Below are 230686 nucleotides of genomic sequence, written 5' to 3'. Positions count from 1 at the left end.
TCAAGGCAAAGGGTGAATTCCAGTTCACCTTCGGCTACACGGCCAACCCCGACCTGTACGACAACGGTTGGGACCAGCAGTCTGAGGACGGCTTCTACGCCTCTCAGCGTACCCGTGTCCAGGTTGACTTCGTGGCCAGCGAAATGCTCCGCGGCGTCCTGTACTTCGAAATCGGCACCATCCAGTGGGGCCGTTCCACCGGCCCTGGCGGCGGTGACGGCGGCGCCCTGGGCGCTGACGGCGTCAACGTTGCCACCAAGCGCGCCTACATCGACTTCATGGTTCCCGACACCGACCTCATGTTCCGTGTTGGTATCCAGGGTCTGGCGCTGCCCCAGTACATCGCGACCAACCCCATCCTCGACGACGACGTCGCCGGTGTTGCCGCTGTGCTGCCCATCAACGACATGTTCGGCGTGACCGCTTTCTGGGCCCGCCTGTACGACCAGGATGCCAACGGCGTTCTGCGCAAGAACTCCCCCGAGGCCGACGAGATGGACGCCTGGGGTCTGATCCTCGGCATCACCGGCGACGGCTGGGAACTGTCTCCCTACGCCATGTTCGCTTCCGTTGGTCGTAACGTTATCGCTGGCGACCCCGCTTTCAGCGGCCGCGTTGCTGGTAGCGCTCCTGCCAGCATCCTGTCCCCGGCTGCCCTGCTTGGCCAACAGGCTTATGTTGCCAACCTGACCGCCAACTACCTGGGCACCGGTGCCGACTACTACTATGACGGCATCATCCGCGACGATTCCTACTACCCCGCGTGGTGGGTTGGCCTTGGCGGCCAGGTCGACATGTTCGATCCGCTGGTGATCATGTTCGACGCCGCGTACGGTTCCGTCGAAGCCAGCAACTCCATTGCTGACCGCGCTGGTTGGTACGCTTCTGCCGAGATCGATTACAAGCTCGACTTCGCCACCCTGGGCTTCATGGCCTTCTACGGCTCCGGTGAAGACGGCAACTGGAGCAACGGCTCCGAGCAGCTGCCTGTCGTTTCCTCCGGCGGTTGGGGCATCACCACCTTCGGTTTTGATGGTTCCACCCTGGACAACGCTGGTAACGCCTTCTCCGACGATCCCGCTGGTAAGTGGGGCCTGGAGTTCTTGGTTAAGGACCTCACCTTCATCGAGGACCTGACCTCTCAGATCCGCGTGCTGTTCATGAAGGGCACCAACGATCCGGCTTCCCGCTACGTCGTCGGTTTCCCGCAGCTGACCAACGCCATCTTTGGCTACAAGGGCAACGCTGCTGCTGCTGCTAACCTGACTGCTATGTACGCTGCCGTTGGTTACCCCTGGGCCTTCCAGGGCAACATGAACTTCCCCGGCGCTGGCGTTCCGAACATCCAGCTGACCACGGAAGACACCTACTGGGAAGTCAACTTCGACCACCAGTACATGATCTACGAGAACCTCGCAGCTATCCTCGAGCTGGGTATGTTCGACGTGGATTACGGCAACGACACCTGGGTTCACAACGACACCAGCACCGCCTGGAAGGCCGTTTTCGGACTCAAGTACAAGTTCTAGTAGTCTGATCGTACTTACCTGACAGTCATCCGGGTCGGGGCCTTCGGGCCCCGGCCTTTTTTTTTGCGCCAGGCTGGCGTGCTCGACACACTGGCCCACACTCGTGTACCAATCTCCTACTTTCATCCGCATGAGAATTTCTTCACTGAGGAGCCCGAATCATGGCCATCAACCGCTGGCGATATCCGCAAGAGATATCCTGGAATGATATTCAAGACCGCCTCGCCGGCCGAATGAATCCCGAAAACGTCGTGGAGGAGCGCGTCCGCGCCATCCTTCAGGACGTTGCCGACCGCGGCGACGACGCCGTGGCTGACTATACCCGCCGCTTCGATTGCGATACCTTCGAGCCCGCCATGCTGCGCGTGCCCGAAGACGAGATCGTCCACGCTCTGGACAGCACCGATCCGCAGTTCATCAGGGATATGGAGATCGTACGCGAGTCCGCCGGGCGCATCCGCACCTTCCACCAGGCCCAGAAGGAACGCTCTTGGTGGACCACCAGCCCGGACGGCACCATCCTCGGCCAGATCGTCAACCCCGTGGACCGCGTGGGCCTGTACGTGCCGGGCGGCCAGGGCGGCGAGACCCCGCTCATTTCCAGCCTGCTCATGAACGCCGTGCCCGCACAGGTGGCTGGCGTGGGCCGCATCGCCGTGTGCAGCCCGCCGCGCAAGGACGGATCGCTCAACCCATACATTCTCGGCGCCGCTAATATCCTGGGCATTACCGAGGTCTACCGCATGGGCAGCGCCTGGGCCGCCGCGGCCTTTGCCTACGGCACGGCCACCATCCCCTCCGTGGACGTCATCGCCGGCCCCGGCAACATCTTTCTGACCACGGCCAAACGCTTGCTTATAGGGCAGGTGGGCATCGACATGATCGCCGGCCCCAGCGAGATCTCCGTGGTCGCCGACGGCAAAGCCGGCAAGCCCGCCTGGGTCGCCGCAGACTTGCTCTCCCAGGCAGAGCACGACGCCCTGGCCTCGGCCGTGTGCATTACCTGGAACGAATCTTTTGCCAACGAGCTGGTCAGCGAGCTGGACGCTCAGACCGAAGCCCTGCCGCGCTCGGACATCGCCCGCCAGGCCCTGGAAGACTGGGGCGCGGTGGTCCTGGTGCCGGACGAGGCCACGGCTGTGGAGCTCGTCAACAAGATTGCGCCCGAGCACCTGGAGCTGATGGTCGAGGACCCCTGGTCCATGCTCGGCAAGATCCGCCACGCCGGCGCCATCTTCATGGGCACGCACACCCCGGAGCCCGTGGGCGACTACTTTGCCGGCCCCAACCACGTGCTGCCCACCAACGGTACGGCGCGGTTCTCCTCGGCCCTGTCCGTGGCCAGTTTCTGCAAGAAATCCAGCGTCATCGCCGCATCGCCCGGCTACCTGGATGAGCACGGCGCAAAGGTCGCGCGCTTCGCCCGCCTCGAAGGTCTGGAAGCCCACGCCCGTAGCGTGGAAAGTCGTTTTAAAAAGTAATTATTCAAGGAGCATATACGTGAGTACGCGTATGGATGTCGTAACCCGGACGGAAATCGCCGAGTACCCCCTCATATCCCGCGGCAAAGTCCGCGATATCTACGCCATCGACGATGACCGCCTCCTCGTGGTTACCACGGACCGCATGTCCGCCTTCGACGTGGTGATGAACGAGCCCATCCCCCACAAGGGTGTGGTGCTCAACAAGATCACCATCTTCTGGATGCGCCGCTTCGAGGATATCGTGCCCAACCACCTGCTGGAAACCGAGGTGGCGAGCTTCCCGGAACCGCTGCACAAGTACGCGAGCCAGCTCGAAGGCCGCGCCGTCATCGTCAAGCGCGCCCAGCCCCTGCCCATCGAATGCATCGTGCGTGGCCATATCACCGGCTCCGGCTGGAAGGATTACCAGAAGACCGGCGCTGTCTGCGGCATCCCGCTGCCCGCTGGGCTGCTTGAGTCCGCCAAGCTGGAAACCCCGCTGTTCACGCCGTCCACCAAGGCCGACCTCGGCCAGCACGACGAGAACATCTCCCTGGACAAGGCCATCGAGCTGGCCGGCGCCGACCGCGCCGAGCAGGCCCAGTCCATCGCCCTGGCTCTGTTCAGCCGCGGCCGCGAGCACGCCGAGTCCAAAGGCCTCATCATCGCCGACACCAAGTTCGAGTTCGGCATGGTCGGCGATACCCTCACCCTCATCGACGAGGTCCTCACTCCGGACTCCTCCCGCTTCTGGCCCATGGACGGCTATACGCCCGGCCAGTCCCAGCCCAGCTTCGACAAACAGTACCTGCGCGACTACCTCTCCACCCTGGACTGGAACAAGGAAGCCCCGGCGCCGCCGCTCCCGGATGCCATTGTGGAACAGACCCGCGCCAAGTATATCGAGGCCTATGAACGCCTGACCGGCGAGACGCTGGGATTATAGCTGGGATTGTAAGGATACTATGGTGGTTGTGGCATGGTGGACGCTGTCCCCCGTGGGCACGAGAACCGAGGGCTTTGCCCTCGGGCTCCCACCAGGGAGCATCGCTCCCTGGACCCAGATCTGGGATCCAGGGGAACGGTGTTCCCCTGGCCGCCGGAGGCGTCTTTAATTTAGACAGCCTACAACCGCCGCTGCCACTCCGGTTTCAGCTCTGTCTCTCCGGCCAGCGCCGCATCAATAGACTGAAGGACTGCGTCTTTTTCTTTGGGGAAGCGGGCGCGGAAGGGCAGGTGGTTGGAGCCGTGGTTGCACAGGAAGAGCCCGCGCGAGAGGTTTGTGTGTGCGACGAGGGTGCGCAGCTCGGCCAGGAGTTCGTGGGCGGTGCACTGGGTGAAGCGGTCGGCCTGCCAGTCGTCGTGCAGGGGCGTGCCCGGCACGAGCATCAGGGAAAGGGCCGCGGCCTGCTCCGGGTCCAGTGTGGAGAGCGCTGCGCCCGTGGCCTCGGCGTGGCGTGTGGAGCCTTCCGGTCCGGCCAGCCCCAAGAGGACGGTGACGTTGAGCTTGAGCCCGGCAGCCTTGGCCCGACTGGCCTGGGTGAGCTGCTCGGCCACGCTCACGCCTTTGTTCATCCGTTGCAGCAGAGCATTATCTCCTGATTCCAACCCCATATAGATGATGTCGAGACCGAGCGCCTTGAGTTGTGTCAGTTCGGTGTCGGTTTTGGTGGCAAGAGAGCGCGCACTCGCGTATGATGCGATGCGGCGCACCTGTGGCAGTCTGTCGCGGATGGCTGTGAGGATCGGCTCCAGCCGGCGCATGGGCAGCACCGTGGCGTCGCCGTCCATGAGGAAGAGCCGGCGGTGTCGCGGCAGGTGTGCGGCGGCCCAGTCGATGTCCGCCATGATCTGGTTCTGGTCCTTCACCCGAAAGGGCTTGCCCTGATAGGCGCCGCAAAAGGCGCATTTGTTGTGGGAGCAGCCCAGGGTGACTTGCAGAAGTATGGAGTCCGCCTCGCTGGGCGGCCGGATAATAAAGCCTTTGTGGTCCATGGATGTATGCTATGGCCGCTTTGGACTGCTGGCAAGGCTGGAAACACGGCGCAGAGGAGGCCGATCTACCCAAAAGCTGTCATTGACGCGGGAAATTGATTCCATTATGTGCCTGGGGTACCCATCTCCAGGCGCGCGCGAGAATTAGCGCGCATTCTCCAATTCAAGAACTATCCCAAGGGATGAGAACGTATGGAAAGACTCCGCACCCTACCCGGTGACGACGTCCGTCAGATAATGTGGCGCTTCGCCGACCGTTATGATCTGCAAATGGTTGTCCAGTCCTCCCGCTCCGTTGCGCGCACCACGGCAGCACGCCTGGTGGCGGACGGCGCCCGCAACACCCACGAATGGACTCCGGAGAAAGCCGAGCTGCTCAAAGCTTTTGACGCCTCCGGTCTGACCGGTATGTTCATGGAGCCGGAGCAGGGCGGTTTCCTCGCCGGACCTAAGAACCTGGCCATGTGCCTGGTGGCTTTCGAGCTCTCCTGGGTCGATGGCGGCGCGGCCACCTGCAACCTGGCTACGGATCTCGCCCTGGCGCCCATCCACGAGCGCGGCACCCAGGAGCAGAAAGACTACTACATGTCCAAGTGCGTGCCCCCGCAGCCCGGTGAGGACCGCGAGGTCTGGCGCGGCGCGTTCGCGCTGACCGAGCCGCTGCCGTACGTGGGCGTGGACACCGGCGTGGTCTCCGGCAAGGTCCGCATCGACGAGTGGAAAGAGGGCGAGGAGCCCATGCTCCAGGTGGAGAAGCGCGGCCGCTTCATCACCAACATGGCTTTTGCCAACTTCGTGACCGCGGCGGTGAACACCGACGATGAGCGCATCAAGAGCTCCTGCATGGTGATCCTGGAGGAAGGCGACGAAGGCACCTACGATCCCGGCGCGCCCACCCTTAAGATGGTGCACCAGCTTTCCGCCACCAACGACCCCGTCCTCTCCCTCAAGGTGCCGGCCTCGCGCATCATCGGCGGCTACACCGTGCAGGACGGCATGATCGTGCCCAACTACAGCCACGGCGAGATCATCGCCGCGGTGTTCCAGCGCACCCGCATTCCCGTGGGCGTGATGACCTCGGCCAAGCTGCTTTCCGCGGTGGAGCCCGTCATCCGCTACCAGCGCGGCCGGTTCCGCGGCGGCGAGTCCAAGCCCGGCACCCCGCGCTACGAGCTGGGTCTGCAGCAGAACGAGGACGCCAACCACCGCCTGCTGGACGTCTGGTCCACGGGCGAGTCCATGGCCTCCCTCGGTTTTGCCGCCGGCCGCATGGCCGATGATTTCGATCCGATCGAGAAGGAAAAGGAACGTATCTTCGCCGAGCAGGAGATCAAGGGCCCGCGCGCGCAGATGAAGGCGCTGAAGCCCAAGGAGCAGGACGCCATCGAGATGATCCAGCTCCGCGCCAAGCCCGAGGGCGATCGCGACCAGGCCCGCCTGGACGCCCTGGAGGCCGACCCGCTGGTGCAGTATTCCTACCTCTCCGCCATGTCCAACGTGTACATCCCGGCCTGCAAGCTCTGGAACACGGGCTACGGCTGCCAGATGATGCGCGAGGCCGTGGCCATGATGGGCGGCTACGGCATCACCGAGGACTGCCCCGGCTTCCTGGGCCAGAAGTGGATGGATGCCCAGCTCGAAGCCACCTACGAGGGCCCCGAGGTCGTGCAGCGCCGCCAGCTGGCGCTCTCCATGACCGGCCCTGTCTTCGCCGCACAGCTCACGGCCTGGATCGACGAGCTGAGGCTCCACGCCCAGGAGACCCCCGGCCGCGGCCACTGCACCCTGGCCACTGCCTTCGAGCTGTGGGCCTGGACCGTGGAGCATCTTCAGAGCGCCAAGGACCCCGAGGGCAAGCCGCTTATGCACGGCCGCCGTCAGGGCGTGACCTTTGCGCTGGCCGACGCGCTGGCCTGGCTGGTGGCGGTGAAGTGCTTTATGGATGATGTCGATGAGCTGGCCGAGAAGGGTCCGATGAACGCCGTGGTTGCGGAAGGCCTGGACGCGCTTGTGGACTTCTTCGGCGACATGGCCACCTGGCAGGCTGCCCGCGCCGCCGGCGAGGCAGGCCGCGTGGCCGCCGACCTGGTGTTCGGCTACATCCTGCATCCGGACTGCGCCGGCGAGTGCTGCAGTGCGGACGCCGCCGGCAACCTCTTCGAGGGGGCCGAGGCGTTCTACGCCCTGCGCCGCAAGGTGGACGCCGCCGTGGCAGGCGCGCGTCTGGCCAAGGACCGCGCCGCCGCCGATCTGACCAAGGTCATGATCCCCGAAGCATTGGACTATCCGCTCTAAGAGACGCGGGAACCACATAGACTCTACAACAGCCGGCGCCGCCCACCTCGCGGCGCCGGCTCCATCATCGGATACGTTTCGTATGGAGAATCAAGCACCCGAGACGCCTCGCGCATCCATGGACGTGGATATCGTCTGCGTGGGATTCGGCCCGGCAACGGCCGCTTTCCTCACCCATCTTTCCCGCGCCCTGGTGGACGAGAACGGCCAGCCCCTGGCGGACTCCAAGGCCATGCCCGGCATGCCGCCGCAGGTGATCTGCTACGAACGCGCCGACGACATCTCCTTTGGTGTCTCCGGCATCGTGACCAAGGGCCGCGCCATCAAGGCCTCCTTCCCGGACCTGGACCTTTCCCAGATCCCCATGGCCGCGCCGGTCACGGAGGAGAAGGTCGTCTACCTTCAGGACCCCATCGGCGCCAGCCGCAAGGGCTCCGGCATGAAGGCCTTTGAGAAGATTCTGGGCCTCACCGCCAAGAAGGACGCCCAGGGCATGGAGCTGCCGTTCATCCCGGACTTCCTGGCCAAGCACGAGGGCTTTGTCATGTCCATGGGCCAGTTCCAGCAGTGGGTCGGCTCGCAGGTCATGGGCTCCGGCCTGGTGCAGGTCTGGCCGGGATCGCCGGTTGCCGAGCCCCTCGTGGAGGGCAAGGCGGTCAAGGGCGTGCGCCTGGCCGACCAGGGTGTGGACAAGCAGGGCGAACCGGACGCCGCCTACATGCCAGGCATGGACATCCATGCCCAGCTCACTGTGCTCGGCGACGGCCCGTACGGCCCGGTGGGCCGCCAGCTCGATCGCAAGATCGGCACGCCGGACGGCCACCATGCGCGCGACTGGGCCGTAGGCATGAAGATGGTGGTGGAGCTGCCTCAGGGCTGCGAGCTCAAGCCCGGCACCGTGCTGCACACCATCGGCTACCCCGAGCCTGAAATTTTCGGATTCCTCTACGTCTACCCGGACAACATCGCCTCCCTCGGCATCTTTGTGCCGTCCTGGTTCGACTCCCCGGTGCGCACCGCCTACCGCTACCTCCAGCACTGGATGATGCATCCGTACCTCTGGCGCTATCTGGAAGGCGGCACCATGCGCTCCTGGGGCGCCAAGTCCCTGCAGGAGTCGGGCAAGCGCGGCGAACCCTTCCTGGTTGGCGACGGCTACGCGCGCATCGGCGAGGGCTCCGGCTCCACCAACGTGCTCACCAACTCCGGCGTGGACGAAGCCTGGGCCACAGGCTCCATGCTCGCCGAGGCGGTCATCGAGCTCATGCGCGAGGGCAAGGAGTTCACCAAGGAGAACCTGGAGCAGACCTATGTGAAGCGACGGCGCGAGAGCTGGGTGGAAAAGGAATCCACCATGGCCGGTAAGGCGCGCGACGGCTTCCAGAAGGGCGTGCTCCAGGGGTTCATCGGCACGGGCATGACCGGCTTCACCAAGGGCAAGCTGAGCTGGCCCTCGCAGATAAAGAAGCCGTACGAGCGCATCCCCACTCTGGAGAAGTACTACGAGGGGCGCATCCCGGCCGACGAGATCGAGTCCATCCGGCAGGAGACCCAGACCAAGGGCCTGCCCCTGCACAACGCACTGATGACCCGCGCCGGCTGGCCCGAGATTCCCTACGACGGCCAGCTCCTGGTCTCACACCAGGACGCGCTGCTCATGGGTGGCAAGGTGCAGGCCGCGCCTGGCTATGCGGATCACGTCCGATTCGTGCGTCCCGAGACGTGCGAGAAGTGCCGCGAACGCGTGTGCATCGAGGCGTGCTCCGGTCAGGCCATCATGTCCAACCCGGACGGCGGCGTACCTGTCTTTGACCGCGAGAAGTGCATCCATTGCGGCGCCTGTCTCTGGAACTGCTCCAAGGCCCATCCCACGGACCCGGAGCGCACGAATGTCGATTTCAAGGCCGGCTCCGGCGGCCTCCATTCCGTTGAAAACTGACCAACTCCGATACCAAGGGAGAACCAGCGATATGAGTTACCACATCGTCGTCTGCGGAAGCATCGTTCCCGATCCGCTGCAGACTCTCGAACCCGTCACCGGCCCGCAGGGGCCGGCGCTCAAGAACGAGATGATGCTGCCCGCGGTGCTGGACCCGTGGGCCGGCCATGCCCTGTACGAGGCTGCGAACCTCGCCAAGAACGTGCCGGACTCCAAGGTCTGGCTGGTGAGCCTGGGCCCCAAGGCCAAGCTCCAGCAGGTCATGATGAACGTGGCCCAGAAAGTGCCCTTCGAACTCGTGGTGCTGGACGGTCCGTCCGGCGGCTTTACCGAGGCTGAAGAGGTTGCGGCGCATCTGGCCAAGGCCATCGAGTCCATCGACGGCCTGGACAAGTCCAAGCTGCTGCTCTTCGGCGGCTGGCAGTCCGCCTCCCGCGGCACCGGCGCCGTGATGCAGATTGTGGGCGAGACCCTGGGCATCGTCGATCAGTTCCAGGGCGTGGACAAGCTGGAGCCTCAGGCCGATGGCTCCATGCAGGTGAAGGAACGCATGGAAGGCGGCAGCTATCTCGTCTCCACGCTGTCCGCTCCGCCGGCAGTTTTCGGCTGGGCCACCGGCACGCTGCCCGAGCCCCCGAACAACCCCCAGGTGGGCATGCAGAACATGCGCTTCATCATGCCTGCGATCCAGAAGGCGCAGCCCGCCCAGGTGGGCGCCGCCGGCGTGGAGTTCAAGTCCGTGGAGCTGCCGGCGCAGCGCCGCGAAACCCGCGTGGTCAAAGACGTCCCTGCGGCCGATATCGCCCGCGAGATCGTCGACTGGATCAAGGGTTAACAGCAGAAATTACTGAAGCTTTCAGAAAGGATATAGCTATGAACGCGATTCTTTTCCTCGCCCATACCGACGGCCAGGGAGCGCTCCCCAAATCCGCTCTGGAGACCCTGACCGCGGCCGCCGAGATGGCCCAGGCCACCGGCGCTGCGCTGCACGTGGGCCTGTTCGGAGCCGATGTGGCCTCCGCGGCCAACGCCGTGGCCGGCTGCGGCGCCGCCAAGTTTTTCGGCGTTGCCGATCCGGCGCTGGCGCTGCCGCGCTACACCTCGGACGCCGCCGCTGCCGAGGCCTTGTGCAAGGCCAGTGGTGCGGAGTTCGTGCTTGCCCCGGCCACCAGCCGCGTGAGCCGCTTTTTGCCCGGCGTGGCCCATCGCCTGGGCGGCGCCGCCGACACCTACTGCACCGCCATCACCGTGGATGACGGCAAGCCTGTGGTCACCCGCTGGTACTACCGCCAGCGCATGAAGGCGAACATCACCCGCGAGCAGAAGCCCTGGCTCGTCACCGTTGGCGGCGGTTGCTACGCTGCCTACGAAGGCGCTGCCGGCGAGGCTGCCCTGGAAACGGTGAGCCTGGACATGCCGGCGAGCAAGACCGAGGCCAAGAGCATCGAGGCGCCTTCCAGCGACACGCAGACCATCCGCCCCGAGGCCGAGATGCTGCTGGTGGCCGGCGCAGGCTGGACCAAGAAGCAGGCCGGCCAGAGCCGTGTGGACGAGGCCGAGTCCCTGATTCTCGGCTTCCTGGACAAGACCCAGGCCTCCCTGGGCTCCTCCAAGTCGCTGGTGGACCTCTCCGGCGAAGGCCAGGCCGTGCTCAACTTCCTCACCCACCTGCACCAGGTCGGCCAGACCGGCGCGACCCCGCGTCACCCCAAGGGCCTTGCCACCTGCTGCCACGGCGAGGAACCCCACGTGGTGGGCTGGCGCTTTGTCAACGAGCGCCGCGCCATCAACCTGGACCCGGGCTGCGGCTGGGCGCACGGCAAGGCCGACGTGCTCTACGTGGCCGACGCCTTCGAGGTTATGCAGGAAGTGAACAATCTCCTCGCGGAGTAAGTTCACACCATAGGTACTATCTAATGAGAAAGGCCGCGCTTCCCTCGGGAGGCGCGGCCTTTTTTGTGTTTCGAGGGCTGGTCCTACTCCTTGACCAGATACTGGATGTAGTACCCGCAGGTGGGGTAGGCCCAGTAGGTGGAGTGGAGCGTGTCCAGGGAAATCCTGTTGCGGATGGCCATGGCAAAGAGGTTGATCATCTCCTCGGCGTTGTGGCCCAGGATGTGCGCGCCCAGAATATACTCCCTGTTCGCGTCGAGAATGACTTTGGACCGGCCGTATTGCTCGCCTAGCCGCTTCCAGGGAAACTTGCTCGGCAGGTCCTGCGTGATCACAGTGTGCGGGATGCCCTGCTTGGCGGCCTGGGCTACGGTCAGGCCACAGGCGGCCAGCGGCGGCAGGGTGAAGCAGGACGTGGGGATGCCGGTGTAGTCCGCCTTTCTGTTAGCGGCCGGGTCCAGCACGTTGGCCACGGCGACCTCGGCCTCCAGCACGGCTGTGGGCGTGAGCTCGTACGGCGTGTCCGCCACGTCGCCCACGGCCCAGACCTTGGGGTTGGAGACGGACTGCATGGTGGGCTTCACCTGCACGCCCTTGGGCCCGGTCTCCACGCCGGCGGCCTCCAGGTTCAGGGTCTCGATGTTGGGCACGCGGCCCGCGCAGTTGACCACGGCATCGGCAATGACGGACTCGTTGCCCTCCTCGCCATAGCAGACGCGGAGCCTTCCGCCATTTTTATCCACGAATTGGACAGGCGCGTTGAGGAGAAGGGTGATGCCGGCGTCGCGCATGGCCTGCATGAGCAGCCCGGAGAGCTCGTTGTCAAAGCCGCGCAGGATGGCGTCGCTACGCTGCAGCACGGTGACGCGGGCCCCGCAGTAGTGGGCGATGGCGGCGAACTCCATGGCGATGTAGCCGCCGCCGACGAGCACTATGTGCTCGGGCAGCTCGTCCATGTCCAGGAATCCCGCGTTGTCGATGAGGTGCTCCGCCCCGGGGAAGGAGAGAGGGCGCGCCCGCACGCCGGTGCAGATGAAGATGTTGTCCGCGGTCAGCTCGCGGCCGTCGATCTCTACGGAGTCCGGACCGGTGAAGCGGCCGCCCCCGGTGAGGGTGGTGACGCCTTCCTGGGAGTAGGCCTTGAAGGCGCGCTCCGGTATGGGCTCGGTAAAGGTGCGCTTGAAGGCCATGAGCTCCTGCCAGTTCACGCTCGGCTTGCAGATGATTCCCTTGCCCTTCATGTGCGCGGCCATCTGCGAGAGGTCGGCCGGGCCCAACAGCACCTTCTTTGGGTTGCAGCCGGTGAGCGGGCAGGTGCCGCCGTACGGCCCGGAGTCGGTCATGGCGACATTCAGTCCGGCTTTTGCCAGGCGCGAGGCAACGCCGCCGCCGGCAGGTCCGGCTCCAAGTATAAGTGCATCGTAATGGTCTGGCATCGCAGGAATCTCCAGTACGGGAATGTGATGGCGAGTGGGCGCCAGGGGTGGATTGATGCGGCCATGGTACCGCATTGCCGAGTATCCCGAAAGGGGGGTGGACAAATCTTCGCAGGGCTTTACCTGACCAGTATGACACGGTAGGTTCTGCTCCAAGGAGTATCCGCATGAGTGAACTGTATTCGCTGCTTATCCTCGTCGGCGTGGGCGTCGTGCTCTTCGGCATTGTGCTGCCCAAGCTGGGCGTCAAGGGCGGCTGAGGCCCGGCCAAGGGCTGCAGTTGGCAGCCCCCGAAAGACAAAAGCGATGCGCCCGAATCTTCAGACAAGAACGGCCCGTCCGAGTAAGGACGGGCCGTTTTCATTTGATCGTCTGTCTACCGTTGTCCGCCCGAGTCCGCGGCGGCAGTAATCGTCAGCCGTTCCCCCCACTTCCGCGGAACGCGTCGTCCCTGCGCATGGCGACCGTCTCGCCGTTCTGCTCCAAGTGCCAGCGCGTTACGGCCACTCGGGAGAGAAAGCCCATGTCGTGGCTGACCAGCAACAACCCGCACGGGCACTGGGCCAGCGCATTTTCCAGGCATTCGATGGCTGGCAGGTCCAGGTGATTCGTAGGTTCGTCCATGATGATGAGGTGCGGCCGGCGGATGACGCCGAGGGCGAGGAGCACCTTGCGCAGCTCGCCGGGGCTGGCGTCCAGGTTTCTCAGAAGCCGCTCCGGCCGCGAACCCAGGGCGCTGACCACGGTCATGACGTTGCCAAGTTGCTCGGACGAGAGCCGGTGCATGGCGGCCATGATCTCGCGTGTTTCATTCAGATCGATCTCCTGCGGCAGGTAGAGGAGGCGGTCCTGCTCCAGGTTCAGGCTGCGCAGGACGTGCCGCAGGAAGGTACTCTTGCCCAGGCCGTTGGCCCCGGTGATGGCGACGCGCTCGTCCCGGAGCATGCTGAATCCGGGAACTTCCAGGCGGCGCGTTCCGTCCAGGCCGACCTCACACGCTGGTAGGGAAATGAGCCGCCGCCGCGGGGAGGTCGATCCCTCCAGCCAGAAGCTCGCCGGGTAGCGCTTCTTGACCGTGATGTCGGCCAGGCTGTCCTGCACCTGGGCGATTCGGCCGTCCAGCTGCCTGGCGAGGCGTCCGTCCTGACCATCCTTGCCCGAGACCCGGACCAGATTAATCTTTGCGCGGCCGTCGCTGTCCCCGCGCGCCAGGTTGCGTTTGGATCGTCTGCGGTCGGCGCGTCCCGCTTTGGCGCGCCGTCGCTTCGATTCGCCGGTCAGCCGCTTGACCTCCTGCTCCAGAATCTGCTGTCTGTCCCGCGCGCTCTCTTCCTCCTGCCGCTCCTGCGCTGCGGCTTCCGTGTAACCGCCGGGCCGCATCACAGCTCCTGGCGGATCGAGAAACAGGCATTGGCGGCAGAGACCGTCGAGCAGGGCGCGGTCATGGCTCACCAGCAGGCCGACACCGCGGAAGGTTGCGAGAGCGTTCACGAGCAGGGCGTGGGCTTCGATGTCAATGTGGTTGGTCGGTTCGTCCACAAGCAGGATGCCCGGGCGTTGCCAGAGCGCCACGGCGATCTGCGCGCGCTTGCGTTCGCCGTGGCTCAGCGATGACCAGCGTGCAGCCCAGTCGTCGCCGATCTGCAGCCTGCCGCGCAGCGCATAGGCATCGCCGTCAGCAGCAGCCAGGAGCTCCGGCAACAGCTCCGGCGCGTCGTCCGTTCGCTGGGGGCAAAAGACCACGTCCCCGGATCGTTTAATCGAACCCTGCACAGGCTCCAGCAGGCCCAGGGCCAGGTGCAGCAGTGTGGACTTGCCGGCGCCGTTGGGGCCGACAATGCCTGTCCAGCCCGTGGCAAAGTGCGCGGTGATATCCTCGAACAGCGGCGTGGCGCCGTTGTATGAAAAGAAAACATGGTGGAAGATAAGTGACATGGCGAACCTCCTGGCATGCATAGGACATGGACCGGCGGGTCCGTTCCCTTGGAGGTCGGCCAATCAACAAAAATGCCGCGGTTTCCCGCGGCATCGATTGGATACAAGACTATCCGAAGCAACCACTGAGAAAACGAAGAACGGAACGCGCCTGTCCGGGATTGGCAAACCAATCCGGCGGATGAGCGTCAGGGCGGAGGAGCGTAAAGCTCACGCCTCGTGTAGTTCCGTTACTTCTTCAATGGGCTACTCCGGTTGAGGTTTGACGTAGAATAGGTTCGGGCATGGGCGGTGTCAACTCGTGGCCCATGGCGATTCCGCCGACTTAGTCCTTCGGCTCGATGACCGTCAGGCCGTCCATGTACGGCTGGAGCGCCTCGGGCACGCGGATGGAGCCGTCGGCCTGCTGGTACTGCTCCATGACGGCCACCAGGGTGCGGCCCACGGCCAGGCCGGAGCCGTTGAGCGTATGAACATACGTTGATTTCTTCTGCCCGGCCGGCTTGTAGCGGATGTCTGCGCGGCGCGCCTGGAAGTCCTCGAAGTTGGAGCAGGAGGATATCTCCCGGTAGGCGTTCTGACCAGGCAGCCATACCTCCAGGTCGTACGTCTTGGCTGCGGAGAAGCCGATATCCCCGGTGCACAGGGTAATGACGCGGTAGTGCAGGTTCAGCTCGCGCAGCACGGACTCGGCGTGGCCGCGCAGCTTTTCCAGCTCCTCGTAGGAGTCCTCCGGCTTGACGAAGCGCACCAGCTCCACCTTGGAGAACTGGTGCTGGCGGATCAGGCCGCGGGTGTCCTTGCCGTAGCTGCCGGCCTCGGAGCGGAAGCACTGCGTGGGCGAGGCGTAGGCGCGGGGCAGGTCCGCCTCCTCCAGCACCTCGCCGGCGTGCAGGTTGGTCACCGGCACCTCGGCCGTGGGGATAAGGTAGTAGTCCTTGTGGTTGAGCTGGAACAGGTCGTCCGCGAACTTGGGCAGCTGGCCCGTGCCGCGCAGGGCAGTGGCGTTGACGATGACCGGCGGCGTGACCTCGGTGTAGCCGTTGCGGCTGGTGTGCAGGTCCACCATGAAGTTCAGGAGGGCGCGCTCCATGCGCGAGGCCCAGCCCCAGGTGACGGCGAAGCGCGCGCCGGCAATCCTGGCCGCGCGTTCGAAGTCCAGTCCGCCCAGGGCCACGCCCAGGTCGTGGTGGTCCTTGGCCTCGAAGTCGAGCTCCGGTTTCTCGCCCCAGTACTCCAGCACCGGGTTGTCTTCCTCGGAAGCGCCCACCGGCGTGGACTCGTGCGGGATGTTCGGCAGGCCCATCAGGATCTCGCGCGACTCCTCTTCGAGCCGCTTGAGCTCCTCGTCCATGCCCTTGATTCTGGTCGAAATTTGTGAAAGCTCGGCAATGAGCTCGCCGGCGTCCTCGCCTGCGCGTTTGGCCTGGGCCACCTTCTGGGACGAGGCGTTGCGCTCGCTCTTGAGTTCGTCGTTCTTCTGCTGGATGGCGCGGCGTTCCTCGTCGACGGCGAGGAAGCGTTCGAGCTCCTTGGTGGGCGCCTGACGTGCGGCCAGGGCGGCGCGTACGCGATCCGGGTCTTTCTGGACGAGTTTCAGATCAAGCATGATATCGTATTCCTTCTGGAGGATTGAGTAATCGTGAGCCGGCAGGCACTGCGCCTGAAAAAAGGGTGGTACCTGAAACAGAGTGTACGCTCAAGACGGCGGGTATGTCTTTATCCAACAGGCCGCGGCGGCTTCCTACCGCCAGGGACCGAGCCGGCGGCCGGATGTCCAGGAGCAGGGTGGCCTGACGCCCAGCTCGGCCAGACGGTCCAGCTGCTCTTCCACAGGCCCGTGCAGGGCCAGGCGTCCGTGGCGCAGCACGGCCAGGCTGTCGGCCAGGTCGGCCAGGGGCTCCAGGTCGTGAGTGGAGGCTATCTGGGTCAGCCCGGCCTCGCGGTTGGCGGCCAGGATGGCGCGCATCTCCAGAATGCCGTGGTAGTCCAGTCCACTGAAAGGCTCGTCAAGGAGAAGCACCTTGGGACCGCAGGCCAGCTGCGCCGCGATGCACAGCTTGCGCTTCTCACCGTGGGACAGGGCAGACACGGGCCGCTCCATGAGGTGGGATATGCCCAGTCTGGCGGCCGTTTCCCGCGCTCTTGTGGCGCCTTCCTCATCGCCGGGCGGCGATCCCAGCAGCAGATCTTCTTCCACCGTTGCGCCCAGCACCTGGAGGTCGGCCTCCTGCAGCACCAAGGCCACGACGGTGCGGATGTCGTCCTCCGCCCCGGGGCTGGCGTGCCCGTCCACCACCACCCGACCCGAGGCCGGCGTGAGCAGCCCGGCCAGGATGCCCAGCAGGGTGGACTTGCCGCCGCCGTTGGCTCCGGCCAAACAGAGCAGGGAGCCGCGCTCTACAGTGAAGGAAACGTCGTCGAGGGCACTCTTTTCTTCGCGTTGCTGGTGCCTGTGACGGTAGGTGCAGTGTTCGACGGAAATCATGGGGGGCGTGTGTCCGGAAGGTGTATGCGCTTCGGCGCGGGATATGGTACGTCTGGTGCTGGTGTTACGGGGGGACCGTTTCTCCGTCAAGCATCCTGAGGAACTATAGCCAAGCGAGCCACCATGGATGGAGTGACGTACCACGAGACCACGAGCCACCACCGGGAGCGGATGTCCGGCGGGCGGATGGACCGGGCCACGCAGCCGTTCCCGTTCAAGCGATACCCGGACAGTCTGGAGCGGCTGGCCCTGCCGCGGGAGAGCGGCTTTCCCGCCATGACCATGGCCGAGGCGCTGGCTTCGCCGGAAGCGCTCTCCCAACCCCTGTCGGTGGATCGGCTGGCGCGGCTCTTGTCGCTCACCTGTGGGCTCACCGCCTCCGTGGGGACGATCTACCTGCGCAGCAATCCCTCGGCCGGGGCGCTGTACCCTGTGGAAACATACGTGGCCCTGCCGAGCGGCTGGGATGCGGCCGGGGACGATCCCGGCGGCGTGTTCCACTACGATCCCGGCGACCACGCCCTGACCCGACTGCGGCGCGGCGACGGCGCGGCCTATGCCGCCACCATGTGCCGCCTGCCGGAAGGAGCCGGTCCGCCGGCTGCGGTTTTTCTGTTCACTACCATATTCCACCGCACGGCCTGGAAGTACGGGAACCGCGGCTACCGCTACGTGTTGCTGGACGCCGGCCATGTGGCGGAGAATCTGCTGCTGGCGTGCAGGGCGGAGCATCTGGGTGCAGCCTGGGTGACGGAGTTTGCCGACACGGCAGCCAACAGCCTGCTTGGTGTGGATACGACGCGCGAGGTCTGCATGGGCCTGGCCGCCGTGTACCAGGGTCAGCGTCCAGACACTGCGCCGCCGGCACAGCCGCGGGGGCTGGAGCCCATAGAGGACAGGCAGGCCATGGCCGAGGCGAGCCGGACCGCCGAGGGTGAGCCGGACTATCCGATGATCCAGGAGATCCACGAGGCAGGCAACCAGGACAAGGCCATGGCAATGCGGCCCGGTCCCATTCTGGACGCCGAGGCGCTGGGACTGGACGCCCTGGAGACAACGATGCTTCCCGGTGCCGCCGGGCTCTTTGCCGGCCGGCCCATGCCCAGCCTGGCCGAGACGATTCTGAGCCGGCGGTCCATGCGCGGTTTCCTGCCCCAACAGCCGGACAGCCACACCGCCAACGCCTTGCTGCGGCTGGTGTGCGAGCGGCTGGAAGGCGGCGGCAGCGAGCCGGACCGCACCGTGGCCACGCTGGTGGCCATGGATGGGGGGGAAGACGGGACAGGGCTGTATGTGCTGAACCGCAAGGCCGGCAGCCTGACCCGCGTGCGCACGTTGGCGGAAAGATACCCGGATGGGTACCTGCGCAATGGCGTGGCCGACGCGTGTCTGGGGCAGGGCTGGCTGAAGCGGGCAGGGCTGATCTTCTTCTTTGTTACGGATGTGGCGCGGCTGGAAGCAGAGCTGGGGCCCAGGGGCTACCGCCGGGCCGGTCTGCTGGCCGGACGGCTTGGCGAGCGGGTCTACGTGGGAGCCAAGGCGTTGGGCATGGGCGCGTGTGGCGTTGGCGCATTTTTCGATGGAGAGCTTGCCGCGGTGCTGGGTATGGAGTCCCCGAAAGCGGCCGGAAGCGGAGGGCGAATTTTATACGCCGTGGCGACAGGGCCTTGCAAAACTCGTTGAAATCACTATGGTTAATCATGTGACAAAAAGCGGATATCATGCTTGAAATGACGTCCTACACTGTGTATTAGAGAACTCGCGCTACTGGATGAGGTCGCATAGTTCGTACACCAACCCAATAGGAGATTTATCCATGGCTATCGAAATCACTGACGATTGCATGGCTTGTGAAGCCTGCGTGGAAACCTGCCCCGACGTCTTCGAGATGAACGATGATGGTGACAAGGCTGTCGTGAAAGATCCCGAATCCGAGCTGGATTGCGTGGACGAGGCCATCGACACCTGCCCTGCCGAGGCCATTGTTCGTTCGTAAGCGTCGAACGACATCACTGTTCAAAAGCCCTCTGGTTCCGACCAGGGGGCTTTTTATTTGGTTTGACTGGAGGTTGCGGAGCCCTGCATGAAGATAATGGCGGACCATGGGCCGAACCACTCCTGCAGCACGGCCAACCGGGCGCCGCGGCTCATGGCAGTGGATACGGACGGCGCCGTGGACGTGTGGGAAACCGTTTTGGCGCGGGGCATGATCCGCTGAGCTCTTCATGAAGCTCTATCTGGTCGGAAGGTCGTCAATCCGGTGCGCACCGTTTCACCTCACGGTCGCCGCCGTCGCGCGCAAGGCGCATGCGTTGGCGGCAGGGGGCCATTAACTTTTACACCTTCCTGGAAAATATCGCTGGGTGCGGCGATCCGTCGCATGTTATGCTATACCGTAGTTTGAGTACGATGCCTTCAGACGTATGTCATTCACGGTATTGCAACGACAACGAGGAAATCAATGGAACGGAAATTTTTGCGAATAGGTGTAATGGTCGTCTTGAGCCTCTGTACTTTTCTTTCGATGTACGGAATTGCCGCGGCCAAGACCGCAGCCGAGATCGACAGGGAGACCCAGCGGGCGTTGAACATACTCTTTGCCCAGTCGCCGGCGGCCAAGGCGATGAAGGACAAGGCCAAAGGCATCCTCGTGTTTCCGGAGGTCGTCAAGGGCGCGTTCATAGTCGGCGGGCAGGGAGGCGAAGGCGAGCTGCTGGCGAATGGCAAGGTCCAGGGATACTACAATACGATCCAGCTCTCGGTGGGCCTGCAGGCCGGCGCCCAGAAGTACGGCTACGCGCTGTTCTTCATGACGGACGAGGCGTTGCAGTGGCTCTACGACACCGACGGCTGGGAGGTTGGATCAGGCCCGAATGTCGTGGTCATCGACCAGGGCGCCGCCGCGTCAGCAACGACCACGTCTCTGCACTCGGATATCTACGCCTTCTTCTTCGACATGAAGGGGTTGATGGCCGGAATCGATCTGCAGGGGACCAAGATCACGCGGGTTGAGAAGTAGCGGAGGGCGGTGACTGGCTTTTCACGAATCGTGGCCGCGAAGGCTCTTCTGTCCTTGCGCCACTTCAACCAGTGTTTCAATCCGGACCAGGCGCCGGTCGTGCTCGCGGAGCTCCTTGGAAATCTCCGAGAGCATTGTGCCGGCCTGGTCCACTTTTTCGGTGAGAAGAAGCACTTCCTTCATCGCGGAGATAGCATCCCTGAAGGCGCTCACTTCTGCCCCCGCAATTCCGCCAGAGTAGCCGTTGCCTCGGCAAGGCCTTGCTCAAGAGAGGCCTGCGCCTTCTTCGTAGACTCCTGCACCTCAGCAATGAGGGCGGTAAGGATTTCTTCGTCTTCATTCGACGATTTCATTTCACACCGCTGACGGACAAGCTGAGAAACGCTTATGCCCGCGTCTTTGGCTTCTTTTTGAAGAAACTCCTTGAACTGCGGGGTGCTCAGGATCGTTATCCGTTCAGTCTTGGCGGCTTCTGCTTGCTTCATGATTCAACCTCTCATGATTTATTATCATGATAATGGCATTATAATTTGAGTCAAGTCAGATTTGGACGGACAACGTTCGTCCTTCGCCAATCGACTCCTTTCTAGCCGCCTTCCTGGGTTTCCGGCAGCCGGACGCCGGGCATGAGCTTGGTGTCCACGAAACGGGAGAGATACTCCTCATAGGTGTGGGCCGTCATCTCGCGGCCGTCCAGGGAGCGCAGGCCGCCGATAATCTCCCGCACCAGCATCTGTGCGCCCTTTTCGGTCAGGGAGCAGCAGCCCTCCATGAAATCATCGGACGCCGGCGAAAAGAGCGAGGACTCGTCCAGGAAGACAACACCCATGCGCTGGAGCAGATCGCCGTTCTCCTCCATTGTCTTGTAGCCGCGACCGGCCCAGACGGCGTAGGGGCTGCCGCTGGCCGAGACCTGCTGCGTCTTGGCCGCATAGGGCGAAGGCTGGAGCACGTGGATGTAGAGCACGCCCTGGGAGAGGGCGAGGTCGGCCATGAGCTTGCTGGAGCGCGCCCATTGATCGGCCAGCAGGCGGGTCATGTCCTTGCCTTCCACATCGGGGCGGTAGCCGCCGGTGTCGGAGTCTCCAGCCGCGCTCCGGGCTATGGAGAGCTGGTGCAGCACGCCCTGGGCGTAGTGCTCGGATTTGTCATGGACAACCAGCCAGAAGGCGTTGAGCGCATAGGAGGGGGCCTCGCCCAGGACTGAGAAGAAGCGCGCGAACCGTTCCTGGAACTCTTCTGCCACGCGAAGCTTGCCCAGCAGGGAGAGCTGAAGGTTGCCGCCTGCGGCCGCCGTCTGGCTCCAGCCCACGGGGTAGAAGGGGCTGGAGTAGGGATCGGCCACCGGGGTGAGCGCCACCTCGTTGAAGCCGTCCAGGTTGATGACCATGTCGATCTTTGCGCCAAGGCTGAGCAGATAGGTGAGCGCCTGGAGCTGCTGCGGCTGCTTGGCGTCGGGCATGGCGCCGTCAAAAATCTTGATGTTGCGGTCGCGAATCCAGGGCAGTCCGCTCAGGGCTTCGCGGAGATCGTCGGCCGTACTGTCGTACAGGGAGGTGGCCATGGAGCCGCCGAGCAGCAGGACATTGTAGTCTCCGGGGCCGTGGTGGGCCAGCAGGTCCTCCATCCAGGCGTCGGAGCCCATGCCGGCGTTTTCGGCAAGCTGCCTGCGGACAAGGCCTATGTATGGGTGCGGGGCATACTCGCCGCCGAGGGTCGCCTCGGCGCGGCGTTTTGCGGCAAGCCGGTCCAGCACGGCTGTTCGCCTGGCGCGGACCTGTTCGAGATTGACATCGTATCCGGCGAGAACGACGAACCCGATGATCTCGGAAACGATGAGCAGGGCGGCGAAGATGGCGCACAAGTAGAGAAGACGTTTGAGCATAATGTATATGTATGCCGTCCGTGGCACGCCTCAAGTGGTGCGGTGCGGTTGGGTGCGTGGCGGCGAGTCGTGGAGTTCATAAAGCAAAATCGCGTTACAGGTCGGCGCTCAAGGCAGGGTCTGCCGGCGTCTCGGACCTGTGAATCAGACGAAGATCGTCGGTGCGGTTTTGGAAGTATCAACAAGCACGATGTAAAAATCAAGGGGGTTTCCCAGGGGGAAATTAATTGACCCTTGCAATTCACCCGCACATCCCGTTAATACAAACCCTCCAGAAGCAGGCCGTAAAACATCTGTGAAACTTATGTCCGCACCGGTTCCCTGATCCATGTCCGCCAATGAGCCTTCACGGAACAAGGCGGATCACCAGCACCAGAAGATCGTGCCGGTGGTCGCCGCCATTGTCTGGCGCGACGGGCGCTTCCTTGCCATAGAACGCAAGCCGGGAACGGACTTTGCCGGCATGTGGGAGTTTCCCGGCGGCAAGGTGGAACCGGGAGAGAGCCTGAACCAGGCGCTCATCCGGGAACTGACCGAAGAGCTCGGCATCGTGCCGGAGCGATCGGCGTTCCGCAGGATCGTCACGCATCACTACGAGGCGCTCAGTGTGCGTCTCTACTTTTTTGACGTTCATGCATATCGTGGCACGCTACAAGCGCGTGAAGGCCACGCGCTCGAGTGGCTCGTGCCGGACCAGGCCCACGCCCCCAGGTTCCTTGAGGCGGACAGGGACATCCTCACAGAGCTCGCAGCAGAAACCGCGGGTACATAATATGCCAAGGAGAATGCATGCGTATTGCTGATCTGATGACCACGGTGGAGCCTTTTGTTTCTTTTGAGTTCTTTCCTCCGAAGGAAAAAGAGAAGTGGCCCGATTTCTTCCACGAGGCGACACGGCTCAAGGAAGTGAATCCGCTCTTCGTCTCCGTGACCTACGGAGCCGGTGGCACCACCCAGGGCAACACCCTTGAGATAGTGACCAAGCTGAAGCAGGAAATCGGCCTGGAGCCCATGGCGCACTTGACGTGCGTGGGCGCGGACGAGACGGCCATAGGCGCCTTCCTGGACCAGCTCAGGGCGAACGACGTGGAGAACGTGCTGGCCCTGCGCGGCGATCCGCCCAAGGGCGAAAAGTCGTTCATTCCTTCGGATGCGCGCTTCTGCCACGCCAACGACCTGGTGGAGTTCATCCGCAAGAGCCACCCGGACATGAGCGTGGGCGTGGCCGGCTACCCGGAGGTCCATCCGGAGGCCGAAAGCGCCATGGCAGACCTGGATGCGCTGAAAACCAAGATCCAGGCCGGTGGTGATTTCATCATTACGCAGCTCTTTTTCGACAACGCCCTGTACTTTGACTACGCGACCAAGGTGAAGGCCATGGGCCTGATGCAGCCCATCGTGCCCGGCATCCTGCCCGTGCTTTCCCTGGTTTCCGTGGAGCGCATCGTAGAGCTCTGCGGCGCCAGCGTGCCCAAGGCGTTCCTGGAGGAGCTCAAGGACGCGCACGAGGAAGACACCAAGGCCAAAGAGAAGGGCGAGCCCGGCGGCCGTGTCCGCGCCGTGGGCATTGCCCACGCCAAACGCCAGGTGGCGGGCCTGCTGGAAGGCGGCGCCCCCGGCGTGCATCTCTATACGCTGAACAAGGCGGACGCATGCCTGGAGATCGTGCGGAGCCCCGAGGTCTGCAAGTATCTGCGATGCTGCCCGACGGCGGCCTAGCGGACCGGGAAAGCTCACGACGGAGCGGCGCTCAGCGTCGCGCCTGAAATCCCAGAAATCACAGAGACGCCACAAAGGCGGGATGCGGATGCGGTCCGTGTCCCGCCTTTTTTTATTGGTGTATGCGGGGCGGACCGGCGGCCTCGGCAGTGGCGTTGCCCGGCGCAGTCGCATTGCCGGTGGTGACGGCTTTCTCCACGCCGGATGCGGCAGGAATCCTGGCCACGTCCGGCTTCGGCGTCGCGTTGGCCGAGCCAGACGGCGTGGTACGCGCGGCGTTGTCCGAGCTCGCAGGCGCTATGCGTGCGGCATTGTCTGAGGAAGTCGCGTTGGCCGGGGCGGTTGCGTTGGAATGGGATTCTGCTTTGCCAGGAGCCGTCGCGTTCTTCTCGTCTGTCGCGTTCTTCCCGGTCGTGGCGTTGGTTTGGGCCGGTTCCGGCCCGGGTACGGGGACGGTTCGCTTCTCCAGGAGCTTGTCCGAGATGACCACCACAAAGCAGTCCCCGCCGTTCTTGCTTTTGAAGGAGTCGGCGGCCTCCGCGGCCGCGTCGAACGTCTTGAACACGCCGATGTGGACAACGTTCCAATCCTCGCCGCCGTCGTGGTCCAGGCGCACCACGCCGGCATCCCTGCCGTCTGCGATGAGCTTCTGGGCGTAGCGCACGGCGTTGCCCCTGGATTCAAAGGCGCCCACCTGGACGAAGAATCGCGCGTCCTGCAAAGACAGGCCGTACAGGGAGCCCAGCTCCGTCACCACCGGGGCGACGGACTCCTGTTTGTAGAAGTTGCGGGCGGCGCGGAGCGCCTCAACCAGGCTGTCGTAGACGCCGAGGCGCACGGCGTGCCACAATGCGCCGGAATCATCGGCCTTGGTCAGGATGTAGGGATCGTGCCCGCGGCTGGCCAGGTCGGCGGCCATGTCCCGGGCCGTGCCCGCGTCGCGCACCAGCGCCACCTGCACGGCGAAGCGCCGGGCCGTGGCGGCCGGAGCGCCTTCCGGAGTCAGGGGCACGGTGCCCGTGGACCAGTCGAGCAGTGGCGTGTCGTCCTGCGCCGTCTGCTGCGCCGTGGCCTTGCAGGGAGTGGCAAACAACGAAAACGCCGCGACGAGTATGGCCAGGAAAAGGATGCCTGGCAGGGCTGGCGGAAGTGTGCGGGTTTGGGTATTCATTGGTTCCCGACCATTGATAATCATAGATAAAAGAAACGCAGGAAAATGCAAGGCCGGCCAAGGGGATCGGCCTGGGAGTCCGTCATGGCGCAGATTGAATGGGGCACGAATATGTTCATCGGGGTGGAGGATATCGACGCCCAGCACGAGAAGCTCACAAAGCTCATCAACGATCTCTACTACGCCTACATGGAAGGCAAGGAGCGCGACGTGCTCTCGCCGATCATCAACGAGCTGCACGACTATGCACACTACCACTTCGACACCGAAGCAGCGTACATGAAACGGCTCGGGGATAGCTACGGCTTTTCCGAGGGGCATCTCGCCAAGCACTCCGAGTTCTTCAGCACGGTCATCGATTTCCTGCTCCAGTACGTGAGCGGTAGCGACACAGAGATTACGCCGGAGCTGCTGGACTACCTGACGGACTGGTGGCGGGGGCACATCATGGGTATCGACCAGGGGTTGGGCGAGGCCATACGGCAGATGGAGTCCGAGGGGTGATTCCGGGCCGCAGCCTGCTGTAACAGTTGTGTAATGAATGTCCGGTCAGGAATTTCGGCCCCTTGCCCATGGCCGGGCTATCTGTCAAAGTGCGTGCTTTCTGATACCTAGTTGAAGGAGTGAGAGAAATGGCCAGCCGAGAGATTGTGGTCGCGGTAGCCGGCGCTACAGGCGCCGTCGGGCGTGAAATGCTCAAGATTCTGGAGGAGCGCAAGTTCCCGGCCAAGGAGATTCGTCCCCTGGCCTCGTCGCGTTCCGCCGGAAGCGGTGTGGAGTTCGCCGGTGGCGAGCTCACCGTGCAGGAGCTCACCGAGGATTCGTTCAAGGGCGTGGACATAGCGCTCTTTTCCGCGGGCGGCTCCGTCTCCGAGAAATTCGCCCCCATTGCAGCGCAATCCGGCTGCGTGGTGGTGGACAACTCCAGCGCCTGGCGCATGGACGACCGCGCGCCCCTCGTGGTGCCCGAGGTCAACCCCCAGGACCTGGAGAAGCACAACGGCATCATCGCCAACCCCAACTGCTCCACCATTCAGATGGTCGTGGTGCTCAAGCCCCTGCACGACGCCGGCACCATCAAGCGCGTGGTGGTCTCCACCTATCAGGCGGTGTCCGGCACGGGCCAGAAGGCCATTGACGAGCTGCAGGGCCAGGTGCGCGACCTGTTCAACATGCAGGACCCCAGGGTCAATGTGTACCCGCATCGCATCGCCTTCAACTGCCTGCCGCACATCGACGTCTTCCTGGACAACGACTACACCAAGGAAGAGATGAAGATGGTCAACGAGACCAAGAAGATCATGGGCGACGACTCCATCCGCGTCACCGCCACCACGGTACGCGTGCCCGTCTTCTACGGCCACTCCGAGTCCATCAACATCGAGACGGTCAAGAAGATCTCGGCCAAGGAAGCCCGGGCCATCCTGTTCCAGGCGCCGGGCGTGGAGGTTCTCGACAACCCGCGCGAGAATATCTACCCCATGGCCATCAATGCAGCCGGCGAGGACGCGACCTTTGTTGGCCGCATCCGCGAAGATGATACCATCGACAACGGCCTGAACCTCTGGGTTGTGGCCGACAACCTGCGCAAGGGCGCGGCTCTGAACACGATCCAGATTGCCGAAGAGCTCATCAGCCGCGATCTGGTGCGCGTAAACGACACGAGTGTATTCGCGTGACCGGTTGTTGAAACTCCCGCTCCGGCCGGGTTGCCCCGAGGTTCAGGCCCTCGCGTATTTTTCTATGCGCATCGGCCTTGAACTTTTCGTGCGCCCTGCCAGTGTGCTTTTTGAACAACCTGTCTGGCGAAAGCTTCTCAAACAGCCCTCCACTGGATAGGGCATCGAAAGAACGATGACTAAAGACACGCTTGGCCGCGAGGCCTATCTGGAGCGCCTGCTTGCCGCGCCGCATCCCGGCACGGACAAGGTGCTCGCCTTTTATGACCACCGCGTAGGCGCCGTCTGCACAGACGCCTCGCTCATGCTGCTGCCCCTGGACGACCACCTCGTGCACCGCGGCGACGGCGTCTTCGAGACCCTCAAGTATATCGACGGCAAGCTCTACCAGCTTGAGCCGCACATCAACCGCATGAAGCGGTCCAGCAAGGCCATCTACCTGGACCCGCCGTGCTCCTGGGACGAGGTTGCCGAGATCGTCCAGGATGTGTGCCGCGCGGGTGAGCTGCGCCAGGGCAACGTGCGCATCCTGCTGGGACGCGGTCCCGGCGGGTTCGGCATCTCCCCGTACGAGTGCCCGGAGCCCAGCCTGTACATCGTGGCTTACAAGATCTCCCCCAAGCCGGAGGAAGTCTACGAGAAGGGCGCAACCGCCTTCCGCACCACCGTGCCGGCCAAGCAGAGCTACATGGCCAGGATCAAGTCCACCGACTACCTGCCCAACATGCTTATCGTGCGCGAGGCCCACGAGAAGGGCATGGACTTCGGCCTCTGTTTTGACGACCATGGCTTCCTGGCCGAAGGCTCCACCGAGAACGTCTGCTTGGTGGACGCCAAGGGCCGGCTCGTGGTGCCCGAGTTCACCAACGCCCTGGCCGGCACCACGCTGCTGCGCGCCGTGGAGCTGCTGGGCGACGAGGTCATGGTGCTGCGGCGCAACGTCCGCGAGTCCGAGATCTACGATGCCAAAGAGCTCATGGTCGTGGGCACCACCCTCGATGTGCTGCCCCTTGTGCGTTTCAACGGCAGACCCATCCACGACGTGAAGCCCGGCCCCGTGGGCAAGCGCATGCGCGAGCTGCTGCAGCACGACCTGCAGGAAAACGGCATTCCGCTTTTTGATTAACTGTTTTGACGTGTTGCTCCGGGGGACGCTGTCCCCCGGACACCCCCTGCCCGGGGAACACTGTTCCCCGGGACCCCAGAACTGGGGGGCTTTAGCCCCTGAATTAAGGGTCAAGGGAGCCTAGCTCCCTTGCGGGGAGCGCGAGGGGCAGCGCCCCTCGACCCCAGCCAAGTACGCATTCCATGACATAAGGGAGTTGTCGCATGTCCGCATCGTCCAGGAAGGCCATATACGCGGCGCTGGCCGGCAACTCGCTGATCGCGGTCACCAAGTTCATCGCGGCGGCCATGACGGGCAGCTCGGCGATGATCTCCGAGGGCATCCACTCGGTAGTGGACACCGGCAACCAGCTGCTGCTTCTGTACGGCATGAAGCGGTCGACCAGGCCGGCGGACGCGCGCTTTCCCTACGGCTATGGCAAGGAGCTGTACTTCTGGTCCTTTGTCGTGGCCATCCTCATCTTTGCGGTGGGTGCGGGCCTGTCCATCTACGAGGGCATCAACCACCTCATGTACCCGGTGCATGTGGGCGACCACACGGTGAACTACGTGGTGCTGCTCCTGGCCATGGTCTTCGAGGGCTCGTCGTGGTTCATCGCCATGCGCGAGTTCAACCGCCAGCGGCGGGACCGCAGCTTTGTGAAGGCCGTGACCGGCGGCAAGGACCCCACCATCTTTGTCGTGATCTTCGAGGACTCGGCGGCCATGATCGGCCTGGTCTTCGCGCTGCTCGGCGTGCTCCTGGGCGACATCACCGGCAATCCGTACTTCGATGGCGCCGCGTCCGTGGCCATTGGTCTGCTGCTGGGCGCCACCGCGGTGTGGCTGGCGTACGAGACCAAGGGTCTGCTCATCGGCGAGTCGGCTGATCCCGAGGTGGTGGAGGGCATCCGGCGCATTGCGGCGGAGCACAAGGAAGTGCTGCACGTGAACGAGGTGCTCACGCTGCACATGGGGCCGGACTTCATCCTGGTGACCATGAGCGTGGACTTCCGCGACGACCTGCAGGCCGGCGAGGTGGAGCATGCCATCTGCGCCCTGGACACGGCCGTGAAGGACGCCTACCCGCACGTGAAGAAGGTCTATGTGGAGGCCGAGCCCTGCCGGATAGGGCCGGTGCGCACGGCCGGATAACCGGGAAGTCGTCGCAACAAGGCTCTTTTCCCCTGTGGTGGTGTCAGGCTCACTCCACCCGAAGGTCGAATATCGCCATATATGCTCCCTCCGCGCGGAGCTCGCCTTCCTTGCCACAGTCCAAAATTTCTCTTGTTGAGATGGCTTCCAGACGATGATCCGTTGCTGATGCAAAGAAAACACCCGCCCCCATTGCAGTGAGGGCGGGTGTTTGTATGTGATCGGCGCGTTGCGGCGGAGGAGGGGGGCTGCCGCGTAGGCGCCGTCAGCAAACGGTTGAAATAGGCTCCTTTGGGCAGCCTGCTAGAACCGTTTGGGCATGAGCTTTTCGGCCAGCTCGCGCTGCTCCGGCGTGAGGATGGCGTGGATCTCGTTGGCCATTCTGGCGAAAGCCATGGTCAGCTCCACGCGGAGCTCGGACTGCTTCTCGGCCAGATTGCGGACCGCTGCTTCATCAAAGGGATGGGTCTGGATAACCTGGCGCAGCTCAGCGCGGCCCTTTCTGAGCTTTTCGCTGGCGGCCTGGATGGCCGGTTTGTTTCTCTCGCGGATGGCCTGTACCTCGTTCTGTTGCGTCTCGGTCAGGTCCAGGACCCTGGTCATGCGCTCGAAGAAGCGGTCGGCCATGGCCCCGCGCATGCCGGGCGCTTCGTCAGCGGTTTCGGCGGCAAAGGCGGTGCTGACGGTGGAGAGCGTCTTGCCTGTGGCGAACATGGAGCCGCAGACCATGGTCCCGGCCACAATTGCTGTCAGAATGAGCTTTTTCATCGCGATACTCCTTGATTCCAGAAGGTTCCTACTGTTTGTTGCGGTTGGTGAAGCGTTCCGGCACGGCCACCAGGCGGCTGTCCACGGCCTTGCATATGGCGTCTACAGTGTGTCCGCGGGGGCCGGTCAAGGTCACGCTCTCGCCTTCTTCCTTGTCGTTGCACGGGGTGAGCATGCCCTCGGGCACGGCGATGAGCTCGCCGTCCCGCTCCAGGCAGACGGCGTTTACGGTGCGACCGCGCCTGCCTTCAGCGGTGATGGCGTCGCCGCTGCTTTTGCCCTTGCACGCATCGACGGCCCAGTCGCCGCGCTGGCGGGCATGCGCCGGGTTGCTCGCGAACATGGCCACGATGGCAAGGGCTGCGAGCAGGGCAAACACACGTAATGCTTTTCCGAGTAATTTCTGGTACATGAATAGTCTCCTTGGTGGTCTGGCCGGTGTGCTCCTGGCTGGGAACCACGAAAGTTCCCGCCGCCTGTGATGCTGAGAAGACCAGGGGAGTGTGGAGGAAATATGCAAGCAATGAGGATCTGGCAGGGCGGCGATGATTGTGCACGGATTGAGGAAATGCGGCCGCCGGGCGCGTTTGGCGTGGCTTGAGCGGCCGGGTTTCTGATAGACGGGGAGTGTCGATTGCAATCGGCACGGACCAGGAACAATGAAGATCGGAATCAAACACCGCCTCTTTTTCATCGTGCTCACCGCGTCGGTCATCGTGGCCGTGGGCATGATGCTGCTGACGCTGTGGAGCATCGGCCGGGGCTTCCGCCAGTACGTGAACAACGTGGAACGGGAGCGGCTGGAACGCCTGGCAACGAGCCTGGAGGCCAGCTACGGCCAGGAGGGCGGCTGGGAGCATCTCCGGGACAACCCGCGGGAGTGGTCCCGGCTCGTGCTGCAGAGCGTGCCCGAGCGCATAGCGCCGCGCTGGGTGCTGGACCGGTTGCAGCGCCGTCTGGGCGGCCGTCCCCTGGCGGAGCTACTCGCGCCGCAGAACGGCACGGACCTTGGCGAGGGCGACGAGCCCACCATGTCGCCGGCGCTGGCCCAGCTCTTCCAGCTGCGCGTCTTTCTTCAGGATGCAGACCACACCATGCTGGTCGGGCCGGAGGACAGGGACCCGGACCTCAAGCAGGAGCTCCTGCCATTGCGCTTTCAGGGCAACATTGTCGGCTACGTGGGCCTGATGCAGAGGAAGCGCCTTGTGGACCGACGGCAGCTCGTGTTTCTGCGGCAGCAGAAGGTCACGCTGGCGATCATTGCCGGGTTCATGCTGCTGGTCTCGGCGCTGCTCTCCCGGCCTTTTGCCAATAGGCTGGTCCGGCCCATCCGGGCGCTGGCCGAGGGAACCCACCGCCTGGCCGCGGGCAACTACGAGACCCGCGTGCAGGTGGAACGGCGCGACGAGCTGGGGCAGCTTGCCAGGGACTTCAACCGCCTGGCCATGACCCTGGAGCAGAACGAATCGGCGCGGCGGCAATGGGTTGCGGACATCTCCCACGAGCTGCGCACGCCGCTCTCCATCCTGCGCGGCGAGCTGGAAGGGCTGCAGGACGGCGTACGGCAGGCCACGCCCGAGGCCATCAACTCCCTGCACGGCGAAGTGCTGCGCCTTGGCCGGCTGGTGGATGACCTCTACCAGCTCGCCGTCTCGGACGTGGGTGCGCTTACCTACCGCAAGGAGCCGCTGGACCTCGCTGAGGTGCTGGACGAAGCGCTGGAGCCGTTTGCACAGGAGTTCGAGCACAAGGGTATCGCGCTGCAGTATGATCTCGGCCCGGATGCGGGCCGCACCGTGTTCGCCGACGCCGAACGGCTGCACCAGCTCTTCGGCAATCTGCTGGAGAACTCAGTGAAGTACACGGACCCTGGCGGCGCGGTGGAGGTCCGGCTGGAGTATGACGGCGGCCGGGCCAGGGTGCACATACTGGACAGCGCGCCCGGCGTGCCGGAACGCGAGCTCGGCCGGTTGTTCGAGCGGCTGTACCGTGTGGAAGGATCGCGGAGCAGGGAGACCGGCGGCGCCGGCCTGGGGCTGGCAATTTGCCGGAACATCGCCGAGGCCCACGAAGGGACCGTGGCGGCCCACACCTCCCCGCTGGGCGGCGTATGGATCACCGTGGACCTGCCCACAGAGGAGCACTGATCATGAGCGCGACAGTACTGATAGTCGAGGACGAGCCCAAGCTGGCCGAGCTACTGCGGGATTACCTGCAGCACGCGGGGTACGAGGCGAGCATTCTGGACAGCGGCCCGCCGGTGGCGCAGTGGGTGCGGGAGCACGACCCGGACTTGATCCTGCTCGACCTGATGCTGCCCGGCAAGGACGGCATGGAGATATGCAAGGAAATCCGTACATTCTCCAGCGTACCCATTATCATGGTCACGGCGCGTGTGGAGGAGATCGACCGCCTGCTGGGCCTGGAGCTGGGCGCGGACGACTACATCTGCAAACCCTTCAGCCCGCGGGAAGTGGTGGCCAGAGTGCGCGCGGTGCTGCGTCGCTCCGGCGGCAACACCACCTACACGGAGCAGGGCCTGGCGCTGGACGAGTCCCGCATGCAGGCCACGTTGCACGGCAAAGACATCGCCCTGACGGCCGTGGAGTTCAAGCTCTTACAGATCATGGCGGCCAATCCGGGCCGCATCTTCTCACGCGACCAGCTCATGGACCGCATCTACAGCGACGAGCGCATTGTCAGCGATCGTACCATCGACAGCCACATCAAGAAGCTGCGCAGAAAGATCGCGTCTGTGGTGCCGGATGAGGAGCTCATCCGCTCGGTGTACGGCGTGGGCTACAAGTACGAGGTTGCAGAGAAGGAGTAGGGTAGGGGGGCGGAGAACACTGCTTAAGAATTATGGCGCCTGCCTGTCGTGCAGTATCCGCACTATGCTGACGGGCTGTGTCTCGGTGTAGACGATGCGGTACGGATAGGACGGGACCAGCAGCTCGCGCGTGCCTTCCACCCGACCGGGCCGGCCTCTGCCAGGAAATGCTTCAAGACTACCCGTCATATCCAGGATGGTTCGGGCAACCAGCGCCGCCGCCTCGGGATTGTCCCGGGCGATGTACTCAACGGTCTGGGTGAAATCCTGCAGCGCACTGGACGACCAGCGCACATTACTCGACATTGATTCCAAGCTTGCGGACCGCGTCTATAGCCTCATCATGGGAATGCGTGCGCCCGGCCTTGATATCGGCCAGCCCTTTGCCGACCTCTTCCCGGAACCATATCTCGTGCTTGAGGTACTGCTCGATGGCGTCCTGGATGACCCATTGACGGCTTCTGCCGAGGGAATGGGCGATGCCGTCAAGCGAATCCAGTGTTTCTTCGTCGAGCCGTATGGATGTGGGGCGCATGGGGACTCCTTGTATTCAGCATGACTACATCTGCATACAAAAAGAAGCGCCACGTGTCACGCGCCGAGCTCTGTGGGTGGGGGGAGTCAGGCGCTCTAGTGCACCTGCTGAATGCCCTCGACCTTCCAGAAGGCGTTCGTGTCGTCGGCTGGTTTGCGGAAGTGCCAGATTTCCTTGATCTTCGAGTTGGCCTTGGCGCCTTTCTTGCGCAGCAGCACATCGTACAGCACGCTTGCGGTCAGGTCCGCGTTGTCGTGCCGCACCTCCAGCACCTTGGCCTCGATGAGCAGGATGTCGGTCTTGCCGGGCTGCGGGTTCCTGCGGGCGTGGTCCGTCAGGTTGCTGTAGACCTGGTCGCCCACGAAGTCGCGGATGTCCTCGAGGTCCCGCGCGTCCCACGATTCCTGGATGCGCGCGTACACGGCCTTGGCCCCATTGAGAAAATCGTCTTCGTCGAAGTTGCGCACATCGATGCGCCGCGAAGTGGTGCCGGTGTAGGATGTCTCGCCGCCGGAGGGAACGCCGGCCTGTGGTCCGCCGGGATCGGGCATGGAGTCCACGTCGATGGGCGGCGGCGGTGTGCCGGGCCGGCGACCGAACCGGTCTTGCTGCCCTGGTTGCCCCTGCTGGCCTGTTTGGCCGGAGCGGTCGCGGGGTTTGGAGCTCAGGTAGTCCCAGGTCTGCTGGGCGCGGCGGTATGCATCGCTCGCTTCTTTTTGCGAAGGCTCGCCGTTACTGTCCTGCTGCCGGCCGTTCTGGTCGCGGCCGGGAAAGCGCGAGACGTTGTCGCGCCGGGGCGGGCGCTCATCGGGCTTGTTGCGCCTGCCGAAGCCGCGGGAGACGAGCCGGAAAAGCACGAAGATGATGACGCCGAGGGCGATGGCGTCGATAAAGGAGTAGGAGCCGAACCCGCCGACAGGGGATGTGTCCGCCGCCAGGGCTGTGCCAGGGATCAGCGCAGGGGCGAGGGTTCCGGCCAGGGAAACGAGCCGCACGGTATTCTGCGCTAGTTGCGCCGCGAAACGGGGGGATTTTTTTTGTGCATGCATACGAACGAGCACATAGCGTAAAAGAGGCGCCGCGGCCAGCGTCCTTTGCCTGGCCCGGTGCAGTCCGGACCGGGGCGGAAACCCTTTCTGCGCGGGCCTAGGAGATGAGGCCCAGATTGCGCAGCAGGTGGACAAAGAGCTGCCGGTCGATGGGCTTGGGAATGTAGGAGGTCGCGCCGCCTTTGTAGTAGGCCTCGACCACGTTCTTGGGATCGTCCAGGGCCGTGGTCATGACGACCTTGGTCTCCTTGTTGCCGCGGATGTCGTACTTCTTCTCGATGGCGCGGATCTGCTTGAGCGCTTCCTGGCCGTCCATCTCAGGCATCATGATGTCCATGCAGACCAGGTCGTAGGGATTCTTCTGCTTGAGCGCTTCCTCAAAAGCCTCGACAGCTTCGCTGCCGTTCACGGCAATGTCACAGTCGCCATACGGTGCGAGAATGTTCTGCATGAGCTTTCGGCTGGTGAAGTCGTCTTCCACAATGAGTACGCGCATGTGATTCTCCTGGTGAATGGGAGCCCCGGCAATGGGTTACAGATTGACCGCTATGCAATACACGGCATGATGCAGGATATCCAAAAAAAATCTCCGAGTGCAAGAATAATCTGTAAAAAGAGGTCGGAGAGATCGTGAAATGCGCGTGCGGAGCATATCCGGCGCGTCGGCGCTGGCGATGAAAAAATAAAGGCGCGGTTTGAGGACCGCGCCTTCATCTAGGAGCCGGACACCCGAGACGCGCTGCTACCGCTGCTCCCTTTCGGGCCTGACGGGGTTCACAACTGCCTCGCCGCCCGGCTCCTCCTCGGCTCCGAAAAACGCCAGGAGGTCCAGACGTCCGAACCGTCCGGGATGATGCTTCATCCCCAGAGCCGAGGACTATACACAGCGAGCCGGGCCCTGGTCAAGCATTTGTGTGTTGCGGCGCTCTCATTTTAAGCGAGCCTTTTCAACATGCTGTCTACGTTAAAGAAATAGCGAAGAATTCGGTCCGGATCAGATCCCGGCGGCTACTCCATCTGCAGCAAGTCGCGCACCTCGTCGTCGCTGGTCTGGCTGAAGTCGTCGTACCACGCGCCCACGCCGCCGAAGTTGGCAGGCGTGGATAGGCAGACCACCTCGTCGGCCACGCGGCCCAATGCAGAGCACGCCTCACGCGAGCCCACGGGCGCTGCGGCCACGATCCTGGCCGGGTTGTACGCCCGAACACCCAGCACGGCGGCGCGGATGGTGGCCCCGGTAGCCAGACCGTCGTCCACGATGATCACGGTCCTGCCCTCCAGACCCGGGTAGGGCCGGTCGCCGCGGTAGGCCTTCTCCCGGCGTTTCATCTCTTCCTGCTCGCGCTCGGCCACGCGCAGCATCTCCTGCTCGGATATCCCCATCTGGCGCATCACGCCTTCGTTGAGCACGTGCACGCCGCCAGTGGCTATGGCGCCCATGGCGTACTCCTCATGGCCGGGAACGCCCAGCTTGCGCACCACGAATACATCCAGCGGCGCGTCCAGACGTTTGGCCACAGGGGCGGCCACGGGAACGCCGCCTCGCGGCAGGGCCAGCACGACAGGGTGTGCGTCCTTATACTTGTCGGCCAGCGCTTCAGCCAGTTTCTCACCGGCATCCACGCGGTTTCTGTAGATCATCTCGCACGCTCCTCGGTGTTTCAGGCTGGGGGCGGTGCCGGAACTTTTATGTCCATGTAATAATGCGCGAAAGATCGCAGCATGAAAAGGGCAGAGGAAGGGGAGGGCGGCGGTTTTCGGCCATCTGAAACAGGGCAGGTGCCGGCGAACACGACAACCCGACGCCTGGACTTGCGATTCCCGCCCGGATAGGGGATGGAAATCCGACACAGGAGAAACGCCATGCCGGACAACGACAACCCGCCCGGAGCCGCCTCCCGCAACGTGGATACAGCCGCGTCCCTGCATTACGGCTACGTCATCGTGGCCGTGGGGGTGCTGGTCATGTTCGCCTGCCTGGGGCTGGCGCGCTTCTCCCTGGGCGTGCTGCTGCCGTCCATGTCCGAGGCGTTGGGCATGAGCTATGCCCAGCGCGGCTACCTGGGCACGGGCTACTTCATCGGCTACCTCGCCATGGTGGCCTGGGCGCCGCTCCTGGCCAAAAAGCTGGGCAACCGCCTGGCCATCGTCACCGGGCTGGGGTTCATCGGTGCGTCCATGGTCTTGCTGGGCATTGCCGGCTCGTACGTGCCGGCCCTGGCTCTCTACACGGTCACGGGCGTGGGCTCGGGCGCAGCCAACATCGCCATGATGGCCCTGGTCGCCAATTGGTTCGCGCCCTCGGCGCGCGGCACGGCCACCGGCGCGGTCATCGCCGGCAACGGCATGGGCATCATCCTCTCAGGTATCCTCGTGCCGGCCGTGGTGGCGGCCTTTGCCCCGCACGGCTGGCGGTGGGGCTGGATCGTGCTCGGTGGGCTGGCCCTTGCCGTGTGCACCGCGGCCGGACTGCTGCTGCGCAACTCGCCGCAGGAGAAAGGTCTGGCCATGATCGGCAGCGAGGGACGCCGCAAGGCCCCACCGCAGCCCGCGACCATCCGGCTGGACCGGGACGAGAAGCGCTTCCTCGTCCACCTCGGCGTCATCTACGCCCTGTTCGGGGCCACCTACATCATCTACGGCACGTTCTTCGTGACCACCCTGGTGGACGAGCTGGGACTGGGCGGCGAGGCCGCCGGCCGGTTCTGGTCCTGGGTGGGATTCTTCAGCCTCTTCTCGGGCCCGCTGTTCGGCAAGATCTCCGACGCCTTTAGCCGCCGCGCCGGACTTCTGGCCGCTTTCGGCGTGCAGACCTGCGCCTACCTGCTGGCCGGATTCCACAGTACGGTACACACCATGGGCCACATCCCGGAACTCGTGCCCCTGTACGGCTCGGTGGTGCTCTTCGGGCTGGCCGCCTGGGCCATCCCCACCGTCATGACCGCCGCCGTGGCCGACCGGCTGGGACCGGCGCGCACCGCCCTCGGCTTCTCGTTCATCACCTTCTTCTTTGCCGTGGGCCAGGTCATCGGCCCAACCGCCGCCGGGGCCATGGCCAATGTCACCGGCTCCTTCACCATGGCCTACGCCCTCTCCGCCGTGCTCACCGCCACAGGCGCCTGCCTGGCCACGCGTCTGCCCGTCCGAAGAAAATAGCTGTCTGTTCAGGAGACGCTGTTCCCCACGCCCCCTGCCAGGGGAGCAGGTCACCAAGGGGCGCTGCCCCTCGGGCACCCCACCAGGGAGCCCCAGAAGGGCTCAAGGGGCCAGTAGCCCCTTGCAGGGTGAGGGCCAGCGTCCCTCAGAAACAAGCAGCCGCAGCGTTCTCGAAATTTTTTTGCTCAGCGTGTCAACCGACTCGGTCCTCCCTCGTTGTGTACATCAGGAATCAGAAATGAAACCCGCGGAGGACATCATGAAGACTTTGAACACCGTTGCGATACTTTTGGCCGTCTTTCTGCTCATCCCAGCCGGCAGCGCTTTTGCCGGCCGAGGCGGTCATCAGGACCACCGTCAGGGGCAGCGCATGGAGCAGCGTATGCATCAGCGCGGCCATACGCCGGGCAGGCACTTTGCCGGCCAGAGGCAGCACTACGCCCACGGTAAGCATTTCCGCAGGCCCGCATACAGGCAGCACTACAGGCATCAGGCGCGCGCCTTCAACCATCGGGGCCAGAGATTCCACCAGAATTACCGCCACAATCGCTGGGCCAAGAGGCATTGGCACCGCTAGTTTCGCAGGGAAGCATGGTGTATAGGTGTAAGGGCCGGCGGCGCGAGCTGTGCTGCCGGCCCATCCCATCCCGCACAGCCCACGGAACGAAATGACACTGGAAGCGTTTCTGGAATCCATAGAAGGCCGGGCGTATCGCATGGCGTACGCTGCATGCGGGCATCGCGAAGACGCCTTGGACATGGTGCAGGATGCGATGTTCAAGTTCGTGGACAAGTACGCCAAGCGTCCGAGCGATGAGTGGCGGCCTCTCTTTTATCGCATTCTGCACAACAGGATTACCGACAGCTATCGCCGCCGTTCGGTGCGTGAGCGTTGGAACGGTTTTATCGGCAAGCCGCCCTCGCTGGACGAGGGAACCGAGGTCGATCCGTTCCAGACGGCGCCCGACATGGACGCGCCCACGCCCGAGCACTCGGCCAAGGTCGGGGACGCCTTTCAGGCCTTGCAGGCGGCTGTTCAAAAGCTTCCGGAGCGGCAGCGGCAGGTCTTTCTGCTGCGCGGCTGGGAGGAGCTGTCGGTCAAGGAGACGGCATTTGCCCTGAAATGCTCGGAAGGATCGGTAAAGACGCATTTCTCTCGTGCGGTGAACACGTTGCGGGAACAATTGGGGGATCATTGGCCATGAAGAACGAGCGGGAATTTCTGGACACTGTGAGGAGCGTTCTGGACGACTCCGTGGACAGCCTCGACGGGGCTACGCGATCCGCCCTGACGCGGACGCGGCATGCGGCCCTGGACAGGCGTGCGCAGCGCGAAAGCGAGCGCCGGCGGTGGCTGCGCTGGGGAGCCGTTCCGGCTGCCGGTCTGGCCGTAGCCGCCGTGCTGATGATTGTTTTCCTGCGAGTTGACGGAACCAATCCTCCGGAAGCGTTCATGGTGGACGTCGAGGTGCTCGGCTCCGGCGAACCGGTGGAGTTCTACGAGGATCTGGACTTCTATCAATGGTACGGCGAGGTGGAAAATGAAGAGAGCGGTACTGATACTCTCAGCATGCGTCCTGTTGTGCTTGCCTCGAACGGCGCTGGCCTTGGAGAGCTCTCCGACGGAGCTGCCCAGCCTGGAACTGCTGGAGTTTATCGGAATGTTCGAGGATGACGGGTCTGGCTGGAGGGCGCCTTGTGCACACAAAAAACGCGATACGCAGGATGAGGAACAGAATGGAACGCGGCAGGCCAGATTCAGGGAGCGGGAGTATGCGAGTGAATAAGGCGTGGCGCCGCGTCATCTCCCTGGCGCTGGTCATGGCGCTGGTGCTGTCGGCCGTGCCGGCGCTGGCTCAAAGTGGGGTTTCCTGGAATGCTCTCACGCCGGAGCAGCAGGATGTGCTCAAGCGGTTTTCCAAGAAGTGGGAGACCCTCACCCCGGAAAAGCAGGAGCGCCTGGAGCGTGGTGCAACTCGCTGGTTGAAGATGACGCCGGAGGAGCGCGAACGCGCGAAGAGGCGGATGGAGCGCTGGAAGAAGATGACGCCGGAGGAGCGGGAAAAGGCGCGCAAGCGGTATGAGGAGTTCAAGAAGCTGCCGCCCGAGGAGCAGGAACGGATTCGAGCCGCGCGCAGGAAGTTCCGTGAGCTGCCGGCGGACAAGAAAAAAGAGCTGCGCGAGCGCTGGCAGAAGATGACGCCGGAGGAGCGGGAGCGTTTCAGGCAGAGCTTCCGCGACAACGCGACACAAGGGCCGTGACGCGCGCATGCACAGTGCTTGACGACCCCGGCCAATATGATGCCAAAGACAAGAGAACGCGGCCATCCTGATAATACAGGGTAGCCGCGTTCTCTTGTCTATGGATCCCCCCCGGTAACCTTATAACTGAGTTATCATTTTATACTGCAGGTGCTGGCATTTGAACACGATATCGTGGTTCGTGTGATTGTCGCCGCACTGTATGGTCGTGTTTGTCGAGATATCCCGGACCGCCGACCGTTTTTCCGATAGATATGGGAATTTGAAACCCTGTAACCATAGATATCTTTTACGGGTGGTTGTGACAGATTCGCATCTGGGGTAGTTATTGGGTGAGTCTTTCCGGCAGCATCGCCAGAGGAGGAAGACCCCTCTCCATGACCCATCCCAGCCAAAGAACGGGTGCTGAAGACCCGGCGAAAGACGAGATTCGCGCTCAGGCCGCATTGCTTGCGGGCATTCTGGAGGGCACGTCCGACCTGGCCGTAGCCGTGGATACAGGTTTTCACTTGCTGGTATGCAACCAGGCCTTCCGCGACGGGATGCGCCGGGTCTTCGGCGTGGACATCCAGACCGGCGCGGACCTCTCCCAGATCCTGTCTCAAAACGACGAGTACCAGGACCGCGTGGTCGGCCACTGGCGACGCGCCCTGAACGGCGAAGAGCTCACGGTGGAGCAACGCTTCTCCGGACGCGACGGGGAAATATTCCGATACGAGACGCGGTTCCATCCCATTCGCGGCAGCTCGGGCCAGGTGATCGGCGCATCCAGTTTTTCCCGGCCCATCGCTGGCAGCGAACATTCGGAGCAGGCCCGGCACGAATGCGAGCAGCTCTACAGCGGCCTCTTCCAAAACAAGCACCTGCCCATGCTGCTGATTGATCCGGAAAGCGGCACGATCGTCGAGGCTAATCCGGCGGCGGTGGCGTTCTACGGCTACGGCGAGGAGAAGCTTCAAGGCAAGAACATCGGCGCCATCAATACAGCCCCGCCCGACGAGATCCAGTCGCGCATGAACCGCGCAGCATCGTCCGAGCAGCACCGTTTCGATATGGTGCATCGCCTTGCAACGGGAGAGCTGCGCGAGGTGGAGGTCTACAGCGGAGCGGTGGAGATCGGCGGCAGAAAGCTTCTGTACTCGGTTGTCCAGGACGTCACGGAGCGCAACAGGACCGAGAAGGCCCTGCGGGAGAGCGAGCTCAAGTATCGCACGTTTTTTGACGGCTCTCTGGACGGCGTGCTGATCACTTCGGCGGACGGCTTCTATCGCGCCGCCAACGTCAAGGCGCAGGAGCTGTTCGGCATGAGCGAGGAGGAGCTCATAGGCTCCCACCGCTCCGAGCGCGTGGACCCCAACGACCCGCGTCTGGTCCCCTGGCAGGAGGAACGGGCGCGAACAGGCAAGGCCCGCGGGGAGCTGCGCCTGCGCCGCAAGGACGGCTCCGTCTTCGAAGGGGAGGTCGCCTCCACCCTGTACACCGACGCGGAAGGGCAGACGCGGAGCGTGCTGGTCATTCAGGACATCACGGAACGCAAGGATGCCGAGCGGGCGCTGCACAGGAGCGAGGCCATTTTCCGCAGCCTGGCCGAGGCCAACCTTGTGGGGGTGAGCTTCGGCAACAGCCGTGGCGACATCACCTACATCAACGACGAAATGCTGCGCATGATGGGCCATGCGCGCGAGGATTTCCAGGCGGGCCGCATCAACTGGCTGGAGAGCCTGGCACCGGAGTTCCGTGAGTCCGACAGCGACATGGACGAGGTGCTGCAACGCAAAGGCCGGTATGTGGGGAACGAGAAGGAGTTCCTCCGGCCGGACGGCGAGCGCACGCCATTTCTGGGCGCCGCCGCGCAGGTGGACCAGGAGTTCGACATCCACGTACGCATCGCCGTGGACCTGACAGCCATCAAGCAGACTCAGCAGAAGCTGCTCGAAAGCGAGAAGCGGTTCCGCAGCCTGTTCCAGGCCAACCCGGACGCCGTGGCGCTGAAGTCGCTGGATGACGGGCGGTTCCTGGACATCAACGACGCCTTTCTGCGCATGTTCGGCTACCACTGGGAAGAGATCGTGGGGCAGAGGGCGCTGGATCTGGGCATCTGGGGCTCGCCGGAGCAACGCGAGGCTTTTTTCGAGGCGGCGGGCAAGGACGGCTCGGTACGGAACTTCGAAGCCCGGCTGCGCAACAGCAAGGGAAAGGTTCGCACCACGCTCATCTCCGCGGACGTCGTGACCATCGAGGGCAAGCGCTTCATGCTCCAGGTCATCAAGGACATTACGGCGCGTAAGGTTATCGAGGAGCGACTGTTGCACAAGAACGCGGTGCTGGAAGGGCTCAGCGCGGTGTTCTGGAAGTCGCTCAGCTGCGACTCCGAGGAGGAGCTGGGCATGGCCTGCCTGGAAGTGGCCGAGCAAATCACACACAGCAGCTTCGGTTTTCTGGGGGAGATCGGCGCGGATGGCATGCTCAACGACATCGCCATCAGCGATCCGGGCTGGGACGTGTGCACGATGCACGTGGAAGGCCGGCTGGAACGCCGCGTACCGCCCCAGGGCTTCCACATCCACGGAATATACGGCCAGGTACTGAAAAACGGCGCGCCCCTTATCGTGAACAATCCCACGGTGCATCCGAATCGCGTGGGCCTGCCAGAGGGGCACCCCCCACTGGAGTCGTTTCTCGGCGTGCCGTTGCTGGAGGGCGGCAGCACCGTGGGCATGATCGGCCTGGCCAACAAGCCCGGTGGTTATGACGACAGTGATGTGGAGGCGGCTACGGCGCTGGCCGTGGGTATTCTCGAAGCGCTGCTGCGCAAGCGGGCGGAGAAGGCGTTGCTGGAAAGCAGGGAGGACCTGCGCCGCGCCCAGAGCGTGGCCCAGGTGGGCAGCTGGCGCCTCAACATCCAGGAAAATGTGCTGTTGATGTCCGAGGAGGCCTATCGGCTCTTCGGGGTGGAGCCCGGCTCGCCGCAGACCTATGGCACCTTCCTGAAATGCGTACATCCGGACGACCACGAGCTTGTGGACGCGCGATGGCAGGCGGCTCTTGCTGGCGAGCCGTTCGACCTGGAGCACCGTATAGTCCGGCATGGGAAGACGTACTGGGTGCGTCAATTGGCATCCCTCGAAAAAGACGAGGACGGCCGGCTGCTGGGCGCCTTTGGCACGACCCAGGACATCACGGAGCGCAAGCACTCCGAAGAGGCGCTTCGCAAAAGCGAGGAGCGGTTCCGCACCGTGCTGGAAAACTCGCGCGAAGGCATCTACATGATCGAGCTCGCGAACCGGCGCTTCACCGTCATGAGCCCGGCCCATGCGGAGCTGACAGGCTTCACTCGGGAAGAGCTGCTCGATCTTTCGGAAAAGGCCCTGCTCGAGCGCATCCATCCGGAGGATCGCGAATGGGTGGCGGTCTACATGAATCAGGTGATCGAAGGGCAGGACCCCGGCGTGCCCGTGGAGTACCGCTGGCTTGCGAAAAGCGGGGAGTACCGCTGGTTCAGCGACAACCGCAAGGTCATTCGCGACGAGGACGGCAAGGCCGTAGCCCTGGTCGGCGTGAGCCGCGACGTGACATGGCGCAAGGAGCTGGAGGACCTGCTCATAGAGACGGCACGCGAGGCCAGTGAGGCGCGGCGGGATAGCGAACGCCGCACCAGCGAGCTGCAGGCTGCATTGCAGAGCGCGCCCATCGGCAATGTATTCTATGACATGGACCACACCGTCAGCTACCTCAATAAATCCGCTGAAGAGCTGTTCGGATTTACCCTGGAGGAGCTCGAAGGCCTGTCGGCCCCCGAGCGGATTGCGCTGATGAAGACGCTCAAGACGGATCGCACCGAGATGTCAGTTGAGGAGCTGGTGGGATACCGCGCGCTTCAGGGCGAGATCGTTTCCGACGAGGAGTATCTGCTGTACCCCAAGGGCAGCGCCGAGCCAGTGCACGTGCTTTCCCAGGCCGCGCCCATCGTCCTGGGCGATGGCGAGGTCATCGGCGCCGTGCAGACCATCATGGACATCACCCAGCGCAAACGGATCGAGGAGGCGCTGCGCGAGTCCGAGGAGCGGCTGCGCATCGCGGCCGAGGCTGCCGACATGTACGGCTGGGAGTGCGATCTGGCCCGGCAGACCTACAAATGGTCGGCCAATGCCGAGCGCATGTGGGGCTCAGTCATGCCGAAAACCCCGCGGGACATGATCGAGGCCGTGCACCCCGAGGACAAGATTCATGTGCGGCGTTCGTTTATGAACGCCATGCGCCACACAGGCACGTTCCAGGTCGAGTACCGCATCGCCGGATATCCGCCGGATGACGAGTTCTGGGTGTTCTCAGCCGGGGTGGCTCTGCCCGGAAAGAATGGCACGATATCGCGCATGATCGGCGTGACCCAGAACATCACCGGCAGGAAAAAGACCGAAGCGGCGTTGCAGCGGGCCAAGCAGGAGGCGGACAAGGCCAGCCAGGCCAAGAGCGAGTTCCTGGCCAACATGAGCCACGAGATACGCACGCCGCTCACCGGGCTGCTGGGCATGACGGATCTTCTGCTGGACAACCTGAAGATCGAGAAGAACATCGAGTACGCCCGGTACATGAAGCGGGCCGGCGAGGCCCTGCGCGTGATCATCGACGATATTCTGGATCTTTCCAAGATCGAGGCCGGCCGGATGGAGTTCAGGCCGTCGGCCGTGTATCTCGCGGAATCCATCCAGCAGGGCGTGGCCATCTTCGAGCCCATGGCCAGGGAAAAGGGGCTGGAGTTCACCTTTGACCTCGCGTCGGACCTGCCGGAGATAGTGCTTCTGGATGAGGCCAAGGTGCACCAGATATTGCGCAATCTCGTCTCCAACGCCGTCAAGTTCACGGAGAAGGGCAGGGTGGCCGTGACCGCGCGGTACGAGGGCGAAGGCGAAGACAGCCGGGTCCGCATCGACGTTCAGGATACGGGCCTCGGCATTCCGGAAGGGCGCCGGCACGAGCTTTTCCAGGAGTTCACCCAGCTGGACAGCTCCTACCAGAAGGTCCACGGAGGCACCGGACTGGGGCTTGCCATATCCAAACGGCTGGCCGAGTTCATGGGCGGCGGGATAACGCTGGAGAGCGAGCACGGCTCGGGCTCGACCTTCACTTTGCTCATCCCGGCCCCCGTAGCCGACGAGTACCCGGACGAAGAGATCGATATCGAAACGTCCAACAGCTTCGCCAACTTGCATATCCTCGCCGCCGAGGATAACACGATCAACCAGTTCCTTATCCGGGAGCTGCTTTCCGACGCCGGGTGCCGGCTCACTGTGGTGGAGAACGGCCAGGAGGCGCTGGAAGCCCTGGAGCAAGCCGACCCGCCGTACGACCTCGTGCTCATGGACATCAACATGCCGCGGCTGGACGGCGTGGAGGCCACGAGGCGCATCCGCGGCTCCGACAAGCCGTATGCGAATGTTCCGGTCATCGCCCTGACGGCATACGCCATGCCGGAAGAGCGCGAGAACATCATGGCCGCCGGCCTGGACGGCTACCTCACCAAGCCCTTCACCATCCGCCAGATGCTCGCCGCCCTGAAGCTCATACCTGCCGAGCGCATCCACCTGATCCAACCGGGCGCGGTGGCCGATTCTTCCTCTGCTGCACAAAATGCAGCCGCGGAAACGGCCGAGGGGGCGGACAACTCGCCGGAGCTGCTCGACGAGGCGTATCTGGAAGAGACCTTCCTGCACCAGAAGGCGAACCTTCTGGAGCTCATCGATTTGCTGGAAGAGGACACAGGGCAGCACCTCGACGCGATATACCGGTTCGTGCGCAACGGACAGCATGGCGAGGCGGCCGATCTGGCCCACTACATCGCCAGCGGCTGCCGAACCATAGGGTTCCGGCATGTGGCGCAGAAATGCCTGAATATCGAGAGCTGCTTGCGCGGGAATCTCGTGGACGAGGCGTGCAGCATGCTCGACGGATTGCGCGGCGATTTCGACGATTCCATCGAAGCCGCGCGGCGCTGGGCGCAGTGAAACACGCTCCAATTACCTCGAATAGCTTGACTTTGGCCATCTGGAGGGGATATCCCTCCAGTAATGACTACCATTAGCGAGTATCCACCTCCGCTCGGGGACCGGCGCGTGGTCGCTCTGGATGTCGCGCGCCTTTACGGCATGGTTCTGGTCTACTACGGCCACATCATAGAGCAGGTGATGAACCTGGGCTATGAAACGGCCGGCATGCAGTACAAGTTCATCTACTCCTTCCACATGCCGTTCTTCTTCCTGGTGGCGGGATACGTGGCCAAACCGGAGAAGCTTTTCCTCAAGGTCGGGGAGTTTTTCCGGCGGCTGGCCGCTTCGCGGCTCGTCCCATACTTTTTCTTCAGCCTGCTGTTCCTGGTTCTGAGCCTGATGATTCCGGGCAACTTCGCCGCCCTGGGACCGCCCCCCTACACGCTCCAGGGCTACGCCGCGGGCCTGGTGCGCACGCTGCTGGGCTTCCCCGTGTTCAACATCCCCATGTGGTTCATGGCCAGCCTGGTCTCGGTGGAGGTGCTGCACTATCTCGTGGGCCGCCATATGCGGACCAACAAGCGCATCGTCCTCGCGGCCGTGTGCTTCTATCTTATCGGCTACTACATCAATCTGGATTTCCAGTTCCTGCAGTTCGACAAGATATTCCGCTGGAATTACTGGTTCATCCAGGAGGCGCCCGTGGGGTACGCGTTCTATCTCGTGGGCATCCTGCTGCGCCGGCGGGGTGTTTTCCTCGTCAACCACAGCGAGCAGGAAAAGCGCGGCGGGAGCAGGACGCTGCTGCTGGGAGCCGCGGCGTGCTGCCTCGTCGTCTGGCTTACTTACAACCTGAACACAGGGCCGTTCCGGTACTTTGACGCCGTGGTCATCGTCCTCTCCGCCCACGGCAACGTGTTCTGGTTCCCCTTCACGGCGCTCGTCGGGTCGCTGATGCTTCTGCTACTGGCCAGGGCCTCCGGCGAGCACCGCTTCCTGGCCTTCATGGGGCGCAACGTCCTTACCCTCTTCATCCTCAACGGCGTGTTCTACCACTTCTTGAACATCCCCTTCGCCAAGTGGATCGTCGGCTCCCTGCCGGCGAACGCTCTGGTCGTCACCGCCGCCACGGCCGCGCTCACGGCGCTGAGCCTGGCCGCCTGCCTGCCGCTGGTCTGGTTCTTCAACAAGTACCTGCCGCAGGTGGTGGGCCGCCCGCAAAAGGATGGCCCGCTGCTGCCGCGCCTGTTGTAGGCAAAAATGCACCAGATACGGAGCGTCCTCCGCTCTGGATGTGCATGCCGGCGCTGTTCCATGCAATAGTAATAAAATTAGGCTGCTGGAATGGGTAAGTACCCGATGTATCGGGTAAGTGCTTTCCATAACATAGCGTCATGATTTAAAATACAATTAAAGAATTAAAATCCACGGCATAAGTAGTTGCCCAAGAGTCGGTCTATATTGTAATATATTGAGATACAAAAAAATCCGAGATGTATTGTAATTGGGCGACTGGAGTTCATAGATGTCAGAAAAGCATGCAGCCGATACCGTTTGCGTAGTCGCATTGGGTGCTTCCGCCGGCGGCCTGGAGGCTTTCGAGGAGTTCTTCACCAACCTGCCGCCATCTCCTGGATGCGCATTCGTGCTCGTGATGCATCTCGACCCGAACCACAAGAGCATGCTGCCCGAGCTGTTGGGCAAGGTGACGGACATGTCCGTGGTGCAGGCGGAAGAGGGCATGAAGCTCATGCCCAACCAGATCCACGTGATTCCGCCCAATGCGAGCATGCGCGTCAAGAACGGCATGCTCCATCTGAGCAAGCCGGAGGAGCGGCGCGGAGCGCGCCGGCCCATCGACGAGTTTTTCCGCTCTCTGGCCGAGGAGACCAGGGACCACACGGTGGGCATCATCTTTTCCGGCACCGGCAGCGACGGCGCCTTGGGGCTCAAGGAGATCAAGTTCGCCGGCGGCCTGGCCATGATCCAGGAGCCGTCCACGGCCAAGTTCGACTCCATGCCCATGGCAGCGCGGCACGCAGGCGCCGCAGACGTGGCCCTGCCGCCTAGCGGCCTGGCAGCGCGGCTGGCGGACTTTCTGGACAAGCACGGGGCGGTGCTGCCAGAGCCGGACAGCCACCTCTCTCCGGATGCCGACGCCCTGGAGCAGATTCTTGCCGAAGTCCGCAGGCAGACAGGCCGCGATCTGACGAGCTACAAGCGCACGACCCTGCGCCGGCGCGTGGAAAAGCGCCTGCTCCTGCGGGAGCGGGAGAACCTGGACCAATACCGCAAGCTGCTCGAATCCGACGACGAAGAAGTCCAGATCCTGCTCAAGGAGATGCTCATCGGCGTCACCAGCTTCTTCCGCGATGCTGAAGCGTTCCAGGCGTTGGAAGAGCATGTCCTGCCGGAGATATTCAAGGCCAAGCCCGGCAAGGATCCGGTGCGCATATGGGTGCCGGGCTGCTCTACGGGCGAAGAGGTCTACTCCCTGGCGATGCTGATCCACAGCTATCAGGACAAGCGCAAGGATCGCCGCGGCCTCCAGATCTTCGGTACGGACGTGGACGAAGAGGCCATCCAGAAAGCCCGCACCGGCCGCTACCAGGCCAGCGCCGTGGAGGACATACCGCTGCCGTACAGACAGCGGTATCTGCGCCGAGACAACGGCCAGTTCACCATAGCATCCAGCATCCGCGAAAGCGTGGTGTTCGCGCCGCACGACCTGGTGGCGAACCCGCCGTTCTTCCGGCTCGACCTTATCAGCTGCCGCAACCTGCTCATTTATCTGACCAACGAGGCGCAGAAGAAGGTCGTGCCTCTTTTTGCCTACGCGCTCAATCTGGGCGGCTTCCTTTTATTGGGACCGTCCGAGACCCTGGGACCATTCGCCAAGTACTTCAAGACCATCGATAACAAATGGAAGATATACGAGCGAAAGGAAGTTCCGGCGTCGCGGGTGGACGTTCCTTTGACCAGCGCCGCTCCGTGGCGGGGGCGCTTCGCCTCCACCGATCAGGATGCGGGCAAGCGTCCGGACGCGCGCTCCATTCTCAGAGACGCCATCACATCGCAGTTCGGCCCGCCCAGTGTTCTCGTCAATGATAGCGACGAGATCATCCAGATACACGGGGACGTTTCGCCATTCCTCGGCCTAGCCGAGGGCGATCCCTCGCGCGACGTCTACTCGGCAGCCCGCAAATATATTCGTCCGCATGTGCGTTCCGCCATGCACAAGGCTCGCAACGATGGCGAGGGAGTTTCATACTCGGGTATCCGGAGCGAAAGCGGCGACGACTACTTGTCCCTGATGGCCGCGCCGGTGAAAATATCCGGAAAACACCAGTTTCTTCTGCTTTCGTTCGTCGCGGAGCAGAACAAATGCACGGACGAGGCGCTGCCGCCGATTCCTGTGGACGAGGCCCGCGACCAGTTGGTGAAGCAGCTGGAAGACGAACTCCAGGACACGAGCGACAAGCTGCAGACCACGGTGGAGGATCTGGAAAGCGCCAACGAGGAGCTGAAGTCCTCCAACGAAGAGCTCATGTCCATGAACGAGGAGCTCCAGTCCAGCAACGAGGAGCTGGAGACCTCGCAGGAGGAGCTGCAGGCGCTCAACGAAGAGCTTTCCACGGTGAACGCCGAGCTGCAGGCCAAGATCACCGAGCTGGACGAGGCCAAGAGCGACCTCGAAAACATCCTGCGCTCATCGGACATCGCCACTATTTTCATCGACCGTGATCTGGTGATCCGCCAGTTCACCCCGGCGGCCAAGCAGTTCTTCCACCTGGAGCCCACGGACATTGGTCGCTCACTGAGCCATTTTTCTTCCACGGCGCAGCATGCCGACATCATCGGCTGGTCCAAGGGCGTGATGAAGAACCTCACACCGCGGGAAGAGGAAGTCGCCACGCAGAACGGCCGGCAGTACCTTCTGCGCATCTATCCGTACCGGACCCTGGAGGAGACCATCGAGGGCGTGGTGCTCACCTTTGTGGACATCACCGACCGCAAGGCCATGGAAGAGACGCTGCGCATCAGCAATGAACGGCTTGCCCTGGCGCTGAGCGCCACCGGCGTGGGCGTGTACGACCACAACGTGCCGCTGGACAACAGCGCCTACTACAGCGACGAGTGGGCGGACCTGCTGGGGTTCCGGAAAGAGGAGCTGCCGGACCAGGAGCATTTCATGTCCTGGCTTTCTGAGCGCGTGCACCCCGATGACAGGGACGCATTGAACAAGAAGTACGAGCGTTTTGTGAGCGGCGAAAGCCAGACCTGTGACGTCGAGATACGGCTCCAACGCAAGGACGGCGAGTATATCTGGGGCCGGGGCGTGTCGCGCGCCGTGAGCCGGGACAAGAACGGCCGGGCCACGCGCGTCGTCGGCCTGATGATGGACGTCACCAAGCACAAGGAGATCGAGTCCGAGCTGGAATGCCGGGTGAACGAGCGCACCCAACAGCTCAATGCGATCCTCTCGTCTGTGCAGGACTATCTTTACTTTTTGGACAAAGACGGCCGGTTCATTTTCGCCAACAAAAAGCTGTTGGAGCTGTGGGGCAAGGATGAGAGCGAGGCCGTCGGCAAGACCATGAAGGAGCTGGGCTACGACAAAGAGGTCGAAAAGTCCCTGCAGGGTGGAGCCGACGAGGTCTTCCGCACCGGCAAGATGGTCAAGAACGTTACGCACTACACCAGCCCGACAGGGGTTGTGGGCAGCTACGAAAACATTCTCGCCCCGGTGCTGAATGAAGATGGCAAGGTGGAGTTCGTGGCCGGCTCCAGCCGGGACATCACGGACCGCATTCAGGCCGAGGAGGAGCTGCGAACTCTGGCAGCCGAGCTCGAATCCAGCAACAACGAGGCGCAACGCCGCGCTTTCCAGTTGGAAGCCACCATCAGATCCATGCACGATGGCGTCATCGTGTACGCAAATGACGGTTCGGTCCAGATGATTAACGATCCAGCCATGCGCATATTCGAGAGGGACAGGGAGTTCTTTGACAAACCGCGAAAAGAGCGCTGGAAGCACTTCAATATATCCCGCAATGGAGAGCAGATAACACCCGACGAAATCGCCCTGGGCCGGGCCTTGCGCGGCAAAACCATGGACTCGGACACAGTGACGATACAGTTCGAATCCGGGAAGACGATTCAGCTCAACATCAATGCCGCGCCGGTTCACGACGTGGACGGCGGGCAGATCGGCGCCGTGGCCGTGCTCCGGGACATCACCAAACAGCTTGCCCACGAGAAGGACCTCTTCGAGGCCAAGGAGCAGGCTCAGGCCGCCAACGAAGCCAAGTCGGCGTTCCTGGCGAACATGAGCCACGAGCTGCGTACGCCGCTTGCCGGCATGCTGGGGATGATCGATCTTATCTCCAGCGAGCGGGAGCTTGCCCAGGTAAAGGAGTATGCGAACCTAGCCACGCAGGCCGGAAAACAGCTCCAGGTCATCCTCAACGACATTCTTGAGCTGGCGCAGATTGAGGCGGATCGTGTCATTCTGTCCCAGGAGACCACAAATCTGCGCACGCTGATTGACGAAGTGTGCGGGATACAGCGCGTGTACGCCAGCTCCAAGGGCGTGAGCCTGACCTGCGGGTGCAGCAACGAAGTTCCCGAAACCATAGTCACGGATGACAAACGAGTTCATCAGATCCTGTCGAACCTGGTGAACAATGCCATCAAGTACACCAACGATGGCCGCATTGAGCTCATCGTGGACCTCCTTCCCGGCGAGACGCCGCAGGTCCGCTTTCAGATCGTTGATACCGGCGTCGGCATGAGCTCGGATGAAATTTCCAGGATTTTCGACAAGTTCTACCAGGCCGAGAACTATCTGACCAAGGCGAACAAAGGCGTCGGGCTCGGCCTCACCATCACGCAGAAGCTGGTGGAGCTGCTCGACGGCGAGATACAGGTGGAAAGCGAGCCGGGCAAGGGCAGTACCTTCACTGTCATACTGCCGATCAAGCGGGACAAACGCCGCAAGAACACGGGCAGGGCGAAAGGCGCCCAGCGCGGCGCAGTGGCTTCGTTGCGTATCCTTCTGGTGGAGGACAACCCCATCAACCTGAAGTACCTGCAGCAAGTGCTGGAGCAGAACGGCCATTCAGTCACCACCGCCGCCAATGGCGAGAAGGGGGTCAATATCCTGAGCAAGGAAGCCTTTGACGTGGTGCTGATGGATGTCCAGATGCCTGTCCTGGATGGCGTGGAGGCCACACGGCACATCCGGAGCTCCAAGGACCAGCGCGTCCGGGAGACGAAGATAATTGGCCTGACGGCGTACGCCATGCCCGATCAGATAGACGAGTTCATGGAGGCTGGCATGGACGGCTACGTGTCCAAGCCCGTGGATTTGAACAAGCTCAACAGCATGATTCGCGAGCTGCTTGCCAAGTAGCGACGATCCAAGCTCCGCAAAGCCAGCCAATCCATTCCCAACAACGATGCCGAGCGCCTCCCCCCGGGCCGACTCCTCGGAGGCGGGCCTGGCGCTCAGGGCACGAGCACGGTCATCTTCACGGCGTCGTGGGGATGGACGAGCAGGGTGAGCCCGTCCTGGGTGACGAGCTTGATGGAGGCATGGCCGGCCAGGGCCACCTGCTGGGAAGGCTGGACCTCCACCAGGGTGAGCTGCGCGCCGGGAACCGCGCCCAGATTTTTGAGGGAGGCGAGCATCTGCGGGGCGCCCAGGGTCTTTTCCACCAGAAAGGCCGTGTTCACACGGGCCAGGGCGAACTGCCCTTCCGGGCCGTCGGGCAGGAACCGGCCGCGGATCATGGCTGCCTGGCCGTCGCTGAGGGCGACGCGCGCCATGCGGCCCCCGTCGTTCACCATGGTCACGTAGCGCATGGGCGGCAGCCTGCGGACCAGGCGGATGCGGTCGTTCTCCACAATGCCGAGCTGCTGCAGCGCGTTGGCGCAGATGCAGTCCGAGACCAGACCTTCCACATGGCCTTCATCGCCGGGCGCGAGCTCTGGCAGGGGCAGCTTGCGGTCGTCGTCCAGGTGGACCATGACCCGCGCGGCCATCTCGCCGCCGAGCACGATCTCGTTCGGGTGGTTGTCCTTCGTGTTCACCAGGCCGACACGGACGCTGGGAGCGTTCACGCCCTCGCCGGAGCGGATGAACCGCGCGCCCAGGTCCACGCCGAGGCGGCGCAGCCTGTCAGCCAGCTCCCGCCGGGCCACGGCGGCCAGCTCCAGAGGTACGTCCGAGGGGGCTTCAGTCAACGTCATGTGCAGGGGCATCCGCCGTCTCCATTGTTGTCGAGTCTTTGGATCTGAGCGCCTTGACCGTGGGCGTGGCGCGCAGGCCCGAGGCCGCAGCGTAGCTCAGAATGCCGATGGTGCTCAGGTTGTGCAGCGCCGCCGAAAGCACGGGCTGTGTTGCGCCGGCCATGGCCAGCAGAATGATGATGCTGTTCACGCTCAGGGTTGCGCCAAAGCAGTGGGTCATGGTCTTTTCCGACTGCATGGCTGTTTCCCGCGCCACGAGCAGACAGCGCAGGTCCTCGCGCAGGAGCACCACGGCGGCTGATTCCCGCGCCAGGTCGGCCGCCTGGGGCATGGACACGCCCACGTCCGCGGTGACCAGGGCCGGGGCGTCGTTCACGCCGTCGCCCACAAAGGCGAGGTTGCCGTGCTTCTCGCTGAGCTCGCGGACGATATCGGCCTTGTCCTCGGGCTTGAGCTCGGCATGGACCTCGTCGATCTGCGGCAGGTGCTCCAGCAGACTGGCCGCGGACTGCTCGTGGTCGCCGGTAAGCACCACGATCCTGCGGACGCCGGCGGCTTTGAGCCCGGCCAGCGTCTCGGCCGCTTCCTCGCGCACCGAGTCGCGCAGGGCCAGGACTCCCAGAAGCCGTTTCTGCGAGGCCACATACAGCAGAGACTTGCCCTGGCCGCGCAGCTCCGCGGCGAGATCGTCCAGGGGCGAGCAATCCACGCCCTCGTCCTCGGCGATGAAGTGCCGGCTGCCCACCAGGACCTCGCGACCCTCCACGAATGCGGCCACGCCGTGGGCCACGATGAAGTCCACCTGGCTCAGGGCCGGCAGGGCAAGCCCGCGGGCCTCGGCCTCCAAGACCACGGCGCGGGCCACGGGGTGGGCGTAGTGCTCCTCTGCCGCGGCAGCCAGGGAAAGCAAACCGTCCTCGTCCAGCTCCGTACCTGCGGCGGGCAGCACGTCAGTCACGTGCAGGTCGCCGGTGGTCAGGGTGCCGGTCTTGTCGAAGACGATGGTCTCCACGTTGGCGAAGGCCTCCAGGGCGTGCGCGCCCTTGAGCAGCACGCCTTCCTTGCCGGCGGCGTACATGCTGGTGCGCACGGCCACAGGCGTGGCCAGCTTGAGGGCGCAGGAGTAGTCCACGGTCAGCACCGAGGCGGAGCGGCGGATGTCCCGCGTCAGCAGGAACAGGGCGAGCCCCAGGCCCAGCGTGGCCGGTGCGAGCCTGTCGGCCAGCTCTGCGGTGCGGCGCTGGCTCTTTGATCTGTAGCGCAGGGAGCTTTCCAGATAGCGGCCGATGCGCGCCAGATGCGTGCTCGAACCAACCTCCCGCGCCTCGATGACCAGCCGGCCTTCCTCCACCACGCTGCCGGAGAGCGCGTCGTCGCCGGGCGAGGTGTGGGCGGGCACGGACTCGCCGGAGATGGAGCTGGTGTTCAGGGATGCCTCGCCGTCCACCACCATGCCGTCCACCGGTATCTGCTCGCCGACGCCGCAGATGACGTGGTCGCCGGGCACGATCTCGGCAAAGGGCACCTTGACCTCCATGCCGTCGCGCAACACCCAGGCGTCCTCTGCCTGGGGCCGGAGCAGGCTCTTGAGCAGCGACGTGGCGTTGTGCTCCAGCCGTTGCTCCATGAAGTGGGCCAGGCCGAGCAGGGCCACGATCATGTTGGCCGTGACGAAGTCCTTCCGGAGCAGGGAGAAGAGCACCACCGAGCCGTCCAGCGCCTCGACCTTGACCCCGCGCATGAGCAGGGTCTCCACGCCATTGGCAATGACCGGCGCGCCGTTGAGCCAGGTCAGGGGGGCGGCGACGCCGCGGTTCAGGAACGGCGTGGCCAGGGCCAGAGCGCCGCGCATGGCCAGGCGCACCGGGTCGGCGGTCTCCTCGTCAAAAACATCGGGCAGGTACGCCTCCACCGGAATGGAGGAGAGCAGGGCCATGATCTCGTCCCGGCATCTGGAGCTGCCGTCATACTCCACCACCAGGCTCTGCGCGCGGACATTGACCCGGATGGACGATACGCCGCTCACGGCTCCGAGCAGGGCCTCCAGGTAGTTCACATCCAGGCAGGGATCCAGCAGCCTGCCGCTGCGCAGGCGGATACGGCGCGGCAACTCGTGGACTATGGTGAAGTCCAGCGGGTTGCTCGCGCCGGATTGGCTAGGTCGTGCGCCCGGGTTCAGACATTCGGTTGTGCTTGCGGATGTCACGCGGACTCTCTTCGTTGGTACAGGGAATGGTGCCACCAGGAAAAGCCGATGAGCGCCACGCCCGATGCGATGTGCCACTTGCGCGCCGAGTCGCCTTGCAGAAAGCCGGTCAGCACGAGCATGCCCATGGACGCGGCCATGCCGACCTTGGCCCATTCACGCCGTTCGCGATCGGTCAGACCGGGCAGGCGGCCCTGTCCATAATGGCCGCCTGCTACGGGATGATTGTGACACGGGTTCATCAGGCCTTCTCTTCGTCGGAGGACGAGGCCTTGTGGCTCATCTCCGCCCGGAAGTCCTGGACCTTTTCCTTGAGCTCCTCCACGGCGCCCTGGGCCGAGGTCCACAGGGTCACCGCGCCTTTGACGGCGGCTTGCTGCACGCGCGGATTGGTGAGCAGCACGGCCACGCCGGCTCCGATGAGAAAGCCGCGCAGATAGTGGCCGTCCTTGAAGTTGAACCAGCTCTGCACGCCAGGAGGAGAGGTGCACATGCCGTCGTAGTTCGCCGGGTACTGCTGGTAGTTGGGGTACTGCGCGTACTGCTGTTGCTGACTCGGCTGCTGCTGCATCTGCTGCGCGTAGTACGCATCGTGCGGGTAGTAGTATTGCTGACTCATGGCAGGTTCCTACTTGGCGGCCTTGGGGGCCGGTTTCTTCTCGGTGGTCTTGGCGGGCTTCTCTTCCGCAGCGCTCGCGCTCTTGCAAAGAAGGTCGCGGGACATGGATTGATCCCAGGTGTACTTGACGGCCGCGCCCACGGCGATCATGCCGGCAATGCCCAGGGCTCCGCGCATGCTCAGGGCCGAGGCGACGCTTGCGCCGGCGGCCACGGCAAGACCGGTGCCCAGGGCTTCCTTTGCCGTGTGGACCGCCACCTGCTGTCCGGTCATAGAGCCGTCCCTGGCCTGGGCGATGCCCTGCGCCAGACCGCTCGCCGCACCGATGATCATGGCCGCGCCGCCTACGGCAAGGGCCCTGTTGGCCGTGCTGTAGGTTGTGGTGGAAACTCCGGTGCTGCCGCGCATGGCCAGGTAGTAGTTCGAGCTCATTTATCGACTCCTTCTTATTCGTTCGTAGAGGTTGTGCTGGATTTGCCGCCGAAGACACCGCCCACCATGCCGGAGATGGCATCCCGCACGGCGTTGCTGGAAAGCAGCAGCCCGAGACCCGCGCCCACGGCAGCGCCCTTCCAGAACTGGGAGGAGCAGCTTTCGAGCATGCCCATGACCTTCTGAGCGTCGGGAGTGCGACCGTTCATGAAGTCGTTCACCATGCCGGAGACGTGGCCGAACATGGCGCCGTAATCGTTGAATCCCTGCTCGGGACCGGCCGTGTGCCCGCCGCATCCGCATCCGCCGGAGTGGGCGTCGCCGGGTTGGTCCTGGGGCTGTCCCATGGCTCCGGGAAATGCGCCGGGTTGTGGGCCGCCGGGGAAGGCACCAGGAAACGGTCCGGGTTGCGGACCGCCGGGGAACGCACCGGGAAACGGACCAGGTTGGGGGCCTCCCGCAAATGCACCAGGGAATGGTCCGGGTTGTGGACCGCCCGGGAATGCGCCGGGGAATGGGCCGTAGTACTGGCCGGCCATGCCGGGCTGCTGGACATGGTGCTGGCAAGCCTCGGGACCCTGGGCCGGGCCTGGCGCCGGGCCGGGGTTGAAGGCCGGACCCTGCACGCCAGCCTGGGGCTGTCCCTGCCCGGGACCCTGGTCGGGAGCGGCGGTTTCGCATTCACAACCAGAGCCACCCATGCCGCCTTGCGCGCCGCCCTGGTATCCGGCAGGTCCACCCTGATATCCGGTGGCACCGCCTTGTTGCTCGAAACCAAAAGGAGCCGCAGCAGGACCGGCCATGCCGTACGGATCGACGAAGCCGGCCATGTCTCCGGGGCCTCCAGCGGCAGTGGGGCCTTGGGCCGCCGCCATGCCCACGTTCGAGGGAATGCCGGTTATGTGCTCGGTCAGATGCATGTGGCCCATGCCAGGGCTCTGCATGCCGGGATTCGGCTGGCCGGCCGCTCCGGTGGGACCGGTCTGCCCGGTTGCTCCGGCCGGTCCCGTGTCGGCTGGTTTACCGGTCTGCATGTCAGGACCGGCTTGTGTGTTGACGTCTTCCGCATGGGTGCTCATGGAAGTCTTCCTCCTGTTGTCGTTCTCGATGTTGTGGGCGGAGCACTAGGACAGGACGATTTCGGTGATTCTGTCGAAGCTGTCGCGGGCCGCCTCTTCGTCGCCGTTGAAGAGACCGGCGATTTCTTTCTGGGGAATCCGTGCGTCGTACTCGATGACCATGGACCGAGCCATGGTGTTGATGCGCGTGGCCTGCACGCCGGGGAACGGCGCTTCGGCATCGCGCAATGCGTCGAATCTTGGGTCGTTGCGCACGGCCGGGTTGAACTTGAGCCGCAGCCTGCCGGGCACGTGATGCGCAATGGAAACATATCGCCGCAGCGACATGAGATCGTCGAAGTCCATGAAGCCTCTCAGTTTTTGTCGGGTGTATGGTCGTAGGCGAGCAGCCGTGAGGAGTTGCCGATCACGCCCATGGTGTGGACGATGTGCAGCATGCCGGCCATGAGCGGGTTGATCGCGCCCACAATGCCGCCCACGGCTCCGATGATGTTGGTGCCGGTCGCTATCCAGAAGTTCTGCCGGGCAATGGCCGTGGTCCTGCGGCTCAGATCGCGAATGTAGGTGAGCTGGCTGAGGTCGTCGCGGATCAGGGCGATGTCCGCCGCTTCCATGGCCGCCTCGGACGCGCCGGCGCTCATGGCCACGCCCACGTCGGCCACGGCCAGGGCCAGGGCGTCGTTCACGCCGTCCCCCACCATGGCCACGAGCCTGCCCTCGCTCTGGAGCTCTTCCACGACTGCGGATTTGCCGTCGGGCAGGATGGAGCTGTACGTCTTTGCAATGCCGAGCCGTTCCGAAAGGTCCGCCACGGTGCGGGCCTCGTCTCCCGTGACCAGGCAGAGCGTCACGTCCTGGCTGTGGAGCTTTCTGGCCACGTCCACGGCCTCGTCGCGGAGGGGGTTGGCGATGCCGAACATGCCGAGGACCTCGCGGTCTTTGGCCAGAAACAACGTCGTGAGCCCGCGCGCGCTGATGGATTCGGCCTGGGCGTTGACGTCAGCGAGCTTCACCTTGAAGCGTTTCATGAGCTTGGCGTTGCCGATGAGGATCGTCCGGCCTTCCACCACGGAGCGCACGCCCTGGCCCAGGAAGTACTCGCAGACGTCGTGGGGCGTGGGCGTCACCCCGGCCGCCTCCGCCGCCACCTTGATGGCCTCGGCCAGGGGGTGGTGGTTGTGAATCTCGGCCGAGTAGGCAAGCTGGAGCAGCTCCTCGCGGGATGCGCCGTCCTGGGAGATCAGGGCCTCCACCCGGGGCGAGGTTGTGGTCAGGGTGCCGGTCTTGTCGAAGCAGACCACGTCCACGTCCCCGATCTGCTCCAGGTAGCGGCCGCCCTTGATGAGCACGCCATTGCGCGCCGCCGTGCTGATGGCCGCGCTCACGGCTGTGGAGGCGGCGAGCACCGTGGCGCAGGGGCAGGCCATGACCAGCAGCACGGTGAAAGCGCGCATGAGGTTGCCCGTAACCAACAGCGTGCCCAGCGTAACCACGCCGCCGATGCGCACGGTGCGTTGTGCGAGCTGGTCGGCCATGCCCTCGATAGGGGCGCGGTTGGCCAATCCTTCCTCGATCATGTGCAGGATGCGCGCGAGGTAGGTGTTGTCGCCCACGCATTCGGCCTCGATGTACAGAACGCCCTGGCGGACCATGGTGCCGGCAAACACGCGGTCGCCTTTCTTGCGTTCCGGGAACTCGGCATTGCCTGTCAGGGTGGACTCGTCCACCAGGGCGTGACCGCGGGTGACCTTTCCATCCACGGCGATCTTCTCACCGGTGTGGGCCACCACGATGTCGCCGGGGACGAGCTGGTCCACATGCGTTTCCACCTCCACGCCGTCGCGCAGTACAAAGGTATGGTGGGTCGTGACCTCCAGAATTTCGGCCACGGCGCGCCGGGAGCGCTCGGTGATCCAGGTCTTGAGCAGGTCGCCGCCGGCCGTGATCCAGAGCACCTCCAGGGCCGTGACCACCTCGCCGGCCGCGATGGCCGCCACGATGGAGCCGGCCAGAAAGGAGTCCAGCCGCACCTTGCGTTGGCGCGCGTCCTTGGCCAGCCCACGCAACAGCGGCAGCGCGCCGACAATAGCCACCGCTCCCAGCGGGCTGAACAGGCCGGCCTGGGTCATGGCTCCCGTGACGATCCTTCTGGCGAGAATCCAGCCCATGGCCAGGGTCAGCCCGCCGAAGCGCATGGCCGCGACGGTGACGTTGTTCTCGGGCGGCGCAGCGCAGCGGCACGGCGCGGCAGGCGAGCACACGCCGTGAGGACAGACGGCGGGGGAGCGGGGGGATGACGCGGGCTTGTAGCTCACGCCCAGAATCGACGCCACGAGCCGCATGACCGCGGCCGTGTCGACCCCGGAATCAAAGCGGACGATCAGGCTGGAGCAGACGGTGTTCTGCCGCGCCCAGTGGACGAACTCCTCGCGCTGCAGCGCCTCGGAGAGTGTTGCGGAGCTTTGTCTGAGGAGTGGTGATTTGATTCGAACTCGGCCGGGGATGGCGTGGACAATGCGCAGATCCGTGCGCTGAGAGAGGGTCATGAAAGCTCCTTGGGAGAGTGCATAGGTGATGGATAGTGAAAATAACTTTGAGAGTCAATATCAATTACGAAAGCTATGCAGACTATTCCGGACTGGAAAAGCAGGCCGCGGAGAATCTGTGGATAGTTCGTTAATCAAGCGAGATGGGGAAGGGCGTTCGATCCAGACAAAAATCGTCGGATTCAGTGGTTCCACGGTTGACGTTGATAATCATTTTCAATACAACCGACTCAAGACAAATTGCCGGAGGTACGCAATTCAATGAAACCGACTCAGATTATTTCCGCCCTGGAGCTGTTGCTGGAAATTCAGCAGCCCGTGTTTCTCTGGGGCGCGCCCGGAGTGGGCAAGAGCCAGGTCGTGGCCCAGGTCGCGGCCGATCATGACATGGAGCTGATCGACATCCGCGCGGTCCTGCTCGATCCTGTAGATCTGCGGGGCATCCCGCGCATCGACGAGGCCGGCAACGCCGTGTGGTGCCCACCCTCGTTCCTGCCTCGGCAAGGCCGGGGCATCCTCTTTCTCGACGAGCTGAACACGGCACCGCCCTTGGTGCAGGCCGCATGCTACCAGCTCATCCTGGACCGCAAGCTCGGGGAGTACGCGCTGCCCGAAGGCTGGACCATCGTGGCCGCGGGCAACCGCGAAAGCGACCGGGCCGTGACCCATCGCATGCCCTCGGCCCTGGCCAACCGGATGATCCACCTCGACTTCGACCCGGATCTGGACGACTGGCTGGCCTGGGCGGAGCGCAGCGGCGTGGACCCCAGGCTACGGGCGTTCCTGCGTTTCAGGCCCAAGTTGCTGCACGCTTTCGACCCCAGGAAGAGCGAGAAGGCTTTCCCTTCGCCGCGTTCCTGGGAGTTCGCCTCGCGCATTATTGCCGCAGGCCGGCCTGCAGCAATAACCCATGCGCTGCTCAAGGGCGCAGTGGGCGAGGCCGCCGCAGCGGAGTGCATCGGGTTCCTCAACATCTACAACGAGCTGCCGGACGCGGAAACCATGCTGACCAATCCGTCCACGGTACGCATTCCCGAGGACCCGGCCGTGATCTACGCCATGTGCGAGTCTGTGGCACGCGAGGCCTCGGACCGGACCATGCCCGGCCTCGCCGTGCTGGCGTCGCGCATGCCTGTGGAATTCAGCGTGCTGCTCATGCGCGACGCCGCCGCCGTGGAGCCGTCCATTGTTGAGACGGAAGCCTTCCAGGGTTGGGCGCGGGACAACCACGAGGTTCTGGTTTCGTGAACCAGGCCGCCCGCACCAAGATGATCAAGGCCAGGAGCGAGCTGGTGCTGGACCAGCCGTTCTTTGCGCATCTGGCCCTGCGGCTGGATCTGCAAGAGGACCCGACCTGCCGCACCGCATGGTCCGACGGCCGCGTCCTGGCCTACAACCCGGCGTACATCGAGGTCATGCCCCTGGCCAAGGTCAAGGGGCTGCAATGCCATGAGGTGCTGCACCTGGCCTGCGGCCATCACCTGCGCCGCGGCGACCGGGACAAGGCCATGTGGAACAAGGCCTGCGACTACGCCATCAACCCCATCCTGCTCGACGCCGGCATGGAACTGCCCGGCGGCTACCTGGACGATCCGGCGCACCACGGCAAGAGCGCGGACGCCATCTACGCCAATCTGGTGGACCGGGAGGAAAGCAAGGGCGGGGCCGAGTCCGGCCCGGAGCAGGAAACGGACGCCGGAGAAGAGGCCGAGGGAGGGACCGGCGCATCGAGCGGCGACGGCTCCGAGTGCTCGGAGGCAGGCGACGATTCGGCCGAGGGAGATGGCGAGCAGGGCGCAGCGGCAGCTGCCGCCGGAGACGAGGGCGAAGCGCCAGCCGAGGATGCGCAGGGCAACGATCCGGGCATGACCGGCGAGGTGCGCGACGCCCCGCCCGAAAACGGAACAAACGACGGCGGCGCGGACAGGACCGGCGAGGAGGAGTCCTTGCAGGTCGCCGTGGCCCAGGCACTGCACAAGGCCCGGGAGTCCGGCGAGCTGCCCGGCACGCTGGAGCGGCTGCTCAGCGAAGCGTTGTCGCCGTCCCTGAGCTGGCGGGAGCTGCTCCGTCGTTTTCTGGACAATGCCGCGCGCAACGACTTCTCCTGGGTCCGTCCGAATCGCCGCTATCTGCACGCCGGGCTCTATCTGCCCGGCCTGGAGAGCGAGGAGCTGGCAGACGTGGCCGTTGCCGTGGACGTTTCCGGCAGCATCACCCAGCCCGAGCTGGACAGCTTCGCGGCCGAGCTGTCCGCCGTGCTCGAAGAGTTCGACGCCACGCTCACCGTATTCACCTGCGATGCAGCCCTGACCACGCAGCAGAAGCTGGCCCGCTGGGACCTGCCTCTGGACTTCGCGGCCACGGGCGGTGGGGGCACGGACTTCCGCCCGCCCTTCGAACAGTTGCAGGTGGACGACGAGGCCCCGGCCTGCCTTGTCTACTTTACGGATATGGAATGCGACAGGTTCCCGGAGGAACCGGATTACCCGGTGCTCTGGGTAACTCCGAATACAGACCACGCACAGCCGCCCTTCGGGGAGGTCGTGCTTATGGAGGCGTGCTCGTAGAGCGACCGTGTTCTGCAGGCGCGCCTCGGCGCACGAGGATAACCATGAATCAACAATTACACGGTGTATCGGAAACCATGCTCATCCCCCTGTGGGCGCGGGCAGAGGAGACGCGGCGCAAACATCCCATCATCCGGGATGAGAAGGCCGTCACAATAGTTCAGGGCATGGACTACGACTTCGGCAAGTTCAGGAACGCCTGGCTCACGCAAGTCGGGGTCTCGGTGCGCTCCATGTTGCTGGACGACGCGGCCGAGCGGTTCCTGCGTCTGCGCAAAAACGTTGTGGTGATCAATCTCGGAGCCGGCCTGGATACGCGGTTCGAGCGCCTGAACTGCGAGGCCGTGGCCCATTGGTACGACGTGGATGTACCCGAGGGCATCGCGTTGCGGCGCAGGTACTTTTCCGAAGGGCCCAACAACACGTTTATCGCCGCGTCCATGTTTGACAAAAGCTGGCTCGATGCTGTGGAGGATTCCGGCGAGCATGTGCTGATCATCGCGGAAGGGCTGCTCATGTATTTCACGGAAGATGAGCTCAAGCCGCTTTTCCGGCGGCTCGCCGAGCGTTTTCCCCATGCTGAGATGCTCATCGAGTTGCTGCCCCCATTCCTTGTCGGCAAGGGCAAGAAGCATGAATCGGTCAGCAAGGTGGGCGATGCACCGGAGTTCAAATGGAGCCCCAGGAAAACGCGGGATCTGGAAACGTGGCACAACGCCATCCAGTTTGTAGAGGAGTGGAATCTGTACGACTACCACAAGGGGCGTTGGAAATGGTTCGGCTACCTCGGCCGGATGCCCGTGCTGAGGCCGCGGCTGGCGTGCAGGATCGCGCGGCTGCGTTTCTCATGAGTCCGTGCGCCCGGAGGCCCGCCCCGGACAGGCCGGGCAGGCCGGCGAATCGGCTACCATGACTTCAACCCTTTGCACGCGGCGTGGCTCTTGGGCCGGGCTGTAACGTTGGAACAGCGCCTATGAATATCGAGTGGACCATCACCAAAAAGCGCGGGAACTTCCGTCCTGTCCTGAGCTACACCATCACATTGACCGAGTACGAGAAAAGCCTCGGCGTGCCGGCCGTGCGCATCGAGAGCCGTATCCCCAAGCCGCCGGACGCCGGACTGACCTACTGCTGGCCAGGCCAGAACGAGCGCGCCGACTGGTCGCCTGCCGAGTACTATCTGCTGATGACGCCGCCGCATACGGATGGCACCATCAGCAAGAGCCTCAAGCTACCGTGGCGTGAAGGGAACGCCTATCTGGAGGTGGAGCAGTCCTTCCAGAAGCTCAGGACCGCGTTCGAGTGCGCTCTAACGGAGTCCTCGGACAGTCTGCCGATGCAGGAGTCGGGCAGCCTCAGCATCTCTTCGGGGACCAGAGCGGATATAGCGCCGGCATTTGCTGCCGAACGCATCCTCAAGGCCGTTCGCGCAGGGTGAGGCGCCCTGAGCGTTCGCGATGCAACAAAGAGAGCCGACCTCCGCCCCATTGGAACAACAGGGCGGAATAGCGGCAATAAAAAAGCCTTGCTGCTCAGTAACGTGCTGAGCAGCAAGGCTTAAATTTCATCTGGCGGAGAGGGGGAGATTCGAACTCCCGGTACCGGGTTAGGGTACATACGATTTCCAATCGTACACCTTCGGCCAGCTCGGTCACCTCTCCGCGGAACAGGGACATTAATCATACCCACTGGCGGTTGGCAAGGGGAAAATTGTCTGAATTTGGCGATGGAGTGATTTTTTGCTCAATCTGGAATTGTCCTTGACGAGCAGCCAAGAGGTGGCATATTGAGATTGTTTCCACGCGGGTCGTTAACTCAGTTGGTAGAGTATCTGCCTTTTAAGCAGAGAGTCGCTGGTTCGAGCCCAGCACGACCCACCAGATATTTCATGAAGGGTTCCGGGGACATCTCGGAACCCTTTTCTTATTCCGGTGTGGGGCTTCTGCCCCGTGACCCTCTCGGCCTCCTGCATCGCGCGCGTTCAGATCCGCCCAGGCTGTGCAGCCAGGTTTCGGTGGGCGTTCGGCTACTCTCCGGTGCGAACTGGTATCCTCGGCGTCCGGGCGCGGCTTCCGTTCCTGCGCAAGGGCGGGCTGTTGCGCGTTGGCATGCTGCATCCGGAGACGCGTTTGCTGAAAGGGTGACCATTAAAGCGTGTATCAGGCGCCCACGCTCATATCCCGCCGCCAGTCGATGTAGACCGTCTCGCCGATGTCTCGCTGGCTGTCCGCGTTGCTGAGCACGTCCACCTCAAAAGGGCGCTCCTGCCCAACGTTCACGAAATAGGTGGTGATAGGGCCGCTGAACAGGCGTTGCTGTACACGGCCGGTGAAGCGACCTGGAGGATCGGCAAAGAACATGTCCTCCGGGCGCACCATGAGACGTCTGCCGTTTTCCCGGACAACGCAGACCCTGCCCAGAAATTCAGCCACAAAAGAGGTCGCCGGCCGTGTGTAGAGCGATTCCGGCGGCCCTGTCTGCTCGATGCGGCCTCTGTTCATGACCACCATGCGGTCGGACAAGCCCAGCGCCTCTTCCTGGTCGTGGGTGACGTAGAACATAGTGACGCCGGTACGCTCCTGAAGCTCCTTGATGCCCCTGCGCAGATGGAAGCGCAGCTTCGCGTCCAGGTTGCTGAGCGGCTCGTCCAGGAGCAGGACCTTGGGTTCGAGGATCATGGACCGCGCCAGGGCAACCCGTTGCTGTTCGCCGCCGCTGAGCATGGTCGCCTTGCGAGAGCGCAGGTCGTACAGGTCCATGGCCTCCAGCATGCGCTCCCCGCGCTTGAGAGCTTCTTTCTTAGGTATTTTGCGGAACTTTAACCCGTACACAACGTTCTTGAGCACCGTCATGTGCGGAAACAGGGCGTAGTTCTGGAACACGGTGCAGGTGGGGCGCACGTTGGGCGGCAGCCGGGTGACGTCCTTGCCTTCGAGCAGTATGGCGCCCTCTGTGGGAGGGATGAATCCGCCTACCATTCCGATGGTGGTGCTTTTGCCGCAGCCGCTGGGGCCGAGGATGCAGAGGAGCTCGCCCTGATGCACCTGGAGGTCGAGCTGATCCACAGCCGGAAAGCCGTCGTACTCCTTGCGTATGCCCTTCAGTTCCAGATACATGGCTATTGTTTCCTTTTCCGCAGATAGAGCCAGGAAAAGAGCAGGTTCACGGCCAGGACAGTGACGATGATCATGTTCGCCAGGGCCGACGCCGCACCGATACGCCCGCGTTTGATTTCGCCGAACATTTCCACGGTGGCCACCTTGGTGTCCGGAGAGATCAGGAAAATGATGGCGCCGATGGTGATCATGGTCATGGTGAAGGTGTTGATGAAGGCGATCAGGATCGCCGGCTTCATGAGCGGCGTCACGATGTCCAGAAACACGTTCCTCTCCTTAGCGCCCAGGTCCCTGGCTCCGGCCTCGATTTCGGGGCGACATTGTTTGAGCACGGCCACCCCGGATTTGATGCTGATCGGCAGTTGCCGGTAGACACAGTTGGCCACCACGATAAAGGCGGTGCCGGTGAGCATCAGCGGAGGATTGTGGAAGGCCAGAATGTAGGCGATGCCGAAGAACGGCCCGGGGATGATGTAGGGGAAGTCCGCGATGAAGTCGAAGAACCTGGCGCCGATAGGCCGTTTGCGCTCAAGCACGTAGGCCAGCACCGCGCCCATGGCGGCGCCTGCGATGCCTGCAATAAAGGCGTAGCGCAGACTGCGGAAAAAGCTGCTGAGCTTGCTCGCGCTGAGTGTCTCGAAATGCTTCAGGGTGGGTGTGAAGTCCAGCCCCCACGTCCTCGTGAATGACCCTGCGAGGATGGTTGCGTACTTGAGTATTTCAAAGCCGATATACCCCCAGGTGACCATGGCGAGGAACCACAGCAACAGGGGGGACAACGGCATGCGCTCGGCGCCGTGCTCAAATCGGGGGGTGCTGCTGCCGTAGCTGCGCCCCGTCATGAGCCGGCGGTAGATCAGAAAAGCTGCCAGGGCCGGTATGAGCAGTGTGATGCTCATGGCTGCGGCTCGGGGCATGTTGTAGAGCCCGACGACGCTGAGGTAGGCCTCTGTGGAGAGAACGGAGAACCGTCCCCCGATGATGATGGGCGTTCCGAAGTCGGAAAGCGACCGGATGAAGACCACCACGCCGGCCACAAGCAGGCCGGGCATTGCCAGGGGGAGGGTGACGCCCGTCAGGGCATGGAAGCTTGACGCGCCCAGGTCATAGGCTGCGTATTCCTGGTCGCGGTCCACGCGGTGCAGCACGCCGAGGATCAACAATGCGGCCAGGGCCGTGAACCCCGCAGTCTGCATCAGCACCACGCCGTGCCAGCCGTATGGATCGAGGGTCAGGCCCAGCATCTTGTGCGTCACCAGCCCGCGCCGGCCAAAAAGCATGATGTAGACCAGGGAAGAGACGAAAGGCGGGGAGATGATCGACAGAAGCAGAACCCCGAACACGAGCCGTTTGCCCGGCAGCCGCGTGTGGGTCAGATACAGGGACACGCAGGTCCCCAACATCACGGACAGAAGCGTGGAGAGGGTGGAGACGAGTACGCTGTTGCCGAGCAGACCCATCTCGTTGGTGAAGAGGTGCGTGTACTCGCTGAAATCCAGCCGGCCATCGATGATTATGCTTTGGAAAAAGACTGCCAGCACCGGCCAGAGAATGAACACCAGGATGCTTCCCAACACCAGAAGGCTGAACAGGCCTTCGGGCGTAAGAAAGAATGGGGCGCCCCTGAAGGACGCCCCAGGAATGCGATATTCTTTAGTTACTTGCTGAATTTTTCCTGCCACTTTTTGACAACCTCGGCCCGTTCCGCACCAGCTTTGACAAAGTCCATGGGAATGAAGTTGGAGGTGTCGACGTCCTTGAGCTCTTCAGGGGGCGCGACATCGTTTCTCGTGGGGAAGCGCGGGTCCTTGCTCTTGAGGTACTCCTGCCCCTCTTTGGAGAGGGCCCAGTCTACCAGGGCCTTTGCTGCGTCAAGGTTCTTGGCGTCCTTGAAGATCGCGACGGGCGCAGGCCACCAGGGGATGCCGTCCTTCGGGTAGACGTAGGTAATGGGGTAGCCCTGGGCCTGGAGCTCGGGCCAGACACCTGGGGCGAGCCCTACGATGGCCTCTCCCATGGCGGCGCGCTGGGGCGGTTCGGAGCCTCGCTTGGCATAGAAGGGGATGTTTGCATCGAGCTTGGCGAAGAAATCCCAGCCGTCGTCCATTCCTTTTGCCGAAAGCAGGCTGTAGAGAATGAAGTAGGCCGTACCGGAGATGGAGGGGTTGGACATGGAAATCTCGCCCTTGAAATCCGGACCGGTCAGGGCCTGCCACGTCTCGGGCACCGGGATGCCTTTTTCTTCCAGAACCCCCTTGTTGACCACGAAATCGACAGTGACCAGGGATATGCCGGTCCAGTAGCCGTCCGGGTCCTTGTACTTATCCAGGATGTACTCTGCCTGGGGAGAGCTGTACTGCTCCAGCAGCCCGTCGTTCTTGGCGGCGATAAAAGCGTCCACGCCGCCGCCAAACCAGACGTCAGCCAGGGGGCGACCCTTTTCCGCGCGCATCCGGGCCAGAACTTCGCCCGAGGACATGTCCAGCATGTTCACTTTGATGCCTGTGTCTTCGCTGAACTTGTTGAAGATGTCGTCCTTGGCATTGTAGGCCGCTATGACGTTGAGCTCCTGGTCTGCGGCCAGCAGCGGCGCGGCCTGCAGAAAAATGGCTGCAGCGAAAAGAATTGCCAGCAATTTGGCAATTGATCCGGATTTCATGACTCCTCCTCGAGTTGATGGTGCGTGGGCAGTAAATGATCCGCCTCGGCCAGGTAGTGGCGCAGCAGGTGCAAGGTGCGGATCTTCTCGTCGACATGGGGCAGTTCTATAAGCCACCAGTCGCAGGAGCTGTGCGCCAGAAGCGCATCCAGAAGGGGGCGGATGGCAGTCAGGTCTTCAGGGGCCGCATGCCAGGCAGGGCCCCCGCTCTTTGGGACTCTTTCAATGTCGTAGACGTGCGCGCCGCGGATGCGGGTTCCGCAGCGCCGGATAAACTCCAGTGCATATCCCGGCTTTGCTGCAGCTACTTCTGCGGCCCGGGCGTGCCCCACGTCCAGGGTCGCTTGCAGGCCGGACTCGCGCAGCAGGTCCCAAAAAGAATCCGGAACAGAGGTGGGGCCGGTGCGGAGATTTTCAAGGCAGACGGACACGTCATACTCATCGCCCACCATTGCCAGCGTGCGAAGGCTGTCTGCCGCGGTGCGGTAATTGAGGCGGCTATGGTCTTCCGCTGCCAGACCGATGTGCAGCGTAACGTGCCGCCCTCCAAGGCCGGCCACGATCTGAATGCAGTTGCGGTAGAAATCCAGCGCCTCGCGGGCCAGGGTGGGGTCGGGGTCGGCCAGCTCTCTATTCTTGAATGCCAGGTGGTAACGCATCAGGACGCCGGCGTTGAGAAGGTGCTCAACCTCCGGGAGTTCCTGTTCAACCTCGTGGAGCTGGACTGCTTCTCGGGAGAATGTGTACTCCGCCGCAAAGCAGTCGTGTACACGGCAGAAAGACAGCACTTCGCGTGCGGAAGAGAAACCTTGGGTGGTTATTGCCAGGTGCGTTTCATGCATGGTGTCATCCTGTGGTTGTCGGGAGCGACCCCCATGAATACGGAGATATTGTGCGTTTTTGCAGGTGTCTAATTGAAAGATTTGGATTCAAGGCGGACTCGCCATAGATGATCCTAATTCCCCAAATCAACAGACGTGGACAAAAGGACCGGCCCTTTGTCCGAAATGAGAAACCCGGGCTTCCTTATTCAGGAAGCCCGGGTGCGCGGGCGGAGGCAGCCCGTGTACGAGGTGGCAGGAGCGTTGGAAATCGTTATGCGGGCTGCGCCGGCATGTTCCAGGGCAGCTCGGTCAGGGGCTCGTACCCCTTTTGCTGCGCGACCATGTCCAGATGGAGCAGGGAGAGGGGCGCAAGCCGGTGATCCGGCGTGGTGATGCGGTCCCGCACGTCCATGGTCAGCATGTAGTGGTTGCACTCCCGGCAGAGCTCCACCCGTTCCAGAGTCTGGCCCTCCACGTGGTAGTACTCGCGGTTCTCCTGCTCGTCGTGGCCGCAGGACGGGCACACGGTCCGCCTGAACCGCCAGGTGTGCGCGCAGGACGGGCAACAGAGCCAGCGCTGGGCGGAGGAGTTCTTCAGGTACTCGGTGGGTTCCTGCTCGCCCTGCTTGAGCATGGACATGGAGGGCGTGCCGCCGCAGACAGGGCAGTAGCCCTTGTCCCAGAAGTTCCAGGGCACCTCCTCCAGCAGGGGAGCCAGGGCCGCGGCCACGGCCTCCAGCGCCGGCTTGCCGAGCCAGTTGAGCAGGAATCCGAGCTCGGCGGCGTCCATACCCAGGCTGTCCGCCAGACAGTCCAGGTCCTCGTCATTGCCATTGGTGATGAGCGCGGTGCAGGCGCGCACCGCCTTTTCGTGCTCAAGCGCCTTGCCGAGTGTGCCGGCGGCGTCTGCCAGGGCCGGGAAGGACTCCGCCAGGACAGGCAGCAGCATGGCCGCTGTTTCCTTGAGGCGGATATCGATCTCCAGGGAAGAGAGCTGCTCCAGGAGCGGCGTTCCTTGCCGCAGGCGGTCGATGTCGAGCTCGATGCCGGAGACGTCGGGCGGCTGGATGTGGGCCCGGCAGGCGGCCATGGCCGTCTGAATCTGGCCGAACGTCTGCAGCAGGGGCTTTAAGGCGGGTTTGTCTCGGGACATGATCAGGATCTGCCGACGTGTGGCTTCGGGCAAGGTCTGGGTGTCGGGCGCAGCCATTGGGAACTCCGTGAAAAGGTATGACCGCGGGGGGCAGGGCGCCCCCCGACGGTCGTGTATGTCGTCAACCCCGGACGGCCTTGCGCACGGGAGACGTCAGCTTGGCAAAGAGCTGCTGCCGGTTCATGGGCGCGGGCGCTTCGGACACGGCGTGCTCCCAGTAGCGGTCCGGACTGTAGCCCAGCAGGAAGATGGCGCTGGTGAAGTCCGGGTCGGCCAGCATGGCCTCGGGGTTCGTCTTGCGCACCTCGGCCAGGCGCTTCTCGGCCAGGGCCATCATGTCTACGCGCTCGCCGAAGTTCATGGTGCCTGTGCAGCACGTCTTTACGCACATTGGCACCAGGTCGTTCTGCACCCGTTCGATGCACATGGTGCACTTGGACAAAAGGCCCGAGCTGTCGCTGCGGCGCGGGATGTCGTAGGGGCAGGCGTCGCGCACGGCCTGGGCGTCATCAGCGCTGAGCTCCTTGGTCTTTTCCGTGAAGATCACGGCGCCGGTTTCCTCGTCCTTGAGGATGGCCCCTTCAAGGGCCATGTCGGAGACCTCTTTGCACGGCGGCACCACGCAGTGGCGGCACTGGTCCGGGAAGAAGTTCCAGTGGACCACGCCATCGCCGTCCTTGAACTCCGTGAAACGAACCAGCTTGTAGTTGTTGGGGTTCAGGTCGGGCGGGTTCTGGTGCGAGCCTTCCTGGTAGGTCTTGTTGGCCTCCAGCTCGTGCCACTCCTTGCACGCTATCTGGCACCCCCTGCAGGCGGTGCACCTGGTCGTATCGATGAAGAATGCCTTGGGCATGTCGTTCTCCTTGTATACCATCATTTCCTGGCCAGTTCGGTCACCTTGTCGGCCTTGCGGACATTCACGAGGCAGCATTTGTACTCGGGAATGCCGGTGTTGGAGTCGCCGACCGAAGGCGTCAGCCTGTTCGTGGCGTCGCCGCATCCCGGCGTGGTCCAGCCGAAGCTGTACGGCATGCCGACCTCATGGACAGTGCGTCCCTGGATCTTGAACGGCGTCATGCGCACGGTGACCATGGCCACGGCCTCCACCTTGCCGCGGGCGCTTTCCACGATGACCACGTCGCCGTTGGTGATGCCCTTTTCCTCGGCCAGCTCATGGCTGATCTCCACAAAGGACTGGGGCTCGGCCTCCAGCAGGTTGGGCGTGTTCCGCGTCTCGGCGCCGCCGCACCAGTGCTCGGTCACGGCGTAGGTGGTGAGCACGATGGGGAACTTGGGATCGGCCGGCGCGGTGAGCACGTCCATGTCGCTCTCAACGAACTTGTAGCAGGGGCTGTTGAGCTGCTTGGAGAACGGGTGGCTCTTGACCGGGGTTTCCACGGGCTCGTAGTGCTCGGGGAAGGGGCCGTCCACACGGCCGGGGCCAAAGAGCTGGCCAAAGCCGTGGGTGTGCATGATGAAGGGGTACTTGCCATCCTTATGCGCCATGGGCGCCCAGCCGCCGTCGGGCACATCGCCCACCCACTTCTCGCCGTTCCAGCTGATGACGGGCATTTCCGGGTTCCAGGGCTTGCCCTGCGGGTCCACGGAGGCGCGGTTGTACAGGATGCGGCGGTTGACCGGCCAGGCCCAGGAGAAGTTGGGGAACAGCCCCAGCTTGGCATCCAGGTCGTTTTGCGAGAGATCGCGACGCTTGGCCTTGTTGCCGCCTTCTTCGGTGTAGCTGCCGCCGAAGAGCCAGTTGTAGCAGGCCGTGGAGCCGTCACTGGCCAGGGCCGTGAAGCTCGGCACCTGCTGGCCCTTGGAGTAGCTCTTGGAACCCACCTTGGCGTCTCTGGTGAAGAAGCCGTTGTTCTGTTTGGCCACGGCTTCGGCGTCGTACTTCTCGGGCCAGGCCATGTTGACCAGGGGCTCGGGGAAGGCGCCGCCTTCCTTGGCGTACAGGCCCTTCACGCGGTTCATGATGTCCACGATCATGTCGCCCATGGTCTTGCAGTCGCCGATGGGCGGCACGGCCGCGTAGTGCCACATGAGCCAGCGGCCCGAGTTGGTGATGGAGCCGTCCTTCTCGCCGCGCTGGGCCGAAGGCAGGAGGAAGACCTCTGTCTGCACCTTTTTGGGATCCACGCCAGGACGCTGCCAGTTGTCCGAGGTCTCGGTGTGATGGATCTCGCCGACCACGAGCCACTCCAGATTGTCCATGGCGCGGCGGGCCTTGTGGGTGTTGGGCACGCTCTGGCAGGGGTTGTGCGCAAAGACGAAGCCGCCCTTGATCTTCTCCTTGTACATGCGGTCGTAGAAGTAGATGTAGGAGTAGTCCTCGCCGGGATCGCACTTGGGCACCCAGCTGTAGCAAAAGTCGTTGTCCTTGGTGGCGGCGTCGCCGTACCAGGCCTTGAGCAGGCTGACCACGTACTCGGGCCGATGCTGCCACCAGTTGGCGCTCTTGGGGTCGTGCGAGACCGGGGTGCAAGCGTCGAGGTACTGCTCCAGGGTGTCTTGGCCGGCCTTGGGCACCGGGTTGTAGCCCGGCAGGATGTGCCAGAGGATGGCCTGGTCTGTGGAGCCCTGCACGTTGGGCTCGCCGCGCAGCGCATTGATGCCGCCGCCGGCGATGCCGATGTTGCCGAGCAGGAGCTGGACCATGGCGCTGGTGCGGATGTTCTGCACGCCCACGGTGTGCTGGGTCCAGCCCAGGGCGTACATGATGGTGCCGGCCTTGTTCTTGGTGCCGGTGGCCGTGTAGGCCTCGTACACCTTGATGATCTTGTCCTGGGGCACGCCGGTGATGTCCGAGACCTTGTCCAGGGTGTAGCGCGAGTAGTGCTTCTTGAGCAGCTGGAACACGCTGTTGGGGTCCTGCAGGCTCTCGTCGCGGATCGGAATGCCGTTCTCGTCCATCTGGAATGTCCAGGTGGCCTTGTCGTAGGTCCGGGACTTGGAATCGTAGCCGGTGAACAGACCGTCCTGGAACCCGAACCCGCTGTTCACGAGCATGGGCGCGTTGGTGTAGTTGACCACGTACTCCTTGAAGTACTTATCGTTCTCCAGGATGTAGTGGATCATGCCGCCCAGGAAGGCGATGTCCGTGCCCGAGCGCAGGGGCACGTGGAAGTCCGCGCGGGCCGAGGTGCGATTGAACACCGGGTCCACGTGCATGACCACGGCGCCCTTTGCCTTGGCCTTGAGCACCCACTTGAACGAGATAGGATGGTTCTCGGCCGCCTTGCCGCCCATGATAAGGATGGCGTTGGCGTTCTTGATGTCGATCCAGTGGTTGGTCATGGCGCCGCGGCCGAAGGACTCGGCCAGTGCCGGCACGGTGGCGCTGTGACAGATGCGGGCCTGGTGGTCCATGTTCACCATGCCCAGGGCGCGCAGCATGTGGTGGTGCACCGCGCACTCCTCGTTGTCCATCTGCGAGGTGCCGGCCTGGAAGATGGCCTCGCAGCGGTTGACCACCTGGCCCTTGTCATTCTTCTCGATGAAGTACTTGTCCCGGGTGTCCTTGATCTTGCGGGCGATGCGGTCGTACATCCAGTCCCAGTCCTTCTCCTCCCACTTGTCGCTGTAGGGAGCCCGGTACATGGGTTTGGTGATGCGGTGGCCGCCCACGTGCATGCTGAGCATGGCCGCACCCTTGCAGCACAGGGAACCTTCGCTGACCGGGTAGTCCGGGTCGCCTTCGGTCGAGACAATCTTGCCGCCCTTGGAATGGACGAGGAAGTTGCAGCCGCAGGAACAAAACGGGCAGATCGATATGGACTCCTTGGCCCCTTCGATCTTCAACCCGGCGGCATAGGCCGTGGCTGGTTTCAGGTCCAACCCAAGCTGGCCCAGCGACAACCCGACGACCCCCGCGCTGGTCAGCTTCAGGAATCCGCGACGGGAAAAGTCCATATCCGCCTCCTTGTTACGCTGAACGTGTTCTGCGCGCATGGCGTGTTGCACGCGATCGATAGCGCGCGCCAATGCGCATCCTACTGTTGGTGCTGCCTGACCCGGGGTGGGGAGTCAATAGAGATTAATAATAATATCAATATGTTATATGTATTAATTTGAACACATATCAAGGCGGAAGGAGAGGCAGGGAGGGGGGCAGGCGCAACGGATTATTCGCCCGTTTCCAGGGAAGCGGGACGCATTGCCGAGACGGCCCCAGACCTGGGACCGCAGGGGGTGCCGCCGTCAGGCCGGGGCTTTGCTTTTCTCGCCTGGCGTCTGGTCGGCCGTGCTTGTCTGGCAGAGCTTGTTGCGCGCTTCCTCGAAGCTGCTCACGCTCCACGGGAAGATCATTTCGGCCTGGGACACGGCCTCCTGCTCCACGGCGTCGAACCAGTTCTTGAACATGTCGCGGATGATGCGGCCATGCTCCGAGAGCTTGCAGCCGTCGCGCTTGTTGACCGGGGTTTCGATCAGCTTCACGCCCAGGGCGTTTTCCGAGGCCTGCAGCTTGCCCCAGGCCGCGCGGTAGGACATGCCCAGACACCGCGCCGCCTTGCGCAGGGAGCCGTGCTTCTCGATCAGGTCGAGAAGGAAGACCCGGCCCGCGCCGAAGACGATCATGTCGTCCCCGGACTCGAGCCACAGATGCAGACGGACTGTGGGTTGCACGTTCTTCATTCTCCTCTCTCCATACTGTTTCAAACGTGCGCCTCGAACGAGACGCACACGAAGTTGCCGGCATGAAGCAAACCGTCCGCAATGGCGCCGAGCCGGCGCGGGCAAGGCGGTTCTTCATGTTCGGTTGAACATATGGGGAGGGGAGGTGGCGGGCAATGCGGCCTCAAAAAACAATGACGTGCTTTTGCACAAAAACAGGACAACGCGTGACACGTTTCATGCCGTTGCAGCAGAACCAGTAATTCCGCGACAGGGGACTGGCGTTATTTTCAACATAATTCCATGAACGCCACGCGATATGTAGAACAGGCACACGGCGTTCCACTCGCAGACGGTGCTTCCCCACCGGCTGATCAATACCGCGAGCCGCTCCTACTATGCGTAACAACGGGCGTGCTCATGCGGCCATTCATAAGCCTTTGAACGATGGGGACTTGGGGTTGCCGGGGCAGGACCGAAGGGGTTCTTGCTTTTTTCGTATAGGTAATTCAAATGGAACCATTCAGATTTTGCAGCACACTGTTCGGACCAAAAGACCCTCCTTCCGCGGTGTGAAATGGGCATAATTAGCTTTAATGAAATAGCTTCTTCCGAGAATGCGGCCCGGAAATACTTCCTGGGTTTTTGCTGGAAAAACCACCAGCGCTACTGCCCCCGCTGTCGGGAACGCAAGCTGTACAAGGTTCTGGACGGCAAACGCCGCTGCGCCCGCTGCCATTATACGTTCCACGACTTCAGCCAGCGCTTCATCAGGGGCTGCGGCTTCACCTTCCAGCAGTGGCTCTGGTTCCTCAAGCTCTTCGAGCTCAACGTCCACAACCAGCAGATCGCGAACCAGCTCAAGGTCTCGTACGCCACGGTACTCAAGGCCAAGGATGTGCTCCGCCGGGCCATTCTGGCCCAGGCGCCAGATGCGGCCGAGTACTACGAGCTGGGCGGCTGGCCCGGGCCGGGACGCCCCAGACCGGAGGACCAGCCCGTGGACTCGCCGGTCTTCGGTATCATGGAATTCAACGGCTTCATCCTCTGCGACGTGCTCCCGCACCTGGACCCGGAAAGCCTGTTCCACTTCCGCCTCAACTTCCGGCTGGCCATGACCTGCCTGGGCCAGGTGGTCTACACCGCTCCCTACCAGCAGTACTTCATGCTTGTCTGCTGCGGCCCGTCCTTTGCGCCCATCCAGCATCTGACGCACAAGGACGGCCGGCTGCCCGCCGACTCGCACGAGTTCTGGGGCAATGCGAAGCAGCACCTGCAGCGGATGCGCGGGGTGGTTCCGGCGCACTTCCCCCTGTACCTCAAGGAGTGGGAGCTGCGGCACAATTACAGGGACCAGAGTCTTGTGCCCATCCTGGCCTCGGCCCTGTGCGGGTTTGTGCCGCAACCGCCCGCAGCCGGGGAGTACCCGAACCCCGATCGACACTGACTGCACGAAAGAGCCGCCGTGGGCGGCTCAGGGGCAGGGGTATGAGACGGGCGCCCAGGAGCACATCCCCGGCCGCCATTTTTGTGCCGTTTTGGGCCACTCTAACGATCAAGTCGCCCCTGGTCGAGTTTGTTCATGTGTCTTCTCAATAGTAGATATGCGTGATATTGGCCTTCTATGTGATTCAGTTTTGTCTATAGTTGTCGATGTAAATAAAACTGAGTAAGGGGGCTTACATGATTCATGATTCGTACAGGAGCTTTCGTAGAGAGGCTCTGGAGGCGCGTTCACTCGATACTCTCATCGGTTTATGCAAGGGGATCGTTGCCGATGGGCAGGTCAATCAAGCCGAGGCTGAGTTTCTTTTGAATTGGCTTCGAGCTAATCGCGAAGTTGCACACATGTTCCCTGCAAATGTCATTTATCCTCGGATCGTAGAGTTCCTTGCCGATGGGTGTTTGGATAAAGAGGAAGGTCGGGAGCTGCTTTGGCTTTTGCGGCATGCATCAGGGGAGGAGGGGCAGCAGGCCCGCGTCAACATGTCAACAGCGATTGCTTTTGACGATCCACAACCAGTTATCGAGTTCGAGGGTTCCAAGTTTTGCCTGACCGGCCAGTTCGCCTACGGCTCGCGTAGCGATGTGGCCGATCGTATCCGGGCTTTGGGCGGTGTCGTGTCTGGCAACGTCCTCAAGAAGGGGTGCTACCTTGTGATTGGCTGCATGAGCAGTCAGTCGTGGCTTCACGAAACGCATGGCACCAAAATCACCAAGGCAGTGGAGGCTCGTGCTGCAGGCTGCCCGGTGGCCGTGATTTCAGAAGAACATTGGTGTGAGGAATGTCAGTGTACTGAAGGTGAAATCATGGGGACAGGCGGCTCGCAGGGTTATAGCGCTCAGTTAAGGCAGGTGTTCAAGAAAATGGGGAGCGATCCATGACAGTTTGGATTGACCAGGGCGGTTACCTCTGAAAATCTTCAAGAGTGGAGGGCATCATGTCGGACTACCCCGAAGTCGACCAACGGATTCGTGAGTATTTTGCAGGGGAGATTTTTCAAGATAAGCCGAAACGGTTTCCCATTGATTAAGCACTATTGATCATTAATAAAGCCGTAGAAAGTGGTTCTGACGTAACTATGCTTGCCAGTGTTTTCCATGACCTAGTCCGGGTTTTTATGACCGGCGAGCGGTAGGGGGATATCCAGGTTTTGCGGGTCTGAGGGAGCAGTGCTCCCCCAGACGAAATTTTTTTCCAACTCCCCAGCTTACGCGTTCGGGTGCAGCACGCGGTTGAGGCGATCCAGGGTCCGGCGGTGACGTGGCTGATTCTCCGGGGTCGAGAGGTGCCGGTAGACCATGAGCTTGGCGCGGTCGGCCACGAAGAGCCAGATCACGCAGTAGGTCCAGATGATGCCGATGTCCGACCAGGCCAGCTTGGCCACGAACCAGCCCATTCCCACAAAGAGGGTGGCCAACACCTTTGTAACGATGGCGGACCAGAGCATGATCGGCGCCGGGTAGGGCGGGCTCCAGAACGGTTTGCGCGTGCGGGTGACGAAGAGCGTCAGGTGCCCGGCCACGGCTAGCTTGAGGAAGACAAAGGACTGGATCTGGGCGATGTCGAGGTGGAGGTACGACTTGGCCAGGATGAGCAGGCCGAAGGAGCCGATGACGCCGGTGACGCCGAGCACGATGGCCAGGGTCATCACCCGCTTCATGTTCCAGCGCACCGGGTTCGGGTCCAGGTAGGTGTTGTCGTAGGCGATGGACATGATCGGCAGGTCGTTGAGCAGGGCCAGCAGGATGATCATGATCGCCGTGATGGGGTAGAAGTTGTAGACCAGGATGGCCAGCACTACGAAGAGCATAATGCGGATGGTCTCGGTGATGCGGTAGATGGCGTAGGAGTTCATGCGCTCGAAGATGCGGCGGGCGTACTCCACGGCGTCCACGATGACCGAAAGGCCCGGCGCCGTAAGCACCAGATCTGCGGCGGCGCGGGCTGCGTCGGTTGCTCCGGAGACGGCCACGCCCACGTCGGCCTGCTTCAGGGCCGGGGCGTCGTTCACGCCGTCGCCGGTCATGCCCACCAGGTGGCCGCGGTCCTGCAAGGCCTTGACGATGCCGTATTTGTGCTCCGGAAAGACCTCGGCAAAGCCGTCCGCAGCCTCGATGCGCTCCTCCACTGTTTCGCCCAGGTGGCTTACGTCGTCGGTGTCGGTAAAGAACTTCTCCGCCGGCACGATCTCCGTGCCCAGGCCCAGCTGGCGGGAAATCTCCCGGCCGATGGCCGCGTTGTCGCCGGTGACCATCTTGACCGCAATGCCGTGCTCGCCGGCCTTTTTGATGGTCTCGGCCGAGTCCTCGCGCGGCGGGTCGAACAGGGAGAGGATGCCGAGGAAGGTCCAGGGACCGTCGCCCTCGCGACGCGCCACGCCCAGGGTCCTGTAGCCGGTGGAGGCGAAGTCGTTGACCGCCTTCAGGGCTCGTTCCTTGTCGTCGCCGTCGAGCTTGCACAAGTTGATGATCACCTGCGGCGCGCCTTTGGTTACGGTGGCCTTCTTGCCGGAATCCTCCTCGATGGCCGCCTCGGTGCGCTTGCTGACCGGATCGAACGGAGTGAAGGAGGTCTGCTTGTAGGCGTCCATGGTCTTGGGGTCGTCCAGGCCGCCCAGGATGGCGAGGTCGATGGCGTCCTGGTCCTCGGCCTTGGAGGCCAGCGCGCCGGTCAGGATCAGCTCGGCGTTGTCCTTGGCCGCAAAGAGCACGGTGTCGCCCAGGGTCAGCTTGTTCTGGGTCAGGGTGCCGGTCTTGTCCGAGCAGAGGATGTCCATGCCGGCCATCTCCTCGATGGCCTCCAGCTTGGAGACGATGGCCTTCATGCGCGAGAGGGCCAGCGCGCCCACGGCCATGGTCACGGAGAGCACGGCGGGCATGGCCACGGGGATGGCGGCCACGGTGAGGATGAGTGAGAACTGGACCAGCTCCAGGGGCGACTCGCCGCGGTCCAGCCCCACCAGAATCAGCACGGCCACCAGGGCCAGCGTCATATAGATAAGGTAGTTGCCGATGGTCATGACGGCTTTCTGGAAGTGGGACGCGCCGCCGGCCGCGGCCACGAGCTTGGCCGTCTTGCCGAAGAAGGTGTTGTTGCCGGTGGCGGTCACCACGGCGACCATCTCGCCCTGCTTGGCCACGGAGCCGGAGTAGACGGTGTCGCCCTTTTTTTTGGAGACGGGCAAAGACTCGCCGGTGAGCGCGGCCTGGTCCACGCTGAGGTACTCGCCCTCCAGACAGGCTGCGTCGGCAGGGATCACGTCGCCCAGGCGCAGGCGGATGACGTCGCCCGGCACCAGGTTTTTCGCCTCGACCGGACCCCACTTGCCGTCGCGCAGAGCGCGTGCCTTGAGCGCCAGCTTGTTCTTTAGCGCGGCCAGGGCATTCTCGGCTTTGTGCTCCTCGAACAGGCCGATGCCCGCGTTGATGACCAGCAGGATGAGGATGATAATCAGGTCCGCCCAGTGGGCGACCACTGCCGAAAGCACGGCCGCGGCTTCGATCATCCAGGGGATGGGCCCCCAGAAGTAGCTGAGTATCTTCAGCAGCGGGTTGACCTCTTTTTCCTCCAGCGCGTTGATGCCGTACTGGTCCAGCCGCTTTTCGGCTTCCTGGGAAGAGAGACCCTCGGGAGTGGCGTGCAGCTCCTGGAGGATGGTGCCGATATCTTTGGGGGGAGTTTTGCTTGCAGTTTCAGCCATGTGTGAAACCTCGTGAATGATGGGTGCCCGAAAGTTTTCTCTTTTGAGTACCACAGCTCCCTGAAAAACGCACGAGTTGGCGGAGAATTATGACGGAAGCGCAGGTTCGCGCCATGAGGTCCGGAGGACGCGGGGCCAAGGCGGCCTCGCAGGCCGGACGCCATGGCGTGGCGGGGTATGTTGTCCGTGGGGAGTGAACGGCCATTTCGGCCGCGTCCTGGAGTGTGGTAGAATATCCGCAAACTGAGAATAGCCGGCAGCGCCCGCAACGGAGGCTGCCGGTCCAGGAGGCTGGACATGCATGAGATACGCGCCAAGCGGGTGTATGAGGAGCCGGACCCGGGCGACGGCTACCGGGTGCTGGTGGACAGGGTGTGGCCCAGGGGCCTTTCCAAGGAAAATGTCAAGGCGGACGAGTGGTTGAAGGACGTAGCGCCGAGCAATGAGCTGCGCAAGTGGTTCGGCCACGACCCGGACAAATGGCAGGAGTTCAAAAAACGCTACAGGGCGGAGCTGAAAGCACAGGAGGAGGCCGTGCAGAGCCTGCTGGACGCGGCCGGGAAATCCATGGTCACGCTGCTGTACTCGGCCAAGGACGAGGAACACAACCAGGCCGTGGCGCTCAAAGAGTACCTGCAGGCGCAGGGAGCCTGAGCCGGCTTGCATAGTGTCCGCCAGTTCACGTTGAGCAATGCCTGGCCGGATGATACATATATAATACCGAGGAAAAGACTCATAATTTCCGGCCGGGTCAGGTCACACGGTCGGGCAGTCCGGTCTCGTCCGGGGGGACGAGAAACGGTATTGGCGTTGGTTCCTGGTAATATTTCGTCCTGACGGCGGTGCGATAGAGCCCGCTACGACACATCCTGGGGGGGATGATGGGCGAATCCCGGAGTCAGGACTCGACAGGCCGGCACGGGGGGGAGAGCGTGTACCGGCGGATATTCGATGCCGTCGGCGGTGGCCTTGCAATCATCCAGGGCGGTTGCGTCAGACTGTGCAACCCGTGGCTTTGCAATGCCCTGGGCCACGCCGCCGATGATCTTTCTGGCCGTGAACTCCACGAGCTTCTCCATCCCGAATCAGGAAAAGCGTTGGCCGTCTGCAGCGATGATGTATCGCCGGCAGCGGAGCAAACACGCTGTTTCCGGACCGTGCTTTTCCGCACCGCAGACGGCGGCAGCCTGCGTCTCAAGCTCACCGAGTCGGAGTGCCATTGGGATGGCGAGCCGGCGCGCCTGTTGCTGTTGACAAAGAACGACGGCGCCGCGCCGGGACGCGACGAGACCTTGCGCTCCCTGTTCAAAAACGCGCCGCTCGGCATCTTCCAGACTACGCCGGAAGGCCGCTACCTGGACGCCAACAACTACCTGGCGGCGATGTACGGCTACGACTCCGTGGCGCAGCTTCTCGACGAGGTATCGTCCATCACCGAGCAAATCTATGCCGATCCGGCAGACCGTCGGCGGCTCGTGGAGCTTCTGGAAAAGCATGACGAGGTCTTCCAATTCGAGAGCATCCGGAAAAAGCGCGACGGCGAGGTCATCTGCACCGCTACCAACATGCGCGCCGTACGCAATGAATCCGGCCGCATCGACCACCTCGACGGGTTCACCTGGGACATAACGGACAACAAGCGCGCGGAAGAAGCGCTACGGGAAAGCGAAGAACGCTTTCGCACCATGATCGAAGGCGCGCCGGACGCCATCTTTATCCAGACGGAGCAGCGCTTCGCATACCTGAACCACAAGGCGATTGAGGTTCTCGGCGCGGACGATCCGGAGCAACTGCTCGGAGCCAACGTGCTCGACAGGGTGCATCCGGACTTCCATGCCCACGCCTGGGAGCGAATCCGGCAGATCAATGAAGACCGCATTCCGGTCACGGCGGCGATGGAGCAGAAGTTCATCAGGCTGGACGGCGGCGAGATATGGCTGGAGACCACAGGGCAGCCGATCGTCTACCAGGGCAAGGCGGGCGCTCTGGTCTTTGCCCGGGACATCTCGACACGCAAGCGGACCGAGGCCGCGCTGATCCGGTCCGAGCACAAGTACCACTACCTCTTTGAAAACGCCGGGGAGGGCATGTTCCTGGGCGACGCCGACGCGAACATTACGGAAGCCAACCCCATGGCGGCGTCTGTCCTGGGCTACTCCTCGCCGGACATGCTGATCGGAATCAATGCGCGGGACATAGTCCATCCGGATGATCTGGCCGGCCTGAACCTCGAAAAAAGCTGGGAGATTGCCCGGCCTGACGGCACGGTGCAGCTGGAACGCCGGTTTCGCAAGGCGGACGGGAGCTATCTGCCTGTGATGCTGACCAAGCGCATGCTGCCGGAGGTGGGGCCCGGCCAGCACTATGTGACGTTTCGGGATATCTCCGAACGTGCGCGCAAAGAGCGCGCCGACAAAGCGGCGCGGGAAAAGGCCGAGGCGGCGAGCAAGGCGAAGTCTGATTTCCTGGCGAACATGAGCCACGAGATGCGCACGCCGCTCAACGGCATCATGGGCATGCTGCAGCTTTTGCATCGCACCGTGCAGAGCGCCGAGCAGGAGGATTTGACAGACACGGCGCTGGAGTCGTGCCGCCGGCTGTCGCAGCTCCTGGGCGATATCCTCGATCTCTCCAAGGTGGAGGCCGGGCGCGTCACCTTCCGGCGCGAGCTCTTCGACGTGCGCGAGATCCTGAACGCGGTGGAGAAGCTGTTCGCTCCGCCGGCAACGCAGGCTGGCCTTGCGCTTCGCTTCCATGTGGACCCTCGTGCGCCGGCCATGTTGAGCGGCGATGAGAGCAGGCTGCACCAGATTCTCAACAACCTGGTGGGCAACGCCATCAAGTTCACGAACGAGGGATCTATCTCCGTGGACGTTTCTCTGCTGCCGGGAGGCGACACGGAAACGTGCCGGTTGCTCTTTGTGATTTCGGATACCGGGGTCGGCATCGATGACGACATGTTGAACGATCTGTTCAATCCCTTCACCCAGGCCGAGAGCAGCCTGACCAGACGCCACCAGGGGGCCGGGTTGGGCCTCTCCATCGTCAAACGGCTGGTGGCCAACATGGGCGGCAGCATCAGCGTGGACAGCACGCCGGGGCAGGGGACCAGCTTCTACATCTCCCTGCCGTTCGGCGTGGGCAAGGGCGAGTACCGCGTCAGGCCCAAGACGGAGGAGGTGGAAACACAGGAAGCGCCGTCGTCCCTGCGCGTGCTGGTGGCCGAGGACGACCGCACCTGCACCATCGCCCTGGTCAAAATGTTGGAGAACATGGGCGCCGCCGTCCAGGTAGCGGGGGACGGAGAGCAGGTGCTGGAGACGCTGCGCTCACGCGACCGATTCGACGTGGTGCTCATGGATATCCAGATGCCGGTCATGGACGGCATGGAGGCGGCCAGGGCCATACGCGACGGCCAGGCCGGCGCGGAGTGCGCCGACATCCCCATCGTGGCGCTCACGGCGTACGCCATGTCCGGAGACAGGGAGGTCTTCATCGAGGCCGGCATGGACGACTGCCTGACCAAGCCCATCGAGATGAACCAGCTCGCGACCATCCTTGCCAGGGCGGCCAGGGGCGTCATCCGCGCCGCGGACGAGTGATCCTGCCGGCCGTACGTGATAGTTGTGTCAATTATTTCCAGATTCCTTGCTTCAAGCAATCGCGCGGGTGTATAGAAGCCTTTGCAAAAATGCTTTTTGGCTCCGTGGCTGGGGCAGGCCGCCTCGTCCGAAGATTGCGTATTAATTGGATGTACTCCCTCCGGGCGAAGCTCGCCTTCCTTGCCGCAGACCAACATATCCATTTTTGAGATGGCTTCCAGTCCGCGACATCCGCACCCTTCTTCTGCCTCCGGATGTATTGGAGCAGGCGACGGCGTGGGGTGTCCGAATCACACAAAGGAGTTTGTTATATGCGCCAGTGGAAACTGCTGCCGATCCTGGCGGCCATGGTCCTGATGTTTGCTGCGCCGGGCATGGCGCAACAGTGCGGAACCCGGGAGGATTGCGCCCGGATGCTGGAGTCCCTTGTCAACGGCACCGTCAACCTCAATGGTAAGAGCGCCACGCAGGCGATGAGCGTAAACGGCTGCGAGTTTGTCCGCACCTACTCCCAATGGGCCGACGGGTGCACGGGTGACAAGTTCGAGTTCGAGGAGACCGACCGGGGCTCCTTCGCCACCATGTCCAGCGCTTTTGTGCAGCAGTATGGCGATCACGCCGCCAGCCTGCTGTTCGGTCCCGGCGCCGTGCAGAAGTACCGTCTGTGCGAGGAGTGCCGTGTCCGGGAACGCTCCATGACTGACGCCGGCATCGTGCTTCCGGCTGTGAACCCCATGGATGCGCAGCGCGTGGCCAATACCGCCTCCCGCCTGGCCGTGCTGTGCGGGGCGCGTAATGTGAACAAGCCGGACCCGGTGACCAACTCTGAAACGCGCCTGGTGCCGGTCCCCAAATAGCGCCGTCCGGCGGATGAACGAAAAAAGGCCGCCCCTTATGAGAAGGGCGGCCTCCAACCGGTGTGAAGGCTGATGGCTGTGGTTGTTACTCGCCGGTTGTCAGGGGCTCGAAGCCGACGGCCTTCGGGTCCCACTTCATGATCTTGGTGGTCAGCTTGTTGCCCACGGTAAAGGTAGCGGTGTTGGACACACCCTCGTAAGTGGCGGTCACATCGTAGGTGCCGTCTGGCAGGTCGGCCATGAACCAGGGACCATCCGAGATTGCATCCATGACGACCTCATCGCCCTTGGTGATGACCACGCCGACATCGCCGAGGTACTGGCCTGAGGAAAGGGCGAAGATCAGCTTGATGTCAAAGTCCTTTTCCATGGCGCGCATGGCGTCGCGTTGGCTCTTTCCGAACCCGCCGCTCACGGCGCGGCAGTTGGAAACATAATCATACGTGATAATGAGGCAGCGGCTGGGGTCCTGAGCAAAGGACGGTGCGGCGAAGGCGACGACCAGGGCGCAGGCCATAAGAGTGATGGAAAGACGTTTCATCATGACAACTCCTTGCATTGTTTTGAATACGTTATTTCGTGGAGCGATCGGGTATGATGCCGCATTGCATATATACCATCATGCCCATTTGTCAGCAGCGTTGCTTCCGGTTTATGGGTGCTTACATCCGTCTCCCACGGCCAATATGCATAACAAGAGAGATAATGAAGAGAATAAGGAAAACGAAGAACAGTATTTTTGCAATACCGGCGGAGGCAGCAGCGACACCGCCAAAACCAAAGACGCCAGCCACTAGAGCGATAATGAGAAAGATGATGACCCAACTAAGCATAGTGAGAACTCCTTTGATTCATATAAGCCGTTGCAAACTGTAAAACGAAACTGAAAGTAAGGCATTGTGGAAGATGATATAGAGTGGGGTGCGCCGCGTATGTCGGAGCATGCCAATGGATGGTATAAGATTTTTACCTACAGGCAGGGTAGCTGGCAGGATGATTTCGGTTAGACCGTCGGGTATCCGAAACAGAGTGTGTATCAGAGGGGTATAGGTGGACCTCGTACTCCATGACATTTACAAAGTTCGGAAATGCTCTGAATCACTTTGTCAAAAGTAAAGAATTTCAATAAATTAATAAAGTTTGAGAAATGCCCTTCCACTTTTGCTCATTTTCCTGTACCCATTTCATCCCCTGATCGTAGAAAGACGTCTCGCGTGTGCACTGTTCTCCAGCACCGCTTCTCGTGCGTCCGTTTCGACCAGGGAAACTCTCCCGGTTAACCGTGCGCTCCCGCAAAATCCAAGCCGCCTGCAGCGGCTCCGAGTGCCCGGCATCCCGGGGGCGCGTGTTCCATCGGTGTTTCTGCCAGCCACGTGGAGGGAGGCTGTGCGCAAGGGCTGTCCCGCCCTGCGCCGGTCTCGGCGGCACGGCGCCGCGCCGTTTTTTGACGAATGGCGCGGAAGGCACTAGATAGTTCTTTCATCCATAGATCACTTCGTTCGTCAGTGGGAGTCGCTCATGTGTCGATTGTTTTCACTCACCAGCAGGGACCCGGTCTCTCCGATGCTCGCCATCAATGCTCTGAACGTGATGAAGGAGGGGCATGACGGTTCCGGTGTTGGTCTCTACCTGCACGATCTGGGTGGGCCCTTCGGAGAGATGAAGGAAGCCCCGATTCTTTCGGGCATCTTTACCGAAGCCGGCCTCAAGCGCCTGTCGCAGACAGCCGCCGAGATCGGGCTGGACCCCAAGTACAGCATGACTTTTTCGCCTCAGACGCCGCCGCCTCCGGGCACGCCCAAGCGCGGCACGTACCTTGCCCGGGCCTATGACATTCCGGAGGCCTGGAAAGGGCTTCCGGCCGATGAGCTGGCCCAGGAGTACACCCGTTTCCGCCTCATGCTCCGCGCTTCCGGCGAGGAGCTCGGCGACATGCAGGTGTTCAGCTTCTGGCCGGACACCATCATGGTCAAGGAAGTGGGCGATCCGCTGACCGTGGGCCAGTACCTCGGTCTGGACAACAAGGACCTTGTGGCGCGGCGCATCCTCGCTCAGGGCCGTCAGAACACCAACTACGCCATCAACCTGTACGCCTGCCACCCGTTCTTCCTGCAGGGCGTGTGCTCCATGACCAACGGCGAGAACACGGCGTTCATCCCGATTCGCGAGTATCTCTCCTCGCGTGGCGTGGACGGCTACAGCGGCTATCAGTCCGACTCCGAGGTCTTTGCGCACATTCTGCACTTCACGCTCAAGCGCCTCGGCCTTGGTCTGGAGTACTACAAGCACATCATCACGCCGTTGACCGACGAGGAGCTGGAAGGCCATCCCGACCGGGAGAACCTGATCCGGCTCAAGCAGGCGTGCCGCAAGCTGATCATCGACGGCCCCAACTGCGTGATCGGCTGCCTGCCAGACGGCGCCATGTTTATGGTCCAGGACCGCAAGAAGCTCCGCCCCGGCGTTGTGGGCGGCAAGCCCGGCATCTTCGCCTTCTCTTCGGAGATCTGCGGCCTCAACGCGGCCATTCCGGACCGTGATCCTTCCAAGGACTTCCAACCTATGCATCTGGATACGGCTATCGTCCGTCCCGACTGCCAGGAGGTGACCATATGCAATCAAATGCAGGTCTTACCCCGTCTACACTAAGCCTCAAGGATCTCCCCTGGCAGATTGACTGGGATATCCACACCTGCACGCTCTGCGGGCGGTGCACGGCTGTGTGTCCGGTGAACGCCATCGAGCTCGGCGTCTTCCGCAAGCGGGAGCTCCACGCCAAGCCCGGCATCCCGGAAAAGCCGACCAATACCTATACGATCTACCACGGCATCCGTCAGCGCACGGACCCGGCCTACCGGTGCATCGGCTGCGCCATGTGCAACATGGTCTGCCCCAACAACGCCATCCGGCCGCGCCAGCTCTCCGAGAGCCCCATGCTCTGGTACCACAACAACCGCGGCGGCCAGCCCCGCACCCGCGGCGGCCGGCGCAACGAGCACGGACCCAACCTGCTGGACCAGGTCAAGTTCATCCGCATCTCCATGCTCACCGACCCGGCCCTGGACGCAGGCCGGCACGAGTTTGAGCTGAAGACGCTGCTGGGCCGCATCCTGCCGCCGGAAGAGGAGATCAACGCCCTCAAGACCGATGGCTGGACCCCGCCCGTGCGCGAGATCTACCCGCTCATCATCGGCGGCATGTCCTTTGGCGCGCTTTCCCCCAACATGTGGGAAGGCCTGTACATGGGCATTTCCTACCTCAACGAGGAGCTGGGTATTCCGGCGCGCATCTCCACGGGTGAGGGCGGCTGTCCGCCGCGTCTGCTGCGCTCGCGCTTCATCAAGTACGTCATCCTGCAGATCGCCAGCGGCTACTTTGGCTGGGACGAGATCATCCGCGCCATCCCCGAGATGCAGGAAGATCCCTGCGCCATCGAGATCAAGTACGGACAGGGCGCCAAGCCCGGCGACGGCGGCCTGCTCATGTGGTACAAGGTCAACAAGCTCATCGCTGCTCTGCGCGGCGTGCCCCAGGGCGTGAGCCTGCCCAGCCCGCCCACGCACCAGACCAAGTACTCCATCGAGGAAGCCGTGGCCAAGATGATCCAGTCCATGTACATGGCCTGGGGCTTCCGCGTGCCGGTCTACCCCAAGATCTCGGCCTCCAGCACCTCGCTGGCCGTGCTCAACAATCTGGTCCGCAACCCCTACGCCGCGGCTCTGGCTGTGGACGGCGAGGACGGCGGCACCGGCGCGGCGTACAACGTCTCCATCAACCATATGGGCCATCCCATCGCCAGCAACCTGCGCGACTGCTACCTGAACCTGGTGGCTCAGGGGCGCCAGAACGAGCTGCCCATCATCGCCGGCGGCGGCATCGGCAAGAACGGCAACATCGCCGCCAACGCCGCCTCGCTCATCATGCTCGGCGCCAGCGCCGTGCAGGTAGGCAAGTACATGATGCAGGCCGCCGCAGGATGTATCGGCTCCGAGGGCGACCGCTGCAACGTCTGCAACATCGGCCTGTGCCCCAAGGGCATCACCTCCCAGGACCCGCGCATCTACCGCCGCCTGGACCCGGAGAAGGTGGCCGAGCGCGTGGTGGACGTCTACCTGGCTTTCGACACGGAGATGCGCAAGATCTTCGCGCCTCTGGGCCGGTCCACATCGCTGCCCATCGGCATGTCCGACGCCCTGGGCATCGCGGACAAGGACGCCGCCGAGCGGCTGCAGATCAAGTACGTGGTGTAGGCGTATGACTCCGCGCAACACTCAAGACGCTTCGAGCTGAACATGGGAAATCCCGTCACGATACACGGCATGGATAACGGCCAGCGAGTGGAATCGCGAATTCTGGAGGAACGCATCCAGCGTGCGGTACTCCAGGGTGCGCGCGAGCTCGTCATAGAGGCCTGCGGCCAGCATGGCCTGGGTGGCCGTCTCTGGATATCCAAGGAAGAACCCATCAACGTCACGATCACCGGCTCCACCGGTCAGCGTGTCGGCTCCATGGGCTTCCCCAACACACACATCGACGTCATGGGTCCGGCTTCGGACGACGTGGGCTGGCTCAATGCCGGCGCCGAGATCGTCGTCCACGGCAACGCCTCCAACGGCATCGCCAACGCCATGGCCCAGGGCAAGGTCTACGTGGGAGGCAACATCGGCTCCCGCGGCATGACCATGACCAAGCGCAACCCGCGCTTCGACCCGCCGGAGCTGTGGATTCTCGGCTCGGCCGGTGACTATTTTGCCGAGTTCATGGCCGGCGGCGTGGCCGTGGTCTGCGGCCACAACCCCCAGAACCCGGACAACGTGCTGGGCTACCGCCCCTGCGTGGGCATGGTGGGCGGTTCCATCTTCTTCCGCGGCCCGCACAAGGGCTTTTCCACGGTGGATTCTGCCGAGAGGCCCATCACGGACGAGGACTGGGAGTGGCTCACCGCCAACATGCGCACCTATCTGGAGGCCATCGGCAAGCCCGAGCTGTACGACTCCCTGACCAGGCGCGAGGATTGGCAGCTCATCAAGGCCAAAACCCCCATGGAGAAGAAGGGCAACCCCCGTCGCTCCATGGCCGAGTTCCGCCAGCAGGTCTGGGAGCCCGGTCTGCAGGGCGGTCTCATCGACGATCTGGTGAAGATCGATCGCAGCCCCATCCCGCTTATCCCCACCGGCGAGCTGCGCCGCTTCGTGCCCCTGTGGGAGAACCACAAGCACATCGCTCCCTGCGAGCAGAGTTGCCCCACCGGCATGCCCGTGCAGGAGCGCTGGCGCCTGGTTCGCGCCGGGCAAACCGACGAGGCCATGGATCTGGCCCTGGCGTACACGCCGTTCCCGGCCACGGTCTGCGGCTACCTCTGCCCCAACCTCTGCATGCAGGGCTGCACCCGCGCCCAGTCCAACCTCCAGCCCATCGACATCCGCGTCATGGGCAAGGTCGGCGTCTCCACCAAGACCCCTGAGCTGCCCGAGCTCAACGGCAAGCGTGTCGCCGTCATCGGCGGCGGCCCCGGCGGCATCTCCGCCGCCTGGCAGCTTCGCCTCAAGGGCTTCGACGTCGTGGTCTATGATATGGAGGAGAAGCTGGGCGGCAAGATCGCCTCGGCCATTCCGGAAAGCCGCATCCCCAAGGAAGTGGTGGAGGCCGAGATCAAGCGCGCGCAGGACGTGCTGCCGCATGTGCACCTCAAGCAGAAGCTGACCGCCGACCAGTTCCTCCAGCTTAAGGATGAGTACGACTACCTGGTGCTGGCCATCGGCGCACACAAGCCGCGCAAGATTCCGGTACCCGGGCACGAACGCGCCGTCACCGCGCTGGACTTCCTGGAAGGCGCCAAGAAGGACGAGGCCAAGCCCGGCAAGAGCATGGTCATCATCGGCGCGGGCAACGTGGGCTGCGACGTGGCCACCGAGGCCGCGCGCCTGGGCGCCGAGAACATCACGCTCATCGACATCCAGAAGCCGGCCGCCTTTGGCAAGGAAAAGATCGACGCCGAGGCTGCGGGCGCCAAGTTCCGCTGGCCCTGCTTCACCAAGGAGATCACCGAGGAAGGCGTCGTGCTCCAGACTGGCGAGGTTCTGCCGGCCGAGACCGTGGTCTTCTCCATCGGCGATGCGCCGGACGTGGAGTTCCTGCCTGAGACCATTGCCACGGACCGCGGCCACGTGACCGTGAACGAGCTGTACCAGACCACGGACAACAAGGTCTTCGCCATTGGCGACATCGTCCGGCCCGGCCTGATCACCAACGCCATCGGCGCCGGACGCAAGGCTGCCGAGGCCATCGATGATCTGGCCAGCGGACGCCGTCCCATGCAGGATACCCGAACCATGGTCGAGTACAGCCGCATCAAGCTGGAGTACTTCGACCCGCGCATCGACGACTTCAACTCGCTTGAGCAGTGCGCCGGCGAGTGCTCCTCCTGCGGTGCGTGCCGCGACTGCGGCCTGTGCGAGGCGCTGTGCCCGGCCGGTGCCATCTCCCGCCGCCAGGAGCCTGGCAAGCGCTACGAGTACGTCTCCGATCCGGACAAGTGCATCGGCTGCGGCTTCTGCGCCGGGGCCTGCCCGTGCGGCGTCTGGGAGATGACCGAGAACGCGCCGATGGATTAGCGGCAACTCGGCATTCGGCGAAAGCCACAAGCGCAACAACGAGATACAGCGCCGGCAGGGTCATTCTTTGGATGCATCCTGCCGGCGCTTTCTATTTGATGTTCGGCCGACCGTGTGGGAAGAAGGGGGTATGGAGACCGCATCGCCATGCCCGTGCAATCGCACGATAAATCATGCACGCCAGGAGACAATGACCATGCCTGTTCCGGGACGTTCTCACGACCGCCGCGCCGTTGTTCTCTGCTGTCTCGTCTTCCTGCTGTACGCCGCCAGCGTCTTTGCAGCCGAGCTGCCCGAGGGCTTTGTCTACCTGGACGAGATCGCGCCGACCGTGGCGCAGGAGGTGCGCTACTACGGGGAGGACAACTTCGTGGGCGCGCGGGTGGACGGCTATCTCGCCCCGCGGATCATTGCCGCGCGGCAGGTGGCGGAAGGCTTGAAGACCGTGCAGGCGGAGCTGAAGCCATTCGGCCTGGGCCTCAAGGTGTTCGATGCATACCGGCCCCAGCGCGCCGTGGACCACTTTGTACGCTGGGCCAGGGATCTGGACGATACCAGGACCAAGGCGAAGTACTACCCGGACGTGCCCAAGTCCAAGCTCTTCGAGCAGGACTACATTGCCTTGCGGTCCGGCCATAGCCGCGGCGCCGCCGTGGACCTGACCATCGTCTCCCTGGATGATGGTGCGGAGTTGGATATGGGCTCGGGCTTTGATTTCTTCGGGCCAATCTCCTGGCCCGACACCGACGCGATCAATGCACAGCAGCGCGCCAACCGGCTGCTGCTCAGGCGACTGATGCTTGAGCACGGCTTTGCGCCGTACCCCAGAGAGTGGTGGCACTTCAGCCTGAAGGACGAGCCCTTCCCGGATACCTACTTCGACTTCCCCATCCAGTAGCCGGGCCACTGCGATGCTTTCGGATTACAGTATCTTGAGGTATAGCGAAGCAGAATCGCCCAGGCGATTCCCCCACGAGTAGATCATGTCGGGCCACCGGCCTTTCGGAAGAGGGGGGGCCGGGAACACTGCAAGCGAGGTGTCTCATGAGAATGGCTGTCCTCACGTTGTGCTTGCTGATTTCGCTCGTCTCCGCCCCCGCCGGCATGGCCGGGGAGCTCGCCGCGGCGCGTGCTCCCCAGGCCGCCGCGAATGCAACCACATGCAAAGAGGCTCGGTCCGCACAACACGGGCCGGTCATTGCCGGGCGCGGCTGCTGCTCCTGGCACGGCGGGCAGTGCGGCTGCGAGAACGGCCGCGTCAAATGCTGCGACGGCACGCTGAGCCCCACGTGCCGCTGCATGGCCGACACGTATTGACGGCCATAGGGGTCCGGTCTGCGTATCCTAGGTGAACAGGCAGACCTTGCACTCCTTGGCGTAGATCAGGAAGTCCTCGGCATTCCAGACCACGGCGCCGTCGATGAGCTTGGACTCGTCGATCTCCATCATGTCGATGGTCATCTTGCAGGCGATGAGCTGCACGCCCTCCAGCTGTGCCACCTCCTGCAGCTCGGCCAGGCTGGGGATGTTGGCCTTGTCGATCTTCTTTTTCATCATTTCCGTGGCCACGGTGGACATGCCGGGGATGGCGCCCATCAGGCCGCTCGGGATGAACTTGGCGCGCTCGGCCCCGCCTTTCATCACCAGATGCAGACCCATGAAGGAGTAGAATATTTTCGACTCCATGCCCTGGCGCGCAGCGTTGATGCCCAGCACAAGGGCAGGGTAGCCGCCGTCCAGCGTGTCCTTCACATAGATGAATCCAGCTTTTTCCTTTGCGCTCGCCATGTTGAACCTCCCGGAAGGCTTGCCCAGAGGCGTATGCCGCAGGGGCGTGAACGCAGTTCTACACTCCTAGAATACATCAATCGGCGGCATGTAGACAAGATAGGTCGGGATTCGGCCAGACCTTGCGGCTCGCGCGCAGGAGATTTTATCCGGGTGATATTGACAGGAGTATTTTACCCAGGTAAAAAGCCTCAAAACAATCAACAGAGGTTTTTACCATGGATTCTACAGAAATCGGACAGCGCTGCACCGCCTTTGTGGGCGAGAGTCGCGTCGTCTCCGGTGACTTGGCTGAGGTTGCCCGCGCCGTGAAGGCCGGCGGACATGACGTGTGCGAGAAAGCCGTGCTCATATTCGACGACCGCACTGGCGAGCAGAAGGATGTCTGCTTCCAGGGCTCCTTGGATGCGGTGCTGGAGCGGCTGGAAACGCCGCAGGGCAGCACTTCGAGCGGGTTAGAGAGGGCCGGGTCTCAATCCGGGAGCGCCCCAGCCGGGACGCCAAGTGCAACCAAACGCGGGCCGGGCCGACCCAAGCTGGGCGTGGTGGGCAGAGAGGTAACGCTGCTGCCGCGGCACTGGGAATGGCTGGCCAGGCAGCCGGGCGGGGCGTCGGTTGCCTTGCGCAAGCTGGTGGAGGAGGCGCGGCGCGCCGGCATGGCGCAAGGCAGGGTGCGGGAGTCGCAGGAGGCGGCATACCGCTTCATGTCGGCCATCGCCGGCAACCTGCCTGGGTTCGAGGAGGCGACGCGAGCGCTGTTCGCAAAGGACCGCGGCCGGTTCCGCGAGCTTGTGGAGGCATGGCCGGCGGATATCCGCGACTACAGTGCAACGCTTGCGGACGGAGCGTTCAGCGAAGAGCGAGCTGAATCAAGGGAATAGAATGATGAATGAACGAATGCTCACTTGATAATTTGTGCGTCAGGAAACGCTGAGCGCATCATTTCCGAAAGAAGTACAGAATGATGCTGATGACAACGCTGATTACGAGGCAGGTGACGATGGGGAAGTAGATGCGCAGGCCCGGCCGCTGGATGAAGATGTCGCCGGGCAGTCGGCCCAGGGGGAATCGCTGCCACAGGCTGCGCAGCAGGGGCGAGGACTCCCAGAGCAGCAACAACCCGCCGACGGCGGCGATGATGATCCCCACAATGAGCAGCAGACGGCCGAGATTGAAGTGCTCCATGGCGTATAGGAAAGGATGCGCCGCCAGGTGCGGAAATCAGCGCTGGCAGACGGTGCGCACGTTGGAGCAGCCGCGGCCGCCGCGGTCCTTGCAGTCCTGCCGGGCGGCGCGCTCCGCAACGCTGCCCTCTGCGCCGGAGCCGAAACCGACCGTGTTGCCCGAGCCCTGCGACATGCTCACGCAGCCGCCTTCGGAGTTGACCGTGACGCGGCAGTCCTGCCTGCCGCAGGCGTTGAGCGCGGCGTTCCAGGCGTTTTCCAGGGTGTACTGGTTGAAGGCGGAGCCGAGGGAGCCGCTGCGGGGGGAGTAGGCCATGGCCTGCCAGCGTGTCTCGGGCTGCTCCTGCGGTGGGGCGGGCGTGGTGAGCAGGCCTAGCGGCGTCAGATAGAGCCGGTGGATGTAGCCCACGCCGCCCATGATCAGGGGGACCTCGTAAAAGTCGCCCATGCGCGCCGTGACCTGCATGGTCTGGCCGCGGGCAACGCTGCCGAGGATCTCGGAGCCCAGATCGGGGGCCTTGCGGATGTTCGCGGCTTCATCCGCCTGAAAGTTGCGCGGTGGTTCGTATGTCCAGCGTTGATCGGCCTGCGCGCTTCCGGAAACGAGAATCAGAACGAGAAAAATTGCAGCGGCGAGAATGGGCGCCGCGGCGCGGAATATCGATATGTGCATGGCACCTCCAGGCGCAGCCACTATAGCACAATGCCGGCGCGTGTCCATGCGGGACGGAGGCCGGGAATGTTTTCAGTTATCGTTTTCGGCGCACTTTTCCGCGGCGGGCAGGGTGATGCGGACGCGGGTGCCGCCGCCTTCCGGCTGCTCCAGAGCCAGGGTCCCGTCGTGGTCCAGAATGATGGAGCGGGAGATGGACAGGCCAAGGCCGGTGCCCTCGCCGACCGGCTTGGTGGTGAAGAAGGGATCGAACACGTCGTTGATGTGCGCGGGATCGATGCCCGTGCCGTGGTCCTCCACCATGATGACGACCTTCCGATCTGCGCCCGTGTTCTCCTGTCTGGCCGTGATGAAGAGCCGCTTGTCCGGATGCGGCTTCGGGTAGCGTTCGTTGAGGGCGAATCGGGCGTTGGAAATGAGGTTCAGGAGGACCTGCTGGAACTCCCAGTGCACGCAGTGCACGGCCGGCAGGTTTGCGGGGATGTCCACCGTCAGTTTGATGCCGTCCCTGATGAGGCGCGAGTCCACCAGATCGAGCACGGAGCCGACCATGGTGTCCATGGCGCAGGGCATCCTGGTGTTGGAGTAGTTCCTGGCGAAGCCGAGCACGCCGTGGGCCAGGTGGGCGATGCGCTCGCCCTCGGTGATGATCTTGCCCAGGAACTGGCTGCCGCTGTCGGTGACCGTGCCGTCGTCCTCCAGCATGTCGATGAGCACCTGGGCGTAGTTGATGATGCCGTTGACCGGGTTGGTGATCTCGTGGGCGAGCCCGGCGGCGATCTCGCCGAGGGAGGCGAGCTGACCGGTGCGCACCAGCTCCGCCTTGAGCTGCTTGGCCTCGGTGAGGTCGATACCCACGCTGAGCAGGGCGGTCACGTTGTCGTCGGCATCGCGCAGGGGCCTCCGGATGATGCGCAGCCAGCGCTGGTTGTCGGAGCGGTCCTTCACCTTGTACTCGTTGTCCACCTGGTCAAGCTGGCCGGCGTAGAGCAGATCGTCTTCGTTGCTGAACGGTTCCGAGTAGTACAGGGAGGGCAACAGCTCCCTGCCGGTCCGTCCCAGCAGCTGCTCCTCGCTGCGGTCGTAGAACTGGCAGGTGGCGACGTTGGCCAGCATGACGCGCCTGCTGCGGTCGCGCACCAGGATCATGCTCGGCTCGGCGTCGATGACGGTCTTCAGAAAACGGCGCTGCCGGTCTATGGCTTCCTGCGCACGGAGCCTGTCGCTGATGTCCCGCACGGCGGCTATGCGTACGGACCGTCCCTGCCAGGGAATGCGGCGCATGGATATCTCGACCGGGATGGTGGTGCCGTCGCAGTGCTTGTGCGCGAGCTGGAGCATGGCGCGACCTTCGCCGTGGAGGTTGTCGGACTCTTCGGAAATCGGGGCCGGTCTGGTGGCCAGGGATTCGAAGGGCATGCCCAGAAGATACTGGCGGGAGTAGCCGTACATGTCCTCCGTGGCCGCGTTCGCTTCCAGAATGGTGCCGTCGGCGTCGTCGATGACGAAGATGGCGTCGGTCTCCATCTCGAACAGCTGGCGGTACTTCTTCTCCGTCTCCATGCGGTTGAGCTCCGCCTCCCGCAGGCGGCCCACGTCCTCGATGGTGCCCAGAATGCGCAAGGGCTGGCGGCCACGCCAGGAGACGATCATTCCGCGCACGCAGACGTGTCGCCACTCCCCGGAGGGAACGGCGATGCGGCACACGCCTTCGAAGCGCGGTTGCTGATTGGTCATGTGGGCGTGGAACTGGTCCTGGATGCTCTGGATGTCGTCGGGGTGGATGCGCTCCAGCAGGAAGTAGACGCCGTTCTTGATCGAGGTGCTGTCGAGGCCGAGCAGGGCGGCGGCTTTGTCGGAGAGGATGATGTCGCGGGTTTTGGTGTCGTAGTCCCAGACGCCGTCCGTGGTCGCTTCCATGGTCAGCCTGAGTCGCTCTTCGTTGGCCCGGAGCCTGGTGAGCTCCTCGTGGCGCATCAGGGCGGCGGCCATGATCTCCGCGGCGGCCGTCAGCTGCTCTTTCTCCTCACGGGTCCAGCGCCGTTTGCCGCGTACAGAGTCGAACTCAAGGAACCCCATGCACCTGTCCCGGCAGATCATGGGCACCAGAAGCACGGACTGCGCAGACCGTTTGGCGCAGATTGTTTGCTCGGCCTCGGCCTCTTGCGGCAGCGCGGATACGTCCAGAATCTCGACAGTCTGGGAGGCCAGGAGCTGCTCGCGTACCCAGGGGAAGTAGCCGAAGGGCATGTCCTGAAGCTCCCGCGCCTTCGGCTGGACGTCGTTGGCCGTCCAGAGGTGCGATGCGGCAAGGGTGTCTCCGGCTTCGTCAACAAGGATGATGCGTCCGCGGTCCGCGCCCAGAAAGTCACACGCGTCCCGGAGGGTGACGTTCAGCAGGTGGTTGAGCCTGGCCGCATCCTCTGACGGCGCTGGGCCGGCAAAGCGCCGGGCAACGGCCGCGATAAAGGTTGCGAAGCAGGAAGAAGGAACGATGTTCCGCCACTGGGCGGGATCGTGTTGCGTAGACATTGGATGAACGATTGAAAGGAGTTATACACACCAGGTAAAGTGCTGGTTGGAACATACCAGAAACGCTGCAAAGTTGAAAGGTTTTTGGATGCACCAGGCGGGTTGACTTTACATGCCCCTTCTAGCCATTGTCCAAATGCGGGATATAGTTGCCGTGCACGGCAGCGTGTCATCCTGCCAGCAATAACGGGCGGAGTCCCTGGAGGAATATGAAATGGCCTTTCTGGACAAGCTTCTGGGCAAAAAGCATAACGGCGGGCCGTCCGCAGCGCCCGGCATGGTCCGGGACACGCCGTACCAGCCTGCGGAGCCGGAGATACCGGTGGAGGGCTCGGATGCGTACACCCTGCGTGCAAAGCGCGGCAAAGAGGGCGCGGTTCTGCTGCTCATCGTTTCCGGCAGGCTGGACGCCTTGTCCTCGCCGGCTTTTGAAGCGGATTGCGCACGGTACATCGCACCGGGTGTGAAGCATTGCGTGCTCGACTGCCAGGGCCTGGAGTACCTGTCGAGCGCCGGCCTGCGCAGCCTGATGACCTTGTCCATGCAGCTCCGTTCCATGCACGCCGTGCTCGTGTTCAGCGGGCTGACGGAAAGCGTGCGCGGCATCTTCCACTCCGCCGGCCTGCTCAAGATGTTTCCGGTGTACGAGACCGTGGAAAAAGCACTGCGCAGCACCCAGAAGGGTTAGAAGACCATGGTGCGGAGCAGGCGCTTTCCGGCCTCGCTGGGCAGCCTTTCCGAGATACGCGAGTTCGTTATCGGGGAGGCATCCGGGGCCGGCCTAACCGATGCCAGGAAAATGGCTCTGGAGCTCGTTCTCGAAGAGCTCGTGGTCAACGTCATATCCTATGCCTACACCTGCCCCTTGCCGCCGGAGCCGGGGGAGGATCAGGCCGGGTTGCTTCTCCCCAACGTGGAAGCTCCGGAGGACTTTGACGGGGAGGGATGCGTGGTGATCCACTGCGCCCCCGGCCCGGACGCACTGGCCCGGAATGGCTTGATGGCGGACGTCGTGTCCAAAGCCGGGGAGAAGCCGGGGAATCTCTTCTGTGTGGTGCTGGAGGACGCGGGCGTGCCCTTTGACCCGCTGAGCGTGGATGAGCCCCAGCTGGATGCCGACGTGGACTCGCGCCGTTGTGGCGGGCTGGGCATCCACTTCGCCAGGGAACGCTCCGAGGCCGTCGCCTACGAGCGCAACGGCGGCCACAACCGCCTCGCCTTCTGCGTACGCATTCGCTAGGTCCGCAGCGACCCGCCAGCAGGGCACCGGGCGCGGAACCCTCTTTCAACCAGATAAATCAGAGTACGGCAGGATGGCTGCCGTCAGGCCGAGAACGTGCGGAGTCCCGAGAGTTACGAGCCGGGGTTCCCGTCCGCCTCGATGGTGTCGATGGCGTGCTCGTCGAGGTAGATGTCCTCATACAGGTCCCCATCCTCGCCCAGATCCACCTCGGCGTAGCCATTCTCATCAGACTCGTCGAGCACGAACTCCTCGTCCTCGTCGGTGAAGCGCGGGTGGATCTCAACATCCGGAAGGATGGTGATGAAGCTGGCGGGATCGTCGGCCGGAGCCAGCGTGGTGTCCATGAGCTCCGGGTTCCGGGCGTACAGCTCGCCCGGCGGCGAGGGCAGAACCTCGAACCCGCCATCCTCCAGCGCTTCTCCGTAGTAGCCGTCCGGAGCGCCGGGGCTGGGTGGCGGCAGCACGCCCTGATCGTCGTCCTCCGGCTGCAGGCCGCTGAAGGTGAGGAGCTGCATGTCCTCTTCCTCGTCCAGCAGGTCCTCGGGGTCTGCGGTGAGACGGAAATCGTCCAGATTGGGTGGCTCGGGTATGGAGCCGGGGCCGACGCCAGCCTTGGCCATGGCATCGACAAAGGCTGATGCCGGGATATCCACGGGCAGGTCGTCGTCGCTTTCCAGGTCTTCGAGCTCCTCGCCCAGGTACAGGGCCGATTCCGGGTCGTCGGCTGCCGGAATCTCCAGGCTCCACTCCGGCTCCGGTGCCACGGCCGGAATCTCGTCGTCGAAGTTCAGGGCCTCGGCCGGCAGGGAGACCTCCGGCGGAAACTCGATCGCAAAATCGTCGTCCAGCCCCTGCGCGACAACGTCCCCGTCCAGTTCGGCGCTCTCGTCCGGGATGACGATATCCACCTCGGTCGCATCCTCGGCAAAGCTCTCGGCCGGAAAACCGAGCTCCGAGACAAGATAAGCGTCCAGGTCGCCGCCGCGGGCGGTCTCTCGGGTCGGGTCGTGCGTCTGCCGGGCAGAGCTTTCCGCTTCGGCTGCATCTGCGCCGTCAGGGCCATCGTCCTCGCGGAGGGACAGCTCCGGGTGGTCGGACTCCCAGAGGTCGTTGTCCTCGTCAAAGGCAAGGCCGGGTTGGCCGGTCTCATCGTCCCACAGGCCGTCGGCCTCGTCGGTGTCGACAATCGGCTGGGAAAAAATGTTTTCGTCGATAGGGCCGGCGGCTTCGAGACCGGGTTCGTCGTCGAGCTCCACGTCGGGCTCCAAAATCGGCTCGACCAGCTCTATTGGCGCGTCATCAGAAGCTGCCATGGGCTCGGTCAGCTCGATGGGCTCGTCCGTCGAGTCCTCAAGGGTGGCGATCTGTGCGGAGTCTTCTCCGGCTGTCCCATCCTCCGCCGTTTCTTCCACCACAGCCGCCATGGCAATCGGCGCGGCCGGACGAATCTCTTCGGCCTTCTCTTCCGAGTGCGCTACTTCAGGGAGTTCGGCCTCGGCGCGCTCTGCTATGGATTCGGCCTTGCGGTCCAGCTCGTGATCGCGCCGGCGCAGCACGAGAATGGTGACGTCATCGGACTGCTCCGCGCCTTTTTCGTGCAACTCCAAAGCCTTGACTACGATCCTGCTCAGCAGCTCCGGCGATCTGTCCGAGTACTTGCCGGCGACCAGCTCCAGGCGGCGTTCGCCGAACAGGGTGCGGGTGGGGCTCATGGCCTCGGTGACGCCGTCCGAGTAGGCGATGATCATCTCGCCGGGAGCGATGGAGCTCGTGTGGGTGGAGAACTCCGCCTCCGGCAGGATGCCGAGCATGGGGTTCTCGGTGATTTCCAGATAGGCGGTAGCGCCGCCGGGCGAGGCCACCAGGGGCGGGTTGTGGCCGCCGCTGGCAAAGCGCAGGGCGCCGCTGGCGAGATCGAGTATGCCCACGAACAGGGTCACGAACATCTGCGAGGCGTTGCCGCGGCAGAGCTCCTGGTTGATCTCGTGGAGCATGCGCGCGGGGTCGACGCCGAGCCGGGACTTGGACTTGAGCAGGGAGATGGTCAGGGCCATGAACAGCGCTGCCGGGACGCCTTTGCCCGAGACATCGCCCACGGCAAAGAGGAGCTGGTCCTTGCCGAGCTGCTCGTAGTGGAAGAGGTCGCCGCCTACCTCCCGCGCCGGGATGAGCGTGGCGTGCAGCTCGGCATCGTCCAGGTCCAGGTGCGCCTGGGGCGAAGCCGGCAGCATGTCCATCTGGATTGTGCGCGCCAGCCGCAGCTCGGAATCCAGGCGTTCGCGGTCTCTGGTGACCTGGAGCAGGGAGGCGACGTTCTCGCGCAGGCTGCGCTCCATGGTGCGCAGGGCCAGCGCCACCAGGCCCACCTCGTCCTTGCGGCTGTGGGCCAGCCCGTCCAGCTCCCGCACGGCAGGCGGCTCCGGCTTGGTGAAGTCCTCGGAGCCTATCTGCACGGCGTGGCCGGCCAGGCGCTTCAACGGTTCGGAAACGCGGTCCACCATGATTGCCGTGACGATGAACGCGACCAGGAAGATGGAGCCGATGATCAGCGCCTGTCGCAGGGCCAGGAGGTTGGCCGGGGCGTCAAGCTCGTCCCGGAAGGTGGCCGTGGCCACGTTCCAGCCCAGAGGCTTGTCATGGAAAACGCGGATGGCCACGTCGTGCGGGTCGCCGGCCGCGTCCGTCACATGGAGGATGAGGGGCTGTCCGTCCACAGGGGGCGACTGGAGGATTGTCTTGAGGGAGTCCGGGGAGACAACGCCGGCCACGGCGCGATCCATGGGATACTCGCGCTCCGGCGGCGCCACGAGCAACTGGCCCTGCTCGTCGAAGATGAAGGCGAAGCCCGAGGCGGCGATGCGTATCTCGCCGAGGCTCTGGCCCAGGATCTCCAGGGCGTTCTGCCGCCGCCGGGCCTCTTCCTGCTCCACGGCGGCGAGGTTGATGCCCGTGGAGAGCACCCAGTCCCACTCGGGAATGTCGGTAAAGTAGCCAAGCACGCGGACCGGGCTGCGGCCGTTCTGGCGCGGGGCGTCGAAAACAGCGTAGGCGCTGCCGTAGACATCGGTCGTGTCGCGCATGGCGGACAGCAGCGGCCGGCCCTTGATATCCCGTACGTCGGCGAGGCCGCCGGGTATGGAGCCCGTGTTGCCGGCCAGGGGGTGCAGGTCCTGGTCAAAGACGAGGTAGTAGGTCTTGCCGCCCAGGTCGAGGTCGGCAACCCAGGCCAGAGCGCGACGCTTGGCCTCCTCCTGGGAGATGAGCCCGGTGCGGGCCATGGCCGCAAACTCCCGGATGGTGTCGGCGGCCACGCCGCCGGCGTCGGCAAGCTGCTGCTTGCGGCTGGTGACGGCCTGGACGCGATCGGAGAGGATATTGCGGTAGGTGGTCTGCACCGTGTGGCGGACCAACTCCAGCACGTTGTCGGCAGAGAGGGAGGCGGCGCGTTCCATGGAGCCGCGCACGTCCTGCATGCTGAGCAGGATGATGCATGCGGCCGTGGCCGAGAGGATGGCTACGAGCAGTGCGAGGAGCTTGCCTTTGAGAGACCGTGTCATTCGCATGAAGGCGGACCCGTGTTCTACACAGTGTGCAAAAGCGCCCGATTACACGCCTATCGGGTATATTCCCGATCACCATGTAGCATCCATGCGTCGTATTTGACAATGTGAAAAACGATTCAGACCCGGCGGGAGAATCGGCAGGGGATTCGCCGAAGTATGCCGCAAACGCAGGCGGGCTGCGGCAGGCATGTTTTTATAGGATGGTGCAGAGCCGGGTGCGGACCCTGGAAGCCCTCTTGCACGGCAGGAGCGCGTATTGACAGGATTCGTCCGCCGGACATACACCGCGGGATGAGCTGTGTCGCCGGTTCGGCGCAGAAGCGATTCCCATGAGGAGAGAGAATGGCTGAAGAAAAGAACTATGTTGTGCGGGGCATTGTCATCGGCGGCGCCGCCGGGGTCCTGTTGAGCTTTACCGGTTATGTGGACATGGCCCGGGCCGCGGCCCTGGGCATGATCGGCGGCTTCGCGGCCGGCATCACCCTGGCCAAGCGGCGGCAGGGCAAGTAGACAGAAGCATTTTCCGTGGACGTACATCCCTCTGATCATCACAACCAGCGCCCGCCGGAAGAACGCCAACCGGACGGCCCGCCCAAGGGACGCCGGGAGTGGAAGCTGTTTTCGCTCATCTGGCTTGCCGGCATCGGGCTGTACACGGCGCTCTCGCTGATGCCGATCCGCATACCATACAGGGACCCCGTGCTCTGGGGCGTGGCCAGCGTGGACGAGACCATCCACTTCGCGGCCTTCGCCATGCTCGCGGTGTTCCTGGCGTTCCTGTTCCGCTCGCGGATCGATCTCTTTTTGGCCTATGTGCTCCTGCTGCTTCTGGGCGTTGCCACGGAGCTCTCCCACCTGCTCATACCCAACCGCACCTTCTCCTTCCGCGACATGGCGGCGAATGCGCTGGGCTGCATCACGGGCTCTCTGCCTGGCCTGGCCTGGCGTTTTTCCAGGCGCGTTCGCGGCAAGGCGCCCCTGAACAGCTGCGACAGGCGCTGAGCAAATCGTTTTCATGAAGGCCGTCGGAGTCTGCGAAGACGACCGGCAGATTTATTCTATAGTATAGTATTGATGTCTGGGGCTCATTCTGGCCTGCGTGTCATCAGCAGATGGCCGGATCGGGGATGGTCCCATGCGTGCGCAATAAAAAACGGCGGACCGCACCGGGATGTTCCGGGACGGCCCGCCGTTCGGCGTTGCGTAGAGGGATAGGTTAGGAGCCCTGGGTTGCGTTGTCCGTGGCGTTTTCGGTCGCGTTGCCGGAGGTGGCGTTCTGGTCACCCTCCTGGGCGCGGTTCTGCTCCACGAGCTCGATAACGTTGGTGAACTCCTCCAGGGGCTGTGCGCCGGCCATGAGCACGCCGCCCACCACAAAGTGGGGCGTGCCGGAGATGCCGAAGCGCTTGGCCTCGCGGAGGTCGTCGCGGATGCGGTTGTTGACCTCGGGGCTCATGGCGTCCTTATCGAGCTTTTCCACGTCCAGACCCAGGTCGGCGGCCTGCTTCTTGATCCAGGCGGCGCCGCCCTTGGTCAGGGCCTCCTGGTTCTGGAACATGATGTCATGCAGCTGCCAGGCTTTTTCCTCGTCCTGGAGCGAGGCGGCCTCGAAGTACCGCGCCGCGGGGAGGGCCTGCGGGTGCGAGGAAAGGGGCATGTGCTTGAACACGAGCCGGACCTCGCCCTTGTGCTTCTGCATCATCAGCTCCACGGTGCGGGCGGCTTCGCCGCAGTAGGGGCACTGGAAGTCGGAGTACTCGACCACGGTGATGGGCGCGTTCTTGTCACCGCGGATGGGCCGGTCGGGGTCGATCTCCGGTTGCAGGGGGTTCTTGACCATGGCCATGCGCTGGTCGCGGATGGCGCGCTGCTGCGCCACGGCCATACCCTGCTCGGCGACATGGAAAACGGTCTCGTTGTTTTCCCGCAGAACATCGAGGACGATGTCAGGGTTCTGCCGGAGCAGTTCGGTTACTTTCTGCTTGAGGTCGGTGCTGTCGGTGCCGGACTCGCCGGAGCAGCCGGCGATGATGAGGCAGCAGATGGCGGCGAGCAGCCAGAGCGCTGTGAATCTGCGCATTCGTATTCCTCCGTAATCTCGGGTGACGGCGAAGCAGCCGTTTCCAGGCGAGCCAAAAAAATATCTGTAGCGATGAGAGCGTGTTCTGGCAAGGGGATGGAGCGTTTTGCAATATTACCAAGTTGCAACTTTACACTCGGAAACCGGTGTGGGATATATTGATTGTGGTGTTCCCGACTACGCCTGGATCTCTACATACTGACTTGTCTTATTCGTCCGGTATACCTAAAGAATTTCGTGTCGCAATGATTCCCGGCCGGCATGTGCTGCGGCCTGGGGCGGAATGCCACGAGGGTGCAAGGCAAGAGGCTGACGGTAACCGTTTTTTCCAGGACGCTGAGGCGCTGCAACGCCTGCGGCCCGAACCCCCTGGTCGCGCTCCGGAACCGGGCGCAGCCGAAGGGCCGTTTCTCTCCCTCCCTCCCTTGCTGCGGATTGTGAGACGCAATCGGTATCGTCCCTGCACCTTCCAGCCCAACGCCTCCGTGTTCAGCCGCGCGGAGTCAAACTGGCTCAGGAGAGCGGCGCCGGCGTTTTGCGCGCCGGGTCCTTGCTCCTGGAAAGGGGGACATGATGAGCAGCATTATCCGGGTGAAGCGTGACGGCCGCAGCGACCTCTTGATCGAGGGCGAGCAACTGGCCAACGTGACGGACCTTGAATTTCTCAACAGCGTGCCCAGCGGCGAATGGTGGGAGCTCAGCCTGATTCGCTCGAAAACGGGCCAGTACGTACTCTCGTCCGTGCAGCACATAGGCTCAGGCGGTGGCACCGTCCGGCATGCGGCGTTCCTTTTCCCATCCATGCAGTCGGCGCGGCAGCTTCTTTCGTACAATACGGGCCGGCAGGCCAGGTTGGCCAAGACGTTGCTGGAGCGGGCCGGTCTGCACTCGAGACGGGAGAAAATGACAGGGTAGGCAGCCTGGAGCGGTTCCTGCCGAAGAAATACGACCGGCGCCGTTGCCGGGGCGCACTATTGCAAACAAAAACGGCCGTCCTCCCATGTCGGGAGGGCGGCCGTCGTCATGTCAGGGACTGTAGCGTGGTCCTACTGCGCCACCAGGGCGAGGTCCACGTTCTTGGCGCCAATGGAGACGTAGAGGTTGGCCACGGCGATCTCGTAGTCCACCAGGGCTTCGGTGAGGGTGGACTCGGCGCTGGTGAGACGGGACTGGGCGTCGAGCACATCGTTGTTGGTGCCCACCTGGGCCTGGTAGCGGGCCACGGCCATGCGGTAGCCTTCCTTACCTTGCTCCACGCGCTTCTGGGCCACGGCGATTCGTTTGGCTGTCTCGTCGATCTGCAGGCGGCGGGACTTCACGTCGTAGGTCGCCTCCAGATACTGGCTGGCCACGTCGGCCTGGGCGCCTTTTTCCGCCTCGCGGGTCTGCCGCCAGGTGAAGAAGTTCTGCCCGAAGTCGAAGAGATCCCAGGTGAGGCCGATCTGCAGGCTCCACTGGTCGTAGCGGTTGAGATTCACGTACGGGCTGCCCTGCAGGTCGGGCTTGTCGCCGAACTGGGACCAGTCGAACTCGCCGGTGATCTGCGGGTAGAGCGTGCTGGCCGCCACGCGGGAGTCCTGCCTGGCGATGTCCACGGCCTTCTTGAAGATCAAAAGGTCGGGGCGGTTCTTGTAGGCGCGCTCCAGGCACGCCTCCAGGGACAGGGGAAAGGGCTCGTACTTGAGCTCGCCCACGTAGTCCACATCATCACCCAGGTTGAGCTGCAGCAGGGTGTTCATCCGCGCGCGCTGCGTGTCCACGCTGTTCTCGGCCTGCAGCAGGGTGTCCTCGGCCTCGGCCAGGTCGACCTCGGCCTGGAGCACGTCGAGGCGGGGGCGCAGACCCACGTCGTAGAAGGCGCGGGTGACCTTGAGCTGGGATTCCAGCCGGGTGACGGAGTCCTGGGCGCTGCGGACGTCCTCACGGGCGCGCAGCAGGTTCAGGAAGTTCTCCTGCACGGAGAGGAGCAGGGAGAGCTCTTGGTTGTAGCGGTTCAGCTTGGCCTGCTCTTCGGAGAACCGGGCCCGCATCAGGTTGGAGATGTTGCGGAAGCCGACAAAGAGATCCTGACGGATGTTGAAGAACAGGGTGTAGCGGGTATTGGCCTGGGTGGGCGCAGAACCTTCCGCCCGCGGGGTCTCGCTGTACGAGTAAGAGTAGCCGCCGGTTACCGTGGGCAGGAGCGCGCCGACACGCGAGTACTTGCCGTACTTGGCGGCACGGCTCTGGTGGATGGCACTGGTGATCTGCGGGTTGTTGTCCAGGGCAAGGCGCACGGCCTCACCGATGGAGATGGCTCCCTGGGTGGCGTTGGAAGGGCCCACCTGGGCGCTGGCAGAGGGCAGGGGCTTGTCCCATTCCTCCACGGCGTGGGGAGAAAGCTCCTCGCGCTGGATGGCCGGGTCTTCCTTGGGAAGATCGATGACATCCTGGAGAATGGTGTTTTCATGTACGGGGTCTATGGAGTACTCTTTGCTCTCCGCGGCCCGCGCCGTGTTGAACGATGCCAGGGAGAGCGCGATGGCCGGGACAAGGATCAAGGCGAGACGCCGGTACAACAGTGTGCTCAGAAGGGATTTCAAAACCATAATGTTTCTCCTGGGAGGCGCTGAAGGCAACGAGGATCGTGCGCCCCGTCAGAGCTTCATGCGTATATGCATGCAGTTAAATAGACGCTTTGGCAGACGAGTTCAACTGAATTTCAGAGCCGCTCGGGGCGGCTTTCGTCTGCGCGGAAGCGCCTGCTGGTTACGAGAGCCGGCAAGCGTTTATTGGTGGGCCTCCGCCCCCGGGCAGGAGGAGATCGCTTGCCAGCGCGCGAGAACATGCGTACAAGATTTCACTTCGGGACGGAACCCCCAGACGAGCAACTTTACACATTTCGTTTCGGAAAGACCGTCAACCCTTCGCATTCTCTGGATACTTGAGACGAGGTCGCCATGAATACCCGCCGCGTGCGGTTTCTTACCGTGCAATGTTTCATCGTGATGGTCTGTTTCCTGGTCCTGCCTCTTGGCTGCGCCACGGCGCAGGAAAAGAAGGAGGGGGAAGAGTCCGCCCAGAGCCAGGGACAGCCGGCCTCTCCGGTCATTACCGCCAAGTCGCACGAAGGGAAGGTGGCGCCTCAGAACCGGCTTATCGGCACCGTGTACTACCCGGAGGTTTCCGAGGTGGCCGCGGAGGTGAGCGGCCGGGTGGACTCCATCAAATTCCTGGAGGGCGACCGCCTGAAGGCCGGCGACATGCTGGTGACCCTGTCCAAAGACATTGTGCGGCAGGAGCTGGAGGCGGCCACGGCCGACTACCAGGAGGTGCTCTCCGATCTGGAAAACGCCCGGCTGGAGCTGGACCGTTACCGCAAGCTGATCAAGCAGGGCTCCATCGCGCAGAGCGAGTACGACGACTCCCAGTACCAGGTGCAGAGCCTGGAGCGGAAGGCGCGTTCGCTGGAGTCGCGCGCAGAGCTCTGGCGCATCCGGCTCGCCAAGGCTGGCGTGCCCGCGCCGTATGACGGCGTTGTTCTGGAGAAGCATGTGGGCCGCGGCGAGTGGGTGCAGGCAGGCACGCCCATCGCCACCATGGCGCGCGACGACTACCTGGAAGTGGTGGTGGACATCCCCGGCGAACTGGTCCAGTTCGCCAAGCCCGGCCGCGAGGTGGAGGTGGTAACGGGCGGTGTGCGCCGCACCGGCAAGATTCTTTCCCTCATTCCCCGCGGCGACCTGGCCACACGCACCTTTCCCCTGAAGATCAAGATAGACAACCCGGACGGCCTGGCCCAGGGCATGGAGGCCGTGACCTGGGTACCGGCCGGCGAGCCGGTGGACGCCGTGCTGGTGCCGCGCGACGCCGTGATCATGCAGCGCGGCGATCTCCTGATGTGGGCCGTGAAGGATGGTGCGGCCATGCCCATACCCGTGGAGGTGGCGGCCTACGTGGGCCTGGAAGCCGCCGTGACCGGTCCGGGCGTGCAGGCCGGCATGGATGTGGTGGTCAAGGGCAACGAACGCCTCCGGCCCGGCCAGGCCGTGGCGCCGCAGCCCCTGGCCAGCGATCAATCTCAGAAAAGCCAGAGCTAGTCCGCCATGGATATCGTCCGCTTTTCCATCAAGAACCCGGTCACGGTGCTGGTCGGGGTCATCCTCATTCTGCTGTTCGGCATCATCGGCCTGTACGCGCTGCCGTATCAGCTCTCGCCCACGGTGACGGAGCCGCAGATCAGCGTGACCACCACCTGGCCGGGCGCCACGCCGTACGACATCGAGCGCGAGATCATCGAGGAGCAGGAAAAGGTCCTCAAGGGTATTCCCAAACTGGTGACCATGGAGTCCAGCTCCTTCAACGGCCAGGGCGAGATCACCCTCAAGTTCCAGATCGGCACGGACGTGGACTCCGCCCTGCTGCGCGTGTCCAACAAGCTGAACGAGGTCCCGGAGTATCCCGAGAACGTGGACCGGCCGATCATCAACGCCTCGGGCGCGGATACCTCGCCCATCATCTGGCTTGTGCTCAAGACCAAGGACGACAACCCCACAGACATCGACGAGTACAAGACCTTTTTTGAAGAGGAGGTGCGCCAGTACCTGGAGCGCGTGCCCGGCGTGGCCGACCTCTTCGTGTTCGGCGGCACGGAGAGCGAGATGCACGTGGTGGTCGATCCGGAGCGTCTTGCCGCGCACAAGCTGACCCTGGATCAGTTCGTGGACATCCTGAACCAGGAGAACGTGAACGTATCGGCCGGCAACATGCAGGTGAGCCGCCGCGAGTACCGCATCCGCACCACGGGCGAGTACCAGTCTCCCGAGGAGATCGAGAACGTGGTGCTGACCTCCACGGGCCAGCGCCGGATCAAAGTCAAGGACGTGGCCGACGTCCACTTCGACTTCGAGACCAACACGGTGGCCATGCTGCACAACGGTTCCAAGGGCATCGTGTGCGGCATCAAGCCGGAGCCGGACGCCAACGTTCTGGAGGTCACGGACGCCATGGAGCGCGTGGTGACCGAGCTGAACGAGGGCCTGCTGGCCGGCAGGGGCCTGTACTACGACTGGACCTATGACCAGCGGCCGTACATCAACGGCGCCATCGACCTGGTCAAGCAGAACATTCTTGTGGGCGGTACCCTGGCCATCATCGTGCTGCTCGTCTTCCTGCGGCGCATCTCGTCCACGGTCATTGTTACTGTGGCCATCCCCATCTCCATCATCGGCACGTTCATGTTCATGAGCTTCCTGGGCCGGAACCTGAACGTCATCAGCCTGGCGGGCATATCGTTTTCCGTGGGCATGCTCGTGGACGCGGCCATCGTTGTGCTGGAAAACATCGACCGGCACCGATCCATGGGCAAAGGGGCCTTTGTCGCGGCCTATGACGGAGCAAAAGAGGTGTGGGGCGCGGTGCTGGCCTCCACCCTGACCACCGTGGCGGTCTTTCTGCCCGTGGTCTTCATGGAAGAGGAGGCCGGGCAGCTTTTCAAGGACATCGCCATCGCCATCACCAGCGCGATCATGCTCTCCCTGTTCGTGTCGGTGTCGGTCATCCCGATGCTCTCCAACCAGTTCTTCCAGTACTCAGACAAGCGCAAGCTGGCCAAGGGCAAGAAGCTGCACCAGAAGCGCCAGTCCCACGGCATCATCCCCAGGATCGGCGGGATACTGAACAGCGGCATGATGGGCCTGGTGCGGCTCTCGCTGAAGAACTGGGCCACCCGCCTGGCGACCATCGGCGCCGTGCTGGGCGCGGCCGTGCTCATCGTGGTCACGCTGTGGCCCAAGATGGAGTACCTGCCCACAGGCAACCGCAACCTGATCATCAACATCCTCATTCCGCCGCCCGGCCTCTCGTACGAAGAGCGCATGGACATTGGCCGGTACATCTACGACAGGCTCGATCCCTTTATCGACCAGGAGCACGTGGGCGATCTCCCTGGCATCGCGAGTACCTTCTACGTGGGCGCGCCGCAGATCATGCTTTTCGGCGTCATCTCCACGCAGGAGCAGGAGGCCAGGAAGCTCATCGATCCGCTCATGGGCATCATCCACTCCATTCCGGGCATGTACGGCGTGAGCCTGCAGGCCGGTATCTTCGAGGACCGCATCGGCGGCGGCCGCTCCATCGACGTGGATCTGACCGGCGCCGAGATCGAGAAGCTCATTGCGGCCGGCGGCGCCATGTACGGCGCCATCAGCCAGGCTGTTCCCGGCAGCCGTATCCGGCCGGAGCCCTCGCTGGAGCTCCTGTTCCCCGAGGTCAAGATCATCCCCAACCGTGAACGCCTCCGTGCGGCCGACCTGAGCACAAGAGCGCTGGGCATTGCCCTGGACATCCTCATGGACGGCCGGGAGATTGGCGATTTCAAGCAGGAAGGGCAGAGGAAGATCGACCTGGTGGTGCGCGCCAGCAGAGAGGACATCCGCACGCCGGAGCAGCTCTACGAGGCACTGGTGGTCACGCCCGAAGGGCGCTCCATTCCCGTGTCCTCTCTGGCTGCGCTGGAGCGGACCACGGGCATCACCGAGATCCGCCACCTGGAGCGCCGGCGCACAGTGACCCTGCAGGTGACGCCGCCGGAGACCGTGCCCCTGCAGTCGGCCATGGAAACCATCGAGAACGGCGTGGTGCCCAAGCTGCGCGAGCAGGGCCTGTTCGAGGGCGTGACCTTCCACATGTCCGGCGCGGCCGACAAGCTCACCGAGACGCGCGACGCCATGCAGGGCAACTTCCTGCTCGCCGTGTTCATCACCTACCTGCTCATGGCCGCGCTTTTCGGCAACTTCATCTATCCGCTGGTCATCATGTTCACCGTGCCGCTGGCGGCAGTGGGCGGCGTGCTGGGCCTGACCCTGCAATCCATATTCATCGCGCCGCAAAGCCTGGACGTGCTCACCATGCTGGGCTTCGTCATCCTCATCGGCGTGGTGGTGAACAACGCCATTCTCGTGGTGCACCAGTCGCTGAACAACATCCGCGAAGGCGGCATGCAGCACAAGGACGCCGTGCTGGAGGCGGTGCGCACGCGTATTCGGCCCATCTACATGAGCGCCACCACATCCGTGTTCGGCATGCTGCCTCTGGCCGTCATGTCGGGCCCGGGTTCGGAGCTCTACCGCGGCCTGGGCAGCGTGGTGCTTGGCGGTCTGGCCCTGTCCACGGTCTTCACCGTGTTCCTGGTGCCGGCGCTCTTGATGTTCTTCATCAGAATGGAGAAGGTGGGAAGCGCCAAGACCATTGACGATTCGCCGGATTCCGGAGCGTCAGCACAGGAGTAACTCGCAGCGAGGCTAAAGATTCGCTTTGTGCGGTCGATAAGAAGAATAACGTCACGGGCAGATAAGTCCGTGCCGGACCGCAAACCAAAAGGAATCAAACGCCATGCTCGATTACTACCGCTTCAAGGAGGTTCACGATCTCTTTACGAAGGGCAAGTGCGACGAGGCCAAAAAGGTGCTCGGGATGCTTCAGGAGAAGTATATCGAAGTGCACGACGAGAATGAAATGCTTCGCACCCAACTGCAGGAGTTCGAGGATATACTCTATCTTGCCAAGAACCTGGAGTACGACGGCCACAGCTACTGGCTGAAAACCGGCACCATCAAGCAGGGCCCGTTCTGCCAGAGCTGCTTTGATCGCGACGGGCTGCTCATCCGCCTGGGCGAGTCCGGAGACCAGTGGAAGTGCCTCTCCTGCGGAGCGGTGTATCAGCGCGACGACGCCGCAGCCATCAACACCGGCCGGGAAACCCCGGAGCGCCGCGAGTCCGGCGCCAAGGTGATCCAGCTCTACAAGTAGCGTCTGTGCGTCCAGCGCCTCCACGCCAGAAAAAATTATAAGCCCCTGCCGGCACCACCGCCGGCAGGGGCGTTTTCGTTTGTTATCAGGCGGCAAGGTGTGCGATGGCGGCCGAGGGGCGTCTTTCATCCGGACTCGCCAAAACGAACAGCCCCCGGCCGTGTGGCGCAGGGGCTGCTCGTTTGTCCTGAGGGTACAACAATGAGGCTGGGGGGACTACTGGCAGGGGCGCGCAGCCAGAACCTGAATGTCGGATACCTCCAGGGCGCGCGTATACACGCGCAAATCGTCGATCTTGCCGTTGAAGAAACCGCTGTCCTCCACGCCGTTGCCGCCGATCTGCAGGTCAGCATTGGCTTCGTAGATGGGCCAGTCCCTGGTGGCTTTGGCGGCGACCTCCTCGCCGTTCACGTAGAGAATGGCCTTGCCGCGTTGGTAGCTGGCGGCCACGTGGTGCCAACGGTTGATCTTCAGAGCGTTGGCGCTTTCGATGAAATCGCAGTCCTCGGCGTCGGCTTTCTCATTCACGGCGGCCCAGATGAAGCGCAGCTTGCCGTTCTGCAGGGCGAACCGGAACTCGCGGTCCTGGGTCCGGGGGTTGAACTTGTCCACGATGATGCGGGTGTCGTCCATGCGGGTGGGGTAGATCCAGGCGGCCAGGGTCAGGGCCTCGATCTCGCCGGGCACCGGGGAGAGGGGCTTGGTGTCCGCCACCATGTAGGAGTGGCCCTGGGGATAGAACTGCAGGGCCGACTTGGGCCGGGCGCACATGTTCATGCCCCAGACAGGCCCCACGAGGGCGGCGTGGTTGTGGTTGCCGCTTTCGTCCTCTGTGTTGCCGTTCAGGGGGTAGTACGCGGCAAGATCGTGAGTGATGTCAAAAGTTCGAGTGGCCACGGGCGATACGAACACGCCCAGCACCAGGAGGGCGACGAGGAGGCAGATGGGGAGTCTCATGGCAAGCCTCGCTTGTAAATAATGTTGTGTTACAGGGTGTTGCACTAGATAGCGCAGCGCGCTGGACATGGCGCCGCAAAGATTTCTCTGAAAGTCTAGAGAATATCTACAATATTCCTAGCGTATTTTCAAGGCCCTTTTGTAAATAACCGGCTGCAACTATACAAAAAGATACGCTCGAGGCCATCGAACACGACCTTGCGCTCCCTTTCCGTGATATTTCGGGCAAAGTCTCTGATGGAGATTTCGGCTCGTTGGCGGGACCGGTGGCTGCTCGTCCGGGTACTGCGCTTCCAAATTAGACTAATTGAGTTGGTTTCCAGGGAAGGATGGGCTAATGTTGAAAAAGGCTTAAAGGCATGACGCCTGCGCGTAATGGAGCTTTTCAAACGTAACCATTGGAAAACAGGAGAGTATGATGCCAAAGTTCGTGATCGAGAGGGAAATTCCTGGGGCCGGGCAGCTCAGTGCGGAGGACCTGAAGGCTATTTCGCAGAAATCCCGCGACGTACTGAATGAGCTTGGGCCGGAGATCCAGTGGGTTGAAAGCTTTATTACCGACAACAAGATTTATTGTGTGTATGTGGCTCCCAACGAGGAGATGGTGCGGGAGCATGCGCAAAAGGGCGGGTTCCCGGCCAATAGCGTGTCTGTGGTCAGGAGGATGATCGATCCGACCACAGCCGAGTAGAAGCCGTTTCAGAAATATTCATTCGCCCCGTGGCAGCGTGAGGTTCGCTCCGCCCAAGGGGATGCCTTGTTAAAAAGCCCCCTGTGTCTGGTCCCAGACGCGGAGGGCTTTTTCTGCGGGGGAGGCCGCGCGGTCGTGCGTTCCCCCCGTCGGGCGTTTCAGGCGATTTATTTAATGTAGATCTTCAGCTCGTTGGTAGGGGCCGGCGGCTGCTCGTCCGCGTTTGCTCTGGCGCGGAGCTGGCCCGGCGTGGGCTGGCCCGAGGTAATGATGACGGTCTCGCCCTCGTGGATGTCGGCGCAGTTCTCGATGAACCGCTCGGCCCGCGCCACGTGGCGCTCCATGCTCGTGTCGGCCATGGCCGGGGTGACGTCGGCGTAGAAGTTCAGGAGGTGCGTCACGTGCTCGTTGGGCGTGACGGCGTAGATGCGCGGTCCCGGACGCCGGCTGGCGATGCGCCGGGCCGTTGCGCCGCTGGCCGTGTGGCAGACCAGGGCAGTGCCGCTCGCTGTCTCTGCCAGCAGTGCCGCGGCATAGGCCAGGTACTCCGAGGGTCCCTTCTTGGCCACCCGCGCTTCCAGGGTCTGGCGGGAGCTCTCGTGGTAGTAAGTCTCGGCCTCCTTGGCGATGCCGCCGAGGATACGCACGGCCTCCACCGGATGTTCGCCGATGGCCGTTTCCTCGGAGAGCATCACGCAGTCGGCGCCGTCGAGTACGGCGTTGGCCACGTCCGTGGTTTCGGCGCGGGTGGGGATGGGGTTCTTGACCATGGAGAGCAGCATCTGCGTGGCTACGATGGCCGCCTTGGAGTGGCGGCGGCACGCCTTGATGATGCGCTTCTGATGCACGGGCAGGGAGATGAGCGGCATCTCCAGGCCCAGGTCGCCACGGGCCACCATCACGGCGTCGCAGCGTTCCAGGATCTCGTCGAGCCGGTCCAGGGCCTGGCGGCGTTCCAGCTTGGCCACCAGAGGAACGCGGACGCCGAGCCGGTCCATCTCGGCGTGCACGTCGTCCAGGTCGTCCGGACCCTGCACGAATGACTGGGCAAAGGCGTCCAGCCCGACCTCCAGCCCCTCGCGCAGGTCGCGGCGGTCCTTTTCCGTGAATGCCGGGAGGGGGTGGAACTTGCCGGGAAAGGCGATGCCCTTGTGCGAGGTGAGCAGACCAGCGTTCTCCGCCTTGAGGACGAAGAGCATATCCGTCTCTAATACCTTCTCCACGTGGAAGCGCAGCATGCCGTCCGAAAGGGAGACGGGCATGTCCTGCTCCAGGCCGGAGAGTGGGGCGGGATCGTCCAGGGTAATGCAGGGCAGGTCCTTGTGGTCTGGCGAAGTTTTGCCGGCCAAGCCCAGCAGTATGCGGTCGCCGTGCTGGATGGCCAGGGGAGAGCCGGCCACCTCGCCGATGCGCAGCTTGGGGCCGGAGAGGTCGCCCATCACCGTGAGCCGGATGCCGAACTCCTGCTCAAGCTGCCGCGTCCAACGCACGACGTCGGTGAATGCCTCGGCCCGGTCATGTGAAAAATTACAGCGGAAGATACGCGCCCCGTGCCGGACCATGGCGCGCATGGCTGCATGGTTCATGGATGCCGGGCCAAGGGTGGCCACGATCTTGGTTCGCATGTTCATCTATTGACTCCTTGTTCTCGATGATCATCATGTACGCTGTGGATCATAGATCTCTCGTGATAGCGAAAATGCCGCCTGTTTGTCTCGATTATGCGTCGGCTTCGTGCTTTCTTGCCGCGCGCTCTTCATGTAGAATACGCCGCACTACCAAAATGGACAGCTATCCGTGTTCCTGCCTTGATTCCGCCTGGGGGGATCGTAACTATTTGTATGGGATCGCATGAAACGGAACGAGGACAAGACACTGGCCGCGCTGCTGGGCCGTGCGGCTGAGGCGTTGGCGCAGTCTGCGCGCAAAGGCAAGAGCAGCGGACCGGAGCTGACACAGCTGGCGCAGGAGCTGAGCGAGCAGCGCGAGCATCTGGGCTCGGACGACCTGCCTGAGCCGGAGCAGCCGGCAGCCTGCGGCGATGCGCGGCTGTTCGAGCTCGCCCCGGCGGCGTTTTTTGCATTCGACGAGATCGGCGTTATCACCGAGGCGAACCATGATGCGGCGCAGCTCCTGGAGACGGAGCGGCTCCGGCTCGTGGGCAAGCCGTTCATTATCTTCGTGGCCAGCGAGCACCAGGACGTTTTTTACGAGCACAAACGGCTGACCATCGCCACCGGCGTTCCCCAGCTGGTGGAGCTCAGGTTGCTCAGCAACAGCGGCAACCAGCGCAGCGTCCGCATCCGCAGCATCGCCTCCAAGGTGGACGGCGTGGTCCTCTGCCTTTCCGTGGTTCTGGACATGAACGAGCTCGACGTCGTGCGCGAGCAGTTGGCCGACAGCGTGGACCAGGATACGGTTCTGGAGCGCGCGCCCATCGGTTTTTTTCAGACCACGCCAGGGGGAAAATTCCTCAACGCCAACTCGGAGATGGCGCGTCTCTACGGCTACGAGTCCGTGGACGAGCTCATGGACAAAGCGCACATCGGCGCGGACATCTATGCCGATCCCAAGGAGCGCGATGCGCTGTTCGCCGTACTTCATCAGGAGGGCGAGGTAAGCGGCAGGGAGTACCGGCACGTGCGCAAGGATGGCTCCACGTTCTGGGCGCAGGTTTCCATGCGAGCCGTGTACGATCCGCGCGGCCGGATCACCCGCTACGAGGGCTACGTCACGGACGTGAGCGAGCTGAAGCGGATGGGCGCATCCCTGGCCCGTTCCGCAACGCGCAACAGCGTTCTGGCCGAGCTTTCCCGCACTATTCTCATGTCCGCCTCCATCGGCGAGGTTTCCGACCTCGTCCTGTCCGCGGCCAAGGAGCTGACAGACAGCCCCCATGGCTTTGCCGGCTACATCGACCCGGAGACCGGGCAACTCGTCTGCATCACCCTGACCGGCGAGATGTGGAGCGGCTGCACGGTGGAGAACAAACGCTACGTATTTGAGGACTACAAGGGGTTGTGGGGCTGGGTTCTGGAGAACAAGCAGCCCTTGCTGCTCAACAATGCGGCCGCCGATCCCCGCTCCGAAGGCGTGCCCAAGGGGCATATCCCGGTGCGCCGCTTTCTCTCCGTGCCAGCCATTTCCGGCGATGGCGTATTGCTGGGGCAGATCACCCTGGCCAATTCCGACCGCGAGTACACGGAGGATGATCTGGCGATCCTCGGCTCCATAGGCGATCTCTACGGCATTGCCCTGGAGCGCACGCAGACCCTGGACCAGCTCCGCCGCGCCAAGCGCAAGGCCGAAGAGGCCGACCACGCCAAAACCCTGTTCCTGGCCGCCATGAGCCACGAGATACGCACGCCCATGAACGGCATCCTGGGCATGGCGGAGTACCTGCACAACCGGGAGATGGACGACGAGCGCAAGGAGAACATCGGCATCATCCGCGACTCGTCGCAGCACCTGCTCACCGTCATCAACGACATCCTCGATTTCTCCAAGATCGAATCGGGCGGAACGTGCCTTGAAGACGTCCACTTCGATCTGCGCGGCGTGCTCAACAGCACCAAGCGCGCCTTTGAGCTGCCGGCAAAGGACAAGGGTCTGACCCTGAGCCTGCGCATGGACGGCGACGTGCCGCGCTACGTGCTGGGCGACCCCAGCCGGCTGCGCCAGGTGCTCAACAACCTTTTGGGTAACTCGCTGAAGTTCACGGAGACCGGGGGCATCGCCATCCGCGTGTCCAGTCATGATCCCGGCGAGGAGGCGGACTCCGGCGTGGCTGCGCCGCGGCCTGTGGGAGTGCGCTTTGCCGTGTCGGACTCGGGCATAGGCATTCCTGAGTCCCACAAGGAGCTTATCTTTGAGCAGTTCGCCCAGGCCGAAGGCGGCTATGTGAAGCGCACCGGCGGCACCGGCCTGGGGCTGGCCATCTGCCGCAAGCTGGTCTCGCTCATGGGTGGCGAGATATGGGTGGAAAGCGAGCTCGGCAGCGGGTCCACGTTCATATTCACGGTCATGTTCGGCACGGGCGATTCCGCCAGGGTGGTCAAGGAGGCCGCGCCGCAACGGCCAACGGGCAAGGTCCGCGCCCTGGAGGTGCTGGTGGCCGAGGACAACCCGGTGAACGCCCTGGTCGCCCGGAAGTTTCTGGACCAGCTGGGCCACGCCGCCACCATCGTGGGGTCCGGCGAGGACGCCCTGTCCGCACTGTCGCAGAAACGGTTCGACTTGGTGATGATGGATCTGGAGATGCCGGACATGGATGGCCTGGAAGCCACGCGCCGCATCCGCAGCGGCGAGGTAGGCAGGGACATGGCAGAAGTGCCGGTCATCGCCGTGACGGCCCACGTCTTCAGCGACGTGCGGGAGAAGTGCGAGGCGGGGGGCATGGACGGCTACCTGGCCAAGCCGCTCACCATGGCCGACCTGCGCCGCGCGTTGGCCGAGGTCTCCGATACGGCACCGGCGTCGTCCGTTCGAAAGCCAGCGGATCAGGGCGGAGGCCTGCTGCAGCGGTCCGTGCTGTGGGAGCGCCTGGACGGCGACCTGGAGCTCTACGACGAGTTGCTGCAGGTCTTCGAGCAGGAGATGCCCACCCTGGTGGAGGGCCTGGAAAACGCGGCTGAGAACGCGGACCTGAACCGCATCGCCATTTTGGGCCACAGCCTGAAAAGCGCCTCCACCACCATCGGGGCCACCTCCATCAAGGAAGCCGCTGTGCAGCTTGAGCATGCGGCGCTTGAGAACCGGCTGGAGACGGCGCTGTCCCTGGTGGAAAAGATCGCCCTGGAGCGGGACGCCTTCCTGCAGGAGCGGGAACGCAGCCGCGCATTCTGACGGCGTTCTGCCGGTACGCACACACCGGGTGGCCATCAGGTCCCCTGGTGCGGCAATATCTCGTTGAAAAATGCTACGTGGGCCCGACCCAGATGCGGCCGCGTCGGAATGGAACGCACCGCCGGTCTGACGGCTTAGGCGGTTTCAAGCATCCTGCGCCTGGCATCGTCGGCCGGCATGGGCCGCGCGTAGAGGAAGCCCTGGGCATACTCACAGCCCAGGTCGCGCAGGGTCTGCTCCTGCTGCTCGTTCTCCACCCCTTCCGCCACCACATCCAGCCCCAGCGTGTGAGCCAGGCTCACGATGGCGCGCACGATCTCCTTGTTCTCCGGGCTCACTTCCATCAGCCGCACGAAGCTCAGGTCGATCTTCAGATTGTCCAGGGGGAACTGCTGCAGGTAGCTCATGGAAGAGTAGCCCGTGCCGAAATCGTCGATGGAGATGGTCAGGCCCAGGTTCTTGAGCCGGCGCAGCTTCTCCACGGCGTTCTCCGCATCCTCCATGATGGTGGTCTCGGTAATCTCCAGCTTGATGCGGCTGGCCGAGATGCCTGTTTTGTAGATGATGGAGCGGACCTGCTCGATGAGATCCAGGCTGGAGAACTGCCTGCCCGAGAGGTTGACGGAGAGGAAGAAGGGCTCGGTTTCCGGGTGCTGCTCCTGCCAAGCGGCCATGGTGCTGCACGCCTCCTGCAAAACGAAACGTCCCAGCTCCAGAATCTGGCCAGTTTCCTCGGCCAGGGGGATGAACTCGCCCGGGAGCAGCAGGCCGCGCGAGGGATGCTGCCAGCGGACCAGGGCCTCGAAGCCCACGAGCTGCCTGTCCTTCATGCGCAGGACCGGCTGGTAGACCAGGAAGAACTCGTCGTTGGCCAGCCCCTGGCGCAGGTCCCGCTCCAGGCTCATCCTCTGCATGGCCTGGTCCAGCATGCGCTCCGTAAAGACCTTGAACCTGTCGCCGCCCAGCTCCTTGGCCCGGTGCAGGGCGATGGTCGCGTTGCGCAGCATGTCCTCGGCCGTGATATCGAAGACCGGGCCGAGCACGATGCCCATGGACGCTGTCGTCAGCACCTCGTGGTTGTCAAAACGGTAGGGCAGGCGGATGGAGGCGTTGATCCGCTTGGCCGCGGCAATGGCCTCGCGGGGGGAGTCCAGATCGTCAAGGAAGAGCACGAACTCGTCGCTGCCGAAGCGGGAAACGGTGTCCATGCCGCGAACGTGGTGTGTGAGCCGCTCCGCCACCTGCTTCAGCAGCTTGTCGCCGTAGTTGTGGCCCAGGCTCTCGTTGATGATCTTGAAGCGATCCAGATCGATGAACAGCACGGCAAAGAAGAAGCTGGCTCGGCGTTTGGCCCGCTGCAGGCCGCGCTGGATGCGGTCCAGGCAGAGATCGCGGTTGGCAAGGCCGGTGAGCACGTCGTGCAGCGACTTGTGCCGCAGCTCCATCTCCATGTTCTTGCGGTTGGTGATGTCCCGCAGGGACGACCGCGTTCCCTGGAACACGCCGTCCTCGTCGTAGACGCGTTGGCTGGAGACGCAGACCCAGCGGAGATCGCCGCCGCGGCGCACGAATCGGAAGTCCACTGCCTCCGACGAGTCCACGGGGCCTTCCCGAAGAAGCGTGCTCCACGTCTCCCGGTCATTTTCCAGCACCAGCTCGTCCAACAGCGCCGGGTTCTTGCGGAACTCGTCCGGCGGGTACCCGGAAACGCGTTCGCAGGAGGGGCTGGTGAAGAGCACCTCTCCGTCCGGGCCTATCCAGAGCTCCCAGTCGTGGGTGTACTCGGCCACCATGCGGTAGCGCTCCTCGGACTCGCGCAGCGCCTTCTCTATGCCCAGGCGGCTGCTCGTGTCGTGAAGATACACGGCGGCGCAGCCCTCGCCGTCCCAGAGAATGTCGCTGACCCGCATCTCGGCCAGGGAGTACCCGCCGTCGTAGAGGATGCACATCTCCAGGGGCGACTCTTCGCGCCGGATCATGCCGAAACGCATGCCCGTGAGCTCCGTGACCTCGGCGCAGAACATCTTTGCGGCCGCCGGGTTGGCGAAACGGACGTCTCCGCCGGGTCCGACCACCAGCAGGGCGTCGGCCTGGTCGGAGATGAGCTTGCGGAAGCGGATCTCCTGCTCGCGCAGCCGGGCCTCGCTCTCCTTGCTCGCAGTCACGTCGCGGATGACGTGCACATAGCCGGTCAGGGAGCCCGCATCATCGAACGAGGGGGTGGAGAGGGCCTCCATCCACAGGCGGCGGCCGTCCTTGGCGTCGAGAGGGCCGGTATGGCGGATCGTCTCCCGCTTGTTGCCGTGCTCGCGCAAGTGATTCTCGAACCCGGCCGGGAACCGCCGCTCCACGGGCAGCGAGCCGAACTGCGCCGAACCGTAGCCCAGCACTTTCCTGACGGAATCGCTGACAAACCGGGGCCGCAGCATCGGATCGGTGAGTACGATGATGTCCGCGGCGTTGACGCTGAGGATGGCCAGCTGCGACTGAAGCTCCCGCAGCCGTTCGGCGATGGCGCGGCGAGCGGACAGGACCTGGTTCAGCGCCACGACAAGGGCGACCACGACTACGATCAGGATAAGGCCGAATACAGGCGCGAGCATGGGAAGCGAGGCGAACGTCGGCGCGGCAGCGTACGCCTGCCCAGCCGGGACCACGGCCCAGAGCCCTGGAAGCGCAAGCGCCGCACGGCGCACAGCGCGGCGGAACCTTGCGGCGGCAGGGACGGAGGGAGCGAGGCGATCTTCCATGTCGGCGATCAGAACTTGTAGCGATTGAGAATTCGTTCCAGCCGGGAGTTGAGCTCGTCCAAAGATTTGGACTCCGAGGCGAGCTTTTCCGAGACCTCGGCGCTCTGGTCGCTGGCGGCCCGGATGGACTCCATGGCCTCGCCGATCTGCGCCACGCCGGTGTACTCCTGCTGCTGCGTGGCCGCTATCTCGGATGAGGCCTGCGCCGCCTTGCCCAGCTGGTCGGCCAGGTCGGTAATGGCCTGCTCCGCCCGAGAGAGCTGCTCGGAAGCGGTCTGCACCACCTCGGTGCTTTCCCGCGCCGTGGTGGCTGTCTCCTGCACCGAGTCACGGATGTCCATGAGGATGCGGCGGGTATGCGTGGTGGCGTCCTTGGACTCCACGGCCAGCCGGCGCATCTCCCTGGCCACTTCCTCGAACCCGGCCCCGGCCTCTCCGGCCTTGGCCGCCTCGATGGCCGCATTCACGGCGAGAATCTGGGAGCGGTCCGAAAGGTCGGCCACAAACGTGGTGATCTGCTCCACCATGCCGGCCTTCTCAGCAAGGGCTTCCACCTGGGAGCCGGCCTCGTTGATCTGCTCCAGAATCCTGTCCATGCCGGCGCGGTTCTGGCGCGTGGCTTCCAGACCCTTCCGGGAGGTGTCCAGGGTGGCCTTGGCAGACTCGGCCAGGGCCCCAGCGTTGTCGCAGCCCAGCCGGGTGGCTGTTTTCACCTCGGTGACAGAGGCCGTGGTCTCGCTGATGGAAGTGGCTGTCTCGTGCGTGGACGAGGCGAGCATCTGGACTGATCCGCCGAGGCTGGTGGCCGTCCTGGAGATGACCTCCATGGTGTGGACGATCTCGCCAAGCTGCTTGCGCAGCGATTCGGCAAGCTCGGCCAGGGCGGCGCCCAGAACATCGTCGGACGACCTGGGCGGCATGACCACGCTCAGGTCACCGTTGGCCAGGCGATTGGCGTGTTCGGAAAGAGCCTGGTGGGCGGCGATCATCTCACGCATGGCGGCCATCATCCGGCCGGCCTCGTCGTGGCCTTCATAAGAGACGTCCACATCCACCTTGCCGCGGGCAAGCTTCTCCAGAGCGGTTTCCGCCTCGTGCAGCGGACGGGCGATGCGGCTGGCAAGCAGGTGGCTGGTGATGAAGAGCAGGATGACGGCAAGGATGAGGCCGAGCACGGCCTGCTCGCCAAAGGCTATGATGCGAGCGTCCACGTCGTCCACATAGAGGCCTGTGGCGATGACCCATCCCCATGGCTTGTACAGGGAGACAAAGGATATCTTGTCCACTGGCTGGTCGTTGCCTGGCCGGGGCCAGCGGTACTGCACATAGCCTTCCCCGTTCTTGCGGGCCTTGGCCAGCAGCTCTTCCAGAAAATCGGTGTTGAAGGGCGCTTCCGCAATGTTCTGGCCTTCCAGCTCGGGCAGGGCCGGGTGCAGGATCATCTTGCCCTGGAGATCGTTGACCCAGAAGTAGTTGGACTCGCCGTATGAGAGCCGGCGCAGCATGGCCATGGCGCGCTCTTTGGCGTCGGCCTCGGACAGGCCGTTCGCGATTGCGTCTTCGCGTACGGCGTCCACCAGGCTGTGCGCGGTCTCCACGAGGTTCCTGTTCGATTCGACCCGCGTATCGATGAGAGCGTGCCGAAACTGCGGGAGACCATAAAAAATGAAGATGCCTACGAAGACGACAGTTGCGATGAGCGGCAGCAGCAGAACCTTTCTCGCAAAAGACATCCTGTCCAGAAGTTTCATCCAACCCCTCGAAAAAATAGGTTCACGGGATAACAGAACTGAGACCTTCCATAGACTGCCGAGCCCTGCTTTGGCAAGGAATCATCCCTGGCAGCCCTATGAAATTACAGGCTGAACGCGACAATGGCGAGTCAGAAAGTCGGAATGTCAACAATTCGAATTGCTGACATCGAGGATGCGCAAGGCAGGCCCTGTACGGGCTGGGCAGGGGAGCGAAGGGCGCGGGAAAAAAGAAAGCCCGGCCTCGCCGGAACGGGCCGGGGCCGGGGTTAAGGGTTGGCTCGTGCAACGCTGGGGTCCGGAGACCTCGGCGCACGACGCCGGGAGGAAGCGCCGTGCGGGCGATGATGGCCGGACTAGTTTTCGAGCCGGGCTTTGAGCCAGTCTTTGATCTGCTCGGTGGGTTCGAAAACACCCTTCAGGTTACCGTACTCCTCGATGAACTCCTCGCGGAGTATTGCCGGGAGCGGTAGCTCGGCCAGCTCTATTGCTTCCTCGGAGTTGCGCTGAATGAGCCGCACGACAGGTTCTGCACCCCAGGTGTCCACGAGGAAGTAGTTGGAGAAATCGTCCTTGGAGCGAACCGGCAGATGGTCCGCGTGCCAGCTATTGTTGCCCCATTCCAGATACAGGGTCACGGCTTCGGCAGGGGACATGTTCCAGTCGATGATGAGGTCTTTGTGGTCTTCGAGGGTCATTGTCACCTCCAGCGTGAGCGTGTCGAACGAGTGAAGAGCTTTTTCCCCAAGCCCTTAATGAGTATGATAACCATTTTCATTCTTGTGTAAAGCAAAAAATGACCAGAGTGCTCGGAAAAATTTTCGCAAATGATTCTGGTGGCCGATGTTGGCTTAATGCCGCGAAATAACAAACTCTGGGGTGGCCATGGCAAAAGTGAGCGGCGATGAAAGAAGACACCCGCGAGCGGGATCGCAACGGCAGGCACGAGCCGAATCCGCTGGCCACAGCCGCTTTGGAAGCGCGCAAGCAGGGACTCCGCGCTGCATTGCCGCAACCGCCGCAAAGGACGGTGCCTGCAATGCGCAGACAAGAGAGCCGCCCGTTTTCAGCGCGAGGCCATCCAGTCCGCCGGCAGTAGCCTGCAGCCAGACAACCCCTGCCGCGCAAAGCAAGCGCGAACGGGCTAGGCGGTCCGCGGCGAGCGGCCGCCGGTATGAATCGCGCGGTCCGGACCGCTATACGGCGTAGCGGACGGGCTGCTGCTCCAGGGCGCTCTGGCAATCCACGCACAGCATGGTGGTGGGCCGCGCCTTGAGCCGCGCCGTACCGATATCGCCGCCGCATTCTTCGCAGCAGCCGTAGTCGGCGGCGTCGACGCGCCGGAGCGCTGTCTGGATTTCCTTGGTCCGCGCCCAGGAACGCTCGCGCATGGCCATCTTGATGTGCGTGTCGCTCACCACGGAGGCGAACTCGTTCTCGTCGGCGCAGTACTCCACGGTCAGGTCGAGCTCCTGGGCTTCCAGGGCTTCAAGCTCGGACTGCAGGTGCTTCTTGATCTCACTGAGCTGGTCGGGGGTCATACGGGCTCCTTCTGAGATTCCGGGTTTCCCTGTAAGTACAGAAGATATGTTACATCTCAGCGGCGAGCAGGTAACTGTATCCGTCACAGAAGGTTTTTTGGAAAGGAGCGTTGGCAAAGGCTAAAGACTGGCTCGAAGCTGTCGATACAGGGGGTATGGAACATGCAATCTCACACCCCGCTTTCGTCAGCCGGCGCCAGGACAGCTCGCATTCCCACGCGGCCGTGTGCCGCTGGGACTCCTCCTGCATCGACGATCTCGACCCGGCCGACATCGCCGGCACGCGCTTTTTGGTGGTTTCGGCCTCGCAGTATCATGCGCGCACAGACCGCCGGCTGCTGATTCGCCTCGGCGCCGTGGATGTCTCCTATGAAAGCTCAGGCGTCCGCGCCGCGCGGAGGGTCGTGTCCGGCAAGGTGGATTGCGTGATCCTGGACGGCAGTCTATCCGACATGAGCGGCCTGGAGTTTGTGCGGCTCATCCGCCTTCATCCCCGTACAGCGCTCATGCCGGTCATTCTCGCTTCCATGGAGAACGACCGTTCCGCCGTGATGGAGGCTCTGGCTTCCGGCATCAGCGGCTACCTCATCCGGCCGTACTCCATGGTCGGGCTGGCGCGGCAGATCGGCCGTATATTGGAGACGCCGGCGCGGGAGATCGAGGAAGGCATGGGCGTGAGCAGGGCGGCGTTCAAGGAAGCGCTGGCCCGGTACAAGACCGCTCCGGCTGCCGCGGCCTCCCAGTCTGCGCAGGCCCCGGACACCATCGAGACGCTGCTTGCCGAGGTGGACGAGCTTCTGCGCGTCAACGCCCTGGACGCGGCGTACGAGGCGCTGAACCCGCTGGTGCGGGCCAAGGACGCCCTGGTGCGCGGCGAGGCGCATCTGCGTCTGGCAGACATCTACCGCCGCAAAGCCAACCCGGCCATGCGCAAGGACTCGCTGGCTCAGGCCGGCGCGTGCTTCCAAGACGCGGGCGACCTCGAACGCGCCGCCGAGTGCTTTGCCATGCTGCAGGAGCTGAACCCTTCCGAGCCCTCGCCGGACGAGCTGACGGCGCGCAACTGCCTGCGTAACAGGGACTACAGGGGCGCGGCGCGCATCTACGCGCGGATGCTGGCTGTAACCGAGCCGGACGCAGTGAGCCGAAGCATCAGCCGCGCCTGCATGTTCACGGCCGATCCCGTCACCAACGCGCGGCTCGTCTGCAACGAGTTGGGCGTGCTGCGTGGCGAGGAGAGCGAAGACATCTACAAGAAGATCGTGGGACCGCCGTCCCGGAAGGTGGAGGAGCTGCCTGAGTACGAGGAGCGGGCCCGCGGCATCGTCGCCGAGGTCTTTGCCGTGGCGCGGTACACCATGCGCGCCTACCGCGGCGGCAGCAATCCAGGCGTTTCCCACGCACCCGAGCTGCTGAAGATCGGCGCCTGATCCCGCATCCACAGGGTTTTGAGGACCATTCCGCGTGGCCGCGGCATTGTTCGTCCTCAAATGCCGCCGCGGAGCTCATGGCCGGCTTTTGTCCTGGCAATCGCCGCCATTTCCCTCATCGTACACCAATTCCACCCTTGCGGTGCGCGGACTGGCCGGGTATATCCCCCAGCCATGGGAACACTGGCCAAAACCGGAGCGCTGCTGCGCATGGTGAAGATCGAGCACTCGGTCTTCGCGCTGCCCTTTGCCTATCTGGGCGCATTCGTCTCTGCAGGCGGATGGCCGGGGTGGCGTGCCTTCATTCTGCTCACCGTGGCCATGGTCGCGGTGCGCTCCTTTGCCATGGCCTGGAACCGGCTGGTGGACCTGCCGTATGATTCCCGGAATCCCCGCACAGCCGCACGGCCGCTGATCACGGGCGAGATCACCGTCCGCGAGACCAAAACCTTCCTGGCCGCCACGGCCGTGGTCTTCATCCTGGCTGCCGCCGGGCTCAACTGGCTCTGCCTTGTGCTTGCGCCGCTGGCCCTGGTGTGGTCCGCATTTTACAGCTATACTAAGCGGTTCACGCTCATGTGCCACTTCGCGCTGGGCTCTGTGCTGGGGCTTGCGCCCGTTGCCGGGTGGATCGCGCCGCGGCCCGCGTTCTCGCTGCCGCCGATCCTGTTCTTCCTCGGCGTCACGTTCTGGGTGGCCGGCTTCGATATCCTATACGCCCTGCAGGATGTAGAGTTCGACCGTGAGAACGACTTGCACTCCATACCCGCGGAGCTCGGCGTCAAGCCCGCCCTGGTCATCGCCCGGCTCTCGCACGTAAACGCCGCGCTCTTTTTCCTGCTCGGTGGGTGGGCCGCCTGGCTCTCCTGGCCGTACTTCCTCACCTGGGCCATCGTCGCCGGCGTGATGCTCTGGGAGCACCGGCTCATCAAGCCCGACGATCTTTCCAAGGTGAACATGGCCTTTTTCACGCTGAACGGCGTGATCTCCATCGCCCTGTTCCTGGGCGCTCTGATCTCCCTGGCCTGATCCATTTGGCGTGTGGGCCGTTTGGGAGTATACTGCTCGAATGCGACGCTTTTTCATCTGGTGCGGCATCATTGTGGTGCTGGCCGCGCTCACCGTGGGCTGGAACTACATCTGGCGTGCGGTCGGCGTGCCGCAGATCAAGGCGGAGACCCTGGAAATGTGGCTGTTCACCAGGCCGCCTGCCGGTGCCGAGCCGCCGCTGCTGGTCGATGTGCGCACCGGGTTCGAGTATAACTGGTTCCACATCCCGGGAGCCGTGCACGCGCCGGGCGTCATCTGGGGCGATACCCACGCCATCGACGCCAAGATCAAGGGCCGCACCGTGGTGGTTGTCTGCATGACCGGCCACCGCTCGCAGTTTGGCGCCTGGTCGCTTATCCGACACGGTGCCGCCGACGTGCGCAACCTGGAGTGGGGCATGATCGGCTGGCTGCTGTCCGGCGGTCCCGTGGTCTCCTCGGATCAGGAGCCCGCTGCCGGCTCCGCAGTCAACGGCACGAACGCCACACAACGCAAAGGCACGGACGAGAATGGCTAAAAAACGCCGCCCGTACTGGTACGCGGATGAAGACGAAGACCAGCCCAAGAGCAAGTCGCAGAAAAAACGCGAGATGACGGCGCTGCAGGAGAAGGGCGAGAAGCTGGCCTCGCTGCCGGACGCCCAGTTCGCCAAGCTGCTGGAGCTCGATCTCCCGGATGAGCTCAAGGAAGCGCTGAGCGAGTACCGCCAGCTCTCCAAGCACGAAGCGCTCAGGCGGCAGGCGCAGTACATCGGCAAGCTCATGCGGCAGGCGGACGATGACGAGCTGTCCATCTTTCTGGACGGCCTGGATGCTCTGCAACGCCAGGAAAACGCGCTGCACAAGGCCGTGGAGAACGAGCGCCAGGCCCTGCTGGCCGGCGATGATACGGCCGAGCCTGTGCTCAATGCGCTCCGGCAACGCTACGGCGAGGAAGCCGCGGCCGAGGCTGCGCAACTTGCCGAGCTGGCCCGCGCTGAAAAAGAAAAGGGCGGCAAGCCCCACAACTACCGCAAGCTTTACCGCCACCTGCGTGACATCGCCCTGGAAGGTCCCAAAGAAGAAGGCGAGTAGCACAGCTGATTTTCCAATCGACCTGTCCACCGAGGGATGCTCCCCTCTGGTCAAGGCTTCTTCAAACTGGGGGCAGTATACGTGTTCCCCCGGCCGCCGGAGGCATGGCTTCCTTTGAGCCGAGTGAAAGACAAGGCAGCCGCGCGTTACGTGGCGGCGCAGGGCGTGGTGTCGCCTTGCAGCTTGTCCAGGCCGTGGCCCAGGGCGGGCAGCGCCGCCTCCAGGTTTTCGCGCACGGCTTTGGGGCTGCCGGGCAGGCTGAGCACGATGGCGTGGCCTACCGTGCCGGCCACGGACCGGGTCAGCGCGCCGTGCGGCGTCTTGGCCAGGCTGGAGGCGATCATGACCTGCTCCAGGCCGGGCAGCCGTCTTTCCAGGATGGGCGTCAGCGCCTCGGGCGTGCGATCCGTGGGGGCGAGGCCGGTGCCGCCGGTGGTGATGATGATGTCGAACCGCTGCGCAATGGCCAGGTCCGCCACCAAGGCGCGCAGCCGGATCTCGTCGTCCGGCAGCAGGAACCCTTCGGCATAGCCGACGGGCATGGCCGAGCGCACCATGTCCTCGATGACCGGGCCGCTGGTGTCTTCCTTCTGGCCTGCCGCGGCGGAGTCGCTCAGGGTAATCCAGGCCAGGGAGCGGCCGGCCTTGCCGGGCACGAGGTCCATGTGGCCGGGCGGAATGGCGCGCAGCACCTTGGCGAACACGCCGTGCACGGCATGGCCGCCGGGGGAGAGCTCCATTGCGGGCAGCCAGCCGGTGCGCACCGTGAGCAGCACCGCGTCGTTCGGGGTAGAGACCGGCGCCAGCCGCACGCCCACGGGCAGGCCGCCCAGCGGGACCTCGGCGCGCATCCACGGGCCGGAGGCCTGGGCGTTGGAAAGAAAGACAATGTCGCCGATGGAGTGGTGCTCGACAGGGTCGACGGCGACGGATATTCCTTCGAAACCAGGGGAGATTGGGGTCGGGCTTGTCATGCCCTGCACCATAGCGTATCAGGCTCTCCACGCGCAACCGAAGACCACGAGGAGGCCCTTAAGTGAAAGGCATCATACTGGCCGGCGGCTCGGGAACGAGGCTGTACCCTCTGACCCGCGGCGTCTGCAAACAGCTGCTTCCGATCTATGACAAGCCGATGATCTACTACCCGCTCTCCGTGCTCATGCTCGCGGGGATACGGGAGATCTGCATCATCTCCACGCCGCTGGACCTGCCCCGGTTCCAGACCATGTTCGGCGACGGCTCACAGCTCGGGCTGTCCCTCACCTATATTGTGCAGCCCGAACCGGAAGGCCTGGCTCAGGCGTTCATCCTGGCCGAGGACTTTCTGGAAGGGCAGCCGTCCTGCCTGGTCCTGGGGGACAACATCTTCTACGGCGGCGGCCTGTCCAAGCTGCTGCAGCGCGCTGCCGAGACCACGGACGGCGGTGTGGTCTTCGGCTACAAGGTCAACGATCCGGAACGCTACGGCGTGGTGGAGTTCGACGACAGCTGCAAGGTGCTGTCCATCGAGGAGAAGCCCAAGAACCCCAAGTCCAAGTTTGCGGTCACCGGGCTGTACTTCTATGACGCCGACGCGCCGGCAATCGCCAAAGACCTGAAGCCTTCGCCGCGCGGCGAGCTGGAGATCACGGACCTGAACAACGTGTATCTGGAGCGGGGCAAGCTCTCCGTGGAGTTTCTGGGCCGCGGGTACGCCTGGCTGGATACCGGCACGCACGAGTCGCTGCACCAGGCCTCGGCCTTTGTGCAGGTGGTGCAGTCCCGGCAGGGCACGCGCATCTCGTCCGTGGAGGAGATCGCCTACCGCATGGGCTACATCGACGCCGACCAGCTCAAGGTGCTTGCCCAGGAGATGATCAAGAACGAGTACGGACAGTATCTCATGCGCGTGGCCGTGGAAGGCCTGGACGCCTGCCTGCGCTGAGCCTGTTCATTCGAATACATTGAAAAAGCCCCGGGCCGGCGTGGATGCCGGACCGGGGCTTTGATGTTATACTGAGGCTATAGTGTGCGCGAGAGCGTCCGCACTACTCGACACTGCATGATAAGGGACGCTTCCTGGCTGAACCGGGAAATACAGCGCGCCGCGGAAAAAGCGGCCCCCGGCCTAGTGATGGTCGAGGTGGTCGCCCTTGGCGATGCGGTAGATGGCCGTGACCACGATGACGGCCATGTAGGTGAAGATGCCGGCAACGCCGATCAGGCCGAAGGTGGTGGAATGGGCGGTGTTGTGCAAGAGCTCGCTGATGATTTCCATTGGGTCGTCCCCCGGTTTTGTTCAGTATTTCACAGGTAGCTTCGGAATGTTTTTTTCACTGAAAGTTCGCGTTTGTCAAGATGCTGCAACCGGCAGACGCATCGGAGATTCGATATGAGCGACGTACAACAGACGGAAACCGCGGTGTTGAGCCAAGGCTCGCAGGTGGAGCTGACGGTGGAGAAGCTGGCCAACGGCGGCCAGGGGCTGGGCCATGTGGAAGGCATGGTGGTCTTTGTGGACCGCGGCCTGCCCGGACAGCGCGTGCGCGCTGTGGTGCAGCGCCGCAAGAAGCGCCACGCCGAGGCGCATACCGTGGACCTGCTTTCCGAGCCGGATCATCCGGCCGAGCCCTTCTGCGCCCACTTCGGCGCGTGCGGCGGCTGCCTGTGGCAGGACCTGGACCTTAATGCCCAGCGCGACTGGAAGCGGCGTTTCGTGCAGGAGAGCTATGCGAAGATCGCCGGGCTCGAAGGCATTGACGTGGAGGAGTGCGTGCCCTCGCCGGAGAGCATGTACTACCGCAACAAGATGGAGTTCGCCTTCGGCAACCATCCCAAGGAGGGGCTGGGCCTGGGCCTGTATCGCCGGGGTTCGCACGAGGTGCTTTCCATTACGGAGTGTCACCTTCAGACGCCCAGGACCGCGGAGATCGTGGGCTTTGTGCGCGACCACTGCCGGAAGGGCTCCATTCCGGCGTGGGAGGCCGAGACGAAGCGCGGGTACTGGCGCTTCTGCAACCTGCGGGTCAATGAGCGCGGCGAGTTCCAGATCAACATCATCACCGCCGACGACAAAAAGAAGTCCGGCGCAGTGCGGGTGCTGGCTGAGGCGTTGTTGAAGGCGTTTCCCGACGTGGTTTCGGTGATCCACTCCACCCGGCGGCACAAGGCGGCCATTGCCCTGGGTGAGCACGTGGTGGCCGAGTACGGCGCGCCGAAGCTGCCCATGCAGCTTGGGCCGCTGGAGCTGGAGGTCTCGCCCAACGGCTTCTTCCAGACCAACACGCAGGCCGCGCTGCTGCTCTACGACGTCGTGGCCGGCATGGCCGGGCTTACGGGCAGGGAGCTGGTCTGGGACGTGTTCTGCGGTTCCGGCTCTTTGGGGCTGGCCATTGCCAGCGGTCCAGACGGGGCGCCGGCCAGGCGGCTTGTGGGCTTCGAGATATCGCGGGAGTCCGTGCGCGACGCCCGCAGCAACGCGGAACGGCTGGAGCGCAGCCCGGACTGGACCATGCCCGCGGAAGGAGCGGAGTTCCGCGCCGGAGACGTGCGCAAGATGCTGGGCAAGGAGCACGAGCTGGCCGATCTCGTGGTGGTGGACCCGCCGCGCGCCGGCCTGCCGCGGGAGATCGCCGAGGCCCTGGCAGAGTCCGGACCGGAGCGCATCGTCTACGTCTCCTGCAATCCGGCCACCCAGGCGCGGGACCTGGGCCTGATGCAGGAGTACTACCGCGTGGAACGCGCCGTTCCCGTGGATATGTTCCCGCACACGCCGCATGTGGAGTGTGCGGCGCTGCTGATGCGGCGATGAATCATCCTTCAAAAATGTTCTTTTGCCCTGCGGCTGCGTCAGGCTCCTCCCATGCGAAGGTCGAATATTGCGGGATATACTCCCTCCGCCCGGGACTCGCCTTCCTTGCCGCAAAGCAAAATTCCTATTTTTGAGACAGCTTCTAGTTCTGGAGATGGTGGTACATATACACCGCGCACCATACCTGAATAATTGAATATCACTTCGTGTATGTGCTGACTGCGGAAGAGACGCGGGGGCTGGCAGGCTGAATGCTGTCGGCGTGCCGGCGAAGTACGCGTTGTAGGCGCTGGTTGCGGAGAGATCAGGAGAGCGGCCGCCTTACATGGCGGTCGCTTCTTTTTGGGGGGCGATGGGCAGGGTGAAGGTGAAGACGCTGCCGGAGCCGGCAGCGGAGCGCACCCAGATGCGGCCTTTGTAGCGCTCCACGATGTCCTTGCAGATGGAGAGCCCCAGGCCGGAGCCAGGGCTGGCCTGGCAGATGGTGTCGCCGAGCTGGGTCTGGTGGAACTTGTCGAAGATGCGTCCCAGCTCCGAAGGCTGGATGCCGGCGCCCGTGTCCGTAACGAACACGGCGATGTCGTCGTCCACCCGTCTGGCGCGGATGCGCACCACGCCCTGCGAGGTGAACTTGGCGGCGTTGCCCAGGAGATTGACGATGACCTGGACGATGCGGTCCGGATCGGCAAATATCTCGGGCAGATCCTTGGGGACGTCCGCCTCCAGGCGCAGGCTCTCCTTCTCCACGAACTGGCCGGACACGGCGAGCACTGCCTCGTAAATGCAGTCGGCGATGCTGATGCGGGCGTCGCGCCACTCCATACGGCCGGACTCGATGCGCGTCAGGTCGAGCACGTCGTTGATGAGCCGGGTGAGCCTGGCGCCTTCCTGCTCGATGATCCCCAGGTTGTCTAGGATGCGGTCGAACCGTTTGACGGCCTTCTGGTCCCTGCTTTCCTGGACCAGGGCGCGTAGCCCGTTCTCCATGTCCTTGTTGATGAGCTTGGTGAAGCCGAAGATGGATGTGAGAGGCGTACGCAGCTCGTGCGATACGGAGGAGAGAAAGGAAGATTTGAGCTCGTCCAGCTTCTTGAGCTGGCGGTTGGCTTCTTCCAGGTCCTGCGCCTGTCTGGCCAGAGTCCTGGTGCGATTGGTCACCAGCTTTTCCAGGTTGGCGTTCAGCTCGGCCAGGGCTGTTTCCGCCTCCTTGCGCCGGGTAATGTCGTGGGAGACGGCCATGCCGCCGGTTATCACGCCATCCACATTGCGCACGGGCACCACTCGCACCTCGAACAGCCTGTCCCCGTACGGCATTTCAAAGAGGCTCTTTCTGCCGCGCAGAGCGGCGCGGTATCGGGTGGCCAGATACTCGGCGGTTTCCGGGGAGAAGACATCCCAGAGGGTGTTGCCCTCCATGTGTTCGGGGCCGTCGCGCATGAGCGCCTTGCCCTCGGCCAGGGTGAAGCGGAGCTCGTCGTCGAACATGACCACGGAGCCGTCCGGGAAGTTCTGGGCCAGGGTGCGATACCGCGTCTCACTGGCTTCCCGGTCCTGCAAGGCGTCATGCTGCCTGGTCACGTCCAGAATAAAGCCCTGGCGGTACTGGGGAGCGCCTTGGCCGTCGCGCTCGATAAAGACGTGGTCCTCCACCCAGCGGGGCTCGCCATCCCAGGTGCGCAGGCGGTACTCCAACACGAAGTGGTCATTCCCCTCGCCGATGTTCCGGCCGCTCTCGCGGACGACCCGCGGCAGGTCCTCCTCGTGGATCAGGGACTCGAAGCGCGTGTTCTGCTCGATAAGCTGCCGGGGGTCGTACCCGAACCGCCGGGTGTTGGCGGAGGCGTAGTCGATGGGCAGGCCCGGCGTGGCCAGGCAGCGGATGAGCACGGCCGGGCCGTTCTCCGCAATGGCCATGGTCATCACCTGCTCACGTTCGGTGCGCTTCCGCCACGTGATGTCCTTGATGAAGCCGAGCACGTAACGCTTGCCGGAGACGGGATCGGTCCAACAGCTTTTGGAAGAGGATATGTTGCAGGGCGCGCCGTTCCAGACAACCTCGGTCTCGGAGCTCAGCGGCCGGCCGGAGGAGAGCACGGACACATCCTGGGAGCGAACCCAGGCGGCGATATCCGGAGGCAGTATTTCGAGATCGACGGCTCCCAGCAACGCCTCGGCGGGCAGTCCGAAGGTGCTGAGAAAGAAGGCGTTGAAGTAGACCCAGCGATGTTCCTCGTCCTTGGCGTAGGCAAGGGCCGGGATGTGGTCGAGCAGGGCGCGCAGGAGGGATGGGCAGGAGTCGCCGCCCATGGGGGACCGGCCAGAACCGTCCAAGGCGCCGGCAGACGATCGGCGAGCACTCGAATCGGGAGTGTTGGGGAAGTCCGCCATAAAGCCCCTGTGTGCTATGCAGTGTATGGCTTAACGCCGAATGCCCGACAATACCGGAGAACAGCGCCTGTTTCCGGGCCGCGGGCGCTCAGGCGACCTGCACCGGCGAATCGAACCAGAACCGCCAGGCCGGCCACGCGTTGACCAGCCGGAAGATGTGCGCGTATCCGGCGGCCCCTGGATGAACGCCGTCGCCATTGACGAGCTCTTCCAGATATATCTCAGAATTCTGCAAATCTGCGATAATGCTCAGGTAGGGGATAACAAGCTCATCGCAGATGGCTGCGTAGTGTTGGTCAAGCGTTGTGAGCCGGCGGGTGAAGGCCGGGTCGGCCGTGGGGGGCGGGCCGATCATGAGCACCGGGTACTTTGCGTTGGCCGCAGTGAGCAGGGCGCGTGCATTGGACACGGCCTCCTCCATGGTCAGGCGGCTTTCTCCGCCTGGTACGGAGCGCATGTCCGCCGCGCCGAATGAGAAGACCAGGCGCATGGGCTCGTCGTCAAAGAGACGGCTTTCAACCTCGTCCTGCCAGCGGGCCAGGATGTCGGCGCTGGTGTCGCGGCGGATTCCCAGATTGTAGGCAGCCAGCAGCATCTCGTCGCCGCCATGGATGTCGGACACCAGCCGGCCCACCCAACCGCGGGCTTCCGGGTCGTGCACCCCGTTGACCAGGGAATCGCCGATAAAGCAGATAACCATGCTCGTCTCCTCACAACCAGCCGGTGGCGGCAATGCTTTCTACGCCAAGTATGGACGGATACGGCACGTTACCGAAAAATACGTGGCCCTGTAAACAGCTGCGTTCGCAGGAATTACACCGAAAACCTTTCGGACTGCAAGAGTCTGGAAAGTATGAAGCCCATGATGAAGGCCACGGCCAGATTGCTGGCAAGGGTCAGGCAGAGCATCACCAGAACGGTGAACATGCCGCGCCGGTCGCGGATATCCATGACCTGGAGGCAGAGCTGCATGCCGGCGAACAGCAGCAGCACGCCGAGCACGGACAGGGGCAGCAGCTGGACCACCTTGAGCACGGACGGTCCCACCAGCACGGCCAGGATCAGGAAGACGGAGCCGATGATGAGGTTGGAGCCGGCGGTGCGCGCGCCGAAGCGGTAGTGCGCTGCCAGGCCGCCAGCGCCGTGGCACATGGGCATGCCGCCCACGAGGAAGGCCAGGAAGTTGGCTCCGGCCATGGAGATGCACAGGGCGCGCGGCGTTACCCTGTCGCCTTCCGGAAAGTACTCGCGGGAAAGATCGGCGTTGGCGATCACCGCATTGCCGATGGTCATGGGGGTCTGGGGCAGGGCCATGGCCAGGAAGGCCAGGGAGAGCGCCTCCCAGCCCGGAAATCCGAAGGGCAGCAGCTTGGGAAGGTGCAGACTCAGGGAAACGCCGGCGAGGGGCGCGCCGCCGCTAAGCAGCAGGCCGAGCATCATGCCGCCGGACACCACCACGATGCCCGCGGGAAAGCGCCGCGAATCGATGAGGTACAGGGTGAGGGCCACGAAGATGAGACCGATCCAGATGCCTGCGGGCAGCCAGAGAAAGGTGTTCACTCCAAGGTAGGGCTCGGCCATCTCCGCCGCCTTCTGGATAGGGGAGGTGCCGAGAATGAACGTGGCGCCCTTGGTGGCCAGGATGATGCCGGTGGAGACCTGCACGCCGCGGATTACTGGTTTGGTTATGGCGCGGGCCACCACGTTCATGAATCGGGTGGCGCCGAGAACGAGCAGGATGATCGCCATGAGCAGACCGGCGGCCTGCACCGTGGAGGCGTCCAGGGATTGGGCGATGGCGTATGCGCCGATGACCTTCATGGGTTGCACGGCCACGGGCACGCGGTAGTAGAGGCCGGCCAGGATGTAGAACAGGCCCACGGAGAAGAAGATGCCTGTGGAGGAGATGCCGTTGACGATGAGCATGCCGATGGCAATAGGCAGGAGCGTGCCCAGATCGCCCAGGGAGCCGGCAAGCTCCATGCGGTCGAAGCGGTATCTGGTCAACGAGAAGGGCGCGTTATCGGCCGGCGGGGGCGTGGCGTGCTCTGGCATAGCTGTATTTCTCGGTTGTGCTCGCAGCAGGTAACGATGGATGCTATACTGTCATGTCGATAATGCCCGGGTTGCGGCTGTGCTGGCAAGGGCCTGAGACCACACGTCATGTCCGGGGAGTATCATTTCTCCGGGCCCTCGTAGGGCTCCACGTGGATTGTGACGTCGTAAATGCGCGGGTCGCGCTCCAGGAGCGTGTTCTTGGCCTCGTGGGCTATGGCGTGCCCCTTGCTCACGCTGATGGACGGATCCACCAGGATGTGCAGATCCACCTGAAGCTGGGAGCCCAGGTAGCGCGAGCGTACGGCGTGGCAGTCCATGACGCCGGGCGTGCCCAGGCAGATGTCCTGGATCTCCCGGACCTTGGTGTCCGGAGCGCCCATGTCGGTCAGCTCGGCCAGTGCCGGCTTGGAAATGGTCCAGGCCGCCTTGAGCACAAAGGCCGCCACGAGCAGCGCGGCAATGGAGTCGAGAATGGCCAGGGAGGGAAACGCGGAGGCCGCGGCCACGGCAATTGCCGGGGGCACGGAGCTCAGCGCGTCGGTGCGGTGGTGCCAGGCATTGGCTATGACGGCCGGAGAGTCCAGCTCCTCGCCGCGTTTTCTGGTCCAGCGGTAGAGCCATTCCTTGGCCACGATGGATGCGGCAGCGGCCACGAAGGCTATCCAGCAGGGCGCGTGTTGGCCTCCGCGCATCAGGGAGATGATAGCCTCCCAGCCGATGGAGACGGCCGCCAGGCCCACCACGACACCGATGCCGGCTGTGACCAATGTTTCCACGCGGCGATGTCCGTGGGGGTGGTTTTCGTCGGGCGGCGCGCTCCAGAACCCGGCGCCTATCACCAGGGCCACGTCCGTAACCATGTCCGAGAGGGAGTGCACCGCGTCGGCGATGACAGCGTTGGAGCCGCCCAGGTAGCCGGCCACGGCCTTGAGCAGCGTGAGGATGAAGTTTACGGCGAGCCCGATCCAACCGATGCGGCGGATGGACCGCACGTTCTCGGAGTGCCGGTTCATTATCGAGGATAAGGGTTCCATCGGAGGGTCTCTTTGGCAAGAGGACCAAAGATAGCTCGACTCACACACTTCGGCAAGCAAGGATACGCGGGGGTCGATACCTTCTCTTGACATCCCGAGCCGACGAGGTGAAATGTGCCGCACGAAGTTGACGGCGCGACGCATTCCTCACACCATTCAGCACACGACACAAAGGCCATGAAACCTTCGGACAGATACAACAAGACGTTTCCCATTTCCTGGGAGCAACTCCACAGGGACGCCAAGGCCCTGGCCTGGCGGCTTCTGGAGAAGGGGCCCTTCAACGGCATCGTAGCCGTCACCCGCGGCGGGCTTGTGCCGGCCGCGATCATCGCCCGCGAGCTGGAGCTCAGGCTCATCGATACCATCTGCGTGGTCAGCTACGACTATATGGAACAGGGCGAAGCCTCCGTGCTCAAGGCGCCGGAGGGCGACGGCGAGGGCCTGCTCATTGTGGAAGACCTCACCGATACGGGCAAGACCGCCCGCATCGTACGCGAACGTTTGCCCAAGGCCATGTTCGCCACTATCTATGCAAAACCCGAAGGCCGGCCCCTGGTGGACGTGTTCGTCACCGAGGTCAGCCAGGATACGTGGATACTCTTTCCGTGGGACGCGGAGTCCCAGTTCGTGCAACCGCTGGTCTCCGGCCGGAGCATCGACTGACGCCGCCGTCCGGACGCGCAGAACCTGAACAGCACTGATACGCAATTCAACGAGGAGGGAACACATGAAGAAGACGATATTCTGGCTTCTGGCGGCAGCCGCCCTGATGGTGGTTGGACCGCTGGCCGGCAACTCCAGGGCCGACGACCTCAAGGTAGGCTTCATCTACGTGGGTCCTGTGGGCGACGCCGGCTGGTCCTACGCCCACGATCTGGGCCGCCAGGAAGTGGAGAAGATGGACGGCGTCACGACCTCGTACGTGGAAAGCGTGCCCGAGGGCCCGGATGCGGAACGTGTCATCGCGAACATGGCGCGCAAGGGCTTCGGCCTCATCTTCACCACCAGCTTCGGCTACATGGACCCCACCCTCAAAGTGGCGCAGCAGAACCCGGACGTCATCTTCGAGCACTGCTCCGGCTTCAAGCTGGCCAAGAACATGGGCAACTACTTCGGCCGCATGTATCAGGCCCGCTATCTGAGCGGCATCGTGGCCGGCTCCATGACCAAGTCCAACATCCTGGGCTACGTGGCAGCTTTCCCCATCCCCGAGGTCATTCGCGGCATCAACGCCTTCACCCTGGGCGTCCAGTCCGTGAACCCCGATGCCCAGGTCCGCGTGGTCTGGACCAAGACCTGGTATGACCCGGCCACCGAGAAGGAAGCCGCCAAGAGCCTGCTGGACGTGGGCGCGGACGTCATCACCCAGCATCAGGACTCCCCCGGCCCGCAGGAGGCCGCCGAGGAAGCCGGCGCCTACAGCGTGGGCTACAACTCCGACATGAGCAAGTTCGCTCCCAAGGCGCACCTCACCGCCCCCATCTGGAACTGGGGTCCGTTCTACACCAAGATCGTGAAGGAAGTGCAGGACGGCACCTGGAAGAGCGAGTCCCTGTGGCCCGGCATGAAGGAAGGCGTGGTCGGCCTGTCTCCGTTCGGGCCCATGGTCCCCGCGGATGTGAAGGCCACGGTTGAGGAAGCCAAGGAAAATATCATCTCCGGCGATCTCGTGGTCTTTGCCGGTCCGGTGAAGGACCAGGATGGCAACGTGAAGATTGCCGAGGGCGAAGTGCCAGCGGACAAGGATCTGCTCGGCATGACCTGGTTTGTGGAGGGTGTGGTCGGCTCCACCGAGTAACAGCCGTCACGCAATCACAGATGATTCGCGGCGGGGGGCCGGTTGGCCTCCCGCCTTTTTTCACAGGTGACGGAGTATGCATCGCCGTGTAGGGTTGCACTTTCCATCCGTCATTGATCGGTCAATCATTCAAGGCCTGGATTTGCATGCTTGGTTTCAAAGCCGTCAGAAGGCGTGAGCCCCTGGCCTGGGGCACGCTTCCGGTGTTTCTCGCAGCGCTGGCGCTCTGTCTCGCCGTCAGTGAGCTGCTGCTCGTCTCGCAGGGCAAGCCGCTGTTCAGCGGCCTTTTTCTGCTCTGGGACGGCGGGTTCGCCCACTTCTACTCGCTGGAAGACACCATCATCAAGGGCATGCCCATCTTCCTCTGTTCCCTGGGCGTGGCGGTCTCCTTCCGCATGCAGATCTGGAACATCGGCGCCGAGGGCCAGTTCGCCATGGGCGCCATCGGGGCCACATGGGCCGCGCTCACCTTTCCGGGTCTGCCGTCATGGGCTCTCATCCCGCTGATGATGCTCTGCGCCGCCGTGACCGGCGGCATCTGGGCGCTGGGGCCGGCCATTCTTCGCGTACGCTACGGGGTCAACGAGATCATAGTCACCCTCATGGGCAACTACATCGCCATCCTCGTGCTGGATTACCTGGTGTACGGCCCGTGGAAGGACCCGGTCAGCTTCGGCTTCCCCATGACCGAGCAGTTTTCGCCGGCCGCCACTATAGGCACGATCCCCGGCACGCGTATCCATTGGGGCATCGCCATCTGCATCGCGGTGAGTGTGGTGCTCTGGGTGTTCCTGCGACGAACGCGCCTGGGCTATGAGCTCAAGGCCAGCGGCGAGGGCGTGAAGCCAGCGCTCTATGCGCACATGCCGTACGCCGGGCTGGTGATGCTGGTCATGGCCCTGTGCGGCATTCTGGCCGGCTGGGCCGGCTGTCTGGAGGCGTCGGCCACGGTGGGCCGGCTACAACCCTCCATGATGGTGGGCTACGGCTACACAGCCGTTGTCGTGGCCTGGCTCGCGCGGCTGCGCATCAGCTCCATCGCCTTCTACTCCTTCCTGCTGGCCGGGCTGCGCGTGGGCGTGGAGAACCTGCAGCTTGAGCTCCAGGTGCCGGCGGCCTTTGGCGGCATTCTGGAAGGCGCGCTGCTGCTCACCGTTTTGGCCGGACAATTCTTCGAACGCTACCGCATCGTACCAAACAAGCGAGGTAACGGCGCATGAGCATGGCGTCCCAACTCCTCGACGCCACCGTACAGGCAGGCACGCCCATCCTCTATGCCACGCTGGGCGAGATCGTGGCCGAGCGCTCCGGCGTGCTGAACCTGGGGGTGGAGGGCATGATGATCGTGGGCGCGCTGGCCGGCTTCGCCACGTGTTACGCCACGGGCAGCCCCTGGCTGGGTGTTCTCGCGGCCGGGATTGCGGGCATGCTGCTTTCCTCGGTGCACGGCGCGGTCTGTCTCGTGTTCCAGGGCAACCAGGTGGTCTCCGGCCTGGCGCTGACCATCTTCGGCGTGGGCCTGGCCAACTTCCTGGGCGCGCCCCTGGTGGGCGTTACCGCCGCCGGCTTCGGCACGCTGCCCCTTCCCGGGCTCGACGCCTTGCCCCTGGTCGGGCAGGCGCTCTTCTCCCACGACGTGCTCGTGTATATTTCCTACATCCTGCCGTTGCTGCTCTGGCTGCTGCTGGAGCGCACCAGCCTGGGGCTGTCGCTGCGCTCCGCCGGACAGAATCCGGAGGCGGCCGCGGCCGTGGGGCTGAACCCGGTGGCCATGCGCTGGCTGGGCACGTTGACGGGCGGCTTCCTTGCCGGTGTGGGCGGGGCGTATCTCTCCCTTGCGGCCACGCACATGTGGACCAACTCCATGACAGCCGGCCGCGGGTGGATCGCCGTGGCCCTGGTCATCTTCGCCTTCTGGCGTCCGGGCCGGGCCATCTTCGGAGCCTACCTCTTTGGCGCGGCCATGAGCCTGCAGCTCAGGCTCCAGGCCATGGGCGCCACCGTGCCCTCGTCGTTTCTGCACATGCTGCCGTATGTGCTCACCGTCCTGGTGCTGGTGGTTTCCGGCGTGCGCGGCCGCGGCCGGGCCGCACCCGCCGCGCTGGGCGTGAACATCGAGCCTTCCGAGTAGCCCCATGTCCGAGACAGTGACGACCACACCGCACGCCGCCGGCAACGGAACGCCGCTGGTGCGTCTGGAAGGCATCTCCAAATCCTTCGGCAAGGTGCAGGCCAACAAGGACATCACCCTGGACATCCGGCCGGGTCGCATCCTGGCGCTGCTGGGCGAGAACGGCGCCGGCAAGTCCACGCTCATGTCCATCCTTGCGGGCAAGCTCTATCCGGACTCCGGCCGTATTCTGGTGCGCGGCGAGCCCACGCGTTTCGACTCCCCGGCCGCAGCCATCCGCGCAGGCGTGGGCATGGTCTACCAGCACTTCATGCTGGTGGACGCCATGACCGTGGCGCAGAACGTGCTGCTGGGCCAGTCGGACAAGTTCTTCCTCTCGCCAAAGGCCATGAACGCCCAGGTGGGCGCTTTGGCCGAGGAGTACGGTCTGTACGTGGACCCGGCGGCGCGGGTGGCCAACCTCTCCATGGGGGAGCGCCAGCGCGTGGAGATTCTGCGCCTGCTGCTGCGCAAGAGCGAGGTGCTCATCTTCGACGAGCCCACCACCGTGCTCACCCCGGCCGAGTCCGACCAGCTCTTCGAGGCGTTGCGCGCCATGGCCGCCCTGGGCAAGGCCGTGGTCTTCATCAGCCACAAGCTGCCCGAGGTGCTGGCCATTGCCGACGAGATAGCCATTCTGCGGCGCGGCGAGATCGTGGACCGCTTCGGCGCGGCGGATACGCCGAGCGAGGCCGAGCTGGCCCGGCGCATGGTGGGCCGCGAGGTGCTGCTCACCGTGGACCGCGAACCAATGTCCCACGGCGATGTAGTCCTGGAGATCGAGAACCTTTCCGGCGACGGCCTGCAGGGCGTGAGCCTCTCCGTGCGCCAGGGCGAGGTGGTCACCATAGCCGGCGTGGCCGGCAACGGCCAGAAACCGCTGGTGGAGATTGTCAGCGGCCTGCGCGAGCCCAAGGACGGCGTCGTGCGCCTGATGGATCGCACCTGGAAGGAGTACTACGGCTCGCGTCGCCGAGCCCAGCCCGGACCGGACACCCGGCCGGAAGGCCCCCTGGGCCGCGGCGCCTGGAAGGGCGCGCTTTCCTACATTCCCGAGGACCGCAAGGGCATCGCCACCCTGGCCAACCTGAACCTGGTGGACAACGTACTGCTCACCACGCGTCAGGGCTTCAGCCGCTGGTTCTTCCTCTCCCATCGCCACGCCATGGCCGCCACCGAGAACATGGTCAAGGAGTTCGACGTACGCGGCGGCGGACCGGAGACCCGGGCGGGGCAGCTTTCCGGCGGCAACCTGCAGAAGCTCGTGCTGGCGCGGGAGTTCTACCGCGAGCCGCGGATCATCGTGGCCGAGCAGCCCACCCAGGGCCTGGACGTGGCCGCCACAGAGGAGGTCTGGGCGCAGCTTCTGGCCGTACGCGAACGCGCCGGCGTGCTTCTGGTGACCAACGACCTCAACGAGGCGCTTCAGCTCTCGGACCGCATCGCCGTGATGTACCGCGGCAGGTTCATGGACGTGCTGGAAGGCGGCGAGGCCAGGGACGTGGATCTGCTGGGCCAGCTCATGGCCGGCGTGGACCCGCGCACAAGCTGAGCCGGTCCGCCCGGGCAGGAACCGCGCGACACGTCGCGTCACTGCCACGTCGTGTTGTTGGCCTGTGGATTCTTTTCTCTTCAATTCCGGACAGATATGCGCCGGGAGGACCGGGCGTTCTCAGCGCCGCGGCTGCCGCGCCTTGAACGAGTTGAGCCTGGGCAGGCTGACCGTGAAGGTGGTTCTGCAGACGTCGCCGCCGTCCTCCATAGTGCCTTCGTCTGGGGCGGGAACGCTATCAACGGTCACGGCGCCGTCCATCTTTTCCGCAAACTGCGCCACCAGGGGCAGACCGAAGCCTGTGCCCGGCTCGCCGCATGTGCCCGGCCGTGTGGTGCAGGCTCCCGGCGAGAAGATGTCGGCCGCCAGGTCATCCGGGATGCACGGGCCGATGTTGACCACGCTGAAAAGGACGCGGCCGTTCTGCTCCGCCAGGCTGATCCGCACCGCCTTGCCAGGCAGCGAGAACTTTACGGCGTTGGAGACGAGGTTGCCCAGCACCGTGTTACGCAGAACCGTGGGCTCCACGGCGCAGATCACCTCCGAGTCCGGCGTATCAATGACCAGGTCCACGTTCTTCTTCCCGGCGTTCTCCTTGTAGAGCGCGGCGGCGTTGGCCACGATGGGCCGCACGTCCTGCTTTTCCAGCACCATCACCAGCTTGCCGCTCTGGATGGCCAGCATGCGTTTGGTGAACTCCAGCAGATGCTGGGCGTTGGCCAGCGTTTCGCGCGCATCGGAGGCTATCTCGGTGAAGTCGGCCGAGGTGCTGCACGTCTGCTGCGTCTTTTGGGCGCGGCGCTCCACCAGGGTGAGGGCGGCCGAGGCCGAGACCATGGCGTTGGTGATGTCGTGGGAGATGATCCGCAACAGGCTTTCCCGCTCTGCGACCGCGGCGGAGAGCTCCTTGTTGGCCTCGGCAAGCTTCTCGTTCTGCTTCTTGAGCTGGCGGCGGAAGATGCCGCCAATGAAGCCGGTCATCATGCCGATGAAGGCGAAGTACGCGCCCAGCGTGGAGCTGAAGGAATGCACCAGGATGGGCAGGGAGACTTCCTGGCCTACGATGGCCAGGGCAACGGGATGGAGCAGGAAATATCCGAGCAGTGCGCCGACGACGACATCGGTGGCGGGCGGCTGGTCCAGGCTGGAGAGGAAGGGCGGTCGCTTGAGGCGCGGATTCTCGTCTGGCATGGCGGTCCCTGGCTCGGGTGCGTGTGGTTTTGGCACCCCGTATATCAGGTATACCGCATCCAGGCCAGAGGATCTGTATCAGCCGATGCGCCATGCACAGCGCAGGCGGTCGAGATTACAAGTAAGCGCGTCGAGGTAGTCCAGCTCCAGGTCGATCATCTCGCGGTCGCTGCGCCGCAGCCACTCCGAAAGCCAGGCTGTACGTAGCGAGGCCACGATCTCCGGCAGCAGGGCCATGTCCCGGCCGTTTTTCTGCAACGTCTGTATAAGCGCAGCGACAAGGCCGCCGGTCAGCGCGGCCGGTCCCTCGCTACCCACGCAGCCTGCGCAGTTTGCCGCGTCGTACAGCGTCGGCTTGGGGCCCATGAACTCCCAGTCGATGACGCCGGTCACGGCGTTCTCGCTCCAGAGCACGTTGAGCGGATGATAGTCCCCGTGGCACAGGCCCAGCGGTAAAAAAGCCCAGGACTCCAGAAACGGGGCGAGGCGGTCCAGCGATGGCATGAGCCGGGCATGGACAGACGGCTCGCGCAGGCGCACAGTTTCGGCCAGGGATGCGGCGTAGACGGGCAGGTCCAGGGGCGGCCCCAGCGCATCCACAAGGGCTGTGGGCAGGGACGCCGCAGCCTGCTCCATGCCGATCAGAAACTCGGCCAGGGCCTTGCCGCGCCAGGCATGCTCCGCTGACTCCGGCCTGGGCGGCGGTCCGCCTGGCAGGAGCGGAGCCAGCATGTACGATTCTCCACGGTGCTCCGCCACGTAATCGCCATCCGCGTCCGGCAGATAGACAAGGGAGAGGGCGAGCCCGTTGTCCGCCAGGGCGGCGAGGACTTTTGCGATGCTCCGTCTGCGCTCCGCCTGGCCCCTGGAGAGCCGTTCGAGCACCAGGACCTCGCCGCGGTCGTCCTGGACGGCCACGCGCATGGCGCAGCGTTCCGGGCTTCCAGTCAGGGGGATGTTGTTGCGGACAGTCGCCGCCGTCCTGTTCCAGAGGTTCAGTAGTTCATTAATCATGGTCGAAAAGGTGATTTTTTGTGCGGGGTATTGACTCCATACTGTATTCGCCATATGGCTACACTCTTTTTCCACGTTTCGAATAGTTCCGGAGAGTTCCCGTGTTTGGTGCAGTAAGGCGCCGCTGGTCGGCGCAGAATGGATACCGTGAGGTGCTCAGGGTGGGACTGCCCCTGGTGGCCAGCCTGGGCGCGGCCACGCTGATGCAGTTCACAGATCGCATTTTCCTGAGCCGGTACTCCATGGAGTCCATCGCCGCGGCCGTGCCGGCGTGGACTGCGTGGTTTACTATCATTGCATTCTTTTTCGGCATCTGCCTGTACACCAACGTATTCGTGGCCCAGTACACCGGTGCCAGGCAACCAAAACGCGTTGGCGCGGCGCTGTGGCAGGGCATCTACGTGGCGTTGTGCGCCGGCGTGATCATGGCGTGTTGCTCCATGGCCGCCGATACGCTCTTCCGTCTGGCCGGGCATGGACCGGTCATCGCCGCGGAGGAGGCGACGTACTTCCGCATCCTCTGCCTGGGCGCGATCTTTGTGCTGCTCATGGAGATCTTGTCCTGCTTCTACTCGGGCCGGGGAATCACCCGGCCGGTGCTGGCCGCCAACCTGGCCGGGACGATGCTGAACATCCCGCTGGACTATGCGCTTATCTTCGGCTGGGGACCATTCCCGGAGCTGGGCATTGCCGGCGCGGCTACCGCCTCGGTCTGCGGCGCGACGTTCACGGCCTCCCTCTTTGGCTGGTGGATATTCACGCGAAAGAACGAGGAGCAGTACGCCGTGCGATCCGCGTGGCGGCCGGACCGCGCGCTGCTGGCGCGACTCGTGCGCTTCGGCCTGCCGGGCGGGGTGGAGTTCTTTTTGGAGATCTCGGCCATCGCTTTCTTCGTCTTTCTGGTAGGGCGGCTGGGCACGGTGGAGCTCGCCGCGTCCAACATCGTCTTTGCCGTGAACACTCTCGGCTTTCTGCCCATGGTCGGCCTGCACATCGCGGTTTCCAGTCTGGTGGGCCAGGCCGTGGGCCGCGGTACGCCGGATGACGGCGCCGTGGCCGCGGGCAGCGCGCTGCACATGGCGCTGTTGTGGACCCTGGGCATGATGGCGGTCTATCTCTTTGCGCCGCACCTGGTGCTCGATCTGTTCCGGCCGGCCGGGACGGGCGACGCGGAGTGGGCCGGCATCGTGGCCACCGGCGTAGTACTCCTGCGCTACGTGGCGCTGTACTGCCTGTTCGACACCGTGGCGGTCATTTACTTCGGCGCGCTCAAGGGCGCCGGCGACATCGTTTTTGTTATGAAAGCCATGGCTGCCATCGCCGTGCTTGGCCTGATCGTGCCCTCGTGGTTGGCCCTGGAAGTGTACGGCGCCGGGTTGGAAGCGGCGTGGCGGATAGTCACCATCTATGTGCTGCTGCTCTCCGCAGGGGCGTACCTGCGCTTCCGCCAGGGGGGCTGGCGCTCCAAGCGGGTCATCGAGGCCGAGCCGCCGGAGATGGCGGATACGGTCGTCCCATTGCGCGACGAGGCGTGATGCCGGCTGCGGCAGCAGGGCTGCCCTGTGCATTGTTTTCGCAATATTCAGGGCAGCGAGGTTTGTCTTGGTGGATGCACCCATTGTCGGGAGAGCTGTGAGCCGCGGCGGATCATGCGCTGTTCTGCGATTGGTCCATCCAGGCGTTCATCAAGCTGAAACCTTCGCGCGCCGCGCTGATCACGGCGTCTCCCTTTCCGGTTCTGGTGACCCATGATTCGAGCCGATTCCGCAGCTCGTCGTTGAGCATGTGCGGGTCCTTGCCACGGGAGGAAAAGTACGCTGCGCCGTGGCAAGGGTCGACATGCAGGCTCTCCTGCAAGCTGCGTGCGATGACCAGCCCGCCCAGGCGGGAGCCTTCCATAAGGTAGAGCAGACCAAGGGCCGTGGGCAGATCCGGCCGGGCGTCCACCTCCGCCAGCGGCAGGGCGGCTATATACTCCGCATCCGCACCGAAAAACAGAAGATCGCGCTCCAGGTCCGGCCGGCGCGCGATTTCGGCATACGGTTGTCCCAGGTCGAAGCCGCCGATGTTGGCGGCGATAAATGCTTCGAACGGGATAACGATGCCGTAGAACCGTTCGAGCACGGCGCGGTACTCGTCCCGGGTGATGCTGCGGTTGAGGATCGCGTCCAGCGGTCTGGTCTCCTGGGCCGCGTCGTGCAGGTCCTGGATGGAGTCCTTGAGCCGGCTCATGAACGGATGGATCACGGCGTTCTCACTTTGATTTGCTGTCCAGAATTATAGACAGATGCGCTGTCACTCACGATTTTCACGATCCGCTGTGACGTCCCGTGGAGCAAGCACCGGCAGCAGCAGGGCTGATTGCTCCACTGCCGAGCGGTGGACCGTCATGGTCACCGGCCCGTGCGAGGGATGCCGGGCAAACTCGTCGGCGTCGGCTCCGGCAATGGTCACCCGCAGCCTGTACCCGGCCGGAACCTGCATGGCCACGGGCAGCAGGGGCACGGTCATCTCCATGGTCTTTCCAGGTCTGACTGGCTCGGCTGCATCGCTGGTGAAACGCGGCGTGACGCCATCACCGCGGCAGTCCGGCCGGAGCCGTCCCTCCGTGATGTAGTAGCGCTGGCCGTCCTGGTCCACGGCCTCCAGATAGGCGAATACGGCGAAGTCTGCGCGGTCCGCCGAGACGAACAAGCGCAGGGCGGGATCTCCCGCGATGCGCATGGGCATGTCCAGTGCTTTGGACGTGTAGGAGAGCAGGCCGGGGCCGTCGGTCAGTCCAGAATAATAGACATCGGACTGGCCCAGTTGCGTGCGCCAGCGGTTGTTTTGGCCGCTGCCATGGGTCAGATCCGGCGTGAATGCGTCGAAGCCGTCCAGGGACTCGTCCGGCGTGGGGGCCAGCCCCTGCCCGGCCCAGAGGTAGTACGAATGCATGGTCGATCCCTGCGGCGGCCACAAATCGGCGTGCTGCCAGGCGCCGCCGCCCATGACCTGGTACGAGAGCCCGTCGGGCGGCTTGGGTCCTTCATCCTGCAGGTAGTAATCAAAGAAGCGCAGCACGGCGAGGCGTTGCACTGTACGCGAGGGTGATGCATCGGCGTCGCGCGGCTCAAAGGGGTCCACGTTTCTGCGGCCGCCGTGGTTCCACGCGCCCACAATGCAGGTGTGTGCGCTGGGCACGGTCATGAATCGTTGCAGGGCGGAGCGGGCGTAGGCCCCGTCGTACCAGCCCCCCACGGAGAGGATGGCGGTGCGGCTCTCGCCTGCGCGCCTGTGGAACACGCTGGGGCTGAAGTCGTCCGTGGATGCGCCGGCCGGACCGGCCACCTGGTCGCGGAAAGCCACGCGCCGCGCAGCGTCCTCGATATCCACGTTGGCGGCATGATCCTCGATGGCCTGCTGCAGCGCCTCGCGGCCGCCGTCCGGCAGGGGTTGGAACCCGGTTGGCGTCCAGCGCAGGTCAGCCGGGGCCGGTCCGCGAACCAGGGCCTTGCCGATGATGCCGATCACTGCCGGCACGGTGCCGGAGTCCAAGGCAGCGTTGAATCGTCCCCATTGGGAGACGAACCACTCGTTGAACACGCCGCCGGGAAAGGCGATGTCGCGGTACACGTCGAACAGGCTGAACTCCACGGCCGCGGCGCGTACGGCCGGGTGGTCCAGGGCGGCGAGGAACTCCGAGGCCGTGCCGCTGTAGGAGACGCCGTCCGCGCCCACCCGGCCGTTGGACCAGGGCTGGGCGATGATCCAGTCCACAAGCTGGGCGTAGTCCACGATCTCGTCCGGCGACCATGGGTACTTGCGCGTGCCGAATGATGCGCCGGAGCCGCGGGCGTCTACCTTGACCACGGCGTAGCCGTGCGAGAGCAGCAGCCGGTCCATGGCCCAGGGGCGCTCGCCCCAATCGATGAAGCGCGTGTCCCAGCGTCGCCAGTAGCGGGTGGGGAAGATGACTGCCGGCAGCTGGTCGCCGGGCTCCAGCGGTCCGGGCAGCCAGAGGTCCACGGCGATGTCCACGCCGTCGCGCATGGGCAGGTAGAAGGACGTGCGCTTCCACTCTTCGTAGCGTTGCGGGCTCACGTGCGGCTCGCCGCCAAAGGCTTTGGCCATGGCCTGGAGCTGGGCTTGTTCGATCTTGGGCGGACCGGAAGGAAAGAGGACCGCTCCTGCGGCCCATACAGCAAGAACAAGCAGGGCGGCGACAATGGTTGCGGCGATGAGCGCGCGGCGCGCAGTACGTCTGGAGAAAAAAGCCATGATGATTCCGCTTCCTGACAGTTGATGGTGCGCAGGCCAAAGGGCCGACGGCGATCATAGCACAAAACGGAAGACGGCTTGCAAGCCGGCCGGTGAAGATGGGGCGACGATGCTCAGATGGACAGCAGGCGGGCGGCCAGGGCCGCGGCGCCGAAGCCGTTGTCGATGTTCACCACGGCCACGCCCGGCGCGCAGGCGTTGAGCATGGCGAGCAGGGCGGACAGCCCTCCGAACGACGCGCCGTACCCCACGGAGGTAGGTACCGCGATGAGCGGGGCGGACACAAGCCCGGCAAGCACCGAAGCCAGCGCGCCCTCCATGCCGGCGGCCACGATGAGCAATCGCGCGGCGGAAAGGGCTGGCAGATGCGGCTCCAGCCTGTGGATGCCGGCCACGCCCACGTCGGGAACAAGCCCCGGCTCCAGCCCCAGGAAGCGCAGCGTGCCCACGGCCTCCAGAGCCACGGGGATGTCGCTGGACCCGGCCGTGACCACGACGATCTCGCCATGATTCGGCCAGGAGGCCTTGTCCGCTCCAAAGGGGCCGGCCAGGCTGCCCGTCACCTTGGATGGCGATTTCGAGATGAACAGCTTTGCCGCCGGCCAGTGCTCGCCTCCGGGAAAGCGCTCCAGCAGCCAGGTGCCGTCCTCATCGTCCAGGCGGGTGACCAGCACTGGCTCGCCGGACTCGCCGAGCCCGGCCACGGCCGCCTCCATCTGCCGGCGGCTCTTGCCCTGGCCAAACACCACCTCGCCCATGCCGGTGCGCAAGGAGCGGTGGTTGTCCAGGCAGACGCCGGGGTCGTCGGCCGTGCCCTCACCGGAAGATTGCGCGCGTATGGTGCGGCGGAAGGGCTCCTGCAAAATGGACCGGGCCGCGTCTTCCGGCGCGGTCTTTCCCTCGGCCACGGCGCGCAGCAGCTCGGCCAGATTGGAGGAGTCCATCAGGGGGCGCATCGAGCCTGTGTAGGTCCGGCCGCGTGTGCAGGTCAAGCCGGGCGGCTGGAAAAGCAGGATGCCTGGCGAAAAATGCCAGTATATTCGTTGAAAATTTACGGCGTGACGGGTATCAAGTGACGCATGGTCGCGACAGCGCAGAGCATTCTCTTCATAGCACCTCCCACGGCGGTAACCACGGTTTTTTCTCTGCTCAAAGAGGAAGGATTCGAGGTCGGCCTAGCCGACAATCTACGAGGTGCTCTTGGTTTTATCAAGAAATCTAAACCCTTGGTTGTCTTTTCCCGTCCGTCTATGAGCGGTTACCGGGTGGAAGATCTTCTGGCCGAAGCCGTGCAGGACGACGGATTCCCGCCCGTGGTCGTTTTTACCGAGCAGGGCTCGGCCCAGGAGGCCCAGCGCTACCTGGAGAAAGGGGCCAAGGACTACTGGCTGGAGCCGCTGGACGCGGAGAAGATCCTGGCTGCCGTGCCGGCGCAGATTCCGCAGTCCTCCGGCGGAGCCAAGAGCCAGCAACCCAGCGACAAATCAGCCATTATCGGCACCCATCCGGCCATCGCCCGCATCCTGGCCCTTGCCAAGCAGGTGGCCAAGTCCAAGGCCACGGTGCTCATCCAGGGCGAGTCCGGCACCGGCAAGGAGATGATCGCGCGCTATCTGCATCAGCAGAGCGATCGCGCCGGCGCGCCGTTTGTGGCCGTGAACTGCGCGGCCCTGCCCGAGCACCTGCTGGAGAGCGAGCTCTTTGGCCACGAGAAGGGCGCCTTTACCGGAGCCATCTCGCGCAAGCTCGGCAAGTTCGAGCTGGCCAACCACGGCACCATGCTGTTGGACGAAATTTCCGAGATGGACCTGGGCCTGCAGGCCAAGCTGTTGCGTGTGCTGCAGGAAGGGGAGCTGGACCGCGTGGGCGGCATGGAGACCGTGAAGGTGGACGTGCGCGTGCTGGCCACCACCAACCGCGAGCTGCAGCAGTGGGTGGAGGAGGGCAAGTTCCGCCAGGACCTCTACTTCCGGCTCAACGTCATCCCGCTCACCCTGCCGCCGCTGCACGAACGCGGAGATGACGTGCTGCGTCTGGCGCGCCATTTTGTGGAGCAGTTCCGCGAGCAGTACCAGCTGCCGCCGCTGGAGTTTTCGGCCGAGGCCGTGGCGTGGTTGAAGAGCTATGAATGGCCCGGCAATGTGCGCGAGCTCCAGAACCTCATGGAGCGCTCGGTGCTGCTGGCCGGCGCCGGCCCCATATCCACCAGCCATTTCCTTCTGGACGATACCTGGACCCCGCCCGAAGAAGCCGCCGAGCCGGTGGAGGAGGTCTCGTCCACTCCGCCTCAGGACGTTGCCGAGCCCCACGCCCCGGCGCCCCTGTCCGGCGAGTCCATGGAGAACGTCCTGGCCGATCGGGTGTTGCCCCTTTCCGAGATGGAGCGCATCATGATCATGCGCGGGTTGAAGCAAACCTCGGGCAACCGCACCCAGGCCGCCGAGATGCTCGGCATCTCCGTGCGCACACTGCGCAACAAGCTCAATGAATACCGCAGCCGGGGTCTGGACGTTCCCTGATTCCCCGGCGTCTTCCGCCCGTCCGGGCGTTCTTCACGTGTCCATTTCTGTAGATAGACAAGGAGAGTTCGATCGATGTCCGTTATTTCCCAGGCTGTATCCGAATACCTCGACAAGTCCTCCTGGATCCGGAAAATGTTTGAAACCGGAGCCGCCTTGAAAGCATACCACGGTGAAGACGCCGTGTGCGACTTCAGCCTGGGCAACCCGGATCTTTCGCCGCCCACATGCGTCAGCTCCACCCTGGATCGCCTGGCCAAGGAGTGCAACCGCTCCTTCGCCTTCGGCTACATGCCCAACGCCGGCTACCCCTGGCTGCGGGAGAAACTGGCGCATTACCTGAGCAACGAGCAGCAGGTGTCGCTCTCGGCCGACGACATTGTAATTACCTGCGGCGCGGCCGGCGGCCTCAACGCCGTCATGCGCGCGGTGTTCGATCCGGGCGACGAGCTCCTGTGTCCCAGCCCCTACTTCGTGGAGTATGGCTTCTACGCCGCCAACCACGGCGGTACGCTCAAGAGCGTTCCGGCCGTGGCTCCGGACTTCAACCTCGATGTTGAGGCCATGGCCGCAGCCATCACGCCCAAGACGCGCATCGTGCTGGTGAACTCGCCCCATAACCCCACGGGTGCGATCTACCCCACGGAAACACTGGAAGCCCTGGCCAAGGCCGTGGACGCCAAGAGCCAGGAGTATGGTCGACCCATCTTCCTGCTGGCCGACGAGCCCTACCGCTTCCTTACCTACGACGGCGCCTCAACCCCGCCGTTCCTGCCCATCTCCACCAACGCCATCGTGGTCAGCTCGTTCTCCAAAAACATGTCCCTGGCCGGCGAGCGTGTGGGCTACATTGCCGTGCATCCGGAGATGGAGGACAAAGACAAGCTCCTGGCCGGCGTGGTCCTCGCCAACCGCATCCTCGGCTTTGTCAACGCGCCCGCCATCGGTCAGCATCTCGTTGCCGACGGCCTGGGCACGGCTGTGGACACCACCGTCTACGCGAAACGCCGCGCGACCATGGCCAAGGTCCTGGAAGACGCCGGCATCGAGTTCTCCATGCCCAAGGGCGGTTTCTACTTCTTTCCCAAAGTCCCGGCCCGCTTCGAGGGCGACGACGTCGCCTTTGTCAATCGTCTCGCCGAAGAGCTCGTGCTCGCCGTGCCCGGACGTGGGTTCGGCTGCCCCGGCTACTTCCGCCTCACCTTCTGCGTGGACGAGGACGTCATCACCCGCTCGGCCGAAGGCTTCAAACGCGCCGTGGCCGGGTAACGACATCAGGCAAATGTGTTCCGAGGGGCGCTGCCCCTCGGGCACCGCGCCAGGGAGCATGGCTCCCTGGACCCAGATCAAGGGGTCCAGGGGGGCTGCCGGAGGCTCCTGAAAAAAGAGCTTCAGTCTCCGGCAATCCAGCGGGCGAGGGGTGTTTCCACGAGGGCGCGGATTTCGGCGAGGCGTTCGGGTGTTTCGGCTTCGAAGCGCAGGGAGAGCGCGGGCTGGGTGTTGGAGGCGCGGAGCAGGGCCCAGCCGTCCGGAAAGGTGAGGCGCACGCCATCCACGTCGATGACATCGTAGCCGTTGCGGAAGTGGCGGCGGGCGTGCTCCACAACACCGTGCAACTTCTCTTCAGGACAATCGATGCGCAGCTCGGGCGTGTTGCTCGTGACCGGCCAATCGTCCAGGGACCTGGACAGCGGCGGGCTGCCGTCGCGTTTGGCGCGGGCGAGGATTTCGGCGATGCGCAGGGCGGCGTAGATGCCGTCGTCAAAACCGCAGTAGCGGTCAGCGAAGAAGAAGTGGCCGCTCATCTCGCCGGCCAGGAGCGCGCCGGTTTCCTTGAGCTTGGTCTTTATCATGGAGTGGCCGGTCTTCCACATGAGCGGCTCGCCGCCGTTCGCAGAGATGTCTTTGTAGAGCAGGTGGGAGCTTTTGACGTCGCCGATGACCATGGCGCCGGGGCAGCGGGTCAGCATGTCGCGGGCGTAGATGGCGAGAAGCCTGTCGCCGTAGACCATGGCCCCGGTCTCGTCGATGACGCCGAGGCGGTCGGCGTCGCCGTCCAGGCCCAGGCCGGCGTCGGCGCCGTTCCTGGTTACGGCGGCTTTCAGATCGGCCATGTAGGGCTCGACCACCGGATCGGGATGGTGGTTAGGGAAGCGGCCATCGGGATCGCAGTACAGGGGAATGACCTCGGCACCGGCGCGGCGCAGAATTTCGGCGCAGACCTCGCCGCCGGCGCCGTTGCCGCCATCCACGACGATCTTGAGACCATCCAGCGGAGATTCGAGGTTCTGGACGAGCGCATCCATATAAGCTGGTGTGATGTCGTGGCTGGAGGCGACGCCCCGGCCTGCGGGGAGCTCGCCGCTGGCCATGAGCTCGTAGACGGCGCGGATTTCATCGGTATGGATGGTGGTCTCGCCGGCCCAGACCTTGAAGCCGTTGTACTCCTTGGGGTTGTGGCTGGCGGTGATGATGCAGCCGGCGTGGCGCTTGAGCGTGGTCACGGCGTAGTAGAAGATCGGTGTTGCGACCATGCCGATGTCGATGACGTCCACGCCGGAAGCGGTGAGGCCGTGGATGAGGCGGGCGGCGTACTCGGGCGAGCTTTCCCGGCAGTCGCGTCCGACCACGGCGTCGCGGAAGCCGCGGCCGAGGAAGTAGGCGCCCAGGGCGCGTCCCAGGCGCTCCACCCAAGGGCCGTCGAAGTCCTTGCCCACAATACCCCGAATATCGTAGGCTTTAAAAACTTTTGGCGACACAGGTTTCATGAGCGGCTCCATGACTTGGCGTATTGGCGGACGCTGGAGTCGTAAATCATCCCCCAGAAGAAGACAACGCCGCCGCATGCCGCGGGCGGTTGTTTCGAGGAATGTATTATTATGAATTGGGATTGGGACAAGCTCTCTGAAAAGAAGCGCCGGCAGACAGGCGGCGGCAGCAGCGGCGGCGGGCCGGAGCCCACGCGTCCGGAGTGGGACATCTCCGACAAGCTCGAGCACTTCAGGAACTTCAAGTTCCCGTTCGGCAAGGTCATCATCGTGCTGGTCGTGCTGGCATGGCTCGTGTCCGGTTTCTACATCGTCCAGCCCGGCGAGGTGGGCGTGGTGCTCCGTTTCGGCGAGTACAACAGGACAACGGGTGAGGGGCCGCATCTGCATTACCCGTTCCCCATCGAGACCGTGATGACACCGAACGTGGAGCAGATTCGCCGTGTGGTGGTGGGCGTTCCCGGTGCCGGCACGGCCGGACAGGACGAGTCCTCCATGCTTACGGGCGACGAGAACATCGTGAACGTGGAGTTTGTTGTCCAGTACAAGATCAAGGACGCGGAGAACTATCTGTTCAACGTGGCCGGGCCGGACGCCACAGTGAAGTCGGCATCGGAAACGGCCATGCGCGAGGTCATCGGCTTCAGCAAGATCGACGCCGCACTGACCGACGGCAAGTTCAAGATCCAGAACGATACTCGCGACCTGCTGCAGGAGATTCTGAACCGCTACCAGACCGGGCTGCAGGTGGTGGCCGTGAAGCTGCAGGACGTGACGCCGCCGCGCGAAGTGGTGGACGCGTTCAAGGATGTGGCCAGCGCCCGTGAGGACCGCGTGCGGTTCATCAACGAGGCCGAAGCCTACCGCAATGACATCACCCCGAAGGCCCGCGGCCGGGCCGCGGAGATGGTGAACCAGGCGGACGCCTACAAACAGACGCAGATTCGCGAGTCCAAGGGTGAGGCCCAGCGCTTCCTCTCCGTCCTCACCGAGTACAAGAAGGCCGAGGACGTCACGCGTACGCGCCTGTACCTGGAGACCATGGAAAACATCTACTCCAATCCGAATACCGAGAAGATCATCGTGAGCAAGGAGAACATGGAACGCGTACTGCCGCTTCTGCCGCTCGGCTCCGGGAACAGCGGTTTCCCCAAGGGGCAGACCCAGCCTTCCACGCAGAATCAGATGCAGGGAGGGCAGCAGTAATGAAACGTTCCGGAATCCTTCTCATCCTGCTGTTCGTGGTGTTGTTCGTCGCGTCCCAGGTGTTCTTCACGGTGCGCCAGACGCAGTACGCCATTGTGCTGCAGCTTGGTAAGCCGGTGGGCAGCACGCTGGAGCCCGGCCTGCATTACAAGAAGCCGCTTATTCAGACGGTAGAGTTCTTCGACAAGCGCATCCAGGACTACGACATGCAGCCCACCGAGGTGCTGACGAGCGACAAGAAGAACCTTGTTGTGGACAACTACTTTAAGTGGCGGATCACCAATCCGCTGCAGTTCTACCGGACCGTGCGGACCATACAGGGAGCGCGGGCCCGGCTGGAGGACGTTGTCTACTCCGAGCTGCGCGAGGCCCTGGGCCGACACACGCTCACCGAGATCGTGGCCAAGGAGCGCGGTGCGATCATGGAGCAGATCACGGACGAGGCGTCCGAGCTTGTGGCGAGGTACGGCGTGGAGCTTCTGGATGTGCGCATCAAGCGCACCGAGCTGCCGCCGCAGAACGAGCAGGCCATCTTCAACCGCATGCGCGCCGAGCGTGAACGCCAGGCCAAGCAGTATCGTTCCGAGGGCCGGGAAGAGGCGGCGAAGATCCGCTCCAGCGCCGAGCGCGACCGCTCCGTGATCATCGCCGAGGCCAAGCGCCAGGCTGATGAGATCCGCGGCGAAGGCGAGGCCGAGGCGGTGAAGATATACGCAGGCGCCCTGGAGCAGGGGCCGGAGTTCTTCGCTTTCCAGCGCAGCCTGGAGGCGTATCGCAAGAGCTTTGGCAACAATACGCGCCTGCTGCTCACGCCTGAAAACGAGTTCCTGCACTACTTCAAGTAGTCATCACGCCATGCCGGGGGCGGCTAGGACCAGCCGCTCCCGGTACCCGGCGCATCCCCCGAACATAATCCGCAGGCTGTGCTTCCTCGCAATGCACGGTCTCTTTGCAAGTCTGGGCTCCGGCCCCTGCGAGGCGCTTGCCATATGCTGCGCTGTTTTTGCAGCTCTTTTTTAATAGGATTGCGGGTAAGACGCTGTTGTCGCCTATAGATGTGCCCATGGGAACAGAAACATCAGGTCGTCTTTGGTTGACGATATCACTCGGCCCGGTTCCTGCAGTCGATAACCACTTGTCGAAGTGAAGGATTAAGCAATAATAGGGTGTAGGATCGCCGTATGTGGTGGTACTGGAGCGTATAGGGGAGCAGAATATACCCAAGTTCAGGCATGTAACATTGTAACAGAAGGGTTACATTTCTGTCGCAATGTGTCAGTTCTGCTTTCTGTTTTCTTGCGCACGAGTATCTGAGAATTGCTCATTATCATATTGGGATGGTAGCAAATCCAAAAGCGGTTTGCCTGTATTTGGAGTTTGGCATCAAGTTTGTATATATTGCTTTGTGTATGTCGCGTTCCATACCACCCTGCTGTCGACATCTGCTGAGGAGATGCGCAGCATCCAGAAGCACAGGCAGCATGACATGCTCACGCAATGTTATCCGAGGAGGGCGGATCGTCGTTGCTTGTGCGTTGCGTCTTCCGGGGCCGTCCAGGGCCCCGTTCAGAGGGAGCTGGAAGGAGGTTCGCAGGAATACCGTACTCGACGAGACGCTGGATCTTGTCCTTGGGCCGCCGTTCGCCCTTGATGAGCCTGGTCACGAACGAAGTGTGCGTGCCCAGATGGATAGCGAGTTCTTTGTTCGAGATGCCATTGAAAGCAAGCCACGCCCGAAGTAGTTGGCAACGATTTTCCATAACGGTATGCGGTTTTTTAATTACAGGGAAATGAGCATTCTATGTAACCATATCGATGGTGCATGTATTGGTCAAGAGTTAATCCGTAAATAAAAATCTGTTTCACTTTTTTCGCGAAGGAAACAAATAGGAGTTACCACGTGTCCTCTTTTGATCAAGTATTTGAACGTATCAAATCGGCGACAAATACCCGGACGCAAGTCGAGCTTGCAGAAGTTCTCGGTATTCGTCAGTCGAGCATATCGGACGCCAAGCGCCGCAACTCGGTGCCGGCCGACTGGTATCTGAAGCTGTTCGAACAGTATGGCCTCAATCCTGACTGGCTGAAGCTCGGACAGGGCCCAATGTATCTGAAAAGCGAAGAGGGCTATCAGCCCTACGACGGTCCGGCTGCGCTGAGCCTGCGCGAGGAGGCCGCCCACTACGCCGAGCCCGAAAGCAAAGGCACCGTGGTCAATGTCCACTCCATGCAGAGCGAGAACGAGGGCCACGACGGCTACGAGCCCAAGGCCATCGGCAAGCTGAACGTGCCCCGCTCCCTGGCCCCCAGCTCCATCCTCGTGGTCAAAGTGGAGGGCTCCAGCATGGAACCCTACATCCGCCGCGGCGCGTATGTGGGCATCGACCAGAACAAGAAGAACGTCGTGTCCGGCGAGATCTTCGGCGTCTTCGTCCCCTACGAGGGACTGCTGCTCAAGCGCGTGTACCTGGACGCCGACCGCGAGCGCATCGTGCTGCGGTCCGAGAACCAGGCGCACCCCGAGACCGAGATTCATGTGGACAAGGCCCAGGAGCGCATCGTGGGCCGCGCCGTGTGGGTCATACAGGATCTCTAGGCTGCATTGTAACTCGTATGCGTGTACGAGTTGGCCGCGGCGTCTTCGGGCGTCGCGGCTTTTTTGTTTGTCTTTACAATTCCCTGCATTTGGTTTTCGGACTTGCTCTTTTTTGCTGTGGTAGTTTACACCAACCATTCAGGAGGGTTGTGACTACCATGATCGCATCACTGATGCCGAACAACATCTACGAGCATCTGGCTGCTCGCGTTCTCGGGCAGGAGGCGGCCCTGCGCGCCATCTCCGTGGCCATATACAAGCACATCAACCACATCGGCGGCGCGCGCATCCTGATGATCGGCAACAGCGGCACCGGCAAGACCACGATCATGCAGGCCATCGAGGAGTTCTACGCCGCGCACGAGTCACTGGCCGAGTTCCGCGCCATGACGATCATGAACGCACGGACCCTTCTGGACGAGGCCGGCGATGTGGACACGTTTGCCGTGTTCCGGAGCCTGGAGAACCGCGTCGCGGCCATGCTCGGGGAGAAGCGCGCGCCCAGGGACGTGCAGGTCCTCATGGAGAACGCCACGGTCTGTCTGGATGAGATCGACAAGATATCCGGCAAAATTGCAGGCAAGTCGGACGTGACCGGCATGCGCTTGCAGCAGGCGCTGCTGACCTTCATCGAGGGCGAGCGCTTTCTCTATCGGGCCCGGGTGCACGCACAGGGTGCAGAGCGATACGCCAAGCTGCCCATCAATACGCGCAACATCCTCTTTGTCTGCGGCGGCGCCTTCGAGGAGCTCTACGATCAGGTCTATGCCCGTGTGGACAACAAGGAGGACGAGCGCCGGCTCAAGGAAGTGCGCGTCTACGACAAAACGAGCGGCATGAAGTCCACCATCCTCTTCACGCTGCGCGACTATCTCAAGATGTCGGACCTCTTCTACTATGGGATGGCGCCGCAGTTTCTCTCGCGGTTTGGCTCCATCGCCATGCTCGATGACCTGGGCCGGGAGACGCTGCAACGCATCCTGCTCCATTCCAAGGACTCGCCGTTCAACCAGTCGCGGACGTACTTCAAGACTATGGACATCGACCTCCGGATAACGGACGAGGCCGTGGACCTGGTTGTGAGCCAGGCAGCCGACAATACGCGCCTTGGCGCGCGTGCGTTGCGCGAGGTGTTCAGCCGGGTGATTATGGACCTGGAGTTCGACCCCTTTGACTCCGGAGCCCTGCGAGACGGCGAGAATGGCACACGGGTTTTGGAAATAGATGCCGGGATGGTGGACGCTGCGCTGCAATCGTGGGAAGAGTAAGCTGATTGCGCGCTGCCGTTTGACCTTGTCCGGCTGGCCGGGTTATAAAAGGAGGGCAAGGGGAAAGGTTGCAACGCGAGGTAATCGGTTATGTGGCTTAAGATTTCCATGACAGGAAAGAATGCGGTGTACCCCGTTTTGCCTTTTACGTCCGGAAATGCGTTGTCCGTCAGGGACGCCCGGTGGTTCTTGTGAAGCTTACCCTCTCCCCATCCTCGACATTGTCGTCATTCTTCGGGAGCCGCGTTGCGGCTCTTCTTCTGCCCATCCTGCTTTTCGTGCTGCTTGGCGGCTGCTCCCTGCTTGAAGGCAAGGACGTGCACCTGCCCAACCTGGACATGTTCCACGAGTTCTCGGAAAACATGGCCGGCGAAGACCCTGCGGACGCAGTGGATTATCACGAGCAGGAACCGCTGCCGGAACCGCACACGCCGTACGTGGGCGACGCCGAAGAGCGCCAGCTGGACCGGCTGGCGGCCGAAGACCCGGTCATCTTCATGTACCAACGCGGCAACGAGCACTTCAACGCCGGCGAGTACGAACGGGCCGTGGCCTCGTACGACAACGTCCTCGTGCTGGAGCCGGAGCATCCCCGTGCGCACTTCAAGAAAGGGGCCAGCCTGCACATGCTCGGCCGCTACGAGGAAGCCTTGGAGGAGTACGACGCCCACCTGGCGCTGAAGCCGGACGACGCGCACGTCTACTACGACAGGGGCAACACCCTGAGCGCGATGTCTCGCTGGAACGAGGCGGTGGACAGCTACACCCGCGCCATCAAGCTCGACAGCTCCTATGCCGAAGCGTACGCGAACCGGGCTTACGTCTACCTCAAGCTGGGTGACGCCGCGGCGGCGAGCCAGGATGCGGATCGCGCCAGGGCGCTGAACCCGGCCATCTCCATTCCGGAGTCCATCCACTAGCCGCGGAGAGCCCCCACCCGGTCGGCGACCTCACAAGCTGCCCCGCTGCGGGCGGGCGTTCGGTTGCGCGCGTGGACCGCGAAGCCTTCTTTCCCTGGAATAACGAGCTGTTCTGTGTAGATTGTGCTTGGCAAATGTCCAGAAAGCTGGGCATGCTCCCGGCTATTTGACGTGGGAGAGGATGTCCTCGGCATGCACGCCCGTGGCGTTGGTGAACTCTATGGCCGCAGGCAGCACACCAGCTATGGCAGGCATGGCGCGCAGTGCGGGAACGGCGTCCAGCCGCTCGCGGAAGGAGCGCGTGGTCTCGAACAATCCGTCCGCCAGCAGGGTGAGCCGCTGCCCAAGGTAGCCGGCCAGAATGTTGCCCGCCTTCTGTGAGACGAGAACCCGATCATAGTACAAGAAGCTGAGATCAAAGGCATTTTGGGCCAGGGCTTCCATGAGGTCGAGCTGCATGAGGAAGTAGTTGACCACGCCCTGTTCGGCCGGGTCGGCCTCGGCGTACGACTCCAGGCTGCTCCGCGCCTCGTCCATGGCGGTTTGCAGCGCCTTGTGCCGCGCCAGATGGGCCTGCATATCCTGCGGCAGTGGGGCAGGCGCCTGGGCGCGGGCGGGCAGGGTGATGAACCCTGCGAAAACCAGCAGCAGCAACACGCGGCAGGTGCGTAGAAAGGGAGCGGAGAGGGGGCGCCACGCTACGCGGGTTCGACAAAAAGTTGTAAACATATCTTGATCATATCAGCCCTGGCGATTCGCGGTCAACGGAATTCCGGGAAATGCACCAAAGGGGAACGGGGCCACTTTATTGAGCGGACGACTTGGGGTAGAGTGTCGAGCTTTTCCGGGGGCTCGCCAGGACTCGGGCCAAGTATTTCGCCGGGCAAGAATAGCATGATGCGCCGTGGGCGCGCGAGGATCGCATGGATTTAGGATCGCTCTGGAGCGGGCTCGGCTGGCCTCTGGTCCGGCTGCTCGCCTTTGTTTCCCTGGGCCTGTTCGTGGCCAACGTCATCGAGGCGCTCAACTGGACCCGCGCCATGTCCCGTCTTGCCCAACCGCTGATACGCATGGGCCACATGAAGGACATCACCGGCGCGAGCTTTTCCATGGCCTTCTTTTCCGGCGTAGCGGCCAACTCCATGCTGGCCGAGCACTACGATCAGGGCAACCTGACCAGAAAAGAGCTCGTTCTCGCCAATCTTTTCAACAGCCTGCCTACGTATTTCCTCCATCTGCCCACGGTCTTCTTCATCACGCTGCCATTCATCGGCAGCGCCGCCGTGATCTATGTGGGACTCACCGTCGCATCGGCCGTGGTGCGCACGGCGGCCACCATCCTTCTAGGCAGGATTCTGCTGCCGCCGCTGCCGGAGGGCTGCGTGATCTGCCGACTGGAGGAGGACAGGGCGCGGAGCTGGAAGTCCGCGATGCGCAAGGCCTGGCGGCGTTTCAAAAAGCGGATATGGAAGATCGCGACCATAACCGTACCCATCTACATCGCCGTGTATATCGCCAAAAACCTCGGCCTCTTCGATATGCTCGAAGGATTCATGGCCGAGTACGTGAAAGGGCTGTCTTTCCTGCCGCCGGCTGCCATGTCCATCGTGGTCTTCCATGTGGCGGCGGAGTTCACGGCCGGGCTGGCCGCTGCCGGTTCGCTCATGCAGGCCGGCTCGTTGACGGTCAATCAGATCGTTGTCGCCCTGCTGGTCGGTAACATCATTTCCTCGCCCATGCGCGCTTTCCGGCATCAATTCCCGTACTACGCGGGCATCTTCAAGCCGCGCCTGGCGCTGCGTCTGATGGTCTACAACCAGCTGTTGCGCGTCATCAGCCTGATAATCGTGGGGGCGGCGTTTATCCTCGTAACCGGGCCATAACACTTTTCAACGGCCCGCGGTTTGGGTATTGCAGAACGGACCCGGTAATACATTCTGCTAACCGAATTATCCAAAACGCGAAGGATAAACGATATGCGTCTTATCGAAACGGACATCCCCGACCTCGTCATTTTTGAACCCAAGGTCTTTCAGGACGAGCGCGGCTTCTTCTTGGAAACATATAATAAGGAAGTCCTCACCTCCTACGGACTCCAGTACGACTTCATCCAGGACAATCACGCCAAATCCGCCTCGAACGTGCTGCGCGGTCTGCATTTCCAGCGGCCGCCCGCGGACCAGGCCAAGCTCGTACGCGTGACGCGCGGCGCGGTTTACGATGTGGCCGTGGACCTGCGCAAGGGTTCGCCGACCTACGGAAAATGGGTCGGAGTCACGCTCTCCGCCGAGAACTTCCTCCAGTTCCTCGTGCCGCGCGGCTTTGCGCACGGCTATGTAACGCTCGAACCCGACACCGAGTTCCAATATAAGGTGGACAACTACTATGCGCCCAAGCTGGACGGGGGCATCATCTGGAACGACCCGGACCTCGCCATTGACTGGCCCGCGGACGATCCGGTGCTCTCGGCCAAGGATCGCGAGCTGCCCACCCTGGCTGAGTTCGATTCGCCGTTCGAATACGTCAAGGCCTGATTGAGACGAACGTAACAACCGTTGCGAGGATTGAGGCGCGTGATGGCGCCAAGGAGGAAGATAGGGCGGACGCCAATACCGAATCCCGTGAGGGGGGGATTCCGAGAAAAGGGGACAAACCGCCGCCTGATGTGCTTGCGCAGTCTATTTTTTTAGACAACACGGCAGGGAGGAGGGGCTCTTCAGCCGAGCGATGTGTCACAGGTGTGTGCTGCCAAATATCAGTAACGACGGCCTGTGACGGCGATCTGTGCACTGGGTTCGTGAAATAATTCACCTTGACACTCTGGAATGCTCAAGGGTAAGTAGTGCGCGGGTCAGTCGCAAGTCTTACATACATTACCTCAAAAGGCGGAAGGGTTATGGAGGCACACAAGCAAAGCCAGGTGAATGCCGAAGCCAGCTCCAGAAATCCCATCGTCGGGGCAGTGCCGTTTCTGTTTGGCCTTGCTCTGGCTCTCGTTGTAGGCTGGTGGGTTTTTCCGGACGCGCTCTTTTCAAAAGAGCCCCAACCGATCAGCTTCAGTCACAAGGTGCACATCGAGAATGTGGGAATGGAGTGTTCGAGCTGTCACTACTATCGTGAAGACGGCTCGTATCATGGTTTGCCCACGACACAAGAATGCGCCGAATGTCACATGGAAGCCATGGACTGGAGCGAGGACGAGGTCTCCTTTGTCCGTGACTATGTGGAGCTGAACAAAGAAGTCGACTGGAAGGTGTATCAGTACCAGCCCGACAACGTCTTCTTCTCACACGCTGCGCACAGCATGGACAACTGCGGACAGTGTCATGACCTTACCGAAGCGCAGCTCTGCTCGTTTGGCGGATGCCACCCCAACGTGGCGGAGACGGACACCCCGCCAGTGCTCAAGCAGGATCGCATCACCGGTTACAGCAAGGACACCATGAAGATGTGGCAGTGTGAGAAGTGCCACACCTTGCCCGAACATTATGAAATGACCGGGTCCCCCAAGGCCCAGGCCTGTTTCAGCTGCCATAAATAGGGAAGGGTGCGAGCCATGGGAATCGATAGAAGAGACGCCATTAAGTTCATCGTCGGTGGTGCTGTGGGCACCACGCTTACGCCCATCCCCTGGAAACTCACCGACGATATTTCCATCTGGACCCAGAACTGGTCGTGGATTCCCCGGAACATGCCGGGAAAGAACGACTATAAGCCCACGGTCAGCAAGCTCTGTCCGTCCAACGTCGGCATGCTGGTGCGCACTGTCAACGGCCGTCCCGTGCGCCCCGTCGGCAACCCCGACTCTCCGCTTTCCGGCGGCAAGATCAGCTCCCTGGCAGCCGCCGAGGGCGAGCTCCTCTACAGCCCGGCGCGGGTGCGCCGTCCGTTGCGCAAGTCCGCTGACGGCACCTACGTCGCCGTCTCCTGGAACGAGGCGGAAGCTATCCTCTCCGAGAAGCTGGGCAACGCCACCGGCGGCGTCGGAGTGATTTCCGGCGACATGAACGGCACCATGAACGAGGTGCTCTCCGCCTTTGCCGCCGGCTTCGGCTCCGAGAACTGCTGCTTCATGCCCGACTCCGCGCAGCCCGAGGCCCAGGCGTACAACGGCCAGATGGGCGGCGACGGACAGCCGGCCTATGACTTCGACAACGCCGACTACGTGCTGGCCATCGGCGCGGATGTGCTCGAGTCCTGGGGCCCGGTGATAGCCAACCGCCGCGGCTTTGCCGGCAAGCGCCCCCATGGTGAGGATCCTGCCTCCACCTGGGTCTACGCCGGCGCTTTCCAGACCAACACCGCAGCCGGCGCCGACAAATGGGTGCCCATGCGCCCCGGCGCGCAGGCAGCCCTCGCGCTCGGCATCGCCAACCTGCTCATCAAGCAGGGCGCTTCCGCCCCCGGCCTTTCCGGCTTCGCCTCACTGGCGGCGCAGTACACGCCGGAAAAGGTGGCCGAGGTCGCCGGCGTCAAGCCCGACGCCCTGCAGGAAATCGCCAAGGGCCTTGCCTCCGCCAAGAAACCCCTGGTGGTTGTGGGCGCCGAAGGCAACGAAGGCGGCAGCCCGGCCGCAGCGGCCGCAGGCATCGCCTGCAACATGCTCCTGGGCAACTTCCGCGCGCTTCCGTACCCCAAGACCGTGGTCAAGGGCGCCATGGGCCGCGGCGACATGCTCGCCAAGGACGCGGCCGGCTATGTTGCCGGGTTCCTGGGCGGCGACGCCCCCGAGGTGCTGATTACCTATCAGGCCAACCCGGTCTACGCGCTCCCCGGTTCCGTGAATGCCAAGGAAGCCTTCAACGGCGTCTCCTTCAAGGTCTGCTTCTCCACGTACCTGACCGAGACGGCCCTGGTGAGCGACCTCATCCTGCCGGTACCGCACTCCTTTGAAATGATCGACGACGTGGCCTCGCCGTTCGGCTGCAGCAAGGTTCTCTACGCCCTGGCGATGCCCGTCATCCCCACGCTTGTCGAAGCAAAGCACCCGGGTGACTTCCTGCTCGGACTCTCCGCGAAGCTCGGCAAGGACCTTGGCTTTGATTCGTATCTGAAGGTTCTCCAGGCCAAGGCCAAGGCCATGGGCGCCAACTGGGGCGACCTGACCAAGGGCGCCACCTACGTGAGCGACTCTACGGCCTCCGCCTACGGCATCAGCGTGGACCCGGACGCTCTGGCCAAAGCCGCCGCAGTTGTCGAGGCCGCCGACCTCACCCTCTGCCCCGTGATGAAGCTCAATTACGGAACAGCTGCCTGCGGTATCCCGCCCTTCAACCTGAAGACCATCCGCGACGACGAGCTCGCTTCCGACTACCTCTTCGTCCACATGAACTCCAACACCGCCAAGAGCAAGGGGTTGGGGCAGGACGACGTGGTCACGCTGGCGAGCGACGCCGGTTCCGTTACGGTCAAGGTGAACATCTTCGAAGGTGTCATGGACGGCGTTGTCGCCATGCCGAAGAACTTCGGACACACCGCTTTCGATGAGTACACCCGCGGTAAGGGTGAGAATGTGAGCGCACTCTTTACAGTCAGCTCCGAGCCGGGCACTGGTGCCGCGGTGTGGACCGGTCAGGCTGTCGATCTGAAGCGCGCCTAACTGCAAGTCATAAGGAACAACCGTCATGAGCTCCAAAAAAGAGTTCGATATTGTCTGGGGGATGGTCATCGACCTGGACAAGTGCACGGGCTGCGGTGCGTGTATGGTATCCTGTCAGGCGGAGAACAACGTGCCCATCACCAAAGATGCCACGAACAAGCTCCGGACCCTGTCATGGCTTCTGGTGTACGAGCTTTCCAACGGGAAGCCTTTCCCGGACCACGATGTCGCGTATCTGCCCCGTCCCTGCCAGCAATGCGGAAACCCGGCGTGCGTGCCTGTCTGCCCCGCCACGGTGACCAAGAAGGACGAAGAAGGCGGCATCGTCAGCCAGATCTACCCGCGCTGCTTCGGCTGCCGGTACTGCATGGCCGCCTGCCCGTACCACGCCCGTTACTTCAACTGGTTCGACCCGGTCTGGCCCGAGGGCATGGAGAAGACCCTGTCTCCCGATGTCTCCACGCGTCCTCGCGGCGTGGTCGAGAAGTGCACCTTCTGCCACCACCGCTGGCAGCACGCCAAGGACAAGGCCCGCGTCGAGGGCCGCGATCCCTACGCGCTGGAGCAGGGCGAGTATCAGACCGCCTGTACGGAAGCGTGCCCCAACGGCGCGATCCACTTCGGCGATCTGAAGAACCCCGAGCATACGGTGCACGAGCTCTCCAAGAGCAAGTACGCCTTCCGGCTGCTGGAACGTTTGGGAATGGAACCGCAGGTATATTACCTGAGCCGGCGCGAATGGGTCCGCCGCTTGGGCGATCACTACCTGGACGAAGAAAAGACTGGTGAATTCCAGGTCGTAGGGGGTCATGGTCATGGCTAAGCCCACGGATTACCCACTTCTCAATGAGGGGCTGCCCCGCTGCTCCTTGCCGAAATTCCTGCTCTGGCTGGCAATTATCGGCCTCTTCCTGGCCTGGGGCGGCATCTGGATGGGAATCATCTTCTACGAAGGTCTGGGCGTCACCGCTCTGGACAACTACTTCGGATTCGGTCTCTGGATCACGTTCGACCTCGCGGTCATCGCGCTTGGCGCCGGCGCCTTCTTCACTGGCCTGCTGCGCTACATCCTGAACATCGATCCGCTGAAAAACATCGTGAACCTCGCGGTGGTCATCGGCTTCATCTGCTACTCCGGCGCCATGATCGTCCTGGGGCTCGACGTAGGCCAGCCGCTGAGATCGTGGTTCGGCTTCTGGCACGCCAACGTCCACTCCATGCTGGTCGAGGTGATGTTCTGCATCACGTGCTACCTCATGGTGCTGGCCATCGAGTTCATACCGCTGGTTCTGGAAAATCGGCAGCTGGACAAGATTCCTTTCATCCACAAGCTGTCGCATAACTTCCACGTACTCATGCCGCTTTTTGCCGGCATCGGCGCGTTCCTCTCCTTCTTCCACCAGGGCTCCCTGGGCGGCATGTATGGCGTGCTCTTCAGCCGTCCGTTCGCCTTCCGCGAGGGCTTCTTCATCTGGCCGTGGACCTTCTTCCTGTTTGTCCTGTCCGCCGTGGCTTCCGGTCCGGCGCTGACCATGCTTATCGCGGCCCTGATCGAGAAGGTGTCCGGCCGCAAGCTGGTGGAGTTCCGCGTCAAGGCCTTGATGGGCAAGATCGCGGGCACCATGCTCGCCGTCTACATGTTCTTCAAGATCATCGACACCTGGGCCTGGGCCACCGGCTACCTGCCCAGCGTCGGCCTGACCTTTGACGAGATGTTCCACGGCATCTACGGCCAGTGGCTGCTCTGGGCCGAGATCGGCCTCTGCGGTCTGCTGCCCATGATCATGCTGCTCGTGCCGTCCATCCGCAACACGCCGTCGCTGCTGTACACCGCCGGTATCCTGGACTGCATCGGCGTGACCATCAACCGCTACGTCTTCACCGTGCAGACCCTGGCGCATCCGGTCATGCCGTTCGACAAGTGGCAGCTGTACATTCCGAACCAGGCCGAGTGGGCGCCGTCCTTCCTGGTGCTGGCATACGGGGCGCTGATCATCAGCCTCTCCTACCGGTACCTGCCGCTCTTCCCGCAGGAGAAGAAGCTGAACGCCTAGTCTGAACACGACACACGATCCAAAAAGAGGCGGCTTCGCGATTGCATCGCGAGGCCGTCTTTTTTGTGTCGAACCCGACGCTGCGCCTCGGCAATCTGATTTGGGCGAGGGGGGTGATATGCAGGAGGTGTCCCGCTAGGAGGGGACACGCAGATAGAGAGGGCGGGATAAGCCGCCTCATGGTTGCAACCAGATCTTGCGTGCCGAGGCACGCCGGCGCAGCTGCGCTGCCGGGGTCCTACATGAAGATCAGGGGTGCGGCTTCTTCGAGGGTGGTGATGCCCTTGAGCACCTTGTTCAGCGCGTCCTGGCGCATGGGCCGGAACTTCTTGGAGGCCTGGGCGGCGCGGGCGATATCACGGGAAGAGACGCGCTTGATGATCAGTTCCTGAATCTGCTCGTCGATGTTGAGCACCTCGTAGACGCCGGTCCGGCCGGAGTAGCCGGAATCGCGGCACTTGGGGCAGCCGCGGCCGCGGAAGAATTTTACCTCACGTTTGAGCTTGAGCGCATCCACGTACTTCTGGGGCGGTTGGTACTCCTCCAGGCACTCCTGGCAGTTGCGCCGCATGAGCCGCTGGCCCACGACGCACAGCAGGGTGGAGGCCACCAGGAAGGGTTCGATGCCCATATCGATGAAGCGCGTCACGGCGCCGGCGGCGTCGTTGGTATGTACGGTGGAGAGCAGGCGGTGACCGGTCATGGCGGACTCCACCGCAATCTGCGCGGTCTCGTGGTCGCGAATCTCACCGACCATCAGGACGTCGGGGTCCTGGCGCAGGATGGAGCGCAGACCCGAGGCGAAGGTCATGCCGGCCTTGCGGTTGAGCTGCACCTGGCGGATGGTGTCCACGCGGTGCTCCACCGGGTCTTCCAGGGTGATGATATTGATTTCCGGCTTGTCGATGCGGTGCAGCAGGGAGTAGAGCAGCGTGGTTTTACCGGAACCCGTGGGGCCGGTCGCCAGGATCATGCCGTACGATTTGGATGTGGCCTCCTCAATGCGCTGCATGTCTTCTTCAGTCATGCCCAGCTCTTCCAGCTGCAGGGTGCCGCGTTTGCGGATGAGCAGACGCAGAACCATGTTCTCGCCGTAGATGGTAGGCAGGGCGGATGCGCGGACGTTGACCTCGCGCGTCTGGACGTTGAAGGAGAAGCGGCCGTCCTGCGGCACGCGCGTCACCGAAATGTCCATGTTGGAAATGAGCTTCATGCGCGAGATGACCTGCATGAATATGGACTTGGGCGGTGCCGGGTACTCGCGGAGGATGCCGTCCACGCGGAAGCGGAGCTGCACGCGGTCGCGCTGAGGGCTGATGTGGATGTCGCTCGCCCCTTCGTTGACGGCCTGGTAGAGGATCTGGTTGACGAGCTTGACCACGGGCGCGTCTTCCAGCGCAGCCATGGAGATGTCGACGATCTGCTCTTCTTCGCCTTCCTCGACTTCGAGCTCGTCGATGGCGGACTGCATGTCCCCCAGGGCGGCAGCTTTGCCGTAGTACTGGTAGATGAGCTCGTCGAGGTCGCCTTTGGGGCAGTAGACTGGCTCCAGATCCAGCTTGAGGCTCTTCTCCAGGGTATCCAGCAGGGAGACGTTCAGCGGGTCCGAGGTGGCCACATAGACGAGGCCGCCTTTTTCCTTGATGGCGCAGATGCCGTGCTTGCGGGCTGTCTCCGGATCGATGATCCGCGAGAGGCTCTGCTCGAACGGGTAGGTTTTGGGGTCGTACTTGTCTATCTGGAGCTGGTTGGAGACGTACTCCATCAGCTCATTTTCCTTGAGCTTCCCCTGGTGGCGCAAGTACTCGGCGAGCTTGAGGCCGGATTTCCGCTGCACGGCGCGAGCCATGCGCGAGTTGCCAACGCTGGAGCTGAAGGCGGAAGGATTGTTGGGTTGCTGAGTCATCGTCCTCGGGCGATCCAAGAAGGTGCACAGATGTTGCGCCCCCAACAGGGGCGTCGTGAATCCAAATCTCCCCACAAGTATTTCTTCAAGGAAGATAGCTCCTTGTCAGAAAGAAGCCAAGGGGGGCGGAGAACAATTTTCCAGGGCGTTCCCGGGCCGGATAGTGTATGCAAAACGGGTATAGAACCGGCGGAAGACGAAATCCCGTTGGCACATACGCAATTTCGGCCGTGTTCGGGGTTGAGTAGACCACGCCCGTTGCTGTATGTATGTCTTCCGCAGCTTGCATGCAACCCCTGGTTGTTTTAAATCCTTGTCATCCCGAGACGAGAAGCGCCATACCAACGAGGAAACGAATGGCAGACGCCAAATCCGATGCGGTATACATCGACACGTTTTTCGCGAGGCAACCCATCTTCGACAAGAAGAAGGAGCCCCGCGGATATGCTCTTCTGTATCGCCACAGCTCCGATGCTACCACGGCGCATTTCGAAGACAAGGATATCGCCACGCTCACCGTGATCGCAAACGCGATCATGAACATGCCCAAGGAAGAGAAGGCCCGGAAAAAGCTGTTCATCACATTTACCGAAGAGCCCTTGCTCCGCAAAATTCCCCTGGCGCTTCCAGTTGAGACCACGGTCATCGCGGTCAACGAGTCCATCTCCAAGAACCGCGAGGTTCTCAAGACGCTGATGGAGCTCAAGGCGGACGACTACCAGATAGCCCTCAACGACTACTCCGGCGCTCCGGAGTCCGAGGTGCTGCTCAAGCTGGCGGACATCGTGTTCGTGGACGTGCTGGACGGTGATGGTGAGCGCATCCAGAACCTCGTGGATGCGGTCAAGCCCCACCAATGCGTGCTCGCGGCCAAGCGGGTGGAGGATCTCACCCACTTCAGCCTGGCCAGGGAACTCGGTTTCACCCTGTTCCAGGGCTTCTTCTTCGAAAAACCGGAGATCGTGCCCGGCCGCAAGCTCTCCTCCAACCAGATCTCGCGGCTCATGCTCTTCCGGGCGCTGGAAAAGGAAAACCCGGAGTTCGACGAGCTCGCTTCCATCATCGAAGCCGACGTCTCAATCAGCTACCGGCTCCTGGCGCTCATCAACTCCGCGGCGTTCAGCCTGTCCCGCAAGGTGGAGTCCATCAAGCAGGCCCTGGTGCTGCTGGGGCTCAAGCAGGTCAAAAGCTGGCTGTGGCTCATCTTCCTTTCGGACATCACGCCGGAGGAGAAGACCTCCGAGCTGCCGTATCTCTCAACCATCCGCGGCAAGTTCCTGGAGCGCGCGGCCATGAACCACGACCGCATGGCTCCCAAACCGGACAGCCTCTACCTGCTCGGTCTGTTCTCCCTGCTGGAGGCCCTGCTGGACATCCCCTTCGAGGAGATCGCCGAGAACCTGCCCCTGGACGAGAAGATTATCGACGCCCTGAGCGGCAAGGACAACGAGCTGAGCGCTTGGCTGGATATGGCCAAGCTTTTCGAGCGCGGCGACTGGGACAACATCGACGAGATCATCGAAACGCTCCAGCTCGACCCCATGACCGTGGCCAACTCCTATGCCGAGGCGCTTACCTGGGCGAAATCCATTCAGGAGGAATCCGCGCGCATCGAATAACCGGCCGAGCGCCGATTGCCGCGCGTGGGTCCCCGTGGTATAGCACCGCCCCGTGAACGTTCTCCTCCCAATCTTCCTGCTCATACTCGTTGGCTACGTCTTCCGCCGCACCGGCGTCGTAGAGCTCAGCTTCTGGCCCCAGGCCGAGAAGGCGACCTACTACATCTTCTTCCCGGCGCTTTTGTTGTCCAACCTCTCCACGGCCTCGTTCGGCGAACAGCCCGCCCTGACCATGGCCGGCGCCATGATAACCGGCGTGGTCGCGGTCTCCGGTATCGCGCTTTTTCTGCAATCGCGCTTCCGCATGCCGGGGCCGGCGTTCTCCTCCATCTTCCAGGGCTCCATCCGCATGAACACGTACGTGGGCATCGCGGCTGCGTCGGCCATGGCCGGCAGTCCGGGCGTCACGCTGTCCGCTGTGGCGCTGGTAGCGACCATCCCTCTGGTGAACTTTCTGTCCGTGCCCGTGGTCTCGCATTATGGAGCCGGCAACATCTCCTCGCTGCGCGCCATACTCGCGGCCCTGGCCAAGAACCCGTTGATCCTGGGCAGTGTCGGCGGCTTCGCGCTCAACTACACGCACATCCAGCTTCCGGATGCGCTTTACGAAATGCTCCACCTGCTGGGACGCGCGGCCTTGCCCGTCGGCCTGCTCACCGTGGGCGCCGGGCTCAACTTCCGCCACATCGCGCCGCAGAAATACCGCATTCTCCTGGCCGCGTCGCTTAAGCTCATGCTGCTGCCGGCCGTCACCATCCTGGCCTGTAGGCTGTACAACGTGCCCACCCCGGCGGACGTGGTTGCCGTGCTCTTCGCGTCCCTGCCTACGGCCGTCTCCTGCTACATCCTGGCGCGGCAGCTCGGCGGCGACGAAGATCTCATGGCTTCCATCATCACCGCCCAGACCGTGATAGCCTTCGTGACCCTGCCCGTGGCGCTCTACCTCGTAGACTGACGCCCACGGCGCGGAAGCTTCTCCCTGCATGAAAAGCCCGGACCTCCACGGAGGCCGGGCTTGTTCGTTTTGGAATGCCCACCCGCATTCTCTCGTAGCGCCTTCACTGCCGGTTCAGACCGCCCCGCGCGTCTTATTGCCTCTGCGATCGGCTGCACGCCGGGTGTTCCGAAAGATAACCCAAATAGTGTCATGACTCTGAGATACATTTGGCGTTTACTCACAAGTTGCATCGAAAGTTTTCAACGCGCTGTTGCGCGGATGCACCACGTTTTCAACATGGAACGCTACTGCTCCATACACCCCAGGAGATTTGCATGATCAAGCTCATTATCAACGACGACGAGTACTCCGTGGACGTGGACCCGGATACGCCCTTGCTCTGGGTTCTCCGCGACGTTCTCGGGCTGACGGGCACCAAGTTCGGCTGCGGCGCCGGGCAGTGCTGGGGCTGCACAGTAATCGTGGACGGCAAGGCCCGGCCTTCGTGCACGACCAAGATATCCGGCCTGGAAGGCAAGAAGATAACCACCATCGAAGGCATTCCAGAGGACCATCCGGTCAAGCAGGCCTGGCTGGAGGAGCAGGTCCCCCAGTGCGGCTACTGCCAGCCCGGCCAGATCATGCGCGCCGTGGCCCTGCTGGATGAAAATCCGGACCCGGACCGCGACGAGGTGCGCAAGGCCATGTCCCGGAACCTCTGCCGCTGCGGCACATACCCCCGCATCGAAGCTGCCGTGCTGCGCGCGGCCAGGGAGGTGGCGAAATGACAAACGCACCCAATGCCCTGACCCTGTGCGCCGATATGTTGAATCCAGGCGTCAATGGCGTATTCGCTGTAGACGGGCAACCGCCGGAAGGAGGCCTGGAGCTCCTCTGGCTTACTGTGCACACGGACGGCAAGGTCTCCGTGATGCTCAACAAGATCGAGATGGGGCAGGGCTCCAGTACGGCCCTGTGCATGATCGTGGCCGACGAGCTGGACGCGGACCTGCAGCGGGTCGGGTTCGTCCAGGCGCTGTACGACCCGAAGTACGACGACCCGGAGTTCCACGCCATGCTCACGGGTGGCTCCACCAGCGTGCGCAGCATGATGGGACCGCTGCGGGAGGCTGCCGCCGCGGCCAGGGAGATGCTCAAGACCGCTGCGGCGGAGCGCTTGGGCGTGGATGCGTCCGAGCTGACCACAGAGAACGGGTTCGTGATCCATGGCGAGCAGAAAATCCCGTACGGCGAGCTTGTGGAAGAGGCGGCCGGGCAGGCCGTGCCAGAATCGCCCCCGCTCAAGGACGCCGCGTCTTTCCGATATCTCGGCCACTGCGCCCGGCGGATGGACATCCCGGACAAGATTGCCGGCGCGGCGCGCTTCGGCCTGGATGTCCACCTGCCTGACATGCACTACGCAGCCCTTGCCTGGCCACGTGCATATGGCGCAACAGCCGAGTCGTGGGACGAGGATGCCGCCCTGGCCGTTCCCGGAGTGACCGAGGTCGTGCAGACGGAGATCGGGCCGGCCGTGCTGGCCGAGAACACCTGGGCCGCCTGGAAGGGCCGCGACGCTCTGGCCGTGCAGTGGTCCGAGGGCACGCAACCGGACCTCTCCACCGAAGTGCTGTTCGAGGAGCTGGAAGCGCTTCTTGACTCCTCCGGCATAATTGCGGCGGACACTGGAGACGCACCGGGCCGGGCCGAGGCCGCCGCGGACAAGATCGACCTCACCTTCCACCAGCCCTTTCTGGCGCACGCCCCTATCGAGCCCATGAACTGCACCGCCCACGTCCGGCCGGACGGTGTGGACCTCTGGGGGCCGACACAATTCCAGACCGGCTGGGCCGAGAAAGCCGTCGAGATAACCGGTCTGCCCATGGAGTCCATTGCCGTGCATACGACCTATGCCGGCGGGGGATTCGGACGCAAGGGGATGCTCGATGGCGCACGGGTCGCGGTGCATGTTTCCAAGGCCTGCGGCAAACCGGTGCAGCTTCTGTACTCGCGGGACGAGGAGTTCCACTACGACGCCGTCCGGCCCGGCAGCGTGGCTCGGGTGCAGGCCGGCCTGGACGCGAATGGGAAGATCGCATTCTGGAATCACCGCACCGCCTCGGCTTCGGTTCTGGCAGGGCTCCTGCCATTCATGCTTGCGGAGACCGGCCTGGATTTCACCGGCGTGGAGGGCGTATCGGAGATGGATTATGACATCGGCGCTCTGCGCGTGGAGTGGTTGCGCCACGAGACGCCCGTGCCTATCGGCTTCTGGCGCTCGGTAGGCAGCTCGCACAACTGCTTTGTGCGCGAATCCGTGATTGATGAGCTGGCCGCCGTTGCAGGGGAAGACCCGGTGGCGTTCCGCCTGGCGCGGATGACCGATCCTAGAGCAGCCGGGGTGCTGAAGCTGGCGACCGAGCGCTACGGCTGGGACAGGGAGCTGCCCGAGGGCCACGCCGCCGGTGTGGCCTGCGACCATTGCTTCGGCAGCTACACCGCGCAGGTCGCCGAGATCAGCCGCGATCCCGAGAGTGGCGCAATTACGGTCCACCGCGTCGTGGCGGCCATGGATTGCGGCCAGACCGTCAACCCGCTCAACATAGTCATGCAGGTGGAAGGCGCCGTGATCATGGGGCTCTCCGCCCTGGTCGGCGAAGGTATGGAGTTCGCCGACGGCGGCGTGGCCACCAAGCAGTTCAACACCTATCCGGTGATGCGAATGGACGCGAGTCCGGAGGCCATAGAGGTGCACATCGTGGAAAACGCGGAGGCACCCGGCGGCGTGGGCGAGCCCGGTCTGCCGGCCGTTCTGCCCGCAGTGACCAACGCTCTGAAGACCCTGACCGGAGAGCGCGTGACCGAGCTGCCGCTGTCCCGCAAGAAGTGAGAGGATAGAAACGCGGCGGACCGGCGTAAGCTGTCTGCGCCCCGATAAGAAAAGCCCGGCTTCCCCGTATCGAACAGGGAGGCCGGGCTTTGGCATGTGTATGGGGTATCCGGGGCTAGGACTCTTCTTCCTCTTCGTCCTCGGCCAGGACCTTTTTCACCAGGCCCTTGTAGTCGGCCGCGCCGGTGGAGCCGCCGGCGTACTCGAAGATGGTCATGCCGTAGGCCGGGGCCTCGGAGAGGCGCACGTTGTAGCGGATGGCCGGGCAGAGGTACTGCTCGTAAATGGTGCGGAGCTTTTCAAGGATCTCGCCGGGGTTCTTGATTCGCTCGTCCAGGAAGGTGGGCAGGATGTACTTGATGCCCACTTCCTTGCGGTACTTCTTGATGGACTGCAGGCTCTTGATAAACTCGGAAAGGCCCTGCAGGCTCATGACCTCCAGCGAGACCGGGATGAGCACTTCCTTGGCGTAGAAGAGCACGTTCACGGTGAGGGGGTCCCAGCCCGGCGAGGAGTCGATGACGATAAAGTCGAAGTGGACCTCCAGCGGGGCCAGGGCTTCGGTCAAGGTCATCTCGCCGCCGAAGTCCTTGCGGTCAATCATCCGCTTGATGCCTGCCAGGGACTTGCCGCCGGAAAGCAGCCAGAGGTTGTCCCGCGCCTTGAACATGGCGTCCTTGGGCTTGAGCTCCCGCGTGACGAGCTCGGTCAGGCCGGCCTTGGGCTTGACGCCGAGCATGTACGCGGACTGGCCCTGCGTGTCCGTGTCCACCAGGAGCACGCGCTTGCCTTCCAGCGCCAGGCCGGCGGCAAGGTTCACCGAGGTGGTCGTCTTGCCCACGCCGCCTTTGGAAAGCAGCACGGCAATGGAGCGGGCTTTCTTCAGCGGAAAGCGGTGGCCACAGCTCTTGCAGTGCACCATGGCTTTCCGTGATGGCACCTTGGAATCGTCAATGGTGCGCTGAAAGCCGCAGTTCGGACAGGTTATCTCCATGAATGCCTCCACGTGGCGGGGGGCCGGGCGCATTCCGTCCGCGCAACGCCTTGTACGGCGCAGACGCCGAATGACGGCGCGCGAACAGCCGGGGCCACGGTGCTATCCCACAACATACCTATTCCTGAAAGTAATCCTCGCGCGTGCGGGAAACAAACGACACGAGCTTGTCCTCAGTCTCGGGATCGAGCTTGGTGAACTGCACTCCGTAGCGGAAGGTGTTGTCCTCGTCGCGGGAGATGTGCACGACCCGTCCCTGCATTGCGAGCGGCTCTCCCCTGAAGAGCAGCGTGATGTTGTCGATCTCTTCACCAATGGAGAACAGGTTGCGTCTGGACTGGAACACGCCCACGCCGCCCTCTACGACATCGAAGGCGCCAAAGCTCTCATCTCCAATCTTCACGGTAAGCGTGAAGGGATCATTGACCGGCACACGGAACGACTTGCGGGTGGTGGTAATTTTTTCCGTCGTGGTCAGCTCTTCGGAGCTGAGGTCCGAGTTTTTCTCCGCCATGGAAGACTCCTTCGCGATTGGCGCTGTGCGGAAATGTCGAGCAATATGCAGACATTCCAGAAGCGGTAAAAAAGCTTCGCGCACACGGCGTTCCATGCCCGGGGGCTGCAGGAAGAACGCCGATTTCCCGAATCAATCACCACGTTGCAGGCCGATGACGCAGACCATGGCTGGCGGCGATACATCGAGGCACTACTACATCACTGATAGACCCTTTAGCGTAAATGGTAAAAAATATCCAGTCATAATACGGGACTGGGATAAAAAAGAAAAAAGCGTCAACGCAACGCGTGATACATGGAGAGCGGAGGTATGCTGGGGAACGGTGTTATGTATGCAATATTTCCATGAATCGAAGGATCGGCCATGTCGGAAATCTGTAGTCGCTTATGCTTTGGCGCCGGAGGCGCGCTTTTTGGGCATGCTCGCAATGACCTTATGAAGCAGATGGTTCGCATAGAAGATGGAAATGACCGCTGCTGTCCAGGTGATCGCGAAGATGCCCCACCAGATACCCAGTGTGCCAACATCAAGAACGTGCACAAGCAGTGAGAAGACAATAATCGGGAAGACTATCTGCCGCGCAAGGCCGATCCACACTGCGAACATCGGGCGCTTCACGCCTTGCAATGACGCGACGTTTACAAATAGGATGACATAGGCATACAGCGCGAATGCGGAGATATGCAGATACTCGGCTCCGATGGCGACGACCTCGGCGTCCTTGGTGAAAAAGGACAGCAGGAGCCTGGCTCCGAAAAAGACCAGCAATGTGCCGAAGATCATAATGACAGCGCCGTGCTTCAGGGCTTTGGCTCGCACGGCGAACACGCGCCCGCCCAACCCGGCGCCGTAGCTCTGCGCTACGATCGTCAGCGTGGCCACATTGAGGCCTATGGTCGGCAGCAGCGCTATCTGCTCCACGCGCGTGGCAATGCCGTACGCCGCCACGGCGGCCTCGCCGAACTGCGAGATGAAGTACGTGATGACGAAAATGCCGAGCCCGATGGTGAAGAAGTTGATGCTGGCCGGAAATCCCTGCCTGGCGATCTCGGCCCAGGGCTCGCGCCGGGGAATGAAGTCTTGCCAGCAGGTCACGCAGAGCAGGCCGCTCTGCCAGGTGCGGAAGCCCATGTACACCGAGCCCGCCACCTGGATGAGCACCGTGGCCAGGGCGATGCCCCGGACGCCCATGGGCGGAAGGCCCAGGCCGCCGCGCACGAACCACGGATCCAGCACGCAGTTTGCAAAGAAGCTGAAGATCAAAAAGTTCCTGTTGATCTTCGTGTTCCCCTGCGCGTTCAGCGAGGCGTTGAACATGTAGATGAGGATGAAGAAGAACGACCCGGCAAAGATGACGTCCATGTACTCCAGACACAGCTCCAGGTACTGTCCTTCGGCTCCGAGGATGCGGAAAAGCATGGGCGAGGCCGCGATGCCCACCACGGTGAGCACAAGGGAGGCGAGGGCGCCGAAGGAGAGGGCCTGCTGGGTGAACAGCCGGGCGGACTTCTCGTCCCCGGCGCCCAGGGCGTGGCCGATCAGCGCCGTGGCGCCGGTGCCCAGGCCGTTGCCCAGCGACGTGATGGCGAAGAAGAGCGGAAAAGCCAGAGACAGCGCGGCCATGGCCACGGTGGAGATGTGCCCGGCAAAGAATGTGTCCACCACGTTGTACATGGTGTGGAAAAAGAAGCCGATGGACGCCGGCACGGCCACCAGGGCGATGGCCTTGGAGATGGGCAGGGTCGTCAGGTCGTAGCGCATTGTCACGATTGCGAAAATTGGGGTATCCGTTGGTCCGGGTGATGATGCCCGGAGGATATAACTACATGGGCCGCGGTGGTCCGGCAAGACTTTAGGCGGCTGCATCCCCGGCGGTTTCGGCCGCACAAGATGTGTGCAAGGAGTTTCCCCATGCGGAAAGCGGTTTGGCTGAGCATCGTGCTCATGGTGCTGATTGCCGGCGGCGTTGCCGCCTATGTGTTCTGGCCGCAGCAAAAGGTCGAGGTGCGCGACGTGCTGGACGAGGTGGGGCTGCGGCGGTTCGCCCAGCGTATGCTGGGGCCGGGTAAGGAAGGTTCCGAGCCGCTGCTGGAGGCCACACGAGACCTGGGCAAGTTCGCCGGATTCAGCGGAGAGTCCATGGACAAGAAGCAGGCCGAGGATCTGCTCGCCTTCATCAAGTCCCAACCGGACAAGGATCGCTACACGATCACCTATAGAGTGGGGCCCACCAGGTACACCGTTATTGCGGATTTTCGCGACAACGCCCTGATGCGCATGGAGAAGACCGGGGACCATGGCAAGAACGAGTACTGGCTGGGTTACCCCATGGAACGGTTGCAGAATGCAGCACAGGGGGGAACCCTGGACAAGACGCCGCAAGGGAGCAAGCCAGCGCGTGTATACGAGTTCTGAAGCCCGGGCAGGCGCATCGCCTGGACAACAGAATAGAGTTGCGGTTCGTTTTTTTCATTGTCGAACGCGGCTGCATCGGGCTACTGTTCGATTCAGTACCATTATCGGTCCACCTCAAGCCGTCCGTGGGGCCTCTGCATCATGAGCATCAGCCGTTTTTTCAGAGTACGTATCGGTTTGCTGTCCGCAGCAGTCCTCTTCCTCCTGGCCCTCGTTGCGACACTGCCCCTGCCGCAGCCGGCGCACGCCGCCGATGCGGTCTGGGCGCCGCTCATCACTCGCTTGGCCGCCAAGGGTTTCGACCCTGCCGAGCTGCGCGCCGTGTTCTCGCAATCCGGCGTGGAGTACGATCCCAGGCCCATGCGCATCAAGCTGCGCACGCTCTACAAGGGCATGACGGACTCCTCCCGCGTGCGGGGCATTCAGGAGGACCTCGCCAAGCTGGGCTACCTGCCCGGCAAGGTGGACGGCAAGTACGGGCCGAACACGGACCAGGCCATCCGCCGCTACCAGGCCGACCATGGGCTGGAGCCCGACGGTCTGGCCACACGTGATCTCGCGGCCGACATCCGCATGGCCCTGCAGAAGCGCGGTATGGCCAAACCGGGCATCGGCTGGACCTCCAGGGTCTACGACGCCGGCACCCATCCCCGCCGCATTGCCGAAGCGCGTGACTTCTACGTGCTCCACCGGCCGGACTTCGCGGCCATGGAAAGGCGCTTCGGCGTGGACTCCCACGTGGTGGGCGGCATCGTCAGCGTGGAGACGCGCTCCGGACGCTACCTGGGCGTGCGCTCGGCGTTCAACACCCTGGCCAGCATGGCCCTGGGCGCGGACTACACCGTGGTGCAGCCGTTCTTTGCGGATGAGAAGCTGACCCCGGAGATGGAGGCGTGGCTGAAGAACACCGCCAAGGAGCGCGGCGACTGGGCTCTGGACGAGCTGGCCGCCTTGCTGCGCTACGCCAAGAATTCCTGTCAGAACCCGGTGGACCTGCCGGGCTCCATCTACGGAGCCATCGGCATCGCGCAGTTCATGCCATCCAACGTGGCAAAGCACGGCGCGGACGGCGACGGCGACGGCGTCGTGAACCTCTTTGATCCGGAAGACGCCATCCACAGCGCCGGCTCCTACCTGCACGAGTACGGCTGGTCCGGCTCGGCCGCGGATACCCTGCAGGAACGGCGCGAGCTTCTGTACACGTACAACCACAGCCAGACCTACGTGAACACGGTGCTGGCCGTGGCGGACAAGCTGGAGGAGCGCGACCGCACCGATCCGGACCCGGCGCCGCGCACCAACCGCGTGCACGTTTCCGACGCCTCGGCTCTGATCCGCGCCATCGAGCCGGACACCCGGGTCATTCTCGCGCCCGGCACGTACGATCTCATCGGCCTGGCAGGCTCCACGAGCACGAACTACGTGCGCTGGGAAAAACGCGGCGCTGCGATGGTGCCCGTGCTGCACGATATCGCCGGCGTCACCATCCAGGCGCAGGAGGGCAGGGTGCGAATCCTTACACCCGAAGGCGCGCCGGCACTGGTGCTGGAAAATGTCCGGGACATGGAGATCCGCGACGTGGCCTTCATGCCGCGCACGCCGCAGGCCTGCTCCCTTGCCGCGAGCGTGGAAAAAACGCAAAATAAGAAAGCGGGCGTACAGCCGCCGTTGACTGCGCAGTACGGTCCCGGCCTGGTCGCCGTGGACTGCCGGAGCATTGTCCTGGAAGGCTGCCAATTCGCGAACCTGGAGCAGGGGGGCGTACGGTTCGAGGCTTGCGCGGACACCGAGCTGCGCTTTTGCCACTTTTCCGGCTGCGGCCAGTCCGTGCTGCTGGCCGACCGTTGTGAGCGGTTCAGCGTGCGGGACTCCTTCTTCACCGCCAATCCGGCCGGCAAGCTGCTGCGGCTGGAGCAGTGCAAGGACGTACGCATCGCCTGGTGCGGCTTTTTGGACAACGCCCTGACCAACGGAATGGACGACGACGTGACCAACACGGCCATCGTCTCCATTGCCGGAGAGTCCGAGGGCCATGCGCTCGAAAGCTCCGTGGTCTGGGGCAACCGCGCCGGCAGGTTCTGCGACCAGCTCAATGCGCTGAGCCGATTTGCCACAGTGATCAAAAAGAACTCCTTCAAGCACGGCCTGGGCTGATCGGCCTTCAGCGTGCCCCTGATGAGGATTGCCCAACGAGGATAGTATGGACGAGCAACTGAAGAACATCGCGAACGCACTGGGCAAGGAAGCCGGCAAGGTCGCGAAAAAGGCCGGCGAGAAACTCACCGGGGCAGGCTCCAAGGCGGCCATGCGCCGCGGCCTTCTCGAAGAGCCCGTGACCCTGGACGAGGTCGTGGACGGGTTCCGGACCCTTTCCAAGGACGGCTCCCTGGACAAGGACGAGCTGCGCCGCCGCGGGCTGAATCTGCTCGAAACATTTCGCAACAGGAAACGTTCGTAACGTTTTCCGCCACCTCCGGGGAGCGCGGCCCGCAACCGACGCGTCCTTCCCGATCCATTCCCCTTCCATCCGGCATCAGCCAGCAGGGCAGTATGAGCATTCGTTGCAGCAATCCGTTCCGTATCGGCCCGCTGCTCGCCGCAGCGTTTTTATGCAACCTCGTCGCGATCTTTGTCGCACCCTGCGCCGAAGCCCAGACGCCCCCGGCGTGGCGGCCTCTGGTGGACCGCCTGGTCCTGGAGGGCTTCGACCGCGCGGCCATGGACAGCCTCTTTGCCAGGGCAAGGCTGGCGTACGATCCCGAGCCCATGGTCGACAAGATGGAGGCGCTGTACGCCACCAAGTACGGAATCCGGCTGGTGCGGGCCGTGCAGACGGAGCTGGTGCGCCTGAGCTACCTGGATGACGACGTGGACGGCAAGGTCGGCCCCAACACGCGCAACGCCGTGCGACTGTTCGAGCAGGCCCATGGCATGGCCGTGACCGGCGTGGCAGACGAGGAGATTCTGGCGCTGGCCAAGAGGGAGACCCAGCCCAAGCCGGCGGATCTCTCGCTGCCGGAGGAGAAGGCCCTGGTCTACTCCTCGGTGCTCACGCCGGAGCGCCTGGCCGAGGCGAGCGCATTCTACAAGGCGCACCGCAAGGCGCTGCAGAAGATGCGCGCCAGCTACGGCGTGCCCGAGGAAATCGCCGTGGGCATCGTGACCGTGGAGACGCGGTGCGGCCTGTACCTGGGAGAGGAGAACGCCTTCGCCACCCTGGCGAGCATGGCCGCCAGCCGTAACCCCACTATCCTCGACAGCCTGGTGGCGCGTGAGAAACCCACGCCGCCGCAGCGCAGCTGGCTGTACAACCGCATGAACGAGAAGGCGGACTGGGCCCAGAACGAGCTCGTGGCTATGCTCCAGTACGCGGCGCTCAACGGGCTCGATCCCCTGCGCATGCCGGGCTCGGTGTACGGGGCCATCGGCATCTGCCAGTTCATGCCCACCAACGCTGTGAAGTTCGGCGTGGATGGCGACGCCGACGGCGCCGTCAATCTTTACACGGCCGACGACGCGCTCATGAGCCTGGGCAACTTTCTGAATGAGCACGGCTGGAAGGCCGGCGCGAAAAATCGGCGGGCGCAACGCAAGGCGCTGTACCGCTACAACCATTCAATCATCTACGTGAACACGGTGCTTGCCGTGGCCGACCACATCCGGCGCGGCGCACCCAGCCAGTGAGCACGCCATGTACGAACATTTCATCAAAAAAAAGCAGGAAGTTCAGGAAGAAGGCAAGGTCCGGACCTTCAAGCGCGGGAGCGCGCCGGCCGGCAAGCCGCGCAATGTAATCCTCTGCGGCCTGGAGGGCAGCGGCCGTACGGCCCTGGCCAACGAGACGGCCAGACTCCTGGACATGCAGGTCGCCGCTCCGGACGCCGCCGATGGAGTCTCCGCGCTGGCCCCCTTTGCCGAAAGCGGCGGCCATATCGTGATCATTGGTCCTGGGCACCTGCAGGATCCCGACTCCGCCGCACTGATACCGCGTCTTGGCCATGTGTTCTTTCTCATGGCGGACGTGCCCTTTCTCATCGAGGCGCAAGGTATTCCGGAAGGGGAGCAGGAAAGCTTTGCCGCGGCTTTTCCCGAACTTGAGATGCGCTTCCATTCCCTGGGCGGCCTCCCCCTGAGCGCCTACAGACCGGTGGAGGAGAACGCCGAGCAGGTGGAGGAAGTGCTTACCCTGTGCGGCTGAGCCGGCGCGCCATCGAATTTTTCACACCGATTCATTGAAAAGCCTCATTTACATGCGGGGAATCTCGTGGTAGAATCACACTTAGTGAGTATGTAATCCTGACGAACCTCCATGGCGAGGTGTGGCAGGGCACCAGAATAGTGCCGGAATCGCGGCGGCTTGCCGGATTTCGGTGGAAGACAGGAGTTAAAACCACATGAAACTTTCCACCCGTAGCCGGTACGGCACCCGTATGGTGCTGGACATTGCGCTGCACTCCCAGGATGGCCCGGTTCGCATCAGCGACATCTCCAAGCGGCAGGGCGTTTCCGTGAAGTATCTCGAAAAGCTCATCAGACCGTTGAAGCAGGATGGGTACATCACCAGTAAGCGCGGCCCCCGCGGCGGCCATTTGCTCTCCGAAAAGCCGGAGAACATCACCGTGGGCCAGGTCGTGCGCACCATGGAAGGCGAGCTGGCCCTCACGGAGTGCACCAAAGACGACAAGATCTGTCCAATTTCGGACGACTGCCTGACACGTAAGGTGTGGGTGGAGGCTACCAACGCCATGTTCGAAAAGCTGGACGCCGTGAGCTTCGCCGACCTGATCGAAGAGGCGGAGCGCGCCGGCAGCTCGGCGCATCAGTGTCTCGTTAATTCGTAATTCTTTCAGTCCCTTGCCAGGACACCTCGAAACGGCCCCATGCGGGCCGTTTTTCTTTGCTCGCGGCCTAAAGGTATTTGGCGAATCGTCCGATAGGTTAGCTGAAGAAAGAAAGATAAGCGCCCAGGAAGGGCATGGAGGTGAACCATGGAACAGGTCAACGTCCAACAATCTTTCGAAGTGCATGGCGCCGGCGGCATCGCGGAGCAAATGAAGGCCATCAAGAAGGCCCGGCTCCAGCGCATGGTCTACCAGGACCCAGGCTTGGCAAAGCAGCTCGTGGCCACCGAGGCGTCCCCCGTGTACAACGCCAAAGGCGAGATCATCCAGGCCGTAAGCAGCATGGACCTTGGCGTTTAAAAAAATTTCCAGCACTCGTTGACGACGGCTTCTCTTCTTCCTGCTCCGTGAGGCGCGCCGGGTACCGTCGACCCGGCGCGCTCTCCATCTGTTCTTGAGTACCGGCTCTCTTGCTGGTACCCATGATCTCGTCATAGCACCCGTGAACCCGGCGTCCTGATTCGCGCACGCGGTTCACGTCCACATGGCTCCAGGCCGCAACAATCCGGGGGAGGCCATGCGATCACCTGCTGGCAGCAGCGGGATCATTCGCCGCAATCCGCTCGATCATTTGCGCGAAATTCTTGAGCAGCCTCGCGTCGCGCTTCTTGTCGGCGCCCTGACCAAGGGCGCGTCCGTCTCGTTGGCGGTCCCCGATCCCAATGCACTCAAAGACGCCTGCGTCGTTATCAGCGACAACGCCGTGGCGCGGGTGCAGGCAGCCCATGGCGCCGGCGAGGTGGCGGCGTTGCTCACGGAGCTTCTCCTGGCCCAGGACGCCGCAGACGCCCGCCGCCACGCATTCCTCAACACGATCATGGCGACCATCGAGGAGCTGAATCGCTACGAGGATGTGGATACCGTGCTGGATGCGCTGTTGTGGCATGCTCGCAACCTGGCGCGCGCCGACGCCGGCTCCATCTACCTGGTGGAGGACGGAACCTTGCGCTTCCGTTACGTGCACAACGACACGCTTTTCGGCGAGGGCATGCAGACCGGGGAGGGCAAGGCAGCCGTCTACCGGAGCCACACGTTGGCCATGGACGAGACCTCCATCGTGGGCTACGTGGCCTCCACGGGCCGGACTCTGGCCATCGACGATGCCTACGCCCTGCCGCCGGAGTCCCCGTTTTCCTTCAACAAGAGCTTCGACCACAAGACGGGCTACGCCACCAAATCCATCCTGACCATCCCGCTCAAGTCCTTCAGCGGCGAGCTGCTTGGCGTCATGCAGATCATTAACGCCCGGAACGCGGAGGGCCGCTTCGCCCCCTTTGACCGCGAGAGCATGACGTACATCCCGCTCTTCGCCAACAAATGTACGGTCATCCTGGAGCGGTCCATGATGACCCGCGAGCGGATTTTGCGGATGATAAAGCTGGCCGAGCTCCGGGACCCCAAGGAGACGGGCTCGCATGTGCAGCGCGTAGGCTCCTATGCCGCGGAGATTTATCGGAGCTGGGCCGAGTTCAGGGGGGTGCGGCCGGAGGAGCGCAAACGATACGGCGACCTCATCCGCATCGCGGCCATGCTGCACGACGTGGGCAAGGTCGGCATCGCGGACGCCATCCTCAAGAAGCCCGGCAAGCTGACCGAGGACGAGTACGAGGCCATGAAGATGCACCCCATCTACGGAGCCCAGGTGTTCTGCGATGCGGCTCCGGCCCTGGACCAGATGTGCTATGACATAGCCCTGCACCATCACGAGCGGTACGACGGCGCCGGCTACCCCGGACGCATTGGAGACGTGATGCGGCCCGTCGGACCCCGCGGCGCGCCCCTGGCCGGCGAGGACATCCCGCTGTCGGCGAGGATCGTGGCCCTGGCCGACGTGTATGACGCACTTTGCTCCAGCCGCGTCTACAAGGAGGCGTGGTCCGACGACGAAGTGCTCGCTCTCATCATGGCGGAAAAGGGCGCGCAGTTCGATCCCGAGCTTGTGGACAGCTTCCTGCGAATTCAGGATGTTGTTTACGCTATCCGCTTGAAATTTTGTGACGATTGTAAAAGTTGAGCAATCAGCCAGGCCTGTGGACTTGACGCTGCCCCCGTTGTGAATAACAGTCCGAGGGGCGCATACGTCCGGTTCGGTCCGCCGCATGGCGGACCGCGCGGTTCAACCCGTTTTGCAACCCAATAAATGCCGCGCCTTGCTCCGCCATGCTTCTGACAAAATACAAGCTGCTGGTTTTCAGAAACCATGAGGGCTCGTGCCGGTCGCTGCCGTTCTGGAACGGCGTCATTCCGGCGGTGGCGCTTCTGTTGCTGCTGCTTGCCGGCTCGGCCTTTTATCTTTGGAGCATCTCCCGCGACTACGACTCCCTGCTGGATAAGCAGGCCGAGTACGATCTCGTCATCGGCAGGCAGCATGCCGAGCTGCTCTCACGCGCCGCCGAGGTTTTCTCTCTGGTCGGGAAGTCCAGGCATATCAAGGCATTCAACTCCAAGCTGAGCATCATGCTCAGCTTCGACCGCACCGACGCCGGCTTGCCGAGGGGCGGTCCATACAGGCGCATGGACGGCGTGGTTCCTGTGGCGCTCATGTCCGAGCGGCAGCTTGGCCGTTCCCTGCACTCCATGCTGGACGACATGAACACATCCCTGGCTCTGGAGGAGAAGATCCAGCAGGAGATCATCGCCGCGATGGTCATCCAGTCCGACCAGTTCGCGCGCATTCCTTCCATCTGGCCGGTCCGCGGCCGGTTCTCCTCGCCCTTCGGCTACCGCATCAACCCCGTCACCAGGCGCAGACAGCTGCACAAGGGCGTGGACATCACAGCGCGTAAGGGCACCCCGGTGCGCGCACCGGCGGACGGCGTGGTGGTCTACGCGCAGCGGTTCTCGTCATACGGTCTGACCATGGAGATTCGCCACGGCGGGCGATTCAAGACGCGCTACGGCCATCTCAGCGCCTTCGAGGCCAAGGTGGGGCAGAAGGTCAAGCGCGGGCAGGTTGTGGCGCGCGTGGGCAACACGGGCCGCAGCACGGCCTCACACTTGCACTACGAGGTCCACATGGACGGCAAGCTGAAGGACCCCATGCACTACATCCTGAACTAACTGTCCGGAAAATGTGGCGAGCTAGGCGCGCTGTCAGTGCATGTCGGTTGCCGGTTAAAACGGCATGTCGGTCAGCGTGGCTCGTGCGCTTCTCTGAAAATGAGGGGACTGGTGCCGGAGTAGGCCGGCTCGTCAAACTGCGTTGAAAAAAGGGAGGTGGGGCGTCTCAGCCTTCCATCTGCAGCCGATTGCGCAGCTCGCTCAAGATGATCGGCTTGAAGAGCTTGTTATTGTTGTACTCCATTCGGTCCACGAACTGCTTGAGCATCTCCGGCGAGTCCAGCACCTTGATGAATGTCCTGCGGCCGGAGCTGTACTCGTTGCCGATGAACTCCACAATATAATACACAAGATATTGACCTTTTTCCGTTCGGAAAATGGCCATGCTGTCTACATAGTTGGACACGAAGCGCTCGCGGTCGCTTCCGGTGAGGCCTTCGCGGTAGAAGGTCAGGAGCGTTCCTTTGAAGGACGTGAAGAAGTCATCGCGAGCGAGGCGGTAGCGCCGTTGTTTGCCTATGTGTTTGGATGCGATATCATCTGCTGAGAGGGTTCTGGATAATAGGCCCATGGGTGTTGCGTCTCGAATTCTCGGTTGAAATGCGCCGCCGGCGGTCTGACGGCTTTATGTGCGGAAATGACCGCCTGGCCAATGGCTCTGTTTTTTATAGCAGCAGGCCGGCGAGTTTTTTAGCGGCTAAGATAACATCAGGCAAGCCCTGCCGGAGGAAAGTATCCCTGCCTGTCGATGTTCTGTTTCACGCCGGCAGCAGACCAGTTAGCGCCGTTTTTGGGCGGCTATTTTTCAATCTTCCGCCAAGCGTACCCGCTTTCCCCTTTGATTCCCTCAACGGCGTCGCCGTTTGGCAGCTCCATGCGCAATCCGCCGTCCATGCCCACGATGCGGATCTTCTGCCCGGCGTGCGCCCGAACGCCCAGCCTCCGCAACGGCCCAGGATAGCGCACCATGCCTTGCGTCTCCTCGCCGGGTGTGATGTCCGCGAGATTGGCGCGGAACAGAATGCCCATGGCGTACGCCGCGCGGTTGGGGTCGTCCTTGGGCTTGAAGGGGACGAACAGCTCGGTGGCGTTGTCGCCGGCCCATGCTGCCTGGGACAGGCACAGCGGAGCAAGCAGCATGCATGCGGCCAGGGCGATGGCCTGCAAGAAGGAAAGCTGGCGCAGAAAGAGCGGAACAGGCAATGATTTCTCCTGGAAAAATCTGTTGATGAAGGGGATAGTGTGTACCCCGGCGGGTCATGGTTGGCAAGGCGCAGGGCTGTGCGCGACGGCCATGCTCGGAATGATAAGCATGGGGCGGGGGATGTCATCCTTGCCGGGGTATTCCGCCAATATTCGCGGCCCGGTCTGGTCTCATGCCGGCGTGTTTTCTCAGATCCCACCTGCTTCCTCACGGATTTTTACTGATAGCCGCGTCCCGGCCTTGGCAGGCGCATCGGCCATTTCTTTCCGCCGCCGGGTAGGGTACTCTGTCCGCTATCCTTCATGACGTCTTGCCCCAGGGAACTGCACATGCGCACACTGCCCGTCCGGAATCCTGTCTGTTTTGTTTTTTTCCTGCTCATACTGCTTGCCGCCGGCCCGGCGCGCGCCCAGCAGGGCACGGTCCAGGCCGCGGTGGCTCCGGCCCCTGCGCCCGGCAATTACCACGCCGCGGCCAGCGATGCGGACGCGCTCAGAGTCGAGCTTTTGAGCATCGTGACGGACCCCAAGCTCACCCGCGCACACACAGGCCTCTATGTGAAGGATCTGAGCACCGGACAGGTGCTGCTGGACCGCAACTCCGAGCTGCTCTTCATTCCAGCCTCCACCCTGAAGCTATTCACCACCGCGGCTGCCATCTCGCTGCTGGGGCCGTCGTACACCTACAAGACGCCGCTCCTGCTGGACGGCGTCGTGGAGGGCGACACCCTGCACGGCAACCTGGTAGCGCGCGGCTCCGGCGATCCTTCCATCTCCGGCGTGTTTCACGGCGACAAGCCCCTGACCGTGTTCACGGCGTGGGCGCAGCAGCTCAGGCAGCGCGGCATTCAGCGCATCTCCGGCGATCTGATCGGCGACGCCTCGCTTTTTCCTGGGCCGCCGCTGGGCATGGGCTGGAACTGGGACGACGAGAGCTACTGGTACGCGGCGCAGACCGGGGCCCTGGCCTTCAACGAGTCCACGGCCGACGTGAGCGTGACCGCCGACGGCAAGCCGGGCGATCCGGTTGGCTACGAGGTGGGACCGGTAGCCGGCTATCTGAATGTGGACAACGAGGCTGTGGTAGGCGCACCCAAGTCTGGCTCCAGCTTTGTGGCGGAGCGCCGCCACGGCGAGAACGTTCTGGCGATGACCGGCGAGCTCCCCCGCGGCTCCAGAACCGGCTTTGCCTGCACGGTGGAGGGGCCGGCCGACTGGTTCCTCTTTGCCCTGCGCAGCGTGCTGGAGGCCAACGGCGTGTACGTGGTGGGGCAGTCCCGCGTGGTGACGGACCCCAGGGAGACGGCGGGCTGGAGCAATGCGACCCAGGCCGCGGTGTATACCTCGCCGCCGGTCTCGGAACTCGTCACCTTCACCAACCGCAAGAGCCACAACTTCTACGCCGAGCAGCTGCTCAAGACCATCGGCGCCACGCGCCGCAATCTTGGCACGGCCAGGGCCGGGGCCGAGGCGGTCATGTCCTGGGCCTCCGGCCTGGGGGTGAACCGCAAGGGCCTGGAGATGGTGGACGGCTCCGGTCTTTCGCGCATGAACCTCGTCTCTCCGCGGGCCATGGTGGCGCTGCTGGAGGGCATGCGCGGCTCGGGCAACTTCCAGGCGTTCTACGACTCCATGCCCGTGGCCGGCTGCCATGGCTCCCTGACCAACCGCATGTGCAACACCCCGGCGGAGGACGTGGCCCACGCTAAGGTGGGCTTCGTGACCCATGACATCTGCCTGGCCGGCTACACGCGCGACAAGCGGGGCGGTTGGTACGCCTACGCGCTCTTCGTGAATAACCACACTGGCCCGGTGCGCGACGCCAAGGCCATGCAGGACGCCGTGGTCGCGGCGCTCTCCGCCGTGGAGTAGGCCGTGATCATCTCGGCAAGCCGGCGCACGGACATCCCGGCTTTTTACGCGCCCTGGCTTATGACCCGCTTGCGCGCGGGGTGGTGCGAGGTGCCCAATCCCTTCAACAGCGCGCAGGTCTCCCGTGTGGACCTCTCGCCCGCCGCCGTGGATGGTCTCGTTTTCTGGACACGATTCCCCAGGCCGATGCTCTGCTATCTCGACGAGTTGGAGACTATGGGCCACGCCTTCTACTTCCTCTTTACGCTCACCGGATACCCGCGCTCGTTGGACGCCAGGGGACCGTCTCTGGATGCGGCTGTGCGCGTGTTCCGCGACCTGGCCGAGCGTATCGGTTCGCATCGGGTGCGCTGGCGCTACGATCCCATCGTCTTTGCCCACGGGCTGGACGCCGACTACCATAGGCGACGGTTCGAGGCCCTGGCCAAGCGGCTGGAAGGGGCCACGGAGCGCGTCATCGTGAGCGTGCTGGAGCCCTACGCCAAGGCGCGGCGCAGGCTGACGGACGTGCCGGGCATCGAGCTGGACAAGGATCGGCTGACAGCGCTGGCCGGATCACTGCTACCGGACCTGGCGGACATGGCCCGCGCCTCGTCCATGCAGATGGACGGCTGCGCCCTGTGGGAGTCACTGGAGCCCATCGCCAGGGACGCAGGGATCGTACCATCGCGATGCGTGGACCCGGAACTTGTGGCGCGTCTCAGCGGCCGGCCTGTGGAGAGTGCTCGCGACGGCGGCCAGCGGCCTCGTTGCGGTTGCGCCCCCAGCCGGGACATTGGCATGTACGAAAGCTGCGGGTTCGGCTGCCGCTACTGCTACGCCACGCAGCGCTTTGACGCGGCGGACGCCAACAGGAGCGCGCATGACCCGGAAGCACCGGCGCTCCTCGGAACGCGAAAGGACGCGGCGGCAGCACCGCACGCGGACCAGCACTCGCTGCTCTAGAGGCTGTCAGTTCCGGCGGCGGAAGTCATGCGGGGAAAGGGAGAGGCCGCCATTGGCCCAGAACCCGGCGCGGGCCTCCCTGGCCTGTTGTTGCGCGGCCAGGATCTTTGGCTGCAGGCGGATGTTCGATCGGGAGCGGAAGGGCACGGCAAGCCCGGCGCGGATCAGCGCCACGTTCAGGCAGGTCCAGCCGCCGTTCTCCTTGTACCAGACGTAGCAGAGATTACGGCTGTACTTGTCGTGATAGGGTGTGTCGAACTCCAGGCGGACGTCCTTGCCCTGGATGCGCGCGGTGGTGAAGGCCTTGGCGGCGTCGCCCCATTCCTGGTTCTTCTCCGGGCAATCAATGCCGAGCAGCCGCACGGGGGCGAGGAACTCGCCGATCTGGATGATGATGCTGTCGCCGTCGAGCACGTTGATGCAGCGGTAGATATCGCCGGCGAGGGCGGATGGAGTCAGAAGCGCGCACCAGACGATGCACGCAGCGCACAGCCGGACCGCACGGGTGGAATCGGGCCGGACGCTCGGTCGCATGGAAAGGTTACTCCGCGAGGGCGCTCTTCGCGGTGCGCACGCCGGCGCACTGCTCCATGTAGCTGTTCATGTCCTGCTCGGAGACATTGGCGGCGCGGGCCTGCTCCAGGCATTGGCGCATCACGTCTTTCGGCGGGTGCGCCGGTGAAGTGTTGGCGGCTTGCATGACCCCCTCTTCGGCAAAGGCGCGGTCGTCATCCGGCTGGTGGGCCAGCAGCGTGACGAAGCCGAGGAAGAGGGCGACGATAAGCAGGAGATGAGGCATGCGCATTGGTGGGGGCTCCCTTGAATCAATAAAGCGTTAGGACCGGCGTATACACCCTCGCCATACGGGCCGCAAGATGTCTGGTCACGCAATGTGGCCTACGGGCCGCCGGTTGATGTGTTTCAAGTAATCCGTGGCCAGGCGCCGTGCATGCGGTGTGGGCAGACCCTTCAGCCGCTCGTACAGCTCCCGGCATTCGTCATATCCCAGGGCCATGGACACGCCGGCGCTCCAGGCTTCGTCCACAGTATGCGGCGCCGGCTCTTCTTTGCACTCCTCCAGCTCCTCCTTTTGCTGTATTTTTACATGGATCAGACTCTGCGCCGCGAGCAGCTCGGGGCGCGGTCCGGCACGGTCCGGGAAGAAGGTGAGCAGCAGAGTCAGCACGTCGCTCGGACCGAGCACCTGCCGCCTGCCCCACACGCGGCGGGAGACATCCTCCATGAGGTAGACGAGCCTGGGCGGCTTATCCAACCGCCGCACCAGCTCGCGCAGCAGGGAAAAATGTATGGAACCGGCCTCCAGGTACACCGGACCGGGCCATGCCGATGAATCTTTATGCAAAATCCGGGCAAAATGTTCGGCGCGCATGGCGTCGCGCATCCTGCCGCGCTCGGCGTCCCTGCGGGCAAAGCCGATGAGCGCCGCCACAAGACCGTCGAAATCCGTCTGGCCGGATGCCTCGTAGTAGTGGATGAGGGTCTTGGTCCAGCGGTGCTCCACATCGTACACCGCGGCTTGCGTCGTTTTCGGGGCGATGTCCGATGGGCCGTGGCCGTCCGTAAAGAACTCGTGGATGGAGACGAGGACGTCCATGTACGGGTCGAGCTGGACGATGTATTTGCCCTCGGCAAAGAGCTCGCGCAGCAGCGAGGCGGAGCGTCTGGCAAAGGCCGGGTACTCGTACTCGGTGACCGTCAAATACTCGTCCACAGCCAGCTCGCGGCGGAGCATGGCGTGGAAGCCCGGAGTCTCGGGCTCTTCCAGAATGATGGTGGCGTGGCCGCGCATGAGCGCGGCGGCAGGGGCAAGCGTTTCCGGTCGGTGTGTAGAGTAGGCAAGCGTCACACCGGCGGCAGCCATGGTCAGGAGCCCAGCAGGTAGACGCGCATTTTGCGCCGGCCGAACTGGAGGGCGCGATGGGTATCGAACATGAAGATGTCCACCTGGTTTCGTTTGCGGCTGTGCATGAGGTCCTCAATGGTGAAGACGCCCATGCCCTTGACGTAGACGTGCCGGCCGAACTCCCAGCCCTTGGAGTAGAGATCGCGGGAGACGGCGATAATGCCGTCACGCACGCGGCGGTTGCTGGCTGTGATGAAAGGGGTGGAGTCGGTTTGTCCCACGGCCGGGCTGTATGCGGTGACGGTCAGCATCCTGCCGCGGGAGAGGCTCTGGATCATGTGCTCCTTGTCTTCCAGCAGACAGTAGAGCCTGTGGACCATGGCCTTGTTTTCCTCAAGGGAAGAGCCCAGGAGGAGGGTGCGCTGCTTGGTCGAGAACGCGAGGCCCTCCAGCGCGCCTTCGGCCCCGGCGCGGGATATCTCCAGCGTGCGGTACTTCTCGCGCACCTGGTCGAGATCACTGGACAGGCCGTCGATGACGCTCTGTTGGTACGCGGCCAGCATGCAGACGAGAATGAGCGCAGGCAGAGGCGTATATTTGAAGAAGAGGTGTATCATAGGCCGGGATCGGGCGTTTTTGCACAGGTTGGTTCAACAAAGGCGCACAATGCGGCAGCACTATACGAAGAGCAACGATTCCTGTCTATACCTTCTCTGTGTTCATATTTAATGACGCCATATTCCCGGTGCGCGCTACTTGTGCCGGGTCATGGCCTCCAGCTTTTTCAGCAGCTTCGTGGCCATGGATTCGGGGTCGCCCGCCGGAACGCGCACGGCCTCGTTGCGGCTCAGGGCAGCCAGTATTGCCCGCGCCCGGGTCGGAAGCTGCGCAGGGTCCGCATCCCGTGGCGGCGGGTAGTGGACCGCCGCCCGTTTGGTAAACAACAGCTCCACAGCCGCCCTGTCCATGCCCAGCGGCGCGGGAAAGGCATCCTCCTCCGGGCCGGGGGCGGCGCTGTCCAGCATGGCGATGAGCACAGGGCCGCTGTGCTGGAGGTGAACCTTGACGCCCCCTTCCAGCGGCAGTGGCGTCCAGGTGGTCACGCTTTCTTTTGGCGCCGGGCCGGGAGTTGCCTCGTCCTCGGTGCTCTTGGCTGCGCCGGCCGACTTCGCGCTGCCTGAGCTCGAAGCGGACGGTTTTTCCGGCGGCATGATGATCTCTTCCGGGATCATGTCCGGAGCGGGGGGGATGGCCGCGGGGTGGCCCCACAGCTCCAGGCCGCGGACTGGATGGTGCGCCGCCAGCAGGAAATCGGCGGCGAGCATCTCCATACCGGCGCGGTGCAGCCTGCCCGCAAAGTCGAGCCGGGCCATGTCGGCCCTGGCCGGTGCGAGCAGAAGCATTGCGGCGTTTCCATGCACAAAGGCCGAGGCGCGCAGGAAAAGGCGCTCCTCGGAAAGCGATTCGGCGGCAAGCGAGACGGCCAGCGGAACCACGACGAGGTCGGCGAATGTCCGGCCGAGGTCTGCCCAGGCCGGCGAGGCAAAAACCGCTCCGGACGTTCCTGCCGCCGTGGCCAGAAGGCCCGGCGCGGCGGCCGTGAGCAGGCCGTCTCGTCCTCGCCAGATGATCCGCGCCGGTGAGCAGCCCTTCATTCCTTTGAGTACAACGATCTCCAGCCGGCGGGGGAGGTCACTCTCGCGATAGGACGTGGGCATGGACTTCCAGCGGCCCAATGCATCCTCGGCCGCCTCCAGCACCGACTCGGCGTTGGAGGCCACAGCCACGGGGATGCCGAACGGATAGAAGACGGTCTCGTGCTCCAGAGCGGCGGTGCGGCCGGCGGCGCCGGCAAGGAGTCGTGAGTAAGGTTCGTTCATTGTGAGTCCGGTGGCGGCGTCGAGCGCCGCGTGTCTGCTGTGCGCCTGTGCATGGGCTGCTCGCGGCGGACATCTACGTATCGGTCGGTACCGGAAATTGGTTTAGCGGGATCCGACGCTCCACCGATACTGTGCCGCGCAAGCCTTTTCGTGCGACGCGTTGTATTTTCTCAGGGTGTTACGGCCACTGACGGCCTGGGGTCAAGCAGGCCCTTCCGTAAGCATGCATCGCTGTTGTATAGGACACTCTCTGCCGTTCCACCATAGAGGAGCTTGAGGAGTACGCTGGCATGTCATCGGAAGTCCCCCGCAAATCCCTGTACGAGGCAGCATTCGAATGCTGCGGCGCGCGGCTCATCGCCCGGCGCCTTGATGGGCAGATACTGCTGGCGAACCGCGCGGCGCTCGATCTGTGGGGGGTGAACAAGGATCGGATGCTCGACTCGACCATGGACGAGCTGGGGCTGGAGCTGCCGCCGTTCTTTCCGTCCGGTCGGGAGATGACGTTGTCGCTGGAGCTGCCGGGCGGCGTGATGCGCCAGATGGAGATGGAGGCGGCCCCCATGGAGCACGAGGGGTTGCCCGCTGCGCTCATTGTATTGCGGGATCTGTCGCCGCGCCTGCGGTCCGAACAGACGCTGCGCATGGCCGCCCTGGAGATCGATCGCTACCGCCAGACCATGGAGACGATCATCGAGCACATCCCGGACGCCGTTATCGCGGCCGGGCCGGATCTGCGCGTGCTCAAGGTGAACGCCCCAGCCGGCGCCCTCTGCCGGCAGTGTAGCATCACCACCGGCACGGATATCCGCGCCCTTGCCGAGGAAAGCGACTGCCCCCTGTACGGACCGCTGCAGCAGGCGCTCACTTCCAACCGCTCCGTGGAGGAGTACCGCCTTTCTCTGGACTGCGGCGGCGACCCCCAGACCGTGGTGTGCAGCGCCAAGCCGCTGACGGACAAGCAAGGCGGGCTCGTCGGCGTGGTCATGGTGTTGCGCGACATCTCCCGGCTCGTGGACATGGAGAAGCGGCTGGACGAGCGGATGGGCTTCGGCCCCATTGTGGGCAAGAGCGCGCTCATGCGCTCCATCTTCGCGCGCATCGAGCAGTTTGCCGATGTGGACGCCACCGTGCTCCTCACCGGGGAGTCCGGCACGGGCAAGGATCTCATTGCCGAGTCCATCCACGCCACGGGACCGCGGGCCAAGGGGCCGCTGGTCAAGCTGAATTGCGCGGCGCTGAGCGAAAACCTGCTGGAGAGCGAGCTGTTCGGCCATGTGCGCGGTGCCTTTACCGGAGCCGTCACGGACAAGACGGGCCGCATCCAGGCCGCGGAGGGCGGCACCCTGTTTCTGGACGAAATCGGGGATATCTCGCCGCACACCCAGCTCCGGCTGCTGCGCTTTCTGGAAAGCAAGGAGTACGAGCGCGTGGGCGAATCCCACACGCGCAAGGCGGATGTGCGGATCATCGCGGCGACCAACGCGAACCTGACCGAGGGAATACGCGAAGGCCGGTTCCGCGCGGACCTCTACTACCGGCTGCGGGTGATGATCCTGCACGTGCCGCCGCTCAAGGAGCGAACCGAGGATATCCCCCTGCTCGTAGACCGCTTCATCAAGCTGTTCCGCGGCGTGCACGGCAAGGAGATCGAGGGCGTGACCGGCGAGGTGATGCAGCTCCTGCTGCGGTATAGCTGGCCGGGCAATGTCCGAGAGCTCAAACACACCATTGAGCACGCCTTTGTGGTGGGGGAGGGCGGGCTTATCCAGCGCAACCACCTGCCGGTGGAGTTCCGGGAGCAGACGGAGCGCGAACCGGCCATGAGCCGCAGCCGGCGCAGAGACGTGACGGCCGAAGAGATTATCGGTGCTTTGGAACAGACAAACTGGAAGAAGGCTCCGGCAGCGCGGATACTGGGTATAGGGCGCACGACCCTGTACATGAAGATGGAATCCATGGGCATTGTGGACCGTCGTCGCGCCAGGCGTGGTTAGAGGCGCTGTGAACACGCCCCCTGTCTTGCTCCGAACACTTTCCTGAACACTCTGGTGCGCCTGTCCAGGCGGCCACGTTTCCTTGTTCTCAGCAAAATCGTTGATCCGAAGCGCCTTTAGGCGGCGGATGAACTCTGGGCTGTGTTCGAAAGTGTTCATTTCTCGTGACGGCGAACACTTTTCTGTTCAGTGAACACTTTTACGGCGCCGAACAATCATAATATCTCCACGTTGAATATGTCCAACGTGGCGAAATAACGCATCATGATTCTATAGCCTTTTCATGGCACGCTATTTGATATCGGAATAGCAATGCCGACGAAGTTGAGGAGGTCGTATGATGCAAAACACCACAACTACTGTTTGTCAGGACACAATCGAGGCGTCCACGGGCACGCTGCTCGTGGGGTTCCTGGGCACGTCGTACGCCATGTCCGTGCAGGCCATGGACGTGGAATGGCTGTGCCGCAACCGTCTCGAGTTCCTGCCCGTGTGCGGCGAGCCATCACTGTACTCTTCGTACAGCGTGCGCGGGCTGCCTACGTACATACTATTTGAAAACGGCAAGGAGGTTGGCCGGCACCTTGGACGCTTGGATGCCGATGCCCTTGATTCCCTGCTGGAAGCTGTTTTTGGAGTACTCAAATGTCAGTAACCGTATTTCCATCCGCCGCGAATGAGCAACCGACCGCCAGGCAGCAGCCCGAGCGCGCGTCCCTGCTCATCGTGGAGGATTCATCGACGCTAGCCCTCTACCTGGAGCAGTTCTTCGAGGCGGAAGGCTACACCATTCTTGGCGTATACGACACGGCCGAGGAAGCGCTGATCAACATGCGCCGCCTGTCCGCCACCGGCTGCGAACCGGACGGCGTGCTCATGGACATCGTTCTTGCCGGTGAGATGGACGGCGTGGAGGCAGCCCGTGTCATTCTCCAGCGCTACAAGAGCGCGGTTGTTTTTCTTACTGGTCTTCGTGATGTGGATCGCGCCGTGGACGTGCAGCCCCACGCCTATCTGTCCAAACCGTTCGAGATGCATCAGGCGCGCGCCGTGCTGCGCATCGCCCTGCAGCACAGGCGCCTGGAAAACGAGCTCAAGCGTAAGCAGGAGGAGCTGGAGGCGCTGAACGCCACGCTGGAGCAGCGCGTGCAGGAGCGCAGCGAAGAGCTCTTGCGCGTGGAGCGCGAGAAGAACGCCGTGCTGTCCGGGCTCAAGGACGTCGTGGTCTTTTCCTTGTCGCCGGATATGGACATATTGTGGACCAACGCCCCCCGCAGCATGTTTCCCGAAGTCGCCGGCGGAGCGATCACAGGTGCGCAGTACGATAAGCTCTTCAAGTCGAACAATGGCAGCGCCAACGGCAACGTGGTCAAGAGGGCTCTGGAAAGTTGCGCCCCGGCAGAAGGCGAGGTCGTCACCATGGACGGCCGCTCCTGGTTTGCGCACTGCAATCCGCTTTTCGACAGGTACGGCCATGTCACCCGGCTGGTCCAGGTGATGATGGACATCAGCGAGCGCAAACGCTCGCACCAGGAGATGGAGAAGCTGCATTACTCCCTGGCCGAGGCGCACGGCGAGCTGATGGAGGCCTACCGCCACACCATCGAGGGTTGGGCCCGCGCCCTGGAGCTGAAGGACAAGGAGACCGAGGGACACTCCCGCCGCGTGGTGAACATGACGCTGGAGCTGGCCAGAGCCCTGGGCATAGAGGGCGAGGAGTTGACCCACATCGAGCACGGCGCCATCCTGCACGACATCGGCAAGATGGGCGTGCCGGACGACATTCTGCTCAAGCCGGGCAAGCTCAACGACGAGGAGTGGATGACCATGCGCCGCCACCCGGAGTACGCCCACGAGTGGCTCTCCGCCGTGCCGTATCTGCAGCCGGCCATGACCATACCGTACTGCCATCACGAGCGCTGGGACGGCAAGGGCTACCCCCAGGGACTCTCCGGCGAGGACATCCCCTTTGCCGCGCGGATATTCGCCGTGGTGGACGTCTGGGACGCGCTCATCTCGGACAGGCCGTATCGCCAGGCGTGGCCCACGGAGAAGGCCACTGCATACATTCGGGAGCAGTCCGGAAAGCAGTTCGACCCCCGTGTGGTCGAGGCGTTCTTCGAGTACGACATACCCAGAATAGCGAGCAACAGTGCGGCCAGGGTCGTGGAGCTGCAGCGGCACTGCGCCGGGCCGTTCTAGAGCGTGAAGTCGGCCGCAAGGCCAAGAGCATGATCCCGCCGCTTATGGAGGGCGCAGGCACCTGGTGGTCACGCCAGGGATTCGGGCCTACTTGCGCGTCAGCCGCCAGTCTCCGCACCAGCCGTCCGGAACACCCTGACCGGAAAGCAGCAGCCTGCATTGCGCGGCATACGCCGCAGCGGGCGGGTCCGTCTCTTCGAACGACTCGAAACAGCGCAGGGCCTCGTCCAGATCGCCGCGGCAGTAAAGCGCCCGGCCGCGTTCAAACATCTGAAGCGCCTCGGCGTGTGCGGCGAAATCCTCGGGCGTCATGGGCTCGTGGATCAACAGCGGCGACGAACGGCCCACCACCACGACTCGCGCCAGAGGCCGCGCCGGGAATGCCTGTCCGGATGCCGCCAGAGTCTCGTCCGAGACGATGGTGTACGTGCCGAACACCTTGTTCGCACCCTCCAGCCGCGAGGCGATGTTCACGGCGTCGCCGATCATCGAGTAGTCGAAGCGCGCGTCCGAACCCAGGTTGCCCACCACAGCCGCTCCGGTGTTCAGGCCGATGCGCGTGCGGACCGTACGGCCCACGCGCCTGGCAAACTCCGGCTGCATGGCGGCCAGGCGCTTCTGGCAGCGCAAAGCGGCGCGGATGCAGCGTATCGCGTGGTCGGGCTGGTCCAGCGGCGCGTTCCAGAAGGCGATGATCGCGTCGCCCTCGTACTTGTCCAGGGTGCCGCCCTCGTCCAGGATGATGTTGGTCATGGCCGAGAGGTAGTCATTGAGGAACTCGGTGAGCGCCTCCGGGGACAAGCCCTCGGAAATGGCCGTGAAGTTCTCGATATCCGAAAAGAATATGGAGAGGGTGCGCTGTTCCCCTCCTAGGCACATGCGCTCCGGATGACGAATCAGCATGTCGATGACCGCCGGGCTCAGGTAGCGGCCGAAGGCGCTGCGGATAAAGCGCCGCTGGCGGCCTTCCGTGGCGTGGAGCACGGCCAGCGAGGCCAGCACAGCGGCCGCCGCGCCAAGGGTGGGGCCGGCCAGGGGGACCTGCCAGCCCTGGGCGTAGGATGCGGTCGCGACAATCGGCGGCAGAATAAGCCCAATGACTGCCGCAGCGGCATGTCCCATCGGCACAAGGAACACGGTCAGTGCGGCGGCCACGGGCAGAGCCAGGAGCAGGAGCAGGGCTAGCCACTCCGGCGTCGGCGCGATGAAGTCCCCGGCCAGCAGGTTGTCCAGCGCGGCCGCGTGGATTGCCGTACCGGAGCTGACCCCGGAGACAGGCGACGGCCTGAGGTCGAAGAGGCCGGGCGCCACGAAACCAAACAGGACGTAGCTCCCGGATAGCGATGCCGGCTCGATGTCCGGCGGCTTGCCTTCGCGCAGCAGCAGCTCGCTGCGGATGATCTGCGCCGCGGAGTGGACCGTGTAATCGCCCGGACGGCGGAAGTTGATGAGCGCCTGGCCAGAGGCGTCGAGCCGGATGGCCGCGCCGTCCAGGTGCAACGCGTCGTTCTGCAGGGAGAGTTTCAAACCATCCGTCCCGGCGATCCGCAGGCCCAAGGCCAGTGAGGGCACGGTGCGGCCGTCGAACAGGGCGAAGAGGGGCAGCCGGCGGTACACGCCGTCCGCGTCCGGCTGGGACGCCACATTGGCCAGCAGCCTGGCCCGGCTCCGGATGGGGGGCGGTGGAAACGCGGCCCGCGGAAAGGTCAGCTCCTGCTCCCGGCGGCTGTGCAGCCACGAATCCATACCAGTGATGCGGACGTCCGGGTCGGGCGCATCCGGCGGCCACGCGCGCTCCTGCCCGGTAGATCGGCCCAGGAAGAGCGGCAGCACCGTCGCTCCCTGCGTCTCGATGGCTCGGCCGAAGCGCTGGTCATCGGACACGCCGTACTTGGAGGGCTCGGTGAACAGCACGTCAAAGGCCAGTGCGCGGACCCCGGCGCGACGGCAGAAGTCCGCCACGGCGGCGTACATCTCCCGCGGCCATGGCCAGCCCAGGCCAAGCTCGTTGCTCGCCCAGTCCAGGCTGTTCTGGTCCACCATGATGAGCTGGATGCGATCGCGGTTGGGCGAAGCCTGGGCCAGGATGCGCGCCCGCCAGTCGTAGGTGCGCAGTTCCAGACTCTCCAGCCAGCCCAGCCGCCAGAGCGCCACGGCGGCAAACGCGGCGAGCAGGCCCACGGCCAGGCCGTGGAGCAGACGCTTGCGGTTCAGCAAGGGCAGAGCCATGGACAAAGGGCCGCGCTGTATCCGCCGTCAGATGCCCTGCATGGCCAGCTCGAACCGCGCCTTCCGGGCCTCCGGCGCAACAGGGACCACGGTCTTGCTCATGAGCGGCGCCACGTCCGCTATGCGGTCCTGCGGGTCCGGGTGCGTGGCGGCGAAGTCAGAACCGCCGGGCGTAAGCCGCTGGTCCATGATCCGCAGCATCCGGGTCAGCCCGTCCGGGCTGTAGCCCACCTTCGTCAGGATGCGCACGGCGCCGGCGTCGGCCTCGCGCTCGTAGGCGCGGGAGTAGCCGTTGACCACCATGGTCTGCATGATGTCGCCCACGGACTCACCCAGAAGATCGGTCAGCGTCGAGACCTCGGCAGGCGCGAAGTGGCCGGCCGCCTCGGAGCCGATCACGCCGAACGCCTCGGTGATCCGCGAGGTCTTGATGGAGCGAAGGGCGTGCTTCTCGGTCACGTGGCTGATTTCATGCGCGAGCACCGCGGCCAGGGCGTCTTCGTCCGGGCAGCAGCGCAGCATGCCGCGCGTCACGAAGATGAGCCCGCCCGGCGCGGCAAAGGCGTTGATCTCGTTTGAGTCCAGTATGAGGAAGCGGTAGCCGCCGTAGGTGCGCGGCTGGTCGGAGTACAGCGCCAGGGACTGGCCCACGAGGTTGACGTAGCTGTTGGTCTGCTCGTCCGGGTAGACGCGGTACTTCTCCAGCAACACGGCGCCCACGGCGCGCCCAATGTAGTACTCCTGCTGCGGCGTGAAGTCTTCGGCCGACTTGGCCACAGCTACGGCGCTACGGGAAACGGAGCCCGCGTACTCAGAGCCTGGCACGCCGGCCACCGAGGCGACGGAGCCCACCATACTGCCCAGCACGTCGGTGTCCTTACAGCCGGCCAGCAGCAGAACCGATAGGGCGAGAAGGAAGGCGATGCGCTTCATGGCCGGCCTCCTTCCACGTTCAGGCCGCCTTCTTCCAGAAACGCGGCCAGCTCCTCGGGCGAATAACGCATGGACTCGGCGCGCTCGACCCAAAGATAGCCGCCGCCATGCGAGGCGCGAAAGCTCGCTTCCACAGCCGGGTTGAACCCCTTGCCCGCCAGGGCCAGCTCCTGGCCGGACACGCCGGCCGCTGCAGCGCCGCCGGAGCGCAGGGCCGGGGCGTGATCCGCCACCGCAGAGGCGTGCACCCAGCCGCGCTCGCCGCCGAACTCCACCAGCAGCCAGTCGCCGTGGCGTTCCACCAGGGTTACGGTGCTGCCGTATGGCGCGGTGGTCACGACCGGGCCCAGGAAGGTCGGGTCCTTGTGCAGGGCGGCCTCGTGGACCTGAACGGAAAGGGGTTGGGACGCAACGGCAGCCGCCGCAACGCAGAGGAGCAGGATCGCTCCGATGAGGCATGTCCGGAATCGACGCATGGGGAGCCTCCTCGATGGTGATTCGCGATGCATGTCGTGCAAGGGAAGGGGAGTACGCAACCTGCTGTATGCATGCAGGAAATCCCCTCGTCCACTGCATACGCAGTTCCTTGCAGGAAGAAAAGGCCAAATTGCGGCGGTGCGGGCTTTTGGGCGAGGCGGCAACAGCGCTGACGGAAAAGCAGGCCGAGGTCTCAGGAATACAGCTCCGCCATGCCCGGCTATGGGATTCCTTTCACGGCCGGAACGTACGCGCGTTGGCGGCGAACCACTGCTTGAAGGCGGTGGACAGCCGTGCGTCCCCGGACTCGCGGGCCTGCTCCAGGGCGGCGAGGGCGGTCTGCCGCAGCCCTTCCGGGCGGGCCAGCATCCGCGTGGTGTCCGCTAGACGCCGGGAAGCGTCGTCGGCGCGGGCCGTGTCCCCGGCGCGGGAGGCGAGGTCCAGAATGGCGCGGTAAGCGTCCTGCGAGGGCAGGAAGGCGGAGCGGCGCACGGCCGCGGCCAGGGCGCGGGACCACTCCCCGCGTTTGCGGAAGGCGGATTCCAGCCGGTCATAGCCCAGGGGCCAGCAGGGCTCCTGCTCCAGCGTTTCAAGGATGGCGTGGGGATCATCCGGCCCGGTAGCGTCCAGCTCGGCCAGGCGAGCTCCCTCGGGCAGCAGATACGGGTCCAGCCACGCCGTCAGGTGTAGGGCGTAGCCGTCCTCGGCCGCGAGGGCCGCCATATCCGGATGCAGCAGCCCGGCCGCGCGGCTGTGGAGCAGGGCGTCGTTGGCCGCCTCCCTGTCGAAGCGTCCCGGACTGGCGTGCTCGGCATGGACCACCGTGGCTTTGGGGGTGACGGTAAAGCCGTAGCCGGCGTGCGAGAGCCGCGCGCAGAGATCGATGTCCTCCATGCCGTTGACGAACCCTGCGTGCAAGCCGCCGTGCTCCAGAAAGAGGCCGCGGTCCATGCAGAGCGCCGCCGCCGTGATGACCTGCAGCCGTCTCTGCCGGCGCGTCACGGGGTGGCCGGCCGGGAACAGGGCGTAGAGGTGTACACACTTGAGAGCGTAGGGGACGGCCACACCCAGGTGCTGGATGCGGGCGTCCGGGCCGTCGGAGTAGGTGAGGATCGGCCCGACGCCGGCCAGGGACGGATCGCCGTCCAGGGCGGCGAGGCACGCTGGCACGGGGTTGGCGGGCAACACGGTGTCGTTGTTCAGCAGAAAGAGCCGTAAGCCCCAGGCTTGCGCCGCGCCGAGGTTTACGGATGCAGCGAAACCGCGGTTGGTCTCGTTGCGCAGCAGGGTGAAGCGCTCGCCGAACAGGGCCGGTCCCAGGGCGGCTGCTCCGCTTTGCGTCTCGTCCGGGGAGCAGTCATCCACCAGTACCACCTCGCACTGGCTGGGGGGCACGTGCGCGGCGATGGACTCCAGGCACGCGCTGGTGTGCGGCCATTGGCCGTAGGCCGGGATGACAAAGGTGAGGGGCGGGGTGTGCATGGGCTGGCCGTGATTGTCGTTCTTCTGCGACCGGCCGCTACACGTGCGGATAGGGCCGACGCACGATCAGCAGTTGGAGCACTGGCCACTGCCTTTCATGTAGGTTTCGTAGTCCGGCGCAAGGCAATCCACGGTGCCGCCCATGTGGCACTTGAACTTTTCCGCAGGAGGAATGTCAGGGGCGTCCGGGTGGCTGCATTCGGCCTGGACCAGGGACATTTTTCGTATTTCCTTGGGGCTTTTGTAATCGTATGTCCCGCAATGTTTGCAGACAAAGCGGGTTGCGCGACGGGTGCAGTCGCAATCCGTTTTGACGAACTGATGCTTCTTCATACGGGCTTTACGTCTCCAGGACCGGGTTTCGGATAATGACCAATGCGCCGATGAGCTGATCCTCGGCATCCCTGTACGGAGAGACGGTCACTGCCGGCACGTCGTCAGTGGCCTCAACAGTCAGCGCCTGGCCGGATGAGGCCAGGAATCTGCTGAACGCCTGCGCGCACTGGGCATGGAGTGCTTTTGGCAGCACGTCGGCAAGGTTCAGGCTTTCGAGGCTGCCGTTATTGCAGTAGCAGTCCGCAAACGGCTGGTTGTGCAGGATGATGTTGGAGTCGAGATCTGTGAGCACAAGCGGCACGGGCAGGGAGTCCACGGTCTGATGCAGCAGGTTGGTGGTGAGGCGCATGTTCTCCTCCGCCTCCTTGCGCTCGGTGATGTCCAGGACCACGGCCACGATGCAGGCAATATTGCCCTGGCCGTCCGGTATGGCGCGCAGATGCTCCGAGACCCAGATTAGGTCGCCGTCGCGTCCGAGCACGGCGCTCTGCTCGCGGACCAGCTCGCCCTCGCGCTCCAGCCGTTGCACGATTTTGCTCCAACGGCCGGCTTCATCATAATACTGCACGCCGAGATCGCGCAGGCTCTCCATGGCCTCGGCGGCGGAGTCGTACCCCAGGATGCGGGCGAAGCTGCTGTTCGCGTCGATCACGCGGCCCTCCGGTGTGGCCTGGTAGATGCCGGCGACCGCGTTGTCAAAGAGGGAGCGGTAGCGGTGCTCGCTCTCGCGGAGCTCCTGCTCCATACGGTGGTTCCGCACGGTCAGCTGGATGTTCGCGGCCAGCTCACTCTTGTGCACAGGTTTATGGATGTAGCACGCGGCTGGGGTGTCGTGGTCGCCGATGACATCTTCCGGCGAGAGGCCGGTGAGGAAGATAACAGGCAGGTTGTACTCGGAAGCGACACGCACGGCTGCTTCCCTGCCATCCATTTCGCCGTCAAGCATAATGTCCATGAGTACGAGGTCGGTCCGGTCCGGTCCGGCGGCCTCAAAATGCTCGAAGCACTCCTCGGCGCTGGAGACCATGCCCGTGATGAGGTGTCCCATGCTGGTCAGGAAGTGTTGCAGGGTTGTTCGGGTGACGGCGTCGTCTTCGACAACGAGAATGGAGTATCTGTGCATGTCGCCTAATGTTTTTACAGGTCCGCGGCATTCGGAGGCAGGGCGCGGCGCCGTAGCGGCGGCGCTATGCTTAAGATACTACCCTGAAATGACGATTCAATGAAGATAGAACCTGCACTCGTAACCGGTATGTCAACAAACTGCTGAAAATGTGAAGTAATTCACAATATCCGCGCACAATGTACGTGACAGACACACGTGAACGCGTATTCTCTTGTCTCAATCCGTACATGAAAGTATGGGATATTGACCACAGTAGGGATTTGTGTATGCCAGACCTCCACACAATCTCTGCTCGATACCTTTCCGGGGGAATACATGACGATTCGTTTGAAGCTCAGCCTTCCGCTCATCTGTTTCACTATCGCACTCGGGGCCGTCAGTTACGTCGTTGTTCAAAGCCAGCTTCATGGGCTGACAAAGCGCAGCCTTACGACTCTTGCGGAAAACAAGGCCGAGGAGCTCAGCCTGGCAATCGCCACCAGCTCCCGGTTGTCGCTGGCCATGGCGAGCATGGCCGCCAGCCGTGCTGGAGTTGTGGATGCCTACGAGACGGCGCTTTCCGGCAACATCGACGATCCCGAGAGCCCGGACTCGCAGCAGGCCAGGGAGATGCTGCGCAAGGAGTTCGCCAAGGCAGCGGATATGGTCGGCAAGAACCTCAACGGGCAGCAGCTGCGCATCCATTTCCATCTGGCCAATGGCAAGAGCCTCGTGCGGCTCTGGCGGGAGAAGCAGGCCAAACGCAACGGCAAGTGGGCCGATATCTCCGACGACCTGACCTCGTTCCGGCAGACGGTTCTGGATGTCAACGCGAACAAGAAAGCCGTGTCAGGCATCGAGCTCGGCCGCGGGGGGTTCGTCATGCGCGGCATCTCGCCCGTGGTCGGACCGGACGGCAGGCAGCTCGGCTCCGTGGAGGCGCTCACCGACTTCACCCCGGTGCTGGAGGGCGCGGCCAGCGGATCGCAGCAGAAGCTGTTCCTGTTCATGAACAAGGACAACCTGGCCATCACCACGCGTCTGCAGGATACGGCGAAATTTCCCCTGGTAGGAGACAAGTATGTGTACGTGGCCGGTGCCGGTGCGTACCAGTACGAGTCCAAGGACGTGCCGATATCGCTGCTGGATGCGGGCCGCGACACGGTAGCGACGCAGCTTCAGGATAAGACGGCGCTCTCGGCGTTTCCGGTTGTGGATTACCAGGGCCACCAGATCGGCGTCATCGCGTTCGCCGCCGATTTCTCCGGCCAGGTGGGCGCCATCGACAACACGCTCTGGACCCTGATCGGCTTGCTGGCCGCAATCCTCATCATCCCGGGCATCGTGGGATTTTTCGTCATCTCGCGCTACGTGGCCAAGCCGGTCAACACGATGATCGGCAAGATCAAGGCCATCGCCGAAGATCGCGCCGACCTGAAGGAACGCCTGGATGACAGCCACAACGACGAGATAGGCGCGCTGGCCACGTGGTTCAACCGTCTCATGGGCAAGATCGAGGACATCCTCTGCAATGTCGAGGGCTACCAGAACCTGGTGAATGCCGTGCCGGATCCCATCTTCGCCGTGGACGAAGACTTCAACTTCCTGGTTGCCAACACGGCCACCGAGGGATTCCTGGGCTGCTCGGCCGAGGAGCTCAAAAAGAAAAAGTGCCACGACCAGTTCAAGACCAAGGTCTGCAACACGGATAAGTGTCCCATCGCCATGGCCAAGAAGATCAACGGCGCGTACCAGTCCGAGATCATCAACATCGGCAGCGACGAGAAACCCCACTACATCCAGCCTGTGGGCGACATCCTTCGGGATTGCTACGGCAAGAAGTCCGGCTATGTGGAGGTGGCGCGCGATGTGACCGCAATCGTTGAAAAAGATCAGGAGAACCAGGCGGCAATGGATCGCCTGGCCCGGATCAACGACGAGATTATCGAGGCCACGGCGGGCATTGCCAGCGCGGCGAAGCAGATGGCCGAACGCTTCAAGGACATCACCCAGGGCGCCGAGGAGCAGTCCAACCGCTCCGGCGAGACGGCCACGGCCATGGAGGAAATGAACGCCACGGTGCTGGAGGTTGCCAAAAGCGCCAGCGATGCGGCGGAGCAGGCCGGTAGCGCGCGCGAACGCGCCGAGGCCGGCGCCGACGTGGTGAACCAGGCCATGCAGTCCATCGGCGAGGTGCGCAACCAGGCCCTGGCGCTCAAGGAATCCATGGGCGAGCTCGGCGGCCAGGTGGAGGGCATCGGTCAGGTCATGGCCGTGATCAACGACATCGCCGACCAGACCAACCTCCTTGCGCTGAATGCGGCCATCGAGGCGGCGCGCGCCGGCGAGGCCGGACGCGGATTCGCCGTGGTCGCGGACGAGGTGCGCAAGCTGGCCGAAAAGACCATGTCCGCCACCAGCGAGGTGGGCTCCGCCATTCGCGAGATTCAGGAAGGCGCGCGTCGCAACATGCAGGTTGTGGACGTAGCCGCGGAAGCGGTGGAGCAGTCCTCGGAGCTGGCCGACGAGTCCGGCAGGTCCCTGGGTCAGATTGTGGACCTGGTTGTCACCACCACGGACCGCGTGCAGTCCATCGCCACGGCGGCCGAGGAGCAGTCCGCGGCCAGCGAGGAGATCAGCCAGGCCGTGAGCGAGGTGAATCGCATTGCCCAGGAGACGGCCCGCAGCATGGACGAGGTCAGCTCCGCGGTGCGCGGTCTGATGGATCAGGCAGACAGGCTGCGCAACATCGCGAGTTCGTAGCTGCTATCCCCCCGCACAGGAGCGATTTCCCGAAGGAGATGCGGCGTTGGTTGTCGCCAACGCCGCAAATCCAGGGTATGCTTGGTAACCGGCGGACGGGCGGTACGCCCCTGGTGTCCGCGAAATCTACCAACTCAGGATAATCGCTCGTGCGCACCATCGCACATATTTCTGATCTACACTTCGGCGCCATCCGCGGAGACCTTGTCTGCAACCTCCGCGATGCATTGCTCGATCTCTCGCCCAACATCGTCGCCGTCAGCGGCGATCTGACTCAACGCGCAAGGCGGTGGCAGTTCGTACAGGCCGCCGCCTTTCTTGCGTCACTGCCGTTCCCGCTGCTCACGGTGCCGGGCAACCACGACATGCCGCTATACAACCTCTACCGGCGCTGGACCAAGCCGCTGGCCGGCTACCGCCGCGCCGTGGGGGAGCTGCCCACGTTCTACGAGGACGGGGAAATGGCCCTGGTGGGCATGGACACCACCAAGCCCTTTGGCTGGAAGGAGGGCCGGTTCTCACGGCGGCGGTTCGCGCACCTGGCCTCCATCCTGGACCGCATTCCGGAACACGACGTGCGCATCGTGGTGGCGCACCATCCGCTGCCCGGGCACAAGCTCGCCACACTGACGCGGACCCATCCCGTGGACATGGTGCTCACCGGCCACCACCACATCGGCCGGCACGCACTGGTGGAGACGGCCGGGACGCCCGGCTGCCTGACCATCCATGCAGGCACGGCGGTGTCGCGCCGGCTGCGGGGGCAAACCAACTCCTTCAACCTGCTGCGGGTAGAGCGCAATGCCGTGGAGGTGGACCTGATGCTCTGGGAAGGGGGCCGGTTCGAGCTGGAGTCGTCGAACCGGTTCGTGCGCGTGCGCGGCGGGTGGCGAAGCTCAGGGGACGGCAGCGTTGCGTAACAAGTTCCTGAACACCGGAACACCGGGCTTCCACCCCCTGCATAAAATCAGGATCATGGCCAGCGGATTCGTCTCCGCCATGCGCTACGACCTGAGCGTGGCCTACAAGGTCGTTATCTCCGTGGCCCTGCTCTCGACCATGTTTTTTCTACGCATGTGGGTGGATTTCCTGCTCATATTCGTAGCTACCTCGCAGATGCTGATGGCCGAGATCTTCAACAGCTCCATCGAGGCGATCTGCGATTTCGTCGAGACGCATGAGGATGAGAAGATCAAGCTCATCAAGGACATGGCGGCGGCCGCCACCGGCGTGAGCATCCTGACCTGGCTGCTTGTGGTGGGCTACGAAATTACGCTCTTGTTCTAGAAGCCACTTCATACAACAGAGACCGCCGGCAGGGCGCAACGCAGCACCGAGGTGTGCGGGTGTTCGCCCGGCTGGAAAGGCTTGGTGGCCTCGAGCAGGCTGTTGAAATAGTCCTCTACGGCAGGCTGTTCAAAAATCCCGCTGGCAAGGCGCAAGAAAAGTTCAAGGCTGACGCGTATAAAAGATACGCGAGGGTTTGAACTTTTAGCCGCAACGCAGCCAGCGGAAGATTTTCAACAGCCTGCTAGAAAGGCTTTCCCTGCACGATCATCTCGGCCAGGGTGCAGTCGACCTTGGGGAGCTTTCCGGCCTTGGCGCCGAGGAATGTCTGTTCGATGGCGGCGAGCTCGCGGTAGAGGGGGGTGCGGTCGATGACCGGGCCGCGCACGTTGGAGCCGGGCGCCATGGGCTCCCTGGCCGCCAAAGCGTCGAAGCGCGGACAGCCGGGGTAGTGCACGAATCGGCCGTCCGGCCGCTGCAGCACATGGGCCACGCCGTGGAGCCGGCAGATCATCAACCGGTGCTTGTAGATGGTGCAGAGGCCGTCCACATTGACCGGGCACATGACGCGAGGCCGCTCGCCGCGTGCCAGGGCCGCCTGCATGGCCTCCACGTTTTCATGGGCGTTTTCGGTGATGCGGGCGACGAGCTCTGGGGCGGCCTGCTCCAGACCGTGGAGGAAGTACGCCCACTCCACATAGGTGTGGTGCTGGAAGTGGCTGATGCAGCAGTTCTGCTCGCAGTTCGCGCAGGTGAAGCCCAGCGGTGTGGCAGAGCTGTCGTAGGCCGCGTCCATGCGCTCGTACAGCGCGGCGAGGCGGTCGAAAACCTTGCGGGTGCGTTGCGCCTTGGGGGGATTGCGTCGTCCTGCCACGGCTACTCCTCGTTCAGCCAGCGCACGATGGCCCCGGCCACGGCCGGAGGGGCGATCTCGTCGGTATCCACAATGAAATCTGCGGCTTCTTTATACAAAGGCTGGCGCTCGGCATAGAGATCCTCAAGGGTCTGGCCGGGCGCGATGGCCAAGCCGCGCTCGCCGGCCTGGGCCAGCCGGTGCTGGATGGTCTCCAGCCGGGTGCGCAGGAAGACCATGGGGCCCAGCTCCTTGAGCCGCGCCACGGCGCTGGGGCCGTAGATAACGCTGCCGCCGGTGGAGATGACGCAGTGGCGCACGGTAAGGCCGGAGACAAGGGATTCCTCGGCCTCCAGAAAGTGTTGCCGGCCGAGGCGCTGGAACACGGATTCGAGGTCGGCGCCGAAGTAGGATTCGATCACGCGGTCGGTGTCCACGTGGCCGAGTCCCAGGGCTGCGGCGAGCTCCCGGCCCACGGTGGACTTGCCTGTGCCGGCCATGCCGATGAGCGTGACCGACGTCTCTTCCGAGAGGCGCGTTTGGGGATTTGGGGTGGCAGCCGTCATGGTGGACTTCTTCGTACCCTCTTGCATGCGGCGGTGCAATGACCGCGCGCGAACGTCCGGAAAGGAAAAAGGCCCGCACACAGGCGGGCCCTTGATAACAAGACAGCGTATCGCATCGGCCGCGGCCGACGGAGGGACGACTTACCGCTTGGAGTACTGGAAGCGGGCACGAGCGCCGCGCTGACCGTACTTTTTACGCTCTTTCTTGCGAGCGTCGCGGGTCAGGTAGCCGGCCTTCTTCAGCTGCGGGCGGAGCTCGGGATCAACCTGCAGAAGGGCGCGGGCAATGCCGTGGCGCAGAGCCTCGGCCTGGCCGCTCACGCCGCCGCCGGCGATGTTGGCTTTCACATCGTACTTGCCAAGCAGGTTGAGCAGGGTCAGGGGCTGCTGGATGACCTGCTGCAGGGAGGCACGGGGGAAGTACTCGTCAAAGGGACGGCCGTTGACGAGAATCCGGCCGGTGCCGGAGGTAACACGGGTGCGGGCTACGGCGTTCTTGCGACGGCCGGTACCGTAAAATTCTTCGGTGCTCATGCGCTACTCCTCGGAATTACAGCGGAAGCTGCTGAGGGTTCTGGGCTTCGTGGGGATGCTCGGGACCGGCATAAACTTTCAGCTTCTTGAGCATCGCGCGGCCGAGTTTGTTCTTGGGCAGCATGCCGCGGACGGCCGTCATAATAGCGTCCTCGGGCTTGCGCTCCAGGGTCTCAGCCAGGCTGCGGCTCTTGATGCCGCCCGGATAACCGGTGTGGCGGTAGTAGAACTTGTCGTTCAACTTGTTGCCGGTGACCTTGATCTTCTCCGCATTGACCACGACGATGAAATCGCCATTGTCCATGTGGGGCGCGAACTCGGCCTTATGCTTGCCCCTGAGGCGATGCGCGATCTGGGTGGCGAGGCGGCCGAGAATCTGGTCGGCAGCATCCACGACAAACCAGTCGCGGTTAATATCCTTGGGCGTCGGAGTGAAAGTCTTCATGAATCGCCGCTCCTTCGTGCTCTCAGTAGGTGGCGCGCAAGGCGCCCCGGGATGATATAGTTAGCGGGCGCACATTGGCGCGCCCCCGAAATCGCAAAGACGAATTTGATAGAGGGTACCGGCCGCTCTGTCAAGGGGAAAAAACCAAAAAAACGCGACCGGCCGGTTTCATCCTCTACAGAATCTTTCCGGTCGCGACATTGACCCCCGGCCGTGCCACCGTATACATAACACGGATACATCGGCACACCAAGGAGCTTCCATGCGCCCACATCCCTTTATATATGCACCGCGTCGCGTTGTCAGCCTCGTTCTTTTTCTCGGGCTGGCCGCGGCTCTCGTTCTCGGCGCCGCCGGCTGCGGCAAGAAACCCCTGGCCCCGTCCCGCTATGGAGGCGCTCCCTCCACCACCGGCGAGCAGCAGGCATGGTCGCCGCCTCCGGCCCCTGCTCAGGCAATACCGGAGCAGGACCTCGGCCAGCAGCAGGCGTTGCCCGAGGCGCAGCCTCCGGTCTACACGTCCACCGGCGAATCCGTCCCGGTGTTCGAGGATGTCTACCAGCTCGCCTCGTTTTCCCAGCAGGAGTACGCCACAGGCTTCGAGCGCCAGGCCCGCGACGCCGGCTTCGACGTTCGGCTGGAAGATGCCATGGTCAACGGCCAGACCTACTACCGCGTCATCGGCTCCATCCGCGGCACGGAGGACGAGATCAAGCAGTCCCTGGCCAAGCTCGGCGTGAACCCCGTGCAGCGCAGCCGAATGCGCATCGAGGGCGCTACGACCCCGTACCCGACCGGCTCCGCCTACGCGCCTGCCGCGCCGGAAACCGCGCCCGGCGTCTCTGCTGCTCCCTATGGCAACCAGACAGCCGCGCCGTATGGCTCCACCTGGCAGGAGCCTGCGCCGTCCACGGCCATGTCCTCCGGCGCTCCGGCGCAGCTCGAAGGGGAGCAGGCCCCGGCCTATGACGGCACGGGCTATGCCTCCGAGGATGTGCAGGTGCCGCCGCCTCCGGGCGACGCTCTGGCCGGATCGGCGGCCCAGACGCCTCAGCAGCAGGACCCGCTGCTCGGCCCGAGCTACCGCGCGCCCATGCAGCAGCAGGCCCCTGCCGCGACGAATCAGGTCGCCGCCGGCACACAGACTGCCTCTGTGAGCAAACGGGCGGTGAGTGAGCCCCAGGCCAAGAGCGGCATTATCCCGCCGTCTGCTCCGCCGACCTTTGCCGGATCGGCCGCCTGCCAGGAGAAGAACGGCAACCTGGTCGCATCCGCCGTGGGCCGCGCCGACGAGCCCTTGCGTGCCGAGCGCATCGCCGTGGACCAGGCCAAGCGTTCCCTGTTGCTCTGCGTGCAGGCCTACCAGGACAAGGAAGGCCTGAGCAGCGGCGCACGGCTCACCGAGGTGCCCATCCAGTACCTGCTCATTTCCGACCCCCAGCGCAGGCCGGACGGCTCGGTCTTCGTCTCCGTGGGCATCGCCATCGAAGATATCCCCAAGCTCTCGGCCGGCCGCTGATCGCAGCGGTCCGCCGGGGCCTCCCACTTCACCACAACGCGGACGCCACCATAGCGCATGACATCTATACGTAAGTCACTGCTCCAATTCACCTTTGCCGGCTCGTTCATGAAGCGCTGGAACGATAAGCTCAGGCCCATGGAGCTTATCGAGCTCGACAAGCAGGCGCACAAAATGATCGCGGCCTGGGCTTTGTACGAGCTCAACTCCCAGCACCTGCCCCATGACGAGCGCATCGAGCTGGGCCGCGTCGTAGTGGAAGGTGGCATCTTCGACTACATGTACCGGCTGATCATCACGGACGTGAAGCCGCCTATCTTCTATCAGATCAAGGCCAACCCGGAGCACTACGCCATGCTCACGGAGTGGGTGCTGGAGCAGTTGGAGCCGCGGGTGCAGCCCCTGGGCGACGAGTTCTGGGAGCGTATCACCAACTACCTGCGCAAGACCGAGGCCGACGGCCTGGAAGGGCTGGGCCGGCGCATCCTCGCCGCCGCGCATCTCTACGCCTCCAACTGGGAGTTCGAGCTCATCAAGCGGCTCTCGCCACAGGACGAGGAGCTCGAAGAGATCGACCGCTCCTTCCAGGACGGGCTCGAAGCGCACAAGGATCTGATCGGCGTGGAGGAGCTCATGCGCGGTCCGGCCTCCACCCTGGGCAAGTTCTGCCACCTCTGCGGGCAGCTCCGGTTCCAGAAACGCTGGTCCCAGACGCCGCGCATCCCCGAGACATCGGTCATCGGCCACATGTTCCTGGTGGCCTGCTACGGCACCTTTTTCTCCATGGCTGTGGACGCCTGCCCGGCCCGGCTGGTCAACAACTTCTTCTCCGGGCTGTTCCACGACATGCCGGAGCTGCTCACGCGGGACATCATCTCCCCGGTCAAGAAGTCCGTCTCCCACATCTCGGAGCTCATCAGCGAGTACGAGCGCAAGGAGCTGAACCGCCGCGTGCTGGAGCCCCTGCGCAATGCCAACCGCGAGCAGCTGGCCGAGCGGCTCTCCTACTTCCTCGGCCTCACCGTGGGCTCCGAGTTTCGGGCCTGCATCATGGAGGACGGCGTGCCCCGCGCCGTGACCGACGAGGAGTTGGAGACAGTCTATAACCAAGACCGTTTCGACCCCAAAGACGGCTCCATGCTCAAGGTCTGCGATACCCTGGCCGCCTTCATCGAAGCCTACACCGCCCTGCGCAATGGCATCTCCTCCGACGAGCTGCAGCAGGGCCTTTTCCGCATGCGCCAGAAGTACGCCAAAACCGTGATCGGCAGCGGCAAGATCCACGTGGGCGCGCTTCTCGCCGATTTCGATTAAGACACGCTGAATAATGTACCGAGGGCTCTGCCCTCGGGCACCCGCCAGGGAGCTAAGCTCCCTGGACCCATAAACAATGGGGTCCGGGGACCAGTGGTCCCCGGCAGGGGGCCTGGGGGACAGCGTCACCCAGACAGTATCTAAGCTACAGGCTCAATCTCGACTTTATTGCAGTGGAAGGCGCAGGTATTGCCCATGTCGGTGATGCGCTGGCTGGTGAGCTGGTTGGCGCCGCCGCGGGGCAGGAGGCTGGGCCAGTGCAGACCTTCGGCCACGAGGAGGTCGCTGCGGGTGTCCTCGGTGACCTCGGCCTGGAGGATGCACTCGCCGCGGTCGTTGAAGATGCGGACCGGGAAGCCGTCCTGGATGCCTCGATTGGTCGCTGTTTCCGGGTGGATTTTCACGGTCGCGTCGCCGATCTGCTCGCGGATGGCGGCCACCTCGTTGAAGGCGGAGTTGAGCAGCAGGTGGTGCGGCGGGGTGATGAACTCCAGGGGGTAGCGGTCGCCGCCGTCCGGGTCGCGCCAGGGCTCGCCGTCGGGCAGTGGGGGGAGTCCCTGGTCGGCCATGGCCTGGGAGTAGAACTCCGCCTTGCCGGACGGGGTGTTGAAGCCGTCGGCAAAGGGGTTGGCCGGGATGTTCAGCCGGACAGGGCGGCCGGATTTGAGGGCCGCGGTATCGATGCCTTCCATGTAGCCGGTGTTGTTGTCGGCCAGGATCTGGTCGAGCAGCTCCGCCTCGGTGCTGGTGAAGACCGGTTCGTCAAAGCCGAGGCGGGCGGCCAGGGCCTGGAAGATGGCGAGAGTGGAGCGGCTTTCGCCCACGGGCGAAATGACCGGCTGGACGAACTGGATGTTGTTGTGGCCGTAGGCCCGGTAGAGGTCGGCCACCTCCAGAAAGCTTGCGCCCGGCAGGATGATGTCGGCGTGGCGGGCCGTCTCGGTCATGTACATCTCCTGGACCACGGTGAAGAGGTCGTCGCGGGCAAGACCTTCCAGCACCATTTTGGACTGCGGCGCCACGACTGCCGGGTTGGAAAGATAGACGTAGAGCATGTGGACGCGCGGGGTGTCGAGCTGCGTCAGGGCCTTGCCCAGCTCCACCATGTTGACCACGCGTGTGCCGGCGGGCCGCAGGTCAGGGCGTTTCAGGCAGGTGATGTCCGAGGGGCCGCCGCCCAGACTGCGGGTGATGCCGCCGCCGGGCTTGGCAAAGGCGTTCACCAGGGCCGGCAGCAAGGCGATGGTGCGCATGGCCATGCCGCCGCGGAGCTGGCGTGCCGGTCCCCAGCCGGTGCGGATGTACGGGGCCTTGGCCTGGCCGTACCCGCGGGCCAGCGCGATGATCTGCGCCTCGTCGATGCCACAGATCTCGGCGGCCCGGGAGGGCGGGTACTCGTCCACGCGGGCCCTGAGCTCCTCGAAGCCCACGGTGTGCTCGGCGATGAAGGCCATGTCCACCATGTTTTCCTTGATGAGCACGTGCATCATGGCCAGGGCCAGGGCGGCGTCGGTGCCGGGCCGGAGCATCAGATGCGTGTCCGCGGTCTGCGCGGTCCGGTTGCGGTAAGGGTCGATGACCACGAGGGGCGCGCCGTTCTTGCGGGCCTGCTTGATGTGGGGCCAGGCGTGGATGTTGGTGGTCAGGGTGTTGTTGCCCCAGATGATGACGAAGTCGGATTTGGCCGCCTCCTGAATCTCGGTGCTGGGCCCCTTGCCAAGACTGGCCTTGAACCCGGCCGAGGCTGCCGGGCCGCAGATGGTGTAGTCGAGGGCGCTGGCCCCCAGCTTGTTGAAGAACGCTTGGCCGATGTTGCGGTGGATCAGTCCCATGTGTCCGGCGTAGGAGTAGGGCAGGATGGACTGCGGCCCGTGCTGCTCGGACACAGACCGCATTTGTGAGGCCACCTCGTCCAGGGCGTCGTCCCAGGAGATGGGCGCGAACTGCCCGCTGCCCTTGGGGCCGGTCCGTTTCAACGGGGTGGTGATGCGCGTGTCGGCGTGCACGTGCTCCGGAAAAAAGGTGGCCTTCTTGCAGGTGAAGCCGTTGGTGTACGGGTGCTCGGGGTCACCTTTGACCGCGGTGATGCAGCCGTCCTCCACCTTGATCAGCAGACCGCAGGTATCGGGACAGTCCTTGGTGCAAACTGCACGTTTCCACATGGTTTTCTCCAGAAGGTAAGGGTCCAGAGAGCAGTGCTCCCTGGCTGGGAGTCTGAGGGAGAGCGCCCCTCAGGGCATGTCCGGGATCAAGCGCATCGTGTGCGAGGGGCCGGCTAATCCCGCGCGAGCACTGTGGCGCCGGCTGCGATCAGCACGCCGCCCGAGGTCCGCCGCACCCAGCGCATCACCCGCGGACGGCGGGCCAGCCTGCCCATGCGCGCGGCAAGCTGGGCGTAGCAGAAGGCATTGGCAAAGCCGAGGATGAGGAACGTGCCGCACAGCAGGGCGAACTGCTGGGTGAGCGGCGCGGTGTGGTTCACGAACTGCGGCAGGAATGCCGTGAAGAACACGATGCCCTTGGGGTTGGTGGCCGTGACGGCAAAGGCGTGGCCGGCAGCCCGGCGCAGGGAGACGGCCGGGACCACCTCGCTCTCCGGCATGCAGGCGGCAGACGAAGCGCTGCGCCACATCTTGACGCCCAGCCAGATGAGATAACAGGCGCCCAGCCACTTGAGCGCGGTGAAGAGCATGGCGGACGCGGCAAGCACGGCGCTGACGCCGAGCAGGGAGCAGGTCATGGCCGTGGCGTCGCCGCAGACAACGCCGGCCGCCGTGGCCAGGGCCACCCGCCGACCATGGGTCAGGCCGTAGCTGGTGACCAGCATGACCGTGGGGCCGGGAACCACGAGCACCACCACGGTGGCCAGCAGATAGGTGAGGTACAGATGCAGTTCCATAATGCAGGCACTATATGCGAACGGCGGCGAAACGCCAAGCATCGCGGTAAGGACTCGTCCGCAAGCGACGCAGGATTGACGCGTCTGAGCTAGTGTCGAGACTCGGCATCCTCGTCCCGCAGCTCCGGGTGGCGCTCGTAAAAGCCGTCCAGCTGTTCGAGCTCGCCGCCGCAGTGGGGGCATGTCATCCCTTCAAAGTCGTCGATGAGGCATGGGGTTTGGCAGGCAACACAGATCGTTTCGGTCTCAGTCAGCTGTGTTGACGATGTATTACGCTTGCTTGATTCCTTGTACGCTCTGTAGAGGAAGAAGACGCCAAACGCAAGAAGTGCGAGCCCCAACGGACAGCGAACGTTTGTATGGTCCATGACCAGATCATACCGCTTGCTGTAATACTTCGTGACGATAATGACCTTGCCGCCCCAGTATACAAAGGCAAGTCCGAGAAAGACGAGAAGGTATTTGTACAGATTGATGACATGAGATTTCATAGAGATATTACGCCGCTACTTGCGGCACTTCTTGGTTTCTGTTCAGATCAAGAGGGCGTCGGCTACGTTGCAGAGGGGGCTATGACACAACGCCTGTTTACGCATCTACCATATAAGTCCATATCGTGTTGTAATACACACGAGAGTTGCTGATATCTTTATTATTCTCCCCTCGTGACGCATGTAGCCGGCAGCATCTTCAACATACCCAGAGAGCGACGGCGCAGGTGTGCCTTTTGGGTGGCTGAGGATATGAAGTCCATAGTGTTGTCATGGAAGGCTAGTGCCCAGGCTCGGTATCCTCGTCCAGCAGCTCCGGATGGCGCTCGTAGAAGCCGTCCAGCGGTTCGAGCTCACCGCCGCAGTGGGGGCAGCGGCCGTCCTGAGCCGTGTAGACGGTAATCGTTTGCTGGCATTCAGGGCAAATCATCATCTCGTTTTTTTGGGAATCTCGATTTAGGGCGCGGAAAGAAGTGACGATCCCTATCAGCCCAACAATGACAAAAGTTGAGGAGGCCAATATCCTGAGGTTTGAGAAGTCATAGAATATTCCACGATAATCATTGTACCATTCAGGATTGCAGAAGATCATGATGCCAATGAATAAAATGATAAATGAGATAAGCAAGCTCATCTATTCTCCCATTAGAGGCAGGCTAAATAGCATCATTATACTCGTCTGGATCGTAGTAAATTTGATCATGCAGGAGGGCGCTTCTGGTATCTTCAAGATATTTCACGCCCTCGGTTGCAAGGTAGCCCCCTGTTGCCATTCATTCTCAGGCATCCCAGGCAGCATGCCTGACACGAAGTCCACAACCTTTGGCAATATTGGCGCGTTCATAGCAAGCGCTCTTTTCGCTGTGGACAATGCGCTGCCAATAAGCGGCGCCGCCACGTACCCAAGCGCCAGCCCCTCGATGGCGATGGCCGAGTCCAGTAGCGGCCCGGCGATTGGATGGTTGCGCACCTCGCCGATCGCCTGGCTAGTCTCTCTCCAGTGCGTTACGACGCTATTTGCGTCGTTTCCTGACCTCTGTCCAGATTAAGAGGGCGCCGACAACAATGCAGAGGGGGCCAAGAATCCAGCGTGTGTTTGTGAAATCGACAGTATATGTCCAAATGCTATTGTAGTATACTGGTTTCTGTAGAATGCTTATCCCAAAGATTAGAGAAAATACTCCACACAATATTATGGATAGTTTCATGTGTCGTCGTCTATGATGTTATCATGTAGATAGCCTGCAAGGCCTCCAGCGTCCCCAGAGAGCGACGGCGCAGGTGTGCCTTTTGGGTGGCTGAGGATATGACGTCCATAGTGTTGTCATGGAAGGCTAGTGCCCAGGCTCGGCATCCTCGTCCCGCAGCTCCGGGTGGCGCTCGTAGAAGCCGTCCAGCGGTTCGAGCTCGCCGCCGCAGTGGGGGCAGCGGCCGTCCTGAGCCTTGTAGGCGATGATCGTTTGCTCACACGTGGAGCAAATCATCATCTCGTCCCAACGATCTTTTCTGTTCATGGACACAAGAGAGGCAATTGTGCCTGCAAGGCCCACAGCAATCATCAAGCATGATAACGGGTATTGCCATTTTGAGTAGTCAAAATAGACACCACGAGTCGAGTCGAACCATGTTGGGTCTATAAGTATCTCGACTCCCAGTGAGAGGACAGCGAGCGAACCGAGCAGGACATGCCAGCTTTTTATCGGCATGATGCTATATTGCATCGTCATAATCCTCTTTGTTGTAGTAGACTTGGTTCTTTTCCAACTCCTTTCTCCAAGACTCTAACCACTTAATCCCTTCACTGAAACGACTGCCATACAGTTGCATGGGGTTATCCGGCATTCCCGGCAACATGCCGGACGTGAAATCAACAACATCCGGCAGAATTGGAGCACTCGATGCGATCGCGCCTTCCGCTGTGGACAATGCGCTGCCAATAAGCGGCGCCGCCACGTACCCAAGCGCCAGCCCCTCGATGGCGATGGCCGAGTCCAGTAGCGGCCCGGCGATTGTGGATGGTTGCGCCCCTCGCCGATCGCCTGGCTCGTCTCTCCCCAGTGCGTTACGACGCTATTTGCGTCGTTTCCTGACCTCTGTCCAGATTAAGAGGGCGCCGACAACAATGCAGAGGGGGCCAAGAATCCAGCGTGTGTTTGTGAAATCGACAGTATATGTCCAAATGCTGTTGTAGTATACTGGTTTCTGTAGAATGCTTATCTCAAAGATTAGAGAAAATACTCCACACAATATTATGGATAGTTTTATGTGTCGTCGTCTATGATGTTATCATGTAGATAGCCTGCAAGGCCTCCAGCGTCCCCAGAGAGCGACGGCGCAGGTGTGCCTTTTGGGTGGCTGAGGATATGAAGTCCATAGTGTTGTCATGGAAGGCTAGTGCCCAGGCTCGGTATCCTCGTCCAGCAGCTCTGGATGGCGCTCGTAGAATCCGTCCAGCGGTTCGAGTTCGCCGCCGCACTGCGGACAGCGGCCGTTCTGAGCCGTGTAGGCGGTAATCGTTTGCTGGCATTCAGGGCAAATCATCATCTCGTTTTTTTGGGAATCTCGATTTAGGGCGCGGAAAGAAGTGACGATCCCTATCAGCCCAACAATGACAAAAGTTGAGGAGGCCAATATCCTGAGGTTTGAGAAGTCATAGAATATTCCACGATAATCATTGTACCATTCAGGATTGCAGAAGATCATGATGCCAATGAATAAAATGATAAATGAGATAAGCAAGCTCATCTATTCTCCCATTAGAGGCAGGCTAAATAGCATCATTATACTCGTCTGGATCGTAGTAAATTTGATCATGCAGGAGGGCGCTTCTGGTATCTTCAAGATATTTCACGCCCTCGGTTGCAAGGTAGCCCCACTGTTGCCATTCATTCTCAGGCATCCCAGGCAGCATGCCTGAGACGAAGTCCACAACCTTTGGCAATATTGGCGCGTTCATAGCAAGCGCTCTTTCCGCTGTGGACAATGCGCTGTCAATAAGCGGCACCGCCACGTACCCAAGCGCCAGCCCCTCGATGGCGATGGCCGAGTCCAGTAGCGGCCCGGCGATTGGATGGTTGCGCACCTCGCCGATCGCCTGGCTCGTCTCTCCCCAGTGCGTTACGACGCTATTTGCGTCGTTTCCTGACCTCTGTCCAGATTAAGAGGGCGCCGACAACAATGCAGAGGGGGCCAAGAATCCAGCGTGTGTTTGTGAAATCGATAGTATATGTCCAAATGCTATTGTAGTATACTGGTTTCTGTAGAATGCTTATCCCAAAGATTAGAGAAAATACTCCACACAATATTATGGATAGTTTTATGTGTCGTCGGCTATGATGTTATCATGTAGATAGCCTGCAAGGCCTCCAGCGTCCCCAGAGAGCGACGGCGCAGGTGTGCCTTTTGGGTGGCTGAGGATATGAAGTCCATAGTGTTGTCATGGAAGGCTAGTGCCCAGGCTCGGTATCCTCGTCCAGCAGCTCCGGATGGCGCTCGTAGAATCCGGCCAGCGGTTCGAGTTCGCCGCCGCAGTGGGGGCACGTCATCTCTTCAAAGTCGTCGATGAGGCATGGAGTTTGGCAGGCAACACAGATCGTTTCGGTCTCAGCCAGCTGTGTTGACGATGTATTACGCTTGCTTGATTCCTTGTACGCTCTGTAGAGGAAGAAGACGCCAAACGCAAGAAGTGCGAGCCCCAACGGCCAGCGAACGTTTGTATGGTCCATGATCAGATCATACCGCTTGCTGTAATACTTCGTGACGATAATGACCTTGCCGCCCCAGTATACAAAGGCAAGTCCGAGAAAGGTGAGAAGATATTTGTACAGGTTGATGACGGGTCGTTTCATGAATCAATCCCCGGAATAATCATCGTATAGGTATCTCAAGGTGTATCCAGAAAGACCAGCAAGTGAGAATGGGGGAGGACCCTGTGTAAGAGCCCCATTGGCTAGGTCGATAGAAGGTTGTCCCAATAAGTCAGACTCCCTTATTCGCCTTCCAAGCTCAACGGCAGCGGGGCTTACAGCCAGGCGTGTGCCAAGCTGCAATGCTGCACCTTCGGTGGCGATGCTTATTGCAGGGAGCAATGTAGTTCCTGCAAATAACAGTGCGCCTCGGCCCCAGGGGTTATCCCATACCTCTGAAATCGCCTGGTTCGTCCCTTCCGCCATCTCTCCCCAGCGTTCGGAGTTCACGATCTCCTCGACCGCCGCATAGGTGTTGTCGGCAGCTTCCTGCCACAGCTTGGATCGCGCGATCTCGCGCAAGGCCTCGCCGGTATTGTGGAGCAGGCCACCGCCGGTGTTGTCGGAGGACCCTGCGGCATCGTCATTATCGTCGGCATCCGCGATGGCGGTACGGTAGGATGCATTTGGAACGGGCACTACCGTGCATTTGCAGTTAGGGTGTGGGCGGTCCGGAATATCTGGATATCGATATGTCTTTCCGTTGAGCGCCAGGCACGTTTCACATGCCCCAGGATTCGCTTTCCAGCGCCACAATGCCAACGGATTTTTAGTATAGCGTTCCTTGTCGGCTGTGGTCAACAGCGGCTTATCATGGTTCGGCATGGGATGTCCTCGCTCGTGCTGGGGTTCGCGTCACTATTGGGTAACAGTACTCCACCACTGCTGAGGTGCATGGTCTGAAAGATTTCCGGAGCTTTTTTCTGGTGGACTCTGTCCCCCAGTCCCTCTGCCGGGGACCACTGGTCCCCGGACCCCTATATTGAGGGTCCAGGGAACAGAGTTCCCTGGCGGGGAGCGCGAGGGGCGGAGTCCCTCGAACCACAGCGGGCATGCTCTAAAAACATGGCCACAAAGGCGTCGAGCCGGGTGAAGAGCTGCGCCGTGGATGTGAAGCGTGAGGATTCGCAGAGATTGGCTGGCTTGATCTTATACTCGCCGGCGCGGGACACGGGCCAGGCGCGGCGGCGCAGCAGGGCTTCGACCTCGATGCGCGGCAGGCACCAGCCTGTTCCCGGGCCGTCCAGGAGCAGCAGGGCGTAGGGCTCGTGCTCGAAGGTGGAAAGGGCGTGGCGTTTGACGCCCCAGAAGGGCACGGCCAGGCGACTCGTGCGGACGATGCACCAGAGCCGGCCGCGGTAGAGCAGGGCGCTGCCCGGCGCGAGACGCACCAGCTGGTCGTGGCCGTGGTACAGAGAACGCGGCGCCAGCCGTTCCCCTCCCAGCCAGTGCACGGCGCGCGGCGTGGAAGGCAGCTGGGGCGTGGGCATGTGTGCGTCTCCGGGGGGATTAGAAGTTGCCCGTGATGTAGGCGGTCTTGATGATGGTGGCGAAGTTCTCATCGTAGCGCTTGTCCTGGGCCAGGGACTGCGCTGCGGCCACGGGCTCCATGGCCTTGGCGTAGGGCCGCTCGGTGGTCATGGCGCAGAAGGAGTCCACCACGGCGCAGAGCTTGCCCAGCTTGGAGATTTCGCCTTCCTTCACCTTGCGCGGGTAGCCGGAGCCGTCGAAGCGCTCGTGGTGCTCCATGATGCAGGCCATGATCTCGTTGAAGGAGAGGCCCAGCTTCTGGGCGAGCTTGGCACCGTGCATGGGGTGGGAGTTGAGCTTCTGCCGCTCCTCCATGGTCAGGGGCACGCTCTTGGTGCGGATGAAGGGGGGGATCTTGGCCATGCCCATATCGTGCAGGAAAAAGGCGAGCACGGCGCGGTCCAACTCCCGGCGTTTGAAATGGCCTTTGCGCACCTTGAGGTACAGCCAGGTGGCCAGCACGCCGCAGTTGATAGAGTGGTTCACCAGGGTGTGCTCGGTGAAGAGCCGTTTGAGCAGGGCCTTGATGCGGAACCAGTCCACGCTGAGGTACTCGGTGAGCACCATGATGTCCGTGTAGAGCTTGTCGAAGACCACCTGCACGGGCTGGTCGTAGAACTCCTCCAGCCGGAGCTGGAATGCATTCATGAAGACGTCGGCGATCTCGGATTCCTTGAGGTTCTTGTCCACCAGCACCAGGTCGAGCTGCTTGACGATGTGCTTGGAGTACACCGGGTGGTCGGAGCGGGACACGAAAAGCATGCCCTCGTTGCACAGCTCATGGACCTTGTCCACCTGGTCGGCGGTGAGCCGTTGCCCCTTGCGGCTGTACGGTTCGAGGGAGGCTATGGACTCCTTGAACAGGAACAGGTCGATGGGCGGCCGATACTTGGGGAAGCTGGCGAGGATTTCCGGAGCGATCTGGTAGTACTCTTCGGAAACATTGTCGGGGATCGTCGTCTTCACTGCGCACATGGGTCCGTTCCTGGTGGCATCGTTGCAGGAGGCGCGTGTCCGTCCGGCGCCGTCTTGGTGCGTCGCGACATGCGCATTCGCAGCAGCGCGGACCCGGAGGTCCCTGGCAGGCATTGTTCGGGGAGACGGCTGTCTTTCCGCGGCTCTTCGAGGCGCCATGCCCGCTGCAGAAACGAATTGCGCCGCCAACATAAACCGCATTGGCCCGCAACGCAATGCTGCGGAAACACTGACCGCCAGGATGCCTTGCATGGCGGCGGCTGGCCGGGTGTTGCATGGGGCGGCGCAGAACCGCCGATTGCAAGTCCGACGATGTTGCATGTTCATGCGACTGTGATGCAGAAACAGTGCCTTCAAGACATCTGATTCTCTAGACAAAAAATCATTTTGTTCTTGACAGTTGTAAGAAAAACATAGATACCGTGGGAAAACGTGGGAAAAGGTGGTAACAAGGAGCCGGCATGTCCTTCCGCGGTCGAACCAAGCGCAGCCTCGACGACAAAGGGAGACTCATGATGCCCCCGGAATTCCGGGACATTGTGGTCTCTTCCTGCGCAGAAGGCAAGTTTGTCTGCACCACCTACGACAACTGCCTGGTCGGATTCCCTTTGCCGGTCTGGGAGGAGTTCGAGTACAAGATCAGCCGACTCCAGAGTCCTTCTAGAAAATTGAGAGACTTTCGGCGGCTCGTCATCGGTGGAGCGGAAGAGCTCACCGTGGACAAGCAGGGCCGCGTGCGGCTTTCCAAGGCACACCGCGACTATGCAGGCCTGGACGGCGATGCCGAGATCGTCGGCCAGTTGGACAAGTTCGAGATCTGGAACCCCGAACGCTTTACCGCCCTTACGGAGCAGGATTTCTCCGACGTGGCGGATGAGCTTGCGGATAGCGGTATCGACATTCCTCTCTAGGGGGTCGGGGATACCCTGATATTTAATTGACGAGTTTCAACTATGGCGGAGCAGCACCAGAAGCATATGTCGGACCAGCAGGGAGCCGCAGGCACCGGCGAAACGGAAGAGTTCGCCCATGTCTCGGTCATGGTCCCGGAGGTGCTGGAGTATCTCGCGCCCAAGTCCGGCGGCCGTTATCTGGACGGAACCCTCGGCCTGGGCGGCCACTCTTCCGCAATCTTCGAGGCGGCCGGCGGCGACATCTCCCTCCTCGGCATCGACCGCGATTCCCTGGCTCTGGACACCGCGCAGAAACGCCTCGCCCCCTGGGGGGGGCGCGCCTCGTTTTTCCAGGGCTCCTACAGCCGGTTCGAGGAGTTCATGGATGAGCTGGGCTGGGATACGCTCGACGGTGCGCTGCTCGACCTGGGCGTCTCCTCCATCCAGCTGGACGACGCCGATCGCGGTTTCAGCTTTCTGCACGATGGGCCGCTGGACATGCGCATGGGCGCGAGCGAAGGCGACGCCCCGGCGCACCGCCTGGTGAACAAGCTCTCCCACGCCGAACTCAAGGCCATCATCCACCGCCTGGGCGAGGAGCCCATGGCCGGCCGCATCGCCCGCGCAATCATCGAGGCCCGGTCCAAGGAGCCCATCGAGAACACCGCGCGCCTGGCCGACATCGTGGAGCAGGCCTACCCGGCCAAGTGGCGGGCCACGGCACGGCGCCATCCGGCCACCCGCACCTTCCAGGCCCTGCGCATGGCCGTGAACAGGGAGCTGGAGGAGCTCGCATACTTTCTGGAGCACATCACGGAGCGGCTCGCCCCGGGCGGACGCGTGGTCGTCATCAGCTTCCACTCGCTGGAGGACCGCGCCGTGAAGCATACCTTCCGGGACGAGGCCAAGGGCTGCAACTGCCCGCGCAACGTGCCGGTGTGCCGCTGCGGTCGCGTGCCGCGGCTCAAGGTGTTGACCAAAAAACCGCTGACCCCCTCGGAAGAGGAGGTTGCGCGGAACAGTCGTGCCAGAAGCGCCAAGCTGCGCGCTGCGGAACGGCTGGTGGAGGCGGCGTAATGGCCAGATTGCCCAGCCGCGCCGTCATGCAGTGTTTGTTGGCCGCCGGAGCCGCACTGGTGCTGGGCCTCGCCGTGGTCTGGGTGAACATCGAGCGCCTGGATACGGCCTACCGGCTGGAGCAGCTGGAGAAGCGGCTGGCTGATACGAACGACCTGCGCGCCAAGCTGCAGCTCGAAAAGGACAATCTGACCTCGCCGTACCGTTTGCGCAAAAAGGCGCAGGAGTATGGATTGGGGCCGGCCAAGCCCGGCCAGCTCCGGCAGGGTCCTGTGGTGCAACGCGATAACGGACCGGACACGCCGCCCGCGACGGGCAGCGCCCTGTAGGCAGTCCGTGCAGTAAGTAAGGATACGTTGGACATGGCGTACGAAAAACGCTCCAGACAGCGCCGCGAAAAAGCGGAGAAGCCCAAGGTCAGGAAGGCCCGGAACGGCTACCGTTCCAAGCCGTTCTCGGCCAGGCTTCCCTTTGCCGCGGACCGTGAATCGCCTGCCGCCGTGCGCAGCGCCAAGCCGCGCGTCATCGTGGTGGGCGTGGTCTTTGCGCTGTTGTGGGTCGCGCTCTGGGGCCGCGCCTTCCAGGTCCAGCTCGTGGATGGCCCGGAGCTGGCCGCCATGGCCAGACGCCAGCACCTCACCTCGCTTACGGTCATGGGCCCGCGCGGCAACATCTACGACCGCACCGGCCGGATCATGGCCAAGAGCGTGGAGCTGTACTCCGTGTTCGCCCGTCCCCTGGAGATCAACGACGTGGCTGCCGCGTCGCGCGCCCTGGCCCCCATCCTGGACAGGACGCCGGCGCAGGTCCGCAAGCTCATCGGCAGCAAGACCACCTTTGTCTGGCTGGATCGCAAAGTGCCGGACCGCGTGGCCTCGGCAGTGCGCAACGCGCATCTCGACGGCATCTACTTGACCACCGAATACGGCAGGCAGTATCCCAACAAGCACGTCGCCGGTCAGCTGCTCGGATTCGTCGGCCTGGATGAGCAGGGGCTCTCCGGACTGGAGCTCGCATACGACGACTATCTGGCCGGCAAGAAGGTGCATCTGCAGGTCCAGCGCGACGCCAAGGGCAACGTGCTGAGCTTCGGCCCCTCCGTGGACGATCTCGCCTCCGTCAAGGGCGGCGACATCACTCTGACAATCGATGCGCACATCCAGCTCGTCGCACAGGAGGAGCTCGCCAAGGCGGTGACCGAGAGCGGCGGCAAGCGCGGGGGCTGCATCGTGCTCGACGTGGAGAGCAACGAGGTGCTCGCCTGGGCGCAGTATCCGTTTTTCAACCCCAACGATTATCAGCGGTACGGGCAGGCCGCATGGCGCAACGCCCTGGCCATTGACGCCATGGAGCTGGGCTCCACCATGAAGCCGTTCCTCATGGCCGCCGCGCTGCAGGAAAAAGTTATCGACCCCGACTCGCTCTATTTCTGCGAGAACGGGCGCTACAAAATCGGACGCAACACCATCCGCGACACCCACAAGTATGGCTGGCTGCCGGCGCATGAGGTCCTGCGCTACTCGTCGAACATCGGCTCGGCCAAGATCGCCATGACCATGGGCAAGAAGGCCTACCATGGTTATCTGGACAGATTGGGCTTCGGCCACAAGACCTCGCTGGATCTGCCAGGCGAAAGCCCGGGCATTCTCCGGCCGCCGGGTTCGTGGCGAGATATCGACCTTGCGACAGCCGCCTTTGGTCAGGGCTTTTCGGCTACCATACCGCAGCTCTCCAAGGCTTTTTCGTGCATTGCCAACCAAGGGGTCCTTCGGCCCCTTTCGCTCGTGAAAAAGCCCGAGCCCGAGGCCGCCGACGCCGTGCGCATCTTCTCGCCCGAGGTCTCGGCCCAGGTGCTTTCCATGATGCGCGAGGTGGTGGAAGAGGACGGCACCGGCACCCGCGCCCGCATCACGGGCATGCAGGTGGGCGGCAAGACCGGCACCGCACAGAAGGCCGGGCCCACAGGCGGATACGGCAACCAGTACGTCGCGACGTTCCTGGGGCTCCTGCCCATCGAGAAGCCGCGCTATCTCATCGTTGTGGTGGTGGACGAGCCTCAGAAGTCCCACTACGGCGGCGTGGTCTCGGCCCCGGCGTTCCATGAGATCGCCGTGAAGACGCTGGCTTACCGGGGCGATCTGCCTGACATGCCCATGGCCTGCGAGAAGGCCGACAAGCCGTCGCCTGCGTGCAAGCCGGAGGAGCTGAAGATAGCCCAGGCCAAGGCCGAGGCTCCCACGGTGCAGGGCGCCGTGCCCGACGTGGTGGGCATGCCGCTGCGCAAGGCCGTGGAGCTCTTCGCAGCCGGCGGCGCCGTGCCGACGCTCAAGGGCGCGGGCGAGATCGTATCGCGGCAAACGCCCAAGGCGGGCGCCGAATGGAAAGATGCAAGCAAGGCAACCCTCTGGCTCGGACCGGCACAGGGTAAAGGATAAATGATGAAGGCAATGTTTGAGGAATTGATCGAGAAGGTCTCGCGGGGTCTGATCGTGCGGACCCACTCCGGCCGGGTGCAGCCGGGCGAGGCGTTTCTCGCGCTACCGTCCACCGGCGGCAAGTCCGGACTGGACTTTGTGGATCAGGCCATCGAACGCGGCGCGACCTGGGTGGTCACCGGGGAGTCGGGAGCGGATATGGCTTCCACCGACACCGACGGCGTGTATTGGGTTGTGGTGGACGACGTTCGCGCAGCCCTTGGCCGGCTCGCCACGGCGCACTTCAATACGCGCATCCTGCCGTTCCCGCTGGTCGGCGTGACCGGCACCAACGGCAAGACCACGGTCTGCCATCTTCTGGAGCACCTGTTCCGCGCCACAGGCCGCTACACCGGTCTGCTGGGCACCATTCGCGAGCGCTGGCCCGGCGAGGATCGGCCGGCCGAGCTCACCACGCAGGGCTGCTGGGAGCTGCACGAGTGCATGGCCGCGATGATCGACGCCGGCGTGGAGGCTGCGTTCATGGAGGTTTCCTCCCATGCCCTGGACCAGAACCGCGTGGCCGGTCTGCAGTTCGCCTGCGCCGTGCTCACCAACCTGACCCAGGACCACCTGGACTACCACAAGGACATGGAGTCCTACGGCCAAGCCAAGGCCATCCTTTTCGAGAATCTGCCCGAGGCGGACAAGTACTCCGTGCTCAACTGGGACGACGAGTTCGGCCGCACCCTGCTGCCGCGGGTGGTGAACCCGGTGGGCTACGGCATGGGCGAGATGCCGGAGACCATCCTGCGCAACGACGGCTGGGGGCTGGCCGGATCGCTGGTCAAATCCTCCATCGACGGCATGGTCCTGGCCGTGGAGTGCATGGGCGGCCCGTATGACGGCGACGGGTTCAACCTGCAGACCGGGCTCGTGGGCGCGTACAACGCCCACAACCTGCTGGCGGCCATGGCCGCCGGGCTGAGCCTGGGCCTGCACCCGGACGACCTCAGCGCGCTGGCCGACTTCCACGGCGTGCCCGGCAGGCTGGAGCGCGTGGCTGCTTCCAGCGGGCTGAACATCTTTGTGGACTATGCGCACACCCCGGACGCCCTGGACAACGTGCTGCGCGAGATGCGGCCCCTGACCGAGGGCAAGCTGGTCACCGTGTTCGGCTGTGGCGGCGACCGCGACCGCACCAAGCGCCCGCTCATGGCCCAGGCCGCCTGCAAGTACAGCGACATCGTGGTGCTCACGTCAGACAACCCGCGCACCGAAGATCCCCAGGCTATCCTGGACGACGTCAACGCCGGCATGGCCGGTTGCGCCGAGTCCGTTACCGAGGTGGACCGCCGCAAGGCCATTGGCATCGCCCTGGACCTGGTGCGGCCTGGCGACGCCTTGCTCGTGGCCGGCAAGGGGCACGAGGACTATCAGATCATCGGCCGCGAGAAGCGGCCCTTCAGCGACCAGGCCGTGATCCGCGAGTATTTGGAGGGCGAGATCGCATGAAGCTGACCCTCGCCGAAATAGCCGCCGCCATGGGCGCCGTGGGCGATCTGGGTTCGCTGGAAAACGTTGCGCCCTCGGGCGTGCAGACCGACTCGCGCATTCTCAAGCACGGTGAGATTTTCTTCTGTGTATCCGGGGAGAACTTCGACGGCCACAACTTTGCCTGCGAGGCCGTGGAGAAGGGCGCCATGGCCGTTGTCGGCTCCCAGCCCCCCGGTCTTGGCTGCCCGGAGGACCTCGGCGTTCCGTACCTCATGGTGCCGGATACCGTGACAGCCCTGGGCCGTCTGGCACGTCGGGTGCGCGACGACGCCTCGGCCAAGGTTGTGGTGG

At 63.3% G+C, this 230686-nt stretch carries 200 protein-coding genes, 2 tRNA genes, 1 other RNA gene and 1 pseudogene (2 of these 204 only partly in view); 107 read left to right on the top strand and 97 right to left on the bottom strand.

Going from position 1 to position 230686, the window contains the following annotated elements:
- The 3 genes from E8L03_RS08975 to E8L03_RS08965 form a co-directional block, all read left to right on the top strand.
- On the top strand, positions 1-1529 hold the 3' portion of the coding sequence (locus tag E8L03_RS08975; RefSeq protein ID WP_144233563.1) for an outer membrane homotrimeric porin. It extends 76 nt beyond the left edge of the window; only the last 1529 of its 1605 coding nucleotides appear in the window; the start codon falls outside the window, past its left edge; the stop codon is at positions 1527-1529.
- Positions 1530-1690: 161 nt separating this feature from the next.
- Positions 1691-3010, top strand: coding sequence for a histidinol dehydrogenase (gene hisD, locus E8L03_RS08970; protein ID WP_171267148.1), 1320 nt, complete (start codon positions 1691-1693; stop codon positions 3008-3010).
- Between the two features lie 31 nt (positions 3011-3041).
- Complete coding sequence (locus E8L03_RS08965) at positions 3042-3938, top strand: phosphoribosylaminoimidazolesuccinocarboxamide synthase (RefSeq protein WP_171268459.1); 897 nt, start codon at positions 3042-3044, stop codon at positions 3936-3938.
- Positions 3939-4117: 179 nt separating this feature from the next.
- On the opposite strand, the gene E8L03_RS08960 is transcribed toward E8L03_RS08965, so the two are convergent.
- Positions 4118-4987 (bottom strand): B12-binding domain-containing radical SAM protein, encoded by an 870-nt coding sequence (locus E8L03_RS08960; RefSeq protein WP_171267147.1) that lies wholly within the window; start codon positions 4985-4987, stop codon positions 4118-4120.
- Positions 4988-5179: 192 nt separating this feature from the next.
- Here E8L03_RS08960 and E8L03_RS08955 point away from each other — a divergent pair, with 192 nt between their 5' ends.
- The 4 genes from E8L03_RS08955 to E8L03_RS08940 all read left to right on the top strand — a co-directional run bounded on the left by E8L03_RS08955 (position 5180) and on the right by E8L03_RS08940 (position 11114).
- Entirely contained in the window at positions 5180-7282 is a 2103-nt protein-coding gene (locus E8L03_RS08955) for an acyl-CoA dehydrogenase family protein (protein ID WP_171267146.1), read from the top strand.
- Positions 7283-7364: 82 nt separating this feature from the next.
- A complete protein-coding gene (locus E8L03_RS08950; protein WP_216367957.1) occupies positions 7365-9221 on the top strand; it encodes a 4Fe-4S ferredoxin in 1857 nt (618 codons plus the stop codon).
- Between the two features lie 31 nt (positions 9222-9252).
- Complete coding sequence (locus E8L03_RS08945; RefSeq protein WP_144233567.1) at positions 9253-10056, top strand: electron transfer flavoprotein subunit beta/FixA family protein; 804 nt, start codon at positions 9253-9255, stop codon at positions 10054-10056.
- Positions 10057-10094: 38 nt separating this feature from the next.
- Complete coding sequence (locus E8L03_RS08940) at positions 10095-11114, top strand: electron transfer flavoprotein subunit alpha/FixB family protein (protein WP_171267145.1); 1020 nt, start codon at positions 10095-10097, stop codon at positions 11112-11114.
- Between the two features lie 83 nt (positions 11115-11197).
- Here E8L03_RS08940 and E8L03_RS08935 read toward each other — a convergent pair whose 3' ends face one another.
- The 4 genes from E8L03_RS08935 to E8L03_RS08920 all read right to left on the bottom strand — a co-directional run bounded on the left by E8L03_RS08935 (position 11198) and on the right by E8L03_RS08920 (position 16973).
- A complete protein-coding gene (locus tag E8L03_RS08935; RefSeq protein ID WP_171267144.1) occupies positions 11198-12550 on the bottom strand; it encodes a dihydrolipoyl dehydrogenase family protein in 1353 nt (450 codons plus the stop codon).
- Positions 12551-12964: 414 nt separating this feature from the next.
- Positions 12965-14485 (bottom strand): ATP-binding cassette domain-containing protein, encoded by a 1521-nt coding sequence (locus tag E8L03_RS08930; RefSeq protein ID WP_171267143.1) that lies wholly within the window; start codon positions 14483-14485, stop codon positions 12965-12967.
- Positions 14486-14810: 325 nt separating this feature from the next.
- Positions 14811-16094 carry a serine--tRNA ligase gene (gene serS / locus E8L03_RS08925; RefSeq protein ID WP_144233571.1) on the bottom strand — a complete coding sequence of 428 codons (1284 nt, stop codon included), beginning with the start codon at positions 16092-16094 and terminating at the stop codon, positions 14811-14813.
- Positions 16095-16229: 135 nt separating this feature from the next.
- Positions 16230-16973 (bottom strand): energy-coupling factor ABC transporter ATP-binding protein, encoded by a 744-nt coding sequence (locus E8L03_RS08920; RefSeq protein WP_171267142.1) that lies wholly within the window; start codon positions 16971-16973, stop codon positions 16230-16232.
- 123 nt (positions 16974-17096) lie between these two features.
- Here E8L03_RS08920 and E8L03_RS08915 point away from each other — a divergent pair, with 123 nt between their 5' ends.
- The 4 genes from E8L03_RS08915 to E8L03_RS08905 all read left to right on the top strand — a co-directional run bounded on the left by E8L03_RS08915 (position 17097) and on the right by E8L03_RS08905 (position 19992).
- The gene (locus tag E8L03_RS08915) at positions 17097-18656 is read left to right on the top strand and encodes a SagB family peptide dehydrogenase (protein ID WP_171267141.1); all 1560 of its coding nucleotides are present in this window, start codon (positions 17097-17099) and stop codon (positions 18654-18656) included.
- Between the two features lie 133 nt (positions 18657-18789).
- Entirely contained in the window at positions 18790-18969 is a 180-nt protein-coding gene (locus E8L03_RS08910; protein WP_144233574.1) for a ferredoxin, read from the top strand.
- An 87-nt stretch (positions 18970-19056) separates the two neighbouring features.
- A complete protein-coding gene (locus tag E8L03_RS21095; protein ID WP_280530788.1) occupies positions 19057-19191 on the top strand; it encodes a hypothetical protein in 135 nt (44 codons plus the stop codon).
- A gap of 273 nt (positions 19192-19464) precedes the next feature.
- Positions 19465-19992 carry a lipid-binding SYLF domain-containing protein gene (locus E8L03_RS08905; protein WP_216367956.1) on the top strand — a complete coding sequence of 176 codons (528 nt, stop codon included), beginning with the start codon at positions 19465-19467 and terminating at the stop codon, positions 19990-19992.
- A 21-nt stretch (positions 19993-20013) separates the two neighbouring features.
- On the opposite strand, the gene E8L03_RS08900 is transcribed toward E8L03_RS08905, so the two are convergent.
- From E8L03_RS08900 to E8L03_RS08890, 3 genes are all read right to left on the bottom strand, one after another.
- Entirely contained in the window at positions 20014-20175 is a 162-nt protein-coding gene (locus E8L03_RS08900; RefSeq protein WP_153307156.1) for a hypothetical protein, read from the bottom strand.
- Positions 20176-20201: 26 nt separating this feature from the next.
- Positions 20202-20477, bottom strand: coding sequence for a hypothetical protein (locus E8L03_RS08895; RefSeq protein ID WP_144233576.1), 276 nt, complete (start codon positions 20475-20477; stop codon positions 20202-20204).
- Positions 20478-20578: 101 nt separating this feature from the next.
- On the bottom strand, positions 20579-21877 hold the full coding sequence (locus E8L03_RS08890; protein WP_144233577.1) for a hypothetical protein: 1299 nt from the start codon (positions 21875-21877) through the stop codon (positions 20579-20581).
- A 328-nt stretch (positions 21878-22205) separates the two neighbouring features.
- Between E8L03_RS08890 and E8L03_RS08885 the strand changes: the two genes are divergently transcribed.
- Entirely contained in the window at positions 22206-22649 is a 444-nt protein-coding gene (locus tag E8L03_RS08885) for a (deoxy)nucleoside triphosphate pyrophosphohydrolase (protein WP_171267139.1), read from the top strand.
- Positions 22650-22666: 17 nt separating this feature from the next.
- On the top strand, positions 22667-23596 hold the full coding sequence (metF, locus tag E8L03_RS08880) for a methylenetetrahydrofolate reductase [NAD(P)H] (protein ID WP_144233579.1): 930 nt from the start codon (positions 22667-22669) through the stop codon (positions 23594-23596).
- Between the two features lie 112 nt (positions 23597-23708).
- Here the strand turns inward: metF and E8L03_RS08875 are convergent, their stop codons facing one another.
- A complete protein-coding gene (locus E8L03_RS08875; RefSeq protein WP_171267138.1) occupies positions 23709-24767 on the bottom strand; it encodes an SPOR domain-containing protein in 1059 nt (352 codons plus the stop codon).
- Positions 24768-24851: 84 nt separating this feature from the next.
- On the opposite strand from E8L03_RS08875, the gene E8L03_RS08870 reads away from it, so the two are divergent.
- From E8L03_RS08870 to E8L03_RS08855, 4 genes are all read left to right on the top strand, one after another.
- Positions 24852-25271, top strand: a complete 420-nt coding sequence (locus E8L03_RS08870; RefSeq protein WP_144233581.1) for a bacteriohemerythrin — start codon at positions 24852-24854, stop codon at positions 25269-25271.
- A gap of 128 nt (positions 25272-25399) precedes the next feature.
- A complete protein-coding gene (locus E8L03_RS08865; RefSeq protein ID WP_144233582.1) occupies positions 25400-26446 on the top strand; it encodes an aspartate-semialdehyde dehydrogenase in 1047 nt (348 codons plus the stop codon).
- A 175-nt stretch (positions 26447-26621) separates the two neighbouring features.
- Positions 26622-27572, top strand: a complete 951-nt coding sequence (locus E8L03_RS08860) for an aminotransferase class IV (protein WP_171267137.1) — start codon at positions 26622-26624, stop codon at positions 27570-27572.
- Positions 27573-27775: 203 nt separating this feature from the next.
- On the top strand, positions 27776-28705 hold the full coding sequence (locus E8L03_RS08855; protein ID WP_144233584.1) for a cation diffusion facilitator family transporter: 930 nt from the start codon (positions 27776-27778) through the stop codon (positions 28703-28705).
- Between the two features lie 303 nt (positions 28706-29008).
- Here the strand turns inward: E8L03_RS08855 and E8L03_RS08850 are convergent, their stop codons facing one another.
- Together E8L03_RS08850 and E8L03_RS08845 are read right to left on the bottom strand one after the other, a co-directional pair.
- Entirely contained in the window at positions 29009-29473 is a 465-nt protein-coding gene (locus tag E8L03_RS08850) for a Spy/CpxP family protein refolding chaperone (protein WP_171267136.1), read from the bottom strand.
- A 28-nt stretch (positions 29474-29501) separates the two neighbouring features.
- A complete protein-coding gene (locus E8L03_RS08845) occupies positions 29502-29885 on the bottom strand; it encodes a hypothetical protein (protein WP_171267135.1) in 384 nt (127 codons plus the stop codon).
- Between the two features lie 247 nt (positions 29886-30132).
- Between E8L03_RS08845 and E8L03_RS08840 the strand changes: the two genes are divergently transcribed.
- Together E8L03_RS08840 and E8L03_RS08835 are read left to right on the top strand one after the other, a co-directional pair.
- Positions 30133-31620: an ATP-binding protein gene (locus E8L03_RS08840; RefSeq protein WP_171267134.1), complete on the top strand. Its 1488-nt coding sequence runs from the start codon at positions 30133-30135 to the stop codon at positions 31618-31620.
- Between the two features lie 2 nt (positions 31621-31622).
- The gene (locus E8L03_RS08835; RefSeq protein ID WP_171267133.1) at positions 31623-32303 is read left to right on the top strand and encodes a response regulator; all 681 of its coding nucleotides are present in this window, start codon (positions 31623-31625) and stop codon (positions 32301-32303) included.
- Positions 32304-32333: 30 nt separating this feature from the next.
- Here the strand turns inward: E8L03_RS08835 and E8L03_RS08830 are convergent, their stop codons facing one another.
- The 6 genes from E8L03_RS08830 to E8L03_RS08805 all read right to left on the bottom strand — a co-directional run bounded on the left by E8L03_RS08830 (position 32334) and on the right by E8L03_RS08805 (position 35528).
- Positions 32334-32609 carry a type II toxin-antitoxin system RelE/ParE family toxin gene (locus E8L03_RS08830; RefSeq protein WP_144233589.1) on the bottom strand — a complete coding sequence of 92 codons (276 nt, stop codon included), beginning with the start codon at positions 32607-32609 and terminating at the stop codon, positions 32334-32336.
- Complete coding sequence (locus E8L03_RS08825) at positions 32599-32838, bottom strand: CopG family ribbon-helix-helix protein (RefSeq protein ID WP_171267132.1); 240 nt, start codon at positions 32836-32838, stop codon at positions 32599-32601. Before E8L03_RS08825 ends, E8L03_RS08830 begins: the two co-directional genes overlap by 11 nt.
- A 95-nt stretch (positions 32839-32933) precedes the next feature.
- Positions 32934-33833, bottom strand: a complete 900-nt coding sequence (locus E8L03_RS08820; protein ID WP_171267131.1) for a Tim44 domain-containing protein — start codon at positions 33831-33833, stop codon at positions 32934-32936.
- Positions 33834-33984: 151 nt separating this feature from the next.
- Complete coding sequence (locus E8L03_RS08815) at positions 33985-34383, bottom strand: response regulator (RefSeq protein ID WP_144233592.1); 399 nt, start codon at positions 34381-34383, stop codon at positions 33985-33987.
- Between the two features lie 214 nt (positions 34384-34597).
- Positions 34598-34691, bottom strand: an RNA gene (ffs, locus tag E8L03_RS08810) — signal recognition particle sRNA small type.
- 204 nt (positions 34692-34895) lie between these two features.
- Complete coding sequence (locus tag E8L03_RS08805) at positions 34896-35528, bottom strand: phosphoribosyltransferase (protein ID WP_171267130.1); 633 nt, start codon at positions 35526-35528, stop codon at positions 34896-34898.
- 222 nt (positions 35529-35750) lie between these two features.
- Between E8L03_RS08805 and E8L03_RS08800 the strand changes: the two genes are divergently transcribed.
- A complete protein-coding gene (locus E8L03_RS08800; RefSeq protein ID WP_171267129.1) occupies positions 35751-37043 on the top strand; it encodes an MFS transporter in 1293 nt (430 codons plus the stop codon).
- A gap of 232 nt (positions 37044-37275) precedes the next feature.
- Here E8L03_RS08800 and E8L03_RS08795 read toward each other — a convergent pair whose 3' ends face one another.
- Positions 37276-37572, bottom strand: a complete 297-nt coding sequence (locus E8L03_RS08795) for a hypothetical protein (protein ID WP_171267128.1) — start codon at positions 37570-37572, stop codon at positions 37276-37278.
- Between the two features lie 139 nt (positions 37573-37711).
- On the opposite strand from E8L03_RS08795, the gene E8L03_RS08790 reads away from it, so the two are divergent.
- The 6 genes from E8L03_RS08790 (at position 37712) to E8L03_RS08765 (ending at position 51704) form a co-directional block, all read left to right on the top strand.
- Positions 37712-38248, top strand: coding sequence for an RNA polymerase sigma factor (locus E8L03_RS08790; protein WP_171267127.1), 537 nt, complete (start codon positions 37712-37714; stop codon positions 38246-38248).
- Positions 38245-38718 carry a hypothetical protein gene (locus tag E8L03_RS08785; RefSeq protein WP_171267126.1) on the top strand — a complete coding sequence of 158 codons (474 nt, stop codon included), beginning with the start codon at positions 38245-38247 and terminating at the stop codon, positions 38716-38718. Before E8L03_RS08790 ends, E8L03_RS08785 begins: the two co-directional genes overlap by 4 nt.
- 98 nt (positions 38719-38816) lie before the next feature.
- The gene (locus tag E8L03_RS08780; protein ID WP_171267125.1) at positions 38817-39305 is read left to right on the top strand and encodes a DUF3106 domain-containing protein; all 489 of its coding nucleotides are present in this window, start codon (positions 38817-38819) and stop codon (positions 39303-39305) included.
- A gap of 377 nt (positions 39306-39682) precedes the next feature.
- A complete protein-coding gene (locus E8L03_RS08775) occupies positions 39683-45307 on the top strand; it encodes a PAS domain S-box protein (protein WP_171267124.1) in 5625 nt (1874 codons plus the stop codon).
- A 63-nt stretch (positions 45308-45370) separates the two neighbouring features.
- A complete protein-coding gene (locus tag E8L03_RS08770; protein WP_144233600.1) occupies positions 45371-46543 on the top strand; it encodes an acyltransferase family protein in 1173 nt (390 codons plus the stop codon).
- Positions 46544-46814: 271 nt separating this feature from the next.
- Complete coding sequence (locus E8L03_RS08765; protein WP_171267123.1) at positions 46815-51704, top strand: chemotaxis protein CheB; 4890 nt, start codon at positions 46815-46817, stop codon at positions 51702-51704.
- Positions 51705-51799: 95 nt separating this feature from the next.
- On the opposite strand, the gene E8L03_RS08760 is transcribed toward E8L03_RS08765, so the two are convergent.
- The 8 genes from E8L03_RS08760 to E8L03_RS08725 are packed head-to-tail and all read right to left on the bottom strand — an operon-like array spanning position 51800 to position 59425.
- Complete coding sequence (locus E8L03_RS08760) at positions 51800-52543, bottom strand: ferrous iron transport protein A (protein ID WP_171267122.1); 744 nt, start codon at positions 52541-52543, stop codon at positions 51800-51802.
- On the bottom strand, positions 52530-54749 hold the full coding sequence (locus E8L03_RS08755) for a heavy metal translocating P-type ATPase (RefSeq protein ID WP_244963701.1): 2220 nt from the start codon (positions 54747-54749) through the stop codon (positions 52530-52532). The genes E8L03_RS08760 and E8L03_RS08755 overlap by 14 nt, the downstream gene beginning before the upstream one ends.
- Positions 54746-54991: a hypothetical protein gene (locus tag E8L03_RS08750; RefSeq protein ID WP_144233603.1), complete on the bottom strand. Its 246-nt coding sequence runs from the start codon at positions 54989-54991 to the stop codon at positions 54746-54748. Before E8L03_RS08750 ends, E8L03_RS08755 begins: the two co-directional genes overlap by 4 nt.
- The gene (locus E8L03_RS08745) at positions 54991-55368 is read right to left on the bottom strand and encodes a YtxH domain-containing protein (protein ID WP_144233604.1); all 378 of its coding nucleotides are present in this window, start codon (positions 55366-55368) and stop codon (positions 54991-54993) included. The genes E8L03_RS08750 and E8L03_RS08745 overlap by 1 nt, the downstream gene beginning before the upstream one ends.
- A gap of 9 nt (positions 55369-55377) precedes the next feature.
- Positions 55378-55800, bottom strand: a complete 423-nt coding sequence (locus tag E8L03_RS08740; protein WP_171267121.1) for a magnetosome protein MamC family protein — start codon at positions 55798-55800, stop codon at positions 55378-55380.
- Positions 55801-55814: 14 nt separating this feature from the next.
- Complete coding sequence (locus E8L03_RS08735; RefSeq protein WP_171266201.1) at positions 55815-56879, bottom strand: hypothetical protein; 1065 nt, start codon at positions 56877-56879, stop codon at positions 55815-55817.
- 45 nt (positions 56880-56924) lie between these two features.
- On the bottom strand, positions 56925-57224 hold the full coding sequence (locus E8L03_RS08730; RefSeq protein WP_171267120.1) for a heavy-metal-associated domain-containing protein: 300 nt from the start codon (positions 57222-57224) through the stop codon (positions 56925-56927).
- 8 nt (positions 57225-57232) lie between these two features.
- Positions 57233-59425 (bottom strand): heavy metal translocating P-type ATPase, encoded by a 2193-nt coding sequence (locus tag E8L03_RS08725; RefSeq protein WP_171267119.1) that lies wholly within the window; start codon positions 59423-59425, stop codon positions 57233-57235.
- 261 nt (positions 59426-59686) lie between these two features.
- Between E8L03_RS08725 and E8L03_RS08720 the strand changes: the two genes are divergently transcribed.
- From E8L03_RS08720 to E8L03_RS08705, 4 genes are all read left to right on the top strand, one after another.
- The gene (locus E8L03_RS08720) at positions 59687-60673 is read left to right on the top strand and encodes an AAA family ATPase (RefSeq protein ID WP_171267118.1); all 987 of its coding nucleotides are present in this window, start codon (positions 59687-59689) and stop codon (positions 60671-60673) included.
- Positions 60670-61992 carry a vWA domain-containing protein gene (locus E8L03_RS08715; RefSeq protein WP_171267117.1) on the top strand — a complete coding sequence of 441 codons (1323 nt, stop codon included), beginning with the start codon at positions 60670-60672 and terminating at the stop codon, positions 61990-61992. The genes E8L03_RS08720 and E8L03_RS08715 overlap by 4 nt, the downstream gene beginning before the upstream one ends.
- Positions 61993-62036: 44 nt before the next feature.
- Positions 62037-62843 carry a class I SAM-dependent methyltransferase gene (locus tag E8L03_RS08710; protein WP_171267116.1) on the top strand — a complete coding sequence of 269 codons (807 nt, stop codon included), beginning with the start codon at positions 62037-62039 and terminating at the stop codon, positions 62841-62843.
- Between the two features lie 122 nt (positions 62844-62965).
- Positions 62966-63430, top strand: a complete 465-nt coding sequence (locus E8L03_RS08705) for a hypothetical protein (protein WP_171267115.1) — start codon at positions 62966-62968, stop codon at positions 63428-63430.
- A gap of 131 nt (positions 63431-63561) precedes the next feature.
- On the opposite strand, the gene E8L03_RS08700 is transcribed toward E8L03_RS08705, so the two are convergent.
- A tRNA-Ser gene (locus E8L03_RS08700) sits at positions 63562-63653 on the bottom strand.
- A 143-nt stretch (positions 63654-63796) separates the two neighbouring features.
- Between E8L03_RS08700 and E8L03_RS08695 the strand changes: the two genes are divergently transcribed.
- Positions 63797-63872 (top strand) — tRNA-Lys (locus E8L03_RS08695).
- A 279-nt stretch (positions 63873-64151) separates the two neighbouring features.
- Here the strand turns inward: E8L03_RS08695 and E8L03_RS08690 are convergent.
- From E8L03_RS08690 to E8L03_RS08655, 8 genes are all read right to left on the bottom strand, one after another.
- On the bottom strand, positions 64152-65108 hold the full coding sequence (locus E8L03_RS08690) for an ABC transporter ATP-binding protein (protein WP_171267114.1): 957 nt from the start codon (positions 65106-65108) through the stop codon (positions 64152-64154).
- Positions 65109-65110: 2 nt separating this feature from the next.
- Complete coding sequence (locus tag E8L03_RS08685) at positions 65111-66667, bottom strand: ABC transporter permease (RefSeq protein WP_216367955.1); 1557 nt, start codon at positions 66665-66667, stop codon at positions 65111-65113.
- Between the two features lie 98 nt (positions 66668-66765).
- A complete protein-coding gene (locus E8L03_RS08680) occupies positions 66766-67767 on the bottom strand; it encodes an ABC transporter substrate-binding protein (RefSeq protein WP_144233624.1) in 1002 nt (333 codons plus the stop codon).
- Entirely contained in the window at positions 67764-68609 is an 846-nt protein-coding gene (locus tag E8L03_RS08675) for a sugar phosphate isomerase/epimerase family protein (protein ID WP_171267113.1), read from the bottom strand. Before E8L03_RS08675 ends, E8L03_RS08680 begins: the two co-directional genes overlap by 4 nt.
- 253 nt (positions 68610-68862) lie before the next feature.
- On the bottom strand, positions 68863-69801 hold the full coding sequence (locus E8L03_RS08670) for a formate dehydrogenase accessory protein FdhE (RefSeq protein WP_171267112.1): 939 nt from the start codon (positions 69799-69801) through the stop codon (positions 68863-68865).
- Positions 69802-69865: 64 nt separating this feature from the next.
- Positions 69866-70597, bottom strand: coding sequence for a 4Fe-4S dicluster domain-containing protein (locus E8L03_RS08665; RefSeq protein ID WP_171267111.1), 732 nt, complete (start codon positions 70595-70597; stop codon positions 69866-69868).
- A gap of 20 nt (positions 70598-70617) precedes the next feature.
- On the bottom strand, positions 70618-73662 hold the full coding sequence (gene fdnG / locus E8L03_RS08660) for a formate dehydrogenase-N subunit alpha (RefSeq protein WP_171267110.1): 3045 nt from the start codon (positions 73660-73662) through the stop codon (positions 70618-70620).
- A 288-nt stretch (positions 73663-73950) separates the two neighbouring features.
- A complete protein-coding gene (locus tag E8L03_RS08655) occupies positions 73951-74385 on the bottom strand; it encodes a winged helix-turn-helix domain-containing protein (RefSeq protein ID WP_171267109.1) in 435 nt (144 codons plus the stop codon).
- 556 nt (positions 74386-74941) lie between these two features.
- Here E8L03_RS08655 and E8L03_RS08650 point away from each other — a divergent pair.
- Positions 74942-75811: a transposase gene (locus E8L03_RS08650; protein ID WP_171267108.1), complete on the top strand. Its 870-nt coding sequence runs from the start codon at positions 74942-74944 to the stop codon at positions 75809-75811.
- 236 nt (positions 75812-76047) lie between these two features.
- Positions 76048-76749: a BRCT domain-containing protein gene (locus tag E8L03_RS08645; protein ID WP_171267107.1), complete on the top strand. Its 702-nt coding sequence runs from the start codon at positions 76048-76050 to the stop codon at positions 76747-76749.
- 326 nt (positions 76750-77075) lie between these two features.
- Here the strand turns inward: E8L03_RS08645 and E8L03_RS08640 are convergent, their stop codons facing one another.
- Positions 77076-79568, bottom strand: a complete 2493-nt coding sequence (locus E8L03_RS08640) for a plasma-membrane proton-efflux P-type ATPase (RefSeq protein WP_171267106.1) — start codon at positions 79566-79568, stop codon at positions 77076-77078.
- 297 nt (positions 79569-79865) lie between these two features.
- On the opposite strand from E8L03_RS08640, the gene E8L03_RS08635 reads away from it, so the two are divergent.
- The 3 genes from E8L03_RS08635 to E8L03_RS08625 all read left to right on the top strand — a co-directional run bounded on the left by E8L03_RS08635 (position 79866) and on the right by E8L03_RS08625 (position 84027).
- Entirely contained in the window at positions 79866-80222 is a 357-nt protein-coding gene (locus E8L03_RS08635; protein ID WP_171267105.1) for a DUF488 domain-containing protein, read from the top strand.
- 224 nt (positions 80223-80446) lie between these two features.
- Positions 80447-83170: a PAS domain S-box protein gene (locus E8L03_RS08630; protein WP_342356096.1), complete on the top strand. Its 2724-nt coding sequence runs from the start codon at positions 80447-80449 to the stop codon at positions 83168-83170.
- Between the two features lie 311 nt (positions 83171-83481).
- Positions 83482-84027, top strand: coding sequence for a hypothetical protein (locus tag E8L03_RS08625; RefSeq protein ID WP_171267103.1), 546 nt, complete (start codon positions 83482-83484; stop codon positions 84025-84027).
- Positions 84028-84112: 85 nt separating this feature from the next.
- On the opposite strand, the gene E8L03_RS08620 is transcribed toward E8L03_RS08625, so the two are convergent.
- Entirely contained in the window at positions 84113-84571 is a 459-nt protein-coding gene (locus E8L03_RS08620) for a hypothetical protein (RefSeq protein WP_171267102.1), read from the bottom strand.
- A gap of 118 nt (positions 84572-84689) precedes the next feature.
- Positions 84690-84860 (bottom strand): DUF1328 domain-containing protein, encoded by a 171-nt coding sequence (locus tag E8L03_RS08615; protein ID WP_171267101.1) that lies wholly within the window; start codon positions 84858-84860, stop codon positions 84690-84692.
- A 685-nt stretch (positions 84861-85545) separates the two neighbouring features.
- Here E8L03_RS08615 and E8L03_RS08610 point away from each other — a divergent pair.
- The 5 genes from E8L03_RS08610 to E8L03_RS08590 all read left to right on the top strand — a co-directional run bounded on the left by E8L03_RS08610 (position 85546) and on the right by E8L03_RS08590 (position 91958).
- Positions 85546-86676, top strand: coding sequence for a class II glutamine amidotransferase domain-containing protein (locus tag E8L03_RS08610; protein WP_144233637.1), 1131 nt, complete (start codon positions 85546-85548; stop codon positions 86674-86676).
- Positions 86640-88277 (top strand): glutamate synthase-related protein, encoded by a 1638-nt coding sequence (locus E8L03_RS08605; RefSeq protein WP_144233638.1) that lies wholly within the window; start codon positions 86640-86642, stop codon positions 88275-88277. The genes E8L03_RS08610 and E8L03_RS08605 overlap by 37 nt, the downstream gene beginning before the upstream one ends.
- Before the next feature lie 42 nt (positions 88278-88319).
- Positions 88320-90641: an FAD-dependent oxidoreductase gene (locus E8L03_RS08600; RefSeq protein WP_171267100.1), complete on the top strand. Its 2322-nt coding sequence runs from the start codon at positions 88320-88322 to the stop codon at positions 90639-90641.
- 196 nt (positions 90642-90837) lie between these two features.
- On the top strand, positions 90838-91539 hold the full coding sequence (locus E8L03_RS08595) for a M15 family metallopeptidase (protein WP_171267099.1): 702 nt from the start codon (positions 90838-90840) through the stop codon (positions 91537-91539).
- Between the two features lie 146 nt (positions 91540-91685).
- Positions 91686-91958, top strand: coding sequence for a hypothetical protein (locus E8L03_RS08590; RefSeq protein WP_171266200.1), 273 nt, complete (start codon positions 91686-91688; stop codon positions 91956-91958).
- 27 nt (positions 91959-91985) lie between these two features.
- Here E8L03_RS08590 and E8L03_RS08585 read toward each other — a convergent pair whose 3' ends face one another.
- Positions 91986-92429 carry a DsrE/DsrF/DrsH-like family protein gene (locus E8L03_RS08585; protein ID WP_171267098.1) on the bottom strand — a complete coding sequence of 148 codons (444 nt, stop codon included), beginning with the start codon at positions 92427-92429 and terminating at the stop codon, positions 91986-91988.
- A gap of 218 nt (positions 92430-92647) precedes the next feature.
- On the opposite strand from E8L03_RS08585, the gene E8L03_RS08580 reads away from it, so the two are divergent.
- Complete coding sequence (locus E8L03_RS08580; RefSeq protein WP_171267097.1) at positions 92648-93310, top strand: DUF2239 family protein; 663 nt, start codon at positions 92648-92650, stop codon at positions 93308-93310.
- Positions 93311-93368: 58 nt separating this feature from the next.
- Here the strand turns inward: E8L03_RS08580 and E8L03_RS08575 are convergent, their stop codons facing one another.
- The 3 genes from E8L03_RS08575 to E8L03_RS08565 all read right to left on the bottom strand — a co-directional run bounded on the left by E8L03_RS08575 (position 93369) and on the right by E8L03_RS08565 (position 96818).
- A complete protein-coding gene (locus E8L03_RS08575; RefSeq protein WP_144233644.1) occupies positions 93369-93614 on the bottom strand; it encodes a DUF2905 domain-containing protein in 246 nt (81 codons plus the stop codon).
- 36 nt (positions 93615-93650) lie between these two features.
- On the bottom strand, positions 93651-94286 hold the full coding sequence (locus E8L03_RS08570; RefSeq protein ID WP_171267096.1) for a DUF4189 domain-containing protein: 636 nt from the start codon (positions 94284-94286) through the stop codon (positions 93651-93653).
- Between the two features lie 72 nt (positions 94287-94358).
- Entirely contained in the window at positions 94359-96818 is a 2460-nt protein-coding gene (locus tag E8L03_RS08565; protein ID WP_171267095.1) for a PAS domain S-box protein, read from the bottom strand.
- A gap of 214 nt (positions 96819-97032) precedes the next feature.
- On the opposite strand from E8L03_RS08565, the gene E8L03_RS08560 reads away from it, so the two are divergent.
- Both E8L03_RS08560 and E8L03_RS08555 read left to right on the top strand, forming a co-directional pair.
- The gene (locus tag E8L03_RS08560; protein ID WP_144233647.1) at positions 97033-97506 is read left to right on the top strand and encodes an STAS domain-containing protein; all 474 of its coding nucleotides are present in this window, start codon (positions 97033-97035) and stop codon (positions 97504-97506) included.
- A 6-nt stretch (positions 97507-97512) separates the two neighbouring features.
- The gene (locus E8L03_RS08555; RefSeq protein WP_171267094.1) at positions 97513-98058 is read left to right on the top strand and encodes an ATP-binding protein; all 546 of its coding nucleotides are present in this window, start codon (positions 97513-97515) and stop codon (positions 98056-98058) included.
- A 113-nt stretch (positions 98059-98171) separates the two neighbouring features.
- On the opposite strand, the gene E8L03_RS08550 is transcribed toward E8L03_RS08555, so the two are convergent.
- A complete protein-coding gene (locus E8L03_RS08550) occupies positions 98172-101624 on the bottom strand; it encodes a SpoIIE family protein phosphatase (protein WP_171267093.1) in 3453 nt (1150 codons plus the stop codon).
- Positions 101625-101966: 342 nt separating this feature from the next.
- Between E8L03_RS08550 and E8L03_RS08545 the strand changes: the two genes are divergently transcribed.
- Together E8L03_RS08545 and E8L03_RS08540 are read left to right on the top strand one after the other, a co-directional pair.
- A complete protein-coding gene (locus E8L03_RS08545) occupies positions 101967-102134 on the top strand; it encodes a hypothetical protein (protein WP_167512303.1) in 168 nt (55 codons plus the stop codon).
- A 15-nt stretch (positions 102135-102149) separates the two neighbouring features.
- Positions 102150-102626 (top strand): VanZ family protein, encoded by a 477-nt coding sequence (locus E8L03_RS08540; protein WP_171267092.1) that lies wholly within the window; start codon positions 102150-102152, stop codon positions 102624-102626.
- Positions 102627-102840: 214 nt separating this feature from the next.
- On the opposite strand, the gene E8L03_RS08535 is transcribed toward E8L03_RS08540, so the two are convergent.
- Positions 102841-103704, bottom strand: coding sequence for a DsbA family protein (locus E8L03_RS08535; RefSeq protein ID WP_171267091.1), 864 nt, complete (start codon positions 103702-103704; stop codon positions 102841-102843).
- A gap of 573 nt (positions 103705-104277) precedes the next feature.
- Between E8L03_RS08535 and E8L03_RS08530 the strand changes: the two genes are divergently transcribed.
- Positions 104278-104619, top strand: a complete 342-nt coding sequence (locus tag E8L03_RS08530; protein ID WP_144233652.1) for a hypothetical protein — start codon at positions 104278-104280, stop codon at positions 104617-104619.
- Positions 104620-104750: 131 nt separating this feature from the next.
- On the opposite strand, the gene E8L03_RS08525 is transcribed toward E8L03_RS08530, so the two are convergent.
- On the bottom strand, positions 104751-106292 hold the full coding sequence (locus E8L03_RS08525; protein WP_144233653.1) for a TolC family protein: 1542 nt from the start codon (positions 106290-106292) through the stop codon (positions 104751-104753).
- Between the two features lie 351 nt (positions 106293-106643).
- Here E8L03_RS08525 and E8L03_RS08520 point away from each other — a divergent pair, with 351 nt between their 5' ends.
- From E8L03_RS08520 to E8L03_RS08510, 3 genes are all read left to right on the top strand, one after another.
- On the top strand, positions 106644-107783 hold the full coding sequence (locus E8L03_RS08520) for an efflux RND transporter periplasmic adaptor subunit (RefSeq protein ID WP_144233654.1): 1140 nt from the start codon (positions 106644-106646) through the stop codon (positions 107781-107783).
- Positions 107784-107789: 6 nt separating this feature from the next.
- Entirely contained in the window at positions 107790-110972 is a 3183-nt protein-coding gene (locus E8L03_RS08515; RefSeq protein WP_171267090.1) for an efflux RND transporter permease subunit, read from the top strand.
- A 103-nt stretch (positions 110973-111075) separates the two neighbouring features.
- A complete protein-coding gene (locus E8L03_RS08510) occupies positions 111076-111492 on the top strand; it encodes a hypothetical protein (protein WP_144233656.1) in 417 nt (138 codons plus the stop codon).
- A gap of 216 nt (positions 111493-111708) precedes the next feature.
- Here the strand turns inward: E8L03_RS08510 and E8L03_RS08505 are convergent, their stop codons facing one another.
- Complete coding sequence (locus E8L03_RS08505; protein WP_167512304.1) at positions 111709-112449, bottom strand: LamG domain-containing protein; 741 nt, start codon at positions 112447-112449, stop codon at positions 111709-111711.
- A gap of 418 nt (positions 112450-112867) precedes the next feature.
- On the opposite strand from E8L03_RS08505, the gene E8L03_RS08500 reads away from it, so the two are divergent.
- Complete coding sequence (locus E8L03_RS08500; RefSeq protein ID WP_144233658.1) at positions 112868-113140, top strand: DUF4242 domain-containing protein; 273 nt, start codon at positions 112868-112870, stop codon at positions 113138-113140.
- A 167-nt stretch (positions 113141-113307) separates the two neighbouring features.
- Here the strand turns inward: E8L03_RS08500 and pyk are convergent, their stop codons facing one another.
- Entirely contained in the window at positions 113308-114765 is a 1458-nt protein-coding gene (gene pyk / locus E8L03_RS08495) for a pyruvate kinase (protein WP_144233918.1), read from the bottom strand.
- A gap of 226 nt (positions 114766-114991) precedes the next feature.
- Here pyk and E8L03_RS08490 point away from each other — a divergent pair, with 226 nt between their 5' ends.
- A complete protein-coding gene (locus tag E8L03_RS08490) occupies positions 114992-117985 on the top strand; it encodes a PAS domain-containing hybrid sensor histidine kinase/response regulator (RefSeq protein WP_171267089.1) in 2994 nt (997 codons plus the stop codon).
- Between the two features lie 134 nt (positions 117986-118119).
- Here the strand turns inward: E8L03_RS08490 and E8L03_RS08485 are convergent, their stop codons facing one another.
- From E8L03_RS08485 to E8L03_RS08470, 4 genes are all read right to left on the bottom strand, one after another.
- Positions 118120-120735, bottom strand: coding sequence for a sensor domain-containing protein (locus tag E8L03_RS08485; RefSeq protein WP_144233660.1), 2616 nt, complete (start codon positions 120733-120735; stop codon positions 118120-118122).
- Positions 120736-120743: 8 nt separating this feature from the next.
- Complete coding sequence (locus E8L03_RS08480; protein WP_171267088.1) at positions 120744-122486, bottom strand: cache domain-containing protein; 1743 nt, start codon at positions 122484-122486, stop codon at positions 120744-120746.
- Between the two features lie 356 nt (positions 122487-122842).
- A complete protein-coding gene (locus E8L03_RS08475; RefSeq protein WP_144233662.1) occupies positions 122843-123184 on the bottom strand; it encodes a DVU0772 family protein in 342 nt (113 codons plus the stop codon).
- A 498-nt stretch (positions 123185-123682) separates the two neighbouring features.
- Positions 123683-124027, bottom strand: coding sequence for a TraR/DksA family transcriptional regulator (locus tag E8L03_RS08470; RefSeq protein ID WP_144233663.1), 345 nt, complete (start codon positions 124025-124027; stop codon positions 123683-123685).
- A 155-nt stretch (positions 124028-124182) separates the two neighbouring features.
- Here E8L03_RS08470 and E8L03_RS08465 point away from each other — a divergent pair, with 155 nt between their 5' ends.
- The 4 genes from E8L03_RS08465 (at position 124183) to yjgA (ending at position 127580) form a co-directional block, all read left to right on the top strand.
- Positions 124183-125457, top strand: a complete 1275-nt coding sequence (locus E8L03_RS08465; RefSeq protein ID WP_171267087.1) for a response regulator — start codon at positions 124183-124185, stop codon at positions 125455-125457.
- A gap of 174 nt (positions 125458-125631) precedes the next feature.
- A complete protein-coding gene (locus E8L03_RS08460) occupies positions 125632-126486 on the top strand; it encodes a UbiA-like polyprenyltransferase (RefSeq protein WP_144233665.1) in 855 nt (284 codons plus the stop codon).
- 40 nt (positions 126487-126526) lie between these two features.
- Positions 126527-127024, top strand: a complete 498-nt coding sequence (locus E8L03_RS08455) for a rhodanese-like domain-containing protein (protein ID WP_244963698.1) — start codon at positions 126527-126529, stop codon at positions 127022-127024.
- A complete protein-coding gene (gene yjgA, locus E8L03_RS08450) occupies positions 127017-127580 on the top strand; it encodes a ribosome biogenesis factor YjgA (protein ID WP_171267086.1) in 564 nt (187 codons plus the stop codon). Before E8L03_RS08455 ends, yjgA begins: the two co-directional genes overlap by 8 nt.
- A 146-nt stretch (positions 127581-127726) precedes the next feature.
- Here yjgA and E8L03_RS08445 read toward each other — a convergent pair whose 3' ends face one another.
- On the bottom strand, positions 127727-128554 hold the full coding sequence (locus E8L03_RS08445; protein ID WP_244963697.1) for a MogA/MoaB family molybdenum cofactor biosynthesis protein: 828 nt from the start codon (positions 128552-128554) through the stop codon (positions 127727-127729).
- A gap of 62 nt (positions 128555-128616) precedes the next feature.
- On the opposite strand from E8L03_RS08445, the gene rfbA reads away from it, so the two are divergent.
- Positions 128617-129504, top strand: coding sequence for a glucose-1-phosphate thymidylyltransferase RfbA (gene rfbA, locus E8L03_RS08440; protein WP_144233667.1), 888 nt, complete (start codon positions 128617-128619; stop codon positions 129502-129504).
- A 183-nt stretch (positions 129505-129687) separates the two neighbouring features.
- Here rfbA and E8L03_RS08435 read toward each other — a convergent pair whose 3' ends face one another.
- Entirely contained in the window at positions 129688-129837 is a 150-nt protein-coding gene (locus tag E8L03_RS08435) for a hypothetical protein (RefSeq protein ID WP_167512277.1), read from the bottom strand.
- Between the two features lie 114 nt (positions 129838-129951).
- Between E8L03_RS08435 and rlmD the strand changes: the two genes are divergently transcribed.
- On the top strand, positions 129952-131370 hold the full coding sequence (gene rlmD / locus E8L03_RS08430; protein ID WP_171267085.1) for a 23S rRNA (uracil(1939)-C(5))-methyltransferase RlmD: 1419 nt from the start codon (positions 129952-129954) through the stop codon (positions 131368-131370).
- Positions 131371-131691: 321 nt separating this feature from the next.
- Here the strand turns inward: rlmD and E8L03_RS08425 are convergent, their stop codons facing one another.
- The 4 genes from E8L03_RS08425 to E8L03_RS08410 all read right to left on the bottom strand — a co-directional run bounded on the left by E8L03_RS08425 (position 131692) and on the right by E8L03_RS08410 (position 136850).
- Entirely contained in the window at positions 131692-133677 is a 1986-nt protein-coding gene (locus E8L03_RS08425; protein ID WP_171267084.1) for a PAS domain-containing sensor histidine kinase, read from the bottom strand.
- A gap of 169 nt (positions 133678-133846) precedes the next feature.
- Positions 133847-134458 (bottom strand): DUF459 domain-containing protein, encoded by a 612-nt coding sequence (locus tag E8L03_RS08420; protein WP_171267083.1) that lies wholly within the window; start codon positions 134456-134458, stop codon positions 133847-133849.
- 113 nt (positions 134459-134571) lie between these two features.
- Positions 134572-135813, bottom strand: a complete 1242-nt coding sequence (locus tag E8L03_RS08415; RefSeq protein WP_144233671.1) for a putative sulfate/molybdate transporter — start codon at positions 135811-135813, stop codon at positions 134572-134574.
- 122 nt (positions 135814-135935) lie between these two features.
- Positions 135936-136850 (bottom strand): cation diffusion facilitator family transporter, encoded by a 915-nt coding sequence (locus tag E8L03_RS08410; RefSeq protein ID WP_171267082.1) that lies wholly within the window; start codon positions 136848-136850, stop codon positions 135936-135938.
- A 177-nt stretch (positions 136851-137027) separates the two neighbouring features.
- On the opposite strand from E8L03_RS08410, the gene gpt reads away from it, so the two are divergent.
- The 5 genes from gpt (at position 137028) to E8L03_RS08385 (ending at position 142373) form a co-directional block, all read left to right on the top strand.
- Positions 137028-137516, top strand: coding sequence for a xanthine phosphoribosyltransferase (gpt, locus tag E8L03_RS08405; protein ID WP_144233673.1), 489 nt, complete (start codon positions 137028-137030; stop codon positions 137514-137516).
- A 106-nt stretch (positions 137517-137622) separates the two neighbouring features.
- Positions 137623-138651, top strand: coding sequence for a BMP family ABC transporter substrate-binding protein (locus tag E8L03_RS08400; RefSeq protein WP_412973795.1), 1029 nt, complete (start codon positions 137623-137625; stop codon positions 138649-138651).
- A gap of 146 nt (positions 138652-138797) precedes the next feature.
- Entirely contained in the window at positions 138798-139871 is a 1074-nt protein-coding gene (locus tag E8L03_RS08395) for an ABC transporter permease (RefSeq protein WP_171267081.1), read from the top strand.
- Entirely contained in the window at positions 139868-140782 is a 915-nt protein-coding gene (locus tag E8L03_RS08390) for an ABC transporter permease (RefSeq protein ID WP_171267080.1), read from the top strand. The genes E8L03_RS08395 and E8L03_RS08390 overlap by 4 nt, the downstream gene beginning before the upstream one ends.
- Before the next feature lie 4 nt (positions 140783-140786).
- Positions 140787-142373: an ABC transporter ATP-binding protein gene (locus tag E8L03_RS08385; protein WP_171267079.1), complete on the top strand. Its 1587-nt coding sequence runs from the start codon at positions 140787-140789 to the stop codon at positions 142371-142373.
- 120 nt (positions 142374-142493) lie between these two features.
- Here E8L03_RS08385 and E8L03_RS08380 read toward each other — a convergent pair whose 3' ends face one another.
- Positions 142494-143564: a sensor histidine kinase gene (locus tag E8L03_RS08380; protein ID WP_171267078.1), complete on the bottom strand. Its 1071-nt coding sequence runs from the start codon at positions 143562-143564 to the stop codon at positions 142494-142496.
- A gap of 78 nt (positions 143565-143642) precedes the next feature.
- Entirely contained in the window at positions 143643-144578 is a 936-nt protein-coding gene (locus tag E8L03_RS08375; RefSeq protein ID WP_171267077.1) for a phosphotransferase, read from the bottom strand.
- Between the two features lie 101 nt (positions 144579-144679).
- Between E8L03_RS08375 and E8L03_RS08370 the strand changes: the two genes are divergently transcribed.
- Complete coding sequence (locus E8L03_RS08370) at positions 144680-146113, top strand: MATE family efflux transporter (protein WP_171267076.1); 1434 nt, start codon at positions 144680-144682, stop codon at positions 146111-146113.
- Positions 146114-146225: 112 nt separating this feature from the next.
- Here E8L03_RS08370 and E8L03_RS08365 read toward each other — a convergent pair whose 3' ends face one another.
- The 3 genes from E8L03_RS08365 to larB all read right to left on the bottom strand — a co-directional run bounded on the left by E8L03_RS08365 (position 146226) and on the right by larB (position 149782).
- On the bottom strand, positions 146226-146825 hold the full coding sequence (locus E8L03_RS08365; RefSeq protein ID WP_171267075.1) for a biliverdin-producing heme oxygenase: 600 nt from the start codon (positions 146823-146825) through the stop codon (positions 146226-146228).
- Positions 146826-146873: 48 nt separating this feature from the next.
- The gene (locus E8L03_RS08360) at positions 146874-148838 is read right to left on the bottom strand and encodes a CocE/NonD family hydrolase (RefSeq protein ID WP_171267074.1); all 1965 of its coding nucleotides are present in this window, start codon (positions 148836-148838) and stop codon (positions 146874-146876) included.
- A gap of 113 nt (positions 148839-148951) precedes the next feature.
- Positions 148952-149782 (bottom strand): nickel pincer cofactor biosynthesis protein LarB, encoded by an 831-nt coding sequence (larB, locus tag E8L03_RS08355; protein WP_171267073.1) that lies wholly within the window; start codon positions 149780-149782, stop codon positions 148952-148954.
- Between the two features lie 135 nt (positions 149783-149917).
- On the opposite strand from larB, the gene E8L03_RS08350 reads away from it, so the two are divergent.
- Positions 149918-151357 (top strand): sigma-54-dependent transcriptional regulator, encoded by a 1440-nt coding sequence (locus tag E8L03_RS08350; protein ID WP_171267072.1) that lies wholly within the window; start codon positions 149918-149920, stop codon positions 151355-151357.
- Between the two features lie 75 nt (positions 151358-151432).
- Positions 151433-152626, top strand: coding sequence for a pyridoxal phosphate-dependent aminotransferase (locus E8L03_RS08345; RefSeq protein WP_171267071.1), 1194 nt, complete (start codon positions 151433-151435; stop codon positions 152624-152626).
- 122 nt (positions 152627-152748) lie between these two features.
- Here the strand turns inward: E8L03_RS08345 and E8L03_RS08340 are convergent, their stop codons facing one another.
- Complete coding sequence (locus E8L03_RS08340) at positions 152749-154125, bottom strand: phosphomannomutase/phosphoglucomutase (RefSeq protein WP_171267070.1); 1377 nt, start codon at positions 154123-154125, stop codon at positions 152749-152751.
- A 111-nt stretch (positions 154126-154236) separates the two neighbouring features.
- On the opposite strand from E8L03_RS08340, the gene hflK reads away from it, so the two are divergent.
- The 6 genes and pseudogenes from hflK (at position 154237) to E8L03_RS08315 (ending at position 160115) form a co-directional block, all read left to right on the top strand.
- The gene (hflK, locus tag E8L03_RS08335; protein WP_144233687.1) at positions 154237-155331 is read left to right on the top strand and encodes an FtsH protease activity modulator HflK; all 1095 of its coding nucleotides are present in this window, start codon (positions 154237-154239) and stop codon (positions 155329-155331) included.
- The gene (gene hflC, locus E8L03_RS08330; protein ID WP_144233688.1) at positions 155331-156176 is read left to right on the top strand and encodes a protease modulator HflC; all 846 of its coding nucleotides are present in this window, start codon (positions 155331-155333) and stop codon (positions 156174-156176) included. Before hflK ends, hflC begins: the two co-directional genes overlap by 1 nt.
- 1055 nt (positions 156177-157231) lie before the next feature.
- Positions 157232-157381 (top strand): annotated as a pseudogene (locus tag E8L03_RS21155) (helix-turn-helix domain-containing protein); the annotation flags it as partial.
- A 54-nt stretch (positions 157382-157435) separates the two neighbouring features.
- Complete coding sequence (locus E8L03_RS08325) at positions 157436-157927, top strand: S24 family peptidase (protein ID WP_328592828.1); 492 nt, start codon at positions 157436-157438, stop codon at positions 157925-157927.
- A 158-nt stretch (positions 157928-158085) separates the two neighbouring features.
- On the top strand, positions 158086-159195 hold the full coding sequence (locus E8L03_RS08320) for an AAA family ATPase (protein ID WP_167512306.1): 1110 nt from the start codon (positions 158086-158088) through the stop codon (positions 159193-159195).
- A gap of 191 nt (positions 159196-159386) precedes the next feature.
- The gene (locus tag E8L03_RS08315; RefSeq protein WP_171267069.1) at positions 159387-160115 is read left to right on the top strand and encodes a tetratricopeptide repeat protein; all 729 of its coding nucleotides are present in this window, start codon (positions 159387-159389) and stop codon (positions 160113-160115) included.
- Positions 160116-160277: 162 nt separating this feature from the next.
- Here E8L03_RS08315 and E8L03_RS08310 read toward each other — a convergent pair whose 3' ends face one another.
- On the bottom strand, positions 160278-160772 hold the full coding sequence (locus tag E8L03_RS08310) for a hypothetical protein (protein WP_171267068.1): 495 nt from the start codon (positions 160770-160772) through the stop codon (positions 160278-160280).
- 266 nt (positions 160773-161038) lie between these two features.
- Here E8L03_RS08310 and E8L03_RS08305 point away from each other — a divergent pair, with 266 nt between their 5' ends.
- The 6 genes from E8L03_RS08305 to qrcD all read left to right on the top strand — a co-directional run bounded on the left by E8L03_RS08305 (position 161039) and on the right by qrcD (position 167768).
- Positions 161039-161998, top strand: coding sequence for a hypothetical protein (locus tag E8L03_RS08305; protein ID WP_171267067.1), 960 nt, complete (start codon positions 161039-161041; stop codon positions 161996-161998).
- 93 nt (positions 161999-162091) lie between these two features.
- Positions 162092-162649, top strand: a complete 558-nt coding sequence (gene rfbC / locus E8L03_RS08300) for a dTDP-4-dehydrorhamnose 3,5-epimerase (RefSeq protein ID WP_144233696.1) — start codon at positions 162092-162094, stop codon at positions 162647-162649.
- Between the two features lie 362 nt (positions 162650-163011).
- On the top strand, positions 163012-163656 hold the full coding sequence (gene qrcA, locus E8L03_RS08295; protein ID WP_144233698.1) for a menaquinone reductase multiheme cytochrome c subunit QrcA: 645 nt from the start codon (positions 163012-163014) through the stop codon (positions 163654-163656).
- Between the two features lie 15 nt (positions 163657-163671).
- A complete protein-coding gene (gene qrcB, locus E8L03_RS08290; protein ID WP_171267066.1) occupies positions 163672-165714 on the top strand; it encodes a menaquinone reductase molybdopterin-binding-like subunit QrcB in 2043 nt (680 codons plus the stop codon).
- A gap of 25 nt (positions 165715-165739) precedes the next feature.
- Entirely contained in the window at positions 165740-166537 is a 798-nt protein-coding gene (gene qrcC, locus E8L03_RS08285) for a menaquinone reductase iron-sulfur cluster-binding subunit QrcC (protein WP_171267065.1), read from the top strand.
- Positions 166530-167768 carry a menaquinone reductase integral membrane subunit QrcD gene (gene qrcD, locus E8L03_RS08280; protein WP_235896480.1) on the top strand — a complete coding sequence of 413 codons (1239 nt, stop codon included), beginning with the start codon at positions 166530-166532 and terminating at the stop codon, positions 167766-167768. Before qrcC ends, qrcD begins: the two co-directional genes overlap by 8 nt.
- A gap of 238 nt (positions 167769-168006) precedes the next feature.
- Here the strand turns inward: qrcD and E8L03_RS08275 are convergent, their stop codons facing one another.
- Positions 168007-169674 carry a GspE/PulE family protein gene (locus E8L03_RS08275; RefSeq protein WP_144233702.1) on the bottom strand — a complete coding sequence of 556 codons (1668 nt, stop codon included), beginning with the start codon at positions 169672-169674 and terminating at the stop codon, positions 168007-168009.
- A gap of 356 nt (positions 169675-170030) precedes the next feature.
- Here E8L03_RS08275 and E8L03_RS08270 point away from each other — a divergent pair, with 356 nt between their 5' ends.
- The 4 genes from E8L03_RS08270 to E8L03_RS08255 all read left to right on the top strand — a co-directional run bounded on the left by E8L03_RS08270 (position 170031) and on the right by E8L03_RS08255 (position 175120).
- Positions 170031-171293 carry an EAL and HDOD domain-containing protein gene (locus E8L03_RS08270; RefSeq protein WP_167512307.1) on the top strand — a complete coding sequence of 421 codons (1263 nt, stop codon included), beginning with the start codon at positions 170031-170033 and terminating at the stop codon, positions 171291-171293.
- Positions 171294-171345: 52 nt separating this feature from the next.
- The gene (locus tag E8L03_RS08265) at positions 171346-172248 is read left to right on the top strand and encodes an AEC family transporter (protein WP_144233704.1); all 903 of its coding nucleotides are present in this window, start codon (positions 171346-171348) and stop codon (positions 172246-172248) included.
- Between the two features lie 317 nt (positions 172249-172565).
- The gene (locus E8L03_RS08260) at positions 172566-173018 is read left to right on the top strand and encodes a (2Fe-2S)-binding protein (RefSeq protein WP_171267064.1); all 453 of its coding nucleotides are present in this window, start codon (positions 172566-172568) and stop codon (positions 173016-173018) included.
- Complete coding sequence (locus E8L03_RS08255; RefSeq protein ID WP_171267063.1) at positions 173015-175120, top strand: xanthine dehydrogenase family protein molybdopterin-binding subunit; 2106 nt, start codon at positions 173015-173017, stop codon at positions 175118-175120. The genes E8L03_RS08260 and E8L03_RS08255 overlap by 4 nt, the downstream gene beginning before the upstream one ends.
- Positions 175121-175235: 115 nt before the next feature.
- On the opposite strand, the gene E8L03_RS08250 is transcribed toward E8L03_RS08255, so the two are convergent.
- The 3 genes from E8L03_RS08250 to E8L03_RS08240 form a co-directional block, all read right to left on the bottom strand.
- A complete protein-coding gene (locus E8L03_RS08250; protein WP_144233707.1) occupies positions 175236-176114 on the bottom strand; it encodes an AAA family ATPase in 879 nt (292 codons plus the stop codon).
- Positions 176115-176232: 118 nt separating this feature from the next.
- Entirely contained in the window at positions 176233-176628 is a 396-nt protein-coding gene (locus tag E8L03_RS08245; protein ID WP_167512308.1) for a PilZ domain-containing protein, read from the bottom strand.
- A 387-nt stretch (positions 176629-177015) separates the two neighbouring features.
- Positions 177016-178392, bottom strand: a complete 1377-nt coding sequence (locus tag E8L03_RS08240) for an MATE family efflux transporter (RefSeq protein WP_171267062.1) — start codon at positions 178390-178392, stop codon at positions 177016-177018.
- 150 nt (positions 178393-178542) lie between these two features.
- Here E8L03_RS08240 and E8L03_RS08235 point away from each other — a divergent pair, with 150 nt between their 5' ends.
- From E8L03_RS08235 to E8L03_RS08195, 9 genes are all read left to right on the top strand, one after another.
- A complete protein-coding gene (locus E8L03_RS08235) occupies positions 178543-179046 on the top strand; it encodes a hypothetical protein (RefSeq protein ID WP_153307157.1) in 504 nt (167 codons plus the stop codon).
- A 141-nt stretch (positions 179047-179187) separates the two neighbouring features.
- On the top strand, positions 179188-181200 hold the full coding sequence (locus tag E8L03_RS08230) for a lytic murein transglycosylase (RefSeq protein ID WP_171267061.1): 2013 nt from the start codon (positions 179188-179190) through the stop codon (positions 181198-181200).
- A gap of 46 nt (positions 181201-181246) precedes the next feature.
- Entirely contained in the window at positions 181247-181504 is a 258-nt protein-coding gene (locus E8L03_RS08225) for a hypothetical protein (RefSeq protein WP_144233712.1), read from the top strand.
- 92 nt (positions 181505-181596) lie between these two features.
- Positions 181597-182730: a lytic murein transglycosylase gene (locus tag E8L03_RS08220; RefSeq protein ID WP_171267060.1), complete on the top strand. Its 1134-nt coding sequence runs from the start codon at positions 181597-181599 to the stop codon at positions 182728-182730.
- 7 nt (positions 182731-182737) lie between these two features.
- On the top strand, positions 182738-183244 hold the full coding sequence (locus tag E8L03_RS08215; RefSeq protein WP_171267059.1) for a nucleoside/nucleotide kinase family protein: 507 nt from the start codon (positions 182738-182740) through the stop codon (positions 183242-183244).
- 196 nt (positions 183245-183440) lie between these two features.
- Positions 183441-183887 carry an RrF2 family transcriptional regulator gene (locus E8L03_RS08210; RefSeq protein ID WP_144233715.1) on the top strand — a complete coding sequence of 149 codons (447 nt, stop codon included), beginning with the start codon at positions 183441-183443 and terminating at the stop codon, positions 183885-183887.
- 147 nt (positions 183888-184034) lie between these two features.
- Positions 184035-184247 carry a hypothetical protein gene (locus E8L03_RS08205; RefSeq protein WP_144233716.1) on the top strand — a complete coding sequence of 71 codons (213 nt, stop codon included), beginning with the start codon at positions 184035-184037 and terminating at the stop codon, positions 184245-184247.
- A gap of 217 nt (positions 184248-184464) precedes the next feature.
- Positions 184465-185961, top strand: coding sequence for an HD domain-containing phosphohydrolase (locus E8L03_RS08200; RefSeq protein ID WP_244963695.1), 1497 nt, complete (start codon positions 184465-184467; stop codon positions 185959-185961).
- Positions 185962-186107: 146 nt separating this feature from the next.
- Positions 186108-187007: a M23 family metallopeptidase gene (locus tag E8L03_RS08195; RefSeq protein WP_171267058.1), complete on the top strand. Its 900-nt coding sequence runs from the start codon at positions 186108-186110 to the stop codon at positions 187005-187007.
- 166 nt (positions 187008-187173) lie between these two features.
- On the opposite strand, the gene E8L03_RS08190 is transcribed toward E8L03_RS08195, so the two are convergent.
- Complete coding sequence (locus tag E8L03_RS08190) at positions 187174-187578, bottom strand: hypothetical protein (protein WP_144233718.1); 405 nt, start codon at positions 187576-187578, stop codon at positions 187174-187176.
- Between the two features lie 227 nt (positions 187579-187805).
- Positions 187806-188210 (bottom strand): hypothetical protein, encoded by a 405-nt coding sequence (locus E8L03_RS08185; RefSeq protein WP_144233719.1) that lies wholly within the window; start codon positions 188208-188210, stop codon positions 187806-187808.
- A gap of 330 nt (positions 188211-188540) precedes the next feature.
- Here E8L03_RS08185 and dacB point away from each other — a divergent pair, with 330 nt between their 5' ends.
- Together dacB and E8L03_RS08175 are read left to right on the top strand one after the other, a co-directional pair.
- Complete coding sequence (dacB, locus tag E8L03_RS08180) at positions 188541-190082, top strand: D-alanyl-D-alanine carboxypeptidase/D-alanyl-D-alanine endopeptidase (RefSeq protein WP_171267057.1); 1542 nt, start codon at positions 188541-188543, stop codon at positions 190080-190082.
- 3 nt (positions 190083-190085) lie between these two features.
- The gene (locus tag E8L03_RS08175; RefSeq protein ID WP_171267056.1) at positions 190086-191027 is read left to right on the top strand and encodes a DUF1848 domain-containing protein; all 942 of its coding nucleotides are present in this window, start codon (positions 190086-190088) and stop codon (positions 191025-191027) included.
- Positions 191028-191033: 6 nt separating this feature from the next.
- On the opposite strand, the gene E8L03_RS08170 is transcribed toward E8L03_RS08175, so the two are convergent.
- The 5 genes from E8L03_RS08170 to E8L03_RS08150 form a co-directional block, all read right to left on the bottom strand.
- The gene (locus E8L03_RS08170; RefSeq protein ID WP_171267055.1) at positions 191034-191561 is read right to left on the bottom strand and encodes a thermonuclease family protein; all 528 of its coding nucleotides are present in this window, start codon (positions 191559-191561) and stop codon (positions 191034-191036) included.
- 7 nt (positions 191562-191568) lie between these two features.
- Positions 191569-191832: a hypothetical protein gene (locus E8L03_RS08165; RefSeq protein ID WP_144233725.1), complete on the bottom strand. Its 264-nt coding sequence runs from the start codon at positions 191830-191832 to the stop codon at positions 191569-191571.
- Positions 191833-191910: 78 nt separating this feature from the next.
- Positions 191911-192909 carry a hypothetical protein gene (locus tag E8L03_RS08160; protein ID WP_171267054.1) on the bottom strand — a complete coding sequence of 333 codons (999 nt, stop codon included), beginning with the start codon at positions 192907-192909 and terminating at the stop codon, positions 191911-191913.
- A 2-nt stretch (positions 192910-192911) separates the two neighbouring features.
- Entirely contained in the window at positions 192912-193508 is a 597-nt protein-coding gene (locus E8L03_RS08155; RefSeq protein ID WP_144233729.1) for a 3D domain-containing protein, read from the bottom strand.
- Between the two features lie 135 nt (positions 193509-193643).
- Entirely contained in the window at positions 193644-194771 is a 1128-nt protein-coding gene (locus tag E8L03_RS08150; RefSeq protein ID WP_171267053.1) for a hypothetical protein, read from the bottom strand.
- 290 nt (positions 194772-195061) lie between these two features.
- Here E8L03_RS08150 and E8L03_RS08145 point away from each other — a divergent pair, with 290 nt between their 5' ends.
- From E8L03_RS08145 to E8L03_RS08135, 3 genes are all read left to right on the top strand, one after another.
- Complete coding sequence (locus E8L03_RS08145) at positions 195062-196768, top strand: sigma 54-interacting transcriptional regulator (RefSeq protein ID WP_144233733.1); 1707 nt, start codon at positions 195062-195064, stop codon at positions 196766-196768.
- A 337-nt stretch (positions 196769-197105) separates the two neighbouring features.
- Positions 197106-197423: a thioredoxin family protein gene (locus tag E8L03_RS08140; protein WP_171267052.1), complete on the top strand. Its 318-nt coding sequence runs from the start codon at positions 197106-197108 to the stop codon at positions 197421-197423.
- Positions 197414-198970, top strand: coding sequence for an HD domain-containing phosphohydrolase (locus E8L03_RS08135; RefSeq protein ID WP_171267051.1), 1557 nt, complete (start codon positions 197414-197416; stop codon positions 198968-198970). The genes E8L03_RS08140 and E8L03_RS08135 overlap by 10 nt, the downstream gene beginning before the upstream one ends.
- Before the next feature lie 87 nt (positions 198971-199057).
- On the opposite strand, the gene E8L03_RS08130 is transcribed toward E8L03_RS08135, so the two are convergent.
- The 6 genes from E8L03_RS08130 to E8L03_RS08105 all read right to left on the bottom strand — a co-directional run bounded on the left by E8L03_RS08130 (position 199058) and on the right by E8L03_RS08105 (position 205550).
- The gene (locus E8L03_RS08130; protein ID WP_171267050.1) at positions 199058-201199 is read right to left on the bottom strand and encodes a CHASE2 domain-containing protein; all 2142 of its coding nucleotides are present in this window, start codon (positions 201197-201199) and stop codon (positions 199058-199060) included.
- A 27-nt stretch (positions 201200-201226) separates the two neighbouring features.
- Entirely contained in the window at positions 201227-202132 is a 906-nt protein-coding gene (locus E8L03_RS08125) for a M48 family metalloprotease (RefSeq protein ID WP_171267049.1), read from the bottom strand.
- On the bottom strand, positions 202129-202608 hold the full coding sequence (locus E8L03_RS08120) for an SH3 domain-containing protein (RefSeq protein WP_171267048.1): 480 nt from the start codon (positions 202606-202608) through the stop codon (positions 202129-202131). Before E8L03_RS08120 ends, E8L03_RS08125 begins: the two co-directional genes overlap by 4 nt.
- Positions 202609-202843: 235 nt before the next feature.
- Complete coding sequence (locus tag E8L03_RS08115) at positions 202844-204091, bottom strand: glycosyltransferase family 2 protein (protein WP_171267047.1); 1248 nt, start codon at positions 204089-204091, stop codon at positions 202844-202846.
- Between the two features lie 66 nt (positions 204092-204157).
- Positions 204158-204310, bottom strand: a complete 153-nt coding sequence (locus E8L03_RS20995; protein WP_235896482.1) for a hypothetical protein — start codon at positions 204308-204310, stop codon at positions 204158-204160.
- 121 nt (positions 204311-204431) lie between these two features.
- Entirely contained in the window at positions 204432-205550 is a 1119-nt protein-coding gene (locus E8L03_RS08105; RefSeq protein WP_171267046.1) for a PAS domain S-box protein, read from the bottom strand.
- Between the two features lie 318 nt (positions 205551-205868).
- Between E8L03_RS08105 and E8L03_RS08100 the strand changes: the two genes are divergently transcribed.
- From E8L03_RS08100 to E8L03_RS08090, 3 genes are all read left to right on the top strand, one after another.
- Complete coding sequence (locus E8L03_RS08100) at positions 205869-208295, top strand: methyl-accepting chemotaxis protein (RefSeq protein WP_171267045.1); 2427 nt, start codon at positions 205869-205871, stop codon at positions 208293-208295.
- 149 nt (positions 208296-208444) lie between these two features.
- The gene (locus E8L03_RS08095) at positions 208445-209215 is read left to right on the top strand and encodes a metallophosphoesterase family protein (protein ID WP_144233745.1); all 771 of its coding nucleotides are present in this window, start codon (positions 208445-208447) and stop codon (positions 209213-209215) included.
- Positions 209208-209582, top strand: a complete 375-nt coding sequence (locus E8L03_RS08090; RefSeq protein ID WP_144233746.1) for a diacylglycerol kinase — start codon at positions 209208-209210, stop codon at positions 209580-209582. Before E8L03_RS08095 ends, E8L03_RS08090 begins: the two co-directional genes overlap by 8 nt.
- Positions 209583-209826: 244 nt before the next feature.
- On the opposite strand, the gene E8L03_RS08085 is transcribed toward E8L03_RS08090, so the two are convergent.
- The 4 genes from E8L03_RS08085 to rplM form a co-directional block, all read right to left on the bottom strand.
- Positions 209827-210456 carry a hypothetical protein gene (locus E8L03_RS08085; protein WP_235896483.1) on the bottom strand — a complete coding sequence of 210 codons (630 nt, stop codon included), beginning with the start codon at positions 210454-210456 and terminating at the stop codon, positions 209827-209829.
- A gap of 2 nt (positions 210457-210458) precedes the next feature.
- Positions 210459-211001, bottom strand: coding sequence for a homoserine kinase (thrB, locus tag E8L03_RS08080; RefSeq protein WP_144233747.1), 543 nt, complete (start codon positions 210999-211001; stop codon positions 210459-210461).
- Positions 211002-211142: 141 nt separating this feature from the next.
- A complete protein-coding gene (rpsI, locus tag E8L03_RS08075; RefSeq protein ID WP_144233748.1) occupies positions 211143-211535 on the bottom strand; it encodes a 30S ribosomal protein S9 in 393 nt (130 codons plus the stop codon).
- 16 nt (positions 211536-211551) lie between these two features.
- A complete protein-coding gene (gene rplM, locus E8L03_RS08070; RefSeq protein ID WP_144233749.1) occupies positions 211552-211980 on the bottom strand; it encodes a 50S ribosomal protein L13 in 429 nt (142 codons plus the stop codon).
- A gap of 262 nt (positions 211981-212242) precedes the next feature.
- Here rplM and E8L03_RS08065 point away from each other — a divergent pair, with 262 nt between their 5' ends.
- Positions 212243-213499 (top strand): SPOR domain-containing protein, encoded by a 1257-nt coding sequence (locus E8L03_RS08065; protein ID WP_171267044.1) that lies wholly within the window; start codon positions 212243-212245, stop codon positions 213497-213499.
- A gap of 57 nt (positions 213500-213556) precedes the next feature.
- Positions 213557-214813 (top strand): HD domain-containing protein, encoded by a 1257-nt coding sequence (locus tag E8L03_RS08060; RefSeq protein ID WP_144233751.1) that lies wholly within the window; start codon positions 213557-213559, stop codon positions 214811-214813.
- Between the two features lie 140 nt (positions 214814-214953).
- Here E8L03_RS08060 and E8L03_RS08055 read toward each other — a convergent pair whose 3' ends face one another.
- From E8L03_RS08055 to E8L03_RS08000, 12 genes are all read right to left on the bottom strand, one after another.
- Positions 214954-216975: a molybdopterin-containing oxidoreductase family protein gene (locus E8L03_RS08055; protein WP_171267043.1), complete on the bottom strand. Its 2022-nt coding sequence runs from the start codon at positions 216973-216975 to the stop codon at positions 214954-214956.
- 113 nt (positions 216976-217088) lie between these two features.
- Entirely contained in the window at positions 217089-217712 is a 624-nt protein-coding gene (locus tag E8L03_RS08050; RefSeq protein WP_144233753.1) for a LysE family translocator, read from the bottom strand.
- A gap of 89 nt (positions 217713-217801) precedes the next feature.
- Positions 217802-218203: a hypothetical protein gene (locus E8L03_RS08045; protein ID WP_171267042.1), complete on the bottom strand. Its 402-nt coding sequence runs from the start codon at positions 218201-218203 to the stop codon at positions 217802-217804.
- A 280-nt stretch (positions 218204-218483) separates the two neighbouring features.
- Positions 218484-218837 (bottom strand): hypothetical protein, encoded by a 354-nt coding sequence (locus E8L03_RS08040; protein WP_171267041.1) that lies wholly within the window; start codon positions 218835-218837, stop codon positions 218484-218486.
- A gap of 700 nt (positions 218838-219537) precedes the next feature.
- Entirely contained in the window at positions 219538-219717 is a 180-nt protein-coding gene (locus E8L03_RS08035; protein ID WP_171267040.1) for a hypothetical protein, read from the bottom strand.
- Positions 219718-219913: 196 nt separating this feature from the next.
- Entirely contained in the window at positions 219914-220156 is a 243-nt protein-coding gene (locus E8L03_RS08030; protein WP_171267039.1) for a hypothetical protein, read from the bottom strand.
- A gap of 438 nt (positions 220157-220594) precedes the next feature.
- Positions 220595-220948 (bottom strand): hypothetical protein, encoded by a 354-nt coding sequence (locus E8L03_RS08025; RefSeq protein WP_171267038.1) that lies wholly within the window; start codon positions 220946-220948, stop codon positions 220595-220597.
- 22 nt (positions 220949-220970) lie between these two features.
- Entirely contained in the window at positions 220971-221285 is a 315-nt protein-coding gene (locus tag E8L03_RS08020) for a hypothetical protein (RefSeq protein WP_171267037.1), read from the bottom strand.
- Positions 221286-221649: 364 nt separating this feature from the next.
- The gene (locus E8L03_RS08015; RefSeq protein WP_171267036.1) at positions 221650-222051 is read right to left on the bottom strand and encodes a hypothetical protein; all 402 of its coding nucleotides are present in this window, start codon (positions 222049-222051) and stop codon (positions 221650-221652) included.
- Between the two features lie 3 nt (positions 222052-222054).
- Entirely contained in the window at positions 222055-222774 is a 720-nt protein-coding gene (locus tag E8L03_RS08010; protein WP_144233757.1) for a structural protein, read from the bottom strand.
- A 152-nt stretch (positions 222775-222926) separates the two neighbouring features.
- A complete protein-coding gene (locus tag E8L03_RS08005) occupies positions 222927-223439 on the bottom strand; it encodes a hypothetical protein (RefSeq protein WP_171267035.1) in 513 nt (170 codons plus the stop codon).
- A 19-nt stretch (positions 223440-223458) separates the two neighbouring features.
- On the bottom strand, positions 223459-224454 hold the full coding sequence (locus E8L03_RS08000) for an HD-GYP domain-containing protein (RefSeq protein WP_144233759.1): 996 nt from the start codon (positions 224452-224454) through the stop codon (positions 223459-223461).
- A 461-nt stretch (positions 224455-224915) separates the two neighbouring features.
- Between E8L03_RS08000 and mraZ the strand changes: the two genes are divergently transcribed.
- From mraZ to E8L03_RS07970, 6 genes are all read left to right on the top strand, one after another.
- Entirely contained in the window at positions 224916-225365 is a 450-nt protein-coding gene (gene mraZ / locus E8L03_RS07995; protein ID WP_144233760.1) for a division/cell wall cluster transcriptional repressor MraZ, read from the top strand.
- 66 nt (positions 225366-225431) lie between these two features.
- Positions 225432-226424: a 16S rRNA (cytosine(1402)-N(4))-methyltransferase RsmH gene (gene rsmH, locus E8L03_RS07990; protein WP_171268453.1), complete on the top strand. Its 993-nt coding sequence runs from the start codon at positions 225432-225434 to the stop codon at positions 226422-226424.
- Positions 226424-226753, top strand: coding sequence for a hypothetical protein (locus E8L03_RS07985; protein ID WP_208738184.1), 330 nt, complete (start codon positions 226424-226426; stop codon positions 226751-226753). The genes rsmH and E8L03_RS07985 overlap by 1 nt, the downstream gene beginning before the upstream one ends.
- A gap of 33 nt (positions 226754-226786) precedes the next feature.
- Positions 226787-228859, top strand: a complete 2073-nt coding sequence (locus E8L03_RS07980; RefSeq protein WP_171267034.1) for a penicillin-binding transpeptidase domain-containing protein — start codon at positions 226787-226789, stop codon at positions 228857-228859.
- Between the two features lie 3 nt (positions 228860-228862).
- Complete coding sequence (locus E8L03_RS07975; protein ID WP_342356095.1) at positions 228863-230353, top strand: UDP-N-acetylmuramoyl-L-alanyl-D-glutamate--2,6-diaminopimelate ligase; 1491 nt, start codon at positions 228863-228865, stop codon at positions 230351-230353.
- Positions 230350-230686, top strand: the start of a protein-coding gene (locus E8L03_RS07970) for a UDP-N-acetylmuramoyl-tripeptide--D-alanyl-D-alanine ligase (protein WP_171267032.1). It continues 1100 nt past the right edge of the window; the window shows 337 of its 1437 coding nt (coding positions 1-337); the start codon lies at positions 230350-230352; the stop codon falls past the right edge of the window. The genes E8L03_RS07975 and E8L03_RS07970 overlap by 4 nt, the downstream gene beginning before the upstream one ends.

Source organism: Oceanidesulfovibrio marinus (assembly GCF_013085545.1).
Lineage (GTDB): Bacteria > Desulfobacterota > Desulfovibrionia > Desulfovibrionales > Desulfovibrionaceae > Oceanidesulfovibrio > Oceanidesulfovibrio marinus.
The sequence above is the reverse complement of the archived record's forward strand: the minus strand, read 5'-3'. Positions and strand labels throughout refer to the sequence as shown.

Coding starts and splice junctions, on each gene's coding strand:
- hisD (WP_171267148.1), top strand. CDS start 1,691: ATGGCCATCAACCGCTGGCGATATCCGCAAGAGATATCCTGGAATGAT.
- E8L03_RS08965 (WP_171268459.1), top strand. CDS start 3,042: ATGGATGTCGTAACCCGGACGGAAATCGCCGAGTACCCCCTCATATCC.
- E8L03_RS08960 (WP_171267147.1), bottom strand. CDS start 4,987: ATGGACCACAAAGGCTTTATTATCCGGCCGCCCAGCGAGGCGGACTCC.
- E8L03_RS08955 (WP_171267146.1), top strand. CDS start 5,180: ATGGAAAGACTCCGCACCCTACCCGGTGACGACGTCCGTCAGATAATG.
- E8L03_RS08950 (WP_216367957.1), top strand. CDS start 7,365: ATGGAGAATCAAGCACCCGAGACGCCTCGCGCATCCATGGACGTGGAT.
- E8L03_RS08945 (WP_144233567.1), top strand. CDS start 9,253: ATGAGTTACCACATCGTCGTCTGCGGAAGCATCGTTCCCGATCCGCTG.
- E8L03_RS08940 (WP_171267145.1), top strand. CDS start 10,095: ATGAACGCGATTCTTTTCCTCGCCCATACCGACGGCCAGGGAGCGCTC.
- E8L03_RS08935 (WP_171267144.1), bottom strand. CDS start 12,550: ATGCCAGACCATTACGATGCACTTATACTTGGAGCCGGACCTGCCGGC.
- E8L03_RS08930 (WP_171267143.1), bottom strand. CDS start 14,485: ATGTCACTTATCTTCCACCATGTTTTCTTTTCATACAACGGCGCCACG.
- serS (WP_144233571.1), bottom strand. CDS start 16,094: ATGCTTGATCTGAAACTCGTCCAGAAAGACCCGGATCGCGTACGCGCC.
- E8L03_RS08920 (WP_171267142.1), bottom strand. CDS start 16,973: ATGATTTCCGTCGAACACTGCACCTACCGTCACAGGCACCAGCAACGC.
- E8L03_RS08915 (WP_171267141.1), top strand. CDS start 17,097: ATGGATGGAGTGACGTACCACGAGACCACGAGCCACCACCGGGAGCGG.
- E8L03_RS08910 (WP_144233574.1), top strand. CDS start 18,790: ATGGCTATCGAAATCACTGACGATTGCATGGCTTGTGAAGCCTGCGTG.
- E8L03_RS21095 (WP_280530788.1), top strand. CDS start 19,057: ATGAAGATAATGGCGGACCATGGGCCGAACCACTCCTGCAGCACGGCC.
- E8L03_RS08905 (WP_216367956.1), top strand. CDS start 19,465: ATGGTCGTCTTGAGCCTCTGTACTTTTCTTTCGATGTACGGAATTGCC.
- E8L03_RS08900 (WP_153307156.1), bottom strand. CDS start 20,175: ATGAAGGAAGTGCTTCTTCTCACCGAAAAAGTGGACCAGGCCGGCACA.
- E8L03_RS08895 (WP_144233576.1), bottom strand. CDS start 20,477: ATGAAGCAAGCAGAAGCCGCCAAGACTGAACGGATAACGATCCTGAGC.
- E8L03_RS08890 (WP_144233577.1), bottom strand. CDS start 21,877: ATGCTCAAACGTCTTCTCTACTTGTGCGCCATCTTCGCCGCCCTGCTC.
- E8L03_RS08885 (WP_171267139.1), top strand. CDS start 22,206: ATGTCCGCCAATGAGCCTTCACGGAACAAGGCGGATCACCAGCACCAG.
- metF (WP_144233579.1), top strand. CDS start 22,667: ATGCGTATTGCTGATCTGATGACCACGGTGGAGCCTTTTGTTTCTTTT.
- E8L03_RS08875 (WP_171267138.1), bottom strand. CDS start 24,767: ATGAATACCCAAACCCGCACACTTCCGCCAGCCCTGCCAGGCATCCTT.
- E8L03_RS08870 (WP_144233581.1), top strand. CDS start 24,852: ATGGCGCAGATTGAATGGGGCACGAATATGTTCATCGGGGTGGAGGAT.
- E8L03_RS08865 (WP_144233582.1), top strand. CDS start 25,400: ATGGCCAGCCGAGAGATTGTGGTCGCGGTAGCCGGCGCTACAGGCGCC.
- E8L03_RS08860 (WP_171267137.1), top strand. CDS start 26,622: ATGACTAAAGACACGCTTGGCCGCGAGGCCTATCTGGAGCGCCTGCTT.
- E8L03_RS08855 (WP_144233584.1), top strand. CDS start 27,776: ATGTCCGCATCGTCCAGGAAGGCCATATACGCGGCGCTGGCCGGCAAC.
- E8L03_RS08850 (WP_171267136.1), bottom strand. CDS start 29,473: ATGAAAAAGCTCATTCTGACAGCAATTGTGGCCGGGACCATGGTCTGC.
- E8L03_RS08845 (WP_171267135.1), bottom strand. CDS start 29,885: ATGTACCAGAAATTACTCGGAAAAGCATTACGTGTGTTTGCCCTGCTC.
- E8L03_RS08840 (WP_171267134.1), top strand. CDS start 30,133: ATGAAGATCGGAATCAAACACCGCCTCTTTTTCATCGTGCTCACCGCG.
- E8L03_RS08835 (WP_171267133.1), top strand. CDS start 31,623: ATGAGCGCGACAGTACTGATAGTCGAGGACGAGCCCAAGCTGGCCGAG.
- E8L03_RS08830 (WP_144233589.1), bottom strand. CDS start 32,609: ATGTCGAGTAATGTGCGCTGGTCGTCCAGTGCGCTGCAGGATTTCACC.
- E8L03_RS08825 (WP_171267132.1), bottom strand. CDS start 32,838: ATGCGCCCCACATCCATACGGCTCGACGAAGAAACACTGGATTCGCTT.
- E8L03_RS08815 (WP_144233592.1), bottom strand. CDS start 34,383: ATGCGCGTACTCATTGTGGAAGACGACTTCACCAGCCGAAAGCTCATG.
- E8L03_RS08805 (WP_171267130.1), bottom strand. CDS start 35,528: ATGATCTACAGAAACCGCGTGGATGCCGGTGAGAAACTGGCTGAAGCG.
- E8L03_RS08800 (WP_171267129.1), top strand. CDS start 35,751: ATGCCGGACAACGACAACCCGCCCGGAGCCGCCTCCCGCAACGTGGAT.
- E8L03_RS08790 (WP_171267127.1), top strand. CDS start 37,712: ATGACACTGGAAGCGTTTCTGGAATCCATAGAAGGCCGGGCGTATCGC.
- E8L03_RS08785 (WP_171267126.1), top strand. CDS start 38,245: ATGAAGAACGAGCGGGAATTTCTGGACACTGTGAGGAGCGTTCTGGAC.
- E8L03_RS08780 (WP_171267125.1), top strand. CDS start 38,817: ATGCGAGTGAATAAGGCGTGGCGCCGCGTCATCTCCCTGGCGCTGGTC.
- E8L03_RS08775 (WP_171267124.1), top strand. CDS start 39,683: ATGACCCATCCCAGCCAAAGAACGGGTGCTGAAGACCCGGCGAAAGAC.
- E8L03_RS08770 (WP_144233600.1), top strand. CDS start 45,371: ATGACTACCATTAGCGAGTATCCACCTCCGCTCGGGGACCGGCGCGTG.
- E8L03_RS08765 (WP_171267123.1), top strand. CDS start 46,815: ATGTCAGAAAAGCATGCAGCCGATACCGTTTGCGTAGTCGCATTGGGT.
- E8L03_RS08760 (WP_171267122.1), bottom strand. CDS start 52,543: ATGACGTTGACTGAAGCCCCCTCGGACGTACCTCTGGAGCTGGCCGCC.
- E8L03_RS08750 (WP_144233603.1), bottom strand. CDS start 54,991: ATGAACCCGTGTCACAATCATCCCGTAGCAGGCGGCCATTATGGACAG.
- E8L03_RS08745 (WP_144233604.1), bottom strand. CDS start 55,368: ATGAGTCAGCAATACTACTACCCGCACGATGCGTACTACGCGCAGCAG.
- E8L03_RS08740 (WP_171267121.1), bottom strand. CDS start 55,800: ATGAGCTCGAACTACTACCTGGCCATGCGCGGCAGCACCGGAGTTTCC.
- E8L03_RS08735 (WP_171266201.1), bottom strand. CDS start 56,879: ATGAGCACCCATGCGGAAGACGTCAACACACAAGCCGGTCCTGACATG.
- E8L03_RS08730 (WP_171267120.1), bottom strand. CDS start 57,224: ATGGACTTCGACGATCTCATGTCGCTGCGGCGATATGTTTCCATTGCG.
- E8L03_RS08725 (WP_171267119.1), bottom strand. CDS start 59,425: ATGACCCTCTCTCAGCGCACGGATCTGCGCATTGTCCACGCCATCCCC.
- E8L03_RS08720 (WP_171267118.1), top strand. CDS start 59,687: ATGAAACCGACTCAGATTATTTCCGCCCTGGAGCTGTTGCTGGAAATT.
- E8L03_RS08710 (WP_171267116.1), top strand. CDS start 62,037: ATGAATCAACAATTACACGGTGTATCGGAAACCATGCTCATCCCCCTG.
- E8L03_RS08705 (WP_171267115.1), top strand. CDS start 62,966: ATGAATATCGAGTGGACCATCACCAAAAAGCGCGGGAACTTCCGTCCT.
- E8L03_RS08690 (WP_171267114.1), bottom strand. CDS start 65,108: ATGTATCTGGAACTGAAGGGCATACGCAAGGAGTACGACGGCTTTCCG.
- E8L03_RS08680 (WP_144233624.1), bottom strand. CDS start 67,767: ATGAAATCCGGATCAATTGCCAAATTGCTGGCAATTCTTTTCGCTGCA.
- E8L03_RS08675 (WP_171267113.1), bottom strand. CDS start 68,609: ATGCATGAAACGCACCTGGCAATAACCACCCAAGGTTTCTCTTCCGCA.
- E8L03_RS08670 (WP_171267112.1), bottom strand. CDS start 69,801: ATGGCTGCGCCCGACACCCAGACCTTGCCCGAAGCCACACGTCGGCAG.
- E8L03_RS08665 (WP_171267111.1), bottom strand. CDS start 70,597: ATGCCCAAGGCATTCTTCATCGATACGACCAGGTGCACCGCCTGCAGG.
- fdnG (WP_171267110.1), bottom strand. CDS start 73,662: ATGGACTTTTCCCGTCGCGGATTCCTGAAGCTGACCAGCGCGGGGGTC.
- E8L03_RS08655 (WP_171267109.1), bottom strand. CDS start 74,385: ATGAAGAACGTGCAACCCACAGTCCGTCTGCATCTGTGGCTCGAGTCC.
- E8L03_RS08650 (WP_171267108.1), top strand. CDS start 74,942: ATGGGCATAATTAGCTTTAATGAAATAGCTTCTTCCGAGAATGCGGCC.
- E8L03_RS08645 (WP_171267107.1), top strand. CDS start 76,048: ATGATTCATGATTCGTACAGGAGCTTTCGTAGAGAGGCTCTGGAGGCG.
- E8L03_RS08640 (WP_171267106.1), bottom strand. CDS start 79,568: ATGGCTGAAACTGCAAGCAAAACTCCCCCCAAAGATATCGGCACCATC.
- E8L03_RS08635 (WP_171267105.1), top strand. CDS start 79,866: ATGCATGAGATACGCGCCAAGCGGGTGTATGAGGAGCCGGACCCGGGC.
- E8L03_RS08630 (WP_342356096.1), top strand. CDS start 80,447: ATGATGGGCGAATCCCGGAGTCAGGACTCGACAGGCCGGCACGGGGGG.
- E8L03_RS08625 (WP_171267103.1), top strand. CDS start 83,482: ATGCGCCAGTGGAAACTGCTGCCGATCCTGGCGGCCATGGTCCTGATG.
- E8L03_RS08620 (WP_171267102.1), bottom strand. CDS start 84,571: ATGATGAAACGTCTTTCCATCACTCTTATGGCCTGCGCCCTGGTCGTC.
- E8L03_RS08615 (WP_171267101.1), bottom strand. CDS start 84,860: ATGCTTAGTTGGGTCATCATCTTTCTCATTATCGCTCTAGTGGCTGGC.
- E8L03_RS08610 (WP_144233637.1), top strand. CDS start 85,546: ATGTGTCGATTGTTTTCACTCACCAGCAGGGACCCGGTCTCTCCGATG.
- E8L03_RS08605 (WP_144233638.1), top strand. CDS start 86,640: ATGCAATCAAATGCAGGTCTTACCCCGTCTACACTAAGCCTCAAGGAT.
- E8L03_RS08600 (WP_171267100.1), top strand. CDS start 88,320: ATGGGAAATCCCGTCACGATACACGGCATGGATAACGGCCAGCGAGTG.
- E8L03_RS08595 (WP_171267099.1), top strand. CDS start 90,838: ATGCCTGTTCCGGGACGTTCTCACGACCGCCGCGCCGTTGTTCTCTGC.
- E8L03_RS08590 (WP_171266200.1), top strand. CDS start 91,686: ATGAGAATGGCTGTCCTCACGTTGTGCTTGCTGATTTCGCTCGTCTCC.
- E8L03_RS08585 (WP_171267098.1), bottom strand. CDS start 92,429: ATGGCGAGCGCAAAGGAAAAAGCTGGATTCATCTATGTGAAGGACACG.
- E8L03_RS08580 (WP_171267097.1), top strand. CDS start 92,648: ATGGATTCTACAGAAATCGGACAGCGCTGCACCGCCTTTGTGGGCGAG.
- E8L03_RS08575 (WP_144233644.1), bottom strand. CDS start 93,614: ATGGAGCACTTCAATCTCGGCCGTCTGCTGCTCATTGTGGGGATCATC.
- E8L03_RS08570 (WP_171267096.1), bottom strand. CDS start 94,286: ATGCACATATCGATATTCCGCGCCGCGGCGCCCATTCTCGCCGCTGCA.
- E8L03_RS08565 (WP_171267095.1), bottom strand. CDS start 96,818: ATGTCTACGCAACACGATCCCGCCCAGTGGCGGAACATCGTTCCTTCT.
- E8L03_RS08560 (WP_144233647.1), top strand. CDS start 97,033: ATGGCCTTTCTGGACAAGCTTCTGGGCAAAAAGCATAACGGCGGGCCG.
- E8L03_RS08555 (WP_171267094.1), top strand. CDS start 97,513: ATGGTGCGGAGCAGGCGCTTTCCGGCCTCGCTGGGCAGCCTTTCCGAG.
- E8L03_RS08550 (WP_171267093.1), bottom strand. CDS start 101,624: ATGCGAATGACACGGTCTCTCAAAGGCAAGCTCCTCGCACTGCTCGTA.
- E8L03_RS08545 (WP_167512303.1), top strand. CDS start 101,967: ATGGCTGAAGAAAAGAACTATGTTGTGCGGGGCATTGTCATCGGCGGC.
- E8L03_RS08535 (WP_171267091.1), bottom strand. CDS start 103,704: ATGCGCAGATTCACAGCGCTCTGGCTGCTCGCCGCCATCTGCTGCCTC.
- E8L03_RS08530 (WP_144233652.1), top strand. CDS start 104,278: ATGAGCAGCATTATCCGGGTGAAGCGTGACGGCCGCAGCGACCTCTTG.
- E8L03_RS08525 (WP_144233653.1), bottom strand. CDS start 106,292: ATGGTTTTGAAATCCCTTCTGAGCACACTGTTGTACCGGCGTCTCGCC.
- E8L03_RS08520 (WP_144233654.1), top strand. CDS start 106,644: ATGAATACCCGCCGCGTGCGGTTTCTTACCGTGCAATGTTTCATCGTG.
- E8L03_RS08515 (WP_171267090.1), top strand. CDS start 107,790: ATGGATATCGTCCGCTTTTCCATCAAGAACCCGGTCACGGTGCTGGTC.
- E8L03_RS08510 (WP_144233656.1), top strand. CDS start 111,076: ATGCTCGATTACTACCGCTTCAAGGAGGTTCACGATCTCTTTACGAAG.
- E8L03_RS08505 (WP_167512304.1), bottom strand. CDS start 112,449: ATGAGACTCCCCATCTGCCTCCTCGTCGCCCTCCTGGTGCTGGGCGTG.
- E8L03_RS08500 (WP_144233658.1), top strand. CDS start 112,868: ATGCCAAAGTTCGTGATCGAGAGGGAAATTCCTGGGGCCGGGCAGCTC.
- pyk (WP_144233918.1), bottom strand. CDS start 114,765: ATGCGAACCAAGATCGTGGCCACCCTTGGCCCGGCATCCATGAACCAT.
- E8L03_RS08490 (WP_171267089.1), top strand. CDS start 114,992: ATGAAACGGAACGAGGACAAGACACTGGCCGCGCTGCTGGGCCGTGCG.
- E8L03_RS08485 (WP_144233660.1), bottom strand. CDS start 120,735: ATGGAAGATCGCCTCGCTCCCTCCGTCCCTGCCGCCGCAAGGTTCCGC.
- E8L03_RS08480 (WP_171267088.1), bottom strand. CDS start 122,486: ATGAAACTTCTGGACAGGATGTCTTTTGCGAGAAAGGTTCTGCTGCTG.
- E8L03_RS08475 (WP_144233662.1), bottom strand. CDS start 123,184: ATGACCCTCGAAGACCACAAAGACCTCATCATCGACTGGAACATGTCC.
- E8L03_RS08470 (WP_144233663.1), bottom strand. CDS start 124,027: ATGACCCCCGACCAGCTCAGTGAGATCAAGAAGCACCTGCAGTCCGAG.
- E8L03_RS08465 (WP_171267087.1), top strand. CDS start 124,183: ATGGAACATGCAATCTCACACCCCGCTTTCGTCAGCCGGCGCCAGGAC.
- E8L03_RS08460 (WP_144233665.1), top strand. CDS start 125,632: ATGGGAACACTGGCCAAAACCGGAGCGCTGCTGCGCATGGTGAAGATC.
- E8L03_RS08455 (WP_244963698.1), top strand. CDS start 126,527: ATGCGACGCTTTTTCATCTGGTGCGGCATCATTGTGGTGCTGGCCGCG.
- yjgA (WP_171267086.1), top strand. CDS start 127,017: ATGGCTAAAAAACGCCGCCCGTACTGGTACGCGGATGAAGACGAAGAC.
- E8L03_RS08445 (WP_244963697.1), bottom strand. CDS start 128,554: ATGACAAGCCCGACCCCAATCTCCCCTGGTTTCGAAGGAATATCCGTC.
- E8L03_RS08435 (WP_167512277.1), bottom strand. CDS start 129,837: ATGGAAATCATCAGCGAGCTCTTGCACAACACCGCCCATTCCACCACC.
- rlmD (WP_171267085.1), top strand. CDS start 129,952: ATGAGCGACGTACAACAGACGGAAACCGCGGTGTTGAGCCAAGGCTCG.
- E8L03_RS08425 (WP_171267084.1), bottom strand. CDS start 133,677: ATGGGCGGCGACTCCTGCCCATCCCTCCTGCGCGCCCTGCTCGACCAC.
- E8L03_RS08420 (WP_171267083.1), bottom strand. CDS start 134,458: ATGGTTATCTGCTTTATCGGCGATTCCCTGGTCAACGGGGTGCACGAC.
- E8L03_RS08415 (WP_144233671.1), bottom strand. CDS start 135,813: ATGCCAGAGCACGCCACGCCCCCGCCGGCCGATAACGCGCCCTTCTCG.
- E8L03_RS08410 (WP_171267082.1), bottom strand. CDS start 136,850: ATGGAACCCTTATCCTCGATAATGAACCGGCACTCCGAGAACGTGCGG.
- gpt (WP_144233673.1), top strand. CDS start 137,028: ATGAAACCTTCGGACAGATACAACAAGACGTTTCCCATTTCCTGGGAG.
- E8L03_RS08400 (WP_412973795.1), top strand. CDS start 137,623: ATGGTGGTTGGACCGCTGGCCGGCAACTCCAGGGCCGACGACCTCAAG.
- E8L03_RS08395 (WP_171267081.1), top strand. CDS start 138,798: ATGCTTGGTTTCAAAGCCGTCAGAAGGCGTGAGCCCCTGGCCTGGGGC.
- E8L03_RS08390 (WP_171267080.1), top strand. CDS start 139,868: ATGAGCATGGCGTCCCAACTCCTCGACGCCACCGTACAGGCAGGCACG.
- E8L03_RS08385 (WP_171267079.1), top strand. CDS start 140,787: ATGTCCGAGACAGTGACGACCACACCGCACGCCGCCGGCAACGGAACG.
- E8L03_RS08380 (WP_171267078.1), bottom strand. CDS start 143,564: ATGCCAGACGAGAATCCGCGCCTCAAGCGACCGCCCTTCCTCTCCAGC.
- E8L03_RS08375 (WP_171267077.1), bottom strand. CDS start 144,578: ATGATTAATGAACTACTGAACCTCTGGAACAGGACGGCGGCGACTGTC.
- E8L03_RS08360 (WP_171267074.1), bottom strand. CDS start 148,838: ATGGCTTTTTTCTCCAGACGTACTGCGCGCCGCGCGCTCATCGCCGCA.
- larB (WP_171267073.1), bottom strand. CDS start 149,782: ATGGACTCCTCCAATCTGGCCGAGCTGCTGCGCGCCGTGGCCGAGGGA.
- E8L03_RS08350 (WP_171267072.1), top strand. CDS start 149,918: ATGGTCGCGACAGCGCAGAGCATTCTCTTCATAGCACCTCCCACGGCG.
- E8L03_RS08345 (WP_171267071.1), top strand. CDS start 151,433: ATGTCCGTTATTTCCCAGGCTGTATCCGAATACCTCGACAAGTCCTCC.
- E8L03_RS08340 (WP_171267070.1), bottom strand. CDS start 154,125: ATGAAACCTGTGTCGCCAAAAGTTTTTAAAGCCTACGATATTCGGGGT.
- hflK (WP_144233687.1), top strand. CDS start 154,237: ATGAATTGGGATTGGGACAAGCTCTCTGAAAAGAAGCGCCGGCAGACA.
- hflC (WP_144233688.1), top strand. CDS start 155,331: ATGAAACGTTCCGGAATCCTTCTCATCCTGCTGTTCGTGGTGTTGTTC.
- E8L03_RS08325 (WP_328592828.1), top strand. CDS start 157,436: ATGTATCTGAAAAGCGAAGAGGGCTATCAGCCCTACGACGGTCCGGCT.
- E8L03_RS08320 (WP_167512306.1), top strand. CDS start 158,086: ATGATCGCATCACTGATGCCGAACAACATCTACGAGCATCTGGCTGCT.
- E8L03_RS08305 (WP_171267067.1), top strand. CDS start 161,039: ATGGATTTAGGATCGCTCTGGAGCGGGCTCGGCTGGCCTCTGGTCCGG.
- rfbC (WP_144233696.1), top strand. CDS start 162,092: ATGCGTCTTATCGAAACGGACATCCCCGACCTCGTCATTTTTGAACCC.
- qrcA (WP_144233698.1), top strand. CDS start 163,012: ATGGAGGCACACAAGCAAAGCCAGGTGAATGCCGAAGCCAGCTCCAGA.
- qrcB (WP_171267066.1), top strand. CDS start 163,672: ATGGGAATCGATAGAAGAGACGCCATTAAGTTCATCGTCGGTGGTGCT.
- qrcC (WP_171267065.1), top strand. CDS start 165,740: ATGAGCTCCAAAAAAGAGTTCGATATTGTCTGGGGGATGGTCATCGAC.
- qrcD (WP_235896480.1), top strand. CDS start 166,530: ATGGCTAAGCCCACGGATTACCCACTTCTCAATGAGGGGCTGCCCCGC.
- E8L03_RS08275 (WP_144233702.1), bottom strand. CDS start 169,674: ATGACTCAGCAACCCAACAATCCTTCCGCCTTCAGCTCCAGCGTTGGC.
- E8L03_RS08270 (WP_167512307.1), top strand. CDS start 170,031: ATGGCAGACGCCAAATCCGATGCGGTATACATCGACACGTTTTTCGCG.
- E8L03_RS08260 (WP_171267064.1), top strand. CDS start 172,566: ATGATCAAGCTCATTATCAACGACGACGAGTACTCCGTGGACGTGGAC.
- E8L03_RS08255 (WP_171267063.1), top strand. CDS start 173,015: ATGACAAACGCACCCAATGCCCTGACCCTGTGCGCCGATATGTTGAAT.
- E8L03_RS08250 (WP_144233707.1), bottom strand. CDS start 176,114: ATGGAGATAACCTGTCCGAACTGCGGCTTTCAGCGCACCATTGACGAT.
- E8L03_RS08245 (WP_167512308.1), bottom strand. CDS start 176,628: ATGGCGGAGAAAAACTCGGACCTCAGCTCCGAAGAGCTGACCACGACG.
- E8L03_RS08240 (WP_171267062.1), bottom strand. CDS start 178,392: ATGCGCTACGACCTGACGACCCTGCCCATCTCCAAGGCCATCGCCCTG.
- E8L03_RS08235 (WP_153307157.1), top strand. CDS start 178,543: ATGCGGAAAGCGGTTTGGCTGAGCATCGTGCTCATGGTGCTGATTGCC.
- E8L03_RS08230 (WP_171267061.1), top strand. CDS start 179,188: ATGAGCATCAGCCGTTTTTTCAGAGTACGTATCGGTTTGCTGTCCGCA.
- E8L03_RS08225 (WP_144233712.1), top strand. CDS start 181,247: ATGGACGAGCAACTGAAGAACATCGCGAACGCACTGGGCAAGGAAGCC.
- E8L03_RS08220 (WP_171267060.1), top strand. CDS start 181,597: ATGAGCATTCGTTGCAGCAATCCGTTCCGTATCGGCCCGCTGCTCGCC.
- E8L03_RS08215 (WP_171267059.1), top strand. CDS start 182,738: ATGTACGAACATTTCATCAAAAAAAAGCAGGAAGTTCAGGAAGAAGGC.
- E8L03_RS08210 (WP_144233715.1), top strand. CDS start 183,441: ATGAAACTTTCCACCCGTAGCCGGTACGGCACCCGTATGGTGCTGGAC.
- E8L03_RS08205 (WP_144233716.1), top strand. CDS start 184,035: ATGGAACAGGTCAACGTCCAACAATCTTTCGAAGTGCATGGCGCCGGC.
- E8L03_RS08200 (WP_244963695.1), top strand. CDS start 184,465: ATGCGATCACCTGCTGGCAGCAGCGGGATCATTCGCCGCAATCCGCTC.
- E8L03_RS08195 (WP_171267058.1), top strand. CDS start 186,108: ATGCTTCTGACAAAATACAAGCTGCTGGTTTTCAGAAACCATGAGGGC.
- E8L03_RS08190 (WP_144233718.1), bottom strand. CDS start 187,578: ATGGGCCTATTATCCAGAACCCTCTCAGCAGATGATATCGCATCCAAA.
- dacB (WP_171267057.1), top strand. CDS start 188,541: ATGCGCACACTGCCCGTCCGGAATCCTGTCTGTTTTGTTTTTTTCCTG.
- E8L03_RS08170 (WP_171267055.1), bottom strand. CDS start 191,561: ATGCGACCGAGCGTCCGGCCCGATTCCACCCGTGCGGTCCGGCTGTGC.
- E8L03_RS08165 (WP_144233725.1), bottom strand. CDS start 191,832: ATGCGCATGCCTCATCTCCTGCTTATCGTCGCCCTCTTCCTCGGCTTC.
- E8L03_RS08160 (WP_171267054.1), bottom strand. CDS start 192,909: ATGGCTGCCGCCGGTGTGACGCTTGCCTACTCTACACACCGACCGGAA.
- E8L03_RS08155 (WP_144233729.1), bottom strand. CDS start 193,508: ATGATACACCTCTTCTTCAAATATACGCCTCTGCCTGCGCTCATTCTC.
- E8L03_RS08150 (WP_171267053.1), bottom strand. CDS start 194,771: ATGAACGAACCTTACTCACGACTCCTTGCCGGCGCCGCCGGCCGCACC.
- E8L03_RS08145 (WP_144233733.1), top strand. CDS start 195,062: ATGTCATCGGAAGTCCCCCGCAAATCCCTGTACGAGGCAGCATTCGAA.
- E8L03_RS08140 (WP_171267052.1), top strand. CDS start 197,106: ATGATGCAAAACACCACAACTACTGTTTGTCAGGACACAATCGAGGCG.
- E8L03_RS08135 (WP_171267051.1), top strand. CDS start 197,414: ATGTCAGTAACCGTATTTCCATCCGCCGCGAATGAGCAACCGACCGCC.
- E8L03_RS08130 (WP_171267050.1), bottom strand. CDS start 201,199: ATGGCTCTGCCCTTGCTGAACCGCAAGCGTCTGCTCCACGGCCTGGCC.
- E8L03_RS08125 (WP_171267049.1), bottom strand. CDS start 202,132: ATGAAGCGCATCGCCTTCCTTCTCGCCCTATCGGTTCTGCTGCTGGCC.
- E8L03_RS08120 (WP_171267048.1), bottom strand. CDS start 202,608: ATGCGTCGATTCCGGACATGCCTCATCGGAGCGATCCTGCTCCTCTGC.
- E8L03_RS08115 (WP_171267047.1), bottom strand. CDS start 204,091: ATGCACACCCCGCCCCTCACCTTTGTCATCCCGGCCTACGGCCAATGG.
- E8L03_RS20995 (WP_235896482.1), bottom strand. CDS start 204,310: ATGTCCCTGGTCCAGGCCGAATGCAGCCACCCGGACGCCCCTGACATT.
- E8L03_RS08105 (WP_171267046.1), bottom strand. CDS start 205,550: ATGCACAGATACTCCATTCTCGTTGTCGAAGACGACGCCGTCACCCGA.
- E8L03_RS08100 (WP_171267045.1), top strand. CDS start 205,869: ATGACGATTCGTTTGAAGCTCAGCCTTCCGCTCATCTGTTTCACTATC.
- thrB (WP_144233747.1), bottom strand. CDS start 211,001: ATGACGGCTGCCACCCCAAATCCCCAAACGCGCCTCTCGGAAGAGACG.
- rpsI (WP_144233748.1), bottom strand. CDS start 211,535: ATGAGCACCGAAGAATTTTACGGTACCGGCCGTCGCAAGAACGCCGTA.
- rplM (WP_144233749.1), bottom strand. CDS start 211,980: ATGAAGACTTTCACTCCGACGCCCAAGGATATTAACCGCGACTGGTTT.
- E8L03_RS08065 (WP_171267044.1), top strand. CDS start 212,243: ATGCGCCCACATCCCTTTATATATGCACCGCGTCGCGTTGTCAGCCTC.
- E8L03_RS08060 (WP_144233751.1), top strand. CDS start 213,557: ATGACATCTATACGTAAGTCACTGCTCCAATTCACCTTTGCCGGCTCG.
- E8L03_RS08055 (WP_171267043.1), bottom strand. CDS start 216,975: ATGTGGAAACGTGCAGTTTGCACCAAGGACTGTCCCGATACCTGCGGT.
- E8L03_RS08050 (WP_144233753.1), bottom strand. CDS start 217,712: ATGGAACTGCATCTGTACCTCACCTATCTGCTGGCCACCGTGGTGGTG.
- E8L03_RS08045 (WP_171267042.1), bottom strand. CDS start 218,203: ATGAAATCTCATGTCATCAATCTGTACAAATACCTTCTCGTCTTTCTC.
- E8L03_RS08040 (WP_171267041.1), bottom strand. CDS start 218,837: ATGAGCTTGCTTATCTCATTTATCATTTTATTCATTGGCATCATGATC.
- E8L03_RS08035 (WP_171267040.1), bottom strand. CDS start 219,717: ATGAACAGAAAAGATCGTTGGGACGAGATGATGATTTGCTCCACGTGT.
- E8L03_RS08025 (WP_171267038.1), bottom strand. CDS start 220,948: ATGAGCTTGCTTATCTCATTTATCATTTTATTCATTGGCATCATGATC.
- E8L03_RS08015 (WP_171267036.1), bottom strand. CDS start 222,051: ATGAAACGACCCGTCATCAACCTGTACAAATATCTTCTCACCTTTCTC.
- E8L03_RS08010 (WP_144233757.1), bottom strand. CDS start 222,774: ATGCCGAACCATGATAAGCCGCTGTTGACCACAGCCGACAAGGAACGC.
- E8L03_RS08005 (WP_171267035.1), bottom strand. CDS start 223,439: ATGCCCACGCCCCAGCTGCCTTCCACGCCGCGCGCCGTGCACTGGCTG.
- E8L03_RS08000 (WP_144233759.1), bottom strand. CDS start 224,454: ATGTGCGCAGTGAAGACGACGATCCCCGACAATGTTTCCGAAGAGTAC.
- mraZ (WP_144233760.1), top strand. CDS start 224,916: ATGTCCTTCCGCGGTCGAACCAAGCGCAGCCTCGACGACAAAGGGAGA.
- rsmH (WP_171268453.1), top strand. CDS start 225,432: ATGTCGGACCAGCAGGGAGCCGCAGGCACCGGCGAAACGGAAGAGTTC.
- E8L03_RS07985 (WP_208738184.1), top strand. CDS start 226,424: ATGGCCAGATTGCCCAGCCGCGCCGTCATGCAGTGTTTGTTGGCCGCC.
- E8L03_RS07980 (WP_171267034.1), top strand. CDS start 226,787: ATGGCGTACGAAAAACGCTCCAGACAGCGCCGCGAAAAAGCGGAGAAG.
- E8L03_RS07975 (WP_342356095.1), top strand. CDS start 228,863: ATGAAGGCAATGTTTGAGGAATTGATCGAGAAGGTCTCGCGGGGTCTG.